The organism is Sulfurimonas autotrophica DSM 16294 (genome assembly GCF_000147355.1).
Lineage (GTDB): Bacteria > Campylobacterota > Campylobacteria > Campylobacterales > Sulfurimonadaceae > Sulfurimonas > Sulfurimonas autotrophica.
This window is the reverse complement of record NC_014506.1, coordinates 1,208,023-1,438,708: the sequence shown is the minus strand read 5'-3', so window position 1 is coordinate 1,438,708 and position 230,686 is coordinate 1,208,023. Positions and strand designations below refer to the sequence as shown.

The window sequence follows — 230,686 nt, the reverse complement described above, 5'->3', positions numbered from 1 at the left end:
AATCTTTCATATCTTCTGACTTGAAAAGTTTGTCCATTTCAGTGTCACCGTGCCCCCAACCAAGTGTAGAAAATGGCCACAGTGCAGAACTAAACCAGGTGTCTAGTACATCAGGGTCTTGAGAGATATTTTTTGAAGCACATTTTGTACACTCTGTCGGGTGTTCATTTCCTGTTGCCCACTCATGATCACAATCCGCGCAGTAAAATACAGGAATCTGATGTCCCCACCAAAGTTGACGTGAAATACACCAGTCACGCAGGTCACCCATCCAAGAGTTATAAGAGTTTATCCAGTGTGGCGGGAAAAATTTCGCTTCACCGGCATTTGTTTTTTCAATTGATTTATCTGCTACTTCTTTACGGACAAACCACTGTTTTGAGATGTAAGGTTCTACTACATTTTTACATCTGTAACAGTGTCCTACCTGGTGTTTATGGTCTTCGATTTTAACAATGTAACCCTCTTCTTGGAGTCTTTTTACAATCGGCTCTCTGGCTTCAAGACGTTCCATGCCCTTAAATTCTCCGGCATAGTCGTTTAAAATTCCTTTTTCATCAAACACTGTGATAAATTCCAAGTCATGACGTTTTCCGACTTCGTAGTCATTCTGGTCATGTGCAGGAGTAACTTTTACGACACCTGTTCCAAAGTTCATATCTACATGCTCGTCTGCAATGATTTTTACTGTTCTCTCAAGCAGAGGCAGTTTTACTTCTTTGCCTATAATGTCTTTGTAACGCTCATCATCAGGATGTACCATAACGGCGGTATCACCGAAATATGTTTCAGGTCTTGTTGTTGCGACTTCAACACTGCCGCTGCCATCAGCAAAATAATAAAGCATATGATAAAATTTACCGTTTTCTTCTTCGTGTTCTACTTCAATGTCTGAGAGCGCGCCATCATGTGTACACCAGTTCACCATGTAATTTCCGCGAACGATTAAACCTTCATTGTAAAGATGAACAAAAGCCTCTTTTACTGATTTTTGCAGTCCTGCATCCATAGTAAAACGTTCTCTCTCCCATGCAGGACTTACTCCCATATGGCGTAGCTGCTCGGTCATTATTCCTGCAGATTCCTCTTTCCACGCCCAGACTTTTTCTAAAAATGCTTCGCGTCCTATCTCTTCTTTTGTAATGCCTTGCTCTAAAAGTTGTTTTTCTACAACGTTTTGTGTGGCAATCCCCGCATGGTCAGTTCCGGGCTGCCAAAGCGTTTTATACCCGTCCATACGTTTGTAGCGGGTGATAATATCTTGGAGTGTAAACGTGAGTGCATGACCGATATGCAAACGGCCTGTAACATTTGGTGGTGGCATCATTATAGAGAAGTTTTTATCTTCTTCTTGTATAGCTTTATTGCCGTCTATTTCGAAGTATTTTCTCTCTTCCCAAATTTTATAATATCTGTTTTCTGTTTCTTGTGGATTATATTTGTTGTCTGACATATAGCGCGCCTTAAATTATCTAATTAAAATTGCGCGATTATATCGAAAGTGAGGTGAGGATTGGCTTAGATGCCTGTTACTTTCTTTTTTATTTTTATTTTGTCATTGTACATATCTTTGTCTGCACTCTCAATAACTTGAGCGAGTTCATCATTTTCATGAAATTCGCTTACACCGAAGGAGAAACTAACTCGAAAGGTGTCATTATGTGCTTTTAGTTTTTTAGAGAGAACTTCTTCTCTTATTTTGTTTAAAAAAGATAATGCTTTTTCTTTTGTAATATTATTTTTAAAAATTATAATGAATTCATCTCCTCCATACCTTATTACAGGAAGTTTGAGCTTTTTGAGTTCATTTGTTACAAATATTAAAACTTTGTCTCCAATAATGTGCCCGTGTGTATCATTGATTTGTTTAAAATAATTTAAATCAATAATAGCTAAAGTGCCATTATTCACAAAGTTTTCACCTTCCTTATTCAGGTATGTATCATGTAGCCATTTTCTGTTATAAGTATGGGTAAGTTCATCTTGGTATACAGATTCTTTAAGCTTTTCTATTTCATAACGTAAAGCTTGAGTCTCTTTAAGTACCTGATTAAGGACTTTTTCATCCTTATTTTCAATGGCATCTATTGCTCTGTTTGTACTTTCACTTAACGTTTGTACATTTTTTGATGTCTCTTTTTGCAAAGCAGTGAGTTTATTGCATTCATTCGTGACAATTTCTTTTGAGAGATTTTCTTCATCTTCTATATCAATGTTATGTTTCTTGGCTAATTCAGAGAATATTGAAGCGTACATACTTGGTGTTACTACAGAGAGCTGCTCTATAGAACTTTTTGCATCATTTGAAATAATTTCTAATATTTTTTTATTTTCTTGCATTTTAGGTGTCCAATATTGGGTGTAATAATTTATTTTACCAATTTTAACATTTATTATAGCTGCTTTTGATTAAAACTGAAAAAGTTTACTAACTTGCATTTAACAATAAATAAGTATAATCACACTCTTAAAAATTTGCTCAAGGAGTTTGTTGATGCCGTTGTCCCGACTTAATGAAGAACAATATGCTGCTGCAACATCTCCTCACAGTAAAAACCTCATAATTGCTTCTGCCGGGACGGGTAAAACCTCGACCATTGTCGGCAGAATAGGGCATTTGTTAAATAATAACATCGAGCCCAATGAAATTCTTCTTTTGACATTTACAAACAAAGCCGCCGCAGAGATGGTTGCCCGTGTTGCAGAGTATTTCGGTGCGGGTGTTGCCAAAAAGATAGATGCGGGAACGTTTCACGCGGTGAGTTACAGATGGCTGAAAAAAAGAGACAAAAGAGTAGTGTTAAAACAGCAGCGTGAACTTAAAACACTCTTTCGTTCAGTTTTTGAGAAGCGTTCTTTTATGCATATTGAGGCAGAGGTTCAGCCTTATGGAGGGAATTATCTGTACGATATGTACTCTTTTTATCAAAATACGGAACTGCAAAATAATTTTGAAAACTGGCTGATAGAAAATTATCCTGAGCATGAACTCTTTGCCATGATATATGCAGATATTGTCGATGAATTTGAAGCATTGAAAAAAGAATACGGTTTTTTAAACTTCAATGATTTATTGCTTAATTTTCGAGAGATGTGCGCAAATGACAAACTAGGCTATAAAGAAGTTTTGGTGGATGAATATCAAGATACCAATGCCTTGCAGGGAACACTTATAGATGCTATGAACCCGCCTTCTCTTTTTTGTGTGGGTGATTATGATCAGAGTATTTATGCATTTAATGGAGCAGATATTGGGATTATAGGCTCTTTTACGACAAAATATCCTGATGCGGTTGTGCATACTTTGACAAAAAATTATCGCTCCTCTGTGCCTATCCTTTCGCTTGCAAGCAAAGTTATTGAGCATAATGAAAGAATTTACCCGAAAAAGCTTGAAGTGACACGTATTTATGATGCACAGGCTCCAAAACTTTTAGCTTTTGATGAGTTGTTTGATCAGTATCATGCTATGGCTGCCATGATTCGCGATACATCAACGCCAAGAGAAGAGATAGCTGTCATATTTCGTAATAATTCTTCGGCTGACGGCATAGAAGTTGGGCTGCGTGAGCTTGACATCCCGTGTAAGCGCAAGGGCGGTACGAGTTTTTTTGATTCGCGTGAAATCAAAGCAATTCTTGATTTATATACTTTGCTTGTAAATGAATCGGACATGATGGCTTTTATTCATCTGTTTGAATTTGCTCGCGGTATTGGCTCAGCTATGGCAAAAGAGCTCTACATTGCACTCAAAGCCTTGGGGCAGGGGAGTATATTTTATGGACTCTATGCACCGGATGAGTCGATGAAAAATCCTTTTGAAAAACGCAAACTCAATCATCAACTCGGTCTTTTTGATGATTTTTTAGAACTTGGTGCAGTCGGCAAATATGCAAAACTGGATTTTGAAGCCAAGTTTATGAAAAATCCGGTACTCAAACACCCTAAACTGACAAAAGAGAGCGCGACTTTTTTGCACAATTTTTACCTGCTGTTTCGTGATTTAAAAGGAATAAAACAGCCTAAGACTATAGTCAAAAAAATTGCAAATTCTGCACTTTACATGTATATAGCTGATGTTTTGGCAACAAAAAGAGCAACACTCAAAGACGGCTCAATCGATGAAAAACAAAAAACAGAAGCTTTGGTACGCATACAAAGAAAAGTACTACTTTTAGAAGAACTTGCAAAACCTTATGCTGAGCATGAACGCTTTTTAAATGCCATGATTTTAGGCTCATCTGATTTAACACAGGGCGAGGGTGTAAATTTACTGAGTGTCCATGCAAGTAAAGGGCTTGAATATAAGGAAGTATATGTCATCGACTTGATGGACGGGCGTTTTCCAAACAGAAAACTGATGCAGCGAGGTGGGAGTCTTGATGAAGAGAGACGGCTTTTTTATGTGGCGGTCACACGTGCAAAAGACATCCTGTATCTCAGTTATGCCAAATATGACAAAATCAAAAAACAAAACTTTATGCCTTCACAGTTTTTATATGAAGCCGGATTGGTTCCAAAAGATGAAGCTTACCGGGCTATGATAATGAAAGAGGAAGAAAAAGAAGAAGATTAAGCCTCTTTTCTTAATTTTCTAACCTCTATAAAATAGCTGTGTCCAAGATATATAACATAAAATACCGATGCAAAGAAAATAACAAAAGGGATGAGTGAAAGTAGATAAAGCCCTAATGTTTTTAACCTGAGTGTATTGGCATAAAAAAACTTGATTTTCATCGCTTCTTCTTTAGTGCATATAGATGAAGAGACATCATAAGTCATCATTTTATGAAAAAAGTAATACAGCGGAAAATTAAAGGCTATGATGTTTACAACAGGTATAAAATATAGAGGAATAAAAACAAAGAACAGAACGATCATGATCAATATCCATTTAAGGGTTAGGAATACTCCTTCTAAAGCATTGGAATAGCCTATCATCTCTACATCTTGATAATGCCTGTACTGAATCTCCTGCAAAATTGCATGTGTTAAAAATCCAATAACCAATAATGCCACAAATATAGAAGCATAGAGCGTCATTAATCCGCCTATAGTATAAATAAGAAAAGTTGCTATCCATGAAGTGAGTGCACTACTCATCAAAAATTTCATTATACCTGTACCGGCAAGGGTGGCTTGAAAACTCTCAGTGTGCGGTATACCGTTTTGGATGGTCGTTTGAGAAGTTTGGACATCCATTGTTGTTAATTGGTCAATACCCAAACCGGCAACAATAAAAAAAAGAATATACAGAATAATCATACTGATAATAAAAGGCATGACAGAGTACATCAGCATCTTTTTTGTAAATAAATCTTTGATGCTGATTGAGAGAATACTTGTTTCATTTTCCATTTTTATATTTGCTCCATAATTTTTGATTAAGTTGTAACTCTTGGACGATACCCAGTGCCAAATGCAGAGTTTGGATATATTCCATCGCTATTTTATACTTTAATAGTGAATGAAAAACAGACGGTTCAAAAAGGTCTTTATTGTACTCTATTGCCATATAGATATTTCCACCTAGAAATGAGACATATAAGGGGTGTTGAGACTTTTTTCTAAATTGCAGCAGTTTACTCATAAGTGTATGTGTCAAAATATATCGTGCTTCGATTTGGTCATCTGAATAAACTACAAACTCTTTTTCAAACTCTATGTTATCCATTTTTACAAGTTCATTTCGACCCATATTATTAGCCTGAAGCCAGTTTCCTATGAGATCGCCAAAAGTATTTTGGGCACTGTCAGGCAAAATAACTGTCTGGGATTTGAAATGCTTGTTAAATTCACAAACTATAAAAAGTCCTTGAAAAATTGTACTCCAGCTTGTTCTGCCTTTTGAATCTTTATGTTTTTTCTCGGCATGCAGGTCGGAGAGTTCTATTTTTATACCGTCAATTTTACCGCGAATATAGTCATTGCCGCTAAGTCTGTCAGGTTGGGTTGTAAAAATCCTTGAACGGGTAAAGTTCTCTTTTGCGACATGTGCATTGGGCATGTAACTGAGGTTTTTATCAATCTCCTCAATAAGGGGATGAATAATAAAGTTTTTAAATTGATAAGTATAGTCTTTGATGAGGTACTTGTATATGCCTCCACCGATAGCGAGGTATGCTACGGCTACAAATACATAAGTATCAATCTTGGAACTATTGTCTAAAAGCACAAGTGAAAGTAATGCAACAACTAAGGTATAAACAATACCTGTATTTATAATCTTGCTTTTAAGTTTTTTTCTCTCTTGTTCAAGGTTTTGCAACACAGGATAGAGCGTTTTGTAGTAAAAATCGGTTAACTCACTGATATTTTTCATTTATTAGTGAAACAGCTCTTTAACATTGACATTTTTTCTCTCATCTTCACTAACTTCAAAAACATCTTTTCGGCTGTAGCCCATCATATTTGCCATAATATTTGTAGGAATCTGCTCAATTACATTGTTGTAATCTGTTACGGCTTGATTATAAGCTCGGCGTGCCGCAGAGATTTGTGCTTCTACTTCATTGAGCGAGTGCTGCAGGTGCAGAATATTTTGATTTGCTTTAAGCTCAGGATAATTTTCAACCGCAATCATAATAGAACCAAGAGCAGAACTCATCTTTTTGTCTAAATCAATTTTTTCTTTGTCACTTAAATTTGTTTTATTTGCTTGCGAGCGTAGTTTGGTTATATCTTCAAGAATGGACTTTTCATGCTGCATGTATTTGCTGACAGACGCGACAAGGTTGGGTATGAGGTCATAACGTTTTTTTAAGAGGGTATCGACTGAGGCAAATATATTTTCAACCTGATTTTTCTTTGCTATGAGCGAATTGTACATAAGCACTAAAATTATAGCAAGAACTATGAGAATTATAAGCGGTGTTGACATAAACCATCCTTTATTAATATAAGGATAGTTTATCTTTTTATGTTTTAATTTGTGCTTATGACTTGGCAGTTATGGCTTTGGCTGCCGTGTAGGCACTCGCCCAGGCAAAAGCAAAATTATATCCGCCGCGTCTGCCGACAACATCCAGACATTCACCGATAAAATAGAGATTTTTCTTCTTTTTTGATTCAAAAGTTTTAGGGTTTATTTCATCCGTATTTATCCCGCCGCCACTGACTTCGGCATGTCTGAATCCGTGGGTTTCAGTTGCTTCAAAATGCCAATTCAGCATAAGGTTTGCTATTTTTTTGGAGAGCTTTGTGTCTATATTTTTACTTGCAGCATCTATATGTAAGTCTATTAAAAGCCCGTTTGCTATTTTAAGAGGAACAAGCCCGACTAATATATCTAAAACAGTAAATTCATGTATATTTTTCTTTACATGTAAGATATGTGCAGAGAGCTTTTGTGCTGTAAATCCGGGCAGTAGATTAATGGATAGAGTAACGGCTTGATACTCTAAGAGTGCCTCGCTGGCTCGTTGAGAAATATCCAAAATTGCGAAACCAGAAACACCGTAGTTTGTAAAAAGAACATCGCCGTTGCAAGTGGTCTCTTTTTGATGATTGATAAGCAAAGTAACTTCGGCATTGAGTTTTGCTCCGCTCATTTTATGTGCTGTTTTTGATGAGAGATGCAGCTGTACCAAAGAGGGATAAGCATTAATAATGCTGTGCCCGAAAGTTTTGGCAAACTCTTCGGCATCGGCATTGCCTCCTAAATGAGATGCAGCACGTGAGCCACTTGCTACAACAACACGTTCATACTGTTTGGTGAGTTTTTTTATATCTGTTATTTTTTCTTGTGTATGAAAAATTACGCCGAGGTCTTTTGCATATTCTTCAAAAATTTTGGCAACACTTTTTGCTTCATTACTAAGTGGATAAGCTCTACCGTCATTCATTACATGTAATACTAAGCCGATGGATGCAGCAAACTTCTCAAACTCTTTAAAACCGAAATTTTTTATAGCATACTCTACAAAGTTTGGGTTTTGTGAGAAAAAATCATTACCATGTAAGTTTTTGTTTGTAATGTTGCAGCGTCCGTTTCCTGAGACTAGAATTTTTTTTGCACATTTGTCATTTTGTTCAAATAAATCAACGCTTACACCTGCTTTGGCACAAAAAATTGCGCATAAAAACCCCGATGCACCACCGCCGATTATTGCTATTTTTTTATTCATAAACGCATTTTAGCATATTTTCAGAGTAATATTATTACAAGTTTGTTTAAGATATACTCTTACATAAATTTACTCATTCAGTGATTATAAAGGTGTAAAATGAAGTTTTTTTCTTTAGTTGTTTTATTGGTAAGTAGCTTGATGGCTGCAAATAATGGTGTGTATGTCGGTTTTGATGTCGGGAGTAATAGAATAAGTATGGATAGTGGTAATACACATATTGCAACAGATAATTCTGGTATGCAAACTGTGAAAATTGGATATAACATTAATTATAATAATCGTATAGCTATTTTTTATCAACATATTAATCTTAGTGATGGAAATGGCTACAGTTATGGTGTAAATTATGATTATTTATTTTCGCTAATGAAGCAAACAAAATTATTTGTCGGTGCTAGCTTTGGGCATAGTAATTTAGCATATAATGATACAGTCCAAGATATGAAAGGATTAATTTATGGTGGAGAATTTGGACTTCTATATGATTTAAATAAATATTTTTCACTAGAAGTCGGTTATAGAGCTTATAAGTCAAATGTAGATTCTAGTGATACAAATATTAAAGTCAATAATATACAAAATTGGTATGCCGGTTTAAATTACCAATTTTAATTATTAGAGTGTTACTATTTTTGCACCGAAACCGCCGAGGTGTTGGGGTGCATCTTCAAATTTTTTCACACGCGGATGGGCGCTGAGGAAGTTTTTTACAGCATAAGAGAGTTTTCCTGTACCGATGCCGTGATAGACTATGACTTCATCCCAGCCGTTTATAAGGGCATCACTTAAAAACTTGTCTAAAACCTCACAGGCTTCATCAGCCCGCATGCCGTGCAGGTCACATTTAAGTCCTGCTTTTTTCTCTACATGTAAGTTAAGGTTGGTTGTAGGTTTTTGCTTAATGATTTGTGTGTGTTTGAGATGTTTTGTTTTAACTCTGACACGCATGCCGTCCACTTCTATTGTCGCCTCATCTTTACCCCGCATAGAAACTATAGTGCCTTTTTGGGAGTGGTATTTGACCTTGTCGCCTACTTTGAACTCTATATTTCTTTTGTCTTCTTTTTGCATCTGTTTTGGCAGTTTTTTATTTGCCTTGTTCATAGCACGGTGAATCTCTTTTATATCGCCTGCTTTGGCTGCATTTTTTGCCTCACTGATTGCTACATCATAAGAGCGTCTAAGTACTGCTTTTTGCTCTTCCAGTTCACGAAATAGCTGTTCTTTTTGTTCTTTGAGTGCATACTCTTTTTTATGAATTTCATCAAGCTTTTCATCAACTTTTTTATGCTTTTGCTTGAGTTCACGTTCAAGCTGTGAGCCGCGTTCTATCAAAAGACTGAGTTTTTCTGAATTGTCGCCGTAAACGCTTTTGGCTTTATTGACAATGTTGTTTGCTATACCATAGCGGCTTGCGGTCTCAAAAGCGTAACTTTTACCTATGATTCCCTGCATAAACTCATAGGTCGGTCTTCGCTGCTCTTCATCATAAATGGCAGCCATAAGCTCGACGTCATCACGGTCTGCCATGAGGGCTGCAAGGCGTTTATGGTGTGTCGTCACAACGACTTTCTGTCCGCGTTTGATTAAGTCATCAAGTATGACTTTAAAAAGTGCCGCCGCCTCATCGGAATCTGTTCCGAGTTCTATCTCATCTACACCGATAAGAGCAGATTTATACTCAAATATACGAGAAAACTGCTGCATTCTTCCTGCAAAAGTAGAGATGTCATTTTTTACATTTTGCGGGTCGTCTATGATGGCTTTTATTGTCTTAAAGCTGCCTATATGAGATTTTGTCTCATTAAGTTTCATTGGTATAATGTACTTTGCCATAAATGCACAAGCCAATATGGATTTTAAAAGCATGGTTTTTCCGCCGGCATTGACACCTGTAACCATTAAAATATTTTTAGAAAAATCAACATTGATGGGTTTTGCATTGTGCAGTGCAGGGTGAATAAAATCACTCAGCACTATTTTTGAATCTTTTTTGCTTTTTATAAGCTGTAAATTTTTACTTTTTGCAAAGAGCACCCGTGCCTGATAATTGTCAAATTTTGTAAACTCTTTGTCTATGAAATTTACAAAAGGCTGCAGCTCATAGAGTTTTTTTGAAAACTCTTTTGCATATTCATAAAAAATTGTTTCTCTCTCTTGTTCTATAAAACGAATTTGTTCTTTGGATTTTAAAATAGTGTCGGGTGCAACATAAAAAAAGCCTCCGGTACTGCGTCCGACGACTGCACCTTTGAGGACATGGTTAAATCCCCCGCGCACAAGCAGACACTCTTCATTGTTTATAAAGTGAATTTGTGTATCGACAAGGTAGCCTGCAAGTTTGGAACTTGACATCATTCTTTTAAGTGCGCCCGAAATATTGTTTTTGTGCTCCGCTATTCTTTGGGAGAGTCTAAAAAGGTTTTCATCGAGATTTTCTTCAAACTTTCCGTCATTGGTGAAATATTTTTCTATCTCTAAAAAAGTTTCGGGTATAGTGAACTTTTCCATCCACTCACCGATTAAACCTTCAAGTTCACGGTTTTTAAAATAGCGGAAATATCTGACAATTTTTACAATCTCAAAAACCTGTTCAAAATTTAAAACACCGTGTTTTTTTAAATGCCCCTTGATGTCAAAAAAGTCAGCGACTTTAGGCGGTGCTTTAAACTCAAGCTTGTCAAGCTCTTTTATATAGCGAAAATGCAGCTCCTGGTCACCTTCAATATAAAGTGCATGTTTGCGTGAGAAGAAGCTTTGAAATTGTTCTATGTGCTCTGATAAATCGAGTTGATTGATTAACGTCTTTATTTTTCTACCTCTTTTGCTTCATTATATATGATCATATTTTTACCATTGTTTTTTGCTGTATATAAGTGTTGATCAGCTTGTTTTATAATTTTAGCAATGTTAATTTTTTTACTGCTGTCAACTGATTCTATGCCAATACTAATAGTGATAGAGATTTTATTTCCATTACACTCAATATAGCTGTTTTCAACTTTTTGTCTGAGTTTTTCATAAATTTCTACAGCATTGGTAAAGTTGGCGGCATTGAGCAGTATAATAAATTCTTCACCGCCGTAGCGAAATATGTAATCAGTCGAACGTAAAACTGATTTACATTTTGCTACAAGATGCTTTAAAACTGCATCACCGCATTGATGGCCATAAGTGTCATTGACATATTTAAAATCATCTATGTCTATCATGGAAATAGTCATTTTTTTATTTGCAATTCGTGCTATGTCGAGCTCTTTTTCTAAAATCGGTGCAATGAGTTTACGGCTTAACGCACCAGTGAGGTCATCATATTTTGAAGATTCATCAATTTCGAGGATATTTATAATTCCTATTATAGACTCTATTTCTACGGAAATTAATGCTATTTCATTGGCTATTTCATAGGCTCTTATATAGTTTTTTATGTCTAATGCATAGATAAGTACAAGTATGTCTTTATGAAATTGTTTATGCAATGACTCAATTTGCTTATACTCATTATGAAAATTTTTATGTTCTTCTACAAAAAGTTTCAATTTCTCAATAAAATTACATGTATGTTTATTTAGAATGTGATTTACATCGTGATAGTTCTCTTGTAAGTCTGTTTGCACGAGATCTAACCAGGTGATATGTTCACAAAATATCTCTTTTAAGATTTGAGGAACCCTTTTTTCATTTCTTTTTTTTAACATAAATATAAAGGATTTAAAAGAATTTTCAAAATAACCTTTTGCGATATTGTTTATGGCGATTTGGTACAGTTTTACAATAAGTGTTAAATCTGTAACGATATCGTAATGTGTAATGATTTCATTTTGCACAATATCTAAAATCTCTATAACTGTAGGAAAAGCAATACGTTTTGTATGAAATATTATGCCTGTTTTGGTATAAAAATTTGTATTTATTTTTTTATGGATGATGAAGTTTTTGATAATTTGTAAACTTTCTTGCACAATTAAAGAAGTGTCTTCTTTGTTGTTTAGAACAATAAGCTGTTTATGATTTTCATAAAGTTCAAAAAGAATAAGTTCTTCGAGCTTTTTTATATCATGAGTAGCAATATTTGTTATGGACATAATATACCTTTATTCACAAGTGGCTGCACTTATCATCTCCGCGTAATGCGGAGTATTTTTTTTGCCTATAAAGGTGTAGGTTCCTACACTTAGAGAGTAAATGCTTGAATTTACATCGATTCCGTTACATGTAACTGTTTTTCCCTGCTCATATTTTACTATTGTCTTAAGCATTTTTTCTCTTTGGGCTTCATTGTATTTGTTGTAAGCGACAGCACTGAGTACAACGACTAAAAGTACAGCTCCGATAAGAAGCTTTTGAGATTTGCCCAGTTCTGTAAAATAATGCAGGGCTGCAAACAACAGCGCTACAATAATGATGCCGTAAATATATGCCACTATGCAGTTCCTCTGATTTGGTAGGTAATGTCACCGGCACCAAAACCGATTATAAGACCTTTATTGAGTGTTTCGACATCTTTGTTGTCTCTTATTACTGTGATAGTATTGTTTGCTCGTGATATTTTATCTGCCATTGTTAGGTTATAGTCTTTAAAGCTTTCTTTGAAATCAATATCACGCGGTTTTTCTCCCGCAGACCAAACAGGTAGAATTATAAGCTCGGCAGCCCCGTCAAAACACTTTATAAACTCCTCTAAATTATCAATGGTTCTTGAGTATTTGTGCGGCTGCCAAATAGCCGTAATCTTGTCAAATCCTTTGAGTGATGCATATTCTTTGACAGATTCAAAAGTGGCTTTTATTTCGGTAGGATGATGACCGTAGTCATCTATAATGACACTGTCATGCTCAAAACCGACAATATCAAAACGTTTTTTGATGCCTTTGAAATTTAAAAGATTTTTTCGTATTTCTGCAATACTCATGGATTCATATGCTGCAAGTATGGCAAGTGCCGCATCAATGGCAATATGCTTGCCAAATCCCCAAACATCAAAACTGCCGAACTCACGAAATGTAAAACGAGTATGCGGCTCATTGTTGATGAGCACAAATTCTATGTCTTTAATATCTTTACTCGGGTAGAGCCACTGAGCATCGACTTCATCTGTCAGTGTTGCTAAAAATGGGTCTTCTGCATTGAGAACTTTATGCACAGCCAGGTTTATAAAAGTTTTGTAAGAGTCGTAAAATCTTTCATAATTATAATCATAATACTCCATATGTTCAGGTTCTGCATTGATAACAATTGCACAATACGGATTTGAGTTTATAAAGCTCCCGTCACTTTCATCGGCTTCAAAAATCATTACATCACTGCTTGCATCATATCTGACGTTTGAACCAAACTCTTTTGATTCTGCTCCTATGATGGCAGAACCATTCATGATAGCAGCAAGAATTGCGGTAGTAGTGCTTTTACCGTGTGCACCCGCAACAGAGTAGACTTTTTGTTCATTAAGAATTTTTAGCAATGCTTCACGACGTGCAAGAACTTCTATGCCTTTTTCTTTTGCTGCAATAATTTCAGGATTATCAGGACGGATGATAGCCGAATGAATAACTAAGTCTTGTTCATTTATGGCATTCGCTGAGTGAGGCACGGTTACATGTATACCAAGATCGCGCAGGTTTTGGGTTATGACACTGTCTTTGATATCTGAACCGCTTACCTCATGCCCTTTATAGTGCATATATTGTGCAAGTCCGGATATACCTATACCGCCGATTCCGATGAAATGTATTTTCATGCCTTACCGCCTTTGTCTTTCATGTTGTCTAGCAATTTTTGTGCCTCTTGCTTGAACTCGCTTATGTAAAATGTTCCGGCTCTTTGTGTCGCCTCAATATCTGCAATCCTATCTAAAAAATCGTCGAAAGAAATTTTTTCTTGTGCTGCCATCCAGTGCAGTTTTATAGCATTTGAAAATTTTTCATCATTGCTAAGCCCGCTAAGGACTTCAAAGAGTGCAGCGGCGTCATTGGACTCACCGGCAGAGTAGTGTTCTATAGCATACTCGTATAAAGCGCGTAGGGTTGCAAAGTCCTGCACCTCATTCATATCCATTGCCCTGTGCTCTTCAAGTGTCTGCGTTAGCCTTTCCAATGCCAAATCAAGTATATTTGCATAAAAGCTTTGGAGTGTTTCTTCATCAAAAGTATCATGTGCCTGCTGTTCCAATACATACAGTGAGGCTATGTCACCATCTTGTTGTGCTTTTAAGATTTTTTCTTTTAACTTTTTATCTTTGCTCATTTAAACATTCCTTGATTCTAATAAGTGCATCTTTTGTTTTTTGCGGGCTCTCAACCAAAGCAATACGAATGAAGTCTTTACCCGGATTTTCACCTTTTGCATCTTCCCGGGCGAGATATTCACCCGGCAGTACTTTGACATTATAGTTTTTGTAAAGTCTTTTGGTGAACTCGAGCGCATCACCGACGTTTATCCACAAATAAAATGTAGCATCAGGAATTTTTGTTCCCAGTATAGTTTTTGCAATTTGAAAATTCTCTTTGTAAACGGCTCTTGATTTTGCAACATGTTCTTCATCATTCCACGCCTCGGCTGCTGCATATTGCAAAGGCAGAGGCGAAGCGCAGCCTATGTAGGTTCTGTATTTCATATACTCTTCCAATATTGTTGCATCGCCGGCTATAAAGCCTGAACGAAGCCCCGGTGCAGAGGAACGCTTGGAAATGGAATTTATGACTAAAATATTTTTAAATGCGATATTGTTTACATGTAAAGCGGCTTCAAGCAGTGAAGGAGTCGGTTTATTAGTATATATTTCGCTGTAGCATTCATCATTTAACAATACAAAGTCATGTTTGAGAGCTAGTTTTACCCAATCTCCTAACTCCTCAAGGCTGAGTGTCGCTGTTGTAGGATTATTTGGAAAGTTGAGTATAACCAAATCACATTTGGCTAATTCATCTTCATCTATCTCTGGTTTGAAGTTGTTTCTTTCGCTCAAATTAAGATGAATAACTTTTGATCGCGTTGCAAGTGCAGCACCTTCATATATTTGGTAAAAAGGGTTTGTGTAGGCAATAACAGGCTCTTTTTTATCAAAAAGCAAAAACTGCGGAAAGTTAAAAAGTACTTCACGTGTGCCAAATGTGGGAATTATCTGTGTATCGTCTAAAGCAACTTCGAATCTTTTGCTGATAAAATTTCTTTGTGCTTCTCGTAAAACAGATTCACCGGTCGTTTTTGGATATTTTTTTAACAGAGCTGCATTTTTTGCTAAAGCTTTTTGTATAAAATCAGGTGTTTCAAACTGCGGTTCACCGATAGTGAGAACAGATGGAAAATAGCCTTTGTTGGGTTGTATGTTTTCAAGTAAATTTGTTAGTTTTTCAAATGGATAGGGTTCAAAATTCATCGTTATTATTGCCTTATTAAATTAAAGTAATTATATCTAAAAATTACTGTACAATAAATAATAAGATATAAGGAAGGCAAAGATGAAAATAGTATTATCAGTTATATTGGCAATGTTGATTGTCGGTTGTAGTGATGAAAAAGGTTCCCAAAAAAGTGTTCAAAAACCTGTTGAAAAAGCTAAAACAGTTGTGGATGATGTAGAGAAAAAGGTGCAAACTTCTGTTGCAAAAGTTAAAGAAGTTACAAAAGTTGCTGAAGTTACAAAAAATACTGTAAGTATAGATGGTGCAAAACTTTTTACGGTTTGTTCAAGCTGTCACGGTGCTCATGCAGAGAAAAAAGCTTTAGGAAAATCTCAAATAATTAAAGGCTGGGATGAAGCAAAAATTATAATGGCACTCAAAGGTTATAAAGACGGGACATACGGCGGAGCTATGAAAGCTGTTATGAAAGGGCAGGTGACAAAGCTCTCAGAGGATGATATAAAAGCTTTGGCAAAATATATTTCTAATTTATAAGTTTAGTGGCTGGGTACAAGTCTGTACCCAACCCCGTAAATACTTTCTATAAGGTTAGCCGGTATTTTTTTTCTCAGTTTTGATACTAATTTTCTAATATTTTGCGGATCAATATTTTCATTAAGAGATTGATAATAAGCAACAATATCTTCATTTGAATAAATTTTTCCGATATTTTCAGTTAACAATGTAAAGAAAATTATCTCATATTTTGTGAGATATATTGTTTTTTCATTTTCATAAAAAAGTTTTTTCACTTTGTCATATTTACATGTATTACTTAGATGAACAAAAGAGCTGTTCTTGCACTCTGATGTATTATTTATAAGATTGATTTTTTTAGCTGCATTCGTTAAAACTTCCATTAGTTCTTGATAATCAATCGGTTTTTTAACAAATCGTTCAATTCCAAGATTGATTAATGGAAGAAGATAGCTAGATTCGTCATGTGCAGATAAAACAATAATAGTCTGTTCAGGGTTAATGGCATAAATAGCTTCAGTTAATAAAACACCGCTTAGTTTTGGCATTTTTATGTCAGTCAAAACAATGTCATAATAGTCAGAGCCATTTTTCGTGTAGAGTTCTATAGCCTCTTCACCGTTTGAAACACTGTCAACTTGTTGAAAAAAAGTTTTCAAGATTTCTGCAGTAGCTTCTCTAAGTTCGTCATGGTCTTCAGCAAACAATAACTTTAAGCCTTTCGCATTTTCTAGTAATTCTTGTGAGTTCATCATAATTATTTAACTTTTTTTTAATATTTAAACTAGTATATCAAATATTACATATATATTCAAGTAAAGTCGATACAATTTTAAATATGAAAATAAATTGGGAAATTTTTAATGAAAGTAATAGTAAATGGAAACAGCAAAGTATTTAAAAAAGGTGTAACACTTTTAGAAATATTAAAAGAACTTGATTTGGTAGATAAAGTTATGGCAGCTGCAGTAAATATGGAGATAGTAAAACAAGATAATTGGGACAAACGGGTTTTAAAAGATAATGATAAATTAGAATTGCTTGATTTTGTCGGCGGTGGATAAATTTTCAGACTCTATATTGACTACACTTATTGCATAGTCTCCGTCATGTGTAATTGATAAAGAAGTATCAATAATTTTAAATTTTTCAATTATATTTTTGGAAAGTGCAAAAAGTGGAGCCCCTTTTTCAGATTTGTAAATCTTCATATCAAAAAAGGAACATTCAGCACCTATGCCGGTGCCTAAGGCTTTTGAAAAAGCCTCTTTGGCAGCCCAAAACCCTGCTGCTGTTTTATAGGATTTTACAAGTGTAATTTCATCTTCTGATAAAAATCTACGAAGTCCTTTCTCTCCAAATCGCTCTATTAAACGATTCATCCGAGATATTTTTATGACATCTATTCCAATCATTGACTATTGAATAACAAACTCAGTAAAGTAAATGCCCTTTATCTGCCCGTCAGTAATCATAGAATTAAGTATGTCCATAATTTGTTCTGAAACTTTTTGCTTTCCTTTTTTAGAAGAGATTTCTTCTAAAGTTTTAGAACTCAATATTCTGATAATTCTGTCTCGAAGTACCGGTGCTTTTGAATCCAGTTCATGGCTCAGTTCAGGAGAGTCAAGTTCTAATGACATTGTTGCTTTTAGATATCTTCTTCCTGCATCACTTTTTAAATTGACTGTAAAAGTGTCAAGTGGGTATAACACACCGATATCGCTGAGTTTTCTATCACTGAGTGAACTGCTGGATGCGCTTCTTCGTGTTTTTTGATTGTCAACTCTTTTTTCTTGTGCTTGAGGAGCATTGTTTGTTACTGCTTCTTCATCTGAACCCATTAATAGTACTGCAACAACTGTACCGATTATAATGATTAAAACCAAAACAACGATTATGATAATCATCAGCATATTACTTGATTTTTTCTTTTTGGGTGCAGACTCTTCTGTTTGTTCTTCTTCGGCCATGTTTCTTCCTTGAAATTACGGTTTTATTTTTGTTAGTATATCAGAAATTATAAAAAATTATAAATTTAATTTTCTAATGTTAAATCTTTTAATGGTAAAAACTCATATGTATCTGCATTATAATATTCTATTTTACCGGTTTCTACATCATAGCACCAGCCATGTATATGCAGCTCGTCATGTTCAAATTTTTGTTGTACATTCGGATAGGTGAGAATATTTTCTATCTGCTTAATGACAGAGAGTTTTTCTGTGAGGCGCAGCAGATCTTCTTTTGGAGCATTTGCACCAAGACTTAAAATTGCCGACTTTTTAGCACTTTCACCCAGTTCGAGCCATTTTTTGGTATGAATAAGGTATGGGTTGTCATCCATCTCTTCATATAGATGTTCACATGCCCCGCAATGGGTATGTCCGCAGATGATTATTTCACCAACATTTAAAACGCTCACAGCATACTCAATGGCCGATGCAGTGGAATGGAAATCTTCATCAGGTTTAAACGGCGGAACAAAGTTGCCGACATTTCGTACAACAAACAAATCACCTGGATTTGTTTGTACCATAAGGTCAGGAATTACTCTGGAATCTGAACATCCTATAAAAAGTGCTTTGGGTGATTGACCGCTTTTTACAAGCTGAAGAAGAGAATCTTTATTCTTCTTAAAATAGTTTCTAAAAAGCTCATTCCCTTTGGCATACTCTTCGAGGTTCATGCTAAAATCCTTATGAACAGCAGGTGATATTTAAAGATTTCATAATCTCTTCAAAAATATCTCCGGTTTGACGGTCACAGTCATGATATTCAATAACTAAGACCTCTTTGCCGTTGGCAACTTTTGTTGTGTATATCTCTTCTGGTTTACGTGCATATTTTGCAATGATAGAGTCGACATGGGAACTCACACACTCTTTTTCTTCAGCTGTATCATAAGCAATAGACAATCTAGCAAATCTCTCTTCACTTCTAAACTCAGTATCAATCATTTTTTACCTTTTTGAAATCTTCTATTAAACTATTATACAACGAAATTCTGCAAATGTAACTTTAAACTGTATAAATTAATACCACTCTAAGAGTTTTGTTACTTCATCGACAATAAACGTTTTTATAGATGTTTTTTCTAAAGGTTTTTTTGATACAAGTGCTTTTGTAATATTTTGCATTTTTGCTTCTTTAAGTCTTGCATCAAGGGCATACACTTCTCTCACATCTCCCACTAATGAGACTTCACCGATAAAGATAGTCTCTTTTGAGATGGCACGGTCTCTAAAACTGCTGATAATTGCAGCGAGTATTGCCAAATCTGCCGCCGTTTCTGTAATTTTAATGCCACCTGTTATATTGATAAAAACATCATAACCCGAGAGAGGAATTTCTAATTTTCGCTCAAGCAGTGCTAAAAGCATATTTAAACGATTGTTATCAAAACCGGTGGCCTGCCTTTTGGCATTTGGCGTATGGGATTCTGAAACAAGTGCCTGTACCTCCAAAATAATAGGACGTGAGCCTTCCATAATAACGGTGAGTGCCGAACCGCTTTGGCTTGAGTTGCGGTTAAAAAATCGTGAAGCGATATCTGTTGCGCTCACAAGCCCCTCGGCTTTCATCTCAAAAACACCTATCTCACTTGTTGCGCCGAAACGGTTTTTAAAACCTCTGAGAATTCTAAGTTCTTGGGATGAATCTCCTTCAAAGTAGAGTACGGTATCAACCATATGCTCCAGAACCCGAGGTCCTGCAATAGAGCCTTCTTTTGTTATATGCCCTATGATGAAAATTGCCAAACCTTTTTCTTTGGCAATACGCATCAATTCAAAAGTAATTTGGCGTACCTGTGTGACGCTTCCCGGAGCGGATGTAATATTTTCTGAATATATTGTTTGTATAGAATCAATAATCAGAAAATCATAATCTCTATGTTCTAGTTCTACTAATATCTGTTCAAGTCGTATTTCACTCAGCAGATAAAGTGAATCATGATTTGATTCAAGGCGGTTTGCACGCATTTTTATTTGTGAAGTTGATTCTTCACCTGTAACATATAATACATCTTTAGCAGTTGATGCTATGTTTGCACCGACTTTTAAGAGCAGGGTTGATTTTCCAACACCTGGACTTCCTCCGATGAGAGTAAGGCTTCCCGGAACTATTCCGCCGCCCAATACATTGTCAAGTTCGGTATCAAGTGAAGAAAATCTATAAATCTCTTCTTCTATAACTTCATTGATGCTTATCGCTTTGGCTGATGATGCTGACGCTGTTTTTGTCTGCTTGACAACTTCTTGCTGATGCTCATTTAGTTCTACAAAACTATCCCAAGCACCGCAGTTGGTGCATTTGCCCATCCATTTAGGTGTAGTAAGTCCGCAGTGCTGACACTCAAAGAGTATTTTTTTCTTTGCCATAGTTATTATCTCTTATTTGTATTTGAAGGTATTGTAGTCTTTTTTTGGTTTTGGTAATAAAAATATGACATATTGTCATAAAAGAGGAGAGAAAAAGAGATTTACTCTTCTTCTATAAAAATTGCATCGAGCAGACCGTCGACAAATTCGTATTTATCAAATGATGTAAGGTTTTCTGGTTGTTCCCCTGTTCCAACATAAAGAATAGGAAGTTCCAAGGCATAAGCAATAGAGAATATGCTTCCTCCTTTTGCCGTACCGTCTAGTTTTGTAATGATAATACCGTCTATACCTATCATTTCATTAAAAGCTTTGGCTTGGCTTATAGCAGAGTTGCCCTGTGTACCGTCTATGATGAGAACTGTTCTTTGCGGAGCACCTTTATGTGCTTTATCGCAGATGCGTTTGATTTTTTTGAGCTCATTTGCAAGATTGGTTTGTGTATGTAAACGCCCTGCGGTATCAATAATGACGTTATCAAAGCCTTTTGCTTTTGCTGAGTCTATTGCATCATAGGCAACGGCTGAACTGTCATGCCCCTGTTTTGATGCAACTATTGGGATGTCGAGTTTATTTGCCCAAAGTGTAAGCTGCTCAATTGCCGCTGCACGAAAAGTATCACCCGCACCAAGAAGCACTTTTTTGCCCTCTTGCTTGTATTTGTATGCAAGTTTTGAAATAGTTGTTGTTTTCCCGGCTCCATTGACGCCGACGATGAGCTCTACAAAAGGAGGTGTGAACTGAGGCTCTGTATAAGAAGTATAAGCCAGTGTTGCCAAAAGTTTTGAGCGTAAGATTTCACGTGTGATTTTATCTTGATATATTTCATTGAGTATAATTTCAACTAAGGCATATTCTACATCGGCTTCAAGCAGAATATCTTCAAGCTCATCTTTAGTAAAGGTAATTTTTTTCTTTGGAGCGACTGTTTTAATTGCTTCAACAGTTTTGTTGAGAGATTTTTTTATAAAACCGAACATTTAGAGATCCAAAGCTTTTTTTATGTCGCTTTCTATGAATTCTTCTTCTGTTGCACCTTGATAATAATTGATAATTTTACCGTCTTTATATAAAACCATAAGAGGAATCCCAAAATCTTTTCCTAGATGTAACTGTTTCGCTATTTTATCAATTAGACGCATATTTGCACTTGAATTGACAAGTGTATAGTCAGCATGGTGTTGTTTTGCGAACTCTTCTAGTTTTTCATTCGGGATGTTGTTTTCAACAGTTACACCCAGAACAATGAGTTTGTCTTTGTATTTTTTTTGCAGGGATGCCAAATGAGATGCTTCTGCCTGACATGGTGGACACCAAGTGGCAAATATATCATAAATGACTACTTTGTCTTTCGCATCTTTTAGTTTAAGACCAGTATCTGTTTTTTCTACAACAAATTGTTTATTGTTGAGTGATGTCAGTACGATTTTATTTGTTGCAAGTAGAGAATTTGCTTCTTGTGTAGTGCTTTCTTTTTCTTTGGAACATGCCCCAAAAAGTAAGCCGATTGTCAGTAAAGTTGTTAAAAGTGGAATTTTTCTCATAGAATTTTTTGCCTTTGTTTGTTTATTTGTGTAAAATACATAAAATTTATGAAATTATAGCGATAAAGATTTAATATGACTCTTACAAAAAACAGTTTTAGGCAAATATGTCTTAAAAAGATAAAAAAATCATCAAAACATAACAAGTTCTATAAAAACTTTTTAATTAATAATGCATTACTTAAAGAATTAGAACATTTTAAGAGTAAAAAAAGGTTAAAAATCCTGTTTTTTTACCCGTTACCATACGAAGCAGATATACTTAAAGTGCTCAAAAAAATGAGAGAAAAACATGATGTTTTTGTGCCGTTTATGCAAGGCGAAAGCTTTAAGATGGTACCATTTAGATTACCGCTTAAGAAAAAAAAATTTGGTATTTTTGAAGCGGGAAATACAATACAAAATAATAATAAAATTGATATAGCCATAGTTCCAGCAGTGGGAGTTGACGGTAATTTACAAAGAGTTGGTTTTGGCAAAGGGATGTATGATCGTTTCTTTGCAAAATTAAAAGAAAAACCATATACTATTTTTGTACAGCCAGAACTTTGTCACACAAATAAATTAATATGCGATTCATATGACGTGGCGTGTGATGTACTTATAACTCCAAACAAAACTATACGAAAAGATGGCTAAAGTCTAAACAAAAGGGTTTAATAGATGTTAAATGAAATACTACTTGGTGGTGCAATTGCCACTGTAAGTGGAGTGGTAGGTTTTTTCATCTCTAAAAAAATAACCGGTGCAAACTTTGATATATACGTAGAACAAGCGGCTGCAAAAGCAAAAGCAATTGAAAATGAAGCACAAACACTCTTAGAACGTGCAAAACTTAAAGCACGTGAAATAGAGCTTGAAGCACAAAAAGTCTTTGACAGTGCCAAGGAGCGTGCACGTGCGGATTTTTCTCAAAGGGAAGATGCGCTTATACGGAAAGAACAAAGTTTTGAACGTTTTAAACAGGATGAAGAGAAGAAAATTCAGACTGAATTGAACAATATTAAAGCACAAAAAGTTAATTTAGAGAGAAATGAAAAATCACTTGCTTCCCTGAAAAAAAGATATGAAGAAAAAATAGATGAAGCTGTGCATACAATAGAGCACAGTGCAGGAATGACACAGGAAGAGGCTAAAAATGTTCTTCTTGAAAAAATGGAAGAAAAAGCACGCGGCGAGATAGCTCATATTGTAAGAAGATATGAAAATGAAGCAAGAGAGAAGGGTGAACGCAAAGCTAATTTTATTTTAGCGCAGGCGACGAGCCGTTTTGCAGGAGAATTTGCCTCTGAGAGACTTACCAATCTTGTTCATTTGGACAGTGATGAACTTAAGGGTCGTATTATCGGTAAAGAAGGGCGTAACATTAAGGCTTTGGAAACACTGCTCGGTGTTGATATTATTATAGATGATACGCCAAATGCAATTCTTGTGAGCAGTTTTAATCTGTATCGCCGTGCTATTGCAACGAAAACACTACAGTTGTTAATAGAAGACGGAAGAATTCAACCGGCCAGAATAGAAGAGATATTTAAAAAAGTTTCAGAGGAATTTGAGTCCAAAATACTTGCAGAGGGTGAGGAGTTGATAGCCCAGATGAACATCGGCGTAATGCATCCGGAACTTATGAAGCTTATAGGAAGACTGCGATACCGTGCGAGTTATGGACAAAATGCACTTGCTCATACACTTGAAGTTGCTCATTTGGCAGGCATAATGGCTTCAGAAATGGGTGGGGATCCTATTTTAGCAAAACGTGCAGGGCTTTTACATGACATCGGAAAAGCATTAACACATGATATGGATGGAAACCATGTGGATTTAGGTGCTGAAATTTGTCGCAGATATAATGAAGACGAAGTTGTTATAAATGCTATTTATGCACATCACGGACAGCAAGAGATAAACTCTATCGAATGTGGTGCAGTTTGTGCAGCAGATGCACTCTCAGCAGCACGTCCGGGTGCGAGACGAGAAGTTTTAGAAAGCTTTTTAAAGCGTGTAACAGAAATAGAAGAAATTGCATCACGTCATAGCGGTGTAAAACAGGCATATGCAATCAATGCAGGTCGTGAAGTAAGAGTAATTGTAAATGCAACTTTGGTTAATGATGATGAATCAATTTTAATGGCGAGAGAAATTGCTAAAGAAATAGAAGCTAGAGTGCAGTACCCAGGGGAAATCAAGGTGAATGTTATTCGAGAGAGCAGAGCGGTAGAATTTGCTAAGTAAAGTAGGAAAACCTACTTTACAGACTTGTCAATAGTAACAACAATAGCACCTCTTAAATCACCCATTTTATAGTGTTTTGCTTTATCTTGGGGATATCTTTCATCAATCGCACGTTTTAAATCTTTATTTTTAATATTACCATGACATTTTAAACAGACCTGCTTGTTTATAACTAAAGGCTTGTAATATTTGTATGTTTGTGCATTTACCTTTTGAACAATTTGTTTAGGCAGGATTACATGTAAGCTTTGTAACTTTTTAAGAGATGATAAAACCTCTTTTTCACTGCCTTGAGGCTGATTTACCGGGTTTCTGTATTTGGCACTGATTCTTTTGACCGTTATACCGCTTGGAAGCTTTTTGTTGACTTGTTGTGTCAGATTATATGCCTCTTGCGAACAAAAATCAAGTGCTTGCATCGGCCCGCCTGCTTTCATATGTCTTTTCATGTTTGAGCCCAGCGTTTTCAAGAGCAGCAGAGAACTTTTTTTGCCAATATTAACGACATTTTGGAATTGTTTGTCCTGTTGTTTTGCTTGCTGCGGTGCTCCAAGAAGCAGTGAACTGCCTAGTGTTATGAATGCTATTGATTTTAAAATATTCATTAAATCCTCCTAAATTAGAATTTTCTTTAAACAATTATAGCAAGACTTAGAATAATTTAATGCAACATTGAGTATAATTGCGGTAATATTTAAAGACAAGGGAGCACACCTATGGGTGAATTGTTTACTTTTTTCGGACTTATCTCAGAAGATAAAACGTTTATTTTTATGAGTCACATGTTGCTATCAGCTGGTATAGCTTTAATTTTAGCGAGAATGGCTATGTCAAACTTGCAGCTTGTACCTAAGGGAACACAAAACTTAATGGAAGCATACGTGCAAGGTGTATGGTCTATGGGTACAGATGTAATGGGTAAATTACATGCTCGTAAATATGTTGCTTTAGTATCAACTCTGGGTTTATTCATCGGAATTGCCAATATTATTGGTATTTTTCCAGGATTTGAAGCTCCTACTGCAATGTTGGAAATGCCTTTGGCACTTGCTTTAACTATATTTGTATATTACAACTTTGTTGGTATTAGAGAACATGGTTTACTGCACTATTTAAAACATTTCCTTGGACCTGTTTGGTGGTTATACTGGTTAATGTTCCCGATTGAAATAGTTTCTCATATTTCTCGTATTATTTCTTTATCGTTCCGTCTTTTCGGAAATGTAAAAGGGGATGATATGTTCTTGATGGTAATTTTAATGCTTGCTCCGTGGGTATTACCGATTATTCCATTCGCATTATTGACATTTATGGCATTTTTGCAGGCATTTATATTTATGATGCTTACATATGTATATCTGGGTGGTTCATTAATAGTTGATGAGACTATCTAATCCCTGCAATGCAAAAAGATATATATGAAAAGATTATAAGCTTTTTGCTCGGAGCATCATGGGCGGTCGTGCTTTTTGGTGCTCTTCTTATTTTTAAAATATTTATAAACTTTGGATTTGTATTAGCAATATTTGCCACTGTGGTATTTATTTTTATTTCTCTCTTCCTTATTCTTGCAATAGATGCTTTTTTGGTAAATAAGCAAAGATTGCAAGAAGCTAAAAAACAGACAAAAATCTTAGAAAAACTCTACGCTAAACATACAAAATAAATCTACTTCTCATAACGTCTTTTAAAGCAAAAATTGGGTAAAATAAGAGTAATTAATTTATTTTTCACAAGGAAATCTATGTTTGAAGTAGTTATCGGTCTTGAAGTCCACGTACAATTAAATACAAAAACAAAACTTTTTTGCTCGTGTCCTACGAGTTTTAATCATAAACAAAACACAAACACCTGTCCGACATGTTTGGCTCTTCCTGGCGCACTTCCTGTTCTAAACAAAGAAGTAGTGCATAAATCTATAATGCTTGGGACGGCTATTGATGCTACGATAAACAGAATTTCCTATTTTGACAGAAAATCATACTTTTATCCCGATTCTCCCTCTTCTTATCAAATTACACAGCTCTATACGCCTATAGTCGAGCATGGAAAACTGCAGATTGATTTTGAAGATGGCAGCAATAAAACTATTCGTGTAAATCGTGCGCATATTGAAGCAGATGCGGGTAAGAATATCCATGACGGTGATATTTCAAAGGTTGATTTGAACCGTGCGGGAACGCCGTTGCTGGAAATCGTTAGTGAACCTGATATGCGAAATGCCGAAGAAGTGACGCTTTATTTGAAAAAACTGCATTCAATTATACGTTACTTAGACATCGGTGATGCAAATATGCAGGAAGGTTCATTTCGTGTAGATGTGAATGTTTCTATTCGCCCTAAAGGTGATGAAAAACTCTATACGCGTGTTGAGATTAAAAATATCAATTCATTTAAATTTATTCAGCGTGCGATTGAAGTTGAAGTTGCTCGTCAGACAGAAGCATGGGAAGACGGAACATATGATGAAGAGATAGTACAAGAGACCCGTCTTTTTGACCAGGTAAAACAAGAAACACGTTCTATGCGTGGTAAAGAAGAAGCTGCAGATTATAGATACTTTCCTGAGCCTGATTTGCTTAAATGTGTCGTAACAGATGAAATGATGGATAAATATACAAAAATCCCTGAACTGCCTGATGCAAAAAAAGAGCGTTTTGTAAATGAATACGGCATGAATGAATATAATGCAATGGTTATTACCTCTTTGGTTGAGACAGCAAACTTCTTTGAAACAATGATGGAAGAAGAAGGTGTCACAGCCAAAACAGCTACAACGTGGCTGACAGTGGAACTACCTGCTCGTCTTAAAGGGGATATGAACATTACAAATTCTCCTGTAGATGCGAAAAAACTAGGCTTTTTAGTAAAGCGAATAGATGATAAAACAATTTCTGGAAAAGCTGCTAAAGAGGTTCTTGACTTTTTGATGGAAAATGAAGCAGCAGATGTTGACAGTGCAATTGATAAACTTGGACTCAAACAAGTAACTGATACAGGAGCAATTGAAGCGATGTGTGATGATATAATCAATGCAAACCCTGAAAAAGTCGAACAGTATCAAGGCGGGAAAGAGAAACTTTTTGGTTTCTTTGTCGGTCAAGTGATGAAAGCAAGCAAGGGAAGTGCAAATCCTCAGGTTGTAAATGAAATACTCAAAGCAAAAATAGGTTAATTATAATGCTAAAACGCTGGATATTAGATTTTGCTTATTATCTTGATACATCAAAATCATATCAAAAGCGTAAACGATTTTTTTATAATATTTTAGAGAATGATAATAATAAATATAAAAAATATGTAGATTTATTTATGATTTTACTCATATTTATCAGTGTGGGTGTGCTTATTCGAGAAGTAAAACATCATGTGAATGATGAATTGATGTTTTTTAGTAATTATGTGATTTCATTTATATTTTTTATAGAATACATGCTGAGATTATGGGTCAGCAGCAGTGTAAGTAAAATCATTGTTGCACGTGCTGAACATGATACTTTTTTACTGCGAGAAGTTAATCTGGCAAAGGCTTTTAAAGAAGTAATAAAAGTAAAATTACAATACATGCTTTCTGTTAAAGCTATTATTGATTTATTGGCAATTATGCCGTTTTTTCATGAACTACGACTTCTTCGTATTTTTATTCTTTTTCGTGTGTTTAAACTTTTGCGATATGCAAAAAGTGTGCAGACACTCTCTTCTGTTCTTGCTACGAAAAAATTTGAATTTTTAACATTGGGTATATTTGCCTCAGTTGTTATTTTTGTGTCTTCTGTACTAATATATGTAATGGAAGGCAACAATCCGGAATCTCCTATTAAAACTCTTTTTGAAGCAATATATTGGTCTATAGTAACTATTGCTACGGTTGGATATGGCGATATAGTTCCTGTAACACAAGAAGGCAGATTTGTAGCTATAATTGTTATTACGGCAGGCATTGCAGTTTTGGCATTTACAACATCTCTTTTTGTATCTGCATTTACTGAAAAACTGGATGAAATCAGAGAAATAAAAACAGTAGAAGATATTTCCAAACTTAAAAAATTTTATCTGATATGCGGTTATGAAAATGTATCACGTGAAGTAAGCAGAAAATTATCATCGCATGCAAATGAAATTATTATTATAGATGAAGATGCACAAAGAGTAGAAAAAGCAAAAAAAGATGGCTATAGAGCACTTAATTATAATCCGGGGAGAGTAGAAAGTTATGATAAATTAAATATTGATTTTGACAAGCAGGTGAAAGCTGTTTTGTGTTTACGCGAGAATGATATCGAAAATGTTTATGCGGCTTTAACAATTCGTTCATTTAACCAAAATATTTTTATTATGTCTCTTCTGGTGAGTGATTCTAATCGTAAAAAGTTGGAATTTGCAGGAATTAATACTATTGTGTATCCTCAAGAGTTGGTAGGACTTATTACAAAAGAGCTGATAGGGAAGCCTGTAGCTTTTGAAGTGATTCATGAACTCAGAAGTGAACATTCAGATGTTCAAATTGATGAACTTGGTATTACAGAGCGTATAGTGCAAAATTTTCCAACTGTAGGAGATCTTGAAAATGCCCGTTTTAGAGTTGTGCTTCTTGGCGTGTATAAGACGGCAAATGACAGATTTTATTTTAATCCTTTGGACGATACTCTTTTAGAAGTAGGAGATTATCTTCTAGTTGTCGGTTATCAGGTTTTTATTAAAGAATTTGAAAAATATTTACATACAAGAGTAAGCAATGGCTAAAACAACAGCATTAATATTCGGATATAATAAATATGCGCACGAAATTATAAGAAATGTAAAAGATAAATATAACAGCATTAAAGTTTTTTCTTTAGATGAAAATGATAAGGCAGAGGGCTTGTATGAGCTCGAATATTTTGATTTAAGTGATGAATGGGCAGATATGCAAAAGAGCGTGGATATGAAAAACTCTATGGCATTTTGTGTTTTGGAAGATACGGCAGAAAATATATTTTTGACTATATCTTTGCGTGCCAACTTTAAAGATTTGACTATTATAGCTATCTCTTCGAATAAAGAAAGTGCAAATAAACTGTTAATGGCCGGTGCAAATAAAGTGATTCCTCTTACCGAGACGACATCGGATATTATTACAAATATGCTTGAAAAGCCGATATCGCATAAAATACTGCATGATATTTTATATGAAAAGAGCAGTCTGAAAATTGCCCAGGTACAAATTGGTGAAGAGAGTGAATTTAAAGATGAGCAGTTAACAAGTATAGATTGGACACGATATAATGGCATTATAGTTCTTTCTGTTATGCATGAAGATCTGAAAAGTGAATTTATCTATTCTTCAAAAGCCAAACGTCATATTATAAAATCCGGTGATGTTTTAATAGTTGTCGGTTTTGAAAAAGATATACAAGATTTTGAAAATAAAATAAGGAGTAAGCGATATGTCAATTGGAGTCATTGGAGCTGGTAAATGGGGCAGTGCTTTAGCATTTGCTTTAAGTGAAAAAAACAATGTGCTTATAACATCCAGAACCCCTAGGGATTTGGATAATTTTGTAACTCTGAATGAAATACTCGAATGTGAATATCTCATTATTACAGTACCGGCGCAACAAGTTGCAGCTTGGCTTGAAGAAAATTTTGTATTTAAAAACCAGAAAATTCTTGTTGCTTCCAAAGGGATAGAAGCAAAAACAGGTAGATTTTTAAATGAAATATATGAAAAATATGTTCCGAATGAGAATATTGCTTTTCTTTCCGGTCCCTCTTTTGCATCAGAAGTAATGCAGTCTTTGCCTACGGCATTGGTCGTAAACTCACACAATAAGGGACTTGCAGAAGAATTAAGTGCGCTGTTCCCTTCTTTTATTAAAACATATACATCAGATGATGTTATAGGTGCAGAAGTCTCAGGTGCATATAAAAATGTGATTGCAATTGCTGCAGGTATATGCAACGGCCTTAAACTTGGAAATAATGCGGCCGCAGCTTTAATATCTCGCGGTTTGGTTGAAATGCAGCGTTTTGGGCTCTCTTATGGCGCCAAAGAGGAGAGTTTTATAGGTTTGAGCGGAGCAGGAGATTTATTTCTAACAGCTTCTTCTAGAATGAGTAGAAACTTTAGAGTTGGGCTTGGTTTAGCTAAGGGTCAAACACAAGAAGAGATTCTTGTGGCATTGGGTGAGGTTGCAGAAGGCATAGGAACAACTTACGCTTTACATGATATTTCTGTAAAACATGATTTATATCTTCCCATTGCAAGGGAAGTATATTTAATGTTAGAGGGTAAAAATCCAAATGAAAGTTTGAAAGACTTATTGACAAATTAGGATTTATATGAAAATATTAATAGCACTTGGCATAGGGCTTTTCTTTTTTGGTATAGGCGGGTTAATCTTTACCCTGCAACAGAGTGCTCTCATAGGCTGTATAGCTCTGTTAGTTACACTCTGGACAAATGAAGCATTGCCTTTGGGTGTTGTCTCTCTTTTACCCATAGTTCTGTTTCCTGCGTTTGGTATTATAGACACAAAAATGACGGCGCTAAATTATGCAAATCCTATTATATATCTTTTCTTCGGTGGTTTTTTACTTGCTATAGCTGTTGAAAAAACAAATTTACACTTACATGTAGCCAATAAACTCTTAAGTCTTTTTCCTGCAACACCAAGAGGCATGATATTTTCACTCGCTATTACATCAGGACTTTTAAGCTCGATTTTGTCAAATACGACAACAACTCTGTTACTTATAACCATTGCAATATTTTTAACAGAGAATACCAAATTAAAAATGCGTTTTGCACTTGCCATAGCTTATGGTGCAAGCATAGGCGGTATTTTAACACCAATAGGAACACCTCCGAATCTGATTCTTCTCGGTATAATGCAAGAGCATAATATGGAGTTGATTCCATTTTTTCAATGGATGCTGATGACAGTACCTTTGTCTGTTTTTATGTTGATAAGTGTCGGGTTTTTACTCAGTTACGGTGCAAATGACATACCGATACAAACCCAAATAGAAAAAAAAGTTTTAGACAAATCGCAAAAAAAAGTAATGTACTTGATGTTGGGCTTGATTCTGGTTTTGCTGGTCAATGCACCGATTCGACCCTACTGGGATGGTCTAGGGATGAGTGAAAGCGGTATATTACTCGGTTTTGGTCTGGCTCTTTTTATGCCACCCTTTAACATACTCAAATGGAATAAAGACAGTAAAAAAATCCCTTATGCAATCATGTTTTTATTTGGTGCAGGTTTTTCTATAGCAAAAGCTTTTTCTCAAACCGGATTGGCAGATGAAGTTGCTTCATATCTGCTAAATATGACACATCTCTCACCGTTAATGCTGCTTTTAAGTGTTGCTGTGCTTATTACATTTACGACAGAAATAACATCAAATACGGCGTTGATTTCTATAATGCTGCCTGTAATTTATTCTGTAGCCCAACAATCAGGCATAAATACAACACTCTTTATGATGGTAGCAACATTGTGTGCAAGTTATGCTTTTATGCTCCCTATCGCTACACCTCCAAATGCTATTGCCATGAGCAGCGGAGCTGTAAGTGTGAAAGATATGATGAAGTACGGCATAGTTTTAAACCTGCTTGGAATCTTCTTTATTGTACTTACAGCAGAGTATTTTTGGAAAAATATTTTATAAAAGGTGTTATTTTTTTAAACTTTTTTTCTTTTTGAGGTAGATGGTAAGGTCTTTCAATATTAAAAAGATGCAGTAGACCCACAATACATCTAAAATATAGTTGTGATGCAGTCCATGTGTCAGCATATACGGGTATATAACAGCAATCGGCCACTTCAAAAAATAAAAAAACAAAATTCCTACGCCGTATAATTCTTTCATAGTGTTATGTTATCAAAATATTATAAAATGTTTGCTAAGATTTCAAGAAGATAATAAATTTTTTGAAGGTTGGAAAAATGATAGTTCATATAGTGATGTTTAAATTTAAAGATGAAAATAAAGCTTTAAATATAGCAAAGGTAAAAGATAAATTAGAGAGTTTGGAAAAAAGTATAGATGTGCTTAAGAGTATTGAAATCGGCATCAACTTTAATGAGTCAGACAGAGCTATGGACTTGTCACTTTACTCAACATTTGAAAATGAAGAAGATTTAAAAACTTATGCAGTTCACGAAGAACATTTAAAGGTTGTTTCTTTCATAAAAGAAGTAACAGTCGAATCAAAAGTTGTTGATTACATCCTAGAATAAAGTATGACGATAAAATAAAATAAAAAATAGACTTAAATCGTCAAATTAGCTTTTTTTTATCACATCCTCTATATTTATTTTTGATACAATTTCACAAAATTATTATAAAGGATGAAAAATGTCAGAACCAAAATTAGAAGATATAGGTGATTACAATACTTTAAAGGGTGAGAAAAAGAGAATTGTGTGGGCTGTAATAATTGCAGGACTCCTTTTAGGAGTAATCTATATGATTGCGAATAAAGTCTACAACGATAAAGGTGATGCAATTCCCGTAAAAGATGAAATCACTGTAGTTCCACTCAGTAAAAGTATTCCTGTTAGATAAGTTTTGGCTATAATTTCTCAATTAAAATAAGGCGGTAATAGTATGATAATGACAATAGTAGGTATATACAGTTTGTATGTATTAGTAATGATATATACAAGTGTAATGCAGATAGGGTATATAAACCTTATTAAAAGAAAAACACCGGTTCTATTGTCTGCTGCAGATTTTTTAAAAGCGGGAAATTATGCCGTTACAAAAGAAAAACTCTCAATTGTAAATACTTTTGTTGATTATTTGGTTTTTATTATGTGGATTGGATTTGGTATAAAATATATTGTAAATGAATACTATACCATGGCAAATGAAGCGATGATGAATATAGCTATTGTTATGAGCTTTGTGGTTATTAACTATATTATATCTTTGCCGTTTTCTTATTATGAAAAGTTTGTTATTGATGCGGAGTTTGGGTTTAACAATTCAAGTCTTGGACAATGGATAAAAGACACTTTTATCTCTTTTATTATGACTATTGTTCTGGGTTCGCTTGTTGTGTGGGGTATTTATGAAATCATTGCAAACTTCCAGTTTTGGTGGTTATGGAGCTTTTTATTTGTTTTTGCTATTGTTATTTTGATAAATATGCTTTATCCGACATTTCGCGCAATGTTTTTCGATAAACTGACCCCGCTTAAAGATGAAGCGCTTGACAGCGAAATACAAAAACTTATGGATAAAACAGGTTTTGTAAGTTCAGGTGTTTTTGTGAGTGATGCAAGTAAACGTGACAACAGACTTAATGCTTATTTCGGCGGTTTTGGAAAAGCAAAAAGAGTTGTTTTGTTTGATACATTACTGAAAAAGCTCACGACTAAAGAGCTTTTAGCAGTACTTGGACATGAACTCGGACACTTTGCACACGGTGATATTTATAAAAATATCGCTTTAGTCGGTGCTATGCTCTTTGCAATGTTTGCGATTTTCGGTAATTTGCCGGATTCTCTTTATTTGGAACTAGGACTTGCAAAAGAGCCATATGTCATCATGATTTTACTCATGTTGTTTATGCCGGTACTGGGCTTTATCATGATGCCGATAATGGGAATAGTCAGTCGTCATAACGAATACGAGGCAGATAAAATGGGTAGTGAACTCGGTGGCAGTGCAGGCTCCATTGAACTTGCAAATGCTTTAAAGAAATTGGTGAATGAAAATAAAAGTTTTCCGCTTTCACACCCGTTATATATCTTTTTTCATTATACGCATCCTCCGGTGATAGAGCGATTAAAAGAGCTTGGTGTTGATGTCGGTTATATAGAAAAAAGCGGTACAGAGGGTAAATGCGAAGCAGATATATAGTAAAAGATGTACTCCGTGAAATAACACAAATACTGGGTCCTCATATACCAAGAGCCGCAAGAGAAGCACAGCTTCTTTTGATGATGCATCTTGAGGTAGATGAATTATGGCTGATTACCCATCAAAACAGTGAAGTAAAAGAAACACAGCAGCTTTTAAAATGGGTTGAGAGAAGAGTGAAAAATGAACCTCTTGAATATATCACAAATTCAGTCAGTTTTTACAGTGAAGAGTTTTATATAGATGAGGGTGCTTTAATTCCCCGTCCTGAAACAGAACTGCTTATAGATGAAGTTATAAAAAATGTACCTGATAAAAACAGTGCTTTGACTTTTGCAGAGGTAGGAGTCGGCAGCGGCATCATCTCTATAATGCTTGCAAAAACTTTTAAAAATTCTAAAATTATAGCTGTTGACATATCTCAAAAAGCTTTGGATGTAGCTCAGAAAAATATAGAAAAATTTGGACTGCAGGAGTGTATTGAACTGCGTCTTGGCTCATTACTCGAACCTGTTCATGAAAAAATTGACTATCTAGTTTCAAATCCGCCTTATATTGAAGAGGGTGTTGAGTTAGAATCAAATCTTTCATATGAGCCTCAAAATGCCTTGTTTGGCGGTATGGTCGGCGATGAAATTATTAAAAAACTCCTTGATGAAGTCTTAAAGCAAAAGATTAAGTTTTTTAGCTGTGAGATAGGTTATGACCAACAAGATAAAATACGAACACACATACAAAAAAAAGATTTTAAGGCCATAACATTTTACAAAGATTACAGCTCGTTTGACCGTGGATTTACATTAGAAGTATAGAAATTATAAAGGTTTTAGAACATGAAAAGAAATATTTATTTGGATTTTGCATATTTTATTGTTTTAGCAGCTACGTTTGGGGCTGTTTTGGTTTTAGGTGCTATTGTCGCTCCTGTAGTTTTTCATACAGATAAAATCACGGTAAATTTACTTATAGACCATTATAATGCAGGTATAATTATGGGCGAAATTTTTCATAAATTTTCATACTGGACTTATTTTGTAGCAGCTTTTGTAGCCATATATGAGTCAATGGCTTATAAAATGGGGCAAAGAGATGCTATAAGTTTTGCAGCAGCAGTTACGGTCATCTTTTCTTCACTTATGTTTTCAGCAGTTTATGTTCCAAAGATACTTTCAATGCAAGCTTTAGGTGCAGAAGCAACGCAAAGTGACACTTTTGAAAATATCCATATAGCGAGTGAAATAGATTTTAAACTCTTGGCTCTGGCTCTTTTGGTGCTGTTTGTAAGAAGATTAATGATTTTAAGAGTTCCTTCTAAGTAATTTTAACGCTAAATTAACACTATTTCGATAAGATTTAATTATTGAAATATATCTTATTTATTAGGTGGTCTTATGTCAATTTTTAAACTTTTTATTCTTTTTTTTATTTTTTCTACTTCACTTTTTTCTTATCCAAATTATTCACAAGCCGTAAAAGAGAAAAAGCTTTACCCTATGGGTGAAAAGATTTATAAGAAAAAATGTTTCCATGTAGATGTGAATAGTTACAAAAGCTATGAAGAACTTTATGAAGCACTTCTTGCAAAAAAAATTTGTCCAACATTAAATAAAAAATATGCCCAAGCTTTAAGTCTTTATTTATGGGATGTGAAAAGAGCGTCCAAACAACACAAATATTATAAAAAATTGACAGTTACGAAAAAGGATAAATGTCCTGTATGTGGTATGCTTTTATACAAATACCCAAGATGGATTTCGCGTATAGAATATAATGATAATAATATATCTTTTGATGGTATAAAAGATATGATGAAGTATTATTTTGAACATCCAGACAATATAAAAAATATGTTGGTGCAGGAATATTACACGCAAAAAGTTATAGATGCGAAAAAAGCCTATTATGTCATGGGGAGCGATGTCTACGGACCGATGGGAAATGAGTTGATAGCTTTTAAGGATGAAGAGTCTGCAAAACGATTCTATCTTGACCATAAAGGCAAGAAAATACTCAAATTTGATGAGATAAAACCTGAAGCAGTGTATAAATTAGATGAATAAAAAAAGCCGTGTTTGTATCTTTACATGTAGCGCTTTACTTCTTTTAGTAGGAGTGGAGATATTTTATTTGCAATATAGACATACTTTTACGCAGATAGAGCTCGCAGAGAAAAAGAAGTTTATAAAAATAACGACTGTTTCTAATTTAAGCTTGGCATTAAAAAACAATTATATAAAGACATTACCATGAAAAAAATCAATTTTTATCTTCTTGAATATGCAATTAATTACATTTTACGATATAAATCAAAAAATATATTTATAGCCATAGTATTAACACTGCTCATCGCTGTTTTAGCATCATTTTTCTTTGTGCAAAATTCATTAAAGTATGAATTTGAATCAACTGTTGATGCCCAACCTCAGATAATTATAACGAATCAAAAAGCTGGCAGAGATACTACTGTCGATGAAAATGTCATAGATACTATTCTAAATATTAAAGGTGTCGGCGATGTTGTCTCAAGAGTATGGGGATATTATGATTTTAAACATATGAATGCAAAATTTATTTTAGTCGGCATTGATGAATTTGAAAATCAGTATAATGCTACATTGGCAAATATTGTACAAAACAGTGAACTCAATACTTCATCAATGCTTATTGGTGAGGGTGTTAAAAAGATAATGAATCAAAGTTATTATCGTGAATATTTTAACTTTATTACTCCCGATTTAGCAGTCAAAAAAATCTATATAGCCGGAATATTTAAAGCTGCAACCAAGTTGGAGTCAAATGATATGATAGTCATGAGTAAAGATGCCCTAAGAGAGATTTTTGGCTATAAAAACAGAGAAGCTACAGATTTGGCAGTGACAGTAGATAACCCGGCAGAAGTCGCTTCTGTGATGCTGAAAATTCAAAACTTGTTTCCGACATTTAAAGTTGTCGCCAGGAAGGATTTGAAAATATCCCTAGAGAGTCAATTTAATTATAAAAGTTCTATATTTCTCATTTTATTTATCATAACGCTCTTTACATTTTTTATAATTATCTATGATAAATCAAGCGGACTCAGCAGTGAAGAAAAAAAAGAGATAGGCATACTCAAAGCAATAGGGTGGAGAATCGAAGATGTTCTCCAAGCAAGATTATATGAGGGTTTAATCATCTCTTTTTTCTCTTATATTATTGGTATTACTTTGGCACTGTTTTTTGTATATATTTTAAATGCCCCGATAATAAAAAATATATTTATAGCCTATAATGATATTAGTAATAATTTTACGCTTCCTTTTGTTCTTGATTATGAAATATTACTGTTACTCTTCTTACTGAGTGTACCGGTATATATGTTTGCAACAGTTATTCCTTCATGGAGAGTTGCTACTCTTGATGCTGACGAGGTAATAAGATGATAAAACTTCAACATGTAAGTAAAGTGTACGGCAAGGACATTAAAGCTCTGGACAACATTGATTTAGAGTTTAATGAGGGTGAGCTGATTGTTTTAAAAGGTGTGAGCGGCAGTGGAAAAAGTACCATTCTTTCATTAATAGCCGGACTTTTAAAACCGACAAGTGGTGATGTTTTGGTAGATAATAAACATATATCAAAACTACCGGATCATTTTTGTAGCCAATACAGAAGAGATAATATCGGGTTTATATTTCAAAAATATAATCTGATTCCGACTTTAAGTGTAGAAGATAACATCACATTGCCTTTGGTTCCATTGAATTTAGATGAAAAAGAGTTACATGTAAAGCTGGAAGCTGTGATGCAGATGTTTTCGATTGAGCATAAAAAAGAAATAGCTGTGAAAAATTTGTCCGGCGGTGAACAGCAGAGAACTGCAATAGCCAGAGCAAATGTAAATAATCCGAAAATTATTTTGGCAGATGAACCCACGGCGAATTTGGATGAAAAACTCTCCAAAGAATTTATACAGATACTCAAAGAATTGAAATCTTTAAATAAAACTATCATTGTTGCTACGCATGATCCTCTTTTTTTTGATTTGGATTTTGTGGACAGGATTGTAGAGATACATAACGGGAAACTAGTATGCTCCTGACCCCCGAAGTATTGACGATAAATATACTCAACCTGCTCTTTTTTATCTTTGCATCCATTGCCTTTTACTATAGTGTAAAAATAGTTTTGAAATATGATTTTAATGCCACAACAACGCTGCAATATAATCTGGAGAAACAGAGTTATTTAGTTGCTATTATTATTAAATTTATTTTTTATATTAAAGTCCTATTATTTATATTTTTTATTTTTACGCTTGATAACATTTCAACTATTTTACCGGGTGCGATGTGTGGTGCGGGTGTTGTCAATGCCACTGAATACGGAAATTATCTGCTTATACTCAAAATTATAAATTTATATATTTTTGCCTACTGGCTAGTGCTTAACAATGAAGATATGAAATCAGAAAAGCAGATATATTTAAAACTCAAATTTAAAGTATATATATTTGCCTATTTTCTGCTTTTGCTTGAGATAGGCTTGGAAAGTATAATGTTCTTTTCTATAGATACCAAAAGTGTCGTAGATTGTTGCGGGGCTATTTTTTCTACAACTGACGGCACTTATATGGCTCGTCTGTTAAATATCAATCCGATTGTTCTCTTGAGCAGCTTCTATGCTGTTTTTACCTTTATAATAATTGCATATATAATGAAAAATAGATATTTATTCTCACTTATGAATTTATTATTTACTATTATAGCCTTAATCTCTCTCATAGCCTTTTTTGGGACATATATTTACGAACTGCCGACACATCACTGCCCGTTTTGTCTGCTTCAAAAAGATTATAACTATGCAGGCTATTTTTTGTATATATTTTTATTTATCGGTACTTTTTACGGTATTGTTCTTGGGGTTATTCCTTTTACAAAAGAAGAAGAAAATGCAAAATATAAAGTATCGCTTCTTTTTACTACTTTATATGTAGTGTTAGTGAGTTATTATCCGCTTTTCTATTATATAAAAAATGGTGTGTGGCTTTAAGTGCTTTAGATGTTATGTTGGTTATGTCCAAATTTATTATGCCACCATTCCTCGGGTGTATAAGTTGATTTTTTTATACTTTCTTCATCTAACGGGTATTCATAAGAGTTACAGTAATCAAGTATGATTTTATAGGCCTCGTTGATTTGCATACTCATTTGTGTTGCTTGTTCATAATTATCTTTATGTTTGTCAGGGTGCCATTTTTTCATAAGATTTTTATATTTGTTTTTGATTTCTTTAAGGGAAGCTTTTTCACGAAGGCCAAGGAGTGATTTGGCCTTCATTATTTTTTCAAAGGAGTGCAACTGATTTAGTCTTGCTGTTGTCTCATATATGCAGGAATGTCTAAATAATCACCGTCAAGTTCGCCGCCTACAATAAGTCTTGGTCTTACTTTTGCACGGACGGGTGCGGGTGTTTCACTAACAAAATCTTCATTGTTGGTAAGTTCTTTTTCAAAACCTGTTGCAACGATCGTTATTTTGATATAGTTTTCAGCAATTGTTTCATCTGTTGATGTTCCCCAGATAACTTCTGCATCATCATGAGCACTTTCATGTACAACTTCCATAGCTTCTGCGAGTTCCATCATAGGAAAGTCAGGATGCATACTAAAGTGTACTAAAACACCCATCGCACCATTAATAGACATATTGTCTAAGAGTGGAGATTCAATTGCCGCTTTAATTGCCTCATAAGCGGCATTTTCACCTTCGTGTTCACCAACACCCATCAGTGCCATACCTTTATGACTCATAACTGTTTGTAAGTCGGCAAAGTCTAGGTTGATATCATTGTCTCCGCTTGAGAGAATCACACCGGATGTTCCGCTAACAGCTTGTGCTAATACACTGTCAACTATTTTAAAACTTTCTTTGAGTCCCAGTCTTCTGTCAATAATGGATAAAAGCTTGTCATTTGGAATAACTACTATTGAGTCACTCTCTTTTTTAAGTTCTTCTAAACCTGTTTCAGCGAGTTTAAGACGTTTACGACCTTCAAACATAAAAGGTTTTGTAACAATTGAAATTGTAAGTGCACCGATCTCTTTGGCAATTTGTGCAACAACAGGTGCAGCGCCTGTTCCTGTACCACCTCCAAGACCTGCAGAGATGAAAACGATGTCTGCACCCTCAAGTGCTGATCTGATTTCATCATAATTTTCCAATGCAGAATCTTTGCCAATGTTTGGCTTCATACCTGCACCAAGTCCTTTTGTGAGTTTGGCACCAATTTGAATCTTTGAAGTGGCATTTGTTTCATTGAGGACCTGAGCATCTGTATTGATAAGCATCATTTCAATACCAGACACACCTTCATTAATCATATGTCCTATCATATTTCCGCCACCGCCTCCAACGCCGACAGCTATAATTCTTGCTCCACTAGGACTTTGTGCTTCTTCTATTACAAATGGTTCCATTCTCTCACTCCTTTAAAATAACTGGGTAGCCCAGTTCCAAAATTTACTTAAACTTCCAGCTTCATCACTCTTTTTGTCTTTAACTGCTTCTAAGTTTACCATTTTATCCTTATCACTAACTGTTTGTTCCTCTGAAGGGGCAACAGGTATAACAGGTTCACTGACAAAATCTATACTGTTTTTGGCAGTCGGCTCTTCATTTGTATGTCTTACGCGTTTGTTTACATCAATTTCATATGGCGTATACGGATATGCTGAATACATAACTAGCCCGACAGCACTTGAATATTCCGGACCTCGCAGGGAATCAAAAAGTCCGTTCATCTCAATGGGTTTTGCCAAACGAACAGGAACGGAGCCAAAAGTCGCAATCGCCAAATCACGGATACCGTCCATTTTTGAAAAACCACCTGTAAGCACTATGCCTGCACCGATTTGCTCTTTAAGTCCGCTGTTTTCTATGAACTGTGCAAGTATCATAAGTGTCTCTTCCACTCTTGCAAAAATGACATTATGCACCACTTCAAGAGAGACTTCATGTGTTGAATTTTCATCACCGATTATCGGCAGTTCAATTAAATCATTGCTTGGTGTGAGCAGTGAACCATATGTTAGCTTTACTTTATCTGCAACATTAAGGGGTGTATGCAGTGCCATAGAAAGGTCACTTGTCACATGGTTTGAGCCCACACCCAAAAATTCATTGTAGCGGATTGAATTACCTGAATGGATTGCAATGTTACTTGTATTTCCACCCATATCAATGACTGCAGCACCTAGCTCTCTTTCATCTTCATTAAGTGTTGCAATTGCTGAAGCATAACTGTTAAGCACTACATTTTCGACTTCTACTCCTGCGCCTCTAACCGCTTTTTTGAGATTGTTCAGGTTTGATTTTTGTGTGGTGATAATATGTGTTTCAACTTCAAGTCTTGAAGCGTTCATACCCAGAGGGTCTTCTATATAATCCTGATCATCCACTTTAAAGTTAAAAGGTAGAGCATGCAGGACTTCATACTCATTTGGTATGTTAGCATTGTATAAAGAAGTATGCATAACACGTTTTATCTCTTCAAGAGATATCTCTTTAGATTGAATATTGACTATGCCGTTAGAGTTCAAACTTTTAGTATATGCCCCTGAGATAGAAACGATTGCAGTATGTATAGTACTGCCTGAGACTCTTTTTGCATCCTCAACTGCTGTCTTAATACTTCTAGAAGCAAGTTCTATGTTTGTGATGCTTCCCTTTTTTAAACCTTGTGCTTTAGTCGTTCCTGCACCGGTAATTGAGATTGCGTTATTGTTATCTATTTCTGCGATAATTGCACAAATTTTTGTTGAGCCGATATCTATGGCTAAAACAGTTCTACTCAATTTAGAGTCCTTGAATATAAATCTCAGTTTGGTACTTGTTTTGAAGTGTTTTTATAAGTCCTTCATTAAACATTGTACTTTTTAATTTTGCGATAGTATCGCTAACGTTATTGTTTTTATTTATAAGCAGTTTTTGTTCCAAAATGTTGTATAAAACAATCTTTCCGTTATTTAATCCGATAAATGATCTTTTTTTATCATTCACAAACAGTTTTTGTAAAAAATCAGCAGCTTCTTGTTTGCTTAAAGGTACCAGTTTGTCTACAGATGTAATAGTAAGAAAATCAGAGGTTTTTCCTATGAAAGTATTTACAGAGTTGTTTGCAAGTTTCATGAGCTTTTCTTTTTTTATTTGTGCTATATAAAGCGGTAAAACTTCTGATTTTGCTTCTTCGAATGATTTTGGTTTCGAAGGAACTATTTTTGTTAATTCGAAAATATAGTAGATGCCGTCAATATTGATTGGTTTTGTATATGGCTTTGTCAGTGCAAGTTTAGAAACCGTGTCTAGTGTTTGTGTATTGAAAGGATTATTCGATTTTGAGATTTTTGCATTCTGGAGTGCGATGTCATCTGGAAGTTTGTTTTTCTTAAATGCTATATATGTTCGTAATGCTTTGTCTTTCGCCTCTTTTGCATTGAGCTCGTTGAGAACTTTTTCTTTTGCTGCTTCAAGAGTTAAAATTTTACCATCACTGTCTTTGAAGTGTGTTCTGTTTTCTTTATAATACTCTGCAATTTTAGTATCGCTGAATTTTTTAGAGACAGGAGTTACTTTAATAAAGTTTGACTCATATATAACGTCAGTCATAAAGTTATTTTTTTTGCTTTCCCAAAACTTTTTTAATTCTTTATCTTTTAAAGAAACCTTGATGTCATCAAAACTGAGTACTTTATAATTTATTTTATCGGCAATATTAAAAATTGTATTTAAAATATTTTCTTCATTTTTGGATGTTTTTACCGGTAAAAGTTTTAAGGTTTTTTGTATAAGAAGTTCTTTTCTTAACTCGGTTTCATATTCTTTGATAGTCAATCTGTTTTGAGAAAGAACAAGCTTATATGTTTCTTTGTCAAATTCTCCGTTTTTATAAAAAGCTTTTTGCCCTTTGAGTGCCGCAATCATCTCTTTATCAGTGATAATCAAGTCATATGAGTGTGCAAGATTTATAAGCAGAGCCTGTTGCACAAGTTGTTGCAATGCCTGCTTGTCAAGTCCAAACTGTTTTGCTTTTTCTTCATCAAAATTGCCTTGAAACATTTGATTATATTGTGCATATAGGCGAGAATATGTTTTTTGAAGCTCACCCTTACTGATTTCAACGTCTCCGACTTTTGCAACAGCACCTGCTTTATTTCCATAGCTGTATTGTCCCCAGCCGACAAAGCCTGCTCCAACAAACGCGATAGTTGAAATCCAAATAGTTATAATAAGCCATTTTTTATGTCTCTGCATCCATGTAATCATATAGTAAAAACCTTGTTTGTGATATTTTTAGTATTTTATGTAAATTCGCCTTTAACCTTGATAAAGAGAGCTTACAAAGGTATAATTTGCTTATGAAAAATGAAGAACTTAAAAACAGAGACCTGGATGTCCTTTGGCATCCATGTACACAGATGAAAGATCACGAAACACTGCCGCTTGTTCCGATTAAAAAGGCACATGGCGTTTACTTGGAAGATTTTGAAGGCAACAGATATATTGATGCCATCAGTTCCTGGTGGGTAAATATGTTTGGACACACAAACGAGTATATTAACTCAAAAATAAAAGAACAGCTAGATACTTTAGAGCATGTTATTCTTGCAGGTTTTACACATGAGCAGGTTGTACGGCTTTCAGAACGTCTTGTAAAACTAACACCACCTAACTTAGACAAGTGTTTTTATTCTGACAATGGTTCATCAGCCGTGGAGGTTTCGCTAAAGATGAGTTATCACGCGCATCTTAATGACGGCAGGAAAAAATCACTTTTTGTTTCACTCACAAACTCCTATCACGGGGAGACAATAGGAGCTTTAAGTGTAGGTGATGTAGAACTTTATAAAGAGACGTATGAGCCTTTATTAATTCAAACAATTCAAACAGAAGTTCCGGCAGATATGAGCGAAGCAGCAGCCGTAGAAGCAGCTGGGAAGTTTGAAGATTTATGTGCAAAAAGAGCAGATGAAATAAGTGCATTAATATTAGAACCGCTTATACAAGGAGCCGGTTATATGCATATGTATCATCCAAAATATCTGCAGTTGGTTCGTGTTACATGTACAAAGTATAATATCCATCTTATAGCAGATGAAGTGATGGTCGGATTTGGGAGAACCGGAGAGTTATTTGCTTGTGAAAAAGCCGGTATTTCACCTGACTTTTTGGTTCTTTCAAAAGGTTTGACAGGAGGCTATCTTCCACTGTCTGCTGTTTTAACATCCAATGATGTATATGCTAAATTTTATTGTGATTACAATGAACACAAAGCTTTTTTACATTCTCACTCTTATACAGGCAATGCCTTGGCTTGTGCTGCTGCAAATGCAACACTTGATATTTTTGAAAATGAAAACATCATTGAAAAAAACAAAGAACTCGCCCTTTATATGTCCGAAAAATTGCAAAAGTTTTCAGAGCTTCCAAATGTAGGAGAAATTAGACAAACAGGTATGGTTTGCGTTGTAGAACTCAAAGGTTATGAAGCAAAAGAGAGAATAGGGCTTAAAGTATATGAATATGGATTAAAACATGGTGTTTTACTTCGTCCGCTTGGGCACATAGTTTATTTTATGCCGCCGTATATTATTACGAAAGAAGAGATTAATACAATGATGGATACAGCATATGAAGCTGTTAAAAATCTCTAATCAAAATCACAGAGGTTTGCTGAATCACTCAGCATAAGCAAGCGGCAGCTTTTTTCTAGAATGGCAAGTTTTTTTGCCATTTCATGCATATCTCTGCTGTATGCATAAACTCCATAACCGCGAATCACCATAATATTTGTTTTTTTTGTTTGAAAGTAGAGTACTATTTCACTTTGCGCTCTGTCATACCAGTCTTCAAACTGTTTGGGGTCAACTATTTCGATTGAACCTATTTCTGTATATCCGAAGTAATCCTTTGGGATTATCATATTATGTTCCAGAGAGTATGCCGTAGTAAACTGCGGCATACTAAAACATGCGAATTTTGCTTCTGAAATATGCGAATAGATACTTTGATGAATGTCTGCGTCAATACTGGCCTGTTTCCATCTGTAATCTTTTTTAAAATACAACTCTATAAGACTATTTTCATCTATATCATCAAAAACAGCTTCTTTTGTATTTATGATAAAGCGGCTTTTATCTGTTTTGGCAGATAAAGAGCCGTGGTAAATACCGAAAAAATCCTTTCTAAACATGGAAAGAGCCAGTGAAGAGAGTTGATTTTTTAAGCGCGCTTTATTCATAAGATCTATTTAAACCAGTTTTTCATTTTATCTATCACTGAATCCAAAATACCTTCATGCGGTTTTGATTCTATGCCGAAAGAGTCTTGAATTTTGTCTAAAAGTTCAATTTGTTCGTCATTTAGTTTTTTAGGGTACTGTATGTTAATAACAGCAATCAAATCGCCTTTACCGTGTCCATGCACATCTTCTATACCTTCACCCCTGAATGTATAACGCTGTTTGTCTTTTGTACCAATATCAAGTTTAAGCTCAAGTTCCCCTGTCAAAGACGGTATTGTTAATGTGTCTCCTTTGACGGCTTGAGTGAAAAATACAGGAATTTCAATATAAACATCATTGTCATCCCTGATAAAGTGTTTGTCAGGTTTTACTTCAAATGTGACATATAAATCACCGCGATTGCCTTTTTTGCCGATATTTCCTTTTCCTGAGACTCTTAAGCGGTTACCGCTGTCAATTCCTTTTGGAACAGAGATAGTGATTGTTTCTTTTACCTCTTCATAGCCTTTGCCATGACATTTTTTACATTTGTCCGCTGCCGAGCTTCCTGTTCCGTTACATACAGGACAAGTTTGTGAAAAGGTCATAAAACCTTGTTTCATATAAATTTGACCTTGCCCTTTACATTGTGGACAAGTAGAGAGTTTTCCGTCTTTTGCACCCGTGCCTTTACAAGCTTTACACGCTTTTTTATATGTGTATTTTATCTCTTTTTCGCATCCAAATACTGCTTCATTGAAATCAATGTATATATCGACATTCATATCAAGCGGATATTTGTCCATATCGGCAGGATTTTGACGTCTTGTACGCCCGCCGCCAAATCCGCTGAACATCTCCTCAAACATAGAACCTAAATCATCAAAGTTTGAAGATGAACGAGAACCACCGCCCATGCCCTGTAACCCTTCTTTTCCATATCTGTCATAAATACTTCGTTGTTGCTCATCACTCAGGCATTGGTATGCTTCATTGACAAGTTTAAATTTGTGCTCTGCCTCTTTATCACCGGCATTTTTATCAGGATGATATTTCTTTGCCATTTGTCTGTATGCTTTTTTAATTGTTGTCTTATCTGCATTTTGTGATACTTCTAAAATTTCATAATAGCTTAATTGTTCCATTCTAATAAAATCCTATCTAAAATATTTTTTGAAATTATACCCATTTTGTAGTTTAAAAAAAAATAATTAGATGTTATAATGCTGCTTATGAAACAAATTACTCTTTTTTTACTAACTATTACACTTTTTTTAGGGTGTAGTAAAAATACACAACCGCCACAGTTAACAAAAATTAAAAATGTAAATTTTACTAAAACATCTTTTTCAAATCTTTCCGGGTTTCAAGAGCAAAATTATGATGAATTTTTAAATAATTTTATTAACAACTGCAAAAGTATAAAAGGGCAAAAAATCTATAAAAATTTATGTCAAAAAGCTTTACATGTAACAGATGCAAAACTGTTTTTAATAAATAATTTCACTCCTTACTCAATAGCCGATAAAAGCGGAAAAAAAGAAGGCCTGCTTACCGGATATTATGAAGCACAGTTACATGCTTCTTTAAAAGAGAGTGATAAGTATAAATACCCGATTTATGCAACACCAAAGGATTTGGTTGTCGTTGATTTAAGCTCGATATATCCTGAACTCAAAAACTACAGACTTCGAGGAAAAATACAAAGCAATAGACTGGTTCCTTATTACAGCCGTAAAGAATCAAAGTTTAATGATTTAAATGCCTCGGTAATTTGTTACTGTGATTCTAAAATAGACAGGTTTTTTTTAGAAGTGCAGGGTTCCGGACAGGTAATTTTAGATGATAACTCTACTATGTATATAGGTTACGACAATCAAAATGGGCATAAATATAAATCTATTGGAAAATATTTGGTAAAAAAGGGGGAAATTCCTTTAGAAAAAATTTCCCTGCAGAGTATTCGTAAATGGCTGAGTGAGCATCCATCAAGAATTGATGAAGTACTCAACTACAATAAATCTTTAGTCTTTTTCTCAAAAAGAGACAAAGGTGCGACAGGTGCATTAGGGTTACAACTTCGTGAAAAAAGCTCTATTGCAGTGGATAAAAAATATATTCCGTTAGGAAATATGGTATACTTATCGTCAAATTTAGGAAACGAAAAATTTAATAAAATTGTTTTTGCACAAGATACAGGCGGAGCTATTAAAGGCCCTATACGGGCAGATTTGTTCTTAGGCAGTGGGGATAAAGCATTAAATATTGCCGGAAGATTAAAGTCACCGTTAAAACTTTGGTTACTGGTTCCAAATTATAAAGAAGCCAAAGAATGAATAATTCATTAGAAAAATTTAACAGACTCGTAGAAGCGCTTGGTGAACTGCCGAGTATCGGAAAAAAATCGGCAACAAGACTTGCTTATTACATGATTATGAATGATACTTTTGCCGGTATGAAAATTGCACATGCAATTGAAGATGCCCTTGGAAGCTTGAAAAAATGTAAAGAGTGTGGTGGAATGAGTGAAGATGAGCTTTGTTATATCTGTTGTGATGAAATGAGGGATGCTTCTTTATTATGTATAGTTGAAAATGCTAAAGATATTTTGCTATTAGAAGAAAATGGCTTGTTTGACGGTAAATACTTTGTCTTAGAGTCTCTAGAAGAGTTAAGTATGTCACATCTTGAAACAATTGTTCAAAATGGAGTAAGTGAGGTGTTATTTGCACTCACTCCTTCCATAGCTAATGATGCGGTAATACTCTATATCGAAGATAAACTTGGTATTTATGATTTGAATTTTTCTAAAATAGCGCAAGGTGTTCCAACAGGTGTAAGTTTGGAAAATATAGATTTACTTTCACTAACGAGAGCATTAGAAGATAGAGTAAGGGTGTAGATGAAATTTTTTGTAATACTGACAATACTTGCTGTATATATTTTTGCAGCAGATAATATGTTAACAACAGTTGATGAATCAAAGAGTAAAATTGAAATAAAAAATATTACCAATGATAAATCAAAAGAGAGTATGGAACAGTGGATAAATGCTGAATTTGGACTGCAGCCGTATAGGACAAATTATTTACTGCCTTTTGGCATTGCAAATAGAACATATCTATCGCATAGTCCGGGAGAAAATTTTAAAGATAAAGAAGCTGAAATTCAAGTAAGTTTAAAGTTAAGAGTAGCAAATAATCTTTTTGGTTTGAATGAAAAATATTATCTCTCTTACACCCATCATGCCTTTTGGCAGATTTATACACAATCTGCACCTTTTCGCGAGAGCTTGTATAACCCCGAAGCATTTGTAGTTTTTCCGATCAGCGATAAAAAATCATGTATGCAAATGCGCTCTTTAAAATTTGCAATAGCGCACAAATCTAATGGACAGCCAAATACTAAAGATAATCCTGCTTATAATGGATTTAATCTTTCTAAAAGTATAAACTATGTCTATGCAACACTTCGCCTGCAGCATAAAACACTTATTAGTGATTTGACATTTATGACACCGTATTTAGGAAATTCCGATTTGACGGATAATCCCGATATTATGAAATATATGGGATATACAAAGGTAAAATTTACATATTTTTATGATGAGCATATGTTTACATTGATGCTTCGCGGCAATCTTGACAGTCAAAAAGGTGCGGTAGAAGCAACATACTCTTATCCTTTATACAAGAGCTCTTATCTCTACGCAAAACTGTTTAGCGGGTATATGGAATCATTGATTGATTACAATCATTATATTACAAAATTTTCAATAGGATTTAGCTTCTCTCGTTAATAGAGAAAGCTTTTTTGCATTTGTGTTTTAATGGCTTCTTTGTCAAGTTCAAAATTACAAAAAAGCTCATTTGCCAAAACACCTTGTCCTAATAGCATGTCTGAACCGTCTTTACATGTAAGCTGTTTTTCTTTGGCAAGCTGTAAAAAAGGTGTTATTTTTCCATAAATAGCATCAGCAGCGTAACGGGTATTATTTAAAATAGTTTCAATTATTTCTTTTGGCGCAGGAAAGTTTTCATCTTTGAGTCCTGCGCTTGTTGTATTCACAACCAAGTCATATTGTTTCAAAACAAAGTTTTCCCATGTATAACATTCACAATTAAGTTTTTCAAAGTATGAAAGACGTGCTTCGCTTCTATTGAGTATGCTTACATGTAACCCTTCTTCTAAAAACTTTTGAACAAGTGCTTTTGCCGTACCGCCTGCACCGAGGACTAAAATATTTTTTATATCTTTAAACTCGTCTATCGCATACATAAAACCGTCAGCATCTGTGTTATAGCCGATCAGCTTTCCGTTTTCATTGATGAGCGTATTGACAACTCCTATTTTTTTTGCAAAACCGCGAATTTCATCACAGGCTTCATAAGCACTCTCTTTGTGAGGCACGGTAACATTGGCTCCATCAAGACCAAGTGCAAAAAAAGTCTCTTTAAGCTTTGTATCGTCTTCTAGAAGTGTTCTTGTATAACAGGCTTTATAGTTGAGGTTTTTAAACACGGCATTGTGCATAAGCGGACTGCGTGAATGAGAGACGGGATTGCCAAAGATGGAAAAAAGTTTACTCATGAAAACCCTCTGTTATTTTTTATCTAAATCTTCAAGAGAGTGAATGAGTGCACCTAACTTGTTATTGACTTCAAGATATTCAAGCTCTTTGACACTGTCTGCAACGACGCCTGCACCGGCCTGCAGAACAACTTTATCCTCTTTTACCAAAGCAGTACGTATCGTAATAGCACTGTCCATATTGCCGTCAAACCCGAAATAACCGATGCTCCCGCTGTAAAAACCGCGTTTTAAGCCCTCATACTCTGCTATGAGTTCCATTGCACGGATTTTAGGTGCGCCTGTCATTGTTCCTGCCGTAAAGGTTGCCATGAACAAATCAAACATATCTTTGTCATCACTAAGCGTGGCAACCACATCAGAAACGATATGCATAACATGAGAAAAACGTTCTATGTGCATAATGTCTTCCACTTTGACCGTGCCTGTTTTTGCAACACGTCCGACATCATTTCTGCCTAAATCAATGAGCATCAAATGTTCGGCGAGTTCTTTAGGGTCTGCAAGAAGTTCTTCTTCGAGTTCTTTGTCTCTTTGTTTTGTAGCACCGCGTTTTCTTGTTCCTGCTATTGGGCGCAGAAGCAGTTCACCTTCTGTTAAGCGCACCATAACCTCAGGAGAAGAACCGACAATGCTGAAATTTTCATACTCCATCAAAAACATATAAGGAGAAGGGTTTTTTGTGCGTAAAATTCTATAAAAACTAAAAGGGTCGACTTTTATATGCCGTGTAAAACGGTTTGTCATCAAAATTTGAAAAACATCTCCGCTGCGTATCATTTCTTTTGATTTGTCTATCATTTCAAAGAATTTTTCTTTGGTGTGAGCAAAGCTTCCCTTGTCATCACCGATATTATAAACTCTGTGCTTATAAGTATAGGTGCCTTTTAAATCATCTTCAATAGATTGGAATTTGTCACTATACTCTTTGAGGGTTGAAATGAGTGTTATTTGATGATTTTTATGTGAATAAACAAGAACAAGTTTAGGGAGTACCAAATCCAGATCGGGGGTATTTAACTCATCTGTTAAATCATCCATAAAAGTTTTGAGTTTTGGTTCAAAGACTTTCACCATATCATAACCGATATAACCGATAAAACCGTCAACATAACCGACATTCAGCTTTTTTGTAGCAGTTTTATATTCACTTGTATCTATGTTTTTATAGTACTCTTTTAAAAATGCAAAAGGATTTTCTTCTTTTATGTGTTTTTCACCGCTGACATCTGTATAAACTGTTTTATCATCTATATATTGAAGGCGTTCTCTTGCCCCTATGCAGATAAAGCTGTAATTACCTTCACTTTGCCCGGCACTCTCAAAAAGATAGCTGATTTCATCTTTAAAAAGATTTTTTAGTTTTGAATAAACGGCAATAGGCGCTAACTGATCTTGTGTAAATTGTTTAGAATGTATCAATACTACCCTTGTAAAATTATAATTTTACTAAAAATGCACCCGGCTCAATTTTGGCACGAATAACACGTTTAGCATTATTTGCTTCTTTTTGTGTTTTAAATGGTCCAATCAATACTTTGTTAAGTGTTTTTGCATTGATTTTTACTTTATGATATGTATATTTATACCCTAAATCCGTAATAGATTTTAAGAATTTTTTATTTGGTTCATATTTTGAAAATGAACCGACTTGTATATAGTATTTTACTGTCGATGTTGCTTGAGGCTTCGGTGCTACCTTCTTTTTCTTCGTAACTACTTTTTTTGGTGCAGCAACTACTTTTTGTTCTTGTGCACTCTCTTGTTTGAGCTTTTGGGCGATTTTATCTAAATCCTCATCACTTGATGCGTTGTCTTGTATAACTTCCACATCTTCAAAAAGAGGTTCTTCAGTCGCTTTTTGTGTGGCTACTTGAGCTTGAGGCTCAGGCGGTAGAACTGCTTGAGGTAAATTGTCTGTGCCTTGTGAACTGAGTGAATTCATAAGCATTACAACTATAATTAAAATAATCCCCAATGTTGCAACAGCAAGAATTATTTTTTTATTTGAGCTGGATGAGCCGTTTTTATTTAGGACGATATCACTTAATTCATTCTTATCATTCATAGGATTACCTCAATTTTTTATTTGCTTTATGATACCAAAAATATACTAAAGAAGCAACTTACATATGTTTCGACCACGAAGCTCCGCGTTCTTTTGCATACACTTCATAAGGCAGCGTTAAAATGTTATATTCATCGGGCATATCATTGTTTGGAAACATTCTCCACTGTTTTGGCTGTTTTGCCGCAAGTTTCATACTGATCATCTTACCCAGCTGTATAGCCTCTTGCAGAGTTGTATGCCCTTTATGAATATATACATGTAAATGCCCTTTGGTCTTTGTCTCATAAGCCGTAAAGTTGATAAAACCCTCTTCGCGTAAAAGAAGCTGTGCTTTGTGATAAAATCTCTCAGGGTCTCTGCCGTTATAATCAATAACAATATTTTCAACGATACCTTTTTTGTCTACCACGGAGTGAGCTACAGTTATCTCACCTTTTATGTGTTTGTTGATAACAGACTGATTCAAAGGGGCATTGACCTTTTCAAATTTATTGTAAAAAGTACGCCCTTTAAAAGTGATTTTATTCACTACCGTATCTCTTTTAATCCAGTAGTGGTCACTCACCATTTTTATAAGTTTTAAATCCATGGCAGTCATGTTGTGACCTTAATATGTTGGTTGATTGTAAATTACAAAGTTCTGTGCCAAAGCTTTAAGTTCTTCTTTTATTTTAGCTTGAAGTTCTGTATTGTTGATATCATCTAAAACATCTGCCATTTTGTTTGCTATGAGTTCAAACTCTTTTTCTTTCATACCGCGAGATGTAAGAGCAGGGGAACCGACACGAATACCTGAAGTAACGAATGGACTTCTTGTCTCACCCGGAACTGTATTTTTATTTACAGTGATACCTGCATTTCCAAGTGCTGCATCAGCATCTTTTCCTGAAATTTCACGACCTACAAAGCTGATAAGCACTAGATGGTTGTCTGTTCCGCCACTTACCACGTCATAACCGCGTTTCATCATCACTTCAGCCAATACATTAGCATTTACTTTTACCTGTTTCGAGTAATCTTTCCACTCCGGTGCAAGATTGTGTTTAAAACCAACCGCTTTTGCAGCGATTACATGTACTAATGGTCCTCCTTGAAGCGCAGGAAAAATTGCAGAGTTGATTTTTTTTGCTATATCTTCATCATCTGTCATAATCATACCACCGCGAGGCCCTGCAAGTGTTTTGTGTGTTGTAGTTGTCACAACATGTGCATGTGGGAATGGGCTAGGGTGTTCACCTGCTGCTACAAGACCGGCAATGTGTGCGATATCTGCAAATAAAATGGCACCAACTTCGTCAGCGATTTCACGGAATTTTGCAAAATCAATTTCACGTGCATATGCAGAAGCACCACAGACGATAATTTTAGGTTGAACAATTTTAGCAATGTCTAAAACTCTTTCATAATTAATACGTCCGTCAAGCTCTACACCATAAGTAAAACTAGAGTAGTTTTTTCCTGAAAAGCTCGGCTTTGAACCATGTGTCAAGTGTCCGCCGTGGCTTAAATCCATTCCTAAAAGTTTATCACCCGCTTTTAAAAGTGCTGCATATACGGCACCGTTTGCCTGAGAACCTGAGTGCGGTTGCACATTTGCATATTTACATCCGAAAAGTTCACATGCTCTGTCTATTGCCAGCTGTTCAACACTATCTGCATATTCACATCCGCCATAGTAGCGTTTTGCAGGATAACCCTCAGCATACTTGTTTGTAAATACTGAGCCCATAGCTTCCATAACTGCAGGAAGCGTAAAGTTCTCACTTGCTATCATCTCTAAGTGATCAGTTTGTCTCTCTAGCTCTTTTTCGCATAAGTTATACACTTCTTCATCGTACTCTTTTAAAAAACTCATGGTATAAAATTCCTTGTAAAAAATAAAAATATACTTATTGTACTAAAAATATAATAATTTTGTTCTGAATAATTAGTCAGCTTTATATTTATTATTTACATGTAAAGCCAAAAATATAAATAAAGGAAAATAATTATCCTTTAAGTTTGGGTGTGCCATAATGATGGTAGATTTCAAAATAAAGGCGTTATCATGAGAAAGTACGAAACATACAGATGTAATAAATGTGGAAACATAGTAGAAGTACAGGAAGTTGGCGGTGGAGAGTTGCATTGTTGTGGTCAGGCAATGGAAATGATTACACAAAATCTTACTTTGGTGAATTTAATGAAAGCTTTTGCAGGAGAATCCCAAGCCCGAAATAAGTATGAATTTTATGCAAAAGTAGCACAAAAAGAGGGTTGTAGAGATATCGCAGCTCATTTTCAACGAGCGGCAAATAATGAAAAAGAGCATGCAAAATTAGAGTTGGCACTGCATAACAGAATGAAGTTTGACAGAGAAAATAATTTTGGAATAACGGCTGAAAATTTACAGGATGCTATTAACGGTGAACATTATGAAAATTCTGATATGTATCCGGATTTTGCAAAAATAGCTAAAGAAGAGGGTGACAAAGAAGCTGCTGCACTTTTTAATGCCATCGGAAAAGTTGAAATAGAGCATGAAAAAATGTATAAAATGCTTTTAGAAAGACTGACAGCCGGGCATGAGTTTGAAAGTGATGAAGAAGAAGCCTGGATATGCGAAGTCTGCGGTCATGTTCATTATGGAAAAAAACCGCCCAAAAAATGTCCTGTGTGTAAACATCCGCAAGAGTATTTTTCAAGACTTGTAGAGAGTAAATAAATAGGAACACTTTCATAAATGTTTATACAATAGTTGTATAATATTGTAAAATTTATGAAAGTGAGAATGATTTATGAACAAAATTAAAAAAATATTAATTGCAAACAGAGGTGAAATAGCACTGCGAATTATACGTGCATGTAAAGAACTGGAGATTAAGACTGTTGCAATATTTTCAGAAGTTGATAAAGATGGAGTTTGGGTACAAAAAGCTGATAATTCTTTTGCAATTAGCGGGGATCCTGTAGAAGCGTATCTTGATTACAAAAATTTAATAAATATTGCCATGAGAACACGTTGTGATGCAATCCATCCAGGATATGGATTTTTATCTGAGAGTGCTGAGTTTGCTAAGGCCTGTGAGGAAAATGATATTATCTTCATAGGACCAAAGGCTGAACATATTGCACTGTTTGGTGACAAAATGGCTTCTAAAACAGCTGTAAAAAAAGTCGGCGTTCCGGTACTTGAGGGTACTGTAGAACCTGTAATGGATGCAAAAGAGGGTGAGCAAATCGCGAGTGAGATAGGATTTCCTGTCATTATAAAAGCGGCTTTTGGCGGTGGCGGACGTGGTATGCGTATAGTACATAATGCAAAGGAATTCCAAGAACTTTTTGAATCTGCAACAAATGAAGCGATAAAATATTTTGGTAAAGGTGAAGTCTTTATAGAAAAATTTGTGCAAAATCCTCGACATATAGAAGTACAGATTGTTGCAGATAAATACGGAAATGTTGTTCATTTAGGAGAAAGGGACTGCTCAATCCAAAGAAGACACCAAAAAGTCATAGAGATAGCACCAAGCCCAAGGTTGAGTGACGCAACAAGAAAAAAACTTTGTCAAACAGCAGTCAATGCCGTTCAAGAAATAGGGTATGAGAATGTAGGAACAGTTGAGTTTTTAGTAGATGACAATGATGATTTTTATTTTATTGAGATGAATACAAGAGTTCAAGTGGAGCATCCCGTCACTGAAATTATCTCAGGTGTTGACATTATACAAAGAATGATTGAGATAGCCGGTGGTGATAAACTAAAATATAAGCAAGAAGAAATAATGATACGCGGATATGCAATAGAATTTAGAATTAATGCTGAAAATCCACAAAATAATTTTATGCCGGCAGTAGGGACAATTACTAATTATATGGCACCGGGTGGTCCGGGGGTAAGACTTGATACAAGTATTTATGCAGGTTATACAATCCCTCCAAACTATGATTCTATGGTAGGAAAACTTATTGTGTATGCTTTAGAATGGGATGGTGTAGTGAGAAAAGCTGCAAGAGCTTTAGATGAATTTTTTATTGACGGTGTGGTAACTAACATACCACTTCATAAAGCTATAGTCGCAGACAGTGATTTTAAAGCAGGAAAATTTGACACTTCATATCTTGAGAAAAAATTGCCGACATTTGATTTTGAAGAACATAAATCAAAGCGAAGTATTGTTGATAAAAGTTTTATATTAAAAGGGTCGGGTGATCTTTTGTATTAAAATATAACAATTTGTATAGAGCAAAAATTGCTCTATACTTCTTCTTGTGAATCTTCAGTTGTTTCTTGTGTGACAGGTTTCATAGCAGGGAACAATAATACATCTCGAATACTGTGCTCATTTGTAAGCAGCATTACTAGTCTGTCTATTCCTATTCCCTGTCCTGCAGTCGGCGCCATTCCATAGCTGAGTGCTTCAACAAAATCACTGTCCATTTCATGGGCTTCATCATCACCGCTCTCTTTTGCCGCCATTTGTCCTTCAAAACGTGAGAGTTGGTCAATAGGGTCATTGAGCTCGCTGAATGCATTGGCAATTTCACGGCCTGCGATGAAAAGCTCAAATCTTTCCGTAATTTCAGGATGTTCATCACTTCTGCGGGCAAGTGGAGAAATCTCTACAGGATACTCTGTTATAAAAGTAGGATCTATAAGTTTTTCCTCAACAAATTCATCAAAAAGTTCTCCTTGAAGCTGACCTAAATTCATGCCCGGTTTTACTGTAACGCCTTTTTCATTCAAATAAGCGATGATTTTTTCTTTATCTCTAGTAACATCAGCCGGTACGTCGCCTATAGACGTTAAAGACTCTATAAGAGGAATTTCTTGAAAATTGTCAAAATTTACTTCTAAATCACCGTAAGGCAGAAGTGTCGGCAGGTCCAAATGTTCAAATAGATATTGAAAATACTCTTTTGTAATTTCGATCAAATCTTTATATGTTTTGTATGCCCAGTAAAATTCAATAGAAGTAAACTCAGGATTATGTGTAGCATCCATTCCTTCATTTCTGAAGTTACGGTTGATTTCAAAAACTGCTTCAAAGCCGCCGACTATAAGTCTTTTTAGGTAAAGTTCAGGGGCAATTCTAAGATATCTGTCAACGCCGAGTGCATTATGGTGTGTCACAAATGGTTTTGCATTCGCGCCTCCTGCAATTGGGTGCATCATAGGTGTTTCAACTTCTAAAAAGCCTTTGTCCTCAAAGAAACGGCGTGTTAAAGAAATAACACGAGAACGAATTTGAAATGTTTTTCTCACTTCTGAGTTCATAATCAAATCAAGATAGCGTTTTCTATAACGTATCTCTTTATCTGTAATACCGTGAAATTTCTCAGGCAGCGGTGCAATTGCTTTTGTCAGTAACTTAAAACTGTCTGCATGTAATGAAAGTTCGCCTTGTCCTGTAACAAATGGAAAACCGCCGACTTCAATGATGTCTCCGACTTCTATATTTTTCTTAAATATAGTGTTGTAAAAACCTTCAGGAAGATTGTCACGTGATACATAAATCTGCAGCATACCGCTTTCGTCTTCTATTTTCACAAAACTTGCTTTACCCATAATACGAAGAAATTTTATACGTCCGCTTACGATATAGTGGCGATTTTCATCACGTTTATTTTCGCTCTCTGCTACATCAGAGTTGACATTAAGATATTTCTCAATAGTTGTATTTCTTTGTGAGTCATTTGCATAAGGATTGTACCCTGCGTCTTTTAATGTATTTGCTTTTTCTATTCTTTGTTGTATATATTTATTTTCAAAAATCAATAATTCTTCCTTCTTTATTTGTTATTTTGCTTTTTCTTGACACTCTTTACAAATACCATATATCTGCATAGAATGATCACTCATCTTAAATCCGAGTTCTTTGGTAATTGCCTGTTGGCGTTTTTCTATCTCTTCATCTACAAATTCGGTAATTTTTCCGCACTCTGTACAAATAAGATGATCGTGATGCTCTTTTGCCCCAAGTTCATATTTTTTCCCCTGTGCTCCAAATGAAAGTGAAGTAACAACATGTGAATCTTCAAGCAGAGAAAGTGTTCTGTAAACAGTTGCTATACCTGTGTTTAACTCAGGATATTTTTCCTGTATAAGATGATGCAGGGCTTCAGGTGTTAAGTGTTCGTCTGAATTATAAAGTGTTTCCAAAATTACTTCGCGTTGGATAGTAAACTTGAGATTATTTTTTTTGAGCAGTTGCTTAAAATCATTGAGTAGCTGTTCATATTCCACTGTTCTGTCATTAAAGTTTGTAGTAACATTTGACATAATTATTTCTCTTGTATTTTATTTTTGATTTCATCAATTTGCTGTAAAGTTGATGCAGTTATATTGTCTTCAACTTTTTTTTGTAAATCAGCGCTGCCTTGTGAAATTGTTGTATTGATATCATTTGAAACTTCTGTAGGATCTATTTTCATAATATATCTGCCGGTTTCTACTAAAATCGGAAAGAGTATACTCGTTTTAAGAGATGAATCAAGCGTCGTTTTGATTGCTTTTACATTATATACCGCATAGGCAATGACGGCAGCTATTAAGAAAAACTTACTTGCACCTACTACAAAACCCAAAATTTTATCTATTGGACCGAGACCGCTTAGCGAACTTAATTTTTTAAAGGCAAATCCTATAAGTACCATAATAAGCCAAAAAAGTGCCAGGGTAACAAGAAAACCTGTAAAATCAATAGCAGACTCATTGGAAAATTTAAATATCATATTACTTAAATAATGGCCAACTTCATCACCAACTCTTGATGCAACGAAAATACCGCCGATTATACCTATAAGACCAAAAATCTCTTTAAAAAATCCGTTAAGAATACCTTTTAAACCAAGCAGCAAAATTATAATTGCTGCAATAATGTCAAAATAATTAAAATCCATTTTTTAGTTCCATATTTATTTGATTTTTTCCGCTTTTTTTTGACTTGTACAGTGCTTTGTCAGCCCGATTTATAAGTGCTTCTGGGGTGTCTTCAGGGTAGAATAGTGTGGAACCTATACTTATTGTAACATTTATAGGTTCGCCTTTATAAAAAAGCTGGTTTGAGCTTACGAGTTTTAGAATTCTGTCGGCAATTTCTTGGCAGGTATTTACATCTATTCTGTTGAGAACAATCAAAAATTCTTCTCCACCATAGCGAAATACTTTATCACCGTCACGTAATGCCTTTCTCAGCATATTAGCTACAAAAATGAGTATTTTATCTCCGGCAATATGTCCGTATTTGTCATTTATTTTTTTAAAATCATCAATATCTAAAAGCAGTACATGCAACTCATGTTTTAATTCTTTTTTATCGCATAGATTTTTAAGATAGGTATCAAGTGCTCGTCTGTTAAATATTTTAGTAAGAGCGTCTAAATTTGAACTGCTCTCAAGCTCTTTTACCTGTGCCGAAAGTTGTGCTATAACCTGGTTTGCACGTTGCACCTCTTGCGACATATGATTTTGAATTTCATTAAATTTTTCTTTTATAGAAGGCATATCAATGAGTTGATGTTCATAACTTTGTACGGTCTGTTCGTGAATTTTAGTCAATTTTTCAAATCTGTTATTTGTATTTTTATAAGAAGATAGTGTCTTGTTTGCGATTTCTTTGTAAGCATTACTAAAAGCCAATTTTGCATGTTCTACAGAGCTTATATCATCTTCATTGATGTTTTGAACAGTCATTACAGCATTTTGCAGATAAGTAACAAGTTGTTCTTTATTGGGGTCTTTTTGAGAGTCAATATTCTCCAGCAGATCTTCGTACATTTGAGTTACTAATGATTTTAGGTCATCTTTTTTCATAAATCTCCAAATAAAAATATTCGCAATTATACTAGTTTAAGCATAAAAAAAGCTTTTCTCATAGCTATTTTATCTATATTTGGATAAAATTGCAAAAATAATATTATATAAGGTCTAATAATGAGTACTTGGAGCCCGTCTAGCTGGAGAGAAAAACCAATATTACAACAACCGACATACCCTGATAAAGCAAAGCTCGAAGCAGTTTTAAAAGAGTTGAAAAATTATCCGCCGCTTGTATTTGCAGGAGAAGCACGTTCACTTAAAGAACAGCTTGCAAATGTATCACAGGGGAAAGCTTTTTTACTGCAAGGCGGTGATTGTGCTGAAAGTTTTAGTGAATTTCATGCAGATAATATTCGCGATACTTTTAAGGCTATAATGCAAATGGCAGTTGTTATGACATATGCAGGCGGACTTCCTGTTGTAAAAGTAGGACGTCTTGGCGGCCAGTTTGCAAAACCGCGTTCCTCTGATACGGAAACAATCGGCGATGTTACACTCGATTCATACCGCGGAGATATTATTAACGGCATTGGTTTTGATAAAAAATCGCGTGTGCCGGATCCTGAACGTATGATAAAAGCTTATAATCAGGCAACAGCTACACAAAACTTACTCCGTGCTTTTGCATCGGGTGGTCTTGCTGATCTGCATCAGGTAAGTAAATGGAATCTTGACTTTGCACATAAAAGTGAAGTAGGTGAGAAATATGAAGCTTTAGCGGAAGATATAGAAAAATCTTTAAAATTCATGGAAGCCTGCGGTGTTACATCAAAAACATATAGAACGCTTCGTGAAACTGACTTTTTTACTTCTCATGAAGCACTGCTTTTACCATATGAAGAAGCATTTACAAGAAAAGATTCTATCACGGGCGACTGGTATAATACAGCGGCCCATATGGTTTGGATAGGTGACAGAACACGTCAGCTTGACGGTGCACATGTTGAATATATGAAAGGCATTAAAAATCCTATCGGTATAAAAGCCGGTCCGTCTATGGATCCTGATGATTTGGTAAGACTTGCTAAAGCCGTGAACCCTGAGAATGAAGCCGGACGCCTTAATATCATCGTAAGAATGGGTGCTAACAAAGTTGGTGAGCATATGCCATCACTGATTCGTGCAGTTGAGAGAGAAGGTTTAAATGTAGTTTGGTCATGTGATCCGATGCATGGAAATACCATAAAATCATCAAATAACTACAAAACACGTCCGGTCGATGATATTTTGACTGAGATGAAACAGTTCTTCCAGGTACATAAAGCGGAGGGTACATTTGCCGGTGGTGTTCACTTGGAAATGACAGGTAAAAACGTTACTGAGTGTATCGGTGGTTCATTTACGGTAACGGAAGAAGATTTAAGTTCTCGTTACCATACACATTGTGACCCTCGTCTCAATGCAGACCAGTCATTAGAGTTAGCATTTTTAATAGCAGATTCCTTGCAGGAAGCTAATAAGTAAGTTTTATCTTACTTGAAATATATTTTCTTTTTGCAGTGCATCAAACTCTGCTCCATAGCAGAGTCTTTGCTGTATGCCTCCACGCGCTGTCAAATCAACTATAACACCTAAGTTCTCTGTTTGTATACTTTTTGTAATAGTTTCATATATTTCATAGACAATATCTTCTGCATTGTATTTTTTATCTCTAAGTGATGTCAAATATTTTTTAAAATCACGCAGGTCAAATGTTTCACCTGTACTGGTAAAATTTATATAAATTGTACCTCTGTAAGGCTGTCCACTCTGTGCAAGGAATAAAAGTTCATGGGACATATATTGTATAGTCGTATTTTCTTTTACATGTAAAGGTGTTAATTTCATTATTCTACTCTTTGCGGGTTAAGATTTCTGTTTAAAAATCTGTATTTTTCAATCTCTTTGTATTTTTCTTCATCTTTTGCATAACTGAAAGTCGGATGAATACTGATGTTGCCTCTTGGATAAAAAAGCCCGATAACTTCGAGGTATTTTGGCTGCATGAGTGCCACTAAATCTTTACCGATTTTATTGACAACGTCTTCATGAAATTCACCGCTGTTAATGAAGCTGAAAAGATAAAGTTTGAGTGATTTACTCTCAACCATTTTTACATCAGGTATATAGTTAATGATAATCGTGCCGAAATCAGGCTGATTTGTTTTTGGACAAAGGGATGTGAACTCGTCTGCATTGAGCGTAACCCAGTAATCCATCTCAGGATGAACATTTTCAAATATCTCTAAAAGCTCGGGTGCATATTCGTACTTGTACTCAGTCTCTCCGGCTCCGAGCTGGGCTACTTCTTTGGCACGTTTTGCTTTATACTCTTTTTCATCCATTGTTATACTTCCTGTGCGGCATTGATTTCTTCTTCTTTTTCTTGAATCGTTAACAGTTCTTCGACCTTTTCTTCATAGAGTGCTTCTATATCTGCAAGCTCTTTGGCAAGTTTGCTCAAACCTATCTCTTCATAACATTTAGGATCCGACAAACAGGCATTTTTTTCATCTATTTTTGCTTCAAGTTCTTCTATCTCCTGCGGAAGTTTTTCCAGTGCTATTTTTTCTTTAAAAGTCAGTTTCAAAGTTTTTGACTTTTCTTTTACATGTAACTTGGGTTTTTCCTCTTTTGTTGCCTCTTTTTCCATGTCATGAAGTTCTTTGACCTCTTTTTCAAGCTCCAAATACTCAGAGTATTGCTGATGAGACTCCTCTATGGTTTTGTCAGGTTTGAAAATGAAGAGTTTTTTTGCAATTTTATCTACAAAGTATCTGTCATGTGAGACGATTATGACAGCACCGGGAAAATTTGTCAACTGCTCTTCTAAGATATTGATAGTAGGAATATCCAAATCATTGGTCGGTTCATCAAGAATGAGTATATCGACATCCTGTGTAAAGAGCAGGGCAAGGGCAACACGGTTTTTTTCACCGCCGCTGAGTACGCCTATTTTTTTATCTAAAAATTCACGGGGAAAAAGAAAATTTTTCAAGTAACCATATACATGCAAGTCACTGCCTCGTACATTGACACGATCGCCTCCATGCGGACAAAAAGTCTCTATAAGGTTTTTGTCATCATCAAGCATCTCTCTGTGCTGGTCAAAATAGCCGACTTTAAATTCTCCGCGTTTTATTTTGCCGCTTGTCGGCTCTATGCGCCCAAGCAGAGCTTTAAGCAGGGTTGATTTTCCGCTGCCATTTGGTCCGACGATGGCGATGACATCTTTTTGAAGAATTCGTGTTGAAAAGTCATGCAACAGCTCTTTGTCTCCGAGTTTCAGTTCCAAATCTTCGACTTCAAAGAGCATTTTTTGTTTGTTGATGCTTTTGTCACGGTTAAAGTGTTTCGCCTCACGCTGCAACTCAACAGACATCTTGCGGATTTTGGCAGGGTTGGTTTTTGCTTCTTCTCGTAAATTCATTAAACGCTCTTTGCGTCCTTCATTCCGTTTGAGTCTTGCACGTACACCTCTGGCAAACCACTCGTTTTCTCTTTTTAAAATGCCGAGCAGATTGTCATGCTGTTTTTGCAGCGTTCTGAGATATTCTTCTTTTTGGGTAAGGTAGTCATTGTAACCGCCTTTGTATTCGCGGAGTGAGCAGTCTTCAACTTCTACACTTTTTGTAGCAATACGGTCGATGAAATAACGGTCATGAGAAATGAAAACAAGGGTAAACTTCTCTTTAAGTATCAGCTCTTCCAAAAACTCAACCATATAAACATCAAGGTGGTTGGTAGGCTCATCAAGCAAAAGTACATCGGGTTTTTGCAGCAGAAGTGAAGCAAGTGCAACACGACGCTGCTCGCCACCGCTTAAGAGTGCAACGGGCTTATTTTCATACGCTTTGAGCTGAAAATGTTGAATAATGCGTTCTATTTTATCATCTAAATTCCAGGCATTATGGTGTTCGATGTAACGTGAGAGCTTTTCATGTTCATCCAAAAGCACTTTGTTGTCAAAATCTTCAGCCAAAAGCAAAGAGAGCTCGTTATAACGCTCTTTTGCCGCGTTAAGCTCTTTAAGCCCTGCTTCAACCGCCTGACGCACAGTGTGCCCCTCTTCAAATTGGGGACGTTGGTCAAGCATTTTGACTTCAAGGTCATTTTTGATGATGCGTCGTCCGCCGTCAGGTGTGAGAGTTCCGTTGACGATTTTCATCAAGGTAGATTTCCCGCTCCCGTTTTTCCCAATGATAACAATACGCTCACCCTCATCAACATGAAAGTCAACTTCGGTGAGAATTTTTTGAGCAGAATAATGTTTGCTGATTTTTTGTAGGTCTATTAATGCCATAAATAATTTACTTTTTTTAGTTTTTGTAATTATAGCAGTTAAGAGACGTTTTAGTCTATAATTGTTCTCTTCTTTGCTCCGACAAGCCAATATGAAACAGCCAAACCGACAATCACGGCAGCTATAATTAATAATTCTTCCCCTTTTTCGGCAGAGAGCGAATATATTAATACTTTTCGAATCAGTGCAGCCATGGCGAGCATGATAAATGCACCTATGGCAAAGCCTTTACCCTGTAAATGATGGATTTCTTCCTGTATGAGTTCAATAGAGGCCCACAGTACAAGCAAACTGCCGAGAACGGTCAATACGCCTTTGTCTATTTTTATATCGGTGGCAACTAACATATATACATCATATACAAAAAGTCCTATGGCAAAAAATGCCACAAGTGCTAATGCAATAGCTAAAAAATAGTTTATGTAAGAATTAAATTTTTTCAGACCTGATAAAATATTTTTTTCTACTTTGGAAAGCGATAGAAATTTACTTAACTCTTCTTCTCTGTAAGAACTTGTCAATACATCTAGATTCATGTCTATAATTTTTTCAACAGCTCTGATTTCTTTTACATGCTGTTGTTTGTCTTTGAAGTTATCTTCTATACTTGTGAGTATAAAAGTTCGAACATAAGTAAATGCCGAATTGACATAGTGTGTAGGCAATCCGATTTTGACATGTATTTCACCTATTTTGTAAAGATACATAAAATAGGGCATATCATACTGCCCGCAAAAAAGGTTAATAAACCACTCTTTGATTTTTTTTCTATGGTGAGCAATAATATCTTTGTTCTTTAAAAATTGAGCAGTTTTACCAAATCCCCATATGTAATCATAAAACCCGTCTATAAATTCATCTGCAAGCTTTTCCATACGGGGTTGAAGTTCTTTAAGTATTTGAGTCTCTTCATCACTAAACTGATAGTCTTCTTTTAAATTTCTATAATGCTGCATCTGTTTTCCTTTTTATGATGTTTGAAAAATATTTTATTATACAGCTAGTTTGTGATGTTCCAGTTCCATAATTTTATCAGCTAGCCATGTTTTTATAATTGCTTGACGGCTTACACCGATATGCTGTGCTTCTTCATCTAGTTTTTTCACCATCCAAGTAGGAAAATCAATATTGATTCTTTTTGGTTCAAGGTTAGGTCTTTTTATTTTTGATAAATCAAGATATTCAATTATATCTTCTTCATTATCATCAAAAATTTTATCAAATTCTTCAGCTTTCATAAATTTCAATCTCCTTTTCTCGTGATCTTCTTGCAGAAATAATTCTAATTTTATCTTTACGGTAAGTTGTAACTATAGTATAAAATCTAGTTCCAATTTTTCCAATATTAATAAAACGAATTTCATCTTCATATGATGTTTCGATTTCAACCATTCTGTCATCATTCCAAAGAAGCTTAGCGTCTTCAAAATCTATGCCATGTTTTTGCTTATTTAATAAGCTTTTATTTTCATCATATTCGTATTTCATATAGAAAGTATATCATATTTATATGTAAATTGTAAAATTACTGAAAAATTGATGTAGATGTATAACGGCCAAATTGAAAGACAAAGGAAATTTAGTTGGGCTAACTTTTTCTTATTTTGTTATCTTGTTAGGATTGGCTATTAAGTTGGAATTCGTCAAGTGTGGTTCCGTCTTGGAGTTTCCATTCCTTTGGTCCATTTGTTGCTCTATTTTTTACTATTGATGCAGCTGCAGATGGAGATCTTACATCTATATCTTGTATTAAAATAGAACAACCATCATATTTTGAATCCTGCATATATTTATTGGTTTCAAATTGTTTTCTTAAAGGGTAATAGATATGTTTTTTAAAACTTGGTCTTTCTTCTTTTTCAATAAAAGATCCTTTTAACAATCTATAGCCATCATTTGTTATTTGCAGCTTTGCTTGTAATTTATTATTATTTTCATCAATACGATTTTTTGTTAGATCCAAATAAAATATATTATCTTTATCTAAACTAATTTCTTGTACTTCAATTTTTTCAAGATTGATAATTCCTAAATTTTTAAGCATAAAAATAATTTTTTCTAAAAACTCATCCATATCATCCATTTCTGATATTGGAAGCTTTGAACCTGTCGGATTTGAATTGTTTTTTAAATCAATAAGGGTAGTTTTTTCATTTGAAATGTTATATAGTTTTTTTTCTAAATATCTTACATGTGATTTTGTGAGGTTTGTATCTTTAGAAATAAAAATTACAAAATCAGTCCACCAATCTTTACTTTTAAAGTGATCACTAATTCTTTTGTTAACTTCATCAGCTTCACCGACATATAGGGCAATTTGAAATTCATTCATGTCTCTTGATAAAAGTAGATAAACTCCTGGTGATTTTAGTTCTTCAATTCCTTGGATAAGCTTTGAATGCTTTCTTTCTCCAATGTAGGCTTTGCCACTCCAATTGCTTAACTCAGCAGTTTTAATATTTTTTAAATCATCACCATAGATATAAAGTTTGATTGTTTGACCTCTTTTTATTGTATATCCTTTTTTTAGAGTTTTTGTGTGAGAAAATCTACTGTGTAATTATAACTCTTTATTTGCAAGCATTATAACATAAAGACATTTTATACAAAAAAATAAATGAACACGGAAAATGTTAGTTTTTTTGGGTGTAAATATTACATGTAATCTTTTTTTAAACCAAACACCTTCACATATAAAATATGAACACCAAAAGCAATGCTTCCTATAACAAGACCGAGTAAAACTTCGGCTAATAGGTTTGGCAGAAAGTGCAGATAGTTGTGTAGTTGGTGGATGTTATGCATGAAAATGCCTCCTGCTACTAAGAGCATGGCGAAGGTGCCTATGACTGTGAGAGCACGGATGGCTTTTGGCAGTGAGATTACGAGGATTCTGCCTGTTTTGTGCAGGAGTGATTTTTCATCTTCGGCACGCTCTATGAGTGCAAAACCAAAGTCATCCATGCGTACAAGCAAAGCGACAAGACCATAGACACCGATGGTTGCTAAGATGGCAACGACCGTTACGGCGATGATTTGAATGAAAAGAGGCTGTGACAGAACCGTTCCAAGGGCAATTATGACAATCTCTATAGAGAGTATAAAGTCTGTGGTTATGGCGGATTTTATTTTTTCTTTTTCTATGTTGAAAAAATCTTCTTCTGAGAGTTCTGCGAGTGCGCCGGCATGCTTTTTATGATGAGGGTAGAAGTATTCATAGATTTTCTCTACGCCTTCATACGAGAGGTAAATACCGCCAAGCATAAGTATGGGAATAATGAGCCATGAAGCATAGGCAGAGAGTAAAAAAGCGACGGGCAAAATGATGAGTTTGTTTCTAAACGAGCCTTTTGTGATGGCCCAAAGCACAGGAAGTTCACGAGATGCTGCAAAGCCTGAAGCTTTTTGGACATTAACGGCCAAATCATCACCCAAAATACCGGTAGTTTTTTTTGCAGCTACCTTGCTCACTACCGCAGCATCGTCCAAAAGTGTTGCAATATCATCAAAAAGAGCGAAAAATCCACCTGTCATTGTATAAAATCCTATTGTAATATTTTATTTATAGTAGCATAAAATGAGAAATAATCTTTTTGTAGCTATAATGTTTGATAAAATTTAAAGGAGCGGCCTTATGATTAAAATATTATTGTTCTTTGCACTACTGACATCATCACTTTACAGTGTAGAAATGGGCAAGAGTGGAGGGTGTACACTTACACAAAGCAATGCAGTCAAGATTGGGTATAACAACATGGAGCTAAAAGAGTTTACATACACACCAAAAGCTCTCAGTGGCGGAAATTTCAGACAGTTGTTCGTCGGCGCAACCTTACATGTAACACTGCCAAATACGCATGAAAAACTTTTTGTACAGGTACTTGATTACAAACCGAACAAACGCATTAAAGGCAAGCCAAAAACCGGTAAATTTATTACACAATTCACATATAAGGGCAAGAAAAAAATTATTGCCATGGATTATATATTTGACGCTGGAGTGATGAAAGTATATGCAGAGTTAGACAAAGCAACCTTAAAAGAGGTGAGCAAAGAAAACAAAATGAAAATATGGTTTGAAACAGACGTCAAATACTCTTTGTGTCATGTGAAATAGGTGTACTTTTCCTTATTTATCTGCTCGCAAATACTACGCCGGGTTCTAATTTTAATACGGGTCTGACGCTGATAACCGCTGCAGTTACACTTACTATAAAAACACTTAAAAATCCGAGAACAGGTGCAAACCACATCAAACGAAAGGGAAAACTGGCACTGGAGACTGCTTCTCCAAATAATCCGGCAATTCCTATGCCTATACCGCTTCCTATGAGAACCCCGATAAAGGCTTGTGTAAATACCATTGTGCTGAGTTGTTTGTTTGTTGCACCCATCGCTTTTAATACGGCGTACTGTTTGAGGTTTTCATAGGTAAACATATAAAGCATAACGCCTGTGACTCCAAATCCCACAAGCATTGCCAACATTACCATATTTACCATATCGCCGACATCCTCAGAGTTGATGAGGTACCACATGACAGTTTCTTTTTTAAGTTCTGTACTTGTAACAGCTTTTAATCCTGTTTGATTATGGATTTTTTGCGCCAAAATTTCAGGCACAATGTTCTTTGGTGCTCTTACCATTATAAAAGTTACTCTTTTGTTTTGAGCAGGCGTAAGACGTATAAAATTTGAAGCAGTCGTATACATGAGTGGTCGTGGCGGAAATCTTCCAAGCATATGTGAAACGCCTGTGACTATCACTCGTCTGTCATCTATGAGAAGTTCGTCACCAGAGCGTAATCTACGCGTAGGTACATTCAGATGTGCTCCGTCATAACTCCACATATCTTTTTGATTTGTCGGTGTCTGCAGTTTGCCTTTTGTTCCGCCGCTGTCAACGATGACACTCTGTGGTAAGCGTAGTGCATTTTGTTTGAGCCCCGTTTTTAAAACAGGTGCACCGCTAAGCGTTGCATTATCTACACCTATTAGCTGAAATTTTTGAAAATGTCCGTTTGGAAACCTTGCTGTAGCATCACCGATATAGAGTGGTGTAGCATAACTCACGCCACTGACGCTTCTTACCAAATCAAGTGCAGAGTTTGGCATATTTATTGTGGCTTCTGTAGAGTTTACCGCACTGTCCATAACCCAGACATCTGCTGTGGGGTTTTCATTGACAAGAGAGAATCCTCGTGTCATAAAACCTGCAAAATATGAAAGTGCAAAAGTAACCAAAAAAGCAGTAAAAGTAATCCCTAGTATAAGCCCGATGTATTTGGTCTTATCTCCCATAAGCATTTCGACAGCTACACGAAACATTTACTTGTCCTTACTTTGCACAAATACATCAAGTTGTTGCCCTACAAAGAGAGGAAAATCTACTTTTTTCGGCAAGGCATAAAGCACTTGTAAAACTCTTGTATCCGTTCTCTCTGTCGCAATACCTGTGAGGTTTTTCTTAGGAACGACATAAGGCATAGTGTAAAGATATTTGAGCGATATTTTGAGTTTTGGGTGTCCGCGAACAAAAGCAACTGCATTTGTATCTGGCATAAACTTGTATACATCGTATTCGTTAATATCAACGCGCAGATTAAGTGTACTGCTACCAAGAATAAGTAATTTACTGCTTGGAGCAAAATATTTTCCGATATTAAGCTTGGACTCTAAAACTTTGCCGTCTATCGGGCTGTAAACAGTATACAAAGACAACTCTTTTTGTAAAACTTTAAGTTTTGATTTGGCAACAGATAGGGCCGCTTCTGCCTCTGTTACACTATCTTTTGCAGCAGTGTATTTTGTTTTCTTTACCATCTGCGGAGAAACTTTTTTAAAGCTTTTAATAATTTGAAATTGATGCTGTGCTTTTTGAAGCTTTGTTTTTGCGAGTTCAATTTCAGCCTGTAAAGCTGTTATTTTTGCTGTGAGATTTTTTTCATTAAGAGTAAAAAGTAATTCTCCCTTTTTAACATTGTCTCCGCTCTCGACATTGACTTTGGAGATGACACCGGAAATAGAAGAACCTATTTGAATATTTTTACTTCCTGATTCAACTATTCCAGTACCTGCAATAAAATTTTTGTAAGGCGGTTTTAACTCCGGTATAGGCTCTGTTTGAGACTCTTTTGGCCTTTGATCGTAAAAAATGACCCCAAGTCCGACTATAATGCCGATAATTGATAAAACTAGAAGTGTGTAAAAACTTTTCATATTAATTTTCCTCTATCTTGATAATTTTTCCATCTTCCATATGTGCCATTCTGTCACCATATTCATATATTCTATTGTCATGGGTTACGACTATCATTGTTTTTCCTTTTTCTTTTGTCATTTTACTGAGCAGTTCCATAACAATCTGACCTGATTTATGGTCAAGACTGCTTGTCGGTTCATCGCAAATAATAAATTCAGGGTTATGAACCAAAGCTCTGGCAATGGCAACACGCTGTTGCTGTCCGCCACTTAAATGAGACGGTCTGACGTCATATTTTGAACTGAGCTCTACTTCATCGAGCATCGCTTTTGCTTTTTGGAGAGCTATCGCTCGTTTTTCTCCTGCTATAGTCAAAGGCAGTGCTACATTTTCAACTGCTGTCAGAGATGGAAGCAGATTAAAAGCCTGAAAAACAAAACCGACTGATTTGCCTCGAAAGAGTACTTTTTCATCTTCATCCATAGTTGTCAAATCATGTCCTAAAACATTACAGATACCACTGTCAAAGCTAAGCAGTGCCGTAATCACAGAAACAAAGGTTGTTTTTCCGCATCCTGAAGGGCCTACAAGCATTAATAACTCACCTTCATATACATCAAGTGTTACTCCGCGCAATGCAAATACTTCAGACTCTCCGCTTCCAAATGTTTTTATAATATCTTTGCAGTGTAAGATAGTTTTATTCATAAATAATACCTGAGGCAATGTTATTTAATACAGTAGCTTCTAATTCTTTTTTAGATTTTATTTCAAGAATTTGCTCTTTTACATGTAAAGTTTGCAAAAGAGTCTGCATGTAAGTATTAAAATCAACATATTGTCGTAAGTATGCGGTTTTAATGGTTTTTTCACTTTTTTCATAGTCATCCAAATTTTTATATAAAACCTTGAGCTGTTGGACTGCATTTATATAGTCTTGATATCTTGTTGTATATTCATTTTTTCGTCGAATTTTATATTGTATATTTTGAGATTTTAGACTTAATGCCTTTACTTTTAAAGCTTGGGCTTCTTTAAAATTACCTGCATTGAGTGGTATTTGCAGACCAACAATGAAAGAGTAATTATTTCCATAAGATGTCGGATCACCGAGTTGTTGGTAAGCAGCCCCTGCAGTTACATCCGGTAAATAGGAGCGCTCTAAGCCTTTAGCTTGTACCAATAATTTTTGTGCATCTGTATTGTTGAGGCTAAGTTGAGGGTTTCTACTTAAAAAGTCTTCTTTAGAATATAGTAGTTTTGAACTTTTTAATGGTGGAATTTGTTGATTTGGAGCATAAAGATTAAGCTGTTTTTTCATTTTTAAAATTTCATTTTCTTGATTAATTATTGTCATTTCAAGAGAAGTAAGCTGATTTTTGAATCGTAACAGGTCCATACTGGTAATTGCACCTTTTTGTTGCAGCTTTTGTAGTTTGCCATATATATCTTCTTGTTCATTAAAAAGGGCTTTGTATAGAGATAGTTGTTCTAATGTTTTGTTATATAAAGCAATCATATTTACAAGAGATATAAATAGTTGTTCTTTTTGTATATTTAACACAGATTTTTTAGATTTTAAATCAAGTGTGAGTGCATCAATTTTGTAACTGCTTTTATCGAATAAGTCGAGTGTATCATTGAAAGTTACATTAGTCGTATCAAAGGCGTTGGTTAACCTTTTGGCTTTTGTCTTACTGTAGTCAGCATTTAAAGAAAAGTTGGCGTATTTACTGTATACAACTCCACTTTTATTGAGTTTATTTGCTTTTGTATTAAGTTCATATTTTTGATTGTATTGTAATGTAGTCACTGTTTTTTTATAAAAATCTATAATATTTGCATCAAGTGTCATACTGAGAATTAAGATTAAAATTATTTTTTTTGTCATGAATTGTATTCCTAATATATGTTAAGGTGAGATAATTATAGTGGATTAAAATGAAATGAAAATGAATTTTCCTTTCATGTGTAATTAATATTAATATGATATTATAAAAAAAATAAGGAATGTATTATGCCAGATATATTAGAATATATAAAAAGTAATAAAGGCGAATTATTTGAAACTATATTGAATGATATATCTGAATATAAATACAGAAATGCACGTTATGATGTAGAATTTTCTTTAGTAGCTATTTATTGTAAAAATACATTTGCTGTGGATGTAGAGACATTAAAAAAGAAGTTGAGACAAACTGATAGATTAATATACTTAAATGATAATTTATGCTGCATTATACTTGATGGCATATCTGCAGAGTTATGTGCAAAAGCAGCTGAAAATGTAAATTATCATCTTTTACAGATAAATGTCAATAATAAATATTATCTCAGTGCAGCTGATTCACAAAACTATAATCCAAAATATAAAAATATGATTCAAAGTTTATTAGACAGATTGGAATATGCTATTGAAAATAATTTAGAAAATATTGTCATATATCAAGATTATGTTATTTAAATTATAATACTATACGAACTCATTTAAAGGATTTTATTTGGGTTTATTTATACATATTCATTTAATAGCTGCTATTGCTTGGATAGGCGGTTCTATATTTATGTTTGTTTTAGGCGTTACACTGCTCGATAAAGAGAAACAAAAACAGGTTTATCCTCATATCGGGCCTATTTTTGGCTATTTTGAATTGGTTTCTATAGTTGTATTGTTGTTGACAGGGACTGTGATGATTGTTGATAATGGTTTATACCATATGCTCTTGACTCATGATGACAATATTATAGTCCAAGCGCTAAGAAAGAAATTATTTATAGTGGCTATTATTGTTATTGCAACTATTATTCATTTTTTTATAGCATTTCGTACAAATGGTAAAGAACGAACAAAAATACAAAACATTATATCACGCGGGTCTTCTTTACTTATATTCTTTTTAAATCTTTTTGTTCTGCATTATGCGATTATGATTCGTGCAATGCTTTAATCTTACTCGTCATTTTTTGGACATATCTCTTTTGCCGTAAACCATTTTGCTATACCTTCATCATTATAATGATATTCCCTTTGAGACGGAGGTATAACGCTGTTTCTCATTTTAGCTCTTATAATGCCAACAACTACAAACATTATAAGTAAAGTTGCTCCTGCTATAAAATAATCATATAAATACCAAGCTGTTAAAGCAGTTACAATAGGAGTAAACTGTAATAAAAACTTCATTAACAATGCAATGAGTTGACACTTTTTTGTATGTAAAACAGGAGTAGGTTCTATTAAATTAATATAATCATTTTTCATTCAAACATTATATCAAAAATATAAAAAGAACAAACTTGAGTTAAATTGACTAAACAATATTGATAAAACTTGCAACTATTAACTTTTTTTGGTAAAATACTGTCAAATTTCAAAAAAAGGATTTATATTATGGCTAAACATCAATTTCAAACAGAAGCAAATCAAATTTTACAACTAATGATTCATTCACTTTATTCAAACAAGGAGATTTTTCTTCGTGAATTAATTTCAAATGCATCGGATGCACTTGATAAACTCAATATGTTGGTTTTAACAAATGAAGAGTATAAGGGCGTGAAATTTGACCCTAGAATCGACATAAAAAAAGACAAAGAGAATAAATTACTGACTATTACTGATACCGGAATAGGTATGAACGAAGTAGATCTATTAAATAACCTTGGTACAATTGCCAAATCAGGAACAAAAGCATTTTTAGAAAATATGACAGGTGATCAAAAAGTTGATTCTCATCTAATCGGTCAATTTGGAGTAGGTTTTTATGCTGCATTTATGGTGGCTGACACAGTTGAGGTTATCACGAAAAAAGCAGGTGAAGAACAGGCATATAAATGGATAAGTACCGGCAACGGCGAATTTGAAATACAAGAGACTACAAAAGAGGGTCATGGAACAGAAATTATTCTGCATTTAAATGAAGGTGAAGAGGAATTCTTAGAAGAGCACCGTATCGAAGCTATTGTGAAAAAATATTCTAACCATATTCCATTCCCGATTTTTATGGACAAAGAAAAGCATATTCCGGCAGTTACTGACGATGATGGTAAAGAGACAGAGCCTGCACGTACTGAAATAGAGAATGTACAAATTAACAGTGCGAATGCTCTTTGGACAATTTCCAAAAATGAGTTAAAAGATGAAGATTATAAAGCATTTTATGAAACACTTGCGCATTCAAATGAAGAACCTTTAACGTGGATGCACCACAAAGCTGAAGGGGCGATTGAATATACTACGCTCTTTTATATTCCAAGTAAAGCGCCGATGGATATTTATAGAGTAGATTATCAGCCTGGTGTAAAACTCTACATCAACCGTGTATTTATTACAGATGATGACAAAGAGTTAATGCCTACATACTTACGTTTTTTGCGTGGTGTGATTGATTCTAAAGATTTACCGTTAAATGTTTCTCGTGAAATCTTACAGTCAAATCCTGTAATGGCAAAAATAAAAAATGCTTCGGTTAAAAAGGTGCTTTCAGAACTTGCAAAAATGATGAAAAAAGAACCTGAAAAGTATGATACATTCTATACAGAGTTTGGAAATGTTCTAAAAGAAGGGCTTTATAATGATTTTGCAAATCGTGAGAAAATTTTAGAACTGTTAAAATTCCATACCTTAAACTCTGATGAAATGACAACTATAGAAGAGTTTGCTAAAAATGTGGATGAAGACAAGAAAGAAATTTACTATCTAGCAAGTAAAGGTTCTATAGATATGCTTAAACATTCTCCTGTATTGGAAAAATTTAGAGCACGTGGTATAGATGTATTGCTTTTAAACGAAGAGGTAGATACTATCATTTTCCCAATGGTTACAGAGTACAAAGAGTACAAGCTTATACCGGCAACAGATGCAAAATTTGAAGAGAGCGAAGAAGATAAAAAAGCAAAAGAAGAGTTAACAAAAGAGTATGAAGGGCTTGCTAAAGAGTTTAAAGAGACTTTAGGTGAAGCTGTCAAAGAGGTTGAAGTGACAACTGAACTTACTGAATCTCCTGTGGCACTTAAAATAGACAAAGAAGACCCTTCTTATATGATGGCACAGATGATGAAACAAATGGGACAGGGCGGTGATGTAGAGGAGCCTGCTCCAATTTTACAAATCAACCCTAAACATGAATTGATTGAAAAGTTAAAAAACTCAAGTGATCAAAACTTAATTGAAGATGCTGCACATGTATTATTTGACCAGGCAAAACTGTTTGACGGTAAAGAACTTGATGATACAGCAGATTTTGCAATGAGACTTAATAGAATCATTACAAAAGCAGTATAACTTTTTTGAATGAGTGTAATTGTAGCACTCATTCAAACTCTCTCCCATTATTTTTCATTTTTTAGTTATTTAACACAAAAATATGATATCTTATGTTTATGTTGGAAAAATTAAAAATTTTTATGAAATCATCAAATGATCAATCTGTTACGCAAATGTTACATGATGCAAAAAAAATATGTATTGTATTGGCAACAGGCATATTGAGTGATTTAAAAATACAAAATTATAAGTATGATATTTCAATTGCTGTGCGTGAATTAGGATTAGACAAAGAACTAGTCGCTCAACTAGTTGATGATTATGTAGCACAGGTTATTAAAGCAGTTGTTCAATTTGAAGATTACTTGAGCACACTTCAAAATTCACAAGACAATCATGATGATTTAGATTATACTGCATTTCGGGAGCTGGCACATAAAAATTTAGGTGTTGCAAGAAATTTACGAATAAAAGATGCAGAAATATTACTGTATGAATTGATGAAAAAAGATAATTTAGATTATCTGCTTGCCTGTTTGGAAGCTTTAAAAGTATGTGCTATTAAGTTGCGTCCAAAGTGTGCTTATGACACATTTAAACTGATAGAAGTAAAAAGTTCTTTATAACTCTATCTATTTTTAAAAGATTTCGAAACCTGTTCTAGTTTTCCTTTTGCTTTCATAGGTGCTACCGTTCCTTTTTTATGTATAGGCAGAGCAAATGCCAGAAGTATAAAAATGAAAGAGAAGACAATTGCACTTAGAACACTAAGAATAAGTTTGAGTTTGAAATCTTTCACATTTTCCCTTTAAGAATTTTCTTTTTGCTCATTTGTCATATAAATCCAGAATTCTTTATGGCTATATCCTTTGTTGAGAAAAAAGAGTTGTAAAATTGCCACTCTGTAGAGTGTTACAAGCATTTTGGCATAAGGAATAAGAAGACTCAGCCTAATAAGCATAGACTGCTCTTTATCTCCTTTTGATTCTATCATTTCTTTCATTCCAATATTGTTACTCAAATAAATTCCAAACATAATGGAAAATGCAAAATTTAAAATGAGTCCAAAAATTATATATGCTATAAAATTTTGTTCGTACATACCTGCTATCATCTGAAAAAACTTCCTATATTTTATTGTTATAGAAGCATTTTATCCAAAAAGTATTAGTGTTTAGTTTAAGTAATAAAATTAAATTACCAAAAAGTAACAACTGCATATTAATTTAAAAATAAAAAATCTTTTAAAAACTTTATTTAAACATCTTTATACTATACTAAGCCCACAAATTATGAATAAAGGGTGATTTTATGGAAACTAACCTCGTAATGGAGGGAGTTAAGTTTATGTTTTTAGGAATGGGGACTGTGTTCACATTTTTAGTTATAATGATAGGCGCAGTGAACCTGATGTCATTAATTATACATAAGTTTTTCCCTGAACCACATGCAGTAGAAGAGACTGCATCTGGCGGTACACAAAAAGACAATAAAAAAATAGTTGCGGCAATTACAGCTGCAATAGCACATCATAGACAAGGTTAAGGATTATAATGGCTAAGAAATTTATAGATGTAATGGATACAACTTTCAGGGATGGTTTTCAGTCAGTATTTGGTGGACGCGTATTGATGGAAGATTTTTTTCCAGCAGTTGAAGCCGCAAAAATGGCAGGTATTAACCACTTTGAATTTGGTGGTGGAGCAAGATTTCAATCTTTGTACTTTTATTTAAGAGAAGATGCATTTAAAATGATGGATAAATTCCGTAAGATTGTAGGACCAGACGCAAATTTACAGACACTCGCTCGTGGTGTAAATACTGTTATGCTTGATACCGGTTCAAAAGAACTTATAGATTTACATGCAAAAATGTTTAAAAAACACGGAACAACAACAATTCGTAATTTTGATGCGTTAAATGATATAGAAAATTTAAAATATTCTGCTGAGAGAATTACACATCATGGTCTTAAGCATGAAGCTGTTGTTACAATGATGGACTTACCACCGGGATGTCATGGTGCTCACAACGTTGAGTTTTATGAAAAAACACTTCGTAATATTATGGATAGCGGTCTTCCGTATGATAGTATCTGCTTTAAAGATGCAAGCGGTACCTCAAACCCTCAAAAAGTTTTTGAAACAATTAAAATGGCTAGAAAACTTTTAGGCGATGATACACATATTCGTTTACATACACATGAAACAGCAGGTGTTTCTGTCGCTGCTTATATGGCTGCGCTTGAAGCAGGTGTTGATGGTATTGATATGGCCGCTGCTCCTGTGAGCGGTGGAACATCTCAGCCTGATATTTTAACAATGTTACATGCAACAAAGGGAATGAATTATGACCTTGGTGGACTTGAACTTGGTAAAATTCTTACATATGAAAAAGAATTACAGTCATGTTTGAGTGACTATTTTATGCCGCCTGAAGCAACAATGGTTTCTCCGATCATTCCATTTTCTCCAATGCCGGGTGGTGCTTTAACTGCAAATTCTCAAATGATGAGAGACAATGGCATTATGGATAAATTTCCGGATGTAATTGCTGCAATGCAAGAAGTTGTGGAAAAAGGCGGTTATGGTACTTCTGTAACACCTGTTTCGCAGTTTTATTTTCAGCAGGCACTTAACAATGTAATGCAGGGACCATGGAAAGCAATCGCTCCGGGTTATGGAAAAATGGTACTTGGATATTTTGGAAAAACTCCGGTTGCACCGGATCCTGAAATAGTAAAAATTGCTTCTGAGCAATTAAAACTAGAGCCGACAACTGAAAAAGCACTTGATTTGGCTGATGCGGATCCTGCAAAATCTTTAGAGAGCTGGATTAACAGACTTAAAGATGAAGATATAGAAATTACGGAAGAAAATATTTTTATAGCTGCAGCATGTCAAGAAAAAGGTATCGCTTTCCTTAAAGGTGAAGGCGAATTAAACGTTCGTAAAATATCAGAGATGAAAAAAGATTGTGAAGGAAGTTCAATGGGTAATGGAAACTATACAGTAGTTGTAGATGGTCAAAAATTTAGTGTTCAAGTAGCAGAGGGTAATGCAGATATTCAAGTGACGGCAGTAAACGGTGAGAGTGCAGCTGCAGAAACTTCGGCAGCTCCTGTAGCATCAGGAAATGACACAGAAATTAAAGCATTGCTTCCGGGTAATGTTTGGAAAATTGTTGCTAATCCGGGTCAAAGTGTAAACGAAGGTGATGTTGTTATGATTCTTGAATCTATGAAAATGGAAATTGATGTAGTAGCACCTCGCGGCGGTGTAGTGAAGTCTATCAATGTAGCTACAAATGATAAAGTTGTAGAAGGTCAAGTCGTAGCAGTCTTAGGATAAATAAATGAAAAATATTGTAATTAAATTACTTGCATCTATGATGCTTTTCGCATTTGCCTTTTCGGCCAATGCTGTAGCTTCAGAGCACGAACAGGTTTCTACTAAGGCTTCGGCACACCAAGAAGAAACATATCAGTCTAAGCCTTTCAGTGAGATGATAACAGGATTTTTAAAGTCAACTGGTGTTGTCGCGCTTGTAAGCCCAAGAGCAGATGAGTTAAGTGCAACTGGAGAACAGATGAGTGATTTTCACAAAGGTCTTGGCCGTGTGATTATGATTTTAGTGACTTTTTTGCTCTTTTGGCTTGCGATTGCTAAAGGCTTTGAACCGCTCTTGTTGTTACCGATTGCCTTTGGCGGGTTGTTAGCTAATATTCCCATAGCAGATATAGCAGGACCTCACGGATTTTTAGGTGTTATTTATCAGGCAGGTCTTTCAAACGAACTTTTTCCTATTATAATATTTATGGGTGTCGGTGCGATGACTGACTTTGGTCCGCTTTTATCAAATCCTAAAACGGCACTGCTAGGCGGTGCTGCACAATTTGGTATTTTTGGTACTCTTGTAGGTGCCGTTGTTCTTGCACATTATGGTTTTGTTGACTTTACACTCAAACAAGCATCTGCGATTTCAATTATCGGTGGTGCGGATGGTCCGACATCAATTTTTATTGCAACAAAACTTTCTCCTGAGCTATTAGGGGCAATTGCTGTTGCTTCATATAGTTATATGGCAATGGTGCCAATTATTCAACCTCCGATTATGAAAGCATTGACGACTGAAAAAGAGAGAAAAATGAGAATGACTACACTGCGTCATGTTTCTCGTTTGGAAAAACTTGTTTTCCCTGTTTTAGTTTTAATGCTGGCAATTTTGGTGTTACCTGAATCTACACCGCTTATTGGTGCATTTATGTTCGGTAATTTCTTAAAGGAATCAGGTGTTGTTGAACGTTTAAATGATACATTGCAAAATGCACTTATTAACATTACAACAATTTTCTTAGGTCTTGGTGTCGGTTCTAAACTTGCAGCTGATCAATTTTTAGTGCCAGAGACTCTTTTTATTATGGTTCTTGGAATTATTGCATTCTCTGTAGGTACTGCAGCAGGTGTTTTAATGGCAAAACTTATGAACCTTTTCCCTGGTCATAAAATTAATCCGTTAATTGGTTCAGCTGGAGTTTCAGCAGTTCCAATGGCAGCACGTGTATCAAATAAGGTTGGTATGGAATATGACCGTACTAATATGCTTTTAATGCATGCTATGGGTCCTAATGTTGCGGGTGTGATAGGTTCCGCCGTAGCAGCTGGGGTTTTAATCTCACTGTATCAGTAAAATTTAAATAGCGGCGCAATTGCGTCGTTATCTCCTCGTCACGTACTTTATGTCCGCTTCCTCGTCAATGCCTAGCACTTACACCACTCTTTAAATTTATTCGTCGTATTCTATTTTAAAATTAATATTTTTTATTTGATTTTTTAAAGTTAAGCTTTGTCCATTACTGAAACAATCAACGGAATTACATTATGACTTTTTGTTTTATCTATAAAACCACTTGCTCCTAAGCCTTCAGCTTCTCTTTTATTGTTTTCACCTGTCATTGAACTGTTAACTATAATTGGGATATTGCTTGTTATAGGGATGGCTTTTAATTTTTGTATAACTGTAAATCCGGACATTTCAGGCATTTCAATATCTGTAATAATCGCCGGTATTTCACTTGCTTTTTCACCCAGTGCACTGATATAGTCTATAAGCTTTTTACCATTGTCAAAGAGTTTTATATTGATATTTGCTTTTTGAAAAAGTTGAATGAGATGTCTTTGAGCAGTTTTTGAGTCTTCTGCAATAAGAACGGTTCCGTATTTTAGTTTATCAGGTATAGTAATTTCTTTTAATAACTCCGTGTCCTTGTCAACATCAACAAGTGCTTGGGGCAGGACATCTGCGAGAAGTTTTTCATAATCTAAAATGAGGCATAAACTTCCATCTTCAAGTCTTGTGTCATTCATTACAACACCATCTTCTTTGAGTCTGTAGCTCTCCGGTGCATGCATTTCATTCCAGTTCTTTTTAATAACTCTATACGCTGACATAATTCTCAGACCTATGATAATACCGTTAAAGTCACAAATTAAGATATTTGAGTGATTGATTTCATCTTCGCTTAGTGTTACATCTAACCATGCTGGAAGATTCAAGATTGGTATTTGTAAATTACGTAAAATAATTGTACCTTCTAAAAGAGGATGGGCTGAAGGTATTTGAGTCAAAAAATGATTTTTTGACTCTACAACTTCTCTGGTCTTAAATACATTTATCGCATAGAATGCAGAATCATCTTTTTCACTAACTTTGAAAACTAATAATTGCAACTCATTATTTTTTGCCAGATTTGTAGCAGCATCAACATTATCTAATACAGACATAGAATACCCTTAATTTTAAATATCTCTTAATAGTATCAAAAATAAAATGAATTAGGCTTGAATGTTAATAATGAAATGCTAAAATAAGTATATATATCAGTTAGGAATTAAATTATGAAAATTATATTAGCTTTAGTGTTAACATATACATTTGCTTTTTCAAAAGTATATTATTCAAAAGTTGAGCCATATGAAATTAGAACAATAGCATCAAATGTATCTGGAATAGTGCTCTTTACAGATGATAATATGATTGGAAAAAAGCTTTCAGAGAAAGTGTTTATAAAAATTGATTCTGAACTTGATGAAGATGAACTCAATGCTGTTAACAAAAAACTTATTTATCAAAAAAATACTTTACTTCTAGATGAAAAAATATTAAAAAATTTAAAGCAGATGCTAAAGAGAAAAAAAGAAAACTATACAAAAATAAAAAATTTAAAAATTAAATCCCGTATAGAAAAAGACAAAGAATTTTATGATGTAGTAAGCAGTGAAAATTCACACCTTTCAACCCAAAAAGAGATAAATAATCTAAAAATAAATATTGCTGATTTAGAGTTAAGAAAGCAGCAGCTCATAAAAAATATAAACGATAAAAACATAAGTGCCCAAAATTTTGTATTGTATGATATAGCTGTCAAAGCAGGGCAAACTGTGAATCTTTCAACGCCTTTAGCAAAGGTGGCAGATGCTTCTAAAGCACTGCTTACAATCTATTTGGATGAAGATGATTTAGCAGGTTTAGAGAAAAAAATAATATTTATTGATGGTAAAAGAACAGATTATAAAATATCGAGAATTTCTTATATAGCTGATGAAAAAAACATATCAAAATATAAGGCACAGATTATAATTAAGAGTCCAAAAGTATTTTCAAAATTAGAAAAAATTGAATTACAAGAGAGAAAGTAATGAAAAAAAGTAGTATAACAGCATGTCCGCTTGACTGCTATGATGCATGTGGTATAATTTATGATGAAAATAGATTAAAACCTTTTAAAAATGGACACACTAACGGTTTTTTATGTTCTCATTTAAACCATTACGACAAATTTGAAAGAATAATCAAGCCAAGATATAAAGGTCAAGAAATCACAATGAAAGAGGCACTTCTAAAACTGAAAGAGCTTTTTAAATCTGAACTTAAAAGTGATATCTTGCATTATCGCGGAAGTGGTAATTTTGCCTTAATGCAGGAAGTGACTGACCATTTCTTTGCAAATCTCGGTGCAACGCTTACGAACGGAACTTTATGTGACGGTGCGGGAGAAGCAGGAATTATAGAAGGCAGAGGCAGCAATAAAAATATGTCTTTGAGTGAGATTGAGAAATCTGATGTTATTATTTTTTGGGGAAGAAATCCACATACGACATCTTCGCATCTTTTACCACTTATAAAAGATAAAACCATTATAGTAATTGATCCTGTTAAAACTAAAATAGCTCAAATGGCTGATTTACATGTACAGATTAAGCCCCATACTGATATTTATCTTGCGCTTCTTTTGTCAAGATTTGTTCATATTAATGACAGTTTGAATGAAGAGTTCGTTGAAAAATATGCAAGTGAGTTTGAAGAATATTATGAACTGACACAGAGTGTCCGTATTAAGACTACGCTTGAAAATATAGGTGTGACTTTAGGTAACATAGGTGATATACTAGAATATACCATTGATAAAAAAGTGGCCATAGTTTGTGGCGTTGGTATTCAAAAATATAGAGACGGTGCTGATGTAATGCGCAGTATTGATGCTTTTGCCGTTTCTCTGGGCTTTTTTGGCAAAGAAGGATGTGGAGTTGCTTATCTTGGAAATTCCAAAGAGGCAATTGAATCACCTTTTGAGATAAAAGCCAAACGAGTTTCTAAAGTAAATACCAATTTTGATGAGTTTGATACTGTTTTTATTCAGGGTTCTAATCCTCTTGCACAAATGCCTGACAGCTTGAGAGTCAAAAACGCACTGGAAAAAACGCCGAATGTAGTTTATTTCGGTTTATATGAGAATGAAACAAGTGCAATGGCAGACTTGGTTATTCCTGCAAAAACTTTCTTGGAAAAGGAAGATATAAGAACTTCATATTCTCATAACGGATTAATGGTTATGAATAAACAAATCGAGAGTGATATCGGCATCAGCGAGTATGATTTGGCCGCTTATTTATGTAAAGAATTTAACATAGAACTTAAATCAGAACAAGAATATTTACAGTATTTTAAAAATTTTGGTATTAAAAAAATAAACGGATGCTTTGAAGTTGAAAACAGAGAAGCAATTCCGTACAAAGACGGTTTTGACACAAGTGATTCAGAATTTGTTTTTCTTGAGGAGTTTGAAACACAGCAGAGTGAAGGTGAAGATGAATTTAATCTTATAACACCTAAAAGTCATACAAGTTTGAATTCACAGTTTAAGCGAGACACATATGTCTATATAAACCCCTCTCATGGGTATAATGACACACAACAGCTGGAACTCACTTCAGAAAACGGTAGTGTCGTTTTAGAAGTAAAAAATGATAATCGACTGCGTGATGATACACTTTTAATATACAGCGGAACGCCCGGTGTGAATAATTTGACATCATCAAAACATTCTTATGAAGGTAAAAGTGCTGTTTTTCAAGAAAATAAAGTTAAAATTACTAAAAAGTAAAGAGAGAATATAAAAAATGAACATTAAAGAAATAGATAACCAATATGTTTTACCTACATATGCAAGGGCTGACGTTGAATTTGTAAGTGGTAAAAATGCCACACTCTTTGATAGTGAGGGAAAAAAATATATAGATTTTACGTCAGGAATCGGTGTGGTCTCTGTCGGTCATGCCAATGAAAGAGTGGCCAAAGCATTATGTGAGCAGGTTGCAAGTCTCACACATACATCAAACCTTTATTATATTGCTCCGCAGGCACTTGCTGCACAAAAAGTTGTAGAGGCAAGCGGCTATGATATGCAGTGTTTTTTTGGAAACAGCGGTGCTGAAGCAAATGAAGGGGCTATAAAAATTGCAAGAAAACATGGTGAACGTGACGGGGAGATAAAAAGATACAAAATTATTACATTGAATCATTCATTTCACGGACGTACTATTACAACGGTTAAAGCAACCGGTCAGGAGTCTATGCATAATTATTTCGGACCGTTTCCTGATGGCTTTGTATATGCTGAAGATATAGATGAAATAGAATCACTGTTAGATGATCATACAGCAGGTGTGATGATCGAATTAATTCAGGGTGAGGGCGGAGTAGAACCTCAAAATAAAGAAAAAGTACAACAAGTGGCAAAATTGTTAAAAGAACGTGAAATTCCTCTTATTGTTGATGAAGTACAAACCGGAGCTTATAGAATCGGTGAATTTACGGCGAGTCAAGCTTATGAGATAGAACCTGAAATTATTACACTGGCAAAAGGTGTCGGCGGTGGTGTTCCTGTCGGAATTGTAATGACAACACTCAAACATGTTTTACAAGCAGGAGATCATGGTTCAACTTTCGGCGGTAACTATTTAAGCAGCCATGCAGTTTGTGAAGTTGTAGATATTCTTAATGAAAAAAAACAAAGCGGTGATTTAGAAATAACTTCTTTAATGTTTAACCAGGCATTGGAAAAATTTTATGAGGCATATCAAGACACATTCACACAAAAAGTCGGCATAGGAATGATGTGTGGACTTCGTGTTAAAGACGGCGATACTCTAACAAATATTATAAATCTTGCAAGACAGAATGGTGTAATGGTCCTTAAAGCCGGAAGAAATACGCTCAGATTTTTACCGCCGCTTACAATAACAAAAGAGGAAATTGATGAAGGCTTTAGCGCTCTTAACTCTGCTATGTCTCAGCTTTAGCAGCACTCTTTTTGCAGATGAGCATAACAGCACTTTAGGGAAGTTTATATCTTCTTATAAGCAGCTGCAGTTTCAATATGACTATGAAAAAAATGATGCCCAGAGTTCTAAACTGCGTGATTCATGGATAGCACCTATTCAAATTAATTACAGTTATTCCAAAAGTAATCCGTATAATACGAAGCAGTCAAATCAAAGTGCAGCAATACGTATAAATCAGCCTATTTTTCAAAGTGGAGGTATTTACTACGGCATCAAATTTGCCAATGCAAGTAAATACTATACAAATTATTCCATAGATGTAGCAAAACGTAAAATGATTAAAGATACAATTGCTACTTTAATGCAGATAAAACAGACACAGCTTAAAGAAGAGAAGCAAGAATTACAAATTAAAAACGCCCAAATAAATTTAGAACAAAAAAAAGAGGAGTATTTCAGCGGGCAGCTTGACTCCGGTTTTTTAGATGATGCAATTATACAAAAAAATGTAGCTGTATCTGCTTTATATGATATTCAAACGGCTAAAGAGAAATTAATCAGTTCGTTTCATGCTTTAAGTGATTTGGATTATAAAAAAGTAAATATTCCTCATTTGGACTATTTAAATAATGAAGAGTTTTTAAAGCATAATATAGTGTTACAAATGAATAAAGCTCAAATAGAGAAAAACAGATACAATAAAGATGTAACTATTGCAAAATACCTTCCAAGAGTAAACCTCACAGCAGGATATAATTGGAAACTGACGACAAATCAAGCTTTTCAAGTTGGTTCGACGGTTGTAAGTAATTCAAATGAATTGGATTATTATGATTATGGAGTTTCTGCTTCAATTCCGCTTGATATTAATACATTCAGGGATATTGAATCTGCAAAAGTAGATTATTTAAAAGCGAAAGTTGTGCAAAAAGACAAGCAAAGAGAATTAAATTCTTTGTATGAACAGGTCATGCACAATATTGAAAATTTTAATAAAAAAATATCTTTGAGTAATGAAAATATTGCGTTGTATGCCAAGCTTTTAAACGATACAAAAGAACTTTTTAAGGCAGGATATAAGACAGAGTATGATGTCAAAACACTTGAAAACTCTCTGCAGATACAAAATATAGATACAAAAATATATGAAATAGACAAACAGTTAGAACTTTTAAATCTCTATGAGATGTATGTTAACGGAGAATAAATGAAATTTAGTGAATATATGACAGAGTGGCTTTATGGCGAAGATGGTTACTATGCAACATATAAAAATATAGGAAAAAGCGGTGATTTTTACACGGCAGTAAGTACAAGCAAATTTTTTGGCGGTACGATTGCCAAGCATATTATTTCGCTTGTGGATGAAGGGTTTTTGCAAAAAGATGCAGTGATTTGTGAAATAGGTGCGCATCATGGGTATTTTTTGGCGGATGTGTGCGAGTTTATTTATACACTGAGACCGGAACTTTTGTCTACATTTCAGTTTGTAATTATAGAGAGATTTGATGATTTGCAAAAATATCAAAGAGAGTATTTTGGCGAGAGTTTTGGTGATGCTGTTGCATTGACACATTACAAATCTTTAAATGAGCTGCAATGTGAAAATGCTTTTTTTATAGCAAATGAAATATTTGATGCATTTCCTTGTGAACTTTACTTTAAAGGTGAGAGTGCAAGAGTTGAAAATCATGAAGTACTGTTTGATGTAAAAGATGACTGGGTGCAAATAAAGGCAAAAAAATATCATAAAGACAGAGGCGAAATAGCCGTAGGATATGAAGAATTTGCAAAAGAGATGGCTAATGCTGCTAAAAAATTTGAATTTATAAGTTTTGATTACGGTGAGATGCAGGCTCGTCCTGATTTTTCTCTCAGAATTTATACAAAGCATGAAGTCCATCCATTTTTTGAAGAGGGTTTAAACAGAGCAGAACTTTTTGGTAAAAGTGATATAACCTATGATGTCACCTTTTTACATGTAAAGGATGCTTATGAAGAGGCAGGTGTGGAATTTGTAGAGTTTAAAGCACAAATGGTTGCACTTGTAGATATGGGGATTTTAGAGCTTTTAGAGATGTTAAAAGCCAATGCTGATGAAAAAATATATAAACAGGAACTTGAAAAAGCAAAAATGCTGATAATGCCAAATTTTTTAGGAGAAAGATTTAAAATGATAAAATTTAGAAAGGGTGCCTAAAGAGCCCCTATCATTTTAAGTAATTCCTCAGGTCTATTGGAGTTTTTTATAGCATTTTCTTTTGAAATAACTTTTTTCTGAAGCAGTTCTATAAGCTGTTGTGTTTGCGTTGTCATATTCGTTTCTTGTTGATTCAGCTGCATTTGTGAATAAATTTGATGGACTTTGTCTTCTCTAATCTGATTTTGCACAGCCGGATTTGTAATGAGAATTTCTTGAGTAGCAACTTTACCGCTTCCCACTCTTGGAATAAGTGTTTGGGAAACTACAGCTACTAATGAAGAGGCCAACTGTGCTCTAACTTGAGCTTGTTCTTCGCCGTCAAATACATCAATAATACGGTTAATAGTTCCAGGTGCAGAGTTTGTATGCAGGGTTCCAAAAACCAAGTGACCTGTTTCGGCTGCTGTTAATGCGGCACCAATGGTTTCAGCATCACGCATCTCCCCGATGAGAATGATGTCGGGATCTTGACGAAGTGAATATTTGAGTGCTGTGGCAAATGATTCTGTATTACTTCCTACATCACGTTGAGAGAAGAGAGATTTTATATTTTTATGAACGAACTCCACCGGATCTTCAATCGTGATAATATGGCGGCGTTCTGTCATATTTATTTCATGAAGCATTGATGCAAGTGTTGTTGATTTACCGGAACCCGTAGGGCCGGTCACTAAAATAAGCCCTTTTTCCTTTTTTACAAGCTCTTTAAAAATCGGAGGATTACCATATTCGTCAAGTGTTGGAATCTCAATAGGAATCATACGAAAAGCACAGGCAATTCCGTGAATAGTTCTATAAAAGTTTGCACGAAAACGGCCAATATCTTTAAGTTCAAATGAGAAATCTAACTCGTTGTGTTCTTCAAACACTTTCTTTTGCTTGTCCTCGATCAAAGAATATGCCATCTCTTCAACATCATTAGCAGTTAATACAGGAAGGTTCAAAGCACGCAACTCTTTGTCTATTCTAATCTGCGGTTCACTACCGACAACCAGGTGTAAATCAGAAGACTTAAATGCCAAAACACTTTTTAACAGTTTTTTTATATCCATTTTTTGAGACGAACTCTGTGCTGCTACTTCTTCACTCATGAGAAACTCCTTTGATATTGTTCTTCATTAAATCCTACAATGACATTATCATTATACTCAATTACGGGGCGTTTTATGAGTAGATTTTCTTTACAGAGCCACTCTTGCTGCTGGACTTCATTAAGGTTTAATTCTTTTAGTTTTAGATTTCTATAGGTAGTGCTTCTGGCGTTAAAGAGAGGTTTTATACTGACCTTTGAAACCCAGTCTTGTATTTTTTCACAAGGAAGTTCTTGTGTTTTAAAGTCGAAAAGTTCATATTCTACATTATGTTTTTTAAAAAATGAGAGTGCCTTTTTGACACTGTCGCAATTTTTAATGCCATAAACTTTTATCATGATATTACTCTATGATTTTTGGAACAATAAAAAAGTTGTCTGCACTGTTTGGAGCATGTATTAAAATTTCTTCACTAATGGATGAGTCGCAGTGAGGAGTATCTTCTCTTAGCGGGGTTGCTTTGTCGTTCATAGCAAAAGTATCATCTACCCCTTCTGTATTTAGCTCACTTAAATTGTCTACAAAACTTACGATTTCTGAGAGTTGTGATACAATTTCTTTACGTTTATCATCACTTACATGTAAAAAAGATAATTTTTCCAATCTTGTTAATAGTGCATCATCTACTTGCATTTTTTATCCTGTAAATATTTTATTTTTTAAATTTTATCATAGAAAACTTAGGTTTACTCAGGTATTTGATAAAACTTTAACTTATTTGTGGGTAACATTATAAACTTTTAGAAAATACAAGGAATAATTTTTGAGCTTAAAAGACAATATTGAAATGGTTAAAGATGAATTGACTTCAGAAGAGAAGTTTTTTGAGAAAGCAGTAGTTACAGAGAAGTTTGTAAAAAAATATAAAAATGTCATGATTGGTTCAGTTGTCGCAATTACACTGTTTGTTGTAGGTAATATTACTTATAATATCAATAAAGAGCATACGCTTGAAGCTGCAAATGAAGCACTTTTGAAATTGGAAGCAAATCCGAAAGATGAAGCAACATTGGCTACGTTGGCCTCATTAAGTCCTGCTTTGCATGATGTATGGATGTATTCTCAGGCAGTTGTAGCCAAAAATGTAAAAGAGTTAGAAAAACTTCAAAGTTCAAAAGCTTTATTAATAGATGATTTATCCACATATGAAGCTGCACAAAACTTGCAAGATTTAAATAAACTTGAAAATTACAGCGAGAAACAAAATGCAATCTACAGAGATTTGGCACAGGTTCAGGCCGCAATTATTTTAATGAAAGAAAAAAAACTGGATGAGGCACACTCTAAATTAAGCATGATTAGTACTAGTTCTCCATTGGCACAGGTTTCTCGTGCTTTAATGCATTATGGAGTAAAGTAAATTTTGAAAACATATATATTTCTTGCATCAGCCATTATTTTATTGTTCAGTGCTTGTAGTACAAAAGAAGTTTTTGAACCGAAAAAAGTTGCTAACGACTGGGAAAAGTACGCTGATATTGAAGATGATATAGTTGATATAGCATCTAATGCAGCACTTTTGGGTAATGGTAAAATTCTAGGCAGAGACGGCAATGTAAGTATACAAATAGACAGTGAATATCAAAGAGTACTTGGCGAAAGTGACGGCTGGGTTTTGTCTGCTACTATTGATGGAAATTTAACTGTTACATCACAAAAAACACCTAAACTTGCAAAACATTTTGAGTTGAAAAGAACAATAGCAACTGCAGGTGTAAAAGATAATATTTTAGCAGTTTTATTTGCCAATAATGAAATAGCCTTATATGATATGGATTCAAAAGAATTATTGTTTAAAGAGCAGGGCGGTAAGGCACTTGCAAATGACATTAGAATAGTACAGCCCTATTTTATGAATGATTTAGTAATCTTTTCAACTCTGGATGGCAAAATTGTTATTGTTAATTCTAAATTGAAAAAAAGACTCAGAACCGTCATAGTTTCATCTGATGATTATTTTAATAATATTATATACTTTAGTATTTTTGGCGATAAAATTATTGCTTCAAGTGATTCAAAAATTTTGGCACTTTCACAAAAAGAGGTGCGTGCCAAGTTTGAAGTACGAAATATAGTCCATGATGATAAAAATATATTTATAACAACAAAACAAGGTGAAATTATTTCTTTGACACCTTCTTTACAGGTTGACTCCAAGGTAAAATTTCCTTTCGCACACTTTTTAGGCATGATTAGTGACGGAGACAATTTATATGTTCTGGAAAAAGAAGGGTATATGATAGTTGTAAATAAGAAAACTTTTGACTATACTATACATGAAGTAGATTTGAATGACGGACTTGTTTTTGTCGGAGATAAAGCTTTTTATGTTGATAATGAGAAAATTCTTATAAAATAGATGTCTAATGAATTAGAAGCCTTTTTAGAGTATATTACTGTAACAAGAGCTTTGAGTAAAAAAAGTGTAGAGGCCTATAAAAGTGACCTCTGCGCAATTGAAAAAAAACTCTCTAAACCGCTCATCTGTCTTGATACACAAAAACTTATGAGTGTTTTGTTTTCATATAAAAATAAACGTACACTCAACAGAAAACTTTCCTCTGTCAATGCTTTTTTTGAATTTTGTTATAAGCAGCATTTTAGCAGTCAAAAGACAAAACTGAAATTTGCAAAAATCCCTAAACTTCTTCCGAAATTTTTGTCTTATGAAGATATACTGAGTGGTCTGGATTTGATAGACAGAACAAACTGGATAGGCAAACGCGACTATGCACTTATACTTTTTTTATATGCGAGCGGTACGCGAATAAGTGAATGTTTAGAACTTATGCTAGGTGATATAGAAGAGGGATGGTTACATGTAAGGCATGCAAAGGGAGAAAAAGAGAGAATAGTGCCTTTGGCAAAAGTCGCAAAAAAAGCAGTAGATGAATATATGTTTGCAAGTGCTATAAATAAAGAATATGTTTGGTGTAACTATCAAGGAGGCAAACTCAGCCGGATATCTGCATACAAAATAACACAAAAGTATCTTGGTGTTTCTCCTCATGTATTGCGTCACTCTTATGCGACTTCACTGATTCGAGGCGGAGCTGATTTACGGGTAGTACAGGAACTTTTAGGACATGCTTCATTGCTGACAACCCAAATATATACCCATATTCAAAAACAGGATTTAAAAGATACTGTAGAAGTTTGCCACCCTATGGCTAAGGAGAAGATATGAATAAAATAAACAATAAAATATTTTCATATCCTTTTTTGGACTCGCTCTTTTTTATGCAAAATGAATGGCACCAACATGGCGTAATAGTGCATACACTCCGTGTAACTTACTATGCACTCAAAGCAGGGGATTTTAAGTTTTTTGCTGCAGGGCTTTTACATGATGTTGGAAAGCCTTTTACTGCTTTTAAAAAAGATGAAGAAGATTATGAATTTAATGAGTGGAGTTTTACGGATCATGAAGAGCGAAGTTATCAAATAATAAAAAGCTGGCCTTTTATCAGTGAATACACTAAAAAGATTGTACGGTATCATTACCTCATTCGAGATATAAAAAAATCAAAAAAAGAAGATCCAAAAAGATATGCTCAAAAAAAAATGATTTGGGATGCTTTAGACGAAGATTTACAAGAAGATTTACGAAGATTTTTGCATTATGATGATTTGGGTAAAGGTAAAAAAAGAAGAAATTAATATGACTGTAACAATTAAGTTATATAATGCTGTTTGAATAGACTTCTTGCAAAAAGTCTAATAAATAAGGTTCGAAAAATATGAAAAAAATTATGCCAATTGTGCTTATCGGAGTTATCATTGTTGTTATAGTTGCACTTTTTTTGTCTTTGGCAAAAACGCAGAACATGGTCGTTATTAAAGAGGGAAACCTCAAACAACTGCCTTTGAAGATGGAACTGCATAAGTTTCAAGATAGTGATTGTGGTATGGTTATAGATGATTTAACTTATGCTTCACAAGTTGTTGCGCCTGATGGAAAAACATGGTTTTTTCATGACCATGGAGACTTTGTGCACTGGCTTAGCGATAAAAAGTTTAAAGACAGTGCAGTGATATGGGTCATGAGCCGAGATACCCACAGGTGGATAGATGGAAGAAAAGCCTACTACACATTAAATGAAATTACACCGATGGGCTATGGTTTTGGTGCGTATGAACATAAAAAAGAGGGTGCAGTTGACTTTGATACTATGCGCCTCAAAATGCTTCGAGGTGAAACTATGCAAGACCCAAAAATAAGAAAACAGCTAATAGGAAAGTAATGGACAGTGTAAATTTATTAACAATTGTTACTATCGCTTTTTTAGGTTCTTTTGGACATTGCATTGGCATGTGCGGTGGCATTGTTCTGGCATATTCAACTATTAAAATTGAGCCTGCAAGTTCCAAGATTTCTAAAACTGTAGCACATTTACTTTATAACTTCGGTCGAGTTTTGACATATACAATTTTGGGAGCTCTTTTTGGTGCAATCGGCGGTGTTGCCACATTTAGCAATACTGCAAATGGTACGTTGCTAATCATCGCTGGAATTGCCATGATTTTAGCCGGTTTATCACTAATGGGAAAAATAAAATTTTTAACACTGATAGAACATTCGATATCTTCATCAAATTTTTATAAAAAATCTTTTCAGGCAATTTTACATTCAAAATCAAATGCAAGTTTTTTCATTCTTGGAATGCTAAACGGTTTGCTTCCTTGCGGTTTTGTCTACTTTTTTGCTATTACTGCAGCAAGTACGGCAAGTCCCCTTTATGGTGCTTTGGTGATGTTTATATTTGGTGTCAGCACCATTCCGGCAATGTTTTCTTTAGGGTTTTTATCATCTCTTGCATCGGCGACAAGTTTTAGAAATATGATGATGAGCCTCTCCTCTGTGGCTGTAATACTTTATGGTGCGTTTACGATTTACAACGGTTATGATTACCTGACAAACCCTCTGCGAACACTTCTGCAGTGTCATTAGAGGTTTGTGCTAAAAAGTTTTGGATGACTTTTTTCGAGCTTGTTTAATTCTCGCTCGAATTTTTCATTTATACCCTCCTTTTTTCTTTTAATCTCTTGTAGAAACTTAATGCGTCGTTCAATAAAATAAAAATATAAAAGCCCACTGATAGCTGCGGCATATAAGCACCATAAGGAGGTGAATCCATACGGTCGAAGCAGAAAAATAATGGTAAGTCCAATGAGGTTTAAAAACCCGAAAAGCTGGATGGAAATACTACTGCTGAGCATTAAAGAACCGCAGGTCGTCAGTACATAAATACTTGCATCATAAAAGTTTTCTGTCCATGGATTTCTGTAATAAAGTGTGTTGTTTACAACACTGACATTCGTAGGAACTGTTGTGAGTCCGTACATTGTATATATTGCAAGTCCAAATCCAAAAATTGTTAATATCCCTACAAGTTTTCTTTTATAACTGTCTTTTTCTATAAGCCAAATAGCTAAGGGGACTAAAAACGGCAGTAATCCTTGTGCATAGTAGACAAAAATACCTGCGGCAATTTCTAAAGCACGTGTGTTAATATATTCATTCATACCAAGCCAGACAAAACCTTCATCAAATTGATGCAGTGCAAAGAGCAAGGGTAAAAGGGCAAAAAGAACTTCTTTGGGTGTGCTTACTTTATTTAAAGTAAGTATGCCCACAAGTCCGATAGCTCCTGAAAGCGTAAAGTTTAAAACTGCGAAATATATATCCATGTATACTACCTAATCATTATCTAGTTATAGAGCGGATTTCCCTGTTTTTTATGCCATGCTAAAATATGCTTCCACGCTTCATCTGCATTATCTGCAAATATAGTAATATTCAAATCCTGTGGAGCAATAACACCTTCATCTTTTAAAAACTCAAAATCAATCGCTTTGTCCCAGTAGCTTTTTCCAATAAGAACAACCGGTATTTTTTGCGTTTTTCTTGTTTGAATCAGTGTCAAGGTTTCAAACAGTTCATCAAAAGTTCCAAAACCTCCTGGGTAAATTACCAATGCTTTTGCACGGTTTAAAAAGTGCAGTTTTCTAATGGCAAAATAACGAAACAAAAAACATAAATCGGGTGTAATATAAGGGTTTGGGTACTGTTCGTGTGGAAGTTTAATATTGAGTCCTATACTTTTAGCGCCTACATCATAAGCACCGCGATTTGCTGCTTCCATAATACCTGGACCGCCTCCTGTCATTATTGTGACACGGCAATCTTCGGCACTTTTCCCGCTTTTTCCTACAAGTTGGCCAAATTTTCTGGCATCGTCATAATAAATACTTTTTCCCACCATACGTTCCGCAACATAGAGTTCATGTAAAAGGTCTCTGTCGTTTGGTTTTTTTTGTAACATTTCTTGAAGAGTTGAGAGTCGTTTCATCGCTGTCTCTTTTTCTACAATACGTGCACTTCCAAAGACTACTATAGTATGCTCAACACCATACTCTTTCATTTTTAATTCAGGTTTGAGGTAATCAAGTTCAAGTCGAATGCCTCTGGCTTCATATGAATTTAAAAAATCCATATCCTCTTCAGCCATCGTATACGTCGGGCTTTTCATAATAGTTTTAATAAGCTTTAAAGATTGAGGGTCTTCTTCTTGAAGTTTTGGATGTTCCCAAGGCAATACTGTTTCATTTTTTTTCATTACATCATTCCTCTCATCATTAGGGAAAAGTAAGCTTTTCTCATTACATGTAAATTAAGTTCCCACCATATCCATCTCGGTTTGTACGGGTCAATCCAAAAAGTAGGCAGTGCTTTTTTTTCATTAAACTCTGCTAGTAAAACTTCGCCGAATTTTATTTTTACAGGAGAGACCGTGTAGCCGTTATATTGCATAGGAAGTGGCTTGTTTTCTATAGCCGCAGCTAAATTGTCTTGAATAATGATAGCCTGCTCTTGTGCAGAACCGCCGGTTTTTCCAAGTGATATGCCTAAAATATCTCCAAGACCAAACACATTTTTGTACTCTTTATGGCATAGAGTTTGCGCATCGACATTCATATATCCCTGATATTTACCGTCTTTGAACGCAAGCGGTGAATCTCTAAAGACTTTTGGAGCACGCATAGGAGGTACTACATGTAAGAAATCATAGGCTATATCTATTTTTTTATTGTTTGAGAGAAAAGTAGCAATTTTATTTTTGGCATCCACAGCTTTGAGCTGATGTTCATATAAAGGAGTAATATTTTTTTCTTGTTTTATCTTTTTTTCAATAACGGTATGAAATTTTGTAAAAGGGAAAAGCGTATTGTCCGGTTTTGCAAAACTAAATTCTATATTTTTCACTACATTACGTTTACTAAAAGGTCCTTTGCCTCTAAAAATATCATTGCCTAAAAAAAGAATATCTAAACTCGTTCCAACACCTTTAATCGGGGTATTTGGCTCAGTGCATATTATTTTTGTTTTTTTCTTTTGGGCATGCCGGCGAATCTCTTTAAACCATTGGTCCGTAATATCTCCACCTGTTGCACTGCCCTCAAGCGTATCATTGGCATAGACACTTGCAATGCAGTCTTTTCCTATCATATCCTTATTTAAACCCTCAATAGCTTCATAGTTATACTCCACACCAAGAGCAACTACAAGGTAGTCATAAGAAATATCGCCGCTTTTATCTGTTGTGAGCGAATTGTTTTTTGGATGAAATGCAATGATATGTTCTTTGAGCCACTCTACTTTATCTTCTAAAAGCTCGGCAGTTTTACGCTCATTATCATCTTGTATATATAAACCGGCAGCTACAAACATTTGTCCGGACTGATACAGATGCGTTTTATTTGGAGCAATGAGTGTAATGTGTGCATTGGGAGCAGATCTTCCCAGACGTGCGGCAGCTATCATTCCAGCTGTTCCGCCGCCTGCAATGACAATTTTTACTTTTTTATGACTTGCCGGCTGAGAGAGTTTTGTTGTCGCCTGTGCTGAAGTTGAGAGCAAAAGAGAGGCGCTCAGTGTGCCCATAGCTTTTATGGCATCTCTTCGAGAGAGTTTATTTTGTGTATTCATTGCCGTCTCCTTATATGATATCTTCGTTGTATTTTTTTCTGTAGTATCTCAAAACACCCATCTTAACGGCATCATTAAACACAAACCATGTCAAAGCATATGCCCACATCCATAAACCCCATTCCCAGCCGATAGGCTCCATTAAACCAAAACCGTACACTGCAATGATGGTTCCTGCAACACGGCTGAAAAATGTTGCATTAAAAAGAGTCCAGGACGGCCAAGGACGTTTGAAAAACCAGTCATCTATGCGGGTATTGTAAATAGTTCCGTGTCCGGCAATAACGAGTTTTGCAAAAAAGACACTTTGCACAAAATCAAGTGGCAGATGCATAAGTGAGATTAAAATCCAAAAGAGTGTAAAAGAGGATAAAACTCCAGCAATTCCAAGCCAGGAAGCTAATACGAAAACTTCTTTCATATCCCATCGTACAGGGGTTTCACGCAGTTTTGTATTATCATAGGCTATTGTCATAATAGGAATATCATTTAAGAGTGCCAAGATGATAATCATTAGCGCCGTAATAGGGTAGAAATCATAAATAACAATTGCCAGCGTCATAAATATAATAACACGAATAGTCTCAGCAATACGAAAAATCGTATAACTTTTCATTCTTTCAAATATTTGGCGTGCCTGTTTTATAGCATCGACAATGACTGTTAAACCCGGTGCCATCAGTACAATATCTGCTGCGGCTCGGGCTGCATCTGTAGCACCACTAACCGCAATACCACAGTCTGCTTTTTTCAGTGCCGGTGCATCATTGACTCCGTCTCCCGTCATACCGACAATGTGGTCGGCTTTTTGAAGTTCATCTACTATAAAGTATTTGTCTTGGGGAAAAACCTGTGCGAAACCGTCGGCATCCTCAATGAGAGCAATAATTTCAGACTCATGTTTTTTGACACTCCCTTTTGGCAGCGGCATATTGTAGAGTTCTTTTTGTACCTTTTGCACTATTTTTTTCACACTTTCATCAATTTCATTTTTAGAAGCACTTGGATGGATTGATTCTGTAATGGCCTTAGAGAGAATTTTTGAGAGATAAATATACTCTTCAATAGATTCCCCTTTAAGCGTATGAATATCTTGTATCTTTTCACCGATATTTAATAAAGAAGCAATGTATTTGGCAACGGCAATATTATCGCCGGTAACCATTTTGACAGCAATACCCTTGGCTTTTGCCTCGGCAATTGCTTCTACAGAATCCTCACGAGGAGGATCAAAAAGAGGAATAAGACCGACAAAGTGGTAGATATCCTCTTCACATTTACGAAATGCAACACCTAAAGTTCTAAACCCTTTTGAAGCAAATTCTTCAACTTGTTTATAGGCTTGTTCTTTGTCAAACTCTTTATCATCACTTTGTTCTATAATGACTTGAGGTGCCCCTTTGGTGTAAATTAACTCACAATCTTCACCCTCGTATATACCTTCTGTTCTTTTGTGAACAGGATCAAAAGGGAGAAATTTTTTCAGTTTTTGCAGCGGTAATTTGTCTTCTAATTTATTTTGATGGATATAGTCAAATATAGGTTTTTCAATAGGATCTTGATTTTCCTCTTTACTGGCAAGTGCTGCATAAATCATAAGTTCTTGTGCTGTGTAGCCATTTGCAAGATACGGTTCTGCCAGACTCATGCGATTTTGAGTAAGCGTTCCCGTTTTGTCAGAACATAATACGTCCATACCTGCTACTTCTTCAATGGCAGCCAAACGACTGACAATTGCCTGTTTTGCAGCCAAAACCTGTGCGCCGATGGCCATTGTTACGGTAAGTACCGCAGGCATTGCCACAGGAATGGCAGATATGGTTAATACAAGAGCAAAAACTAAGAGCTCTATTGTCGGCTGGTTCGTTTTAATACCGTGATAGATAATGATTGCAATCATTGCAATTGTCAGAAGAATTAAAAAGTTTCCGACTTTAATAACCATTTTTTGAAAATGGCTGACTTCTTCATTTTGTGCTTTTGCAACAAGTCCCACTGTTTTACCAAAGTAGGTGTTTTTTGCAGTTGCTGTAACAGTGGCAAGCATTTCGCCTTGTTTTATAATGGCATTTGCATATAAATCATCTCCTACTTTTTTATGAACAGGCAGTGATTCTCCCGTAAGTGCAGATTGGTCTACGAGTAAAAAATATCCTCCGCTGAGAAGTTTGACATCGGCTGGAACAATATCACCGATTTTAATTTTTATGATATCATCAGGCACAATCTCTTTGGCATCTATCTCCTGCCACTTTCCATCACGCAAAACGACAGCCTTGCGTGCAAGTTTCTTTTTAAGTACAGAGATGGCATTAAGTGCTTTTGCTTCTTGGTAAAAATCAACTATTGCATTTACAAAGAGTAAAATTATAATAATGGTAAAGTCTTCCCATCTGTGCGCAAGAGCAGAGAGCACTGCTGCTGCTTCTATCATCCACGGAATTGGTCCCCAGAATCTTCTAAAGAGACGATGAACCCAGTTCTCCTCTTTTTCATTGAGCTCATTATAACCATACTTTTTAAGACGTTCTTGTACTTCTTCTTGTGTTAAACCGGTTAAACTCTTATCACCTGTTTCCATTCTAATTACCTTAATAATATATCTTATAAAAACATTTTAGCACAATATGATATAATAAGAGAAAAACAAAGGCTTATGTGATGAAAAGCTCAATCATTGAGAGTATTAAATCGCTTCCTCCTCTTTCAAAAACCATTATTGATATAAATAGAGTTTATGCAGATGAAGAGGCTGGAATTGGTGACTTGGCAAAGGTTATCGAAGGTGATCCCATGATAGTTGCCAATTTGCTTAAAAATGCTAATTCTCCACTTTATGGATTTGGTAAAGAAATTAGAAATGTTACACAGGCTGTTTCACTTTTTGGAATGAGTATGACACGCTCTATTGCACTTGGAAATTCTGTTCGTAAACTTTTAAATGTAGATATGCAGCCTTATGGAATCACAAGTGAAAAATTTGCCGAGGTATCTGCAATGCAGGCTACACTTATTCGTAAATGGTATTCTAAAGTAGATAAACAAAAAGCTGACAAACTCTATTTAGCTGCATTTCTACAAGAAACTGGAAAAATATTAATCGCAAGTGATGTTATTCAAGAAGATGAAGATGTGAGCTTTAAATCAGAAGCCCAGCATTCAAATAATTTGGCACAAGTAGAAAAATCTTACGTAGACGTTACGAGTGCAGAGGTTACGGCAGAAGTCTTTCAGCATTGGGGATTTGATACAGAGTTTGTAGAGATGATTCATTATGCAGATAACCCATCTGCAGCACCGGATGAGATGAAGGAGTATTCAACTGCTTTAAATATAGTAAAAACTGTGTTGCCAGTTAATGCTCCATTATCAGAACAGGCAATTAATTTTGGACTAAGACATGCAAGTGATGCAGGGTATGATGAAAATCTGCTTCAAGAGACTATTAATGATATGCTTGATGCAGTTAAGGCATCTTCATGAGCAAAACTGTTACAGTTATAGATACATTTGGTTTTTTCTTTAGAAGTTTTTATGCTCTTCCTCAACACCTGCGTACAAAAGACGGTTTTCCCACCGGGCTTTTGACAGGCTTTACCAATTTTATTGCAACACTGCAAAAAGAACATGACAGTGATTATATTATTTTTGCCATAGATTCCAAGGGTGAAACCTTTCGAAATGAAATAGATGTAAATTATAAAGCAAACCGCAGTGCTCCGCCGCCGGAACTCACACAACAGCTTCCTGTTGCTATAGAGTGGATAAACAAGATGGGCTACAAAACACTTGGAAAAAGCGGTTTTGAAGCAGATGATATTATCGCAACAGTCGTTCGCTGTGTAAAAGAGAAAGGCTATAAAATAAGGGTTGTCTCTCATGACAAAGACCTGTACCAGCTTATAGATGATGATAAAGTAGTTATTGTCGATGCCATTAAAAAGAAATATGTAAACGAAAAAGCATGCTATGACAAGTATGGAGTAACCCCGAAGCAGTTTATAGATTACCAGTCAATACTTGGAGACAGTGCGGATAATGTACCGGGTGTAAAAGGTATAGGAAAAGTCGGTGCTGAGAAACTTTTAAAAGAGTACGGCACACTGGATAATATTTATGCGCATATTGATGAAATAAAAGGTGCAACACAAAAAAAACTTATAGAATCACGTGAACAGGCTTATATGTCAAAAGAGCTTGTAACTCTGCATCCTAATGTTTTTGAGTGTAAAGAGTTTGATTTTGAAGAGTATAAAATGGATGTGGAAAATCCATTTTTAAATATTTATGATGAACTTGTCAAGTATGAACAAAATGCAATTCTCAGAACACTTCATGCAAAAAATATGGTAACTCCCGAGCAGAAGGAAAATGCGCAAAAGCTCCAAGAGTCTTGCACTGATAAGAGTGCAAAGCTGGAATTTAAAGCAACACTGCTTAGTGATGAAAAAGAACTCAACAGTGTTCTTAATAAGCTTAATAAAGAGACCATAGTGGCTTTTGATACAGAAACAACAGGACTCGATTATATTAACAACAAACTCGTAGGTTTTAGTTTTTCTTTTAATGATGAAGAGGCCTATTATGTTCCTTTTGGACATTTTTATCTCGGTGTTGCAGATCAGGTGAGTAAAGATGTTGCAAAACAGGCAATGCGCCGTATTTTTAATTCTAAAGTAGTAGGTCACAATATAAAATTTGATTTGCATTTTGTGACACGCTTTTTAGAAGAAAAAGATTTACCTGTATATTGTGACAGTATGATTTTAGCATGGCTGATTAATCCGGAATCAGCACTCAGTCTGGATAAACTTTCAGACAAACTGTTAGGTCATGAAATGGTTCATTTTAAAGATACAGTAAAAAAAGGTGAAAATTTTTCTACCGTGGAACTTGATGATGCCTGTGTATATGCTGCAGAGGATGCTTTTATAACAAGAAAACTTTATAAACTTTTTTTGAAAAAACTTGAATTACAGGATGCTACACATCTTATAGAAGAAGCAAAAACGGTCGAAATTCCTTTTATGCATACACTACTGAAAATGGAAGAAGAAGGTATAGAAGTAGATACAGGTTTTTTAGAAAAGTTTTTGGTTGAGGTAAAAGAGACTCTGGAATATTTGACAAAAAGTATTTATGAACTTGCAGGTAGTGAATTTAACATCAATTCTACACAACAACTTGGCAATATACTCTTTGAAAAACTTGGATTACCTGTAGGTAAAAAAACAAAGACAGGCTATTCAACAAATGAAAAAGTGCTGAGTTCATTAAAAGACAAGCATCCTATTATTCCTAAACTTTTAGAATACCGTGAAGTTCATAAACTTTATTCAACTTATATAGATCCTCTTTTGAAGCTGGCGAATGAAGACGAACAACATCGAATTCATACCTCTTTTGTTCAAACTGGAACAGCAACAGGAAGGCTCAGTTCAAAAAATCCTAATCTGCAAAATATCCCGACACGGACACCGCTTGGCGCAAAAATCCGTAGAGGATTTGTGGCAGGAGAAGGAAAAAAGTTCATAGGAATTGATTACTCGCAAATGGAACTTCGACTTCTTGCACATTTTTCACAAGATCCTGTTTTAGTAAATGCATTTATGCATGATAAAGATATTCACCTCCAAACTGCTATTGTACTCTTTGGAGAAGAAGAGGCAGCGCACAAGAGAAACATAGCAAAAACAGTAAATTTTGGCTTATTATATGGAATGGGTCCAAAAAAACTCTCAGATACACTCGGCATAACAACTAAAGAAGCCAAAGAAATCATAGAAAAATATTTTGAATCATTTCATACCGTAAAAGCATATTTCCGTTCCATCGTTGAGAGCTCAAAAGAGAAAGGTTATGTAGAGACATTACTGGGACGCAGACGTTACTTTGATTATGAAAATGCGACACCGATGTACAGAGCAGCTTATGAAAGAGAATCAGTAAATAGTGTTTTTCAGGGAAGTGTCAGTGATGTTATAAAGTTAAGTATGAATAAGATTCATACTATTATAAATGAAGAAAAGCTTCAAGCAAAAATGCTGTTGCAAATTCATGATGAGTTGATTTTTGAAGTCGATGAAAAAGTGGCTGATGAACTTGGCAATAGATTTAGAGATATTATGGATCATATTGTAGAGTTAAATATACCGTTAAAAGCAAGTTTAAATATTGGCGATAACTGGGGAGAATTAAAGTAATGCAGTTTAGATACATCGGTAAAAGTGGTTTGAGAGTAAGTCCTATATGTCTTGGAACTATGACTTTTGGTACGCAGACACCCGATGAAAAAGTGGCTTTTAAAATCATGGATAAAGCCTATGATGCAGGCGTGAATTTTTTTGATACGGCAGAACTTTATCCTGTACCCCCATCTGCAAAACTTGCAGGTTTGACAGAGGAGATAGTAGGACGTTGGCTTAAAACTAAACCACGCGATAGTATTATATTGGCTTCAAAAGTTGCAGGTGCGGCAAACGGTTGGTTTGTGCCGCCTATTCGTCATGGGCTTACAGCTATAGATAGTTTTCATATTGAACGCGCTATAGAAGGTTCTTTGAAACGTTTACAGACAGACTACATAGATTTGTATCAAATGCACTGGCCTGATACTGTTGTGCCCATTGAAGAGAGTTTAAAAGCATTCGACAGATTGGTGCAAAGCGGTAAAGTCCGTTACATAGGAACATCAAACGATACGGCATACGGGACTTCAAAAGCATTAATGACAAGCGAATTTAAAGGATATGCAAGATTTGAGTCTATTCAAAATAATTTCTCACTTTTAAATAGAAGATTTTTGGATGAACTCTCTACTTTATGTGAAAAAGAGCATGTTTCACTACTACCGTATTCACCTCTTGGAGGTGGTGTGTTAAGTGGAAAATATAATCAACCGACAAATGCGCAGGGCAGATTTAGTGCCTATATGAATGCAAGTGATTCAAGACAGCGTCTGATGGCGCAAAGATTTGTCAATGATAAAACACTTGCTTCTACGCAAAAGTATCTTAAAATAGCGCATGATGCAGGATTGGACCCCGTAACAATGGCTACAGCATGGTCAAAGCAGTTTTCGTTTGTTGCCTCTACAATTATAGGCGCAACAGAACCCCACCAGCTCGATGCAAGTCTGGCCGCAATGGACTTGGAACTCTCAGAAGAAGTTTTACAGGCATGCGACAAAGTACATCAAGAAATTTTATACCCTATGGGATAATGTTTTAAGAAGAAAGAGGCAGTGGACTCGGTTCGCTGAAATAGTATCCTTGCGAATACTCAATTCCTAAATCTTCTACTACCTTCTGTACACTTTCATTGTGTACAAACTCTGCTACACAGGGAATATTTGCATTTTTAGCAAAAAATACAATGGCTTTGGTGATTTCATAGCTTTTTGGATTTGTGTCAATATCTTTTATGTACTTTGCATCAATTTTTAAAAAGTCTATATCAAGGTTTAAAATACGTTCAAAATTTGAATATTCCACTCCAAAATCATCAATGGCAATAGAATAGCCTTTTTCTTTTAAGGAACTGAGCTGTTTTATATGATTTTTCTTTCCGCTTGCGCTGATCCCTTCAAGTATCTCGAGGGTAACACGTGCAAGCAATATATTGTATTGTGCAGACTTTTTATTTAAATACTCGAGTATATAGTGTCTTATTAAATCATCTTCAGTGATATTAATTGAAAAAGTGTAATCATTATCTGCCATTATTTTGAAAGTTTTGTCTATCATTATTTTTGTAATTTCCGGTATAAGACCGGATGAATGAGCAGGTTCCAAAAAGAGATAGGGTGATAAAATTTCTTCATCCTTTTTGATTCTGGCAAGAGCTTCTACTTTTGTGATTGTACCGCTTCTGTTGTCTCTTATTCCTTGAAAAAACGGAATTATTTTATCAGATGCGAGGGCATTGTATAAAATATTGTTCGCTTCAATAAATTGTTTTCTTTTGGCAAAGCATATATCTTCTTCTTCATTGTTGAAGATATAAAGAGAACTTCTTCCTCTGCCTTTTGCATGTTTTAAGGAGATAATAGCATGCTTAAATAGGTTTTCATTACCTGTTGCCGCTCCATAGGTAAAAGAGATATTTAAGGCGATAGAATCAATAAGAAGTTCATGCGCATAAAAATATTCTTTAATTTTTTCAACATCTTTTTTTATGTCTGTATCGGGACCAAGGACAATGGCAAACTGGTCAGCTTCTAGTTTGCATATTTTTTGATATTTTAATTCTTTGTTTAGTATATTTGCTACCTGTATTAGGAGCTTATCTCCTATTTCAAAACCGTAGGTATTATTTATATAGCTAAAATTATTGATATCAAGAAGTAGAAGTATTTGCTCTTTATTTTTACTTAAAATTTCATCTAAATATGTTTTATTATGCAGTCCTGTTAAGCTGTCATAATAAAGCATACGCTGTAGTTTATTTTCAATTTCTTTGTTTTTTAATACAATATTGACGATAGATGCTGCTGTTTCAAGCAGTTTTTTATGAAAAGGAGCCGGCAGACGATGCTCAAATGATGAGAGGGCAAAACTTCCTATAGCTTTGTTGTTCTCATCTACAATGGGCATAGACCAGCATGAACAAAGATTAAAATCAAAGGCGACTTTTCTCAAGTCCACCCATCTTTCATCTTTAAATGTATTTAATACATACTGAGGTTTATTCCTAAATACGGCATTTCCGCAAGAACCACCGCCGGGTCCAGGTTTAAGATTTTCTAAAGCTTTCCATCCTGATTCAGGAATAGAGGGCGCAGAAAGTACACTCATTAGCCCTGTTTTTTTATTGACAAGCATAATGGATGCTACAGAATTTGGTAAAAGCTGTTCGGTTAGAAGACATAGATGCTGTAAAATATCATCATAATTGTGGTAAAGAGCTAATTTTTGTAAAATGGCACTTTGTATATTGAGAATATTTTCATACTCTTTTGGGGTGATGTTAAGCTGGCTAAGTTGCGCTTCATTTAAATTTTCGCACACAAGTTTTTGTCCCACAATTGTCCTTATTTATAAGATAAAATAATAATATCATACAGTTGCTTAATTTGACTATTGTTTTTCTCTTGTAATTGAATAGATAAAGCTGAAAACTTCGGCAATTGCTTTATACATTTGGGGCGGTACTTCTTTGTTTAGTTCAACTTTAGACAATAGCTCTATCAAATCTTCATCTTTTTTTATAGGTACACCATGCTCTTTCGCAATTTTAATGATTTTTTGTGCAGTAGTACCTTTTCCCTTGGCACTGATAACAGGAGCACGATTTTTTTCTTTGTCGTATGTAAGAGCTACTGCTTTTTCTTTCATACTTTTACCTCAAAATCCATTGCCAAATTATCATTTATCTGTTTTTCATATATATTGGACTTTTCATTTATAAAGCGAATTTCTTTGGGTGTTATGTTTACATGTAAGAGCTGTTTCTTGAGTGTTGGCAAATTTTGCTGCAGTATAGATTTCAATGCTTCACTTTTAGTGTTAATGTTTATATTGAGCTGGTCATTTTGAAACAGTGCCAGTCGTAAATCAAGCTCTCCGTAGCTTTTTAAGTTTAAATGAATATCACAAAAAAATCTGTCATCTTTAGCATTTTTAAGTGTTATATTACCATCTTTCAAATCTTTCCATTCATAGGGTATATATAAAGAAGATGCATTTGAGAGATGCGATACGAGTTGGTTATAGTCAATTTGGAGCAAAAGTTTGTCTATGTGTTTGAGTATTTCTTGTTTATTGGTTTGGGTTGAATTAGCTAATTCATCATGCGCCTTGAGCAAAAGAGCCTTGATGTCAGAGCTAAAAAGCTCTTTTGGATTTTGCGTATTTTTTATATTTGATTCTAAAAACAGACCGGAAGTTTGCATTTTTGTTTTTAACTCTTTTGGATTAATTTCTTTTATATTTGTCAAAAAATTTTCAAGAGTTTTTTCCAAAGACAAAGGATTTTTTTCTTGTTTTAGTGTTTGAATAAGCTCTTTAATTGTTGTATTTGCATTTGAGAGACTTTTAAGTGTAGGATTGTTTTTAAGGAGTTCTAAGAGCAATTTATTTTGTGCAGTATCTGATGTTGTTGCGCGTTTGAGTAGCGAGTCTAAGATTGAGCCTAAATCTTTTGACTGCGTAAGTGTCTGTAACTCCTCGGGTGATGCATTCTTTAAAACCTGTGCCAAAGCTTTATTTGTATTTGGCAAAATTAACTGTAAATGCTTAGCTGCGGTGTTATTTAAATTTATCATAGTACAAGTTTATCATAGTTGAGTATAATACGCAAAAAGTAAAGAGAGAATATGGATAAAAGAATAGAAGAAGTTTTACATATTTGGCATACATATTTTGAGGATGAGAACAATCAATATTCTGAATATGAACCCTCAGATATTGAGTATTTTGTCGGTTGTATGCTCTATAATCATTTTGCATTTTCAAAAGCACTCGATAATTTAAAGACGATGGATTTGAGTTATGATTTTTTATCTGCATGCGGTGATGAGTATGATGATATTAAAGAGATAATCGCGGCAATAAACTTTGAAGACGAACAGAAAGCTTTAAAATTTTTACAAAATTATATACAAGAAGCCAAAGCAAAATATACCAAGTCTGAACTTTATCTTTTAGACAGATTAGAGTACCATGTAAATGCAATGGCCCAGCGTTATGAAAAAGATGTAGATGTGCAAAGAATAGACTTTGAAAATCCGCTTTTAAGACAATAGTTTTACAATGAAAAAGTATCTTATAACAGCCAATCCCTCGTATTTTCAGCTCAGAAAATATATGCCGGATTTCGCCCTTTACCGCGATAAAGAAAATAAAAATTATGCAGATGAGGCACAAAATTTTGTGCAGATGTGCAAACCGCTTAAAATTCTCAAAGTCTTTTTGCATCAAGATTATGAATTAGCTGCAAAATTGGGAGCACACGGTGTGCATCTGACCTCAAAACAGTTTGATGAGATACCAAAAGCAAAAGAGCTGGGGCTTGAGGTTATCATCAGTACGCATACACACGATGAAGTACATGTAGCTGAGGCAATGGGTGCCGATTATGTAACATACAGCCCTGTATTTGCCTCGCCTGATAAAGGAGAGCCTAAAGGTGTAGAAGATTTACAAAGTATTGTCTCTATGACTGATGTGAAAATTTTCGCACTTGGAGGCATCATAAGCCAGAAAGAAGTAGATGCAGTAGCAAATACAGATGCATACGGTTTTGCCTCTATTCGATACTTTTTATAATATTTTTTTGAGTATCAGAGTGTTTTAACGCAATTTCGCTAAAATCTATAATTAATTAAAACTGGATGTAATAACTATGAGTGAAGAGCAAAAAAAACTACTTGAACAACAACTTTGGAACATTGCAAATACTCTTAGGGGCAAGATGGATGCGGATGAGTTTCGTGACTACATACTAGGATTTATCTTTTACAAATATCTCTCTGAAAAAATTAACGATTACGCAGACAACTTACTTAAAGAGGATAAGATACTTTTTTGTGACTTAGATGAAAACAGCGAAGAGGGCAAAGAGATGTTAGAAGCCATCAAAGAAGATGCCATCGAATCACTCGGCTATTTTCTCAAACCTTCAGAGCTTTTCTCCGCCGTAGCCAAAAGAGGAAACTCAGACACGAACAACTTCATCCTTGAAGATCTCACGGGCATACTCAGAAACATAGAACAAAGCACTATGGGGCATGAGAGTGAAGATGACTTTGAGCATTTGTTTGAAGACTTAGACCTTACAAGCACGAAACTTGGTAAAACAGAAGAGGCGAAGAACAAGCTCATAGCAAAAGTGCTCTCTCACCTTGATAAGATAGACTTTGAGCTGAAAAACCATGACCGTGATGTACTGGGTGATGCGTATGAGTACTTAATAGCGCAGTTTGCAAGCGGTGCAGGAAAAAAAGCGGGAGAGTTTTACACGCCGCAGCAAGTGAGTAAAATCCTTGCAAAGATAGTCACCAACAAAAAAACAAAACTAAAATCAGTCTATGACCCTACATGTGGAAGCGGTTCACTGCTTTTACGCGTAGCCAAAGAGGTCCAAGATGTTAGCAACTTCTACGGACAAGAGCTTAACCGTACTACTTACAACCTTGCACGGATGAATATGATAATGCACGATGTTCACTACCGTAAGTTTGACATCAAGCAAGAAGATACACTTGAGAATCCGCAGCATAGAGACAAAAGATTTGAAGCCATCGTGGCAAATCCACCTTTTTCAGCGCACTGGTCGGCAAACCCTCTTTTTATGAGTGATGACAGATTTTCTCAGTACGGTAAACTTGCACCAAAATCAAAAGCAGACTATGCCTTTGTGCAGCATATGATTTATCAGCTTGATGACAACGGCACTATGGCAGTGGTACTTCCTCACGGTGTTTTATTTCGCGGAGCGGCAGAGGGGCATATAAGACGCTACCTTATAGAAGATAGAAACTATCTTGACGCAGTCATCGGACTTCCTGCAAACATCTTTTACGGCACATCAATACCTACATGTATCTTAGTCTTTAAAAAGTGTCGTGAAGACAGCGAAAATGTTCTTTTTATAGATGCAAGTAATGAGTTTGAAAAAGCAAAAAACCAAAATGTACTGACAGATGAAAATATTGACAAAATTATCACTACTTTTAAAGAGCGAAGTACAATAGATAAATACTCTCACCTTGCAACACTAAAAGAGATAAAAGAAAACGATTACAATCTAAATATCCCGCGTTATGTAGATACCTTTGAAGAGGAAGAGCCCATAGACCTAAACGCAGTATCACAAGAGCTCAAAGCCTTAGAAAATGAGATAAACACGACAAACGCAACCATAGCCTCATACTGTAGCGAACTTGGCATCGCTACACCGTTTTAAGAGATTATGATGCGTGTTACATGTAAAGTACCTGAGCTACGGTTTGCTGAGTTTAGTGGGGAGTGGGACGAGAAACAACTTATTGAACTGTCTAAAAATGGTTTTAGCAATGGAGCTTTTAACGACCCAAAAAAAGCGGGTCATGGTTATCGGATTATTAATGTAAAAGACATGTATATTGATGGAAGAATAAATATTTCTAATCTATTGAGAGTTGCACTTGATGAAAAAGAATTTTTGAAAAATAGAGTTGAATATGGTGATATTTTTTTTACAAGGTCTTCATTAGTTAAAGAAGGTATTGCATATTCCAATATAAACCTTAATAATGCAAATGATTTAACTTTTGATGGACATTTGATTAGAATGCGTCCTAATAAACAAAATTATTCACCATTGTTTTTATACTATAATTTTACTACTTTATATGCGAGAAAACAATTCATAATTCGAGGGAAAACAACTACTATGACAACAATAGGGCAAGAAGATATTGCTTCTGTTAAAATTGTTTTACCCTCAAAACTAGAACAAGAAAAAATCGCCTTTTTTTTAAGCTCGGTGGATAGTAAGATAGAACAACTCAGCAAAAAGAAAACACTGCTTGAGCAGTACAAAAAAGGTGTCATGCAAAAAATCTTCTCCCAAGAACTGCGTTTTAAAGATGATGATGAAAGTGAGTTTCCTGAGTGGGTTGAGAAGCAGTTGGGGGACTTTTTAATTTTAACATTGAGAAAAGTTCCTAAGCCAACAGAGAATTATTTGGCAATAGGTATTAGAAGTCATTGTAAAGGTACTTTTCAAAAACCTGATTCAGAACCTCATAAAATTGCCATGGAAAAATTATTTTTAGTAAAAGAAAATGATTTAATTGTAAGTATTACATTTGCGTGGGAAAGTGCAATAGCAATAGTAAAGAAAGAAGATAAAAATGGTTTGGTTTCACATCGGTTTCCAACTTACACATTTGATGAAAAAATTGCCACTCATGAATTTTTTAAATATGTCATTATTCAAAAAAAATTTAGATTTATGCTCGATTTGATTTCACCGGGTGGGGCAGGAAGAAATAGAGTCATGAGTAAAAAAGATTTTTTGACATTAAAATGGAATATGCCATGTATCAAAGAACAAACAAAAATAGCAAACTTCCTCTCCTCTTTAGATAAGAAGATAGCACTCACAAACAAAGAGCTTGACGCTACAAAAGAGTTCAAAAAAGCACTCCTTCAAAAGATGTTTGTGTAGGTATGGGTGAAAAATGACAAAAACGAAATACTTACTTTATGCTTTCAAACAACAAAAGAATAATAAATATCTGTATTGGTATGAAACAGATGAAAAGTATTTTGTTCAGACAAAACCACCTAAATACCTACTAGATGCAAACAGTAAAACGTTAGATACGATAGATGAAGATGAGATTATACAAAACCCTTGGCTTGAATGGAAATCCAACGATGTACAAAAAATCATTTCCAAAGATGGTATCTGTATTAATTATCTCAAATCAACAAATCATGACTTCATCACAAAAAATGAAGATATGAAACTCCTTGAAATGTATAGTTATCTTGTAGAGAATTTTGACATATCCAAATCTTTTGGTTTTAAAACTATACAAGAGTGGCATAAGATGGTATTTGAGACTATCTACCCCTTTGCAGGGAAAAATAGAACTGTAAATATGAGCAAAGGCAATGGGTTGCAAGCTTGGGAATGGAGAGTTGAATTTTTAAATGGACTTCCTGAGTTTGATGTGTTTTTAAAAGAGATTTCTGTTAAAGAGTATGACAGTGTTGATGAGATTACGAATGATTTGGCAAAATGTACATGTGACTTTTTATTTATTCACCCGTTTAGAGAGGGAAATGGAAGAATTAGCAGACTTATATGTGACATTATTCTTGCAAAAAACGGTTTGCCTATGATAGGCTTAAAACTAAAAAAAGGCGATAAATATTTAGAGAGAGTTCATTCAGGTTACGAATGTAACTATGAACCGATGAAAGAGTTATTGCAGATGAAAATCGAAGAAGGGCTTAGGAATGAATAAGCTTGTAATGCTCAATAAGCTCTTTTTTTGTAGTTTTAGAACCTTCAACTTTAGCCGAAGTATAAACAGAATTAATAATCATCTTTTGCTTTTTTGCAGAGGAAGTAAAATGCTTGTTAGAGTTTGCAATAGTTTTTTTCATAATAATAAAGCTCCAATACATAATAGATTTTTAGTGCATTCATTATATACAAATTGCACTTACAAAGCAATAAAAAATACAAGGAATAAGTAGTGAGTACACAAAGCGAAGCAGTTCTAGAAGCCAACCTAATCAAACAGCTTGTTGATTTAGAGTATGAAAAAGTCACCATTAAAGATGACAAATGGCTTGAAGCCAACCTCAAAACGCAGCTCGAAAAACATAATAAGTTTACTATGAGTGACACAGAGTTTAAAAGAGTGCTCAACCATCTAAACAAAGGTTCTGTGTTTGAAAAGGCGATGATACTCAGAGATAAGTTTGTGTTGCCTCTTGATGATGGTACGAGCAAGTACATAGAATTTTTAGACTCAGAGCACTGGTGTCAAAACCTTTTTCAGGTAAGCAGCCAAATAACAGTTGATGGCACTTATAAAAACCGCTATGATGTAACACTGCTTATAAACGGGCTGCCACTTGTACAGATAGAGCTCAAACGCAGAGGCTTGGAGATAAAAGAGGCTTTTAATCAGATAAACCGCTACCAAAGACACTCTTACTCTTCAAACAATGCTCTTTTTAACTATGTGCAGGTCTTTGTCATAAGTAACGGAGTCGATACAAAATACTTTGCAAACAACCGTAAACAGTCATTTAAACAAACTTTCTTCTGGGCTGATGTGGACAATAAAAACATCACCAATCTTGAAGAGTTTACAAATGCGTTTTTGGAGCGATGCCACATCTCTAAAATGATTTGTAAGTATATCGTTTTAGCGCAGGTTCCAAAGATACTGATGATACTCAGACCGTATCAGTTTTATGCAACGGAATCTATCATAGACAGAGTTGAAAACTCAGATAAAAACGGGTATATCTGGCATACAACGGGAAGCGGAAAAACACTCACAAGCTTTAAAACAGCGCAGATACTTATGAAACTTCCTCATGTTGAAAAAGTTGTCTTTGTCGTCGATAGAAAAGATTTGGATTATCAGACCACAAAAGAGTTTAACAGTTTCAGTGACGGCTCAGTAGATGGAACGGACAACACAAAAGCACTTGTAAAACAGTTTAGTGATGATACGAAGCTCATCGTCACAACAATTCAGAAATTAAATACTGCAATAAGTAAAAAACAGTATTTATCTCAAATGGAAAAACTGCAGGACAAACACATAGTATTTATCTTTGATGAGTGCCATCGTAGTCAGTTCGGTGAAACACATTTGGCAATCACAAAGTTCTTTCATAAAAATCAAATGATAGGTTTTACAGGTACGCCGATATTTGCCGAAAATGCAGTGGGTAATAAACTTGGTAAAAGAACTACCACGGAACTTTTTGATAAATCACTTCATAAATATGTCATCACGGATGCCATTGCCGATGATAATGTATTGAAATTTTCAGTTGAATATGTAGGCAAATACAAAGATAAAGAGGGCAGTGCCTCAAATATTGATATAGATGTAGAAAACATAGACACTAAAGAGCTTTTAGAGAGTGATGAACGAATAGAAAAGATAACAGACTACATCATAGCCAATCATCCGCGAAAGACACATAGTAAGGAATTTACGGCTATGATGTGCGTGGGCAGTGTCGATATGCTTACAAAGTATTATGAACTTTTTAAAAGCAAAGAGCATAACTTAAAAATTGCTACAATCTTTTCTTACAGTGCAAACGAAGATGACAAAGATGCAGACGGGATTTACGAACTTGATGAAAGTGATGGTGCTAACGTAGATGAAGAGCATATAAATCAGCACTCCCGTGATAAGTTGGAGAGTTACATCGGTGATTATAACGCATTATTTGGCACGAAGTTTACAACACGAGATTCTCAAAGTTATTATAACTACTACAATGACATCTCAAAAAAAGTAAAAAACAGAGAGATAGATATACTTCTTGTAGTAAATATGTTTTTAACAGGATTTGACTCTCCAACATTAAATACACTCTATGTTGATAAAAATCTAAAGTATCACGGTTTAATTCAAGCTTTTTCACGAACAAACAGGATTTTAAATGAAAAAAAATCCCAAGGTAACATCGTTTGTTTTAGAAATTTGAAGAAAAACACCGATGATGCAATAGCACTCTTTTCAAACAAAGATGCCAAAGATATAATCATCATGCAGCCGTATGAGGAGTATGTGAAGTATTTCAATGAGGCATTTGCTAAACTGCTGCAAATAGCTCCAACAGTTGATAGCGTAGATACTTTACAGGGTCAGGGTGAAGACAAAGTATTGGAATTTGTGCAGACTTTTAGAAATATAATGCGGCTTAAAAATATACTCGGCAGTTTTAGTGATTTTAAATGGACTGATTTGTCTATGAGTGCGCAGGAGTTTGAAGATTATAAGTCTAAATATCTTGATTTGTACGAAAAGATTAAAAGTGAGAGAGGTGAAGGGGCTGAGAAAGTCTCCATACTTGATGATGTGGACTTTGAACTTGAACTCATTCATAAAGATGAAATCAATGTAGCCTACATCCTGCAGCTGCTTGCAAGATATAAAGATGCAGATGAAAAAGACAAAGAAGCACATAAAAACAACATTATGAGCATAATCAGCGGTCAAACACACCTGAGAAGTAAAAAAGAGCTTATTGAGAAGTTTATTAATGAAAATATGATAAATATCAATGACTCCGATACTATTGAAAATGAGTTTGAGAAATTTTGGGAAAAAGAGAAAGAAATAGCTTACGATAAACTATGTTCTGAGGAAAATCTTGATTGTGAAAAAGTCAAACAGGTTGTAGATACTTACATATATGAAGAGAGAAAACCTCTCAAAGATGATGTGGCAAAAACACTTAAAGTCAAACCGAAGTTACTGGAGAGAAAAAAGATAATTCCAAGAGTTTTGGATAAAATTGTAAAATTTGTAGATACTTTTTATGATTTGTAAAAAAGTTTTTATTTATAGCAGTTTTCCGGCTAAATAACCGCTGGCGAAGCTCCACTGTAAGTTGTAGCCTCCGCACGGACCGTCAAGATTCATCACTTCTCCGCAGAAATATAAACCGTCTATAATTTTACTCTGCATTGTTTTTGGATTAATCTCTTTGAGTGAGACGCCTCCTCTTGTGATCATCGCCATTTTAAAGCCGTCGTGTCCGGTAACAGTAAGGGGTGTCCAAGCAAGCAGTGAAATGAGTTTATCACGTTTTTTTCCTTCAACTTTTTTATACTTTGTATCGGGCTCTATTTTTGCAAGATGACACAGCTCAAGACTAAGTGCTTCGGGCAGGAGAGTTTTGAGTAGTTCAAGGACTGTTGTTATGTTCTCTTTGGTACTCTCTTTTTTGAAATGCTCACGTATCTGTTCTTCATTTTTCCCTTTTGTCAGGTTGAGCAGCAGTGGAACTTCCCCGTATTTTTTTAAAAGCGGTGTTACTTCTCTGGCAAAATCAAGTACGACAGGTCCGCGTATGCCGGAGTTTGTGAAAATCAAATCACCTATGGCGCGAAGTTTTTTATGTTTTTTTATATCTACACGCAGTTCAACTTTTGCTATGGTATCTGCACGGCAGTTTTTGACCCAGGTCTCTTTTGTTTTTAGAGGCATCATGGCGGGAGAGAGGTCGGTTATTTTATGACCGACTTCACTGGCAAGATTATAGCCGTCACCCTCAGCACCAAGAACGGGATAGCCCAGGCCGCCTGTTGCAATGATGATATTCGGTGATAAAAATGTTTCAGCCTCTGTTTTGACACCGTCAATATGATTACCTGTTGCTAAAAGCCTGGTTACTTTTTGATTGCATTTTATTGTAATACCTTGGCGCTGCATCTCTTCTTTTAAACCTGAAATAATAGTCGCAGAGGAGTGTGAAGTGGGAAAAACGCGAAAACCGTCAGGTGCATGTGTCTCTATGCCGATTTCTTCTAAAAAATTTATGAGTTTTTTATAATCAAATTCGTTGAGGGCATCCTGCATAAATCGTCCATCTCGTCCAAAACGAGCCATAAAATCTTCATTTGAGAGCGTATTTGTTAAATTACATCTGCCGCCGCCCGTGGCTTTTAATTTTGAAGCTATTTTTGAAAGTTTTTCCAAAAGCAGCACTTTTTTGCCTTCACGTGCCGCGATTATTGCCGCAATGATTCCAGCTGCACCGCTTCCGACAACTATTAAATCATAATTTTCTTCATTCATACTGTAATTTTAGTATAATTGCATTAATGAAAACTTATTATGGCGACAGAGAGAAGTGTTATAAATGTTACAGACCCAAGAGCTCGTGTATGTGTGGACATTTTGAGCATATAAATACGCAGACTAAATTTGTAATTTTAATGCATCCAAAAGAGTTTAAAAAAGTCAAAAACAATACAGGGCATTTTACACATCAAAGTCTTGATAATTCTGAACTTTTTATCGGCATAGACTTTACATGTAACAAAAGAATTAATGAGATTATTGCAACCCATGAGAGTTACATCCTTTTTCCTTCGCAAAATGCGCTAAACTTGACTACCACATATCCAAAAAACAGTGAAAAACCTATGGCAATTTTTTTGATAGATTCTACCTGGGCATGTACAAAAAAAATATTTACACAGAGTGAAAATTTAAAAAAGCTCAAACATATGAGCTTTACAACGACAAAAACATCACAGTATCAGATAAAAATACAGCCTGATGAAAATTATCTCTCTACGATAGAATCGACTTTGGTGGTGCTTGAATTATTAAACAAGTGGGAAGTTGAACATGTGGAGCAAACAGCGTTGCATGGTTTTTTACGACCTTTTCAAAAGATGATAGAGTATCAGCAAAACCTCATTGCTAATCCTAAAAGTCATGCAGTGAGATTTAAACGTAATACTTTGAAAAGTTAGGCGTTTACTACAGATTTAGCCCAAGTTTCAACAACACTGTGGAGCTGTTCATTGGGTACTTCTAAAAAGTTTATTTCAAAACCATCTTCAAATTCGCAGATACCTATACTTCTTGGACGAACTGCCAGTATTTTAGCATTTGGAAGCTGCTTACCAAAACAGAAGATGACGTTTTTTGCATCTTTTATTTCAGGTGCAATGACGCCCTCTTGCATTGAAGAAGTATGTTCGTAATGGTCAAATAGTGCAATAAATTTAGCAATAGGATGATTCTGTATAAGCTGTTTGAAATGTTCTACTATTTCATCTGCATTTTTGAAGCTTGTTTCATTTTTGTTTACATGTAAAGAAAATACAGGGTATTTTTCCATAAAAGTTGTTTTTGTCATATTTTAATCCTTATTATAATTAAATGTAAGTATAGCTTATAATAATTATAATAAGGTTAGATAAAAAAGTTATTTATTAAACATTATAGAGCCGAGTCGCACCATATTTGAGCCGCACTCTATTGCCAGTTCAAAATCTCCGCTCATCCCCATAGAACAGATTGTTGCATTTGGAAGCTGTTTGTAGATTGCATGGGTTGTCTCAAAACTTTTCTTGACTACCTGTTTATCATCACTATGTGCACCTATGCTCATTACACCTTTTAGGTTTATGTTTGGACATTCACTTATAATCTGAGTATATGCAGAAATCGTATCTTCGGGCATAAAACCGTGCTTACTCTCTTCTTTTGCCGAGTTTATCTGCATTAAACATTCAAGCGTCATATTTTTTGCTTTTAGTTTCTTTTGTAGTTCCTCGGCAAGCTCAAGTGAGTCGAGTGCTTGAAAAAGGCTTGGATTAATATCTAAGAGATTGTTGATTTTATTTTTTTGTAAATTGCCTATAAAATGCCATTCCAGCGGCAAATCTTCCAGTTCTTTTGCTTTTGCTTTTAAATCCTGTACTTTGTTCTCACCAAAAGCTCGTTGACCGATATTGTAAAGTCTTTTGATATCCTCGGCAGTTGAGTATTTACTAACCGCAACAATTTTTACTATAAGATGATCACTTACTTTTAAGCGTGCAGTCTCAACGCGTCTGATTACATTATCTATATATAATTTGTACTCTATTTCATTCATTTTTTATCCTACTAATCTATTTATATCATTAAAAATTCCAAGTCCCATAAGACCAAACAGTATAACCCATCCGGCTATTGTCAGCTTAATAACAACTTTTTCACTCGGTTCTCGTCTAAAGAGCATTTCATATAAGTTAAACATTATATGTCCGCCGTCAAGTGCTGGAATAGGGAGTAAATTGAGTACGCCAAGGTTGACAGAAATTAGTGCCGCAAAAAATAAAACACTCATCCATCCTACTGCCGTTGCATCAGAGGTTAGTTTTACAATAGAAATTACTCCACCCATTTCAGAAGCGGGAACATCGCCCATAATGAGTTTTTTTACACCTGTAAAAATAAGAGTAGAAGCAAAAACTGTCTGATCAGTCGCATATTTTAATTTGTCTATGAAACCCAGTTTTTGTTCATGCATAACACCGGCTGCAGAAATACCTATCATCTTACGCTTGACATTTTCTCCGTACATATTTTTTGCATCTTGGAGTTTTGGTTCAAGTTTTATGAGTTTAAGGTATCCGTTTCTGTCTACTTGCAAGGCAATAGAACCTTTGGCTTCAGAAATCATGTGAGCCATCTCTTTCCAAGTGGTGATTTTTTTCCCGTTGATGTTCATAATGGTATCATTTGACTCTAATCCTGCTACAAAAGCAGGGGAGTCTTTGACAACTGTTCCGACAATGGGCGCTAAAACCTGAGGATTACCCAGCGCTATAATAAAATAGAGTATAAATGCAAGAACAAAATTCGCCGCAGGACCTGCTAAAAGAATTAAAATCTTTTGCAGAGGTGTTTTTGTATTGTAACTGTCTGCATCATAGCTTTTTTTACTCGGATCCGCATCATCTTGACCTTTCATCTTGACATATCCGCCAAGAGGAATAGCTGAAATACTCCAGTCTGTGTTAAAAGCACGAAAAGTAAAAAGACGCTTTCCAAAACCTATGCTAAATACTTCTACATAAACACCCATAAGGCGTGCGACCGTAAAATGCCCAAGTTCATGGAAAAATATAAGCCCTGAGAGGACTAAAAGTGAAACTAACCAACTCATACTATGCTCTCCTTCATAATTGCTTTTTTAAATCCCCAAAGGTATTCTAGCCCAGAATAAACAGTTAAGAATACGGCAAACCAAAGAAGTGCGGTACCGTAAGGCCAATGCATCAGTAAAAAACCTATGGCTATCATCTGCGCAACTGTTTTCACCTTACCTGACCAAGATGCTTTAACGCTGATGCCTTCACTGACGCCAACGGTACGAAGTCCTGTGATGAAAAGCTCACGTACAATGATGATGTAAATAGCCCAAGGTGAAGCATCTCCCATAACCATAAGTCCTAAAAATGCCGCAAGTGTGAGCATTTTGTCTGCAAGAGGGTCAAGGATGGCGCCAAGCATTGTCATTTGATTCCATTGTCTTGCAATATAGCCGTCAAAAAAATCTGTTGCAGAGGCTAAAACAAATAAAAGTGAGGCAAAATAGTAGTTCCAGGTAATGTCAAAACCGTTGGCAGTGAAAACCTGAGGATTAAGTATAATCCAAAACATCACGGGTGCAATAAGTATACGTAGGGATGCTAATAAATTTGGCAAATTGAGCAAATAGTTTCCTTAAATTTATAATAATGAGATTTTAGCTTTTTATTGCTTATCAACGGTTGATGTGATAAGATTAGCTATGATAAAAAAATGCCCCCTATGTCAAAACAGTGCAAGTTTTTTTTATAAAGAGAGCCAGAGTTACTTTACATGTAAGGTCTGTCATGGCATATTTGTAGATGAAGCACAGCTCCCTGATGAAAAAAGTGAAAAAGAGCGTTATGAACTGCATGATGATAATGCTGATGATGCAGGATATAGAAAGTTTGTTTCTCCCATAACTTCAAATATTGAAAGAAGTTTTACTAAAGAGGATGAAGGATTGGACTTTGGTGCGGGAACTTCTCGTATTATTACAAAAGTAATGCAGGAAAAAGGCTATGACATAAGTGCTTATGATCCCTATTTTCATCCTGAGAAAGAACTTTTAGAAAAAAAATATGATTATATAGCTTCTTGTGAGGTGATAGAGCATTTTTACCATCCTGCAAAAGAATTTGAACTCTTAAAGTCTTTGCTTAAAAAAGATGCAAAATTATTTTTAATGACAGATATATATGATGAGAGGATAGAGTTTTCTTCATGGTATTATAAAAACGATCCGACTCATGTCTTTTTCTATACGAAAAAAACATTTGAGTGGATACAACAGAGGTTTGAATTTTCAAACCTCTTGATTGAAAAAAGGCTGATAACCCTCTCTAACTAGACAGGGTCTTCAACCGATACGGCTTTTTTCTCATGAAAATGAAAGTGATCTTCCAAATCTGACATGTAAAGAAGTACCGGTACTACAATAAGTGAAGCCACGACGGCTGCTATAGTACCAAAAATCAAGGCAACCCCAAGACCGCCAAAAACTGCATCACTTGCAAGCAGTGTTGATGCCAGCATAATAGCTACTGCTGTGAGGAAAATTGGTTTTGCACGTGTAGCACTTGCATATGCGATAGCTTCAGCTTTGTGCATTCCTTTTTCACTCATAAGAGATTTTGTAAAATCAATCAGCAAAAGAGAGTTTCGTGAACTGATTCCTATAAGGGCAATAAAACCAATCAGTGATGTTGCTGTTAAAAAGAATGTATCCGTTGTGAAAATGTCCATTATCCAGTGACCGAAAATGACACCTACAATAGATAAAAATGAGCCTAAAAGAATGATACCGCTGAGAGTATAACTTTTATAGTAAATAACCATCAGTAAAAATATAAGGATTAGCGCAGCAATAAATGCACCGCCCAAATCTCTAAAAGTATCCATAGTGACTTTCATCTCTCCGTCCCAGATAAGTTTATAAACTTTATCTGTTTTTTTATCTGTTAGCATAAGATTAAACAAACCTGTCTTTTCGACTTTGTATTCATCACTGAATGTATTTATGATGGTATTTCTTGCATCAAGCAGAGGATAAACCTGAGAAACCATATCTGTTTCAGCCAGAACATTTGTCATTTGATGTAAATCTTTGCTCATAATCATCGGGTTTGATTTCTTAGGAATAACTGTTACAAGTTCAGTTACCGGAACCATCATTCCCTTTTTATTCATCAACTTTAGTGAAGTCAGTTTTGATTTAACAGAATCTAAATCTTTTTTACTAAATCTTTTTGATTCATCCGACAATCTTAAAAAGAGAGGAATCTGGTCGCTGTATTTATCTGAATTTTTGACAGATATGTCCATACCTTCAAAAGCAAGATATAAAATATTGTTAAGCTGTTTGACATTAAGTCCTGATTTGGCAATTTTTGTACTGTTAACTATAATTTCAAAAGTATCATACATATCATCTTGCATTATATCAATGTCAACCAGACCGTTTGTATGCTTGAAGACATCTTCAACACGAGCAGCTAATTTTCTAATTCCGGGTGCATTATCACCGTAGATTTCAGCAACAATAGCTGAGAGTGTCGGAGGACCTGCAGGTGGTTCTACAAAAGATATATGCGTATTTGGATAGAGTTTTTCACAATTTCCCTGTATGAGAGGACGCAGGCGTTGTACCATCATATATGACGGTTCTTCTCTTTCATGTTTTTTTGTAATATTGAGTACAATTTCTGCAACATTTTCTGAGTTCTTAAATTGACTTCCTTTAATGAGTCCGGCAAAATCAAGAGGTGAACCCATACCTAAAAATACTTCGGTATCAAGCACTTCTTTTTCTTGTATAACATAACTGCTTACACAGTCTGTAACTTCTTTTGTCTGCTGAATAGAACTACCAGTTGGAAGTTTTACATAGATATTAAAAGTATCATTATTTTTTCCCGGTAGCATTTTAGCTTTTACAATTTCTGTAGGCGATATCATTAAAACCGAGATGATGAAAGCTATTAATGTCGAGATAAGTATAAATTTTCTTTGAGCAGAGCTTTGTATACCGTTAAGTACTAATTTTTCAAATTTTTTAAACATTAATGCTCTCCTTTTTCATGTTTTGGTCTTTTTAAAATTCTCACCGCAAGGTATGGGGTGAAAATATATGCTACAAAGAGTGAAGCAATGAGTGCTACGGGAACATTCTCAGGAATTGGCTTCATAAATTGTCCCATCATACCGCCGACAAAAGCCATAGGTACCATTGTCATAATGATGGCAAGTGTTGCAATATTTGTCGGTGCTCCGATTTCATCTGTCGCTTTGACCATAAGTTCATCATTGCTTTCATGTGCAGATTCCACAGAATGATAATGTCTGTGAATATTTTCTATAACAATAATGGCAGCATCAACCAAGAGTCCTAAAGCAAGTAAAAATGCAAAGAGCGTAATTCTGTTGATAGTTTGACCACTTAAATAGGCTACAAAAAGTGTAATTGCCAAAATAGCAGGCACAGTAAATGTTACAATGAGTGATTCTCTCCATCCAAGAACAAATATAAGAAGAATAGCGATAATTACAATGGATAGAACCAAGTGCATAACAAGTTCATTTACCGCGTCATCAGCTCTTTCTCCGTCATTTCTCGTAATAACATAATTGACACCGATTTTATCTAACTCTTTTTTGTAATTTTGCAGTTCTTCTTTTACTTCATCTGCAATTATGACGGCATTTGTGCCTTGGAGTTTTGATACTGTAAGTGTGACTTGATTTTCAAAGGGCATAAATTTACCCTCTTTTTCTTTTTTACTGATTAGTGCTGATTTGAAGTTTTGAATATCATAAGAGTTTGTTACTTTTGCAACTTGTCTTAAATATATTGGCGAGCCCATATATTGCGCTACGATAATATCACCGACATCTTTTGCATCTTCTATGGCATTTTTTACACCAAGCATAACAATTTTATTCTTTTTTGTTTTGTTCTTAATTGCGGGAACATTATAAGAAACGGCTTGAACAGCTTGAGTGATTTGTCCCATAGAGAGGTTGTATCCGGAGAGTTTGTTTAAGTCTACTTCTATATTGAACTGGTGTTTATGTCCGCCTTTAAGTGCCGTAACTGCAACATTATTTAAACCATTGATGTGATGCTGGATTTTTTTCACTTTATCATAAAGCTCTGTCTGGCTCATTTGTCTGTCATTAGAATAAAAAGCAACAGTTACAATAGGAATATCAATATCAATATCCAAAGGTTTGATAATCGGCTTCATAGCACCTTTTGGAAACATATCGGCGTTTTGCATTATTTTGTCATATATTTTTAGGTTTGAATCTTCTTTTTCTTCACCTATATAAAAGGCTGCATTGACAACACCGACATTGTCCATAGCAGAGCCGTAAATATGCTCAACCCCTTTAATCTCTTTAAGTTTTCGCTCCAAAGGCTGTACTATTATTTTTTCTACCTCTTTTGCACTGGCCCCAGGCAAAGCAACTATTACGGTAGATCCACTGACAACCATCTGTGGGTTTTCTTCACGTGGCATAATTATAAGTGCCAAGTATCCGATTGCCAGTAAAGAAATTCCTAAAACTAAAGTAAGAGGGTTTTTAATAAATGATTTTGCCAGTTTTCCGGCAATATCCTTGGGATTATACGGTTTATGATGATTCATATTGTTTCCCCTTTTAGTTAATAGTTACAGTGGCATACATACCAGGGTAGACTGATTTGTTCAGTGTCTTAAATGATACTTTTATTTTAAAAGTATGTGTCATAGGATTTGAATTTGGAATAATTGCCGTTATTGTTCCAATGGTTTTGACTCCGATAGAAGGGATTTCCACTTTTACTTTTTTTCCATGATGGATAAGATTTAAATTACTTTCTGCAATCTCTGCCGAAATTTTCAAATCACTTAAGTCTGAAAGTACAATGGCAGGCATGCCTGGCATTGCCATCTCACCGACTTTGATGTTTTTGGCAACAACAACGCCGTTGTTTGGAGCCTTTACATGTAAGTATTTATATTGATTTTCTACTTCTTGGAGTCTTGCTTTGGCTATATTTATCATATCTTGTAGATTTTTTGCCGCAAGTTCGAGATTTTCTACTTCATACTTTGAAACCATATCTTTTTGAAGTAGTCTTTTGTAACGTTCAAGATTAAGTCTGACGTTTGTATACTGGTTCTCATACATTTGCAGCGAAAGTTCCGCCTGACGTTTTGCCGAATCAATTTCTCTAGAATCAATACTGTAAAGAACCTGTCCCTTTTTGACCTTTTCACCTTCACTTGTGTTCACATTTGTAACAAAACCCATAAAACGGCTTGTTATCATCTTTTGATTGTCTGAAATAACACTTCCTGAGAGTGTTAAAGTCTCAGCCATAAGTGAAGCCCCCAGTGCCAGTATCAGTAGTAGTTTTTTCATTTTAGTTTTCTCCGTTTGCTAATTTTTCTAATGCAAGTATTTTTTCTGTTCTTTTGTTTTGCGCTATTTGTAGTTGCAGTATTTTTTCTATTTGTGCAGACTGTTTTATGATGACATCACTCATAGAAACAAGTTTTTCTTTGTATCTGCCTTCATAGTTTTCATAAATAGCATTTGCCAAGTCCAGTTCTTTTTTGAGTGATGCAATTTCAACATCAACACCTTCTATTTCTGTTCTTATTTTTGCAATTTTTAAAAGAATCCCTTTTTTTGCAAGTTCAACCTGCGAACGCATTTTCAGTTTTTGTATTTTTGATTTTTCGATTTTTGCCGCATCTATGCCGCCGTCAAAAAGATTCCAGCTCAGTCTTGCACCTATTGTGTATGCTTTGTGTTTGTCTGCATCACCCAAAAAGGTATCATCTGCGGTGCTCATTTCGCCAAAAGCCCCAAGAGTAGGATAATAGGCAGCCTGACTCGCACTAAGCATATCTTTTGTGATTTTAAGTCCTGTTGCAGCTTTTTTTAAGTCAACATTATGATCTAAAATCTCTTCATCACTCATACCGGGCATAGCAACTTCTGCAGCAGGTGTCTGAATATGGTCTACTTTTTGGTTGAGTAAAAAACTGATATAGTGATACAACAGTTTTTTATTGGAGTTCATCTGCACCAAAAGTCTTTCAACGTTTCCTTTTTTAGCTTTAACTTCGAGTAAATCGACTTTTTTTGCATAGCCGACGTCTATCATTGTTTTTGTAGTGTTTTCCAATATATTTATATTGTCTAAAATCCTGTTGAGATTTTTTATGGAAGAATCAAGCAGAGCCATATCATAAAAACTTTTTTTGAGTTCATATTCTTTTTGCGTTTTTATTTTACTTTTATCTAAAGATTTCATCTCTTGCATTTTTTTCATAATGTCAGTATAAGAGCTGAGCATAAAACCTGTAAAAAGAGGCACTTCATATTTTAGTTTGCTTTGGAAAAAGCTTTTATAGCCAGGATAATTTAAATCATCCGGCGGTGTGTCAATATTTATTGACCCAAATTGTGCAAATCCGAAGTCTCTAAAAACGGCTTCTCTTGAAGCAAGTTTAAAACCAAATACATTTCCCGCGTCATTTGAACGTGCAATGTCTTGAGTAAAAGTTAATTTTCCCCAGTTTTTACCCGATATCGCGTCAATATCCTCTTTTGCAGACAGCTCATCAAATTTTGCTGCCTTAATTTCCAAGTTTTTTGTTTTTAAAAGCTGTAATGCTTGATCTAACGTCAGTGTATTGGTTGTTGACGTAGATGCATGTAACAGCAAGGAAAACGCAAAAATACCCACTATTTTTTTCATTTTTCATTATCCTTTTTATAATTATAATAATTTTAACTTTAAATTATAACATATATTTTATTTTCATATATCACATAAAAATCACATTTACGATTTTTTACACTTTTTGGTGTACAATGTGTTATGAAACTTTTATTTTTATTTTATATGATTTTTACAACACTGCTGTATGCAAATAACATTAAAAATGCTTTGCAGTACGAGACATCGCCATATTTAAAACAGCATGAGAATAATCCTGTGCGTTGGTATGTATGGAATGAAAAAACACTTTTAAAGGTAAAAAAAGAGCATAAGCCGATTTTCTTGTCTATCGGCTACTCAACCTGTCACTGGTGTCATGTGATGGCGAAAGAGTCTTTTGAAAATAAAAAAATTGCAAAGCTTTTAAATGACAACTTTATATCAATCAAAGTAGACCGTGAAGAGATGCCTCATATTGATGCACTGTATCAAAACATCTATTACCATGTAAACAAACGAACGGGCGGTTGGCCTTTAAGTGTTTTTATGACACCGCAAAGAGAAGTTTTTTATATAACAGGGTATATTCCTCCACAAAAAGAGTTTTATTCTGAAGGTTTTTCAAACTTGATAATAAGACTGTCAAAATTGTATAAAAATAAAAAAGCACTTAAAGAAAAAATAGACGAAATCCAAAAAGATGTTACCTCTGCAGTAAAAATTTCAAACCCTGGAGATGAAAATGTTTCACTTAGTACACTCAAAAAATCTCTCAAAAAATCATTTGATGATATTTATATCGGATTTGGAACAGGAAAAAAGTTTCCCGAAGCTTCAAAACTCTCTTTGATGATGGATTTGGCGGCTATAACGCAAGATAAAAAACTGCAAAAACAGTCTTTTGAAATGCTTGATATTATGGCACTTCGCGGTTTATATGACCATATAGGCGGAGGTTTTTTCAGGTACAGTGTGGATGTAAACTGGGAAATTCCACATTTTGAAAAAATGCTTTACAATCAGGCTGAACTTATTCCTTTATATCTAAGAGGTTACACACTGCGTCATAAAAAACTCTATAAAAGTGTGGTGCAAGAGACTATACTCATGACTCAAAAAAGATTTTTAAAAAATAATTTGTACTGGAGCGCGAGTAATGCAGACAGCCAAGGAAAAGAGGGTGAGTTTTTTACATTTACGACGCAAGAAGTAAAACAAGCTTTAAAAAATAATCCATATGCCGCAGAGATAGAAGATGCCATGGGATTAGGCATAGAGGGTAATTTTGAAGACAAAGTACATGTAAACTTCTATAATGATGACAGACCACGCGGCTTTGAGGCTTTTAAAAATAATTTAGAAAAAATCAGACAAAAAAAAGAGTATCCATTTATAGATAAAAAGATAAACACGGCATGGAATGCTATGATGATAGAAGCACTCTACAAAGCTTCTGTGATTGATAAAAGATATGCAAAAACAGCAGATAAAAACTTACAAGCTTTGAAAAATTTGATGTTTAGACAAGGGGAACTCTATCATCAAACTCTACTGGGTATAAAACCCAAACAAAAAGGATTGTTGGAAGATTACAGTTTTTTCATATCTGCTTTGATTGCAGGATATGAGGTTGATTATGATATACAAAAGCTTGATTTTGCGGAGTATTTGCTCAACCTTGCAAAGAGTAAATTTTATAAAAATGGTGTTTGGTACCTTTCAAATGATGGGTTACATGTAAAGGCGGGATTTAATGATAAATATTATACTTCTCCACTCTCAAAAATACTGCAGAATATACTGAAATTAGCAGCACTCAAGGCTTCTTTTGTGTATGAAAAATTTGCCAGAAAAACTATAGAGAATATCAAACCAGAACTTGCAGTAAAGCAGGCAAACGCACCGGCATTGGCAAAAGCCTACTTAATGCAGGAGTTGGGTGTAGTAACGCTTAAAAGTTCTAAAAAGAATTTGATAAATAATCAACAAAGAATTTTACAAATCAAATATCCATATCTTTTAAGTAAAGCTGTTGCGTATGAAAATTATCTTGTATGCACTATAAGACAATGTTTTATAGAAGATATATCAATTCAAAAAGTAATAAATTTTATAGATACAGATATGAGAAAACAATATAATTAAGTTTGAAGTTATTTAAAAATTCGAAATCTTCTATGCAAGTTGGCATATCCAAATGCTCCAACACTCAAGGCTATATAGAGCACTCCAATAAAAAGTAGTTGTTCTGCATTTGTTTTATACTCATAATAAAGAATCAGCAATGTTCCTATAAAAAGGGTAACAATTGAACTTATCGTGATGATATAAGAACTCTTTGTAGCATTTCTAATCTTGAAGTTTGCTATGGACATCAGGAATGATACCAGTAAAAAAGTGATACTTCCAAACTCGAGTATAAGTCTAAGACCACCAACAGCAATAAGTAAACTTGCTGTGCCGGTCATAGCAATAATGGCAGTTGTCGGAATATTGTTTTGTCTGTGTGATATGATTGGAGGTAAATATCCATCATCAGAAATTCTTGCCATTTGTCTCGAAGCACCAAAAAGTGTTCCGTTTATTGCGCTGCTTGTTGCTAATACAGCACCAAATATGACAAAATTTTGTCCGATATTCCCCATTATCTCGCCAACTCCGGAGGCCAGTGCCGACTCTTTGTTATGTATAAGGTCAGCTGCCGGAATTGCCAAAACAGCACCCAGAGCAATGATGAAGTATATACTGGCTACTAAAATGATAGCACTGTAAATTGCTCTTGGAATGTTTTTATCAGGATTTTCCATCTCATTGACTGCATTAATAACAAGCTGAAATCCTTCATATGCTACAAATGTAATTGAAGAGACGATTAAAATACTCATGAGAGGGGTTGAGTGAAAGTCACTCTGTACCATTGATGCAAAAGTATGAAAATCAATTTTTGCATAATATATCAATAAAATGGAAATGAGTGCTAAAATAATTAATTTTACATAAACCATCAAATCTTCTATACGTCCCATCCCTTTAACGCTCCATAAATTGATGAGAGCAAACAAGACTATGACACCAATCGCGACTATTTTTCGTATGACATCATTATGGGCAAAATCAAATCCACTGATAATATAGGAGGAAAAGGTATATGCATAAAGAGCCAAGGTACTGATGTAACCGAATATTGTATACCAGCCAATAAAAGAGGCCGCTAAATGTGAGGAGGGATATGTTCTTTTAAAAAAAGCATATGTTGCTCCTTCATCTTTGTAGTATACTCCCATTTTTACATAAGAGTATGCTGCTGCCCAAGCTACAAATCCACCTAGAGCAATGGCAAAGGGAGCAAGTGCTCCCACCATAGCGACGGATATACCTAAAATTGTAAATATACCACCGCCGACCATTCCCCCAACAGCAATTGCCAGCAGCTCTTTAAAACCAAGATTTTTCATAATTTTATTATACAGTTTTAACATTGCGCTAACATGAAAGGAGTATAATTTGTACATGAAAAAAATATTATGTCTTAATTTACTACTTTCATTCGCTTTGAATGCGCAAACACTGACACTGCAGCAGAGTATAGAAAAAACACTGCAGAGTCACCCTGATGTTAAAATTTTTACGCTTAAAACACAGCAATCTCATATGGGCTACAAATCTGCACGTGCAGATTACCTGCCTCAGGTGAACTTATCTGCTGAGTATAATCCTACACAGACCTATGCACTTCCCGTAAACGGAAAATTTCATACCATTAATGATACAGGCTGGAATATAGGAGCGAGTCTCAAACAAAAAATCTGGGATTTTTCCAAAACAAGTTTTCAAATAGACGCAAGTAAAAGAGATGAAGATATATCAAAACTTTCATTAAAAGATTTAAAAGTACTGCTCGCGTCAAAAGTAAAATCTTTGTATGAGCTTATGGTTGTCCAAAGTGAGGCAATTAAGGTAAGAGAAGCAGACTTACATGTAAAAGAGGTATATTATGCCCAGGCAAAAGCACTTTTTAAACAGGGACTTAAAACCCAAGCGGATACAAGCCGTTTTTTATCAGCTGTTTATTCGGCAAAAGATAATTTAGCCATTGCCAAGGCTTCCTATGAAAAAGCTAAAAATTCTTTGTCTTTATATATGGGAGAAAAAATTTCCGATGATGTAGATTTGCAAAGAGATGTTATAAAAAAAGATTTTAACTTTGATAAAAATACCGCAAAAGAGGTTCTAAGTACAAATAATGAGTTAAAAATTTATAATGAAACCATACAAAAAAATGTACTGCTGCACAAATCTGCCAAAGCTTCACATTACGGCTCGCTTGATTTACTTGCTTCTTATAATCGTGTAGGCTCTTTAAGCCTGTATGATTCGCAGCTTGTCGGTGTTGTACTGAATATTCCTTTATACAGTGGAGGACGAATATCTTCAGAAGAACAAAATGCAGAACTCGGGACGCAAATAGCAAAGCAACAAAAATCTTCTAAAGAGTTGGCACTTAAAGAAGAAATTAGTAATCTTGTTTTGGACATACGCAGGTATGATGAGACAATAGCCGCAAAAAAAGCACAACTAGATGCGGCAAAAAGTACACAAAGAGTGCTTGAGGGCAGATACAAAGAGGGACTTTCTACTTATATAGAAGTTTTGGATGCAAGTAGTTTGGTACTGGATGCACAACTAGGTTTGCTTGAAGCATATTATGAAAAAACATTGAGTATAGATAGAATTGAGTATTTAAAAGGAAAAATATAATGAGTAAAATAGTTAAATATACAATTTTTATAGTTGTAATAGCTGCACTGGGATTTGTTTTTTATAATAAAGTTTATATACCCAAACATACATTTGAAACTATGCAACTGAGTAAGGGTGATTTAAACAAAGAGGTCTTCGGCATAGGTGAAGTAGGGGCAAAAAATATTTATACTATAAACGCACAAACAGGCGGAAAAATACTACAGATAACAACAGATGAGGGAAAATGGGTAAAAAAAGGAGATTTACTTGCTGTTATAGATGCTGTTGATTTGCCTCAGCTCATAGAAGAAGCAAAAATGTCGGTATACAAAGCAGATTCTGAATTGCAGGCGACACAAAAAGAGCTGGATTCTCTGTTTGCACAAAAGGTCTTAGCCAAGCTGACGTATGATAGATATAAAAAGTTAAAAGAAAAAGCTTTTGTTTCACAATCAGAGTACGACAAGGCAAAAGCAGATTTAGACACTATACGAGCAAATATAAAAGCAATACAAGCGCATATAGACTCATCAAAAACAGAGGTTGTTCGTTTGCAAAAATCTTTAGAAGCTTTGAGCGTCAAGCTTTCACGTTATAAAATTTATGCTCCGGTTGACGGGTATGTCATTTCTAAAGATGCTGAGGTGGCGCAGAGTGTTGCAGGGACACAGCCTATACTTAAAGTAGTTGACCCTAAAACGGTATGGATTAAAGCCTATATAGATGAAAAAATAAGCGGTGATGTAAAAGTAGGGCAGCGTGCAGTAATTACGCTGCGTTCTCAAAGCAACAAGAAATTAAGCGGACATGTAAGCCGTATTGTAGCGCAAAGTGACGCTGTGACACAAGAAAGAGAAGTTGATGTCAGTTTTGATAAGTCGCCGATTCCTTTTTATATGAATGAACAGGCGGAAGTTTTAATCATGACTGAGCGGTTTAAAAATGTTTTGAAAATACCTGCTGACTTGATTGTATATCAAGGTGAAAAAGCCGGTGTCTGGGTAGAACAAAATAGACATGCACACTTCTTACATGTAAAGATTATCGCCCTCACAGATAAACAGGCAGCTGTTGAAAATTTGGATGAAAACACTAAACTTTTAATGCCGGATAAAAATAAAAAATCTTTGAGCGAGGGCATGAGAATTTACTAATGATAAATTTAGCACAAAAAGAGATAGTTCATACTTTTGGAAAATTTATAGTAACTGCTATGGGCGTGGGTATGCTTCTTGGCATTGTCCTTATAATGATGGGTGTTTATCGCGGTATGATGATAGATGCACAGGTACTGCTCAATGATTTGGATGTTGATTTTTGGATTGTTCAGGAAAATACTTTAGGGCCCTTTGCCGAATCATCGAGAGTGCATGAAGATTTAAAAGATACTATCAGGATTATTGAAGGTATAGACAAATCTGAAGGGATTACTTTTCAAAATCTGCAGCTTCCTTCCAAAGAGGGAGCCATTCGTGTTTTTGCAGTCGGATTTGATCCGTTTGGAGACATAAATCCTATAAATCCAGAGAGAATTATACAAGGCAGAGGAATTAATAAAAGTCATTATGAAATGGTTGTAGGCGATAAAACAGGCTTTAAACTCCATGACATTATTCATCTTGGACGAGATGATTACACGGTTGTGGGTATAACACACGGAACAGTCTCCTCAGGCGGAGACCCTTTGGTATATATAAGCTTAAAAGATGCACAGGAACTGCAGTTTTTGTACTCAAATGAAAGAATTAGAAATGACAGAGCCAGAGGCATAAACATTCTAAATTCTCATATAGTCAATGCAGTTATTGCAACAAAAAAGAGTGGTTATAATACAGATAAAATAGCCCAAAATATAAGAAAATTTAAACATAACAGTGTATATACAAAAGATGAAGAAAAAACTATACTTACTCAAAACCTGATAAAAATGGCTTCAAAACAAATTGGAATGTTTACGGTTATACTTGTTATTGTTTCAACCATTATTATTGCGCTTATTATCTACACTATGACGCTTGAAAAGATGAAAGAGATAGCGATTATGAAACTTATCGGTATACCAAATAGTATGATTATTAAAATGATAGTGCAAGAGACAATTATAATGGGTGTTTTAGCTTTTATATCAGGGAATATTTTTGCACATCTTATTTATGCAAAATTTCCAAAAAGAGTTGTATTGGAAATTCCGGACGCCGGTTTGCTTTTTATTGTTGTTATTTTTGCATCTATTTTAGCTTCATTGGTGGGTGTCAAAAAAGTAATTGCCGCAGACCCGTCAGAAGCGATAGGCGGTTGATATGAATAAGCAAGCAATAAAAGTAAAAAATTTAGTAAAAAATTTTGGAAAAGGTGATTCTCTTGTGAGAGTTTTAGAAGGAGCATCTTTTAGTGTGGATAAAGGTGAACTTGTAGCTTTGGTTGCTCCCAGCGGAGCCGGAAAAACAACACTTTTAATGATGATAGGCTGCGTGGAGGAACCGACAAGCGGTGCAATATGGCTCGGGAGTGAAAAAGTATATGATAATAAATGGCTGACTAAAGAAACCAGAAAAATCAGACGGGAAAAAATAGGTTTTATATTTCAAGAGCATTATCTCATTCCTTTTTTAAATATTATGGAAAATATTACATTGGTACCTCAAGCAAACGGTGTTTCAAAAGAAGAGAGTGAAAAAATTGCTTTTGAGCTTTTAAAATATTTTGAAATAGAAGATAAAGCTTATACAATGCTATCAGAACTTTCAGGCGGGCAAAATCAAAGAGCCGCTATTGCAAGAGCTTTGGCAAATAAACCACAAATAGTATTAGCTGATGAACCGACTGCGGCACTCGATTCGAAGCGTTCTGTGGATGTTGTAAAGATGCTCAAAAAAATAGCTATAGAGCAAAATGTGGCAGTAATTATGGTAACACATGATGAAGCTATGTTGCCGCTTTGCGACAGAATTTTAAAAATAGAAGATAAAAAAGTTGTTTCTTCTAAAAATCTACAAGGGAACATAATATTTTGATATCACAAAAAGATTCGATATACTTATGTAAATAAGAAACAAGTGGAAAAGTATGGACAATAAAAAACTCATAATTGCGATATTTATTACTCTTTTGTTAAATATGATATTTTTTTTAGAATTTAATAGAATGCAGATGAAAGATATTTTCAGGAATGCAAATGATATAGCCTCGAATCTTGAGAATAAATTGCATAACAGTATAAAGGCCGTAGAGTATCTTCATTTAGCGGCACTGCATATTTTTAACAATAAAGAAAAAATAAAACTACACAAAGCATTAAATATTAAATACATTAATGAGAATGGAAGTTATGCATTAGACAGCTATGAACCGGTAACTGCCATTTTAAATAAAGAAATAAATTTATTGGGATTTGGAAAAACAACACTGTCAGAAAAAAAGACATTACAAGAAATGGAAGCAGCATTGCGACTTGCTCCATTTTTAAAACTGATTTATATTCAAAATAAAAATTTTGCCTGGGTTTATTACTATTCAAAAAATCATTTTACGGTACTTTATCCCTATATATCATCTAAAGATTTTAACTTTACGCCTGCATTGGAAAAGAAGCCTTTTTACCACTATGCAACCCCTAAAGTTAACCCTCAAAAGAAATTGTTTTTTACACCTTTATATATGGATGCGATAGGGAAAGGACTTATGGTGACAGTTGGCAAGCCTTTGTATTACCATAATAAGTTTATGGGGACTCTTGATGTAGATATAACACTCAACAATTTTGATAATGCATTGTCACGTCTAGATTATTTTGATAATCAAATTGCTATTTATAATGAAAAAAACCAAATTGTGGCCAGTCACAATATGATTAGAGATTTTAATCGAAGCAAAATATATAAAATAAATAATTTTGTTGCTCCATCAATATTAAACATACAAGAGACTTTGGATTCTGTACAGTATACAGATTCCAAGTATATTTTTGTAAAAACGCTGCCTGATTCACAGTTTAGATTTATTTATATCGCCAGTGCATATACCATATGGTTGAAATCTCTCATATATACTTTCCCTGTTTTTATGCTTATGTTGCTGAGTTTTTATTTAATCTGTTTATATCAAAAATCAAAAAATACAAATGAGAAATTAAAACTGCAAACGGTAAAAGATTATATGACCGGTGCATATAACAGAAGATACTTTTTTGAAGTTGCCAGGGCACTTTTCTCTCGGGCTAAGCGTAAAAACACTAAGTTGGCAGTGATTATGATAGATATTGATAATTTTAAGGCTATTAATGACACTTATGGCCATGACATTGGAGATTTGGCTATTATTGAAGTTAGAAAAGTATTAGAGAGAAATCTTCGCAAATATGACTTGTTTGCACGCTTTGGCGGTGAAGAATTTTGTGCTTTACTTGATGATATTTCTAAAGAGGATGTAGAAAAACTTTTTGAAAAGATAAGAAAAGATTTTGAAAATAATAGAATTACAAGTGGTGATATGACTATAGGCTATACAGTCTCTTTCGGTATAGCTTATGGCATGATGAGTTCTTTAGAAAAATTTATAAAAGTGGCGGATGAAGCACTGTATACATCGAAACAAAATGGGAAAAATCAAGTAACAATTTATGAAGTATAATTTATGATATTAGTGTTTTTTTATATTTTATTAGAAATATATGAAGTGCAGTGGCAAAGCGCACCGACACTTATGGATATGCTCTCAAGAATGTATACATATTATAATAAAAGCATTTTTTTGTTTTTGATTATGCATCCAACACTCTATTTTGCTATTTGGCTTATGATACTGAGTGATTATAATATATATGCTCTTGTCTTGTTTCTTCTCAAAGCAGCGGATATTTTTACAAAATTGTATTTTATCAAACAAATTTTTATAGATAAAAAAATTTCTGATGAATTAAAAATTGCCTTATCAACACAACTCGACAAATATATGCCATATATAGGACTGCTTATTTATCCGCCTTTAGTTTATATGGCTCTGAATTGAGTAAACGTTCAATGAATTTATATATAGACGATGATGCTCTGCCGAATCTTTAAAAATCAATTCAACAGTTTTTAGCAAAGCAAAAGCTTTAATCAAACATTAATCCTAAAATCACTATAATAATTGAACGATAGTCGGTCATTATGGAGGTTAGAGTTGGCAATTATAGTTGACAAAGAACAGAAAAAAAAAGATATTGCAATTGGAACAAAAGAGCTGATTTTAAACGATGGAATCAATAATATAACAATTTCTCAAATAGCAAAAGCTGCCAATATTGGCAAAGGTACAGTTTATGAATACTTTAAAAATAAAGATGAAATTGTTTTTGAATTAGTTGAGATTCTAATGCAAGAGCACAACAAACGAAAAGAAGCAAAACTTGCTTTACATGTAACCACAAGAGAAAAGGTGAAAAGCTTTTTCAGCTTTTTTTATACTGACGAAGATGAAGAACTGCGTGAAATATACAAACAGTTCACTGCTATTGCTCTAAGCAGCAGCAATGATGATATGGTCTCTTTTCAAACTGAGTGTTATATTTTATATGAGAAATGGATGGAAAGTATTATACAAGAAGGTATAGCAAATAATGAGTTAAAGCCTGAAGCAAAAGAACTTATAATGGGTATATTTGCTTTTGCGCAGGGTGCTTTTATTATGAGTGTCACAACAAGTGCCATCGCTAACTTAGAACAAAAAATAAATAATCAAATAGATATTTTATTTGATTTAATGGAGAAATAATTATGAAAAAACTACTTTTACTCGGTATTGTACCGGCTCTTTTATTTGGTGATGATTTAAAATCTCTTTTGGATTTTGCAAAAGAAAATAACAACCTTGTAAACGCTTCTAAAATTTCAGTTGCAGCAAAAGAAAAAGAGGTAAAAAGTGCAACAAGTAATTATTTTCCTACTTTAGATGCGAGTGCTTTTTATAAAAGAGATGATGATGCGAGTCCTTTTCAGCCTGGAACAACCTATGGAGCAAATGCAAAAATAGGCTTTGATATATATGACGGCGGGAAAAAATCATACACTAAACAACAAAAAGAGAATGAACACAAATCAGCTTCTTTTACTTATAAAGATACAAAAAAGTCTATTTTGCTCTCTATCACACAAGATTATTATAACCTGAAAAGTTTGAACTCTTCTCTTGAAGCCAGAATAGAAGCTTCAAAAGCAGTAAAAGCACAACTAGAGAGAATGCAACATTTTTATGAAGCCGAGCTGGCAACGAGCGATGATGTCGATAGACTCCAATCTGCGTATGACAGCAATATCTATGCAATAGAATCTATAAAATTTCAAATAACGGCAGTGAAAAAAGGATTGGAGCTTAAAGTCGGTAAAAAAATAAGCTCATTAGAAAATTCAAGCTTTGAAAAAACAGTGCAAGAGACTCAGAATGAACTAGACTCTATACAAGCACTCAAATATACTAAAACAGCACTGCAAAATTTAAGTGAAACAATCGACAGTTATTATTACCCGACAATACATATAGAAGAGACGTATACAGTTTATGGTTATCAGGACAAGCCGGTTTTAGCAGGGCAACCTATACAGCTTTTAAATAATCAAAACGAAGTGATGGCTACAGTCGGCATAAGACTCTTTGATTTTGGAACACTCAAAGAGCAAAAAGAGGCTGTCAAACTCCAAGCCGATGCACTGAATCAGCAGATTATTTATAAATCAAAAGAGCAGCAGATGCAGCTTGAACTGGCTCTGCAGAGGATTCATACAGCAGAGCTTAATATCAAAAGTTCAAAAAGTGCCCTTAAAGCGGCAAAAAGTGCCCTTAAAACTATTACTGAAAAATACAATGCAGGCATAGTGGACAATGTTGTTTATCTTGATGCACTTTCATCAAAAACAGAGGCAAAAGCAACGTATGAAAAATCACTCAATGATTTAGAAATAGCGTACGGAATCTATTACTACTATAACAATAAGAACTTAGAGGAATTTATAAAATGAAAAAAATATTTTTAACTTTACTTACACTGGTAAGTTTGTCGCATGCTGAGAATATCTATGCAACGTTTAATGTGGCAGCACAAAAGAGTGCCAATCTTGCTTTTACTGCGAGTGGTATAGTGCAAAAGGTACATGTAGACATTGGTTCTGTGGTAAAAGAAAATCAAATATTGGCATCACTCGATAATGCTGATATAAAAGCAATGCTTCAAAAAACGAAAATAGTCCTAAAATTTGCTTCAAGAGAACTAGAAAGACAGAAAAAAATCAAAAATCTTATAGATGCAAGTAAGTATGACAAAGTCCTGAGTAACTATGAAAATGCAAAAGCATCTGTGGCGTATCAGCAGGCTTTGTATGAAAAGACGATTTTAAAAGCACCATTTGAGGGAATCATTTATGATAAAGAAATAGAGATCGGTGATGCGGTCAGCGGTATGATGCTTAAAACTGTTTTTAAAATTCAAAGTCTGCATGCAAGAAAGCTCATTTTGGAGTTTGATCAGAAATATCATCATATTGTAAAAGTCGGACAAACTTTTGAGTACAAAGTAGACGGTGATGATAAAACATATACAGGTGTTATTTCAAAAGTCTATCCGTATGCAAATTTTGACAACAGAAAAATAAAAGCAGAAGTAAAAGCAAAAGATTTTACCGTCGGGCTTTTTGGTGACGGTTATATATTAGTTGATGGAAAATAAGTATGTATAAGTTAGCTATAAACAGACCGATTGCTACACTGATGTATGTTTTTACATTGGTGATTTTCGGATATATGAGCTTTAAGAGTATGCCCTCGGCACTTTACCCTAATGTTGACTTTCCTATAGTCACGGTAAAGACAATTTATCCGGGTGTAGAAGCTGATACCATAGAATCACAGGTCACAGAGAAAATAGAAGAGGCAATTTCACGTATAGGCGGTGTTGACAGTATAACTTCTACAAGCAGTGATGGTGTCTCTGTTGTAATGGTAAAGTTTTTTTTAGAACGCAACATAGATGAAGCTACTAATGATGTACGAGATAAAGTCTCAGCCGTAATTCTTCCTAAAGATGCCCAAACACCATTGGTAAGCAAACTCGACATCGGTGGTGCTCCTGTTATAAATGTATTTTTAACGGCAAAAAAAGACAGCTTGCAAAACCTGATGGTATTTGCCGATGAAAAGGTCAAACCGGCTTTGCAAAAAATCAACGGTGTCGGTGCTATTAACATCATCGGGTATAAAGACAGAGAGATAAAAATCTTTCCCGATATTTATAAACTCAATAAATTCGCCATTACCGTTAAAGAGTTAAATGACATAGTTGCACGCGAAAATGTCAAAATCGGCGGTGGAAAACTTATAACAAAAACCAAAGAAATTATATTAAAAACCAAAGCGGATGCCTTAAGTGTCAAGCAGTTGCAAAATATCATCATCAAAAATGATTTGCGCCTTAAAGATTTGGCAACAGTTGTAGATTCTTTGAGCGATGCAAAAAGTTATTCTTCTTACAACGGCGTACCGGGTGTTATGCTTGAAGTGCAAAAAATTTCGGGAACAAATACTATAGACATTGTAAATCGTGTAAAAGCAACTATGCCGCAGCTTAAAAAGATGGCAGGGGATAAATACGGTGTTGCAACCTTGCAAGATACGACACCTTTTATAATCCATTCGCTCGAAGATGTAAAGTTCGATTTGATTTATGGTGCATTTTTGGCAGTAATTATTATTTTCTTCTTTTTACGTAACTTTACGATTACTATTGTTTCAGCGCTTTCTATTCCTATATCTATCTTTGGTACGATCGCTTTGATGAATTTGATGGGTTTTGACTTAAATAAAATGACACTTATCGGGCTTACGCTCGCTATCGGTATTATCATTGATGATGCCATTGTTGTGCTGGAAAATATCTATAAAAAGATGGAAGCAGGAATGGATAAGTTTGAAGCGGCACTTTATGGCGTAAAAGAGATGGCATTCGCCATTTTAGCCATTTCGGCAATGCTTCTTGCCGTTTTTCTGCCTGTTGCGCATATGAGCGGGATTGTAGGAAAATTCTTTGAGAGTTTTGCCATGACGGTAGGTTTTGCCGTTATTATCTCTTATACTGTTGCTATGAGCTTTATGCCGAGTTTGAGTGCGAGAGTGCTGCACAAGGGAGAAAGCAAATTTTATAATATTACAGAGCCGATTTTTCAACTTTTAGACAGAATGTATGCGGCAACGCTGAAATTTGTTCTTCGTTTTAAAGTTTTAACCCTTGTTTTTGTAATTGCGGCATTTGTTGCCTCTCTCTCACTTTTTCCAAAAATCGGAATGGATTTCATTCCAAAAGAAGATAAGGCCGAGTTTGAGATAAAACTCAGAGCTCCGGCAGGTATCAGTTTGGATGAAATGATACGCGAGTCAAAAGTAGTTGAAAATTTAGTAAGAGCTGATAAAAATGTCGTTTTTACAACTTTGAGTGTTGGCTATAATAGTGTGCAAGAAAAAAATAAAGCACTTATTTATGTAAAACTGACACCTAAAGGCAAAAGAGAAAAAAATCAAGAAGAGATTATACAAAGTTTTAGAGAGAAGCTTAAGCCCTTCTCTAAAGAGATGTTTATAACAGCAGCAGCAATTCCAAATATTAAAGGTGCGGGTGTAACAGTACCGTATCAAATTGTTCTAACTTCGGACTCTTTTGATGATTTGGCAGTGGCGAGAAAAAATCTGATGGATTATTTGGGTAAAAAGAAAGGATTTGCTGATATTGATTCCAATCTTGATGAGGGGAAACCTCAGATTGACATTAATATAATTCGTGAAAATGCCAATAAAATGGGTATCAGCGCTTCACAAATTGCAAAGGCTGTTTCTATCGCTTTTTCTAGTGATTTGGAAATTTCTTATTTTGAACAAAATGGAAAACAGTATAAAATCACACTGCGATTACCTGATAAGGATCGTGTGAGCATAGATGATCTTAAAAAAATACAACTTAGAGCAAAAAACGGACAGTTGGTTTACTTGGACGGTCTTGTGAACTTTACGCATTCAAAATCTCTGGGTTCGATTTATCATTACAACAGACAAAGACAGGTGACTATTTATTCCGATCTGTTCGGTCTTGATTTGGGCGGCGCGGTGAATTATACACGTGCAGGAATAGATAAGCTGCTGCCATCGGGTGTGAACTATAAATTCACAGGATTTGCAGAAGAGATGGAAAAAACAGGTAAGGCTTTTGGCGCGGCACTTGGTTTGTCTATTATCTTGATGTTTATAATTTTGGCAATTTTGTATGAATCTCTTATTCAGCCGATTATCATCATGGTGGCATTGCCGCTGAGTATTATCGGGGTGATGATAGCATTGTATCTCACGCATCTGCATTTCAGTCTCTTTGTTATGATTGGCTTTATGCTGCTGATGGGTATGGTTGGTAAAAATGCCGTATTGCTTGTTGATTTTGCCAATGAAGCCGTTGCAAAAGGAAAAGATGCCAATGCAGCACTGCTTGAGGCTGGGGAGAAAAGACTTCGCCCGATTTTGATGACGACTGTTGCGATGATATTTGCGATGCTTCCATTGGCACTCAGTGATTCTTTGGGAAGTGAGACAAAAGCACCGATGGCAATTGCTATTATAGGTGGTTTATTAAGCTCGATGGTGTTAACATTGCTTGTTGTTCCGGTGATTTATAGAATGATAAATCCAATCGATAGATGGCTCAGAAAGTGGTATGAAAAAAAAATAGAGAGTTAAACACAGAAGGAGTTTTAAAGATGCAAGTTTTAAAAAAATATTGGTTGGCTGTTGTCATAGCTGTTTTACTTGTGATAGCAGGCGGGATGATTTACAAAAAATTACACCCGCAAACACTTCCTTCAAATTTAGTTGAAGGAACAGGGCGTATGGATGGTGATTTGGTGAACCTCAATGCCAAATATGCAGGGAGATTAGAGAAGATTTTTGTTGATGACGGCGTGGCTGTTACAAAAGGTATGGTTATCGGTGTGCTAAAAAGCAAAGAATTTGAGGCTCAATATGCACAACTTGCAGCACAACTTCAGGCACAACAACAACAGTTGGATGCACAAAAAATAGAGGAAAATATTTCACAGACAATGATTCCACTTTTATTGAAAAAAGCACAAGCGCAACTTGTTTCTGCAAAGGCATCCCAAAAATCCTCAGAGCAAAATATTTTGATTCAAAAAGATGTGCTTGCCCAGGCAAAAAGAGATTTTAAACGCGCTCAAAAATTGTATAAAACAAAAAGTATAGAGAAACAAAAATTTGAACTTGCCAAATTAAAATTAGATACTCAAACAAACAAACTTAATGTGCTTCATGAGCAACGCAAAGAAGTAAAATCAGCCGTGAAATTAGCCAAAATTGGTTTAACCGATGCACAGGCTTCACAACAAAAACTTTTATCTATTAGTGCAAACATTAATGCTTTAAAAGATGGTATAAAAGCACTAAAAGCCTCAAAAGCACAAGTTAAAGCGATGATAGATGAGATGACGCTTCGCTCTAGTGTTAATGGGGTGACGGTAGAAAAAATTGCCAATGAAGGAGAAGTGATAGGTTCAGGTATGCCTATAGCTACGCTTTTAGACCCACACTCTTTGTATCTTAAAATATTCATCGATACAATTGAAAATGGAAAAATAAAAGTAGGTGACAGAGCGGTTATTTTTCTTGATGCCTATCCAGACCAGCCAATAGAAGCAAAAGTAGTACGAATCGCACAAAAAGCGGAGTTTACTCCAAAAGAGGTTAGTGTACGAAGTGATAGAATTCAAAGAGTATTTGCCGTACATTTAAAGCCACTCAAAGTTGACCCACTGCTGAAACTCGGTATTCCGGCTATTGGTGTTGTTTCTCTTGATGGAAAAGGTTTACCATCTTCACTTAGTACAATACCGGTATTGTAAAAACAGTATGTCTATTCTTGAAGTAAAAAATGTAACAGTAACTTATAAAAAAAGAGTAGGTATAAAAAATGCCTCTTTGCAAGCTAACAGTGGAGAGATTATTGGTTTTATCGGTGCAGACGGAGCAGGAAAAAGCTCATTGATGCATGCTATAGCAGGTGTGATTCGCTTCGATGGTGAAGTTGTTTACAACAATATAGCTTATCATTCACCAAAAGAAGCAGAGCAGGTAAAACCTTTTATAGGACTGATGCCTCAAGGAATAGGACTTGTACTTTATGATACGTTAACGGTAGGCGAGCATTTGCAATTTTTTGCCGATATTCGTGATGTAAAAAAAGACGAAAAGTTTATGGCTTACAGAGAAAAGTTACTTCATATGGCAGGTTTGAGTGATTTTGTTAATAGAGAAGCAGGAAAGCTTAGCGGCGGAATGATGCAAAAACTTTCACTGATTTGTACACTTTTACATCGTCCAAAACTGCTCATTTTGGATGAGCCGACAACGGGGGTAGATCCTTTAAGCCGTTTAGAGTTATGGGAAATTTTAGACACTATACGAAAAGAGGAAGGTACCGTCATTTTGGTAAGTACCGCTTATATGCAAGAAGCCTCCAAGATGGATAAAATTCTTCTGTTTGATGAAGGGGAAATTATTGCGCGGGGAACAAATGAAGAGCTTCTAGACTCTATACGTCCTTATGTATATGAGCAGAGTGATTGTACAGAAAACTGTCTTGCATTTAACAAACGTACCTACTCGCTGGAGCCTTTACATGTAAAGCAGACAGAACCTACACTCGAAGGACTCTTTTTTGTCAATGCCCTGCAAAAGAAAAAACTTTTGCCTAAAATTGATATAGTCAAAAGAGATGAAGAACTTGAAATGCCCCAAGTTGTGATGCAGGCAAAGGGTATCACAAAAAGATTTGGCAATTTTACAGCGAATGACCATGTAGATATAGAACTCAAACGGGGTGAAATTTTAGGGCTTTTAGGGGCAAACGGGGCAGGAAAAACTACTTTTATTAAAATGCTGCTGGGATTATATTCCATAGATGACGGTGAACTGACGCTGCTTGACAAAGTTATCCATAGTGGACTTGACCGTAGAGAACTCAAATCTAAAATCGGTTATGTAAGCCAACATTTTGCCTTATACAACGATATGACCGTACGGGAAAATCTTATTTATTTTGCCAATATGCACAGGTTGCCTATTGATACAGCATTAAAAAGAATTGAAGAGTATGCAAATGAACTTGGCTTTAAAGAGTATATGGATGATTTACCGACGGCTTTGCCACTGGGAGTAAATCAGCGTTTTTCCATTGCAGCGGCACTGCTGCATGAACCGCTTGTGCTCTTTTTGGATGAGCCGACAAGCGGGGTCGATACTATTGCAAGAGCACAGTTTTGGGAGATACTCAGAAAACTCAAAGAGCAGTGGAATATTTCCATACTTATTACGACGCACTATATGAGTGAGGCGGAATACTGTGACAGAGTTGTACTGCTCAAACAAGGGAAAAAAATTGCAGATGACACCATAGAGAATCTTTACCAGTCCCATCCGGACGCAAATACTTTTGAAGATATTTTCTTGAGCTATTACAAGGATATTTCATGAAAATAACAACTATTAAAGCCTATATGCTCAAAGAATTTATGGAACTTTTTAGAACACGTCTTATTGTGATGGTTTATTTGATGCCGACTATGATTGTATTGCTCTTTGGTTACGGTATCCGTATGGATGTAACGCATGCAAGAATTTTAATCATAGACAATGATCAAAGTAAATATTCTCAAATGCTTACGTCAAAGTTTGAACATACCAAATACTTTAACGCAACAGTATTACATGTAAGCGAAAAAGAGGCTTTGCGTTCCATAAAACAGGCAAAAACTGATGCAGTTTTAATAATTCCGGCTTCATTTGAAAAACGACTGCTGCATGGTCAAAAAAGTGAGATAGGTATTTTTGTAGATGCATCGTTTCCAACGAGAGCTACAACTATTGAGAGTTATATACAAGGAACCGTACTGGATGCAGCAAATGAGGTGGCACAAAAAAGCGGACTTGCAACAAAAGGGCTTATTACACTTAATCAGCGAACTCTTTTTAATCAGGCAATGCGTGATGAAGATGCCATAGTTCCAGGACTCATAGGACTTGTACTTTTGGTTGCTCCTGCAATATTGGCCGCACTGCTTATAGTAAAAGAGAAAGAAAGAGGAACTATTTTTAATTTTTATGCTTCACCTCTCAGTAAAGGTGAATTTCTGCTTGCTAAATTATTTCCTGTATTTTTATTGCATTCGCTCAATATTTTCATACTTTTTTTAATAGCACTCTATATTTTTAATGTTCCTTTTAGAGGAAGTTTTATGCTTTATTGGCTTAGCAGCGAGCTTTACATTCTTATTAGTCTCTCCATAGGTATGCTTATCTCTGTTATTACAAACAGGCAGATTGTAGCCGTTGTTTTGACAGTAATTATTACGATTATTCCGGGATTTTTATACTCAGGTATGCTGATGCCGATATCTTCTATGGTGGGAGAATCCTACATAGAAGCACATAGTTTTCCTGTAATGTATTACAATCATATACTTTATGATACTTTTCTTATAGGGCAGGGTCTTAGTTCTGAAAAAATTGTTCTATATCTTCTGATACTTGTCGGGTTTGCTGCTGTGTTATTTACTGCCGGCACACTACTACTGAAAAAGGAGATGAAGTAATGCGTATATTTGCTATGATAGTCAGTAAAGAATTACTCAGCTTTTTACGTTCGGTAATGCTTGTAATTGTGGTGCTTTACTCTTTTACTGCAGATGTTTACATTGCCGGTGCAGGAATTCAGATAAAACCGCGTAATGTAGTTGTCGGCTATGTTGATGAAACAGGCGGAGGCATCAGTCAAAAAATACTTGCAAGATTACATAAGCCGGAATTTAAGCCACCGATTGCTTTTCTTTCGCAAAAAAAACTTTCTGATGCTATTTTTAATAAAGAGGTAATGGTAGGTATAATATTTGACTCTGATTTTGAAAAAAACTACAAGACTGGAAAAAAAGCTCAAATCAATCTGCTACTTGATGCCACGGCAGCATCTCAAAGCTTGACAACACTAACTTATCTTCAAAATATTATATTTGATTTTCAAGCACAAAATTTTCCGCTTGTGTTAAAATCACACAAACTTTTTAATCAAAACGCTGATAATCACAGTTTTATGGCCCTTACTGAACTGCTTTCAGTGATTACTTTACTTATAGTTATTCTTACAGCCATAGTATTTGTAAAAGAAAAAGAAGACGGTACATGGGATATTATGCTGCTTACTCCGGTAAACCCTAAAATAATTATTTTGGCAAAAAGTTTTTCGCAGGTTATCATTGTCATGGCAGGTACGGTTTTGGCAGTAGGATTTGTACTCTTTGGTGCATTTGACGTACCGCTAAACGGTTCGTTTTGGGCATTTATGCTATTGACTTTTTTTTATTCCATCTCAAGTGCAGGTATAGGGCTCTTTGTAGCGGCAGTGTCCAAAGATGTAATGCAGGTGGCACAACTCTCCATTATCATTATGATGCCATTAATTTTTCTCAGCGGCGCATGGACGCCTATCTACGCAATGCATCCTATATTTCAAAAGCTTTCTCTGTTTTCACCGCTTCGTTATTACATAGAAGGAACGGAAAGTATTTTTTTTAGGGGTACAGAGTTTATTGATTTGTGGCCATATTTTAGTGGAGTTGTCGTTTTGGGAATTATACTTTACTGGTATGGATTTAGAAAAATTGGGAAATTGTTTTAATTTATAATCCCAGTTCATTCATACATGCTACACAATATTGAGATTCCGGTATGAGTTTTAAGCGCTGTGTATTAATATCTTCTTCACACTCTTTACAAACGCCATACTCATCAGTATCTACATTTAAATAAGCAGCTTTTAATCTGTTTAATCTTTTTTTGGCAACTTCATATCTTTGTATTGTAATGTTTTGATCTTGTTTTAATATCTTATGATCGATACTGTCAAGAGAACAATCTTTTTTTATAGGTTTCAATTGTTCTTGTATTTTTTCTACTTCTTGTGTGAGACTTTCGATCTCTTTTTCTATAGTTTTTTTAATTTCTATTTTTTCTTGCTGTGTCATATTTATTTTCCATATTGAGATTTGTATTATACAATAATATATTTGAGTATCATATGCAAAAAACCTGGCTATAATTATGTATAAAGTTAATAATGTAATCTACATTAAATTAAATAAAACAGGAATCAAAGGTGAAAATAAGAGTCTATTATGAAGATACAGATACCGGCGGGGTTGTTTACCATTCAAATTATCTAAATTTTTGTGAAAGGGCTCGGAGTGAGGCTTTTTTTGATAGAGGTTTGACTCCTGTTTTAGAAGGTGGACATTTTGTGGCTCGTAAGGTCAATGCAGATTTTTATAAAAGTGCAAAACTCGGAGATATGCTTGAAGTGAAAACCAGACTTATGCAGATGAAAGCGGCTTCATTTACACTGGTTCAGGAAATATATAAAGACGAAGAAAAGATATTTGAACTTGAAATTCTTTTGGTCTATATTGATTTTGACTCTAAAGTACAAAAGTTAAACAATGACAGCAAAAAGCTGATTCTTTCTCTATTTTAAGAAGCTTAAATGAAAACTATAGATAAAAATGTTATATATTTAGGCTGGGTAAGCTATTTTACCGATATGTCTTCGAGTATGATTACCACTCTTTTACCTGTTTTTGTTGTTTATGTACTGCATGAGGGCGTAGATAAACTGGGAATTATTATTGCCATCGCCACATTCATTTCTTATGCTTTTAGGGTTTTGTTTGGGTATTTAAGCGACAGGTATCAGATTGTCAAGCCTTTTGTTGTTACCGGGTATTTTATATCGGCGCTTTCTAAACCGCTTTTAGCTTTCTCGCATACTTATATAAGTGTTGCACTGCTGCGTGGTGTTGAAAGAATGGGTAAAGCTATCAGAAGTGCTTCAAAGGACTCTCTTATCAGCTCGTATGTGAAAAATAAAGAAGACGGCAAGACTTTCGGCTTTCACAAAACAATGGACATTGCGGGTGAACTCAGCGGTGCTTTCATTGTTTTTCTGATTTTTATGTATATTGCAAAAGATGAACATTCCATACGGGTTATTTTTGAACTCACGCTTATTCCCGGTCTTATTGCTACTTTTATAGCCCTCTTTTTTGTAAAAGACGCACCGAAACAATTGAGCAAAACTCAAAACGTAGTCAATAAAGAGGATTATAAACTTTTACCGGTACTCTTTATATATTTTGGATTTATCTTTTTTATTATGAGTGATCAGTTCTTTATTTTAAAAGCTAGAAATGAGGGTTTCTCACTGGCAACTATTCCACTTTTTGTGATAATGCTTACAGCTGTACAGACTCTGGTGAGTTATTATGGCGGAATTTTAAGTGATAAAATAGGTGTTATCAGAGTAATGCTGCTTGCATTTATTTTTGGCATTGTATCTATTTCTATGATGAATGTAAATCTTTGGCTGGCATTTGCTTTTTTGGGTTTTTTTACCGTTTTTAGTTTAAATGCTATTCGTGCCTATATTTCTGCATATGCAAATTCCAAAGGTTTTGTGTTTGGAGTATTTTATGGCGGTGTTGCTGTATTTAGTGCTTTAGGAGCAATTGTTATAGGGTATATTTGGAAAAATTACGGTTTTGAAAATGCTGTATTGATAAGTGAGGCAGGAATGGGAGTAATGTTCTTGACATTACTCTTGTGGTGGAGTATATTTGAAAAACCTCGATATTCCAGGACGTAAAAGTTTTATGTTATACACCATCTGATTATCAGATACATTGATATTGTATTCTCTGTCTTCACCGGTAATTTGCGCATAAAAGTAATCTATACCGACCGTTGTGGTGTAATTAATCCAGTCATAAACTATATCATTTCCCAAAAGTGAATTTGTTTCGATAAGCACATTATTATCTTGGGTAATGGAATTTGCCACAATCATATTTTTTCTGTCACTGTATTGTGTCATAGAGAGCAGCAGAGGGTCGTAATTAATTTGTGTTGAGAGAATATTTGTTGCATTTGCGTCATAAAGTGTGAGTTGTGAAAGTATCATGCCGGTCTTAATAATTGGAGTATTTACAAAAAATGAAGCATTAACAATATCTTCATTCTTTTTGAGATATTTTTCAAGATTTGTTGTTCTTCTTGAAATAAAATACTTGAATACTTTTTTTTCTTGGGTGAGATTTGTATCTTCACTGTAAACACTGACTTCATCATCATAAAACATAGTATCGTTTACGTCAGTAGACGGATGCAGAAATTCTTCTTCTTGATAAAATGCTAATTTCTTCCCGGTTTGTGATTTGTCAGAAAATATAACTAAAGGGGAAACCGCTTCATGAAGCAGCATCTGACTTTGCTTCTTGTAGTCAATACCTCCAAAAATAAGAGAAGTAGACATCGTATCAACATCTTTTTTGTTAATAGTAGGAAAATATATATTTAAATTTGGATTTAGCTCTATAACATTGTTAACTCCTTGAGCTGTCAGCGGTGCTATCACATAGTCAAAACCGTCAGATTCTATTTGACTCAGTGCCTGTTGCAAATCAGATATATCTTCTTTTTCAATTTTGTAACTTTTGAGCATAAAAGAGTTGCTTTTTGTCATCAGGTAAGCAAAAGTAGCATTTGTTGTCGTGGATGCATATTTTCCTATTTTGTTGTAAGGCAGCAGCAGTGCTATTTTTAGTTTTGCTCCGGCATTTGATGCGCCTAGGTTGAGTACGGCAATGTTGATAATGCGTGCTTCATCCAAATCTTTGTCTGTAAGTTTTTTATTTGCATGCGAAAGAAAAGAAAATATCTGTCCATTGTCTAAAAGCTCTCTCATACATGTATTATTACATGCATAAGGATCAAGGTCTTGTATATATATTCTTGGTATTGGAATGTTTGATATCATAAAACTTTGTGCAAAAATGACACAAGGTAAAAGTAAAAATAATAGTTTTTTCATAAGCAGCTCTTTATAGTTTTAAATATGGATCTTATTATATCTATCTTGAACTTAGAGTAAGAATAGTTAGAGATAGATATAATAAATGAATATTCATTTTTTGGGAGTCTAATATAAAGATATTATTTATGATATACTTATAAAAATTAATATAGCTTATATCGTGGGTTGTTTTTGATAATCTGCAAGTGGTTCTAACAAAAAAAGTTATATAATATACAGATATAACTTTTTTATATAAAGGTCGTATCATGAGAGTAGTGATTGTCGGTGGTGGTATAGCTGCAGTATATTTAGCAAATAACCTGAAAAAACAAAATTCTGCTTTAGAAGTAATGATACTTAGCGATGAAAAATATGTTCCTTATGACAGGATACATCTCTGTCGTTTAGTTGATGGCTCAGAAGATAGTGATACAATATCTTTGGATCTTGACCCTACTGTAAAACTTGAACTAAATCAAAAAATCAACAAAATAGACAAATCAAAAAAGAAAGTTTTCTCAGACGACTCAATGTTTAGTTATGACAAACTCATTATTGCTACTGGCTCTAAACCCATTACACTCTTTGATATAGAGGGCATTAAAAATGCGACTGTATTTAGAAGTGTTGAAGATTCTGAACTTATTAAAAATGGTGTTGAAAATAGAGAGATTGTTATAGTAGGGGGCGGTCCTTTAGGACTTGAACTTCTTGAGACTTTAGACGAGATGCCACATGTAAAAAATATAACACTACTTTTACGCTCTACTCATCTTTACAGCAAGCACCTATCTATTGACTCCATAAAAATGATCCAAGAGTGTTGCACAAAGAGTGGAAAAGTTAGAATATCTTACGAAGATGAGATAGTTGAACATGAAGTAAATAATCAAGAAATAACACTTCTTAAAACTAAAAAACTTCAAATCAAAAATCCTTTTTTAATTTTTGCTATAGGTATAAAACCAAATATTGAGATTTTTAGAGAGACTTTGAGATGCAACAAAGGAATCTTAACCAACCTTTATATGCAAACAGAGGATGAGGATATTTACGCTGTTGGAGAGTGTGCAGAAGTTGAAGAGTTACACTTTATAGCCGGACATGTCAAAGAGTGTACGAGCGAGGCAGATTGTGCCATATCTCACATTTTGCAAACAGATATAAAAGAGTTTAAACTTGAAGTCAGTATTGACATGTTAAAAGTTGGTGAGTTTGACTTAGTTGAAGTCCATTCGCCAAAATCGAGTAGTGATTACGAGAAGGTGCTTATCACCTCAAAAAAGGATAACCGAATAGATGAATACTTTATACGTGAAGATAAACTTACAAGATTTATAGGGATAAACTCCAATGTGGATGTTGGCTATATAGAAAATTTAATAGAGATCGCGGATAAGGTAGATATTAACTATCTTTATCAAAACAGACTTATAGGTGAGAGAGGCCGGCTTATTTGTAGTTGTGAGCATGTTTACTATCAAGATTTGGTAGATATTGTCACTCGGACTGGAATTTCTTCATTTGGAGAACTAAGTGATTTCTCAAATGCTGGTAGAGTTTGTGGCAGATGTAAAATGATGGTGAAGAATGTCATAAAAGATTCTCAACATCTCATAGATCCAAATATGCCGAGAAAAACTCCAGAGGATATTAAAAGAGAAAAAGAGATAAGAGAGATTCAAAAACGCCTAGATAAGTTTAATGTGATTCATCCAAGAAATTCTCTTACAGCAGATAACCTTGATTCGGCAATGGAGTCCTTAGATATTGCAAAACATGAGATAAATAGTTGGATTTCAATGGTTACAGCCTCTATGCAGCTTCATCCAAATTTTGAAGAAGTGGTTGAAAAAGGTGTTAAGTCTTTAAACAAAGTTCCAATAGTTTGGCTTGAGTTAGCGGATTGTAGCGGAAATTCTGAAGCATTTATAAAGTCGGCAAATCCGGCGATTGAAGATTTGATATTTGATTATATTTCGCTTGATTATCATGAACTTTTAATGAGTGCTAGTGGAAATCAAAGCGAGACTATTTTAGAAGATATTATCACAAATCAAAAGGGTGAATATATTTTGATAGTAGAGGGTGCGGTTCCTATGGCAATGGATGGAAAATTTCTAAGAGTAGGTCCAAAAGGAGAAACCGGTATAGAGTTACTTCAAAAATGTGCAAATGATGCAGCTCTTGTTATCGCAGTTGGAAGTTGTGCGTTTGACGGCGGTGTAGTAGCGGCCTCTCCAAATCCAACTGGAGCAGTTGGAGTAGCTCAGGCACTAAAGAGAGAGGATGTTATAAATATACCGGGGTGTCCAACAAATCCAACAAATATTGTAGGAACATTACTCTCATATATCATGTTTGAAGAGTTACCTGCCCTTGATGAATTTAATCGACCTTTATGGGCTTATAAAGGAAGAGTTCATGATAATTGCGAAAGACGCGGGCACTATGAGCTAGGTGAATTTGTGCAAGAGTGGGGAGATGCAGGTGCTAAAAAAGGATATTGCCTTTTTGAGATGGGATGTAAAGGTCCATATACAAATGTTAATTGTCCAACTATGAAGTTTAACAGCTCTACAAGTTGGCCTGTTCAAGCCGGACATGGATGTATGGGATGTGTAGAGAGAGGTTTTGTAGATAAGTTTGCAAATGAGAGGAAATATGTTGAAGAAGAAAATAATGACTAAAAAAATTGTTATTGACCCTATTACAAGGATTGAAGGGCATCTACGGGCTGAAATTGAGGTGGATGAAGATGGCGTTGTAAAAGATGCATATGTCAGTGGACAGCTTTTTCGTGGCATAGAGATGATACTAAAAGGGCGAGACCCTCGTGATGCCGGACTTTTGGCAGGGCGTATATGTGGTGTTTGCACAAACTCTCATTTTCGTGCCGCTGTTACAAGTGTGGAGGATGCTTACTCTTTAAAACTTCCTAAAAATGCTGAGATTATCAGAGATTTGATGGCTATGGCACTTTTTATTCAAGATCATGTTGTGCACTTTTATCATCTTCACTCTTTGGATTTTGTAGATGTAACAACTGCTTTAAAGGCAGACCCAAAAGCAACTTCTAAAGAGGCTCATAAGTACACGCAAAAACCTTTTAGGAACTCGCACTCTCATTATGAAGCAGTGCTGGAGAAATTAGGTAACTTTGTAAAGGCTGGAAAACTTGGTCCATTTTCAAACGGCTACTGGGGTCATGTGGATTATAAACTAACTCCTGAACAAAATCTCATTATGATTTCTCACTATTTAGAGGCTCTTAAATTTCAAACAAATATAAGTAAAGCCGTAGCTATTTTTGGTGGTAAAACCCCACATCCGCAAAGCATAGTAGTTGGTGGTGTAACAAGTGTCGCTGACATGTTAAATCCTCAACGGTTAAATGATTATCTTTTTATCATCAAAGAGGCGAAAGATTTTATAGAACGTGCCTACCTCCCAGATGCAAAGCTGTTGTCTATCGCTTATAGAGATGAGGTAAAAGCTGGAATTGGTCGTGCCAATGGTAACTTTTTATCTGTTGGTGGTTATGAATTTGAGGGGGAGCGAAAACTCTTTTGTGATGGTGTTATTTATAATCATGATTTTGAAACAATAGAAGATTTTGATGAGACTAAAATAACAGAAGAGGTTGACCGTGCTTGGTATAAAGACAAAATGAATGGCAATGTGAGAGAAGGTACCCTGGGGTATGATGAAGTGCACTACACAGACCTAAATGAAGATGGTTCTTTAAAAACTGCAAAGAATAGTGATAAATATTCATGGGTAAAAGCTCCAAGATACAACGGAAAAACTATGGAGAGTGGACCACTCGCAAGGGTGCTAATTAGCTATACTAAAGATAACACTCTTATAAAATCTTTTGTAGATGAGTTTTTAAAAGAGACAGATTTGGAGCTGATGGATTTATCTACTACTGTTGGTAGAAATGCAGCAAGGGCAATAGAAACGAACTATATATGTGAGTATATCTTTAAGCTTGTCTCTCGCCTGATACAAAATATAAAATACTATGATACGGATACATGGGTAAAATTTGATTTTAACTCTTTAGAAAAAGAGGCAAAAGGGAGAGCATTTTTTGAAGTGCCTCGCGGTGTTCTATCTCATTTTATAAATATAAAAAATGCTCGTATTGAAAACTTTTCAGTAATAGCACCAACAACATGGAATGCAACACCTAGAAATTTTGACGGACTCAGAGGTGCATATGAGGAGGCTCTGGTTGGCTTAAAGATAGAAGACACTTCAAAACCTTTGGAAGTTTTAAGAGTTTTGCACTCTTTTGATCCATGCTTGGCATGTGCGGTTCATGTTATAGATGCAGATGGTAAAGAGTTAAGCAGATGCAAAATAAAAACATAGTCATAGGGATAGGAAATTTACTTTTTTGTGATGATGGGATAGGTGTCATAGCTATAAATTACCTTAGAAAAAATTACGAGTTTAAACAAAAATTAGAACTTCTTGATGGTGGTACACTTGGCTTTAATCTTGCAGAATATTTTTTAAATTATGATAATGTTTTTATAGTTGATACAATCTCTATAGATGACAAAGCAGGAGAGATATATAAAATTCCGTCAGATGAACTACTTAATAGCAGTAGATATAAAAATACAGCTCACGAAGTTGAGGTAGTAGAGATGCTAGAGATATGTGAATTACATGGTAAAAGAGCAAATATAACACTCTTTGGCATAATACCTCAAGACATTAACTCTATTGGAATAGGGCTTAGTGAAGTTTTACATAGAAAGTTTGATTTACTTATACAAACACTTCTAAAAGAGGTAGAAATTTTAGGTATTGAAGTTGTGAAAAAAGATAATGTTTTATTAGCTGAAATAATTGATGAGTTGAGATTATGATATAAAGTTTTTTGAGTGCTTTATCCAATTGTCCTTCGAAATGAATAGCAAGAAAGTGCTTGAAAGTATTGGAGACTATTTTTGTGAACTCATCGGTGAACTAAAGGGAAAAACTAAGGAGAATATCGTTGTCAGTAGAGTTTATATCTAAAACAAGGTTGCAACTTACCATTTTTGGTATTGTCCAGGGTGTGGGATTTAGGCCTTTTGTTTATCAATTGGCACAAAAGGATAAGCTTGCAGGCTGCGTTTACAATGATGGTTCAGGTGTTATTGTAGAGATTGAAGGTGACAAGGTTGCTTTAGACGCTTTTGTAGATGCGTTACAAAATTCCGCTCCACCTCTGAGTAGGATAGAACAACTCAATGTAAAAATACTTTCTTGTAAAAATGAGATAGAATTTGAAATAGTAAAATCAAAGAACAGCAGTGTTACTACACTCGTCTCTCCTGATGTTTCACTGTGTGATGAGTGTCTCTTGGAGATGAATGACAAAAATAATAGAAGATATAAATACCCGTTTATAAATTGCACCAACTGTGGACCAAGATATACAATTACAAAAACGCTTCCTTATGATAGAATAAATACTTCAATGGCACAATTTGAAATGTGTGATGAGTGTAGAGCAGAGTTTGAAAATCCTTTTAGCAGAAGATACCATGCCCAACCCATTAGCTGTTATAAATGTGGTCCCCGATTAGTAATTAAAAACATAGACAGTGATACCGTTAATGATACAAACCCTATAGAGCAGTGTGCTCAATTGATTCAAAATGGAAAAAGTATTGCACTTAAAGGTTTAGGTGGTTTTCATATTGTATGTGATGCTACAAATGAGTCAGCAGTAAAGCAGTTGCGAAAAAATAAACATAGACCTACAAAACCTTTGGCTGTAATGTTTTTGTCAATTAAAGAGATTAAAAAAGTGGCAAAACTCTCCAAAAAAGATGAAGAACTTATTCTCTCACGCGAGAGACCCATTGTAGTGGTTGAGAAAAAAGATACTACTTTTTTAGCTGATTCAATTGCCCCAAATATAGACAGGATAGGTGTGTTTCTCCCTTATACGCCACTACATGAACTTTTACTGACAATATTAAAAACACCAATAGTCGCTACAAGTGCAAATGTGAGCGATGAGCCTATTGTTACTGATGAAAAAGAGATTGTAAAAAAACTCTCTTTTATTGTAGAGAATATACTCACGCATGACAGAGAGATAATAAATGCATGCGATGATAGTGTAGTTATGAGTGTGGACGAGAAAACACTTTTTTTACGACTTGCCAGAGGATTTGGACCAAAAAGCTTCTTTACAGAGGCTAATTGCAAAAAAAAGATTCTTGCAGTGGGTGCAAACCAAAAAAACACTATGACACTTGTCTTTGACAATAATATGATTTTATCGCCACATGTAGGTGATTTAAACTCGTTAGAAGCATTTGAATATTTTGAAAAAACTTTAGATACTTTTAAGAAATTTTACAACTTTGAACCGGACATAATAGTTTGTGATAAACATCCAAGATATGAAACAACTGCATGGGCAAAAGAGTATATATCATCTCACGCAGATATTGAACTCGTAGAGTTACAACATCATTATGCACATGCATTGGCAACCATGGCAGAGTACTCTTTAGATGAAGAAGTATTGGCATTTTGTTTTGATGGAACAGGCTATGGGGATGATGCAACGCTATGGGGTGGAGAAATGCTCATAGCTTCACCTCAAAAGTATGAGAGAGTTTATCATCTGCAAAATATATACCTTTTAGGCAGCGAAAAAGCAGTACGAGAACCAAGGAGAGTTGGCTTGTCTTTACTTTTTGAGTGTTTTTCTCTTCAAGAAATACTTGTAATGCAATATCCTTTGGTAAAAAGTTTCTCTATCTCCGAGATTAAAACACTTCATACAATGTATCAACGAAAGATAAATTCGCCACAAAGTTCATCAGTTGGAAGGCTCTTTGACGGTGTTTATGCACTGAGTGGCAATATTGATGATTTGGGTTATGAGGGTGAGAGTGGTCTTATTATTGAAAGAATGGCAAAACAGTCTGCTTCTAAAAAAAACTATACATATATCATAGATAATAATATAATAAGCTATAAAGAGATGGTATATGAGATTTTAGAAGAAGAATCATCTGTGAAAATAGCTGCAAAATTTTTAAACACATTGTGTGATATTGTCGTTAATATCTCTGGTAAATATCCACATTTGCCTGTTGTACTGTGTGGTGGAGTATTTCAGAACAAGGTGTTAGTTGCAAAAATCAAAGAGAAATTTGAAGAATTGAACATTAAATGCTATATTCAAGAGAGTACACCGGTTAATGATGGGAGTATTTCTCTTGGACAAGCATATTATGCACTAAAAAATAGCCAATGAAGTTGAAATAGCAGAAATGCTCCAGTTTAGTTCAAAAAACATATAAGATATTGGCTTTTTTATCTTTTTCTTAATATAATAGAAAATTTTTTAAAAGGATTGTAATGGAATTGGGTTATATGATAATTTTTTGGTATGGAATTCTTCATGCATTTGGATCGGATCATCTAACGGCAATTACAGATTTTTCCATTGGAAAGTCTATAAAAAAAACAATGCTAATTATTTTGGCCTTTGCTTTTGGACACGGTATGACGCTTTTTATATTTGCGAAGCTTTTAGAGATATACCATTTGCCAGAGAGTGCGACTGCTTATGGTGATGTAATCTCATCGGCTGTTATTATTGCAATGGGGATTTATCTGCTTTATATGGTATTTACAGACAAGATTCATCTTAATAAACATATCCACGAAGGTAAGGAACATATTCACATCTATTTCGGAAAAGAGCACTCGCACGATACCTCTGTGGCTACTACTTCTGCGTGGACTATAGGTGCGTTAATGGGTATGGGCGGTGTGCGGGGTATGCTAGTTACTCTTGGAATGCTACATGGTGAGGCAATAGATTTTAGTATGGTATTAGCTTTTGTTGCGGGGGTTAGTTTAGTCTTTGTTGGCTTTGGTGGTGTTATACTCTATATAAATAAAGAGTTTTTAACAAATAAAACAAATGTAAGACGAGTTTTTGTAACAGCAGGATTAGTCTCTGTTCTTGTTGGAACAGATATGCTTTTAGCGTAAAAATTTATAAGTAAGGAAAAATATATGTGTGCAGATTGTGGATGCAGTATAGCAGGAACAACTTTAGGAACTGATCATCACGACCATGAACATCATCATTCTCATCAACATCAGGCAGCACATGAAACGCTGCATCATAATCCTCAGTTAAATGATACAAAAACAATAAATGTGATTACAAAAATATTGGACAAGAATAATCAAGAAGCAGTACATAATCGTGCACATTTGGACAATCATAATGTTTTGAGTATTAACCTTATGAGTAGTCCTGGCAGCGGCAAGACAACACTTTTGGAAAATATGGCAGAGATGGCAGGTTTTAAATTTGGTGTTATTGAAGGAGATTTGGAAACTTCCAGGGATGCAGACAGAATTAAATCTAAGGGAATTCCCGCATACCAAATACAGACGGGTTCGGCGTGCCATTTAGATGCATTTATGGTGCACAAAGGTCTACATGATATGCCTTTGGATGAGATCGATGTATGTTTCATTGAAAATGTAGGCAACCTTGTATGCCCTGCAAGTTACGATGTTGGCAGTCATTTAAATATAGTACTGGTTTCTGTCCCTGAAGGAAGTGATAAGATAGAAAAGTACCCGGTAATGTTTCGTCAGGCCGACTTAGTTTTGATAACAAAGACAGATTTACTTCCATATTTTGATTATGATTTAAAACATGAGAAAAAAGAGGCTCGTAAAATAAAACCGGGCGTAGATATACTTGAAATAAACATCAAAGATAAAAGTTCAATCCAACAAGTTATTGATTGGATAGAATTCAAAAGAAAGATGAGGAGTTAGGCAAAATGTGTCTTTCTATACCGAGCAAAGTGGTGGAACTGGATTTAGAGAGAAATATTGCAATTGTTGATACAATGGGCGTAAAGCGTGAAGCTGGTTTGGAACTTATGGAAGAGGGTGCTGTTGAGATCGGTGATTATGTCTTACTTCATATCGGATTTATTATGAACAAGATCGATGAAGAAGATGCTCTAGAGTCTCTAAAAGTATATAATGAAATTCTTGAAAAACTTAATGAAGAAGAGGATGATATTTGCTCAAATAGAGGTGCATAATGAATGAATTACAGCTAAAAGACTTATATGAGGGGTTTCGTAATCCAGAAGTAATCCAAGGTTTTGCAAAACTCATTAATACAGAGGCCAAACAACTGCCTCGTCCTATAAATATCATGGAAGTTTGCGGAGGTCACACTCACTCCATTATGAAATTTGGTCTTCTTCAGCTATTACCACAAAATATTAACTTTATACATGGCCCTGGATGTCCTGTTTGTATTATGCCAAAAGAGAGAATTGATCATGCATATATTTTGGCCCAACAAGAGGATACAATACTTGTAACACTGGGAGATATGATTAAAGTCCCAGGCAGTAAAGGAAGCTTACAGGATGCCAGAGCTAAAGGTGCTGATGTTCGTTTTGTTTACTCACCATTAGATACTCTTAAAATTGCAGAGGAAAATCCGGATAAAAAAATAATATTTTTTGCAATAGGATTTGAAACTACTACACCTATGACAACATCTTTTATAGATATTGTTTTAAAACGCGGTATTAAAAATATATTTTTTCATATTAATCATGTAACAGTACCCGAAGTGATGGTTGAACTTATTGATAGTAGAGATGAACATGTAGACAGTTATAATAACGCAATTGATGCTTTTTTGGGTCCATCACATGTAAGTGTTATTACCGGAAGTAAAATTTATGAAAAATTTCCAAAAGAGTATCATCGGCCAGTAGTTGTTGCCGGTTTTGAACCTGTGGATATTATGGAAGCTATTCTTATGATTGTTTGCCAGTTTAATGAGGGCAGATGTGAATTAGAAGTTGAATATAAACGACTTGTTTCACATGATGGAAACTTAAAAGCACAGGCATTGATAGGGAAATACTTTGAAAAAGCCTCACTCTTTAAGTGGCGTGGACTTGGTAATGTGCCTGACAGTGGGTACAAACTTCGTTTTGAGTTCTCTGAAATAGATGCTGAAAAGATATATGCAGATATTTTACCGCGTGAAGAGATAGAAGATCATAAGCTTTGTATATGTGGTGATATCTTGCGCGGAATGGCAAAACCGCATGAGTGTACAATTTTTGGTACAGCATGTAAACCATCAACTCCGCTTGGTTCATGTATGGTAAGTAGTGAAGGTGCCTGTGCTGCTTATTATAAATATGGGAATTTATTATGAATAAACAAGTAACTTTAGCTATGGGAAACGGTGGAGAAGAGAATAATGAACTTATTACCAAAATTTTTTATAAAGCTTTTAAAAATGAAATTTTAGAAAAAAGCGAAGATGCAGCCGTTATACATAACGGAAAGCTCGCATTTAGCACAGACAGTTTTACTGTAAGTCCTCTATTTTTCCCCGGTGGAGACATAGGAAAACTTGCTATTTGCGGTACATGCAATGATTTGGCCATGATGGGTGCACAACCGAAGTACCTTACATGTAGCGTTATTATAGAAGAAGGGTTTTCTACTAGAGAACTTGAAAAAATTGTTCGCAGTATGAAAAAAGAGCTTGAAGATAATGGTGCTGTTGTTGTAGGCGGAGATACCAAGGTAGTTCCTCGTGGCAGTGTCGATAAAATTTTTATAAATACTACCGGTATTGGAGAAATTAAAAAAAAAGATATAAGTTCAAACAATATCAGCAAAGATGATGTCATCTTGGTCAGCCGGGATGTAGGTCGTCACGGTGCTACTATTTTTGCAGCACGTGAAGGCATCGAACTGACATCAGAGCTAAAGAGTGATTGTGCTTCGCTGACACATCAAGTGCAGGCTCTTATAGAAGCTGGGGTAAATATTACTGCATTGCGTGATGCTACAAGAGGCGGTGTCAGTGCCGTACTTAACGAATGGGCTAAACAATCAAAAATATGTATAGAGGTCCAAGAAGATGCTCTCCCTGTATCAGAAGAAGTTAGGGGCATTTGTGAAATGCTCGGTTTTGAAGCGGTAAATCTTGCAAATGAAGGAACTTTTGTTTTAGCGATAAAAAAAGAGGATGAAGACAAAGCCCTCAATGTATTACATGAATTTGAAAATTCAAATAATGCAGTAAAAATTGCTAATGTAAGTGATATGTATACCGGTAAAGTAGTTTTATTAAGCTCTTATGGTACAAAAAGATTTTTAGATACACCGACAGGTGAATTGTTACCGAGAATTTGCTAGGTTTATATGAAAATTTTACTCCTTGTAACTGCGTTTAATTCATTATCTCAGGCTGTATATACAAGGTTAAAAGATGACGGGCATAAATTGAATGTAGTATTTGGCATTCATAGAGAGCAGATGATTCAAGAGGTTTTGGAATTTGAACCTGAGTTGATTTTAGCACCTTATTTAAAAGCTTTTATACCTGAAGAAATTTATAAAAGATATTCAACATATATTTTTCATCCGGGTCCCATTGGGGATAGGGGACCAAATTCTTTGGAATATGCATTGAAAAGTCATACAAAAGAGTGGGGTGTTGTGCTTCTTCGGGCAAATGCTTTGTATGATGGAGGAGATATTGTAGCCTACTCTGATTTTAGCGTTCGAGAAACTTATAAAGCTTCATTATATCGTCAAGAAGTGGTATCTGCATCTCTTAAAGCTCTTGAAATTTTTTTGTCTAAACCAGTGCAGATACTACAATTATTAAATCCTATTCATAAAAAATATACTACGGTAATGCGAACAATTAACTGGCAGGAAGACTCTACATCCATAATTATAGATAAGATTAACCTTAGTGATAGTTTTCCCGGTGTTCTTGATGAACTTTGTGGAGTGCGATGCTACCTGTATGGTGTTCATAAAGAAGATAAATTGCGAGGAAATCTTAAAGAAATACTTGCTAAACGAGATGGTGCCGTATGTATAGGTACAAAAGATGGAGCTGTCTGGATTAGCCATTTAAAAGAACCGCATCGTTTTAAACTGCCGGCAACATATGTTTTAAAAGAAAAAATAGCAGGCATAAAAGAGTTAAGAATACCTTTGATTTTTGATAAATCATATAATACTTTTTATGAAATAAGTGTAGAACAAAAAGGGAAAGTGACGTATCTGAATTTCAATTTTCATAACGGAGCAATGAGTTCGGAGCAATGTATGCGGTTAAAGTATGCTTTTGAATATTTAAAAGAAGAAAGTGAAGTTATTGTACTTTGTGGCGGTTTAGATTTTTTTTCTAATGGTATTCACCTTAATATTCTGGAAGATTCAAAAAAACAGGGTGAAGACGGTTGGAGTAATATTAATGCTATGAATGACTTGATAAAGTCAATTTTAGAAGCGGATGAAGTTGCAACAGTGGCATCTTTAGCTCAAAATGCAGGGGCAGGTGGTGTATTTCTTGCTTTGGCATGTGATTATGTCGTTGCAAAAGAGAGTGTAGTTTTGAATCCACACTATAAAACACTGGGATTAAGCGGAAGTGAATATCATACCTATACTTTACCAAAAAGAGTTGGACAAGAAATGGCTAAACAACTTTTAAATGATGCTTTACCGATATCTGTTAATTATGCAAAAAAAATAGCTATGGTAGATGAAGTTTTTTCAGAAAATAGCTATTATAAGAATTTGCATGATTTTACAGCTTCTTTATATAGTGAAGATTTTATTTGGAAAAAGCAGGAACAACTTGAGATGGACAAGGATTTTATGGAATCTTGCAAAAAACAGGAACTTGAAACTATGTACCCTGAGTTTTGGAATCAAGAGAGTGCATTTCATAAATTGCGTCATGAGTTTGTATATAAAATATGTCCGACAAAAACACCCGAGAGACTAAAAGGAGTCAAAATGCATGAGTATAGTGTTGTTCAAGCCTTACTGGAACAAATTGAAACAATAGCAGCAGAGAATGAAGCTACAAAGGTTCGCAAAATTGTTGTAAAAATTGGACTTATGAGTGGCGTAGAATCACACTTACTTGAGATAGCATTTAACACTTTTAAGGAAAAAACAGTTTGTGATGGAGCTGAATTGATTGTGAATATACAACCTTTGACGATTGAATGTAATAATTGCGGAAATATCAGTGAGCTCGAAAAAATAGACTATTGTTGTCAAAATTGTGAATCTATAGATGTACAAGTAATTGACGGAGAAGATATGTTTCTCATGAGTTTGGAAATGGAATAAGGAATCAACTATAAAGAAACCTAACTAAAAAACATAGAATTTAGTTTTGTTATTTAACAGTATAACATCAAAGAGACTAGAATATCATTGTAGACAGTTGTATTTCAGTCCTGCAAACAGCTCTTTATAGTTTTTAAATCATTTAGCGTGATTTTTTTTAGATGAGGGTTTCTTAAAAGGTATTGAGGATGATAAATTGGAATAAGTTTATACTCTTTGTAATCTATGACATGGCCTCTGACATTTTCAAAGTTTGTGTCCCCGGTGATGTGTGTGTAAGCATCTTCACCCAGGGTTACTATGACCTTGGGTTTTATGAAATCTAACTGGGAAAACAGATAGTTTTTACAAGAATTATATTCTGAGGGAGAAGGTTTGTTTGATTGAAGTGGTTTACATTTTACTGCATGCGTTAAGTAAATGTCATCTATGCTCAAATGTAAAACCTTTTCTATCATGTTTTTTAATGTTTCTCCAGACCGCCCGGCATAGTATGAGTTTGAACTGTCTTGTGCCTGGGATACACTATAGTCTATAATGACAAGCTTAGCATCTTTACTACCGTAGCCGCTCATACTTTGTGTTCTTGATTTGCTTAAATCACACAGGTGACATGAAGCTATATTTTGCGCTAATGCTTCAAGTGTATTTGGTTTTTCATAGTTTGTTTTATCGTTTACATTAAAGTGTTCTATGTACTCAAAACCCATTGCTTTTAAGCGGTATAGGTTTTGAAGTAAAACAAGATTTTGATAAGATTTCAATACTACCACCATTCATAAAATATTATATAAAGTATAGTAAAACTGCGGTTAAATTCTACTTTATGAGTGAAAAATATGTTATTATACATATTAGCATATGCACAAAGGCAAAGATTGTATGAAAAGCGATACCTTAAAGATTAATAATTTTACACTAAGCTCATCCGCTGAAGTTCCGAGTATAATGAATGAAATTGAGCTGTTGGTGAAAAATAAAGTATTGATTCATGTGGTCTCATATATACACAATACTGTACTGGTACAAAGCCTTGTGCGAGAAATTAATAAAGTAGTTCCTGATACAAAAATAGTGCTTCTAAAACATGATGATAAACAAAAAACTTCCGTAATAGTTTTTACTATAGATACAGACGATGTAGAACATATAAGTGATGAAGTTTTAAAAGAGTTGTATGTAGATCATTCAAATAAAAAATCTAATATACAAGAGTATAGGACAGAACTTTTTAAACGTTATTTTACGGACCATTTGACAAATCTTCCAAACTTATACCAACTTCGAAAAGACTTGGAAAATTGTGAAGAGTGTGGATTGATTCTTTTAAAAATTGATAACTTTCAGACAATTAATAATTTTTATGGTTTTGTGGTTGGGGATTATGTTTTAGAGTATGTTGGCAAGTATTTAAAAGAAGTACTTGTTCCTCATCAGGTTTATCGTTTGTCAGGTGCAGAGTATGCTATTATCATAGATGACAACCTTGGTTTTTATCATCTAAAAGCTTATTTAGCCGAATTATATGACAAAATAAAAAATATAAAAGTTGCCTATCAAGAAACTCAAATATTTGTTGATTTTACTCTGGCATCTTCATCAGACAGAATAAATAATAATATTTTTTCTAAAGTTTCTATGGCTTTGATGCATGCAAAGAAAAAAGGCGTACCTTATTGGATATATGAAGATAAAATGCATTTTGAAGATGAATATCATCGAAATTTACAGCTCTCTTATGTTGTCAGAGAAGCGGTGCAAAATGATAGAATTGTTCCCTATTTTCAAGCAATTCTTGATAATAAAACGAAACAAATTACAAAATATGAGTGCCTGGCAAGACTTATAGATGTAAATGAAAAAATTCTTTCTCCTCTTTTATTTATTCCTATTGCAAAAAATATTAAAATTTATAATGATGTGACCAAAACAATAGTAAATAAATCTTTTGCTGCCTTTGAAGAGAATGAGTTTGAGTTTAGTATTAACCTCTCTATTGAAGATATTATGAGCAGTGAAATATTTAATTTTATATTGGATAAACTGAAAAACTCCAGGGCTGCATCAAGAGTTACATTTGAGCTTTTAGAATCAGAAGCGGTACAGGATTTTAAAAGAGTAGACAGGTTTATCAGTGAAGTTGTCAGGTATGGTGCAAAAATTGCGATAGATGATTTTGGAAGCGGATATTCGAACTTTTCATATATAACGAAAATCAATGCCGATTATATAAAAATAGACGGCTCACTTATAGAAAATATAGATATAGATGAAGCTTCAGAAGTTGTTGTTGATACGATAGTTCAGTTTGCAAAAAAACTGGGTATTAAAACTATAGCAGAGTATGTTCATTCAAGCGTTGTAATGGATAAAGTATGTGAGTTGGGTATAGATTACTCGCAAGGGTTTTACATTGATGAACCATCTTTGAAATTAGAATCTGGAACATGTACTTGAAGAAAACGACTTATATAGCTATAGATAAAAGTATAATCAAAGAGAATGAAGCGTATGAGTTTCCACTCTTTGTAGCCTCCGAAACAGAAAATAAAATGCATCTTTTTAAAAGTGCAAATACGCCAATAATTAAAAGTGATATGGATAAACTCTCTTCGATTGAAGCATTATATATAAATGAACATCACCGGGCACATTATTTGAAGTATTATAATAGTATTGTAAAGCATGAGAAAAAAAAATATATTAGTTTTGAGCAAAAAGCAACAAGTGTATATAAAAAAGCTTCCGTAATTCTTGCAACACTCTTTGCCAATCCTGATGCAGTTGAGACATATAAAGCATCAAAAAATGTGGTTAACGAACTGGCAGACACAGTTTCAGATGATGATTTTGACATTGATTCAATAATTAATATTGCAGAGCATGAATATTCTATAATGACACATTCTATCAATGTTTCCATCTATGCGCTGAGTCTTGGTTCTCACCTTAAGTTGAATAAACCGAGATTGAAGGCATTAGGTGAAGCAGCATTGCTGCATGACATAGGAAAAAGTAAAATTAATCCTGAAATAGTTAATAAAGAGGGTAAACTTACTGATGAAGAGTTTGAAGAAATAAAAAAATATCCAATGTTAGGATATACCATAGGCATGAAACTTGGAATTAAAAATAAAGAAGTTTTATTTGGTATTAGATATCATCAAGAGAAAATGGACGGTTCGGGATACCCTTCAGGATTGAGAGGTGAAAACATTCCTTATGTAGCAAGAATTATAGCTGTTTGTGATGTTTTTGATGCTCTGACGAGTAAAAAAAGTTATAGAGAACCGATGGGTGCCTTTGAAGCCTTATTGCTTATGAAAACAAAAATGGGAAAACAGTTAGATGGTAAAATTTTAAATAATATGATTGAAATGTTTAAGTAGAAGAGGTATTATAGAGCAAAAGAGCTCTATAATATCAGAGGAGTTTAATTACTCAGTAACTTCTACGATTTCAGGAGTTGATTCCCAGATGCCATGTTTAGTACAGTAACCGTGTGCTACAAGGTTAAGTTTTTTCTTCATTGGTCTGATGTTGAATGTTACTTCAGCATGAGATTTTTCATTACCAAGAGTTCCCGGTACAAAAGTAGCTGTTGCTAATTTAGTGTCACCATCATAAAGAGTGATAGATTCGATATAGTGATCAAAATCATCCGGGTGAGTATATTCTTGACCCATTTTCACGTTTACTGCAAGCATTTCGCCTTTTTTAGCTACACCTGGTACTGTGATGAATGGTGAGTGACGATCAATAAGATCTTTTTTTGCTTCTCTTTCTACTGTGTCAATGTCAACATATTTGTTAATCTTTGGCATATTAAATTCCTTGTGTTTATTTTATTTAGCGGTATTGTAGTATAAAAACTTTTAGTATTATCATAAACAAGAGTATATTTCTCTTGTTTAAGATTTATTTAAAAATTGTTTACTAAAATTTGCGTTTTGAATAATAAGCGGATAAAAATATCCATAACCGAAATCTTTGTCTTTTACAACAATTCCTGTCGCATTTACGATATCTCCAACATGCGGTGGTGTTTTTTTCGTCGTAAATACTAAGTCATCCATATTTGAAAACCTGCTTGAATCTTCTACATGTACCCAGTTTAGTCCCATAATAGCTTGTGAAACTTTTGTTACTTTTCCTCTTACCGTTACCTGTTTTGTCGCATATGCATCACGATTTTTAAAAAGCCGTGCAATAGTGAGTGTTCCTTTTCTCTGATACTTCGAGTGCATAATGTCAGGTTTGACACTTAGGAGCTTTTGTGCCTGTGTTTGAACTGAGACGTCAGCAGCAAATAAAATATTCTCAAAGGTACGGTTGAGTGTCTTTGAATGAAAGTTTTTCATCCATCCCTGTTCACTGTATTGAATTGTTTGACCTACTTTTAGAGCTATTTGTGTCATAGCAATCCAATAGCTGCTTGTACCTTCTTTGACTTTTATGTAGGTATACCCGCCGCTATTAAGAGTTTCAAGTACTTTAGCCTCGTGCACAACAGACGCATAGAGTGAAAAACCAAGTATAAGTGAAAGTAGTATTTTTTTCATTATCATCCTTTTTATGTCTAATTTTAACAAGATTTTAACCAACAAACAGATAAAATCGCGTTAATTAATACATAAAGAGTCTAAATATGTTAAAACCATTACTAATTGAAATCGGTGTTGAAGAACTTCCGGCAGTTCCTCTTTTAAAAGAGATGAAAAATATTGAAAGAAAGTATGCCGATATTTTAGAAAAGTACTCTCTTTTGAGTGAATTTGAATTTTATTATACGCCCCGCCGTTTGGTAATGTGGCACAGAGAGTTTAAAACAGGTCAAGATGACAGTGCAGAAGAGTTTTTTGGCGCACCTTTGGCAGTCGCATATAAAGATGGTACTCCGACCAAAGCGGCTGAAGGTTTTGCACGTAAATGCGGCGTTAGTTTAGAGGAACTCAGCACGGCGAACAAAGGCGGTAAAGAGGTACTTTACTATAAAAAAGATGTTGCAGGAAAACCCTCAGCAGAATTACTTCCTGAGATTATATACAGTTGGCTAAAGTCACTTGACTTTGGCAAATCTATGCGCTGGGGCAGTCTGCATGAGAGTTTTATTCGTCCTATCAGATGGGTAAATGTGCAACTGGATGATACGCTTGTACCTATGTATATGTACGGGGTAGATTCTTCAAAAATTACCCGTGTGCATCGCATAGCAAACTTTAATCCTGTAGAAATCACAGGTGCAAAAGATTATTTTGAAACACTTAAAAATGGCGGTGTGACACTTTTTCAACAAGAAAGAGAAGAAAAAATACTCGGTGACATTAAGGCCATAGAAAAAGACAATAGTGTCAATGTTGAGATAGATGATGACCTTTTTGCAGAAGTTGTTGCTATTACTGAAAATCCTACAGCACTGCTTGGCTCGTTTGATGAAGCATTTTTACGACTGCCTCCTGAGGTTATTATCACATCAATGAAAGAGCATCAGCGTTATTTTCCTGTATTTAAAGATGGACAACTTGTGAACAAATTTGTAGTTGTTTCCAACGCGTTGAGTGATGATTTTTCTGAAGTTATAGCAGGAAATGAAAGAGTGCTTCGTCCTCGTTTAGCTGATGGACTTTTCTTTTATGACAATGACTTAAAAAATGGACTGAGTACCAAAGGACTTGAAAAAGTTGCTTTCTTTAAAGGTCTTGGAAGTGTTGCAGATAAAATTGAGCGTGAAGAAAAAATTGCCGATGCTTTATATGATATGTATCAGCCTGATGCTAAAAAAGAAGATTTAAACAGAGCCATAGAACTTGCAAAAGCTGACTTGATGAGTGAAATGGTATATGAATTTACAGAACTTCAAGGGCTTATGGGATACTACTATGCAAAAGAAGCAGGAGAAAATGATGCCGTAGCACTTGCTATAAAAGAGCAGTATCTTCCAGAGGGCGAAGAGAGTGAACTACCTTCTACTCCTTTAAGTGCAATCGTCGCTATGAGTATAAAACTTGACACATTACTCGGGCTGTTTAGTGTCAATGAAATACCGACAGGTTCACGTGACCCATTTGCCCTGCGTCGTGCAGTCAACGGCATTATCCGCATAGTGAATGAGTACGGTTTTGAATTTGACATCGTGAAAACGCTTAAAGAACTCTCTAAAAATTATGATGCAATTGATTTGGAAAAACTTGAAAACTTTATATTAGAACGTATCAGAAGATACTATAAAGTGAATCCGTCTATTATTGAAGCTGTTTTAGCATCAGATGAAAGAGAACTTCTTGCACTTGGCCGTAAAATAGCAGCACTCAATACTCTTGTAAATTCTGAAGGCTTTGATGAAGTGTCATCTACATTTAAGCGTGTAGCAAACATTACAAAAGACATCGATCTCAATGGTGACCTGAATGTAGATGAGAGTCTTTTTGAAGAAGAAGCAGAAAAAACACTCTATAAAAGATATAAAGAAGTGACTTCAAAAACATATGAGAGTTATGAAGAAGAGCTTGATGCGCTTCTTGGACTCAAACCTGAACTTGATTTGTTTTTTGATAGTGTTATGGTCAATGCAGAAGATGACAAAATCAAAAACAACCGTAAGGCATTAGTCGCTTCTATATATAAGAGCATACTCAACATTGCCGATATTAAAGAAGTAAGTATATAAATGTATGATATAGCCATAATTGGAGCCGGTATAAACGGCTGCAGCGTGGCATATGAATTTATAAAAGAAGGTAAAAGTGTTATTCTCTTTGATAAAGAGGGCATCGCAAGCGGCGGAAGCGGTGCCGCGGGTGCCTTTATATCTCCAAAATTTTCAAAAGCAGGTGAGCTCAAAGAGATGCTCCATGATGCATTTATCTACTCTTATGATTTTTATGATAAAAATTTCCCTCTAAACTTTAAAAAAGCACAACTTGTTCATTTAGCCAAAGATGAAGCAGATGATGAGGCTTTGCGCATTTATAAACAAAATACACAGCTCAATTTGCAAAATATTCCGGCTGATTTACAGCAACAATTGAGTGCAGAGGCAAAAAAAAGAGAAAATGTTTGTCTCAACGCGGGTGTCGTAGATGCGCAACGTGTTTGCAATGATATGTCCTGCGGTGCAAAACTTGTAAAAGAGAAAGTGGATACGCTTATATTTAATGATGATTTTTGGGTAATGAATGAAACCTACAGTGCAAAGAATGTTGTTTTAGCGACAGGTGCTTATGATATGGTTGTAAAAGAGCCCTATATTAAACTCCGCGGTGTTTGGGGACATCGTATAGATATTAAAACAACAACACAAAACCCTTGTTCTGTTCATCAATATGTTTCTATTTCACCTTCAAACAATAAAGGCGAGCTTGCTATAGGTGCTACGCATAATGTGCATTATCATCCCGAAAAAAATCAAGAGAGTTATGATGTAGAGCAGGGCAGAGCAGAGTTGTTAGAGAAAGCTGCACGAACGATGAATCTTGAAAATATAGAAGTCATAAAAGATTATACAGGACTGCGTTCAGGTTCATTTGATTATCTGCCGATGGTCGGTTCGTTGGTACTGTCTCAAGAAACGGTGCTTACATGTAAGGCTTCTTTACATGTAAAGAAGCCGGATTACTCAGAGTATGTTTATTATCCGAATCTTTATATGATAAACGGAAGCGGCGGATATGGTTTTGTTTTAGCACCATATCTGGCAAAAATACTGACAGAACATATTTTACATGGTAAAAAAATAAGTGAGAGAATCAGCCCGGCAAGATTTTTTGCTCGCTGGGCTAAAAAAAATAGTTAGATTTTCACTCTTTGTGGAGGGACTGTTTTAAAAATCTCTTTTACGGCATTTGCGCGGATTTCTCTGGCTTTTCCACCGGCAAAAGGTGAAAGGTAGTATGCCCTTTCTATACATTCATCCGGGTCATAATTGTTGTCATACATAAATACTACGTTTTTATCGAGTTTGTTGACATGTTCAGAGAGCGCTCTTACGTAAGCTATGATGGCTTTGTGGTGTCTGTCATATTTATTTCCCATGCCAAAAAATACAAACTTACCGCTGAGTCTGATGTTTGGAATATCTATATAATTTAACTGTTTGTCATAACGTGTAAGCTGTGTTGATGAGATCTTGTCCAGGTCAGCATCAAACTCTTCCAAAATAGGCGTCGGCTCAATATTTTCTCTGTTATAATTAAAAATATATCTGATTTCTACTAATTTGCCTTTGTAGTGTTCTTTAAAACCTGCATTGAGAACGTAATCTTTTGGGCTTTCATTCAAAGGAACAAACTTATCATATCTGTCAAATCCGTCTTCTTGTAAAAAACGGCTCATTTTATGGCCGACAGGGCTGACTTCTGGGTTGTATAAAAAAACGGTTCCTGCTACATGTTTACGTTTTTTTTTGAGCATATTCTCTAAATCATCAACGGTGATTTTTTCATCTTCGCTCTCATTTATGTACATGTACTGCTCAACCAAGTAGTCCATATCAAAGTTTGTAGAAAATTTTCCAAATACTTGCATTCATTATCCTGTTTGAAGTCTATCATTATTATTGGAATTATACTACAATTCTTACTATGATTTATATAGCTTTTTTAATTTTCACTTTTTTAATTCTAATTTTTGCTTTTTATCAATGGCAGTATTTTATGATTTTTAGACCTACGTATATTAAAGAGAGACGTTTATGCCAAAATTGTTCTATGCTTGGGGTAAAAACTGATGATGGTATAGAACTTGAAGGCGCAATCTATGAGCCTGCAAACCCAAAAAGTACTCTGCTTATGTTTGTCGGTCGGAGTCATGACGGCGTAGCACTTTTAAACAGACTTTCTCAAGTCTATCCAAAATCACGAATAGTGACATTTAACTACCGAGGTTACGGCAAAAGCGGTGGTGTCGCAAATGAGAAAAATATTTTACAAGATGGCCTTAAAATTGCCCGGCTGGTGCAGAAAAATTATGGTGATTTTTATCTTTTAGGTTATTCTTTAGGTTCTAGTGTTGCAGCTTTCGTTGCTTCAAAACATAAAGTATCAACTCTCTTTTTAATAGGTGCCTTTGATTCTATAGGACAGCTCTTACGATATAAATATGCCAAAATATCTTATATGGCAAAACTTTTACATTATAAATTTAAAACAATTCATTATATGGAAAGTGTAGAAGCAAAAACATATTTGTTTGTAAGCCGAGATGATGAACTTATTCCACTGCAAAATGCCAGAAATTTAAAAAAACATATAAAAAATTTAGTTCATTATGAAGAGTTTAATGGACTTTCACACACAGAACTGTTTTGGGATCCGCGTGTCATAAATAAAATTAATGAGGTTATAACATGAGTTTGGGATTTTTACTGAAAAAATTTGTTACATTCTTTGTAGAGCCTTTGGGTTTGGTTGTGACCTTGTTTGCAATTGGACTTTTTTTGTTACATGTAAAGAGAGTTCGCGCTGCTAAAATAATGCTTTCTTTAGGGTTGTTTTTACTGCTGTTATTTTCCTACCCGCCTTTTACAAATTTTTTGGTGCAAAATTTAGAAAATCAGTATCCGAAATTTGATTATACACAGAATGTAAAGTACATTCATGTTCTTGGGAACGGACACAATACAGATAAATCTCAGCCTATTTCTTCACAAATCAGTAGCGGAGGAACAAAAAGGGTACTAGAAGGTGTCATCATTCATAAAAGAATGCCTGGTTCTAAAATAATTTTTACAGGATATGAAGGAAAAACAGATACCCCAAATGCAGTAATGAATGCTAAGCTTGCCAATGCCCTTGGTATAAAATATGAAGATATGATAATTAACGGCAAGCCGACCGATACAAAAGAAGAAGCACTGTTTACGAAAACTCTTGTGGGCAATGAGTCATTTATACTGGTGACATCTGCAACACATATGCCGCGTGCTATGATGCTTTTTACATCTTTAGGTATGCATCCTATCCCTGCGCCGACAAATTATTATAAAAGTGAATTCAGAGGATATTTACGAGCACCAGATCCAGGTTGTTTTTTTATATCCAGTATTGCTATACATGAGTATTTAGGAATACTCTGGGCGAAACTAAAATCATAGAACTTATAAAAGTTTTTTCATAAGTTCTATATGATAGCTTTCCTGATAATTAATAAAATCAAAGAATTTTGAAAGCTCTTCATCTTTAATAGCATCACTGAGTTCTTTGCACATTACTTTTGCTGCTTCTTCTTCTGCTATACCGTCTTTGACAAATTGGTTTAAATCTTTGACGACATAGGTCATGGTATGGAGTTCTCTCGGAAGAGCCAAAATGCCGAGTTTTGCCATCATATTGCCAAATGATTTAAGGTGAAAGTGTGATTCGTCAACAAGATCTTGAAAAACGTTGAAATGGAGTACATCTTTTGTTCTGGCCTGCATATAGGCATAGATTAAAATAAGTTCATACTCTTTGTATGATTCTTCAAATAAAAAAAGTGTGAGTGCATCAATCTGTTCTTGTGCAAGATTTTTATCGTCCCATTTTCTTTGCATATTAAAGGCAGTCACTTCTTTATTATTTGCACTATCTTTTAAAACTTGAGAGAGATATTCCAAAAGGTAGGCGTCATCAGTTTTGATACGCTCTCCTAAAATATTTTCAGGGTAAAACTTTTGTATTGCTTTGATTTCTTCTTGGAGTGCTTCAATGATTTCAAAAACTGTGTTACGTTTGAACAAAACCATATCTCTGTCATAGTTATAATCTTCACCATTTTCCAATGCTTCTTGACCCAGCCACTTCATGTGACGAAATGCAATTTGAGAAAAATCATATAACCGAGATTTAATTTCTTCATTATTTACTGCAAATGATGCAAAAAGTATAGAGAGCCACAGTTCATGTTTTTCTTGATATGTCTTATTCATTTTCTTCATCCTTTGGCATTGCAGTTGATTCACAACTTTCTTTCATTTTAAATACATGTAACTCTTCATCTTCGCCGTTTTGTCTATTTTCATAATTTTTAAGTGATGCTAAAAAAGCCGTAAATACAATGTCTGCGCAAATCTGCTGTTGCGGCGAGAGTTGCCCCAGTTTATCATGCATTTTTTCTACAGCGGTATTTGCATACTCTGTGTCATTACCTTTTATCATTTGTGTAAACATTGAGCCGATAACTACTGTGTCTTGACAACCGTTTGTTGCAAATTTGACATCTTTTATAATGTCGCCGTCAAGTTTTGTATAAAAGATGACATACTCTTTTGTTTTTTCATCCAAAGCAACACCGACACCGTCTGCATCATCTAATTTTCCATAATTTTGTGGATTCATTAAATGCTCTAATACTTCAGGATTGAGCCCTTCAGGCATTTTTACATTTTCAAACATAATTACTCTCTTTTAAAATATTTATAATATAGATAAGTGTAACGAAAAAAGCATAAATTTACTCTTGAAAGTCAATCTCTTCCATTACACTTTCAGTAAAAAGATAATCAGTTTTTTTTGCTATTTGATGGCACTTGATACATGATTTTATTTTCCCCTCAAACCAGACGGTCGTTCCTGTTTTATCATATGCTCCGTACCACCAGTCATTGTTTTGAGGAGTTAATATGTAATTGTTGAGAGATAAAGTCCGTTGGCTGGGGCCGGTTTTATTTTGTAGTTGTTACTGCAGTTGAGTTGTTCTTGTATTTGTTGTGCATTGAGCGATAAAAGTGCACCGACCATTAATCTTATTTGACTTCGTAAAAATCCGTTTGCCTGAAAATTTAATACAACATAATCTTTATATTTGTATGCAAAGGCTTTATAGATGATTCTTGTTGTAGATTTTACCTCACTGCCTGTCTTCATAAACTGTTTAAAATCATGTTTACCGACAAAAAGAGCTATATTCTCTTGTATGTTTTCAAAATTTATATCCTTTAAAAAAGTCACAAAATCTTTTTCAAAGGGATTGCTTTGCGTCGTTTTTATGATGTAGCGATAGGTCCTTTTTTTGGCGCTGTATCTTGCATGAAAATCATCACTTACCGGTCTGATTCTCTTTACATGTAAAGCGTCATTGAGCATTTCATTGAGGACTCTTTTGAGTTTTTGTGTATCTTCCCAATATGGAGGCAGGTCGATATGGCAGACTTGCATTGTCGCATGCACTCCTTTGTCTGTTCGTCCGCTTGCGATTACTTTTTGCTCAATACCGAGTTTTTTTAAAACATTTTCAAGCTCGCCAAGAACCGTTTTTGATGTCTCTTTTTGTGTTTGCGAACCAAAGAAATGTGTGCCGTTATAAGCTAAATGTAGTGCTACTCTCATCTGTTTAAAACTTGTTTACAATGGTTTTTCTATAGAAAATATAGGTAGCGATAAGCCATGAAAGAGTGACAACTAAAATAGTATAGTATTGAAACATTTTTTCTAAACCAATAGTCATTCCATAGTATAAAACTATAGTTAAAAAGAGGTATAAATAGACTTTAGACTTTTGATGTCTGACCTGGACTATGCCGATGCTCGCAATTAAAAAAAGTGTTATCATAGGAAAAAGACTTAAGAGGGTGTCTTTAATAAGAACATGCTTCTTTCTGCCTGCATTCTCTTTTGAGAGCCAATATTGCAGAGGTTGTTTATAAGTTGTCAGATCCGCTTTGAGTGTATCATTTATAAGCATTGCTTTAAAATTGACTTGAGAAAACTTATTTGTAGAGTAACTGTAACCCTCACCGTCCATAAGTTTCAGGCGTAAAATACCTGCGTCGTTGATGACTGTTGCTCTTTTAGCAGCTATAAGTATCTCTTCATTTTCTTGTTTTTTGTTAAATAAAAATACTTTTGAGAAAGTACCATCTTTATCTTTTTCCCCGATATATAAAAGCCAGTCGCCAAAACTGTTTCCAAACTCACTGGCCGCAAGGTTGAACTTTGCTTCACTTTTTTTATAAGAGAGAAAGTTTTTTGATAAAACTGTTGTATGAGGAGAAACAACCAAAAAGTCAAAGGCTAAAAGCAGACTTAAAATAAATGCCGGTTTGAAAAAAGTTTTTACAATAAAGCCCGGCTCAATGCCCAATGCAAAAATAACAATGATTTCGTTGTCATTTGAGAGCTTAAATAATGAGAGCGTAGCCGCAATAAAAAAGGTAATTGGCAGGGTATAAAAAAGAATCTCAGGTAAAACAAAAAGGTAGAGTTTCCCCATTTCCCAAATACTGAGTTGAATTACAGCAGTGTAGGTGGAAAGTTTAATCAAAAATATGACCGATGCTATAACAAACAGCGGTAAAAAGATAGACATAAAAAGGGCAGAAAAGTTATTGAGTATATATTTTTGTAATCTTTGCATTAGTAGTTGGCCTGTATAAAACTTAGGATTTGGGAGTCATAAATATAGACTATAAATGTAGCAAGAGCTAAAAAGGGAACAAAAGGAACACGCTGTTCCTCTTTTGATTTATTTAAAACGAACAGCATAACAGGAAGCGCTAAGAGTGCTGAGAGAAAAATGGCAAAAAGACCAAGTTTTACACCAAGAAGTGCACCCATTGTAGCCGCAACCATAATGTCACCTTCTCCCATAGCTTCTATAAAAGGCGTTCTGTCATAGTGTTTGTTCCAAGATGTTTTTGTTTTTAATCCGGCTTTATAGACCGAAGATGTTAGGTAATATGAAAGTGCAAAACGCAGAAGTGTAAAACCACCTGCAAAGAGCAAAGCATTTTCAAGATTTATAATGACTCCATTTATGCTCCATGCACCCATAATAGCGAAGAAAATTGCCAAAAGGTTGAGTGAGTCGGGTATCATTTTATATCTAAAATCTATAACCGAAAGGGCTAAAAGCATTAAAAAACTTAGTGCTATAAAAAATGCCGGAAACTCTAAACCGAATTTATTGGCTATGACGACAAAAATAAATCCTGAGAGCAGTTCAACAAGAGGGTACTGCATAGAAATACTACTTTTACAGTAAGCGCACTTGCCTCGTAAGAGAAGCCATGAAAGCAGAGGAATATTGTGCCATGGCTTTAGCTTTTTACCACAAGATGTGCAGTGTGAAGCATCAAAAACAACACTCTCACCTTTTGGTATACGAAGAATAACAACATTTAAAAATGAACCAAAAAGTAAACCTATAATAAAAGCTATGCCAAGTTCCATCATTTGAGACCGCCAAATCGTCTTTCGACTTTTGTAAATTTATGTATGATTTTTTCAAGCTCTTTACATGTAAAGTCAGGCCAGAGCGTGTCTGTAAAAAAAAGTTCTGCATATGCTGACTGCCATAGCAGAAAGTTGGAGAGTCTTTTGTCTCCTCCTGTGCGAATCAATAAATCCACGTCTTGTTTGCAATCAAGTGCATTATTAAGCATTTCTACTGTGATGTTTTCATCATGCTTTTTTAAAGAATTGACCGCACGAAGAATTTCATCTTGTGAGCCATAGTTAAGCGCGAGACTTTGAACAAGACCGTCACAGTGGGCAGTTTTTTCTTCAACCATTTGTATCGTCTTTTGCAATGATTTTGAAAAGGCCCGTATATCGCCGATAGCTTCAAATTTGACATTATTTTGTAAGTATGAAAGAAGCTCGTCTTTGAGGTACTTTTCTAAAAGTTTCATCAAAAATTCAACTTCAAGACGCGGTCTTTTCCAGTTTTCTGTTGAAAATGCATAGAGTGTCAAGCGCTCTATATCTTCATCATTTGAGCAGTAGGTTGTGATTTCTTTGACCACTTTTGCACCTGCCTCATGCCCTTTGACTCGTTTTTTGCCTTGCAGTTCTGCCCAGCGGCCGTTGCCATCCATGATAATAGCAATATGTTTGGCTTTGTTCATCATCTACTCTTGAAGTTCTTTTGCATTTTTTACTATTTCAAATGAAACACTCAGTTTATCATCTCTAGGCAAGAGGACATCTTTGTGTGCTGTAATAAATTCGATTTCATTGTCATCACTGCCAAAGCTTTGCGCATTGTCTAAAATATTTAAACAAACTCCGTCAAGCCCTTTTTTCTGAAGCATTTCTTTGGCATTTTCTTTTGCTTTGTCTTTGTCTATTTCAGCTTTAAAACCTATGACTGTTATACCTTCTTTATCAATAGAACTTAATATATCTATATTCTTTTTAAGGCCCAATTCCCATTTTTCACCTAAATTCTCTTTTTTGAGCTTGGAATCTTGTGGAAATTCAGGAACATAGTCACTCACAGCTGCCGCCATAAAGAGATAAGGTTTCTTTTGGATTACATGTATATGTTCATCTCGAACAAGTGTAGGTTTTGAGAGCTTGCCTTTTTTTGCAATGCGTATAGAATCTACCAGATACTCAAGCATTTCCTCTGAATCTTCGACTTCTATTTTATGCATATTTACAGGTAAATCACTGTCAAATTTTGTCGCAATGAGGTTTACATCCGCACCTTTTAAGTAAAGTGCAGTTGCTAGTGCAGATGCCATTTTTCCACTTGAAAAATTTGAAATATAACGCACTTCATCTATCTTCTCAATAGTACCACCGCCCGTAACTATAACGCGTCTATGCTCCCAAAACTCTTCTTTGAGCAGCTCACGGCAAGTTTGATAAAAAATGTCTAATGGCTCAGCCATAGCACCGTCACCGACTGTTTTACAGGCAAGTTCTTTTGTCTGAGTCTCTAAAATAGTATAGTTTGAAATTCCAAGCATCTTCAGATTTGCCTGTGTTATGGGATTTTCAAGCATATTTGTATTTGCTGAAGGAGCTAAAATTTTCATACCGCTAAATGCAAGAGCACACTGCAATAGCATGTTATCAGCAATGGCATTGGCAAGTTTTGCAATTGTATTTGCAGTCGCAGGCGCAATGACCATAATATCTGCCCATTCTGTTGTTTGAATATGATTATGTTCATTTGCCCAAGATTCATTCGTATCATCAAGAACTTGATTGGAAGTGAGTGTTTCAAATGTAAGCGGAGCTATGAATTTTTTTGCACTTTGGCTCATCACGACTTTTACTTCTGCTCCTGCTTTAACGAAGTTTCTAACGAGTTCAAGTGTTTTATATATAGCAATAGAACCTGTCACTGCAAGGAGGATTTTTTTATCTTTTATTAAATCATTTGGTATATTCATTGAAAAATCTTTATTTTTTCTTGTATTTTATCCAAATATACTTAGAAATAATAAAGAAGCCTTATTTATTCATTAAGCTATGGAGTTGTATACTATAAAAAAAGGGGGATATTATGAATCATAATGAACAGATGAAAGAGTACTATAAAAGGTGTGATATCGGCCTAATAAAGGGGCACTTAAAGGAGTTGCTCACAAAAGCCAAAGAGGAAATAAAACAGATAAAAGTTGAAGATATTGACTTGGAAAATATGGTTTTGATTGATGTCAGAGAAGCCGATGAATTTGCCAGTGGTGTCATACCCGCTAAGTCTATTTTTACTATTCCAAGAGGTAAAATTGAATTTGCCGTTGATGACAAGCTCGTTAATTTGAGTGATCATCAAATAGTTTGCTATTGCCTTAAGGGTGCCAGAGGGCTAATGGCTGCTAAAACATTAAAAGATTTAGGTTTTAGTAATGTTGTAAACCTTGAAGGCGGAATAGAGAGCTGGGTAAATGCAGGTAAAGAGATTAAAAACTATCTTGGTTATTTTACTCTTTGTACAAACACCACTTTTAAGTAGTCGCTTTCTTTAAACTTCTCTGCCACGCGAAAATCTTTTGGCAGAGAGTAACTCTCTTGCACTTTGTATTTTATTTTTAACTCTTTAAAAGCTTTGTCTATAAAGCCTCGAAAAGTCATCATACTAAAGTTAGCAGCATTGGTGGAAGCGACGATAATGCCGCCGCTATTTGTTATTTGTATGACTTCTTTGAGGAGTTTTACATAGTCTTTGCTTGCACTGAATGTATGTTTTTTTGAACGTGCAAAACTTGGTGGATCCACGACAACCATATCAAAAAGAAGTTTTTTTCTCACGGCATACTTGAAGTATAAAAAGACATCTTCAACAACGATATTTTGTTTTTCTAAGTCAATATTGTTAATGCTGAATTGTTCTTTTGTTTTAGGCAGGCTTCTTTTTGCCAAATCTACACTTGTTGTACTTTTTGCACCGCCAAGGGCTGCAAATACAGAAAATGCACCGGTGTATGAAAAGGTGTTGAGCACGGTTTTGTCTTTCGCATATTTGTCACGAATGGCTTTTCTTACATCTCTTTGGTCTAAAAATACCCCGACCATCGCTCCATCATCCAAATAAATTGCAAATTTGGCACCATTTTCCTTTACATGTAAAGGCCGTGGTGCTTCTTTGCCGCAAACAAAGTCATTGTTATCATCAAGATATCTGCCTTTTGTATCAAAACGCTTTTTTTGATAGATGCCTTTAAAATCGACACTTTGTTTAAAAGCTTCAAGTATCATCTCTTTTAGCTCATATATTCCTATGCTGTACCAGGTAAAAAGATAATACCCTTCAAAATAATCAATACTCAAGCCGCCGATTCCGTCACCTTCGCCGTTTAAAACTCTAAAGGCAGTTGTTTGCTCGTTAGCAAAAAAATCTTTTCTGTAGGCTAGGGCGGCTTTTATTTTATGTTTGAAAAAATCTGTGTCTATTGCTTCATCTGCTTTGCGTGAAAGTACCCAGCTTTGGCCTTTGTTTTGAAGACCGTAATAGCCTTTGGCAATAAAGTTTTTTTTCTTGTCAATTAGCCTGAGTATGGAACCTTCTTGTGTTATTGTACTCCAATCTTCAACGCATTCTTTAGATATAAGAGGGTAGCCGTTTTTTATCTGCTCTATAAAGTCGGATTTGAGTGTGAGATCTATTTCATTTTGCATTTTTGTCTCTCAAGTTTGTCATAGAGGGTAAGCATATTTTTATAGTCTTGATGCAATGTCGTGTCTATCAAAAATTCTTCTCCCTCTAGTATACCAAGTGCTTTATCTACCTGCTCTTTTGTAAAAACATCATATAAAGCCTCTTCATAATCTTCAAAATCAAGCTCCATCTCTTTGAGTCTAGCCAGCTCTACAACAAGATGACCAAGTTGGTTTGTACCGTACTCTAACAGTTCAAGCGCTTCATCATACTCGCCTAAACGCAAAAGAATTTGTGCTTTAAACTCAGCCATAGTGAAATTTTGCTCAAAAATTACGCCGATGTACTTTTCAACATTGAGTGAATCTTCTAAAGATTCAATATTTAGCATAATTTCCTGCGGGTCATATTTTGTAAAGTTTAAAACCATATCACGGATGAGTTTTCCGTTGTTTTTGTTGTTATAAATCAAATCATCGATGGGGTAAACCTCCGAAACACCCGGTACAATGATTTGGCATGAGTAAAAGCCCAAATAATCATACTCTCTGACATAAAATTCTTTGTCCATTTTTTTGAGAATGTCTGTGAGATAGTTGTATTCATCTTGTATTGCGTTGCCTGCATAACTAACAGGTGTATACTCAAAACTTTTTTTGGCACTTAAAAAAGGAAGTCCGAGTTTGCCGTTTGAATCTACAAAGTGCGACTCAAGGTTAAAGCTGTCCGCAACAAGACTCATATCAAATGTAGGCACTTCAAAATTGTCAAGATTCTCTAACGAGCGTCCCTGCATAAGCTCCGTCATAGTTCTCTCAAGTGCAACTTCTAAAATAGGGTGTGCACCAAAAGAAACAAATAGGGTTGCATTTTCTGGATTTATAAGCGAGATGGCAGTCACTGGAAACTCTCCGCCAAGAGAAGCATCAAGTACCTCTATTTTGTAGCCGAGTTTTTGCAACGCCTGTACATCTTCATACACTTTTGGGAAACTTTTTACGACTGCATCAGGGAATTTTGGCAGAGCATACCCGTTTTTTATGATGGCAATTTTCGCATATCTCTCAAATATTTCACTTAATGCCTGCACTCTTGCCTCAAGTGGTGTATTCCCCGTTGCCAAACCATTACTCACGTAGAGATTGCTCAAAATATTTAGCGGAATAGGAACACGCTCCTGAGTGGATTGCTTGATGAAAGGCAGAGCAACAATTTTGTCCTCATAGTCGCTATTAAAGTCTACTAAGTCTTCAGGTGACAAATTGCCTTCAGAGTTGTAAACGGACATCAGTTCATCACTGAGATATTCTTCGTGAAAATCCAATGCAGCTTCATCAGGATAATATTTTTTATTTGGCAGATGAAAATCTATAAAAAAGTTATTTGTCTGTAAACGTTCAATGTATTCACCTAAAGCACTTGCCATGGAAGCATCACTGAGCACGCCTTTGCCGTTAGAGTAAATATGTCTCGGGGCTTCTTTTGAGCTGAGATTCACTGAGTAGCAGTGTGAGAGAGGATTTTTTTGTTCTTGAAAAACTGTTTCGCACCCTACATCAGATAAAACGGCTTTCATGGCAGATATAGACTGTTGAAGCGGAGCCTCTTTAGATAGAAAATTCATTAAATATTTGTCCCTGAGTTATTTATTGCAATTATATCCAATTTGCTTAAGTTAAAGCTTCTTTGTATTTGGTAAGTTTTTCTTCAAACTTCATACTTGCATGTGCGGGAGAGGTTGAAGGAAGCAGAATCTTTTCAATATCTAAATCTTTGTATTTTTTGTTAAAAATCTGCTCCGCTTTTTTGCCTGTAAATAAAATAGTTTTGATGTTTGGGTATTCATTTAAAATCTTTTCAAAATCATTGACTTCAATATTTTTAAGGTTTGTATCACTGGAGTTGTTTGCTTCACGCTGCAGGCTTGCAGCACTGTCAAAAAGGGCGATATGATATTTTTTGCATAGTGCAATTTTATCTTCTTTGGTTTGTATACTTTCACCAAAAATCTGATTCAAAATTTGCCAGAATTGGTTACGTGGATGCGCATAGTAAAAACCCTCTTCAAAAGATTTTATACTCGGAAATGAACCAAGAATAAGCACTTTTGAATCAGGAAATATCACGGGTTCAATAGTATGGTGTTGTATCATATTCTTAATATTTTTCACTTGGGTTAGTACTTGACTTAGTTTCAGACTGCGTCATTTTCGATAAAACTGATTGCATTTGCTGTAACTCTTTTCCAAAATTAGCCCAATCATTTTTTTGCAAGGAATTTAAAGCATTATTATAATGTTTAAGAGCTTTGCGGGCTTCAATAGAAAGCACATTTATTCCTCTTATATGTTTGCCTGTTGATTGTTGGGGATTCATCATCTGATCAGTAGTAACACCAAATACAGCTTTAAGTGCTTCATCAAGTGTTTTTCTCATTTTCACTTTTTCTTTAAATGCCACAATAACTCTTTTCAATTGGGGAATTTGACCTTCTTCTGACTGCAGGTACACAGGTTCTACATAAATAAATGAATTTTTTATAGGAATAACCAGCTGATTGCCTTTGATAACCTTTGAACCTTGCTGACCCCAAAGAGTCAGTTCAGCGGAGATGTCCGGCTGCTGATTGATTCTGGCTTGAATTTGCATCGGCCCGTAAATAAGCTTGTCTTTAGGCAGAGTATAAACAATTAGTTGACCATAATTTTGGGCATCACAGCGAGCACATAGCCATGCATTCATATTGTCCTTTTTTGAAGGAGTAAGCGGTATCATTAAAATAAATTCTTCATTTTTTGTATCCGGTAAACGCATAATAATATAATAAGGGAACATTTTTTCTTTTCCGTAACTGTATGTTGCGTCTGGAATTTCCCAGTAATCTTCCTGATTGTAAAATACCTTTGGGTCGGTCATATGATATACATTGTACATTTTAGTTTGAATATTGAACAGATCTGTTGGATAGCGGATATGCTCTTTTAGAGAGTGAGGCATGTCACTAAAAGGCTTGAACAGTTTAGGATATATTTTTTCATACGTTTGAACAAGCGGATCTTTTGGGTTAATAACATAAAGTGAAACATCTCCGTTATAAGCATTAATTACAATTTTTACGGAGTTGTTAATGTAATTAATCCCTCTTTCCATCGGGTTTTGATAGAGCGGTTCCGAATAGGGGAACATATTGCTTGTGGTGTATGCATCTTGTATCCAGTAGAGGCTGCCATCTTTGCCAACAACCGGATAAGGCTGAGTATCAAAAGAAAGAAACGGAGCAAGCGTTGCAACACGTTGCCTAATATTTCGGTAAAACATAATACGACTTTGGTCGGTAAGATAACCTGTCAAAAGAATATTGATGTCAGAAAACTTCCAGGCATATACCAGACGCCTCAAAAGAGAAGAAATCTGTACTCCTCCTTTTCCTGCATAAGAGGCATAAACATTGTCATCCCCTTTAGGATAATCAAATTCTTTGGCTTTTGTGTTTACCAAAACGAACTGCTTCGTTTTTTCACCGTAATAGATAGCCATTTGCTTAATATTTAGGTTAACGGATGTCACAGGGGGAATGTCTTTTACAATAAAATTAGGCATTCCATTGGGAGTGATTTCATTGACAGGGTTCATCACAACACCATATCCGTGGGTATAAATCAAATGGTTGTTTACCCAGGTTTGTGCCCGTGCAGGAATTGCTGATTCAGGTAACTCTCTGGCTCCCATTACAACTTCGGTGTATTTATGAAAATGATAACGGTCAACCAGTACACTATTAAAATTATAATACAAACGAATCTCCTGCAATTGTTTGTAGGTCTGTATTAAAGGTCTGCGGTCCCATAAGCGAATATTTTTAATAGTATTATGGTTCTCCAAGATATCTTTATAAGTAATATTCTGATCAACAGAAAAAGGTTTAACCTTGATTTTATTTAAACCGAAAGCTGCACGTGTAAATTTTATATTATTTAAGATATAAGGTGTTTCTTTTGTCAGCTCATTGGGTTTTACGATATATTTCTCAATCATTACCGGATAGATCGACACAAATCCTACCCAAACTAAAACCCATATTCCTAAGGCAGAAACAATAATTTTTATTTTTTTATAAAAAGGATAAAAAAATAAAAGTAGCGTCATAATCAAACTAATCACAAGAATAGTCCAATAAGCTGGAATCTGTGCATGAACGTCCATATAAGAAGGTCCATACGCAACACCATTAGAAGAATATAAAAGATTATATAACTTTATAAAATAGTGTGCAGAAACGCCCAATGCAAAAAAGGCGGACAGTTGGATTAAATGGTTTTTTGCCTTCGCGGCAATGTTGAATTTTCTAGCAGTATAATTAAATGCATTATCAATGTAATAAGAGAATAAAACAGAAATAGAAGTAATTATAACCATAAAAAGATACCAACTTACAACAAATTGATACACCGGAAGAGTAAAAATATAAAATCCTGCATCTTTTTTAAAAATAGGTTCTTTCAAATGAAAAGAAGACGGATAGATAAACTTTAAAAATTCATTCCAATCTGCAGAGCCGTAAGAACCCATAAAAATAGCAAAAAAGAAGATAACAATAGCCCAGAACCAAGTAATTGTTTTTCTCTGAAATAGTCGTAAAATTTGTTGTCTCGGGTCATCCTCTGCAAGCGGAATGTTATTTCTGCTTTGGCTTCCTCTATGATATGCAAAATAAATGTTGATGCCTGAAAAGACAATGAAAATAAAGAAGAATATAGTAAATAATGAGATCTTAGTTAGGAGAATAGTATCAAATACAGAATCATATCCCATGTTCTTAAACCAAAGCCAGTCGCCATAATAATTAAAAAACAAGCCAAACAGGTAAATAATAAAAATTGTAAGAGTCGTAATAATAATTGGTTTATTTAAGTTTTTCATAATTTTAGTTTCCTTTAATTAACATCATTTTTGTTTTCTAGTAGTGTATTTTTTAAAGCCTTATAAATTGCGCCCATAAAACTATCTCTTTTGGCTTTGAGTGGGAGAGGGCGGCAGGCTTTTAGTACGCCGTAACCCAGACGCGCCATCAGTACGCCATTTACTATGCCCTGTGAAGCGGAAGAGGAAGCTTTGGCTATAAGTGAGTTGTGCATAGTTTCGTTTGCATACTCTTGTGCAAGTTCTGTTGCACCTGCAAAGAAGACATTGAAAGCACCGTGTTTGAGCAGGACTACGGTAGAGTAGACACTTGGTTTGTAGCCATATAAAACGGCTATCTCTTTTGTGAGTAAAAAACTGCGCCAGATGATTATCATCGCATCAAGCAAGGCAAGAGGAGAGATGGCTGTAGAAATGGCAGCTTGGATGGAAGCGTTTTTGATTTTTTCTTTTGCTTTTGTGTCGATGAGGCTGAGTACCTCTTTGTCAAGGTCATCATATATCTCATAATAATCATATGAATTGTTGATGCTGTTTTGCAAGACTTCTATCTTTGTCAGGATTTTTTCATTCGTGTAATTTTTTGCATATCTATCAAGCAGTTTTCTTGTCATCGGGATGATTTGTTTGTTAGGATTTTCTTTTTGCAGGGCATAAAAATTCTGCATCTTTTTTGCATTTTTGAGTGCTTTTATATCTTTGTAGTTTTTGTAGCTAAAGAGTCCGAGTGAGAGTGTTAAAAGTGTGAGCCCGATGAGATAGAACATATCTAAGAGTGATTTACTTTGGTAGAGTGACTCTAGATTTTGCAGCGCATCTACTGTGAGTGCGATAAACAAAAAAGTGATGAGCGTAACGAGGATGCCACTTAGAGAGCCTAAAAATCTTATGCTTTTTTGAAGAAAGTTTCTTTTTTCTTCGAGTTGCGTTTGGGAAAGTTCTAAGCTTTGCTCTTCTATCTCTACACCGCCTTTAGGCTCAGCAACAAAAGGTTTCAGGGTTTCTTGTTGTTGTGACGCGCTTTCTTTTACTTTTTGGCTGAATGGTTTGATACTCATAACAGATCTCCTATGAGTTTTCTAATGACTCTGTCCATATTAATATGCGCAAGGGATTCATTTTCTCGGTATGGCTTTTTAGGTGGCAGAAAGTTCTTATAGCCGTATTTACTTGTGTCAAATTCTGCTTTACTTGGGAAGCGTATGGGCATTTTGCCGGGGTAAAGGTCATGCATCTCGCCGTCTTCTTCTAAAATACCGCGGATAAAAGAGAGAGTTTGTCCTTCGTACTTCTTCTCTATTGTTACGGTGGATTTTAAAGCGGCAACTATCTGGGTATTTGTTTTGATATGTGAGATGTCGAGTTCTTTTTGCAGGTCGTCTATCATATCTACTAAAAGTGCGCTGAAGTTGGCGTGCTGTGAAGCTGCGACCTGGTCTGCTTTTGTAGCACAAAAGAGAACTTTTTTGATACTTGGGCTAAACCACTGTGACAAAAAGTTTTTGTTTTTGTGCTCATAAAGTGCGAGCATACTTTTGAGTCCGTTTTTCATATCACTGTAACAATCATAGCCGTTTTGCAAAGCTTCAAGAACATCCACCAACACAACTTGCCGCTCAAAACCTTTGAAATGCTCAAGCTGTATATCTTTGACGATTTCTTTGACATATCTGTTGTAGCGTTTCTCATAACTCTTAAAAAGCTCTTTTGCTGCGTTTGGAGGCAAGGGAGCAAAAACAAGTATCGGGTCATTTGCCAAATCAGAGGGCATGATGAATCTTCCCGGTGTGAGTTGGGAGTAGTGATTTTTTTTGAGATGGATGAGAAGTTCTTTATACTTGTTATGTAATTTTAGCTCAACTTCTTGTGTATTTATTTTGGCGGTCAGCGAATCCAGTGTTGCTAGATATGCTCTTGCTTTGTCATCATCTACACTGTGAAGCCAGAGCATAGTTTTTTGTGACCATTTTTTATAGTTCATCTCGAGTAATGCCAAATCAAGCAGCCATTCGCCTGGATAATCAATGAGCTCTATTTCAAAGGTAGAGTTGCCTAAAAATGCAAAGCGGCTTTTTGTCTCTATCTCCAAAACTGTATGGGTGATTTCATCTGTTCCTTTTGTCCATCTGTGTTCTTGTTTGAGCTGATGTATAAGAGTGTAGTAGTCAAATCGTTTTGCATTTGCCAAAGGCGGTTTGATAGTTGTCTTAAAAGGCGGATAAGAGGCTGTGACACCGAGGATTTTATCTTGATATAAAAGCTGATCGATGAGTGAAGTGATGAAGACGGTTTTGCCCGAGCGGCTCAGTCCTGTGATGGCGATTTTAACGGAGTTTGAGCTTAATGAAATGTTGGGTAAATTAAGCAGATTTTTTAAAATTTCAGTTGCCATACAGTACCTCTTTATTTGTCTAGTATATCATCATTTTAGTATACTATAACTAATAAAGAGAAATATTTGGCTAGTGTTTCCCAAAAAACTTATAATAAAAGTCTTTTACAAGGCGCATTTTTGTTCGGCTTAGGACGAGGTTTCCGCTTTTTATTTCTCCGCTTGTAACCGTTGTTCCTGCTGCTATCATTACATCATCTTCTATAATGACTGGTGCTACAAGCTGAGAGTCACTGCCTATGAAAACATTTTTCCCTATGAGTGTTTTGTATTTTTTGACACCGTCGTAGTTACATGTAATGGTTCCTGCGCCTATGTTTGTGCCTTCATCTATCTCGGCATCGCCCAAGTAACTTAAATGACCTGCTTTTACACCTTTGAGTGTTGATTTTTTTACTTCAACGAAATTACCGATGTGTGTGTCTTCTATGTTTGAAAGTGGTCTTAAATGAGCCATCGGTCCGCAGTCTGAGTTTTTCATAATGCTGTCTTCTACAACGCTTCCGGCTTTTATGTGTGAGCTTATTATTTTACTCTCTCCTGTAATGCGGCAGCCGTTTTCTACTGTGCATTCACCCTCAAATGTCACGCCTTCTTCTATATAGATGGTCGAGGGAAGCTGCATGCTCACACCTTCTTGCATCCATTTTGTGCGAATTCTATTCTGCATTATATTTTCTGCATCTGCAAGGTCTTTTTTGGAGTTGACACCTTTGAAATACTCTTCATCTACAAGCAAAGGAACGATGCTGCACTCGTCTTCATTTGCCATCGCTATAATATCGGTAAGATAGTATTCCTGTTGCGCATTGGCATTATTTAAATCAGGAATGTATCGCTCTAAAATCACTTTTGAAAAGGCATATACTCCTGCATTGACTGTTGTGACATTAAGCTCTGCATCATCAGCATCTTTTTGTTCTACAATGTATTCAACATGATTGTTTCGTATAATGACGCGACCGTAACCGTTAGGGTCCTCTAAATCAAATATACTCATAATGATGTCCGCGTCCATTTCTAAAAAACCTTCAAGCGACTCTGCGGTAATAAGCGGCATATCTCCGTTTAAAACAAGAACTTTTTCATTTTTTGGGCTGACATTTTTTAGTGCGCCGCCGGTTCCGGGAAAGTTCTGCGCATCTTGTATAACAAAATTTATATCATCAAAATATTTATGCATTTCATCAATAACAGCTTCTTTTTGGTGGGCAACTACTACTGTAATATCATCAGAAATTTTACGGGATTCTTTTATAATGTGGTAGAGCATAGGTTTCCCGCTGATCGTGTGTAAAACTTTTGCCTTTGATGATTTCATACGGCTGCCTTTTCCGGCTGCTAAAATTATAATACTTATATTTTCTTTTTTCATTACTGCTCTTTGGTTATTTTAATGCGTAATGTTACCATTATTTAATTATAAAGTGTATAATTCCAAACTTATTTACAATAAGATATTTTAGAATAAAGAAGAATTTCCCCTTGAAAAGATTTACACAAACACAACTTATCATCTATGTCAGCATATTTTTTATTTTATTTGACAATTACAGCTTTTTTCATAACGTCTTGCAGGTTTATCCTCTCAATTGGCACAATATCGGCTTTTTGATTTCGCTAGCAGTTATTATTGTGTTTTTTATGATATTTTTGCTGAGTCTGTTATGTTATAAATATACGCTTAAGCCAATTCTTATTACGCTGTTACTTATATCATCACTCACAAACTACTTTATGAACAGCTATCATGTCGTTATTGATGCAAGTATGATTAGAAACACACTGCAGACAAACATGCATGAATCTCTGGACTTGGTAACACTTAAACAGGTTTTATATTTTGTCTTTTTGGGTCTTTTACCTTCATATTTCGTATACAAAGCAAAGATTGAGTACAGACCCTTTAAACAAGAACTTTTAGCACGGTTAAAACTCATCGGACTCTCTTTGGCAGTTATCATAGCATCCGTCTTTTTATTTAGTAAATTTTATACATCATTTGTCAGAGAACATAAACCCCTGCGTTATACAATAAATCCGGCATACTGGATGTACTCCATTGGAAAATATATCAATTTGACCTTTAACAGCGGCGAACTTGTAGTAAAACCTATAGGACTTGATGCAAAAGTAGTAAATGATGACAATCGTAGTAAATTGGTGATTATGGTTGTCGGAGAAGCAGCACGTGCAGATCATTTCAGTCTTAACGGATATGAAAGAGAGACAAACCCGCTGCTTTCAAAAGATGATATTGTAGATTTTCCGAATTTTTATTCATGCGGAACGTCTACAGCAGCATCTGTACCTTGTATGTTTTCAAAGTATAACAAATCAAGTTACAGCTATAAAAAAGGTATCAGTACCGAAAATGTGCTTGATGTTTTAAAGCATACGAAAGATGTGGCAATACTCTGGCGAGATAACAACTCTGACTCAAAAGGTGTGGCACTGCGTGTACCGTATGAAGATTATAAAATTCCAAAGAACAATACTATTTGTGAAGATGGTGAGTGTAGAGACGTAGGAATGCTTGTCGGACTTGATAAATTTATAGAAAAAAACAAGAACAAAAATATTTTAATAGTTTTACATCAAATGGGAAATCATGGACCTGCATACTATAAACGCTATCCAAAAGCGTTCGAGAAATTCACACCTACATGTAAGACGAATCAGCTTGAAGATTGTACGCAGGAAGAGATAAAAAATGCGTATGATAATGCAATTTTATATACGGATTATTTTTTAGACAAGACGATAGATTTTTTAAAAAAATATGATAAAAAATATGATACAGCCATGATATATATGAGTGACCATGGAGAGAGTTTAGGCGAGGGAGGTGTTTATCTTCACGGGCTTCCTTACTTTATGGCTCCTGATGCGCAGGTACATATCGGTGCTCTTATGTGGTTTGGAAAAAATATGGCAAAAAGAGTAAATGAAAAAGCATTGAGAAAAAGAAAAGATGAGAAATATACACAAGATGATTTGTTTCATACGCTTTTAGGACTCTTTAATGTAAAAACAAAAGAGTACAATAAAAAGATGGATATTCTAAAAAATGAACATTAATCAACAGCTTGTCGTTACCTTTATAGTACTGCTTTTTAGTATTGTATTTTTTGGTATCACTGATGTTGATCTTAGCTTGCAAGATGAATTTTTCAATTTTTCGACACATAAATGGATTCTTTTTTGGGGTGAAGAGCCTTACAAATTTATATTTTATGACGGAATTAAAAAACTCTTAATTGCCTTTGCTGTGAGTTTGTTAATTGCACTAATACTTTTTAGAAAAACAAAATTAGTCAATGACTATAAAAGAGGAATGATAATTGTTATTTTATCAGCTATTTTTGTTCCGCTAATTGCAAGTTCTATAAAAGGCCAAACAAATATGCCTTGCCCGAAAGATGAAGTAAGATACGGTGGTATATACCCAAGAACGGCAGTATGGCAAAATTACACGCCGGAGTTCAAACTCCACCATGAAAAAAGTAAATGCTGGCCTGCAGGACATGCAAGCGGCGGTTTTGCACTCTTGAGCCTTATCTTTTTATTTCATAAAAGAAAACACAAAATTATTGCCGGTACTTCTGCTTTGGCAGTCGGCTGGAGTATGGGGCTGTATAAAATGATTATAGGTGATCATTTTTTCAGCCATACAGTTATAACGATGATTTTGGCATGGTTGATTATTTTACTCATTGCAAAGATAGTCAATAAAATTTACTCTTTATAATTATTGTGCTATTATAATGTAATTATAAATTTTTTAGGGATTAAGTTTAAATAAGAGCGAGATTGTAGCAATGTTATTTTCGTTCTAGTCAAATTATTTTATGAGGAGCATAGCCTTAGCTACGCGACGATTAAAATCATTTGACTAGGGCTAAAAGAACAAGATAAAATACGGTTTTATTTGAACTTGATTTCTTAAATAAGGTTTTTGGATGGATTTAGGTACGGTCATTGGTATTGTTTTGATTATGGCTCTTTTGCTTGGAGCCATGACAATGGGTGTTGGTGTCGGTGCATATATTGACATTCCTTCTGTTTTAATCGTTGTCGGGGGTAGTATCGGGGCATTGATGATCTCCTTCAAACCTGCTCAGATGAAAAAATTCACTAAAGTATTTATGAAAGCTATCAAACCTGGCGAAGAAGATATTGGTGAGCTTATTAAAAAACTTGTAGAGTTTGCAACTAAAGCGAGAAAGGACGGTATTTTGGCTTTGGAGAGTGAGGTTAACAATGAAGAAAATGAGTTTTTGAAAAAAGGACTCTCCATGGCTATTGACGGTAGTGAACCTGATACTATTCGTGATTTACTTGAAATTGATATGGAACAAACAAGTACACGCCATAAGGTTTATGCTTCGATTTTTAATCAGTGGGCAGGACTTGCGGGGGCAATGGGTATGATTGGAACCCTGGTTGGTTTGGTTGCCATGCTTTTAAATATGGCAGATCCTTCGGCAATCGGTCCATCGATGGCAGTTGCACTCCTTACAACAATGTATGGGGCAATGATTGGTAATATATTTGGAACACCGATTTCTAATATTTTGAGTATTAGAAATGATGAGGAGACTATGCTCAAACAGATGATACTTGAGGGTATTATGTCTATTCAATCTGGTGATGCACCTAGGGTTCTTGAAGCGAAACTGCTTGCATACTTGGCACCTGCTGATCGTGTAAGTCAGTTTGAATAATGGACATTACTAATGGCTAAGCAAAAATGTCCTGAATGTGAAGAGTGTTTGCCGGCATGGTTGGCTGCATTTGGAGACTTGATGTCTCTTCTTTTGTGTTTTTTCGTTTTACTCCTTTCTATGTCAAGTATGGACGCAAAAAAGATTTCAGAAGCAATCGGTTCACTGTCAGGCGCTATGAGTGTACTCGAAGGCGGTACCCAAACTGAAATTTCGAAAAAAAGAATGCTTGAAGCTACGCCGATAGATATTCAAGATGAAACGAGTGAAATTGTAAATAGAGTACAGCAGGCTGCAGGTGATGCAAATGAGATGATGGAAAAAACACAATCTCCGGCAATTACTATAAAAGAAGCTCAGGATGGTTTTGTTATAAAACTGCCTGCTACGCTTTTATTTAATCCCGGAAGTGCTACGATAGAAAATCAGGATGCGTTATTATTTTTAAAACGAATTACTTTGATTATTCAAGAGTTGCCAAATGATATGCTAGTTGATGTTCAAGGGCATACTGATAATACGGGTCCTGGAGCAAACAGCCCATATAAAGACAATTGGGAACTCTCAACCGCAAGAGCTTTAGCAGTACTCCATGAACTAATTTTAGATGGAGTAGATCCGGCACGTATGAGTGCTACAGGTTTTGCTCAGTATCAGCCAATCGCTACAAATGCAACTGCAACAGGAAGAGAAAAAAACCGAAGAGTTGAGTTGCATTTTTACGGTAAAAAAAATGATGAAGCCACAAATGTAAACAATTCAATTTTAGATAAGACAGCTGAGAAGAAATGATAAGAGGTCTATTTTTACTTTTAGCACTAAGTGCTTTGACATTTGGTGCGCAATCTCCGGTTATCCCTACTATGAATTTAAGCCTTTCAGCACCGGATACGCCGCAGCAGCTTGTTTCATCCCTTAATGTATTAGTTGTTCTTACATTACTTTTTTTAGCACCGGCTATGGTGCTTGTAATGACAACATTTACCCGTTTTGTTATTGTATTTGGGTTTTTACGTCAGGCACTCGGTACACAGCAGGTTCCTCCGACACAACTGCTTGTTATGCTCGCAATGATTTTGACTTTTTTTGTGATGGAACCCATAGGAACTAAAGCTTATAATCAGGGTATTAAGCCATATGTAGCCAAAGAAATAGGCTATGAAGAGGCCTTCACAAAAACTACCTTGCCTTTTAAAAACTTTATGATTAGAAATACCAGAGAAAAAGATTTAGCACTCTTTTTACGCATACGAAAAATGCAAAACCCTAAAAGTGTGGCAGATGTACCTTTATCTATTGTGATTCCGGCATTTATTATCAGTGAGATGAAAACCGCTTTTGAGATAGGTTTTTTACTCTTTTTACCATTTTTGGTTATAGATATGGTTGTGGCATCTATTTTGATGTCGATGGGTATGATGATGCTGCCTCCTGTTATGATTTCTCTGCCTTTTAAAATACTTGTATTCGTATTGATTGACGGTTGGAATTTACTTATAGGTAATTTAATCTTTTCTATAAAATAAATATTTTTTTAAGGATACAAATTGGATTGTAAATATTTTGGCGAATGTGGTGCCTGTAGAGTTTATGAAAATGGATATGAAGCACAGCTCAATGAAAAATTACAGATAAACAAAGAACGATTTGCTCCTTATTTTAGTGGAGATATTTCTGTGTATAAATCTTTGGATGAGCATTATCGTGCAAGAAGCGAGTTCAAAATATGGCATATTGATGATGATATATCATATGCAATGAATCATATTGATAAAAAAGGTGTGGTTCTGATAGATGAATGTCCGCAGGTGAATGAATATATTGCAGCACTTATGCCTCAACTTCTTTCTGCAATTAAAGTAAATGATATAGATTTTAAACTTTTTGGTGCAGACTTTTTAAGTTCAAGTTCCGGTGAGATAGTTGTTTCACTTTTGTATCACAGGGCTTTAGATGTAGTATGGCAGGAAAAAGCAAAAAAAATTGCACAAGATTTGAATATATACATCATAGGCCGGTCACGTAAGCAAAAAGTCATAATCGGGCAGGATTATATAACTGAGACTTTACATGTAAACAACGATGTTTATAAATTTAAATATATAGAAAATAGTTTTACTCAGCCAAATCCAAGGGTAAATGAGCAGATGATTGCATGGGCTGCAGCCAAATTCTCAGATACGCAGGATGATTTGCTTGAACTTTACTGCGGTGCAGGAAATTTCACGATTCCATTTGCAAAAAAATTCAACAAAGTACTGGCTACTGAAATATCTAAATCTTCTATCAATGCAGCAAAAGCAAATATGCATTTAAATGATGTTCATAATATAGAATTTGTACGCATGAGTGTTGAAGAATTTGTTGATGCGCTTGAGGGTGTGCGAGAGTTTAGAAGAATGAAAGATATTGACATTAAGAATTATACCATCAACTCTATCTTTGTTGATCCTCCAAGAAGTGGAATGGGTGAGTACTCATGTAAGTTTGCTTCAAGATATAATCATATAGTATACATATCATGTAACCCGCAAACATTGTTGGATGATTTAGATATATTATGTAAAACACATGACATTACGGATATGGCACTTTTTGATCAATTCCCATACACGCATCATGTTGAAATGGGTGTAAAGCTTATAAAAAAAGGGTTGTAATGAAATTTTTACTTGTTCTGATTTTTGTGTTGAATCTTTATGCAGATGAAATACAACGTATTGACTCTATTGTAGAAGATATTACTAAGCTGCGTATGAATTATCAAAAATCTCAAAAGGAGATAAATATCTATAAAAATAGAGTAAAAACTTTGGAAAATGAATTAAAAATAGCCAATAATCTTTTAAAAGCCAAAGAAAATAATATAGTAAAAATCAAAGTAAAAGAAGTAAAATGTTTGAATAATCAGGAAAATGTTTTTCCTAAATTAAAAATGCGTACTAAAATCATTCATACAAATGCCAGTGCATATCGTTTGAATAAAAATGCACCTATATATAATGATATCAATGGTATGAAAATAGATGAATGGGAAAAGGGCACCTCTTTTACTTCAAATCAAAAAACAGACAAATTTATAAAAATTACAGGATATTTTAAAAACAGACAGTGGGTAAAAGCTGAAAAACCTTTATGGATTGATATTAATGATGCTTTTAAAAGAGACGTCAAATGAAAAAAATTTTAATTATCAGTAGTGGACCAGTGGGTGATCATTTCATTCAAAGGGTAACCGAAACATATTCAAGCGAAAATATCTACTATATAATACAAACAAAAGAAAAAGAGTTTAAAGATGCAAATCCGGCACGCTTTAAATTTTATGAGTTTGATCCTACAAGTTTTTATAAATTGGCAAATCTGCTGAAAATGGAGTTTATTCAAGTTATTATAGCTATGGATAATCAAATCGAAATAGAAAATACTATTAAAAATATTCGAGTAGTGAAAAAACAACTACGTGTTGTTGTTTTGAATCAATGGAATATGACAAATGAAGATGCCAATGTTGTCTTAGTGAATGCTAATGAGATTTTAGCATCCCGTTTACTTGATTATCTGCCAAATGTGCCTGTTATTGCGCAGAATGTGGGGATAGGTGAGGGTGAAATTATGGAAGTGCTTGTTCCATTTGGAAGTTCTTTTGTTTACCGTCATATCGGAGTTATTGAACAAAAAAATTGGCGCATTGTAGCTATATATAGAAATCGAAAACTCATTATGCCTTCGCGCAGGCGTATGATACAGCCAAATGACACACTTCTTCTTGTAGGTGACCCGGCAGTATTGCGTTCTGTATATAAAGCCATTAAACGCGAACTTGGACAGTTCCCTGAACCTTTTGGAACGAATATTCTTTTATATATAGATATGAATATTATAAATCATTCAAATATTCCCGGTCTTGTCCGCCGTGCGATGTATATACATGAAAAATTCAAACATGAACTTATTATAAAAATTGTAAATCCTTCTGATATTGAAATTATTGAAGATATCAAAAGTTTAAGAGATTTGGATGTTGTTGTAGATATAGATTATGACAGCAATGATTTACGTGCTACATTTTTGCATGATGTCAAATCATATCATGTCGGTTTAGTTATCGTCTCGCGCGAGATGTTTGCTGATTATCATGTAAGAAAATGCTTGTATGACGTACATGTACCGGTATTAAAACTTTCAGAAAAATCATTTTCAAAGGTTAAAGATGTCGCTTTAATACTCTCTGACAATAGGGATTTGGAAAAGATTTCCGCAACTATTTTTGATATTTCTGAGCAGCTCAATTTCAATATAGAACTTTATAATTACATGAATGAACATCAGGAGGAGAAAGAGCAGGTAATTGAGCATTTTTATAATCTTTCGACTATTTTTTCCAAATCAATCAAAGTTTTTAAAGAGAGTGAAAATCCAATCCGGGCATTAAAACAAAAAGAGAATTTTGTACAGATTATTCCTTTCACCAATAAGCTTACAATACGTCATATTTATGCTCTTTTTTCTATAGACAGTGAAAAGTTATACTTTAAATTAGACGATTATCATCAAATATTTATACCTGTGCAACTCTAAAATACTTTAATTTAGCCCTTTTTTAGCAAAAATTAAGTATTATCTATCATCTTATAATTTTGGATAGAGAATGCAGGTAAACATCCCCTTAAAACAAGTAATTGATAACTCATACGACATAACAATTGATACAATTGAAAAAAAACATTTTGATAAAAAAGTAGCAATTGTGACAAACCCGAAGGTAGCCGGACTTCATTTAGCGTATTTACTTTCAAAAATATCGGCAAAAGAGCTTTATATTATCACTGTACCTGATGGAGAAGAGTATAAAAATCAGGCATCAATTGATTTGATTTTAGAATCCTTATTTAATCACCGCTTTAACAGAAAATCAATGCTTATCGCTTTCGGTGGAGGGGTCATAGGTGATATGACAGGCTATGCGGCGAGTATATATCAGCGCGGTATTGATTTTATTCAAGTGCCGACAACTCTGCTTTCACAGGTAGATGCAAGCGTTGGTGGCAAAACAGGTATAAATAACGCTTACGGAAAAAACTTGATAGGTGCTTTTTATCAGCCAAAAGCTGTGTATATTGACCCTCATTTTTTATCGACACTGCCAAAAAGAGAATTTGGCGCGGGTGTTGCCGAAATTATTAAAATGACAGTGACTTTTAACAAAGATTTTTTTGAGTTTTTAGAAAAAGCAGATTTGCACGACAAAAAAGTTTTGCAAGAAGCAATTAAGCAGGCAGTAGAGACAAAAGCAGAGGTTGTTGCCAAAGATGAAAAAGAGCACGGACTTAGAGCCGCGCTGAATTATGGACATACGTTCGGACATGTTATTGAAAATGAAACAAATTATAAAACTTACCTACATGGCGAGGCTGTGGCAATAGGCATAGTAATGGCAAATGAGACAGCAGTTGCTATGGGTCTGATGAGTGAAGAAGAAGCACAAAGAATAAAAAATCTTTTACAAAAATATAACCTGCCGACTTCTTATGTTATAAAAGATGTAAACAATTTTTATGAAACATTTTTCTTAGATAAAAAAAGTTCAGATGCCTCTGTGACCTTTATCGTTCCCATAGGTATTGGCGGTGTTAAGATCACAGATGCAGTTGACAAAGAGTTGATTTTGTCAGTACTCTCTAAATTTGGAGAAAATTGATGCCAATACACTCGTTTATCTTTGCAGTACTTATCTTTTTTGCATCTTTAACGCATGCAGAAGTTTCAGATACAAATAAGACACAGGCTGATTTTGACAAACAACAATTGATTGCTCAAAAGATTAAAGATTATCAGTACTCTTTAGAAGCTATTGAATCACAAATTTCTGATGAAAATATGTGGACAAAAAGTTATTCCTCTTATTTGACATCTTTAGACGTCAAACAAAATCTCGAGGCCATTAAAAAGAGAATTAAATATCTCTCAAAACACTCAAAAACTGCTGCAGATAAAGATGAACTTATAGGTTTGATATCAAAAGAAAATATTTTGGCATCACAGATTGATAAACTCAAAGGCACTGGTAGTTCTGCACCTTTTTCAGATTTAATCACACCGCCAAATATTGATAAAGTACCGGAAATTCATAATCCTTTTGATATTTTAACCGGTCTTTCTATGATTAAAACACTCAATGCAAACCTCGAAGAATACAAGAAAAAAAGAGAGAGCTTAGTTGACTTAATTGATGAATTAAAACAAGAAAACGAAATTTACAAAAAGATTTTACAGCTGCAGCCTGATAATAAACAATATGCCCAAATTTATAAGAATAAACAGACACAGTTGGAGATGTTTGAGCGGGCATTGGACACTATGAATGTTACAATGGATGTGTATCAAAAACGACTCGATATTGCAGAAATAAACATCAACAAAGGTATTGAAAAGCAGGTATACCGACTCATCAAAATCGGAACAGCGATTCTGTTTGTATTTTTTATATTCTTTCTTTTAAAACTGGTCGTAAAAAAATATATAACAGATAATGAACGTTTTTATATGGCAAACAAAATTATTACATTTACGAACTTTACGATTATTATTTTGATCTTGTTTTTTAATTATATGGAAAATGTATCATATCTTGTCACTATTTTAGGGTTTGCATCAGCCGGTATAGCTATTGCAATGAAAGACTGGTTTATGTCCATTCTCGGCTGGCTTGTCATAGTTTTTGGGGGCAGTATACATGTAGGCGACAGAATTCGTGTAGATATGGAAGGCATGAAATATGTCGGTGATGTTTTAGATATTTCACTATTGCGTATGACTATTTTGGAAGATATTACGCTGACATCTATTATGCACAACAGAAGAGCAGGGCGTATTATATTTATACCTAACAACTATGTTTTTACAAAGATGATTGCAAACTATACGCATAATTCCCTCAAAACAGTCTGGGATGGTGTAAAAATCACTATAACGTTTGATTCAAATCATAAAAAAGCGATGCATTTGGTTAAAGAGATTACAAAAAAATTCTCCAAAGGTTATACGGATATAACAAGAAAACAGCTCAATAAACTCAGACAGCATTATAATCTCAAAAACACGAACGTTGAGCCGAGAATCTACTCTTTTATAGAGTCAAACGGTATAGATATAGAAGCCTGGTATCTCACCAATGCCTACGCGACATTAACGCTAAGAAGTGTAATTTCAACGGAAATTTTGGATGCTTTTAAAGAAGCGGATGATATTACCATAGCATACCCTACACAAAAACTTCATGTATCTATGCAAAGTGAAGCACCGAGTGAACATAATGGAGAAATAGTCTAATGCGCAGTAAAACAAGTGCCCTTGGGGTAAAGAAAGTATATTTTAAAACATTTGGCTGCAGAACGAACTTGTATGATTCTCAGGTGATGATGAGTTCGCTCAAAGAGTATGAAATTACGCAAAATGAAGACGAAGCTGATGTCATTGTTATAAACTCCTGTACGGTTACAAACGGAGCCGATACTCATGTTCGTTCATATATTTCACAGATTGAAAAGAACAACGGTGGGGCAAAGCTTTTTTTAACAGGCTGCGGTGCACATACGAAGGGAGAGTCTCTTTTAAAAGAAAACCGTATACACGGTGTATTCGGTCAAAGTGAAAAACAAAAGATAGATACACTTTTGGCAAAAGAGAAACCATTTTACGAGCCTGGTGATTTAAATCATATAGATGATATGGTTGTCGATGAATTTGTAGGTAAAAGCAGAGCCTTTATAAAAATACAAGAGGGCTGTAATTTTCGCTGTTCCTACTGCATTATTCCTTATGTGCGTGGTGATGCACGAAGTATGGATGAGAACAGAATTTTAGAGCAGGTTGCAAGACTCGCAATTAACGGTTTCGGCGAATTTATTTTAACCGGTACTAATGTCGGCAGTTACGGACAGGATACAAAAACTTCCTTGGCAAAACTCATGAAAAAAATGTCACAAATCCGTGGTGTAAGACGCATACGACTCGGCAGTGTCGAGCCTATTCAAATTACAGATGAATTTAAAGAGATTTTGGATGAGCCGTGGATGGAAAAACATATGCATATAGCTCTGCAGCATACCTCGCCGACTATGCTTAAATTGATGAATCGAAGAAATGTTTACAAGCAGGATAAAGAATTGTTTGAGCTTCTTGCAGACAAAGGTTACGCGATAGGCACAGATTTTATAACAGGGCATCCCGGTGAGAGCGAAGCGCTGTGGCGTGAAGCTATGATAAATGCAAAAGATTTGCCTTTGACACATATTCATGCCTTTACTTACTCAAAAAGAGACGGTACGCCTTCTGCCGTGATGAAACCCGAAGTTAATGGAAAAATCGCAAAAGAGAGACTCCATGAACTTCAAGCATTGATTGCAGATAAGAATTTTGATTTTAGAAATGCCTATAAAGGGGAACTTGAAGTATTGATAGAGTCACACAAAGACGGGCTTTATCATGGTTTTGACCAGCATTTCAATAAAATTGTTGTAGAATCTAATGAAGATCTGGTCGGAAACTGGATTAATATAGAGAAATATGAAGTAAAAAAGGACTTCAATTATGCCAGAATCTAAAATAAACAGAATAGCCATTTATGTATCAGCATTTATTATTATTATTTTGATTTTATTTGCTCTGTTGAGGGATAATGCAGATGCAATCACCCTAAATCAGGCAAAAGAATTCTTAAAAAGCCACAGTGTACAAAAGGTTGTAGCTACTAAAAAGTATGTGTACATCAAAACAAAAAACGGTTATTATAAAATTCCCTCTTCTCAGGTGTCTCCGAATATGTTTGTTGATTATAAAGTGGAAGTGGATAATGAGTCAAATATATTGATTTACCTGCTTCTTTTGGTACTTTTTTTAGGGCTAGGCTCTTTAGTTTTTAGAATGTGGCAAAAAAAATCTTTAAATGAAATTTTTTCTTCAAATAGATTAAAATCTAATTCAGCTGCCGCGCCGAACAGTATGGTAAATACACAGATAGAAGCTATAAAAAGTGATGTAAGCTTTGATGATATCGGCGGTATCAGCGATGTAAAAGTGGAGCTTGAAGAGATAATTGATTTTATGAAAAATCCAAAACGTTACAAAAATTTTGGTGCCCGTATGCCAAAAGGTGTTTTACTTGTAGGCCCTCCGGGTGTAGGAAAAACGATGATAGCCAAAGCGGTGGCACATGAGGCCGGTGTACCGTTTTACTATCAAAGCGGTGCTTCATTTGTACAAATATATGTCGGTATGGGTGCAAAACGTGTTCACGAACTTTTTGCAGCAGCGAAAAAAAATGCCCCTTCTATTATATTTATTGATGAAATAGATGCCGTAGGTAAAAAAAGAGATGGCAACAGAAATGATGAAAGAGAAGCAACACTTAATCAGCTTTTAACTGAGATGGACGGTTTTGAAGGCTCAAGCGGTGTTATCGTAGTAGCAGCGACGAATAAAATTGATGTGCTCGATTCGGCACTGCTGCGTGCAGGACGTTTTGACAGACGTATTTTTGTAGAACTGCCGACAAAAAGAGAAAGAGAAGCGGTACTACTCAAATATTTGCAAAATGTACCACATGACTTAGATGTCAAAATAGTAGCAAATATGACAGTAGGATTTAACGGTGCAGCCTTGGCAGCTCTTGTAAATGAAGCGGCACTTTTGGCTTTAAGACAGAATGATTTTCATGTAACTTTAGAACATTTCGAGCAGGTCAAAGACAAAGTTATATTTGGAAAGAAAAAGCTGCAGATGCTTAATGAAAGACAAAAGGCATTTCGCGCGACATATCAGGCGGGAAAAGTTGTTGTGGCAACCTATTATGATATAGCCTTTGAGAAGTTGATGCTCTCAAATGAAAAACTGACACCTGCTACGGATGAACCATTCATAAAGCAGGAATTGGAGTCCCGCGTTAAAATGTTTTTGGCAGGAATAGCTGCTTGCGATATAAAATATAATGAGCATGCAAGCAGTGCAAAAGATGACTTGGATGAAGCAAAAGAGCTGGTGGAAAAAATGTGCAGAGAGTACGGCATGGGCTCATCACTACTGCCTGATGAAAAAGAGCAAAAGTTACTTTTAAAAAGACTGTATGAAGAATGCAATGTACTGCTGGAGTCTCTTTTAGGTGTTCTTAAAAAAGTCGAAGATGTGCTTTTAGAACGTGAAAGCATCACTAAAACAGAAGTAAAAGAGTATTTAGATGAAGTTCTTTAGCGGATTTTCTTTAAAAAATGAAGCAAATTTTTTTGATGCTTACATGTATAAGAGTGATTTTTCTGTCTGCGGCTTTAGCTATGGAGCTATAAAAGCATTTGAATATGTGTTAGGACAGGTAGAAGAGGACAAAAGAGTGGATACATTACAGCTTTTTTCTCCGGCTTTTTTTCAAAGCAAAGATGAAAAGTTTAAGAGGCTTCAGTTGATGGCATACAGAAAAAACGAAAATATATATTTAGAGCAGTTTATAAATGCCTGTTTTTTACCATATGAGAGAAAAGACGTAGAGCGCAGTGTGACGGTTTTAGAAGAGTTGGAAGAACTTTTATATTATGAGTGGGACATAGAAAAGTTAAGTGCATTAAAAAATGCTGGGGTGGTTATCGAGGTATATCTTGGCGGAAAAGATCAAATAGTCGATGCTGATGCTGCAAAAGAGTTTTTTTTTGATGTGTCAACGGTAACATACATAAAAGATGCAAATCATTTTTTGCAACTTTCTTGAGATGTGACCGTATATAAATATGTAAAATTCCAAGGGCAAATCCTCCCTTCGGTCTGAGCCTTTCCATGTTACATATTTATATACTATATTCACGACAGTAGTATCTTTTTGCTAGATGTGAAAAATAAAATAAAAAATTTAGGAAAAACAATGAGTGAAATAAAAATAGGTGTAATAACAGCAAGTGACAGAGCGAGTAAAGGAATATATGAAGATATAAGCGGAGTAGCAATTCAAGATACAATGAAAGATTATCTTAAAAGTGAATTTGAAATAGTTTACAGATGTATTCCTGATGAACAGGATGTTTTGGAAGCAACGATGAAAGAGTTGTGTGATGAAGCAGGGTGTTGTTTGGTTGTTACAACCGGCGGAACAGGTCCGGCACTTCGTGATGTGACGCCTGAAGCAACCGAGAATGTATGTGAGAAGATGATGCCAGGCTTTGGTGAGTTAATGCGTCAAGTAAGCCTTCAATATGTTCCAACAGCTATTCTTTCCCGTCAAACAGCAGGTATCCGAGGCAATAGTTTAATCATAAATTTACCTGGAAAACCAAAGTCTATTCGTGAGTGTCTTGATGCAGTTTTTCCGGCAGTTCCATATTGTATTGATCTTATTGAAGGCCCATTTATAGAAACAAATGAGGATGTTTTAAAAGCATTTAGACCAAAATTAAAATAAAATAATGTTTTGAAGTAAATTATTTTAGGATAATTATTATTATGTCGTATAAATACAAGTGAAAATATTCATTCTTTTGCTACAATGGAGTTAAATAAAATTTAACCGGTGATGCATGAAATATGAAATTTTTCCACCTGATGCCAATCTAAGAAATATTATTAAGCATTATATAGTCGTATATGATGTAAATTTGCTTAATAATATGCTTTTTTTACCAAATGGTGGAAACTTTCTTGTTTTCAACAGAGGTGTACGTGGATATTCTATTCTTCATAATAATGAAAAATATCAAATTCCAGAAGGTTATTCTGTCAGTATAAAAACAACCAAATCCAAAAAATCTGTTTTGGATTTAGTAAATATTCCAGCTATTGAACCAGCTGCACTTATCTTGGTTGAACTTTTACCAATAGGCTTTTATAAATTGTTTCAAAAAGATGCTTCTTGTCTAAATAATAAGTATTTACCTATTGAAAATACTCTGATTGAAAAATATTTTTCAAAGTTATATATGCATAAAAGTTTGAAACAGGACATTAGTTATTTGAATGAATCTTTACTGAAAATGTATAATGATCATAGTAATTCCAAAGAATGTATTGAAGATATTTTAGAAAAAATTGTAGAATATAATTATGAAGTTACTGTGGATGAACTGGCAAGCGAGTTTGCCTGCAACAGGCGTACTATAGAGCGTCAATTTAAAAAATTTATTGGTATTTCTCCTAAAAACTTTATTTTTATTTGTAAATTTTATCAAACATTTATGGCATATATCAAAGATGGAAAAAAACTTAATGATACACAGTATATATATAATGACAATGCTCATTTAAATAAAGTATTTCATAATATAGTAGGGTACTCTCCCAGTCAGATTTTTGATGATATTAAAAAAAATAACAATCTGAATGTATATCAACTAACGGTAGTAGAAGTATAACGTTGTGGATAAGGTCACTTTTTCTCACCACTCAAGTTTTAGAGGAATCCCTAATAAAGAGATAGTAGATGAAGAAATAAATAATACGCTGCAATTATTGGCAACTATTACAGAGACCAGTGTTGATGAAATATATATATTTGATACAAATACATTTTATTTTTTATATATAAATAAATCAGCTGAAAAAAACCTTGGCTACACTTTGGAAGAAATTAGAAATTTTACTCCTGCAGACATTTATATAAAAATTACTATAGGGAATTTGAAAAAACTGTTATATCCTCTTTACAGCTCAGATAATAAGTTTATAAAGCTCCAAGTAAGACTACAACGAAAAGATTTTTCATTATACTATGCTCAAATAATTATAAAAAAAATTCTTTTGCCAGAACGTGAATATTTTGTTGCGTCAGTGACTGATACTACACAACAGGTTATATTACAAAAAAAATTGAAGAATTTGGCTACGAAAGACAGTTTAACCGGCATTTACAATAGGCATAAAGCAAATGAAATTATTGATGAAGAGATAATACGACAAAATAAATACAATAGTCGTTTTGCTGTATTGATGCTTGATATAGACTACTTTAAATCAGTAAATGACAGCTATGGTCATGATGTTGGGGATATTATACTTCAAGAGTTAAGTAAGCTTATTCTGCAAAACACAAGAAAAAGTGATAGGTTCGCAAGATGGGGTGGTGAAGAGTTTTTGGTAATTCTTTCTCAGACAACAGCTGAAGGTGCATTTGAATATGCACAAAAATTAGCAAATATAATCGCTTCTTATAATTTTACACAGGTATCTGTTCTTACTGTAAGTATAGGTGTTTGCGTGTATAAAGATGGCGAAAGTAAAGCAGAACTTTTAAAAAGAGCAGATGAAGCTCTATACATTGCTAAAAACAGAGGTAGAAACAGAGTTATTTTTAAGAGTAATGATGACACGGTTAGATCGTAATTCTGATGCCGATTGGACAATGGTCTGACCCTTCTATATAGTCCAAAATAAAAGCATCTTCAAGATTTTCTGCCAAGTCTTCAGATATAAAAAAATAATCAATCCTCCAACCGACATTTTTTACTCTTGCATTAAAACGATACGACCACCAGCTGTATGCATCTTCTTTATCTCCGTGAACATACCTGAATGTATCTATATATCCATGGTTTAAAAATTTATCTATCCATTCTCGCTCAATCGGTAAAAAACCTGATGTTTTAGAATTCGCTTTTGGGTTTTTTAAATCAATTTCACGGTGTGCAGTATTGACATCGCCGCAGACAATAATACTTTTTCCTTCATCTTTAAGTTGTTCACAGTAGGCTAAAAAATCATCATAAAATTTCATTTTATAAGCAAGGCGTTCTTCATCTTTTTGGCCGTTTGGAAAATAGACATTAAAAAGTACAATATCCCCATAATGCGTTTCTATGATGCGTCCCTCATGTTTGGTGTCTATATCATTACATGTAGAGGTGTAATCACTTTTGAGCATACTATATGTTGCTGTTCCGCTGTAACCTTTTCTCTCTCCTGAGTTAATAATTACTTCACTAAACTCTTTTTCAAACAAATTGTCCGGAATTTGCTCTTTTTGTGCTTTTATCTCTTGCAGGCATAAGATGCCGGTATCTCTTTCATCTATCCATTTAAGAGCTTCTTTATTGGCTACAGCACGTATTCCATTAACATTCCAAGATATTATTTCTATTGAGTCTGACATTTGTGTTCCATTGCGTGTGTTTCGAGTAATTATTCCACTTCAAAGTAGAAGCGGAATGAGAAGATAAAAAGATGAGATTAAACGAAGTCTACTTTTGCTAAGTGATGGTTTAATCCAAGTTCAGCCGGAGTACAACCGAGTGCAAGACCTACCATTTGCTGCATATGAAGTACCGGAAGTTCTACTTCACGACCGATTGCTTCACTTGCATGTGCTGTTTGTGTATCTAGTTTAAGATGACATAACGGACAAGGTGTTACCATCCAGTCAGCATTTCCATCCATTGCACCTGCTATTGCATTTCCTGTGAGAACTGCAGCAGTATGTGGAGCTTGAAGCTCAACGTGAAAACCACAGCATTTGTTCTTTTCATCATAATCAACTGTTTCACCGCCGCAGGCGATGATTAAGTCATCAAGAGATGTAGGATTATAAGGGTTTTCTACAGATTTGTGTGTCTCATTTTGTAACTCGGAAGGGCGTATATTATGACATCCGTAAAATGGTGCAATATTAAACTGGCTTAGAGGCGTTACGACCATCTCTTTGAGTTTATCAAGACCGAAATCATCAATAATTGCATATAAAAAATGTGTAACTTCAGAAGTACCTTTGTACTCCAGTCCCACTTCTGCAAGCTTTTCATTGACTTTTGCTTTAAGTTCTTCATTGTTATCGAGTCTGTGTTTTGTCATAGCAGTATTAAGCTGACAAGTATTACAGATAGTCACCATTGTAAGCCCGTGTTTTTCTGCATAGGCAATATTTCTGGCATTTAATACCAAAGATAAAAAGTCATCATAATCTTGAAGATGAGATGCCCCACAGCATGAAGCTTCTGTCAATTCTACAAGTTCAATTCCAAGTTTATCCGCAACTGCCATAGTTGACATCATTTGCTCAGGAGTACTCTGTTTTGCTGTACATCCTGTAAAAAGTGCATATTTTAATTTTTCCATTTTTATTAACTCCTAGAACTTTGCAGTTGATGAAGATTTTACAAGTTTTTGAATTTCATCAAGATTTTCTGATTTTGTTATGCCCCATGGCGGAACGATTTTACCTTTTGTAAACATTCTAAATGCTACCGGTAAGTGTTTCACGATTGCCGGGCCTTCCGAGTAAAGAACAAGCCCGCCTTCATCAAGTACACCGTTTTTCATAATTGATTTTTTGAAACCAACTGCATGACGAACTGCAACATTATTTTTAGCTATACCTTCTTGGAATGCCATTTGGTGCAGTTTTGTGATTTTTCCGATAGGGTTGATCTCTTTTGGACATGCTTCAGCACATTCAAAACATTTTACACAATCCCAAACACCCTGTTTTTCTTCATTGACGTCTGCAAGTCTTGATGTAGAATTATCACGTACATCAGCAGAAAAACGGTACGCTGCAGCAAAAGCGGCAGGACCGAAGAAGTCTTCATTTACTTCAACGGCTGGACATGCATAGTGACAGGCACCACATTGAATACATAAGTCCGCTTCGTCGAGTTTGTCAGCATCTTCAGGTGATACAAGGTTTTCACTTTGAGGATTTTCATCAATCTCAGCGACCAAATACGGCGTAACAGCATCATGTTTTTCCCAGAAATCCGCTTTATCAATAATCATATCTTTGATAACTCTTTTTTTGCTGAGCGGTTCTATAACAAGTTCATTTCCAAAAAGTTCAACCATATCATTCATGCTCTCTTTACATGCAAGCGTTGAACGGCCGTTTACTTTTATAGCACAGGCACCACAGATACCGTGACGACAGCTTCTTCTATATGAAAAACTTCCGTCATGGTCCCATTTGATTCTGTTTAATATATCTAATACAACTTCTTCTGAAGTCACTTCCATGTCATAATTTTCATAATATGGAAGGTAGTCTTCATCAGCATTAAAACGAAATACTTTGAAGTTTACTTTTTGTGTAGTAATTTTATGTTCTGTACTCATAAGTTATCCTTAGTAATTTCTTTCTTTAAGTTCATGTTTGCCAAGAACAACATCCATATAATCAAGTGAAACTTTTCCATCTTCATCCATGTATGCCATAGTGTGTTTCAAGAAGTTTTCATCATCACGTTTTTCAAAATCTTCTCTGTAATGTGCACCGCGGCTCTCTTCTCTGGCAATCGCACTCTCTACGATAAATAGAGAGTAATCAAGCATATGCCCGAATTCTAAAGCTTCTTGGAGTTCTGTATTAAATACTTTTGATTTGTCTTTGATACGTACATTTTTAAATCTTTTACGAAGTTCTTTTACCGTATCAACAGCAATTTGCAGAGTATCTTTACTTCTAAATGCACCTGCATTGGCAGTCATACACTGCTGTAGTTCTTCTCTTAGCGCAGGTACTGTCTCATCACCATTGTTGTTTAACAAAAAGTCAATTTCTTTGAGTGCTGTTGCTGCGTCATCTTCATTTGCTTTACGAAGTTCAATATCGTCTACATCTTTTACCATTGTTTTACCGACAAAACGGCCAAATAGTAGTGCTTCAAGTACAGAGTTCGCACCAAGGCGGTTCGCACCGTGTACTGATACACATGAACACTCACCGGCTGCATAAAAGCCTTCTATAAATTCTTTATTGTTTTTACGTGCATGTCCGTCAATATCTACCGGAATACCACCCATAGAGTAGTGCGCTGTTGCAGAAATCAAAATAGGTTCTTTAATCATATCCAAACCTAAAAATGTCATTGCCAGTTCACGAAGTTCAGGAAGCTTATTCATAATAAGATCTTTTCCTAAATGTGTTACATCAAGATACACGGCATCTTTTCTTGGTCCAACACCGCGTCCCTCTCTGATTTCATTTAAAATTGCACGGGCAACAACATCACGAGATGCAAGTTCAAGAGCATTTGGCGCATATTTTTCCATAAATCGCTCGCCCTTAGAGTTAAAAAGTCTTCCGCCTTCTCCACGTGCAGCTTCAGAGATTAAAACACCGTTTCCTGAAAGTCCGGATGGGTGAAACTGTACAAATTCCATATCTTCTAAAGGAAGACCGTGACGTGCAACTATAGAAAGACCGTCACCTGTATTTGCATGTGCATTTGAATTGATTTTATATGCACGTGCGTATCCGCCTGTAGCAAACATTACTGTTTTGGCATTAAAAATTGCCATTTGCATATCACGAATGTTAAAGGCAACTACACCTGATACTTTTCCATCTTTATAGATAATATCAGCAGCATACCATTCATCCCAAAATTTTACACCAACGCGGTGAGCCTGCTCATAGACCGTTTGCAAAAGTGTTAAACCGGTTCTGTCTTTTGCAAAACATGCGCGGGGAGAAGACTGCCCTCCAAAAGGACGCTGTGCAATTGTGCCGTCAGGTTTTCTACTAAAAGCAGCACCCATTCTCTCGGCCCATCTGATTGTTTCAGGTGCATTTTTACACATAAATTCAACAGCATCCTGATCTGCTAAATAGTCAGACCCTTTGACTGTATCAAACTCATGAAGTTCAACACTGTCTTCATCACTAAACGCTGCATTGATCCCACCTTGAGCTGCACCGGAGTGACTTCTTAAGGGGTGCAATTTTGTAATAACAGCAACTTTTTTTCCTGCGCTTTGCAATTCTCTAGCCGCTGCACATCCCGCAAGACCTGCACCAACTATAACCGCATCGTAAGTATAAATAGGAATACTCATTAACCCATCCTTCAATAAAGAACTAAAATAATGCTGATTATAGCGTGAATAGTCTTAGCGCAGGTTAAATATCTTATTTGTGCAGATGAAGTTTGAGTTTGTTACTATTTGAGACACATGCATTACATATCTTTGTGAGCCAAATCTCTTTGTTGGAAAATTCTATTTTTCCCTGTTGTTTTTGCATATTCTAAAATTTCTTTAGCCTGTTTCATAGCCTCTTCTAAAGAAGTGTTATTTGGCTTAATAATAAAACCGCCGGTAACAGTTATAAGTATAGAACCATTGTCCGGGGCATTAAATTTTAATTCGGCAATACTTTCTCGTATGATTTCAATATCTTTAAAAAGTTGTTCTCTTGAAGATCGTGAAAGGACAACAGTAAATTGATTATAGTCAGTTCTTGCAATGACATCTATAGGTTGCTCATGTAAGGAGATAGTATAGGCAACTTTTCGTAGTATTGCCTGTGTGACCTCTTGTGTAAAAGCTCTGTTGGATTTTGAAAAGTTATCAATTTCGAGTATAGCAACAGCTGTAAAATTACTGTCTTTGAGTCCTTTTTTACTTGCATATGAATTCAAAAGTCCTTTATAATTGTTGATTTCTGTTACAGGATCAAGCATGCTGGGGTTATCATGAACAACACTCTTTCTATTCATTCTAAGTGCAATGGCATCAGCTTCCATAGAAAAAATCTCATAATTACTTTTATTTTTTTCAACTTGAAATAGATATTCGATGTCTCTGTAAATGGCAGTCAGCATTTTTCTATACCAAAATGTTGCAAACAAAACGAGAATAAAAATGATAATAAACAATACTTTTACAATATTGAATTTTTCCTGATTATAGGAAATACTTTTTAGCAGCATGTTATCTATATGCTGTGTAATTGCTTTCAGTGATTTATCTAAATGTATTTTTGCTTCTTTTCCAAGCTTTGGATTTTTAGTCTCTATATAGTATTCGTGTGCGGCATTGTTAAACTTATCTGTTAAATTTGAGAGTTGGTTTAAATCATTCAAATATTCTCTTTCTTTTCCGAGTAAAAATCTGTCTGTCAAATTATATTTATAAATCATTTTTAATTTACCAATTTCCTGATGAAGCTGCGTACTTTTTCCATTGAATTGGATTAATGCTAATTCTATATCACTTTTGTTAAGTTTTGTAAGTGTTTTAATAATATTTTTCTGGTTATTTAAATTATTTACCTTATCAAAAGAGAGTTGCTGCTCAAATGTAAGTAAAACAGCAAAAAAAGCGACGAAAAAAATAAAAAGCAGATAAATCTTTAGATGTTCAAAAATTCTCTTAATAGAATATTTCATGGTATGATTTTCCTAATAATGTTATAATAACTTATTATTCTATATCGGCAGTAATTAATATATGCTTAATAAAAAGAAGTTTCATTGAATTTAGAAAATTATTTTATATCAAAATTTAACAGTAAATACATTGGTGATGATGGTGCGCTTATAGGCAATGTAGTCTATTCAAAAGATGCATTTTTTGAAAATGTGCATTTTAAACGTAAATGGATGAGCTGTTTTGAGATTGCACAAAAAGCGATGCTTGTAAATATTTCTGATGCCGTGGCTATGAATGCAAGGCCGAAATATGCACTGTTAAGCGTTTCAATGCCAAAAAGTATGACAAAAAGCGATATGGAAGCCTTGGCAAATGGTTTTAAATCGGTTGCGCAGCAGTATAACATTGAAATAATCGGAGGCGATACAATCAGTAACAGTAAATTAGATATAACTGTAACTATTGTATCAGAGACAAAAAAACCACTGTTGCGCTCTAAAGTCAGACAGAATTATCTTTTTGCTTATACAGGCAGACTTGGGGATTCGGCAAAAGATTTAAAAAAATTGCAAAATTTGGGAAAAATTCATAAAAAATCAAAATTTGTTAATATACATTTAAGAGATAAATTCGTAAGTAATAATATAAGAATTTTAAAAGCCGGTATGGATATATCAGACGGTTTATATAGTGATTTAGATAAAATGGCATCATTGAATAGAGTAGGCATTCAATTTTTGAAAAAAATACCAAAGTGTATTGCCTGCAGTGGTGAAGAATATGAAATGCTGGTTGCATTTGATGCAAGAGATACAAAAAAACTACTAATGCATGCAAAAAAAAGCAGAACTAAACTTACAATTTTTGCAAAAGCTGCAAGAAATAGATACATAAACAGATGTAAAGCACATCATTTTTAAGGAATATAAAAAATATGGATAGATTTTATTCACTTGCACATGCAAGTATTGATTTTCATTTTAAACAAACTCCCCGTGATTTTGTGGTTGAAGAAATACCATTGTATGAGTTTTCAGGAGAAGGTGAACATTTAATACTGCAGGTAAGGAAGAAAAACCTCTCTACAAATGAGATGGTAGGCCAAATTGCACGTTATTTGGGCATTAAAAATAAAGAAATAGGTTATGCAGGGCTCAAAGACAAAAATGCAATGACGGTGCAGTACATCTCTTTGCATAAAAAATATGAAGAGACTTTGGAAAATTTTAATTTTGACGGTATCAAAATACTTTCAAAAACATACCATAATAATAAACTCAGAATAGGGCACCTAAAAGGCAATCGTTTTTATATAAAACTCAAAAAAGTCAATCCTACAAGTGCCGCAAAGATTGATGAAGCATTAAAAAATATAGAAAAATTCGGCATGCCAAACTTTTTTGGATATCAAAGATTCGGAAATGACGGAGATAACCATATTCTTGGAGAAAAACTGGCAAAAGGAGAGGCAAGGGAACGTAATCCAAGAGTGAAACGACTGCTTGTAAATGCCTATCAGAGTCATCTGTTTAATCTTTGGCTTTCAAGAAGACTCGAAATTAATGCGCTTGTTAACAGTTTTAAGGTTGAAGAGATTGAGAGTTTGTTAAATATGCCAAATGAAGAAGTCAAAAAGATGAAAGAACAAAAACATCCTTTTAAACTCATCAGCGGTGATGTGATGGAACATTACCCGCATGGAAGACTTTTTGATTTTGAAAGCGAAGAGGAGGATTTACAACGATTTAATGCGCGTGATATTTCTCCGACAGGGCTTTTATGCGGAAAAAAAGTACGACTTGCTACTCAAAATGCGAGAGACATTGAAAAAGATTATGATGATGAGATAAATGCAGACGGAGCAAGACGCTACGCCTGGGTATATCCGACAGATATAGAAGGGCGTTTTGACAGACAAGAAGCGCAGTATGAAATGAATTTCACACTGCCTAAGGGTTCTTATGCCACAGTTTTAATCGAAGAAATTGCCAAAAGGAAAATAAATGAATAAAAGACACATCACATCAGCAATATCGCAAACATTCGGAAAATTTGCACATAAAGAGTTTCCGCACTGGTTTCAAAAAATAATAAACTACTCTTATGTAAAGCTAATGGGACTTGATATGAGTGAATTTCATAATCCAAGCACCTATAAAAGTTTGAATGCACTTTTTACAAGAACATTAAAAGAGCCGCGAAAATTTTCTTTAGATGCAGAGGATTTTATTTCTCCTTGTGATTCTTTTATAACGGAATGTGGTAATTTGATTGATGATTATGCATTGCAAATTAAAGGTATGCGTTATAAAACTGATGATTTTCTTGGAAAAAATTTTACTCAGGAAGAAAAAGCATATGTACATAACGGAGAATTTATAAACTTTTATCTTTCTCCAAAAGATTATCACAGGTATCACATTCCGATGAATTTACAGGTGCTCAAAGCTGTGCATATTCCAGGAAAATTTTATCCGGTCAATATTTCTTCATTAAAAAAGCGTATAAATCTTTTTATAGAAAATGAAAGAGTTGTATTGTTGTGTCAAACACAAGAGGGCAAAAAATTCTATATGGTTCTTGTAAGTGCATTAAATGTTGGAGTAATGAAAGTAAGCTTTGAGCCGCGTATACAGACAAACGCAGATGTACAAGATGAACAGGTGTATGAGTTTGAAAACTTGTATTTGGACAAAGGTGATGACTTCGGTTGTTTTGAAATGGGTTCTACTATTGTTATACTTGCCCAAAAAGATATGTTGGAACTTTTAGTGAAAGAAAATGATACAGTGAAGTTTGGAAATACAGTAGCAAAACATAACTCTAAATAATATCTTTTATTTGTGTTACCAATATACCCATATATGCACATATCTTTTACTTTTCTTAAATAATTGACGTAAATCAATTGTTTATGATTATGAGAGTGCTATTATTAAAATGTTAGTCAAAATCTTGAGAACATTGCAAAGTGTTTTAACTACTTTTAAAAATAGTGAGGAGAAAATATGTCACTTTCAAGAAGAGAATTTCTTAAAAGTTCAGCGGCAGCTTCTGCGGCAGCAGCTATCGGTATGAGTGTACCGGCAGAACTTGATGCAGCAGCGGCAAAAGCTGAAAATAGTTGGAGATGGGACAAGGCAGCTTGTCGTTTCTGTGGTACCGGTTGTGGGATTATGCTTGCAACTACGGGAGATGGTAAAGACAGAAAAATTGTTGCAGTAAAAGGGGATCCTGCTGCACCGGTTAATCGTGGTTTAAACTGTATTAAGGGTTACTTTAATGCTAAGATTATGTATGGTGCGGACAGACTTACGCAACCATTGCTTCGTGTAAACGATAAAGGTGAGTTTGACAAAAAAGGTAAATTTGCACCGGTAACTTGGGAAAGAGCTTATGATGAGATGGAATTGAACATCAGAAAAGCACTTAAAGAGAGTGGTCCTGAAGGTGTGGGTGTATTTGCATCGGGTCAATATACGATTATGGAAGGATACGCTGCTCAGAAAATGATGAAGGGTGGATTCCGTTCTAATGCAATCGATCCAAATGCTCGTCACTGTATGGCATCTGCGGTTGTTGGTTTTTACCAAACATTTGGTATAGATGAGCCGTCTGGTTGTTATGATGATATTGAACTTACTGATACTATTGTAACATGGGGTTCAAATATGGCAGAGATGCATCCTATTTTATGGTCACGTGTAACTGATAGAAAACTTTCAGATCCGGATCGTGTAAAAGTTGTAAATATCCAGACTTATACACACCGTACTTGTGATTTAGGTGATTTTAATATTATCTTTAGACCAAATACCGACCTTGCATTATGGAATTATCTTGCTCGCGAGATTGTTTATAATCATCCTGAAGCTATTGACTGGGATTTCATCAAGAAAAACATTATATTCGCAGCTGGTCCTGTAAATATCGGTTATGGTTTCAGACGTGCAGGCGAAAAATCTGTTACTCCTGTAAGAGCTGATGGTAGTGCCGGTAAATATGATGCAAAAGAGATGGAAATTTATAATAAAGAAATGAGCAAAGTTGTTTCTCCTCTTGAAGGTCCTTCATTGGAGCCATATGGTTATAAAGCCGGTGATGTTATGAAAAATACAGCCGGTACTTTAAAACACCATGAAATCACTTTTGAAGATTATAAAAAATCTTTAGCTCCATATACATTGGAATATACTGCTGAGCTTTGTAAAGGTGATCCTGAAGAATCACTTGAGAGTTTCAAGAAAAAACTTCAAGATTTGGCAGCGCTTTATATTGAAAAAGACAGAAAAGTAGTGAGTTTCTGGACAATGGGTATGAATCAACATACGCGTGGTACATGGGATAATACACTTTCATACAATGTTCACTTTATGTTAAATAAACAAGCGCGTCCAGGTTCTGGAGCATTTTCATTAACTGGTCAGCCTTCGGCTTGTGGTACTGCTCGTGAAGTTGGTACATTTGCACACAGACTTCCTGCTGATATGATGGTTAAAAATCCAAAACACAGAGCTATTACAGAAAAAGGTTGGAAAATTCCTGAAGGAACATTAAATCCTGTTGGTAATCAGCATATTATGAAAATTCATAGAGATATTGAAGATGGTGTTGTGAAATTTGCATGGGTAAATGTATGTAATGCTTACCAAGATTCTGCAAATGCAAAACATTGGATTAAAGCTGCTCGTGAAATGGACAACTTCATCGTAACAAGTGATGGTTATCCTGGTATTTCTGCAATGGTATCTGATTTGATTTTACCATCTGCTATGATTTATGAAAAATGGGGAGCTTATGGAAATGCTGAACGTCGTTCACAACACTGGAGACAACAGGTTCTTCCTGTAGGTGATGCAATGAGTGATACTTGGCAATGGGTTGAACTTTCAAAAAGATTTACTGTAGATGATTTATGGGGACCTTATACACTTAGAAACGGTAAAAAACTTGCTGATGTAAGAGAAAAAGCTTACGCAATGGGTTATAAACCAGACACTACTATGTATGAAATTCTTTATGCAAATGAAAAAGCAAAATCATACAAAATTGATATGGATTCATTCCCTCAAAAAGGCTATGACAACTCTGAATGTAACGGTGATGACAGAAATGTTGTAGGAACTGATGGTAAAGTCTTTAAAGGGTATGGTTTTATGCTACACCACTATTTATGGGAAGAATATGCATCATTTGGCCGTGGTCATGGTCATGACCTTGCAGATTTCGTTACGTATCATAAAGTTCGTGGACTTAAATGGCCGGTTGTTAACGGTAAAGAGACTGCATGGAGATTTAATGTTAAATTTGATCCGTATGCAGCAAAACATGCAAAAGAAAACGGTAGAGGCAGTGAGTTTGCATTCTACGGGCCACTTGCTAAAGCATTACCTTTTGGTAACTTAACAGGGGTAACAGATAAAAAGAAAAAACCATTGACTGACAAAGCAAAAATCTTTGCTCGTCCATATATGGATCCACCAGAAATGCCGGATGAAGAGTATAACCTATGGTTATGTACAGGTCGTGTGCTTGAGCACTGGCACTCAGGAACTATGACTATGCGTGTACCTGAACTATTTAGAGCGGTTCCTGAAGCTTTAGTTTATATGAATCCAAAAGCTGCATCTGAGAGAGGACTTAAAGATAATGACTTATGTTGGGTTGAATCTCGTCGTGGTAGAGTAAGAGCGCGTGTTGAGACTCGTGGACGTAACAGACCGCCAAAACCATTAGTGTTTGTACCATGGTTTGATGAGCGTGTATTTATCAATAAAGTTACCTTGGATGGTACGTGTCCTATGTCAAAACAAACAGACTATAAAAAATGTGCTGTTAAAATTTATAAAGCGTAAGCAAGAAAGAATTAACCATGAAAAAAGAAGCACTCAGCGATAGAAGAAAATTCATCTTAAATATGGCTAGAGGTGTGGGTTATGCAGCTATCGGCGGATTTTTATGGAGCGCGTATCTTGATGATGCGAAAGCTTCACCGCTTATACTGCGCCCGCCCGCAGCTATACCTGAAGATGATTTTCTCAAAACTTGTATTAAATGTGGGTTATGTGTAGAAGCATGCCCATTTGATACTTTGATGCTGGCTAAACCGGGAGATCATAGACCTATTGGAACACCATTCTTTACACCAAGAGAAACACCATGTTACATGTGTGAAGATATTCCTTGTGTTCCTGTTTGTCCAAGTGGTGCTTTAGATGAATCTAGTGTTACAGTAAATGGACACTTAGATATCAACACTGCAGATATGGGTTTAGCTGTCATCGATGAGAACAGCTGTATTGCTTTTTGGGGAATTCAATGTGATGCATGTTATAGAGCCTGTCCTATACTAGGTCAAGCTATAACAGTAGAATATTCTAAAAATGAAAGAACTGGTAAACATGCATTTTTAAAACCTGTAGTGCATGCAGATGCATGTACAGGCTGTGGAATGTGTGAACATGCCTGTGTAACTGAAAAACCGGCTATATTTATACTGCCTCGCGAAGTTGCAATGGGTAAAGCAGGAAGTCACTACATCAAAGGTTGGGATAAAAAGGATGAAGCACGATTAAAAAATGCGCATGCTATTCATACCACAACCAATGTAAGTAAGAAAAAAGCAGTTGACAAATTAAACAGCGGCTTGGAAGGCTTGTTAGATGAGTAAACTATGGAATAATTATAGATATCTTATTTTAAGAAGATTTACACAAATAGGTCTGCTTGTGCTGTTTTTTGGTGCAAATGCATGGGGTTGGAAGATTCTTACCGGAAATCTCAGTTCATCTGAAATTTTAGGTGTCATTCCAATGAGTGACCCTTATGCCGTTTTACAAATGGTTGCAGCAGGTGCTGTCGTGGCAACTGACTTACTTATAGGTGTTGCTGTAGTGACACTCTTTTATTTTATAGTAGGCGGAAGAGCATTTTGTTCTTGGGTTTGTCCTATTAATCTGGTTACAGATAGTGCGAATTATTTAAGAAGAGTGTTTGATATTGATCGAGCACAAAAAACAAAACAGCCAATTACAAGAAATATGAGATATTGGATTTTGGGATTAAGTTTACTGGTTTCAGCCTTTATGGGTATAGCAGCTTTTGAATTTGTATCTCCGATTTCAATGATGCATAGAGGTATTGTTTTTGGTATGGGTTTTGGCTGGGCGGCTATTGCTCTAATATTTCTTTTTGATTTATTTGTTTTAAAAAATGGCTGGTGTGGTCATGTATGCCCGCTTGGTGGATTTTATTCACTATTAGGAAAGTTTAGTTTTATTAGAGTACATCACTTGGAAGAAAACTGCACACTTTGTATGAAGTGCAAAGTAGTCTGTCCTGAGAAACAGGTGCTGCATATGATTGGTAAAGAGTCACTTCCTGTACTGTCAGGAGAGTGTACAAATTGTGCCAGATGTATAGAAGTATGTGATGATGACGCTCTAAGATTCTCGATAAGAGATTTTATTCAAAATAAAAAAATGGGAGAGTAAAATGAAAATTTTAACAAAAGTTACAATTGGTTTAGCAACAGCAACTTTGTTGTTGGTAGGCTGTAATGGTGCTAATACACAAACTAGTGCCCAAAATACAACACAAGTAAAGCCTATTCTAGATGAAAGTCAATTAGGTTATAGAGGTACGACAGACCTTTTAAAAGAGGATGTTGTCCCACCGGCAGTGCAATATCATTCAGCTGCTCCTGGTACATCTAAAAAAATTGCCAGAGCATTTCAGGATGCTCCACCTATGATTCCTCATGATACGACAGGAATGTTACCAATTACAAAAGATAACAATCAATGTCTTATGTGTCATATGCCTGATGTTGCATCATCAATGGGAGCAACGCCGATTCCTGTTTCACACTTTACAAACTTTAGACCGCATACGGCAGTCAAAGGTGATGAAATTTTGAAAAATGGTAAAGCTATTAAAAACACTTCATCAGAGACTCAGTCAAATGTTTCGATTAAAGTTGATAAAAAAGAGGATAAAATCTATGCAGGTAGATTTAACTGTTCTCAGTGTCATGCTCCTCAAGCTACAAACTCTTTGGTTGACCAAAATGGATTTAAACCAACTTATACTGCTCCAGATGGTGCTAGTAAATCATCTTGGAATCAGTCTAAATGGATGAAAAATATCAATACAGACAAGTAGAGGAATATTTTGGAAAGAAGAGAGCTCTTTAGCTTTCTCTCTTCCTCTGCAAAAGAGGCAGTAAGAGAGAATGAAAATGATGAAGTTGTTATAAGGCCGCCATATTATAATGATTTAGATGCCTTTGCCACAGAGTGTCAAAAGTGTGAGGCACAGTGTGCTTCTTTGTGTCAAGAGCAGATTATTATTATAGGTGAAGATAAAACACCATATTTGGATTTTAGTAAACGTGGCTGTACATATTGTGATGAGTGTGCTATTGCTTGTCCAAGTGATGTTTTGTTGGTAGAAAATAAAAGTAAAATATATGCCGATATAGTGATAAATAAAAACAAATGTTTGAGTTGGCAGGGAGTTATGTGTTTTTCATGTAAAGATCCCTGTCTGGAAGATGCTATAGATTTTAAGGCAATGTTTATGCCCCAAATAAATGACAAATGCACAAGTTGTGGTTTTTGTATAGGCAGATGCCCCGCAGAGGCAATCGATATTTTAAAGGTAAGCTAATGAAGTATATTTTTTTCCTGTTTTTACTGTTTTCAAGTATATATGCCAAAGGTTTAGTGCAGCCTGATTATACATATAAAATTTCATCAGGTTTAGTGACGGATATTTTGTACAACAAACAAAAACTTTACTGTGCAGCGGATGATGGAAAGATAGAAGTTTTTAATACAAAAAGTAAAAAAAAGATTCAAACCATAAGACTAGATAAAATTAAAGATTTTATGGGTGATGAAATAGATTCAAAAATATTTTCTCTTGATATGTTTAATGGTTCTTTACTGATACTTTCACAAGACAACGGCGGTTATAGCAGGGTACATTTGTTTGATGCTACGGGTTTACATGTAATCATATCCGGCAGTGACAGGCTCAATATTATAAAAGCTAAATTTATTGATAAAGATAATATTTTAATAGCACTTATCAGTAATGACATTATCTCTTATAATATTAAATCAAACAAGAAAAACTGGACAACACAGGCCTCTATGTCTAAATTTTCCAACTTTGCACTTAATAATGACAAATCTTTAGTTGCCATTGCTGATGAAAGTGGAATAGTGCATATACTTGCAACAAAAGACGGAGCTAAAACAAAAACACTCCGTGGTCAAAACGTTGATAATATTTTTAGTATTGACTTTAAGAGGCATGTTGTTTTAACTGGTGGGCAAGATAGACGTGCAGGTGTGTATAACCTAAAAAATGGCGATGCTTACTACAAAACATCAAAGTTTTTTGTATATGGTGTCGGATTGAGTCCAAGTGGTAACTTAGCGGCATATAGCAGCGATATTAATAATGATGTAGAAGTTTTCAATACTAATACACGAGAGATTTTAGGAAAATATAAAGCTACTAAAATGGTTGTAAACAGCATTTATTTTATAAATGAGAAAGAATTTTTTATAAATAGTAGTTCACCTAAAGTAGGGTACTACAAAATAAAATAAGGAGTAGTGGATGATGGAATTTACACAAAGTGAGTTTTTAGTTGAAACAGAGGTCCCAGAAGATGAATTGATTATTTCAAGAACAGATTTGTCTGGAAGAATCACGTATGCAAATGAAACATTTTGTGATATCAGTGGGTACTCTCAAGAAGAAATTATAGGTAAAGCACACTCTATAGTAAGACATCCAGATATGCCCAGTGCGGCTTTTGAAGACTTATGGGACACTATAAAAGCGGGAAAACAATGGAAAGGTATAGTGAAAAACCTCAGAAAAGACAAAGGTTTTTACTGGGTGGAAGCTCTTGTCTCAGGTGTATATAAAAATGGTGAATTGGTTGAGTACAAATCACTCAGAACACCTATAACATATGAAACAAAGTTAAAATATCAGAGATTGTATGATAAAATGAGAAGTGAAAAGAACGAAAGAATACGAAAAGTAATTTATACATAAAATTAAGGAAGATAATATGAATGTTTCAAGTATAGTAGTGCAGACACTACCAAAGTTTTTAGATGAAGTTGTACAAAGTTTGAAAGATTGTGAAGTTTGTGATTATCACTTACATGATGAAAAAGGGCGTGTAATTATTACTATAGAAGGTGAAGATGTCAGCGAAGAACTTGGAAAATTAAAAGTCATAGAAGCAATTCCACATGTAATAGCCGCTGATATGCAAATGGCATATTCCGAAGATGAACTTGATGAAAACATAAAAGTCATTAATGAATCAGATGCCGTACCAAATGTTCTTAATGATGCAGATGTTGATATTGATCGTGTTATATATCACGGAGATTTGAAGAAAAAAGACAATGAACTGCAAGAGTTTGCTAAAAGTTTAAGTAACCCTGACGGAGTTGAGTAATGGCAGTCGTTTTTACAGCAACTATTAAATTAGATGACAGTGACAAATGGTTCATAGAACTCAAAGATGAAACAGACGGTCGTACTGAGGCTTGTTTTGATATGGATGAGTTTGAAAAAAACATTGAAAAGCTCGGAGATGATTACGGCGGACATATTGATGAAGTGAAATGGCTTAAGGATGAGAATGTGCCTCCTTTTGTAATGGATGAGATAAGAAACATAATGGCAGAACATCGTGCGAAGATAGAAGAAGAACGAGGTGAGCCGATTACACCCGTTGCAGAGAAAAAAAAGGAAGAAAGCTAAAAAATTGATATAAATCAAGAATTACTTAAGTTATATAAGTTATAATTTAGATGAATTTAAAAAAAGGAAGAGAAATGAGAAAATTGTTACTTTCAATGGCAGCACTGCCATTAGTTATAGGCGGATTAAGTGTTAGCGCGAGTGCTGACGGGATTAATATCTTAGATAATATGAAGCTTAAAGGTGAGATTCGTCCTCGTTATGAGAATGTAGATGATGGTAATACGGCAACAGCGAATGCAAATGCTTATACTGCAAGAACAAAATTGTCAGTAACTGCTGATTTGCTTGGTGTAGATGGTTTAACAGCGACAATTGGCGGTATTTCTGTAAATAACTTTGGTTCACATGAATACAATGACGGGACTACAAGTTATACTGATGGTACAAAGCCGTATTCAAAAGTTGTTGATCCTCAAGACGCAATGATTTCTAATGCTGCAATTAATTATAAAGTAGGCGATACTCTATTGCATGCAGGTCGTGGTCAAGTAAATCTTGATAACCAAAGATTTATCGGTACAGTTGGTTGGAGACAATTAGAGCGTTCTTATGACTCTGTGTTTGTTGCAAACAATTCTATCAAAAATCTTTCAGTTTTGGCTGCATGGGTTTATGGCTTTGCAGGTGTTAGCGGGACAACAACTGCTGATACAAATACAGTACTTTTACATGCTGTATACAATGTAATGCCTGAGTTGAAAGTAACTGCTTATGATTATATGATTGCTAATACACATGACACTTATGGGTTAGCATTAACAGGTAATGTAAAGCTTGACATGGCAAAACTAAACTACAGAGCTGAATATGCTTCACAAAATGATGCAACAATGGAAAAAGGTACTCAAACACCTACTACGGGAAAAGCTGATGCATACTACTACAACTTAGATTTAGGTGCAAATGTAAATGGTATCTTAGCCGGTGTTAATTATGAATTCTTAAGTGGTGCTAATGCAAGTGGTTCTGAAACTGCATTTTCTACTCCTTTAGCAACAGGTCATAAATTTAACGGTTGGGCAGATATGTTTTTAGGTACTCCATCAGGTGGTTTAAAAGACTTTAATGTACGTTTAGGTTATACTGCAAAAGGACTTGGAAAATTATTGGCTGTTTATCATGACTTTACTGCTGATACAACAACAGGTCTTGGTACTGATGATTTAGGATCAGAATTTGATGCTGTATATACAAACAAAATTCCTGGTGTTAATAATTTAACAGGTCTTTTAAAATATGCAGATTATTCAAAAGGTACAGCTACAGGATATACAAATGATGTACAAAAAATCTGGGTTGGTTTAGACTATAAATTCGCTCTAAAATAAAAAGCGAGTTTCATTCCACAAGCAAAGCTTCTCGGCTTTGCTTTAAAAAAAGAGTTTCTACAAATTTCATATTAACTCCAAGCTTAGATAAATTTCTATTTATCTAAGCACTTTTCTCACATACATTAAACATTAAATCTAAAATGCATAATATCACCATCTTGAACAATATACTCTTTACCTTCAAGTCTCATTTTTCCGGCTTCTTTTGCTTTTGCTTCACCGCCACATGATACAAAGTCTTCATAGGCTATAACCTCAGCACGTATAAAACCTTTTTCAAAGTCATTATGAATGGCTGCTGCTGCTTTTGGAGCTGTTGAATTTTTACGGATTGTCCATGAACGAACCTCTTTGACACCTGCTGTAAAGTAACTCATAAGACCAAGCTTGTCAAAACCTTTATGTATGATTTGCTCCAAACCTGATTCTTCTACTCCGAGTTCATCTAAAAACTCTTTGGCTTCATCATCTTCAAGACCTATGAGCTCTTCTTCAACCTTTGCACAGAGTTTAATAAGTTCACATTTATTTGCCTCAGCATGTTCACGTAAAACTTTTACATATTCATTGTCTTCTAAGAGACCGTCTTCATCAGTATTTGCACCGTACATAATTTCTTTATCTGTTAAAAATCTTACTTCATTGTTTAATTGTCTGTATTCATCAGAGTCTGCTTTTTCAAAGTTTCGTGCTAAATTACCTTCACCTAAGAACTCTAAAAGCTCTTCCGCCGTTTCTAAAACAGCTTTTGCCGATTTATCGGCTTTTGCCTGTTTTTTCAGTCTCTCTATTCTGTTTGCAAGTACTTCAATATCTGCTAAAATTAATTCACCTTCGATGATTTCAACATCACGTAAAGGGTCGATACTTCCTTCATTGTGAACAATATTTTCATCTTCAAAACATCTTACAATTTGAAGTATAACTTCTGTTTCACGAATGTTTGAGAGAAACTTGTTTCCAAGACCTTCACCTTTGCTCGCACCTTTTACAAGTCCTGCGATGTCGACAAAATCAAGTGTTGAGTATTGGATTCTTTCCGGGTTGACGATTTTTGCGAGTTCATGTAGTCTTTTGTCAGGAACAGGAACGACTGCTTTGTTGGGTTCTATAGTGCAAAATGGGTAGTTAGCCGCCTCCGCGTTTTGTGCCTTTGTTAATGCATTGAAAGTTGTTGATTTACCGACGTTTGGAAGCCCGACCAAGCCTATTGCTAATCCCATGATAACCCTTTATAAATATTTTTTGCAATTATATCGTATTAAGTTTAAGGTAGAGACTTCTAGCTCTTGAGAACCCAGGTTTCAACCTGGGCAGTGCATCTTTAAAGCCTAAAAGGCAAGGTTAAAACCTTGCTTCCGAAGGACGCTTGATTTTTTAATATTACATTATTTTAGTTATACTTTTGTACTTTTTAAAAAGGATTATTTATTATGAGTGTATTTTTAGAATTTGCAATGTTTCCGACATCAAATGACTGCCGTGAGGGTTCAAGTGTTTCAACACAGGTGGCAAAAATTATAGATGCAATAGAAAAGAACTTGGGTAGAGAAGTTCAAAAGTAAGCTTTTTGCTTACTTTTTCTTCTTTTTGCTATTTTTAGATTTTTTTTCTTCTTTTTCTTTTTTGTTGTAACTTTTGATGTCTTTTTTTATATCCTGCTTGAACTCTTTTTTTAGTAGATTTTTTAATTCCTTTCTGGCTATTTTTTTTACTTTTTTCTTGTCTATCATTTTGTATCCTTTAATTTAATATGTAGTATCTTAAGCTACTCTTCCTTATGTTTATATAAAAATAAGTTAAATGGCGTGGATAATACTCATCATACGCTTATAGTGATCCCCATGCCAATATATGCGATGGCATTTCGGACAGGTTTCAAATTCACTAAAATAGTATTTCACTTTTGGAGGCAGTTTGTCTTCAATTTCAGCTTTTTCTATTTTTTTTAGAGTAATATTGCAGATAAGACAACGGCTTGTAAGTTGGTACTTTTTGAGATGAAAATGATTTTGGAGTGCTTGCAGTTGTGCTAAATTGCTAATGGGTTGAAGATAAAAGCTAGGAGATTCTTTTCTCTCATGTAGGGCTCGGTCACGTGTTAAAATAGTACGCGACTCTGCTCGAGCCAATGCAATTAAATCATTATCATCAATTGAGCTGAAATAGAGCGTATCAAACCCCATAATTCTCAGGTATTTTGCAAGTTTTCCTAAGTGACAATCAGCGATGAAAGTCGGCGGTTGTTTAGTATTCATGAGATATTATACACAAAAGAGAATTAAAAGCACTCAGGTGATATACTCAAGTTTATGAACCGTTTATTTTTAGCTTTAAAAGTGCATCTTGATAATTATGAAATCATAAAGTCTAATTTTTCAAATATTTTAAGAGGAAAATGGACGCCAGAAGAAAATTTGCATATTACGATTTGCTATTTTGGAGATAAATTCAGCCTAGATGAATTGCTAAGTAAATTGCCATTATTAGTGGAAAATATTCCTCCTTTAACATTAGAATCATTGGATGTTTTCACACATAATAAAATTTTATATGCAAAAACAACGAGCAAAGAATTAGAACGCATACATTTAAATATTTGTAAGTCATTAAAATTAAAACAAACAAAATTATTTATTCCTCATGTTACTCTGATGAGAGTAAAAAAGATAAATGATACAAAAAAATTTCAGCATGTAATGCTTACATACAGGGAAAAATATTTAGGCAGCGTTGACACAAGTTTTCAACTGATGCAAAGTCACCTGCATCCGGATGGTGCAAAATATGAATGTATCAGCAAAATAGAAGAAGCCCACAAATAGGACTCCAACTATATTAGTTCACTTCGTTACGAACAATTTGAACCGCTTTTACCATATTTCTCAAAGATGGCTTCACTTCTTCGTATTTGCGGGTTTTAAGTCCGCAGTCAGGATTTATCCATAACTGCTCTTTAGGCAGAACTTCAAGCAGTGAATAGATTTGTGTGACAATTTCTTCTACACTTGGAATACGTGGTGAGTGAATATCATAAACCCCGGGGCCTACTTCTTGTTTGTAGCCGACTTTTGCAAAGATTTTAAGCAGTTCATTCCCGCTTCTGGCAGTTTCTATGGATATGACATCTGCATCCATGGCTTCAATTGTAGCGATGATGTCATTAAACTCGCTGTAACACATATGGGTATGTATCTGCGTCTCTTTACGTGCAGAACTGACAGCAAGTTTAAAGTCTCTTACAGCCCAGTCTTCATACTCTTGCACTTTTGTTTTTCTCAAAGGATAGCCTTCTTTAAAAGCAGCTTCATCTACTTGAATCATCTTAATGCCTGCTTTTTGCAAATCATCTACTTCATCACATATCCCAAGTGCAATTTGCTTGCTTACTTCACTTCTTGGCATATCGTCACGTACAAAAGACCAGTTTAAAATTGTGACAGGACCCGTGAGCATACCTTTCATTATTTTTTTAGTTTTGCTTTGTGCGTACGTTGTCCAGTCCACAGTCATTGGCTTTGGACGAGATATGTCACCGTAAATAAAAGGCGGTTTTACACAGCGGCTGCCATAACTTTGCACCCAGCCGTTTTGACTGAATCCATAACCATTGAGCTGTTCTCCAAAATATTCGACCATATCATTTCTTTCAGGCTCACCATGTACTAGAATCTCAAGTCCGCACTCTTCCTGAAAAGCCACACAATCATCTATATATTTTTTCATTTCATTTTCATAGCTTAATTTGTCTAAATTCCCATTTTTATATTCACGTCTGGCATGCCTTACTTCCGGTGTTTGAGGAAAAGAACCTATAGTCGTTGTCGCAAGCGGCAAATATTGAAGTTTCTCTTTTTGTATTTTGATTCTCTCTTCATAGTTTCCATTACGTTGCAATTTAGTGATGTTTTTTACTCTGTTTTGAACATTCTCGTCATGGATGAGTTTTGATGTTTTTCTTGAACTGTTTGCTGCTGTATTTTTTTCTAAAGCAGTAATTTCATTTTCGTTCAAACTACTTTTTCCATGGAAGAAGAGTTTTGAAACTAAAGCTATTTCATTAAGCTTTTCAATACCGTAACTCAGCCAATTTTTTATCTCATGGTTCATTTTTTCTTCATACTTCAAACTAAAGGGTACATGTAATAATGAACATGATGAGGAAATTAAAATATTTTCCTTGTTTACATGTAACGCTATTTTATCAAGCAAATGTATTGTTTTTTCAATATCATTTTTCCAAATATTTCTACCATCTACCACACCTGCAATGAGTGTTTTGTTTGAATTTGCGATGAGTGCGAGTGAATCAAAGTTTTCTTCGCCGTATAAAAAATCAAGACCAAGCGCCCAAACAGGTGTATTGACGAGTATTTTAGTTGCTTCGCATGAATTTTCAAAATAGGATACTACGGCAATTTTAATGTTTGAAGATACATTGGAGAGTTTGTCATAAGTCGGTTTTATAAGACTGAGTACTTTTGTATCAAGGTCTTTGGCAAAAATTGGTTCATCTATTTGCACTGTAACTGTGTCATCAAGTTTTGCCAATTCTTGTAGAAGTTCTTCATAAACAGCTAAAACTTTAGAATATAACTCGTAAGTATCTCCACCGTCAACTCTTTTGCTGAGTCCTAAAAATGTAATAGGTCCTATGACATTAATCTTACATGTAAGCCCGTGTTCTTGCGCCTCTTTATACTCTGCTATGATTTTTTTTGCATCTAAAGAATAGTTGTCTTGCAGTGATAATTCAGGAACTATATAGTGGTAGTTTGTATTAAACCACTTTGTCATTTCCATAGCAACGGCTTCTTTGTTTCCTCTTGCCATTGCAAAATAGAGTTCTTCATCTTTAAGGTCTGCAAATCGTTTAGGTACGGCATTAAGCGTTACAGCCATATCGAGCATATTGTCATATAATGAGAAATCATTCGTGCTGATATGTTCAATACCTGCATTTTTTTGATAGTCCCAATGTTTTTGTTTGAGCTCTTTGGCTACTTTTTGAACCTCTGTAAAGTCACTTTTTTTTGCCCAAAAATTCTCAAGTGCAAATTTTAGTTCTCTTTGTTCTCCAATTCTTGGAAATCCTACTATATACGTATTTTTTGACATAACTATATCCTTTGTTTTGTGTCATTTCTGACAATAATTTTTATTTGTTTTTGTAAAGTTTTTTGATTTTTTTCGGAAGCAAGGTTTTAACCTTGCCCTTAGGCTTTAAAGCAATTTAGCCTAGACTAAAGTCTAGGTTCCGAAGAGCATTTAGTGCTTGAAAATCTTGCTTCCGAATATATTAAAGGGATAGTGAAAGAGGAGGGTGTACACCACTACGGCGAAATGCGAAACATACAGTGTAAAAAGGACATCTCGGAATGTAGTGGTTGAGTAAAACCATCAATTTTGATTTGATGGTAAAAAAGAGATGACAGTGACATGGTTTTGAGCTGTTAAATAATGCTAATGCAGTTGCAATAAACAGTTCTTTTAATGACATCTTCTCTCCTTTTTTAAAATTGTTTCGAAATTATATCACAATTATTTTATGCTCTTTAAAAATTCACTCATAAAACGAACACCGGCACCGGTTCCTCCATATACATTCACGTCCCATGGACTCTCAGTATAAGCGCTTCCGGCTATGTCAAAATGCAGCCATTTGTTTTTGTTTTCTTCTTTTATAAAGTTGTCTAAAAAAAGTCCTGCCGTAATAGCTCCACCGTATGGTTTGTTTGAAATATTGCAGATATCTGCAATTTCACTTTTAAGCTGTTTTTTCAGGTATTTGTTGAATGGCAACGAAGCTGTCAGCTCTCCGGCTCTGCCTGAAGCTTTTGAAATGTCATGTCTTAATCTGTTTGAATGTCCCATTACTCCTGTTGTGTATTGTCCAAGAGCAACCATACATGCACCTGTAAGTGTTGCAAAATCAAAAAGGTAATCAGATTCTACGTTTTCCTGTGCATAATCAAGTACATCGGCAAGAACCAAACGGCCTTCTGCATCTGTGTTTCTCACTTCAATAGTATCTCCTTTACGAGATGTTAACACATCATCAGGCTTGTAGGCATTACCGCCTATCATATTTTCAACGGCTCCTACAAAAGCATGCACTTCAATATCAAGTTTTAATTCGCTTACTGCTTTAATGATGCCTAGCACTGCGCATGCTCCGGCTTTGTCCATTTTCATAGTTACCATAGAAGTTGCAGGTTTCAGGCTGAGTCCGCCGCTGTCGTATGTTAAACCTTTTCCAACTAAAGATATGATTTTCTTTGGATTTTTTGGTTTGTATGCTAAATGAAGAAGTTTTGTATCATAATATGATGCACGTCCGACTGCAAGCATCGCCTCACATTTTTCTTTTTTCAGCTCTTTTTCTCCTAAAATGGTACACTCAAGAGAATTTTTACGTGCTAATTTTTTTGCTAGTTTTGCAAAAGAGGGTGGGTTTAAATCATCCGGCGCTACATTTACGATGTCACGTGTATAGCATGTTGCATCAGCTATGATAACGGCTTCTTCAAAAGCCTCTTTTAGAGCTGCTACATCGTTACATGTAAGGTAAATATTTTTTAGTTTTGATTTCTCTTTTTTTGTTTTATATTTGTTAAACTCATATCCGCCGAGTACTATTGCATCTACGACAGCTTTTATACTGTTTTTCTCAACCGCAATACTTGCAGATTTATAATTTGATGTTTTGAGAGATTTTATTGCTGCTGTAGCAGCACTGCGGATATTATCACTGCTGTTGTCTTCAATACCGCACATAAGTAAGTTCTTTTCATATAAAGAGCATATACTGTCTTGTTTAGCTTTGAAACCTGCTTTGTTAAGCAGCTTGTAGGATTTGTGTGAGCCTAATTCCTTGCTAGTAATAAATTCTACAACTAAATTGTTTGGTGCGTCATATGCTTGGGAAGCGATTAATTTTATATTCATAGTGTTCCATTTCGTAAATTTATTTTTTATATCATAGCAAAATATTAGCAACAAAGAATAAAATGGCAAATTTAGGATAAAATATTTATATGGAAAAAAAACAAATTTTAATACTAGAAGTGAATCAGCATAATTTTGATGTTTTAAATACATTGCTTGTACAGAATGAGTTTACATGTAAAGCAGTCTTAGATATAGATGCGTTTAATACAATCAAAAAGAGTATATTTGATTACAATCTTATCTTGGTAAATGTGAGTATTAATTATTTGAAGCCCAATGAAATTATATTTGAGAGTGAATTTGATAGTTCTGTGAAAATTCCGACTATCTTTTTAGACAGTGAAGAACTTTACTCTAAAGATAAACTTCGTGAATGTTTTGAAGCCGGTGCCTGTGATTATGTTAAAAAACCTTTTGAATCTTTTGAAGTTGTCAGCAGGGTTTCATATCACTGTGGAGAGTTTTTAAAAATGCAAGAGTATAGATTAAGAATGGACAAGCTTGCTAATCTTGCATCG

Annotated in this window: 231 protein-coding genes (2 of these 231 running past the window's edge); 125 read left to right on the top strand and 106 right to left on the bottom strand. The window is 35.0% G+C overall.

What is annotated here, in order from left to right:
• Positions 1 to 1,453 carry the 5' portion of a valine--tRNA ligase gene (locus SAUT_RS07385; protein ID WP_013327261.1) on the bottom strand. The gene continues 1,175 nt to the left of window position 1, outside the view, so only the first 1,453 of its 2,628 coding nucleotides appear in the window; the start codon lies at positions 1,451 to 1,453; the stop codon falls past the left edge of the window.
• A gap of 65 nt (positions 1,454 to 1,518) precedes the next feature.
• On the bottom strand, positions 1,519 to 2,340 hold the full coding sequence (locus SAUT_RS07380; protein ID WP_013327260.1) for a GGDEF domain-containing protein: 822 nt from the start codon (positions 2,338 to 2,340) through the stop codon (positions 1,519 to 1,521).
• Between the two features lie 154 nt (positions 2,341 to 2,494).
• Between SAUT_RS07380 and SAUT_RS07375 the strand changes: the two genes are divergently transcribed.
• Complete coding sequence (locus SAUT_RS07375; RefSeq protein WP_013327259.1) at positions 2,495 to 4,576, top strand: ATP-dependent helicase; 2,082 nt, start codon at positions 2,495 to 2,497, stop codon at positions 4,574 to 4,576.
• Here SAUT_RS07375 and SAUT_RS07370 read toward each other — a convergent pair.
• Genes SAUT_RS07370 through SAUT_RS07355 form a run of 4 tightly spaced genes read right to left on the bottom strand, consistent with a single transcriptional unit; the run spans position 4,573 to position 8,126 of the window.
• Positions 4,573 to 5,358 (bottom strand): EI24 domain-containing protein, encoded by a 786-nt coding sequence (locus SAUT_RS07370; protein WP_013327258.1) that lies wholly within the window; start codon positions 5,356 to 5,358, stop codon positions 4,573 to 4,575. The two genes, SAUT_RS07375 and SAUT_RS07370, sit on opposite strands and share 4 nt — an antisense overlap.
• Complete coding sequence (locus SAUT_RS07365; RefSeq protein ID WP_013327257.1) at positions 5,348 to 6,322, bottom strand: DUF3137 domain-containing protein; 975 nt, start codon at positions 6,320 to 6,322, stop codon at positions 5,348 to 5,350. The genes SAUT_RS07370 and SAUT_RS07365 overlap by 11 nt, the downstream gene beginning before the upstream one ends.
• Positions 6,323 to 6,325: 3 nt before the next feature.
• Entirely contained in the window at positions 6,326 to 6,880 is a 555-nt protein-coding gene (locus SAUT_RS07360; protein WP_013327256.1) for a LemA family protein, read from the bottom strand.
• Positions 6,881 to 6,935: 55 nt separating this feature from the next.
• Positions 6,936 to 8,126 (bottom strand): BaiN/RdsA family NAD(P)/FAD-dependent oxidoreductase, encoded by a 1,191-nt coding sequence (locus SAUT_RS07355; protein ID WP_013327255.1) that lies wholly within the window; start codon positions 8,124 to 8,126, stop codon positions 6,936 to 6,938.
• Between the two features lie 99 nt (positions 8,127 to 8,225).
• Between SAUT_RS07355 and SAUT_RS07350 the strand changes: the two genes are divergently transcribed.
• Positions 8,226 to 8,741, top strand: coding sequence for an outer membrane beta-barrel protein (locus SAUT_RS07350; RefSeq protein WP_041675196.1), 516 nt, complete (start codon positions 8,226 to 8,228; stop codon positions 8,739 to 8,741).
• Positions 8,742 to 8,744: 3 nt separating this feature from the next.
• On the opposite strand, the gene SAUT_RS07345 is transcribed toward SAUT_RS07350, so the two are convergent.
• Genes SAUT_RS07345 through SAUT_RS07320 form a run of 6 tightly spaced genes read right to left on the bottom strand, consistent with a single transcriptional unit; the run spans position 8,745 to position 15,504 of the window.
• Entirely contained in the window at positions 8,745 to 10,940 is a 2,196-nt protein-coding gene (locus tag SAUT_RS07345) for an endonuclease MutS2 (protein WP_013327253.1), read from the bottom strand.
• A complete protein-coding gene (locus SAUT_RS11075) occupies positions 10,937 to 12,214 on the bottom strand; it encodes a sensor domain-containing diguanylate cyclase (protein WP_013327252.1) in 1,278 nt (425 codons plus the stop codon). The genes SAUT_RS07345 and SAUT_RS11075 overlap by 4 nt, the downstream gene beginning before the upstream one ends.
• A 9-nt stretch (positions 12,215 to 12,223) precedes the next feature.
• On the bottom strand, positions 12,224 to 12,553 hold the full coding sequence (locus SAUT_RS07335) for a hypothetical protein (RefSeq protein ID WP_013327251.1): 330 nt from the start codon (positions 12,551 to 12,553) through the stop codon (positions 12,224 to 12,226).
• Positions 12,553 to 13,866, bottom strand: coding sequence for a UDP-N-acetylmuramate--L-alanine ligase (murC, locus tag SAUT_RS07330; protein WP_013327250.1), 1,314 nt, complete (start codon positions 13,864 to 13,866; stop codon positions 12,553 to 12,555). Before murC ends, SAUT_RS07335 begins: the two co-directional genes overlap by 1 nt.
• Positions 13,863 to 14,372: a hypothetical protein gene (locus SAUT_RS07325; RefSeq protein WP_013327249.1), complete on the bottom strand. Its 510-nt coding sequence runs from the start codon at positions 14,370 to 14,372 to the stop codon at positions 13,863 to 13,865. The genes murC and SAUT_RS07325 overlap by 4 nt, the downstream gene beginning before the upstream one ends.
• Complete coding sequence (locus SAUT_RS07320) at positions 14,359 to 15,504, bottom strand: succinyldiaminopimelate transaminase (RefSeq protein WP_013327248.1); 1,146 nt, start codon at positions 15,502 to 15,504, stop codon at positions 14,359 to 14,361. The genes SAUT_RS07325 and SAUT_RS07320 overlap by 14 nt, the downstream gene beginning before the upstream one ends.
• A gap of 82 nt (positions 15,505 to 15,586) precedes the next feature.
• Here SAUT_RS07320 and SAUT_RS11615 point away from each other — a divergent pair, with 82 nt between their 5' ends.
• Positions 15,587 to 16,024, top strand: a complete 438-nt coding sequence (locus SAUT_RS11615) for a c-type cytochrome (protein WP_013327247.1) — start codon at positions 15,587 to 15,589, stop codon at positions 16,022 to 16,024.
• 2 nt (positions 16,025 to 16,026) lie between these two features.
• On the opposite strand, the gene SAUT_RS07310 is transcribed toward SAUT_RS11615, so the two are convergent.
• Complete coding sequence (locus tag SAUT_RS07310; RefSeq protein ID WP_013327246.1) at positions 16,027 to 16,761, bottom strand: response regulator transcription factor; 735 nt, start codon at positions 16,759 to 16,761, stop codon at positions 16,027 to 16,029.
• 108 nt (positions 16,762 to 16,869) lie between these two features.
• Here SAUT_RS07310 and thiS point away from each other — a divergent pair, with 108 nt between their 5' ends.
• The gene (gene thiS, locus SAUT_RS07305) at positions 16,870 to 17,070 is read left to right on the top strand and encodes a sulfur carrier protein ThiS (RefSeq protein WP_013327245.1); all 201 of its coding nucleotides are present in this window, start codon (positions 16,870 to 16,872) and stop codon (positions 17,068 to 17,070) included.
• On the opposite strand, the gene acpS is transcribed toward thiS, so the two are convergent.
• The 7 genes from acpS to SAUT_RS07270 form a co-directional block, all read right to left on the bottom strand.
• Positions 17,038 to 17,421 carry a holo-ACP synthase gene (gene acpS / locus SAUT_RS07300; protein WP_013327244.1) on the bottom strand — a complete coding sequence of 128 codons (384 nt, stop codon included), beginning with the start codon at positions 17,419 to 17,421 and terminating at the stop codon, positions 17,038 to 17,040. The two genes, thiS and acpS, sit on opposite strands and share 33 nt — an antisense overlap.
• A gap of 3 nt (positions 17,422 to 17,424) precedes the next feature.
• Entirely contained in the window at positions 17,425 to 17,979 is a 555-nt protein-coding gene (gene fliL / locus SAUT_RS07295; protein ID WP_013327243.1) for a flagellar basal body-associated protein FliL, read from the bottom strand.
• A 65-nt stretch (positions 17,980 to 18,044) separates the two neighbouring features.
• Positions 18,045 to 18,695, bottom strand: a complete 651-nt coding sequence (locus SAUT_RS07290; RefSeq protein WP_013327242.1) for a carbonic anhydrase — start codon at positions 18,693 to 18,695, stop codon at positions 18,045 to 18,047.
• A gap of 10 nt (positions 18,696 to 18,705) precedes the next feature.
• On the bottom strand, positions 18,706 to 18,966 hold the full coding sequence (locus SAUT_RS07285; RefSeq protein WP_013327241.1) for a hypothetical protein: 261 nt from the start codon (positions 18,964 to 18,966) through the stop codon (positions 18,706 to 18,708).
• A gap of 75 nt (positions 18,967 to 19,041) precedes the next feature.
• The gene (radA, locus tag SAUT_RS07280; RefSeq protein ID WP_013327240.1) at positions 19,042 to 20,388 is read right to left on the bottom strand and encodes a DNA repair protein RadA; all 1,347 of its coding nucleotides are present in this window, start codon (positions 20,386 to 20,388) and stop codon (positions 19,042 to 19,044) included.
• 101 nt (positions 20,389 to 20,489) lie between these two features.
• Positions 20,490 to 21,368: a signal recognition particle-docking protein FtsY gene (gene ftsY, locus SAUT_RS07275; RefSeq protein WP_013327239.1), complete on the bottom strand. Its 879-nt coding sequence runs from the start codon at positions 21,366 to 21,368 to the stop codon at positions 20,490 to 20,492.
• A complete protein-coding gene (locus SAUT_RS07270) occupies positions 21,369 to 21,932 on the bottom strand; it encodes a TlpA family protein disulfide reductase (protein ID WP_013327238.1) in 564 nt (187 codons plus the stop codon).
• Between the two features lie 75 nt (positions 21,933 to 22,007).
• Here SAUT_RS07270 and SAUT_RS07265 point away from each other — a divergent pair, with 75 nt between their 5' ends.
• Complete coding sequence (locus SAUT_RS07265) at positions 22,008 to 22,571, top strand: 5-formyltetrahydrofolate cyclo-ligase (RefSeq protein WP_013327237.1); 564 nt, start codon at positions 22,008 to 22,010, stop codon at positions 22,569 to 22,571.
• A 24-nt stretch (positions 22,572 to 22,595) separates the two neighbouring features.
• The gene (gene rny, locus SAUT_RS07260; protein WP_013327236.1) at positions 22,596 to 24,164 is read left to right on the top strand and encodes a ribonuclease Y; all 1,569 of its coding nucleotides are present in this window, start codon (positions 22,596 to 22,598) and stop codon (positions 24,162 to 24,164) included.
• 11 nt (positions 24,165 to 24,175) lie between these two features.
• Here the strand turns inward: rny and SAUT_RS07255 are convergent, their stop codons facing one another.
• Positions 24,176 to 24,769: a Tll0287-like domain-containing protein gene (locus SAUT_RS07255; RefSeq protein WP_013327235.1), complete on the bottom strand. Its 594-nt coding sequence runs from the start codon at positions 24,767 to 24,769 to the stop codon at positions 24,176 to 24,178.
• A 111-nt stretch (positions 24,770 to 24,880) separates the two neighbouring features.
• On the opposite strand from SAUT_RS07255, the gene SAUT_RS07250 reads away from it, so the two are divergent.
• The 7 genes from SAUT_RS07250 to SAUT_RS07220 all read left to right on the top strand — a co-directional run bounded on the left by SAUT_RS07250 (position 24,881) and on the right by SAUT_RS07220 (position 31,817).
• Positions 24,881 to 25,558 (top strand): F0F1 ATP synthase subunit A, encoded by a 678-nt coding sequence (locus tag SAUT_RS07250; protein WP_013327234.1) that lies wholly within the window; start codon positions 24,881 to 24,883, stop codon positions 25,556 to 25,558.
• 8 nt (positions 25,559 to 25,566) lie between these two features.
• A complete protein-coding gene (locus tag SAUT_RS07245) occupies positions 25,567 to 25,830 on the top strand; it encodes a hypothetical protein (RefSeq protein WP_013327233.1) in 264 nt (87 codons plus the stop codon).
• Between the two features lie 78 nt (positions 25,831 to 25,908).
• A complete protein-coding gene (gene gatB, locus SAUT_RS07240) occupies positions 25,909 to 27,339 on the top strand; it encodes an Asp-tRNA(Asn)/Glu-tRNA(Gln) amidotransferase subunit GatB (protein ID WP_013327232.1) in 1,431 nt (476 codons plus the stop codon).
• Between the two features lie 5 nt (positions 27,340 to 27,344).
• The gene (locus SAUT_RS07235) at positions 27,345 to 28,907 is read left to right on the top strand and encodes an ion transporter (RefSeq protein ID WP_013327231.1); all 1,563 of its coding nucleotides are present in this window, start codon (positions 27,345 to 27,347) and stop codon (positions 28,905 to 28,907) included.
• Positions 28,900 to 29,619, top strand: a complete 720-nt coding sequence (locus tag SAUT_RS07230) for an NAD-binding protein (protein WP_013327230.1) — start codon at positions 28,900 to 28,902, stop codon at positions 29,617 to 29,619. Before SAUT_RS07235 ends, SAUT_RS07230 begins: the two co-directional genes overlap by 8 nt.
• The gene (locus SAUT_RS07225) at positions 29,591 to 30,478 is read left to right on the top strand and encodes an NAD(P)H-dependent glycerol-3-phosphate dehydrogenase (protein WP_013327229.1); all 888 of its coding nucleotides are present in this window, start codon (positions 29,591 to 29,593) and stop codon (positions 30,476 to 30,478) included. The genes SAUT_RS07230 and SAUT_RS07225 overlap by 29 nt, the downstream gene beginning before the upstream one ends.
• A 7-nt stretch (positions 30,479 to 30,485) precedes the next feature.
• Entirely contained in the window at positions 30,486 to 31,817 is a 1,332-nt protein-coding gene (locus SAUT_RS07220; RefSeq protein ID WP_013327228.1) for an SLC13 family permease, read from the top strand.
• A gap of 6 nt (positions 31,818 to 31,823) precedes the next feature.
• Here SAUT_RS07220 and SAUT_RS11175 read toward each other — a convergent pair whose 3' ends face one another.
• Positions 31,824 to 32,018, bottom strand: coding sequence for a hypothetical protein (locus SAUT_RS11175; protein ID WP_083778307.1), 195 nt, complete (start codon positions 32,016 to 32,018; stop codon positions 31,824 to 31,826).
• A 77-nt stretch (positions 32,019 to 32,095) separates the two neighbouring features.
• Between SAUT_RS11175 and SAUT_RS07215 the strand changes: the two genes are divergently transcribed.
• The 9 genes from SAUT_RS07215 to SAUT_RS07170 all read left to right on the top strand — a co-directional run bounded on the left by SAUT_RS07215 (position 32,096) and on the right by SAUT_RS07170 (position 39,047).
• Positions 32,096 to 32,389, top strand: a complete 294-nt coding sequence (locus SAUT_RS07215; RefSeq protein ID WP_013327227.1) for a Dabb family protein — start codon at positions 32,096 to 32,098, stop codon at positions 32,387 to 32,389.
• Positions 32,390 to 32,507: 118 nt separating this feature from the next.
• Positions 32,508 to 32,717, top strand: a complete 210-nt coding sequence (locus SAUT_RS07210; RefSeq protein WP_013327226.1) for a hypothetical protein — start codon at positions 32,508 to 32,510, stop codon at positions 32,715 to 32,717.
• A 42-nt stretch (positions 32,718 to 32,759) separates the two neighbouring features.
• A complete protein-coding gene (locus SAUT_RS07205) occupies positions 32,760 to 34,019 on the top strand; it encodes a M48 family metallopeptidase (RefSeq protein ID WP_013327225.1) in 1,260 nt (419 codons plus the stop codon).
• A complete protein-coding gene (gene prmC, locus SAUT_RS07200) occupies positions 34,001 to 34,831 on the top strand; it encodes a peptide chain release factor N(5)-glutamine methyltransferase (RefSeq protein WP_013327224.1) in 831 nt (276 codons plus the stop codon). The genes SAUT_RS07205 and prmC overlap by 19 nt, the downstream gene beginning before the upstream one ends.
• A gap of 21 nt (positions 34,832 to 34,852) precedes the next feature.
• The gene (locus tag SAUT_RS07195) at positions 34,853 to 35,338 is read left to right on the top strand and encodes a DUF4149 domain-containing protein (RefSeq protein ID WP_013327223.1); all 486 of its coding nucleotides are present in this window, start codon (positions 34,853 to 34,855) and stop codon (positions 35,336 to 35,338) included.
• Positions 35,339 to 35,410: 72 nt separating this feature from the next.
• Complete coding sequence (locus SAUT_RS07190; protein WP_013327222.1) at positions 35,411 to 36,079, top strand: nitrous oxide reductase accessory protein NosL; 669 nt, start codon at positions 35,411 to 35,413, stop codon at positions 36,077 to 36,079.
• Positions 36,080 to 36,265: 186 nt separating this feature from the next.
• The gene (locus SAUT_RS07180; RefSeq protein WP_013327221.1) at positions 36,266 to 37,438 is read left to right on the top strand and encodes an ABC transporter permease; all 1,173 of its coding nucleotides are present in this window, start codon (positions 36,266 to 36,268) and stop codon (positions 37,436 to 37,438) included.
• Positions 37,435 to 38,097 (top strand): ABC transporter ATP-binding protein, encoded by a 663-nt coding sequence (locus tag SAUT_RS07175; protein WP_013327220.1) that lies wholly within the window; start codon positions 37,435 to 37,437, stop codon positions 38,095 to 38,097. The genes SAUT_RS07180 and SAUT_RS07175 overlap by 4 nt, the downstream gene beginning before the upstream one ends.
• The gene (locus SAUT_RS07170; protein WP_013327219.1) at positions 38,088 to 39,047 is read left to right on the top strand and encodes a hypothetical protein; all 960 of its coding nucleotides are present in this window, start codon (positions 38,088 to 38,090) and stop codon (positions 39,045 to 39,047) included. The genes SAUT_RS07175 and SAUT_RS07170 overlap by 10 nt, the downstream gene beginning before the upstream one ends.
• Before the next feature lie 5 nt (positions 39,048 to 39,052).
• Here the strand turns inward: SAUT_RS07170 and SAUT_RS07165 are convergent, their stop codons facing one another.
• The 4 genes from SAUT_RS07165 to SAUT_RS07150 are packed head-to-tail and all read right to left on the bottom strand — an operon-like array spanning position 39,053 to position 43,318.
• Positions 39,053 to 39,334 (bottom strand): J domain-containing protein, encoded by a 282-nt coding sequence (locus SAUT_RS07165; RefSeq protein WP_245534093.1) that lies wholly within the window; start codon positions 39,332 to 39,334, stop codon positions 39,053 to 39,055.
• 26 nt (positions 39,335 to 39,360) lie between these two features.
• Positions 39,361 to 40,473 carry a cell division protein FtsZ gene (gene ftsZ, locus SAUT_RS07160; protein WP_013327217.1) on the bottom strand — a complete coding sequence of 371 codons (1,113 nt, stop codon included), beginning with the start codon at positions 40,471 to 40,473 and terminating at the stop codon, positions 39,361 to 39,363.
• A 12-nt stretch (positions 40,474 to 40,485) separates the two neighbouring features.
• Positions 40,486 to 41,850 carry a cell division protein FtsA gene (gene ftsA / locus SAUT_RS07155; protein WP_013327216.1) on the bottom strand — a complete coding sequence of 455 codons (1,365 nt, stop codon included), beginning with the start codon at positions 41,848 to 41,850 and terminating at the stop codon, positions 40,486 to 40,488.
• Between the two features lies 1 nt (position 41,851).
• The gene (locus SAUT_RS07150) at positions 41,852 to 43,318 is read right to left on the bottom strand and encodes a peptidylprolyl isomerase (protein WP_013327215.1); all 1,467 of its coding nucleotides are present in this window, start codon (positions 43,316 to 43,318) and stop codon (positions 41,852 to 41,854) included.
• Positions 43,319 to 43,410: 92 nt separating this feature from the next.
• Between SAUT_RS07150 and SAUT_RS07145 the strand changes: the two genes are divergently transcribed.
• Positions 43,411 to 44,706, top strand: a complete 1,296-nt coding sequence (locus SAUT_RS07145; protein ID WP_013327214.1) for an adenosylmethionine--8-amino-7-oxononanoate transaminase — start codon at positions 43,411 to 43,413, stop codon at positions 44,704 to 44,706.
• Here SAUT_RS07145 and SAUT_RS07140 read toward each other — a convergent pair.
• A complete protein-coding gene (locus tag SAUT_RS07140; protein WP_013327213.1) occupies positions 44,703 to 45,293 on the bottom strand; it encodes a class II aldolase and adducin N-terminal domain-containing protein in 591 nt (196 codons plus the stop codon). The two genes, SAUT_RS07145 and SAUT_RS07140, sit on opposite strands and share 4 nt — an antisense overlap.
• 5 nt (positions 45,294 to 45,298) lie before the next feature.
• Positions 45,299 to 46,420, bottom strand: a complete 1,122-nt coding sequence (gene dnaJ, locus SAUT_RS07135) for a molecular chaperone DnaJ (protein ID WP_013327212.1) — start codon at positions 46,418 to 46,420, stop codon at positions 45,299 to 45,301.
• 87 nt (positions 46,421 to 46,507) lie between these two features.
• Here dnaJ and mltA point away from each other — a divergent pair, with 87 nt between their 5' ends.
• From mltA to SAUT_RS07120, 3 genes are read left to right on the top strand one after another with little or no spacing between them, the layout of a single operon-like run.
• Positions 46,508 to 47,611: a murein transglycosylase A gene (gene mltA, locus SAUT_RS07130; protein ID WP_148218517.1), complete on the top strand. Its 1,104-nt coding sequence runs from the start codon at positions 46,508 to 46,510 to the stop codon at positions 47,609 to 47,611.
• On the top strand, positions 47,608 to 48,177 hold the full coding sequence (gene recR, locus SAUT_RS07125) for a recombination mediator RecR (protein WP_013327210.1): 570 nt from the start codon (positions 47,608 to 47,610) through the stop codon (positions 48,175 to 48,177). Before mltA ends, recR begins: the two co-directional genes overlap by 4 nt.
• Positions 48,178 to 49,074, top strand: coding sequence for a phospholipase A (locus SAUT_RS07120; RefSeq protein ID WP_013327209.1), 897 nt, complete (start codon positions 48,178 to 48,180; stop codon positions 49,072 to 49,074).
• Here SAUT_RS07120 and SAUT_RS07115 read toward each other — a convergent pair.
• Genes SAUT_RS07115 through SAUT_RS07095 form a run of 5 tightly spaced genes read right to left on the bottom strand, consistent with a single transcriptional unit; the run spans position 49,071 to position 53,791 of the window.
• Positions 49,071 to 49,865 carry a shikimate dehydrogenase gene (locus SAUT_RS07115; protein ID WP_013327208.1) on the bottom strand — a complete coding sequence of 265 codons (795 nt, stop codon included), beginning with the start codon at positions 49,863 to 49,865 and terminating at the stop codon, positions 49,071 to 49,073. The genes SAUT_RS07120 and SAUT_RS07115 overlap by 4 nt on opposite strands.
• 12 nt (positions 49,866 to 49,877) lie before the next feature.
• Positions 49,878 to 51,287, bottom strand: a complete 1,410-nt coding sequence (locus SAUT_RS07110; protein WP_013327207.1) for an anthranilate synthase component I family protein — start codon at positions 51,285 to 51,287, stop codon at positions 49,878 to 49,880.
• Positions 51,288 to 51,303: 16 nt separating this feature from the next.
• Positions 51,304 to 51,933 (bottom strand): SPOR domain-containing protein, encoded by a 630-nt coding sequence (locus tag SAUT_RS07105; protein ID WP_013327206.1) that lies wholly within the window; start codon positions 51,931 to 51,933, stop codon positions 51,304 to 51,306.
• Between the two features lie 58 nt (positions 51,934 to 51,991).
• Positions 51,992 to 52,534 carry a DUF1882 domain-containing protein gene (locus tag SAUT_RS07100; RefSeq protein WP_013327205.1) on the bottom strand — a complete coding sequence of 181 codons (543 nt, stop codon included), beginning with the start codon at positions 52,532 to 52,534 and terminating at the stop codon, positions 51,992 to 51,994.
• A gap of 9 nt (positions 52,535 to 52,543) precedes the next feature.
• Positions 52,544 to 53,791 carry a serine hydroxymethyltransferase gene (locus SAUT_RS07095; RefSeq protein ID WP_013327204.1) on the bottom strand — a complete coding sequence of 416 codons (1,248 nt, stop codon included), beginning with the start codon at positions 53,789 to 53,791 and terminating at the stop codon, positions 52,544 to 52,546.
• Between the two features lie 192 nt (positions 53,792 to 53,983).
• Here SAUT_RS07095 and SAUT_RS07090 point away from each other — a divergent pair, with 192 nt between their 5' ends.
• Positions 53,984 to 54,640, top strand: a complete 657-nt coding sequence (locus tag SAUT_RS07090; protein ID WP_013327203.1) for a ferritin family protein — start codon at positions 53,984 to 53,986, stop codon at positions 54,638 to 54,640.
• A 73-nt stretch (positions 54,641 to 54,713) separates the two neighbouring features.
• Positions 54,714 to 56,141, top strand: a complete 1,428-nt coding sequence (locus SAUT_RS07085) for an acetyl-CoA carboxylase biotin carboxylase subunit (protein WP_013327202.1) — start codon at positions 54,714 to 54,716, stop codon at positions 56,139 to 56,141.
• A gap of 32 nt (positions 56,142 to 56,173) precedes the next feature.
• Here the strand turns inward: SAUT_RS07085 and lysS are convergent, their stop codons facing one another.
• Genes lysS through SAUT_RS07065 form a run of 4 tightly spaced genes read right to left on the bottom strand, consistent with a single transcriptional unit; the run spans position 56,174 to position 59,731 of the window.
• A complete protein-coding gene (gene lysS / locus SAUT_RS07080) occupies positions 56,174 to 57,694 on the bottom strand; it encodes a lysine--tRNA ligase (RefSeq protein WP_013327201.1) in 1,521 nt (506 codons plus the stop codon).
• A gap of 21 nt (positions 57,695 to 57,715) precedes the next feature.
• A complete protein-coding gene (locus SAUT_RS07075; protein ID WP_013327200.1) occupies positions 57,716 to 58,198 on the bottom strand; it encodes a Fur family transcriptional regulator in 483 nt (160 codons plus the stop codon).
• 2 nt (positions 58,199 to 58,200) lie between these two features.
• Complete coding sequence (locus tag SAUT_RS07070; protein WP_013327199.1) at positions 58,201 to 58,818, bottom strand: CvpA family protein; 618 nt, start codon at positions 58,816 to 58,818, stop codon at positions 58,201 to 58,203.
• Positions 58,808 to 59,731 (bottom strand): GGDEF domain-containing protein, encoded by a 924-nt coding sequence (locus tag SAUT_RS07065; protein WP_013327198.1) that lies wholly within the window; start codon positions 59,729 to 59,731, stop codon positions 58,808 to 58,810. The genes SAUT_RS07070 and SAUT_RS07065 overlap by 11 nt, the downstream gene beginning before the upstream one ends.
• A gap of 120 nt (positions 59,732 to 59,851) precedes the next feature.
• On the opposite strand from SAUT_RS07065, the gene SAUT_RS07060 reads away from it, so the two are divergent.
• A complete protein-coding gene (locus SAUT_RS07060; protein WP_013327197.1) occupies positions 59,852 to 61,201 on the top strand; it encodes a class II 3-deoxy-7-phosphoheptulonate synthase in 1,350 nt (449 codons plus the stop codon).
• Between the two features lie 3 nt (positions 61,202 to 61,204).
• Here the strand turns inward: SAUT_RS07060 and SAUT_RS07055 are convergent, their stop codons facing one another.
• From SAUT_RS07055 to SAUT_RS07020, 8 genes are all read right to left on the bottom strand, one after another.
• The gene (locus SAUT_RS07055; protein WP_013327196.1) at positions 61,205 to 61,564 is read right to left on the bottom strand and encodes a hypothetical protein; all 360 of its coding nucleotides are present in this window, start codon (positions 61,562 to 61,564) and stop codon (positions 61,205 to 61,207) included.
• Positions 61,564 to 62,061 (bottom strand): preQ(1) synthase, encoded by a 498-nt coding sequence (gene queF, locus SAUT_RS07050; protein WP_013327195.1) that lies wholly within the window; start codon positions 62,059 to 62,061, stop codon positions 61,564 to 61,566. Before queF ends, SAUT_RS07055 begins: the two co-directional genes overlap by 1 nt.
• Positions 62,062 to 62,063: 2 nt before the next feature.
• Positions 62,064 to 64,019 (bottom strand): ribosomal protection-like ABC-F family protein, encoded by a 1,956-nt coding sequence (gene abc-f, locus SAUT_RS07045; RefSeq protein WP_013327194.1) that lies wholly within the window; start codon positions 64,017 to 64,019, stop codon positions 62,064 to 62,066.
• A 50-nt stretch (positions 64,020 to 64,069) separates the two neighbouring features.
• On the bottom strand, positions 64,070 to 64,975 hold the full coding sequence (locus SAUT_RS07040) for a protoglobin domain-containing protein (protein WP_013327193.1): 906 nt from the start codon (positions 64,973 to 64,975) through the stop codon (positions 64,070 to 64,072).
• A 36-nt stretch (positions 64,976 to 65,011) separates the two neighbouring features.
• Positions 65,012 to 65,257: a type II toxin-antitoxin system BrnA family antitoxin gene (gene brnA / locus SAUT_RS07035; protein WP_013327192.1), complete on the bottom strand. Its 246-nt coding sequence runs from the start codon at positions 65,255 to 65,257 to the stop codon at positions 65,012 to 65,014.
• The gene (locus SAUT_RS07030) at positions 65,247 to 65,507 is read right to left on the bottom strand and encodes a BrnT family toxin (RefSeq protein WP_013327191.1); all 261 of its coding nucleotides are present in this window, start codon (positions 65,505 to 65,507) and stop codon (positions 65,247 to 65,249) included. Before SAUT_RS07030 ends, brnA begins: the two co-directional genes overlap by 11 nt.
• 127 nt (positions 65,508 to 65,634) lie before the next feature.
• Positions 65,635 to 66,351, bottom strand: coding sequence for a GIY-YIG nuclease family protein (locus SAUT_RS07025; RefSeq protein ID WP_223175430.1), 717 nt, complete (start codon positions 66,349 to 66,351; stop codon positions 65,635 to 65,637).
• Between the two features lie 323 nt (positions 66,352 to 66,674).
• Positions 66,675 to 67,553, bottom strand: coding sequence for a DUF808 domain-containing protein (locus SAUT_RS07020; protein ID WP_013327189.1), 879 nt, complete (start codon positions 67,551 to 67,553; stop codon positions 66,675 to 66,677).
• Positions 67,554 to 67,653: 100 nt separating this feature from the next.
• Here SAUT_RS07020 and SAUT_RS07015 point away from each other — a divergent pair, with 100 nt between their 5' ends.
• Entirely contained in the window at positions 67,654 to 68,136 is a 483-nt protein-coding gene (locus SAUT_RS07015) for a hypothetical protein (RefSeq protein ID WP_013327188.1), read from the top strand.
• 16 nt (positions 68,137 to 68,152) lie between these two features.
• Here the strand turns inward: SAUT_RS07015 and SAUT_RS07010 are convergent, their stop codons facing one another.
• Genes SAUT_RS07010 through SAUT_RS06995 form a run of 4 tightly spaced genes read right to left on the bottom strand, consistent with a single transcriptional unit; the run spans position 68,153 to position 72,111 of the window.
• The gene (locus tag SAUT_RS07010) at positions 68,153 to 69,346 is read right to left on the bottom strand and encodes an ABC transporter permease (RefSeq protein ID WP_013327187.1); all 1,194 of its coding nucleotides are present in this window, start codon (positions 69,344 to 69,346) and stop codon (positions 68,153 to 68,155) included.
• The gene (locus SAUT_RS07005; RefSeq protein WP_013327186.1) at positions 69,347 to 70,237 is read right to left on the bottom strand and encodes an efflux RND transporter periplasmic adaptor subunit; all 891 of its coding nucleotides are present in this window, start codon (positions 70,235 to 70,237) and stop codon (positions 69,347 to 69,349) included.
• A gap of 1 nt (position 70,238) precedes the next feature.
• A complete protein-coding gene (locus SAUT_RS07000) occupies positions 70,239 to 70,928 on the bottom strand; it encodes an ABC transporter ATP-binding protein (protein WP_013327185.1) in 690 nt (229 codons plus the stop codon).
• Positions 70,921 to 72,111, bottom strand: a complete 1,191-nt coding sequence (locus SAUT_RS06995; protein WP_013327184.1) for a TolC family protein — start codon at positions 72,109 to 72,111, stop codon at positions 70,921 to 70,923. Before SAUT_RS06995 ends, SAUT_RS07000 begins: the two co-directional genes overlap by 8 nt.
• A gap of 126 nt (positions 72,112 to 72,237) precedes the next feature.
• On the opposite strand from SAUT_RS06995, the gene SAUT_RS06990 reads away from it, so the two are divergent.
• Positions 72,238 to 72,687 carry a hypothetical protein gene (locus SAUT_RS06990; RefSeq protein WP_013327183.1) on the top strand — a complete coding sequence of 150 codons (450 nt, stop codon included), beginning with the start codon at positions 72,238 to 72,240 and terminating at the stop codon, positions 72,685 to 72,687.
• A gap of 37 nt (positions 72,688 to 72,724) precedes the next feature.
• A complete protein-coding gene (locus tag SAUT_RS06985; protein WP_013327182.1) occupies positions 72,725 to 73,171 on the top strand; it encodes a hypothetical protein in 447 nt (148 codons plus the stop codon).
• Between the two features lie 2 nt (positions 73,172 to 73,173).
• Here the strand turns inward: SAUT_RS06985 and SAUT_RS06980 are convergent, their stop codons facing one another.
• On the bottom strand, positions 73,174 to 73,485 hold the full coding sequence (locus SAUT_RS06980; protein ID WP_013327181.1) for a hypothetical protein: 312 nt from the start codon (positions 73,483 to 73,485) through the stop codon (positions 73,174 to 73,176).
• Positions 73,486 to 73,614: 129 nt separating this feature from the next.
• On the opposite strand from SAUT_RS06980, the gene htpG reads away from it, so the two are divergent.
• Both htpG and SAUT_RS06970 read left to right on the top strand, forming a co-directional pair.
• Positions 73,615 to 75,507: a molecular chaperone HtpG gene (gene htpG, locus SAUT_RS06975; RefSeq protein ID WP_013327180.1), complete on the top strand. Its 1,893-nt coding sequence runs from the start codon at positions 73,615 to 73,617 to the stop codon at positions 75,505 to 75,507.
• Positions 75,508 to 75,629: 122 nt separating this feature from the next.
• A complete protein-coding gene (locus SAUT_RS06970) occupies positions 75,630 to 76,115 on the top strand; it encodes a hypothetical protein (RefSeq protein WP_169302254.1) in 486 nt (161 codons plus the stop codon).
• Between the two features lie 2 nt (positions 76,116 to 76,117).
• On the opposite strand, the gene SAUT_RS11370 is transcribed toward SAUT_RS06970, so the two are convergent.
• Both SAUT_RS11370 and SAUT_RS06965 read right to left on the bottom strand, forming a co-directional pair.
• Positions 76,118 to 76,288 (bottom strand): hypothetical protein, encoded by a 171-nt coding sequence (locus SAUT_RS11370; RefSeq protein ID WP_013327178.1) that lies wholly within the window; start codon positions 76,286 to 76,288, stop codon positions 76,118 to 76,120.
• 9 nt (positions 76,289 to 76,297) lie between these two features.
• Positions 76,298 to 76,603 (bottom strand): hypothetical protein, encoded by a 306-nt coding sequence (locus SAUT_RS06965; RefSeq protein WP_013327177.1) that lies wholly within the window; start codon positions 76,601 to 76,603, stop codon positions 76,298 to 76,300.
• A 197-nt stretch (positions 76,604 to 76,800) separates the two neighbouring features.
• Here SAUT_RS06965 and SAUT_RS06960 point away from each other — a divergent pair, with 197 nt between their 5' ends.
• From SAUT_RS06960 to SAUT_RS06950, 3 genes are read left to right on the top strand one after another with little or no spacing between them, the layout of a single operon-like run.
• Entirely contained in the window at positions 76,801 to 77,034 is a 234-nt protein-coding gene (locus tag SAUT_RS06960; protein WP_013327176.1) for an OadG family protein, read from the top strand.
• Between the two features lie 8 nt (positions 77,035 to 77,042).
• The gene (locus SAUT_RS06955; protein ID WP_013327175.1) at positions 77,043 to 78,839 is read left to right on the top strand and encodes a biotin/lipoyl-containing protein; all 1,797 of its coding nucleotides are present in this window, start codon (positions 77,043 to 77,045) and stop codon (positions 78,837 to 78,839) included.
• Positions 78,840 to 78,843: 4 nt separating this feature from the next.
• Entirely contained in the window at positions 78,844 to 80,178 is a 1,335-nt protein-coding gene (locus SAUT_RS06950; RefSeq protein WP_013327174.1) for a sodium ion-translocating decarboxylase subunit beta, read from the top strand.
• A gap of 149 nt (positions 80,179 to 80,327) precedes the next feature.
• Here the strand turns inward: SAUT_RS06950 and SAUT_RS06945 are convergent, their stop codons facing one another.
• Positions 80,328 to 81,272 carry a chemotaxis protein gene (locus tag SAUT_RS06945; protein WP_013327173.1) on the bottom strand — a complete coding sequence of 315 codons (945 nt, stop codon included), beginning with the start codon at positions 81,270 to 81,272 and terminating at the stop codon, positions 80,328 to 80,330.
• A gap of 114 nt (positions 81,273 to 81,386) precedes the next feature.
• On the opposite strand from SAUT_RS06945, the gene SAUT_RS06940 reads away from it, so the two are divergent.
• The 5 genes from SAUT_RS06940 to SAUT_RS06920 are packed head-to-tail and all read left to right on the top strand — an operon-like array spanning position 81,387 to position 87,312.
• Positions 81,387 to 82,187 carry an efflux RND transporter periplasmic adaptor subunit gene (locus SAUT_RS06940; protein ID WP_013327172.1) on the top strand — a complete coding sequence of 267 codons (801 nt, stop codon included), beginning with the start codon at positions 81,387 to 81,389 and terminating at the stop codon, positions 82,185 to 82,187.
• Positions 82,187 to 83,932: a molybdopterin-dependent oxidoreductase gene (locus SAUT_RS06935; RefSeq protein ID WP_013327171.1), complete on the top strand. Its 1,746-nt coding sequence runs from the start codon at positions 82,187 to 82,189 to the stop codon at positions 83,930 to 83,932. Before SAUT_RS06940 ends, SAUT_RS06935 begins: the two co-directional genes overlap by 1 nt.
• 16 nt (positions 83,933 to 83,948) lie before the next feature.
• Complete coding sequence (locus SAUT_RS06930) at positions 83,949 to 85,130, top strand: acetylornithine transaminase (protein WP_013327170.1); 1,182 nt, start codon at positions 83,949 to 83,951, stop codon at positions 85,128 to 85,130.
• Positions 85,087 to 86,319 carry a TolC family protein gene (locus SAUT_RS06925; protein WP_013327169.1) on the top strand — a complete coding sequence of 411 codons (1,233 nt, stop codon included), beginning with the start codon at positions 85,087 to 85,089 and terminating at the stop codon, positions 86,317 to 86,319. The genes SAUT_RS06930 and SAUT_RS06925 overlap by 44 nt, the downstream gene beginning before the upstream one ends.
• A complete protein-coding gene (locus SAUT_RS06920) occupies positions 86,320 to 87,312 on the top strand; it encodes an SAM-dependent methyltransferase (RefSeq protein ID WP_013327168.1) in 993 nt (330 codons plus the stop codon).
• On the opposite strand, the gene SAUT_RS06915 is transcribed toward SAUT_RS06920, so the two are convergent.
• Genes SAUT_RS06915 through gatC form a run of 3 tightly spaced genes read right to left on the bottom strand, consistent with a single transcriptional unit; the run spans position 87,309 to position 89,039 of the window.
• Entirely contained in the window at positions 87,309 to 88,406 is a 1,098-nt protein-coding gene (locus SAUT_RS06915; RefSeq protein ID WP_013327167.1) for a type IV pilus twitching motility protein PilT, read from the bottom strand. The two genes, SAUT_RS06920 and SAUT_RS06915, sit on opposite strands and share 4 nt — an antisense overlap.
• Positions 88,403 to 88,744, bottom strand: a complete 342-nt coding sequence (locus SAUT_RS06910) for an arsenate reductase family protein (RefSeq protein ID WP_013327166.1) — start codon at positions 88,742 to 88,744, stop codon at positions 88,403 to 88,405. Before SAUT_RS06910 ends, SAUT_RS06915 begins: the two co-directional genes overlap by 4 nt.
• Positions 88,745 to 88,748: 4 nt before the next feature.
• Complete coding sequence (gatC, locus tag SAUT_RS06905) at positions 88,749 to 89,039, bottom strand: Asp-tRNA(Asn)/Glu-tRNA(Gln) amidotransferase subunit GatC (RefSeq protein WP_013327165.1); 291 nt, start codon at positions 89,037 to 89,039, stop codon at positions 88,749 to 88,751.
• A 130-nt stretch (positions 89,040 to 89,169) separates the two neighbouring features.
• Between gatC and SAUT_RS06900 the strand changes: the two genes are divergently transcribed.
• From SAUT_RS06900 to SAUT_RS06875, 6 genes are all read left to right on the top strand, one after another.
• Positions 89,170 to 89,766, top strand: a complete 597-nt coding sequence (locus tag SAUT_RS06900; protein WP_013327164.1) for a hypothetical protein — start codon at positions 89,170 to 89,172, stop codon at positions 89,764 to 89,766.
• 3 nt (positions 89,767 to 89,769) lie between these two features.
• Complete coding sequence (locus tag SAUT_RS06895; RefSeq protein WP_013327163.1) at positions 89,770 to 90,765, top strand: PQQ-binding-like beta-propeller repeat protein; 996 nt, start codon at positions 89,770 to 89,772, stop codon at positions 90,763 to 90,765.
• Complete coding sequence (locus SAUT_RS06890) at positions 90,766 to 91,593, top strand: tyrosine-type recombinase/integrase (protein WP_013327162.1); 828 nt, start codon at positions 90,766 to 90,768, stop codon at positions 91,591 to 91,593.
• Positions 91,590 to 92,066, top strand: coding sequence for an HD domain-containing protein (locus tag SAUT_RS06885; protein ID WP_013327161.1), 477 nt, complete (start codon positions 91,590 to 91,592; stop codon positions 92,064 to 92,066). The genes SAUT_RS06890 and SAUT_RS06885 overlap by 4 nt, the downstream gene beginning before the upstream one ends.
• Before the next feature lie 80 nt (positions 92,067 to 92,146).
• On the top strand, positions 92,147 to 92,650 hold the full coding sequence (locus SAUT_RS06880) for a hypothetical protein (RefSeq protein WP_013327160.1): 504 nt from the start codon (positions 92,147 to 92,149) through the stop codon (positions 92,648 to 92,650).
• A complete protein-coding gene (locus tag SAUT_RS06875) occupies positions 92,650 to 93,357 on the top strand; it encodes a sulfite exporter TauE/SafE family protein (protein WP_013327159.1) in 708 nt (235 codons plus the stop codon). Before SAUT_RS06880 ends, SAUT_RS06875 begins: the two co-directional genes overlap by 1 nt.
• Here the strand turns inward: SAUT_RS06875 and SAUT_RS06870 are convergent.
• From SAUT_RS06870 to SAUT_RS06855, 4 genes are read right to left on the bottom strand one after another with little or no spacing between them, the layout of a single operon-like run.
• Positions 93,354 to 94,097 (bottom strand): DUF6629 family protein, encoded by a 744-nt coding sequence (locus SAUT_RS06870; RefSeq protein ID WP_013327158.1) that lies wholly within the window; start codon positions 94,095 to 94,097, stop codon positions 93,354 to 93,356. The two genes, SAUT_RS06875 and SAUT_RS06870, sit on opposite strands and share 4 nt — an antisense overlap.
• Before the next feature lie 20 nt (positions 94,098 to 94,117).
• Complete coding sequence (locus SAUT_RS06865; protein WP_013327157.1) at positions 94,118 to 95,026, bottom strand: LOG family protein; 909 nt, start codon at positions 95,024 to 95,026, stop codon at positions 94,118 to 94,120.
• Positions 95,026 to 96,396, bottom strand: a complete 1,371-nt coding sequence (locus SAUT_RS06860; protein WP_013327156.1) for an NAD(P)/FAD-dependent oxidoreductase — start codon at positions 96,394 to 96,396, stop codon at positions 95,026 to 95,028. Before SAUT_RS06860 ends, SAUT_RS06865 begins: the two co-directional genes overlap by 1 nt.
• A 10-nt stretch (positions 96,397 to 96,406) precedes the next feature.
• Positions 96,407 to 98,977 (bottom strand): plasma-membrane proton-efflux P-type ATPase, encoded by a 2,571-nt coding sequence (locus SAUT_RS06855; protein ID WP_013327155.1) that lies wholly within the window; start codon positions 98,975 to 98,977, stop codon positions 96,407 to 96,409.
• Positions 98,978 to 99,057: 80 nt separating this feature from the next.
• Between SAUT_RS06855 and SAUT_RS06850 the strand changes: the two genes are divergently transcribed.
• From SAUT_RS06850 to SAUT_RS06840, 3 genes are read left to right on the top strand one after another with little or no spacing between them, the layout of a single operon-like run.
• Positions 99,058 to 99,879 carry an HDOD domain-containing protein gene (locus SAUT_RS06850; protein WP_013327154.1) on the top strand — a complete coding sequence of 274 codons (822 nt, stop codon included), beginning with the start codon at positions 99,058 to 99,060 and terminating at the stop codon, positions 99,877 to 99,879.
• Complete coding sequence (gene polA, locus SAUT_RS06845) at positions 99,876 to 102,599, top strand: DNA polymerase I (RefSeq protein ID WP_013327153.1); 2,724 nt, start codon at positions 99,876 to 99,878, stop codon at positions 102,597 to 102,599. Before SAUT_RS06850 ends, polA begins: the two co-directional genes overlap by 4 nt.
• A complete protein-coding gene (locus SAUT_RS06840; protein ID WP_013327152.1) occupies positions 102,599 to 103,618 on the top strand; it encodes an aldo/keto reductase in 1,020 nt (339 codons plus the stop codon). Before polA ends, SAUT_RS06840 begins: the two co-directional genes overlap by 1 nt.
• 4 nt (positions 103,619 to 103,622) lie before the next feature.
• Here the strand turns inward: SAUT_RS06840 and SAUT_RS06835 are convergent, their stop codons facing one another.
• From SAUT_RS06835 to fliK, 3 genes are read right to left on the bottom strand one after another with little or no spacing between them, the layout of a single operon-like run.
• Positions 103,623 to 105,419 (bottom strand): sensor domain-containing diguanylate cyclase, encoded by a 1,797-nt coding sequence (locus tag SAUT_RS06835; RefSeq protein ID WP_013327151.1) that lies wholly within the window; start codon positions 105,417 to 105,419, stop codon positions 103,623 to 103,625.
• Between the two features lie 54 nt (positions 105,420 to 105,473).
• Positions 105,474 to 105,731 carry an EscU/YscU/HrcU family type III secretion system export apparatus switch protein gene (locus SAUT_RS06830; RefSeq protein ID WP_013327150.1) on the bottom strand — a complete coding sequence of 86 codons (258 nt, stop codon included), beginning with the start codon at positions 105,729 to 105,731 and terminating at the stop codon, positions 105,474 to 105,476.
• Positions 105,728 to 106,660, bottom strand: a complete 933-nt coding sequence (gene fliK, locus SAUT_RS06825; protein ID WP_013327149.1) for a flagellar hook-length control protein FliK — start codon at positions 106,658 to 106,660, stop codon at positions 105,728 to 105,730. Before fliK ends, SAUT_RS06830 begins: the two co-directional genes overlap by 4 nt.
• A gap of 51 nt (positions 106,661 to 106,711) precedes the next feature.
• Between fliK and SAUT_RS06820 the strand changes: the two genes are divergently transcribed.
• The 5 genes from SAUT_RS06820 (at position 106,712) to SAUT_RS06800 (ending at position 111,358) form a co-directional block, all read left to right on the top strand.
• A complete protein-coding gene (locus SAUT_RS06820; protein ID WP_013327148.1) occupies positions 106,712 to 107,140 on the top strand; it encodes a hypothetical protein in 429 nt (142 codons plus the stop codon).
• 7 nt (positions 107,141 to 107,147) lie between these two features.
• The gene (locus SAUT_RS06815; protein WP_013327147.1) at positions 107,148 to 107,663 is read left to right on the top strand and encodes a thiamine phosphate synthase; all 516 of its coding nucleotides are present in this window, start codon (positions 107,148 to 107,150) and stop codon (positions 107,661 to 107,663) included.
• Between the two features lie 76 nt (positions 107,664 to 107,739).
• A complete protein-coding gene (locus tag SAUT_RS06810; protein WP_013327146.1) occupies positions 107,740 to 109,302 on the top strand; it encodes a type I restriction-modification system subunit M in 1,563 nt (520 codons plus the stop codon).
• A 6-nt stretch (positions 109,303 to 109,308) separates the two neighbouring features.
• The gene (locus tag SAUT_RS06805; protein WP_148218514.1) at positions 109,309 to 110,550 is read left to right on the top strand and encodes a restriction endonuclease subunit S; all 1,242 of its coding nucleotides are present in this window, start codon (positions 109,309 to 109,311) and stop codon (positions 110,548 to 110,550) included.
• A 13-nt stretch (positions 110,551 to 110,563) separates the two neighbouring features.
• Entirely contained in the window at positions 110,564 to 111,358 is a 795-nt protein-coding gene (locus SAUT_RS06800) for a Fic/DOC family protein (RefSeq protein WP_013327144.1), read from the top strand.
• Here SAUT_RS06800 and SAUT_RS11365 read toward each other — a convergent pair.
• Positions 111,345 to 111,500, bottom strand: a complete 156-nt coding sequence (locus SAUT_RS11365; protein ID WP_169302253.1) for a hypothetical protein — start codon at positions 111,498 to 111,500, stop codon at positions 111,345 to 111,347. The two genes, SAUT_RS06800 and SAUT_RS11365, sit on opposite strands and share 14 nt — an antisense overlap.
• A gap of 92 nt (positions 111,501 to 111,592) precedes the next feature.
• Here SAUT_RS11365 and SAUT_RS06795 point away from each other — a divergent pair, with 92 nt between their 5' ends.
• Positions 111,593 to 114,430 (top strand): type I restriction endonuclease subunit R, encoded by a 2,838-nt coding sequence (locus SAUT_RS06795; protein WP_013327143.1) that lies wholly within the window; start codon positions 111,593 to 111,595, stop codon positions 114,428 to 114,430.
• 12 nt (positions 114,431 to 114,442) lie between these two features.
• Here the strand turns inward: SAUT_RS06795 and SAUT_RS06790 are convergent, their stop codons facing one another.
• Complete coding sequence (locus SAUT_RS06790; RefSeq protein WP_013327142.1) at positions 114,443 to 115,681, bottom strand: BaiN/RdsA family NAD(P)/FAD-dependent oxidoreductase; 1,239 nt, start codon at positions 115,679 to 115,681, stop codon at positions 114,443 to 114,445.
• Between the two features lie 26 nt (positions 115,682 to 115,707).
• Between SAUT_RS06790 and SAUT_RS06785 the strand changes: the two genes are divergently transcribed.
• Positions 115,708 to 116,367, top strand: coding sequence for a tRNA-uridine aminocarboxypropyltransferase (locus SAUT_RS06785; RefSeq protein WP_083778306.1), 660 nt, complete (start codon positions 115,708 to 115,710; stop codon positions 116,365 to 116,367).
• On the opposite strand, the gene SAUT_RS06780 is transcribed toward SAUT_RS06785, so the two are convergent.
• From SAUT_RS06780 to pgsA, 4 genes are all read right to left on the bottom strand, one after another.
• On the bottom strand, positions 116,364 to 116,756 hold the full coding sequence (locus SAUT_RS06780; protein ID WP_013327140.1) for a DUF6858 family protein: 393 nt from the start codon (positions 116,754 to 116,756) through the stop codon (positions 116,364 to 116,366). The genes SAUT_RS06785 and SAUT_RS06780 overlap by 4 nt on opposite strands.
• A 69-nt stretch (positions 116,757 to 116,825) precedes the next feature.
• Positions 116,826 to 117,500 carry a YggS family pyridoxal phosphate-dependent enzyme gene (locus SAUT_RS06775; RefSeq protein WP_013327139.1) on the bottom strand — a complete coding sequence of 225 codons (675 nt, stop codon included), beginning with the start codon at positions 117,498 to 117,500 and terminating at the stop codon, positions 116,826 to 116,828.
• Positions 117,501 to 117,503: 3 nt separating this feature from the next.
• Positions 117,504 to 118,556, bottom strand: a complete 1,053-nt coding sequence (gene rseP, locus SAUT_RS06770) for an RIP metalloprotease RseP (protein WP_013327138.1) — start codon at positions 118,554 to 118,556, stop codon at positions 117,504 to 117,506.
• Complete coding sequence (pgsA, locus tag SAUT_RS06765; RefSeq protein ID WP_013327137.1) at positions 118,553 to 119,107, bottom strand: CDP-diacylglycerol--glycerol-3-phosphate 3-phosphatidyltransferase; 555 nt, start codon at positions 119,105 to 119,107, stop codon at positions 118,553 to 118,555. The genes rseP and pgsA overlap by 4 nt, the downstream gene beginning before the upstream one ends.
• 76 nt (positions 119,108 to 119,183) lie before the next feature.
• Here pgsA and SAUT_RS06760 point away from each other — a divergent pair, with 76 nt between their 5' ends.
• Positions 119,184 to 119,813: a class I SAM-dependent methyltransferase gene (locus SAUT_RS06760; protein WP_013327136.1), complete on the top strand. Its 630-nt coding sequence runs from the start codon at positions 119,184 to 119,186 to the stop codon at positions 119,811 to 119,813.
• On the opposite strand, the gene SAUT_RS11590 is transcribed toward SAUT_RS06760, so the two are convergent.
• The 4 genes from SAUT_RS11590 to SAUT_RS06740 are packed head-to-tail and all read right to left on the bottom strand — an operon-like array spanning position 119,810 to position 125,222.
• Positions 119,810 to 121,525, bottom strand: a complete 1,716-nt coding sequence (locus SAUT_RS11590; protein WP_013327135.1) for an efflux RND transporter permease subunit — start codon at positions 121,523 to 121,525, stop codon at positions 119,810 to 119,812. The two genes, SAUT_RS06760 and SAUT_RS11590, sit on opposite strands and share 4 nt — an antisense overlap.
• Positions 121,525 to 123,114 (bottom strand): efflux RND transporter permease subunit, encoded by a 1,590-nt coding sequence (locus tag SAUT_RS11585; RefSeq protein WP_013327134.1) that lies wholly within the window; start codon positions 123,112 to 123,114, stop codon positions 121,525 to 121,527. The genes SAUT_RS11590 and SAUT_RS11585 overlap by 1 nt, the downstream gene beginning before the upstream one ends.
• 13 nt (positions 123,115 to 123,127) lie before the next feature.
• A complete protein-coding gene (locus SAUT_RS06745; protein WP_013327133.1) occupies positions 123,128 to 123,874 on the bottom strand; it encodes an efflux RND transporter periplasmic adaptor subunit in 747 nt (248 codons plus the stop codon).
• A gap of 1 nt (position 123,875) precedes the next feature.
• Positions 123,876 to 125,222: a TolC family protein gene (locus SAUT_RS06740; protein WP_013327132.1), complete on the bottom strand. Its 1,347-nt coding sequence runs from the start codon at positions 125,220 to 125,222 to the stop codon at positions 123,876 to 123,878.
• A 123-nt stretch (positions 125,223 to 125,345) separates the two neighbouring features.
• On the opposite strand from SAUT_RS06740, the gene SAUT_RS06735 reads away from it, so the two are divergent.
• Complete coding sequence (locus SAUT_RS06735) at positions 125,346 to 127,331, top strand: thioredoxin domain-containing protein (RefSeq protein ID WP_013327131.1); 1,986 nt, start codon at positions 125,346 to 125,348, stop codon at positions 127,329 to 127,331.
• 8 nt (positions 127,332 to 127,339) lie between these two features.
• On the opposite strand, the gene SAUT_RS06730 is transcribed toward SAUT_RS06735, so the two are convergent.
• Positions 127,340 to 128,665 carry an APC family permease gene (locus tag SAUT_RS06730; RefSeq protein ID WP_013327130.1) on the bottom strand — a complete coding sequence of 442 codons (1,326 nt, stop codon included), beginning with the start codon at positions 128,663 to 128,665 and terminating at the stop codon, positions 127,340 to 127,342.
• 31 nt (positions 128,666 to 128,696) lie between these two features.
• Here SAUT_RS06730 and SAUT_RS06725 point away from each other — a divergent pair, with 31 nt between their 5' ends.
• From SAUT_RS06725 to SAUT_RS06660, 14 genes are all read left to right on the top strand, one after another.
• Positions 128,697 to 129,944 carry a TolC family protein gene (locus SAUT_RS06725; RefSeq protein ID WP_013327129.1) on the top strand — a complete coding sequence of 416 codons (1,248 nt, stop codon included), beginning with the start codon at positions 128,697 to 128,699 and terminating at the stop codon, positions 129,942 to 129,944.
• Entirely contained in the window at positions 129,944 to 131,083 is a 1,140-nt protein-coding gene (locus tag SAUT_RS06720; protein ID WP_013327128.1) for an efflux RND transporter periplasmic adaptor subunit, read from the top strand. The genes SAUT_RS06725 and SAUT_RS06720 overlap by 1 nt, the downstream gene beginning before the upstream one ends.
• The gene (locus SAUT_RS06715; protein WP_013327127.1) at positions 131,083 to 132,228 is read left to right on the top strand and encodes an ABC transporter permease; all 1,146 of its coding nucleotides are present in this window, start codon (positions 131,083 to 131,085) and stop codon (positions 132,226 to 132,228) included. The genes SAUT_RS06720 and SAUT_RS06715 overlap by 1 nt, the downstream gene beginning before the upstream one ends.
• Before the next feature lies 1 nt (position 132,229).
• The gene (locus SAUT_RS06710) at positions 132,230 to 132,943 is read left to right on the top strand and encodes an ABC transporter ATP-binding protein (RefSeq protein WP_013327126.1); all 714 of its coding nucleotides are present in this window, start codon (positions 132,230 to 132,232) and stop codon (positions 132,941 to 132,943) included.
• A gap of 52 nt (positions 132,944 to 132,995) precedes the next feature.
• Positions 132,996 to 134,558 (top strand): sensor domain-containing diguanylate cyclase, encoded by a 1,563-nt coding sequence (locus tag SAUT_RS11070; RefSeq protein WP_013327125.1) that lies wholly within the window; start codon positions 132,996 to 132,998, stop codon positions 134,556 to 134,558.
• A 3-nt stretch (positions 134,559 to 134,561) separates the two neighbouring features.
• Positions 134,562 to 134,936: a hypothetical protein gene (locus SAUT_RS06700; protein ID WP_013327124.1), complete on the top strand. Its 375-nt coding sequence runs from the start codon at positions 134,562 to 134,564 to the stop codon at positions 134,934 to 134,936.
• 156 nt (positions 134,937 to 135,092) lie between these two features.
• Positions 135,093 to 135,683 carry a TetR/AcrR family transcriptional regulator gene (locus SAUT_RS06695; RefSeq protein WP_013327123.1) on the top strand — a complete coding sequence of 197 codons (591 nt, stop codon included), beginning with the start codon at positions 135,093 to 135,095 and terminating at the stop codon, positions 135,681 to 135,683.
• Positions 135,684 to 135,685: 2 nt separating this feature from the next.
• The gene (locus SAUT_RS06690; RefSeq protein ID WP_013327122.1) at positions 135,686 to 136,924 is read left to right on the top strand and encodes a TolC family protein; all 1,239 of its coding nucleotides are present in this window, start codon (positions 135,686 to 135,688) and stop codon (positions 136,922 to 136,924) included.
• The gene (locus tag SAUT_RS06685) at positions 136,921 to 137,628 is read left to right on the top strand and encodes an efflux RND transporter periplasmic adaptor subunit (protein WP_013327121.1); all 708 of its coding nucleotides are present in this window, start codon (positions 136,921 to 136,923) and stop codon (positions 137,626 to 137,628) included. Before SAUT_RS06690 ends, SAUT_RS06685 begins: the two co-directional genes overlap by 4 nt.
• A 2-nt stretch (positions 137,629 to 137,630) precedes the next feature.
• Positions 137,631 to 140,672 (top strand): efflux RND transporter permease subunit, encoded by a 3,042-nt coding sequence (locus SAUT_RS06680; RefSeq protein ID WP_013327120.1) that lies wholly within the window; start codon positions 137,631 to 137,633, stop codon positions 140,670 to 140,672.
• Between the two features lie 20 nt (positions 140,673 to 140,692).
• A complete protein-coding gene (locus SAUT_RS06675) occupies positions 140,693 to 141,850 on the top strand; it encodes an HlyD family secretion protein (protein ID WP_013327119.1) in 1,158 nt (385 codons plus the stop codon).
• 7 nt (positions 141,851 to 141,857) lie between these two features.
• On the top strand, positions 141,858 to 143,480 hold the full coding sequence (locus SAUT_RS06670) for an ATP-binding cassette domain-containing protein (protein WP_013327118.1): 1,623 nt from the start codon (positions 141,858 to 141,860) through the stop codon (positions 143,478 to 143,480).
• On the top strand, positions 143,477 to 144,598 hold the full coding sequence (locus SAUT_RS06665; RefSeq protein WP_013327117.1) for an ABC transporter permease: 1,122 nt from the start codon (positions 143,477 to 143,479) through the stop codon (positions 144,596 to 144,598). Before SAUT_RS06670 ends, SAUT_RS06665 begins: the two co-directional genes overlap by 4 nt.
• Positions 144,598 to 145,677 (top strand): ABC transporter permease, encoded by a 1,080-nt coding sequence (locus SAUT_RS06660; RefSeq protein WP_013327116.1) that lies wholly within the window; start codon positions 144,598 to 144,600, stop codon positions 145,675 to 145,677. Before SAUT_RS06665 ends, SAUT_RS06660 begins: the two co-directional genes overlap by 1 nt.
• A 1-nt stretch (position 145,678) precedes the next feature.
• Here the strand turns inward: SAUT_RS06660 and SAUT_RS06655 are convergent, their stop codons facing one another.
• Complete coding sequence (locus tag SAUT_RS06655) at positions 145,679 to 146,023, bottom strand: TraR/DksA family transcriptional regulator (RefSeq protein ID WP_013327115.1); 345 nt, start codon at positions 146,021 to 146,023, stop codon at positions 145,679 to 145,681.
• Between the two features lie 131 nt (positions 146,024 to 146,154).
• Between SAUT_RS06655 and SAUT_RS06650 the strand changes: the two genes are divergently transcribed.
• Together SAUT_RS06650 and SAUT_RS06645 are read left to right on the top strand one after the other, a co-directional pair.
• Positions 146,155 to 146,529, top strand: coding sequence for a YbgC/FadM family acyl-CoA thioesterase (locus SAUT_RS06650; protein WP_013327114.1), 375 nt, complete (start codon positions 146,155 to 146,157; stop codon positions 146,527 to 146,529).
• Between the two features lie 9 nt (positions 146,530 to 146,538).
• Positions 146,539 to 147,696 carry an MFS transporter gene (locus SAUT_RS06645; protein WP_013327113.1) on the top strand — a complete coding sequence of 386 codons (1,158 nt, stop codon included), beginning with the start codon at positions 146,539 to 146,541 and terminating at the stop codon, positions 147,694 to 147,696.
• On the opposite strand, the gene SAUT_RS06640 is transcribed toward SAUT_RS06645, so the two are convergent.
• Positions 147,646 to 148,920 carry a type 1 periplasmic-binding domain-containing protein gene (locus SAUT_RS06640; protein ID WP_013327112.1) on the bottom strand — a complete coding sequence of 425 codons (1,275 nt, stop codon included), beginning with the start codon at positions 148,918 to 148,920 and terminating at the stop codon, positions 147,646 to 147,648. The two genes, SAUT_RS06645 and SAUT_RS06640, sit on opposite strands and share 51 nt — an antisense overlap.
• A 251-nt stretch (positions 148,921 to 149,171) precedes the next feature.
• On the opposite strand from SAUT_RS06640, the gene SAUT_RS06635 reads away from it, so the two are divergent.
• From SAUT_RS06635 to SAUT_RS11610, 10 genes are all read left to right on the top strand, one after another.
• Positions 149,172 to 151,595 (top strand): hydrogenase small subunit, encoded by a 2,424-nt coding sequence (locus SAUT_RS06635; RefSeq protein ID WP_013327111.1) that lies wholly within the window; start codon positions 149,172 to 149,174, stop codon positions 151,593 to 151,595.
• Positions 151,588 to 153,285: a nickel-dependent hydrogenase large subunit gene (locus SAUT_RS06630; protein WP_013327110.1), complete on the top strand. Its 1,698-nt coding sequence runs from the start codon at positions 151,588 to 151,590 to the stop codon at positions 153,283 to 153,285. Before SAUT_RS06635 ends, SAUT_RS06630 begins: the two co-directional genes overlap by 8 nt.
• Positions 153,267 to 153,791, top strand: a complete 525-nt coding sequence (locus SAUT_RS06625; protein WP_013327109.1) for a HyaD/HybD family hydrogenase maturation endopeptidase — start codon at positions 153,267 to 153,269, stop codon at positions 153,789 to 153,791. The genes SAUT_RS06630 and SAUT_RS06625 overlap by 19 nt, the downstream gene beginning before the upstream one ends.
• A gap of 128 nt (positions 153,792 to 153,919) precedes the next feature.
• Positions 153,920 to 156,190 (top strand): carbamoyltransferase HypF, encoded by a 2,271-nt coding sequence (hypF, locus tag SAUT_RS06620; RefSeq protein ID WP_013327108.1) that lies wholly within the window; start codon positions 153,920 to 153,922, stop codon positions 156,188 to 156,190.
• A 104-nt stretch (positions 156,191 to 156,294) separates the two neighbouring features.
• Complete coding sequence (locus SAUT_RS06615; protein ID WP_013327107.1) at positions 156,295 to 156,936, top strand: hypothetical protein; 642 nt, start codon at positions 156,295 to 156,297, stop codon at positions 156,934 to 156,936.
• 24 nt (positions 156,937 to 156,960) lie between these two features.
• The gene (hypB, locus tag SAUT_RS06610; RefSeq protein ID WP_013327106.1) at positions 156,961 to 157,743 is read left to right on the top strand and encodes a hydrogenase nickel incorporation protein HypB; all 783 of its coding nucleotides are present in this window, start codon (positions 156,961 to 156,963) and stop codon (positions 157,741 to 157,743) included.
• 5 nt (positions 157,744 to 157,748) lie between these two features.
• Complete coding sequence (locus tag SAUT_RS06605) at positions 157,749 to 158,018, top strand: HypC/HybG/HupF family hydrogenase formation chaperone (RefSeq protein ID WP_013327105.1); 270 nt, start codon at positions 157,749 to 157,751, stop codon at positions 158,016 to 158,018.
• The gene (hypD, locus tag SAUT_RS06600; protein WP_013327104.1) at positions 158,018 to 159,163 is read left to right on the top strand and encodes a hydrogenase formation protein HypD; all 1,146 of its coding nucleotides are present in this window, start codon (positions 158,018 to 158,020) and stop codon (positions 159,161 to 159,163) included. Before SAUT_RS06605 ends, hypD begins: the two co-directional genes overlap by 1 nt.
• Positions 159,160 to 160,158 carry a hydrogenase expression/formation protein HypE gene (gene hypE, locus SAUT_RS06595; RefSeq protein ID WP_013327103.1) on the top strand — a complete coding sequence of 333 codons (999 nt, stop codon included), beginning with the start codon at positions 159,160 to 159,162 and terminating at the stop codon, positions 160,156 to 160,158. The genes hypD and hypE overlap by 4 nt, the downstream gene beginning before the upstream one ends.
• 6 nt (positions 160,159 to 160,164) lie before the next feature.
• Positions 160,165 to 162,123 (top strand): hydrogenase/urease maturation nickel metallochaperone HypA, encoded by a 1,959-nt coding sequence (locus SAUT_RS11610; RefSeq protein WP_013327102.1) that lies wholly within the window; start codon positions 160,165 to 160,167, stop codon positions 162,121 to 162,123.
• Positions 162,124 to 162,227: 104 nt separating this feature from the next.
• Here SAUT_RS11610 and SAUT_RS06585 read toward each other — a convergent pair whose 3' ends face one another.
• Positions 162,228 to 162,896: a uracil-DNA glycosylase gene (locus SAUT_RS06585; protein WP_245534131.1), complete on the bottom strand. Its 669-nt coding sequence runs from the start codon at positions 162,894 to 162,896 to the stop codon at positions 162,228 to 162,230.
• A gap of 109 nt (positions 162,897 to 163,005) precedes the next feature.
• Here SAUT_RS06585 and SAUT_RS06580 point away from each other — a divergent pair, with 109 nt between their 5' ends.
• Together SAUT_RS06580 and SAUT_RS06575 are read left to right on the top strand one after the other, a co-directional pair.
• The gene (locus tag SAUT_RS06580) at positions 163,006 to 164,580 is read left to right on the top strand and encodes an EAL domain-containing protein (RefSeq protein ID WP_013327100.1); all 1,575 of its coding nucleotides are present in this window, start codon (positions 163,006 to 163,008) and stop codon (positions 164,578 to 164,580) included.
• Complete coding sequence (locus SAUT_RS06575) at positions 164,577 to 165,512, top strand: HD-GYP domain-containing protein (RefSeq protein WP_013327099.1); 936 nt, start codon at positions 164,577 to 164,579, stop codon at positions 165,510 to 165,512. Before SAUT_RS06580 ends, SAUT_RS06575 begins: the two co-directional genes overlap by 4 nt.
• A 48-nt stretch (positions 165,513 to 165,560) precedes the next feature.
• On the opposite strand, the gene SAUT_RS06570 is transcribed toward SAUT_RS06575, so the two are convergent.
• Positions 165,561 to 165,947, bottom strand: a complete 387-nt coding sequence (locus SAUT_RS06570; RefSeq protein ID WP_013327098.1) for a class II SORL domain-containing protein — start codon at positions 165,945 to 165,947, stop codon at positions 165,561 to 165,563.
• An 87-nt stretch (positions 165,948 to 166,034) separates the two neighbouring features.
• Entirely contained in the window at positions 166,035 to 166,685 is a 651-nt protein-coding gene (locus SAUT_RS06565) for a hypothetical protein (protein WP_013327097.1), read from the bottom strand.
• 86 nt (positions 166,686 to 166,771) lie between these two features.
• Between SAUT_RS06565 and glyS the strand changes: the two genes are divergently transcribed.
• Positions 166,772 to 168,790: a glycine--tRNA ligase subunit beta gene (glyS, locus tag SAUT_RS06560; protein ID WP_013327096.1), complete on the top strand. Its 2,019-nt coding sequence runs from the start codon at positions 166,772 to 166,774 to the stop codon at positions 168,788 to 168,790.
• Positions 168,791 to 169,915, top strand: coding sequence for an NAD(P)/FAD-dependent oxidoreductase (locus SAUT_RS06555; RefSeq protein ID WP_013327095.1), 1,125 nt, complete (start codon positions 168,791 to 168,793; stop codon positions 169,913 to 169,915).
• On the opposite strand, the gene SAUT_RS06550 is transcribed toward SAUT_RS06555, so the two are convergent.
• Positions 169,912 to 170,646, bottom strand: coding sequence for a hypothetical protein (locus SAUT_RS06550; protein ID WP_013327094.1), 735 nt, complete (start codon positions 170,644 to 170,646; stop codon positions 169,912 to 169,914). The genes SAUT_RS06555 and SAUT_RS06550 overlap by 4 nt on opposite strands.
• 128 nt (positions 170,647 to 170,774) lie before the next feature.
• Here SAUT_RS06550 and SAUT_RS06545 point away from each other — a divergent pair, with 128 nt between their 5' ends.
• Positions 170,775 to 171,470: an alpha/beta hydrolase gene (locus SAUT_RS06545; RefSeq protein WP_245534092.1), complete on the top strand. Its 696-nt coding sequence runs from the start codon at positions 170,775 to 170,777 to the stop codon at positions 171,468 to 171,470.
• A complete protein-coding gene (locus tag SAUT_RS06540; protein WP_013327092.1) occupies positions 171,467 to 172,213 on the top strand; it encodes an ElyC/SanA/YdcF family protein in 747 nt (248 codons plus the stop codon). The genes SAUT_RS06545 and SAUT_RS06540 overlap by 4 nt, the downstream gene beginning before the upstream one ends.
• A 3-nt stretch (positions 172,214 to 172,216) precedes the next feature.
• Here SAUT_RS06540 and SAUT_RS06535 read toward each other — a convergent pair whose 3' ends face one another.
• Genes SAUT_RS06535 through coaBC form a run of 8 tightly spaced genes read right to left on the bottom strand, consistent with a single transcriptional unit; the run spans position 172,217 to position 178,222 of the window.
• Positions 172,217 to 173,026 carry a ferritin family protein gene (locus SAUT_RS06535; protein WP_013327091.1) on the bottom strand — a complete coding sequence of 270 codons (810 nt, stop codon included), beginning with the start codon at positions 173,024 to 173,026 and terminating at the stop codon, positions 172,217 to 172,219.
• Positions 173,019 to 173,492 carry an iron-sulfur cluster assembly scaffold protein gene (locus SAUT_RS06530; protein ID WP_013327090.1) on the bottom strand — a complete coding sequence of 158 codons (474 nt, stop codon included), beginning with the start codon at positions 173,490 to 173,492 and terminating at the stop codon, positions 173,019 to 173,021. The genes SAUT_RS06535 and SAUT_RS06530 overlap by 8 nt, the downstream gene beginning before the upstream one ends.
• Positions 173,493 to 173,550: 58 nt before the next feature.
• Positions 173,551 to 173,721 (bottom strand): cytochrome P460 family protein, encoded by a 171-nt coding sequence (locus tag SAUT_RS11655; RefSeq protein ID WP_148218543.1) that lies wholly within the window; start codon positions 173,719 to 173,721, stop codon positions 173,551 to 173,553.
• The gene (truA, locus tag SAUT_RS06525; RefSeq protein ID WP_013327089.1) at positions 173,715 to 174,425 is read right to left on the bottom strand and encodes a tRNA pseudouridine(38-40) synthase TruA; all 711 of its coding nucleotides are present in this window, start codon (positions 174,423 to 174,425) and stop codon (positions 173,715 to 173,717) included. Before truA ends, SAUT_RS11655 begins: the two co-directional genes overlap by 7 nt.
• 4 nt (positions 174,426 to 174,429) lie before the next feature.
• Positions 174,430 to 175,452, bottom strand: a complete 1,023-nt coding sequence (locus SAUT_RS06520) for an LptF/LptG family permease (RefSeq protein WP_013327088.1) — start codon at positions 175,450 to 175,452, stop codon at positions 174,430 to 174,432.
• Complete coding sequence (locus tag SAUT_RS06515; RefSeq protein ID WP_013327087.1) at positions 175,452 to 176,270, bottom strand: prepilin peptidase; 819 nt, start codon at positions 176,268 to 176,270, stop codon at positions 175,452 to 175,454. The genes SAUT_RS06520 and SAUT_RS06515 overlap by 1 nt, the downstream gene beginning before the upstream one ends.
• Positions 176,267 to 176,944, bottom strand: coding sequence for a di-trans,poly-cis-decaprenylcistransferase (locus SAUT_RS06510; protein ID WP_013327086.1), 678 nt, complete (start codon positions 176,942 to 176,944; stop codon positions 176,267 to 176,269). The genes SAUT_RS06515 and SAUT_RS06510 overlap by 4 nt, the downstream gene beginning before the upstream one ends.
• A 3-nt stretch (positions 176,945 to 176,947) precedes the next feature.
• A complete protein-coding gene (coaBC, locus tag SAUT_RS06505; protein WP_013327085.1) occupies positions 176,948 to 178,222 on the bottom strand; it encodes a bifunctional phosphopantothenoylcysteine decarboxylase/phosphopantothenate--cysteine ligase CoaBC in 1,275 nt (424 codons plus the stop codon).
• Positions 178,223 to 178,335: 113 nt separating this feature from the next.
• Here coaBC and SAUT_RS06500 point away from each other — a divergent pair, with 113 nt between their 5' ends.
• The gene (locus SAUT_RS06500; RefSeq protein WP_013327084.1) at positions 178,336 to 178,788 is read left to right on the top strand and encodes a rhodanese-like domain-containing protein; all 453 of its coding nucleotides are present in this window, start codon (positions 178,336 to 178,338) and stop codon (positions 178,786 to 178,788) included.
• On the opposite strand, the gene SAUT_RS06495 is transcribed toward SAUT_RS06500, so the two are convergent.
• The 7 genes from SAUT_RS06495 to glmU all read right to left on the bottom strand — a co-directional run bounded on the left by SAUT_RS06495 (position 178,752) and on the right by glmU (position 188,618).
• Positions 178,752 to 179,951, bottom strand: coding sequence for a class I SAM-dependent rRNA methyltransferase (locus SAUT_RS06495; protein ID WP_013327083.1), 1,200 nt, complete (start codon positions 179,949 to 179,951; stop codon positions 178,752 to 178,754). The two genes, SAUT_RS06500 and SAUT_RS06495, sit on opposite strands and share 37 nt — an antisense overlap.
• Positions 179,936 to 181,555, bottom strand: a complete 1,620-nt coding sequence (locus tag SAUT_RS06490) for a YcaO-like family protein (protein ID WP_013327082.1) — start codon at positions 181,553 to 181,555, stop codon at positions 179,936 to 179,938. Before SAUT_RS06490 ends, SAUT_RS06495 begins: the two co-directional genes overlap by 16 nt.
• A gap of 46 nt (positions 181,556 to 181,601) precedes the next feature.
• Positions 181,602 to 182,084 (bottom strand): DNA-deoxyinosine glycosylase, encoded by a 483-nt coding sequence (locus SAUT_RS06485; RefSeq protein WP_013327081.1) that lies wholly within the window; start codon positions 182,082 to 182,084, stop codon positions 181,602 to 181,604.
• 4 nt (positions 182,085 to 182,088) lie between these two features.
• Positions 182,089 to 184,851 carry a UPF0182 family membrane protein gene (locus SAUT_RS06480; RefSeq protein ID WP_013327080.1) on the bottom strand — a complete coding sequence of 921 codons (2,763 nt, stop codon included), beginning with the start codon at positions 184,849 to 184,851 and terminating at the stop codon, positions 182,089 to 182,091.
• 14 nt (positions 184,852 to 184,865) lie between these two features.
• Positions 184,866 to 185,909: a TIGR01620 family protein gene (locus SAUT_RS06475; RefSeq protein WP_013327079.1), complete on the bottom strand. Its 1,044-nt coding sequence runs from the start codon at positions 185,907 to 185,909 to the stop codon at positions 184,866 to 184,868.
• Positions 185,906 to 187,243 carry a YcjX family GTP-binding protein gene (locus SAUT_RS06470; protein ID WP_013327078.1) on the bottom strand — a complete coding sequence of 446 codons (1,338 nt, stop codon included), beginning with the start codon at positions 187,241 to 187,243 and terminating at the stop codon, positions 185,906 to 185,908. The genes SAUT_RS06475 and SAUT_RS06470 overlap by 4 nt, the downstream gene beginning before the upstream one ends.
• Positions 187,244 to 187,313: 70 nt before the next feature.
• Complete coding sequence (gene glmU / locus SAUT_RS06465; protein WP_013327077.1) at positions 187,314 to 188,618, bottom strand: bifunctional UDP-N-acetylglucosamine diphosphorylase/glucosamine-1-phosphate N-acetyltransferase GlmU; 1,305 nt, start codon at positions 188,616 to 188,618, stop codon at positions 187,314 to 187,316.
• A 110-nt stretch (positions 188,619 to 188,728) separates the two neighbouring features.
• Here glmU and SAUT_RS06460 point away from each other — a divergent pair, with 110 nt between their 5' ends.
• The 16 genes from SAUT_RS06460 (at position 188,729) to SAUT_RS06385 (ending at position 205,323) form a co-directional block, all read left to right on the top strand.
• Positions 188,729 to 190,324: a phosphoethanolamine transferase gene (locus tag SAUT_RS06460; RefSeq protein WP_013327076.1), complete on the top strand. Its 1,596-nt coding sequence runs from the start codon at positions 188,729 to 188,731 to the stop codon at positions 190,322 to 190,324.
• Positions 190,314 to 190,994, top strand: a complete 681-nt coding sequence (locus SAUT_RS06455) for a phosphatase PAP2 family protein (protein ID WP_013327075.1) — start codon at positions 190,314 to 190,316, stop codon at positions 190,992 to 190,994. The genes SAUT_RS06460 and SAUT_RS06455 overlap by 11 nt, the downstream gene beginning before the upstream one ends.
• A 211-nt stretch (positions 190,995 to 191,205) precedes the next feature.
• The gene (locus SAUT_RS06450) at positions 191,206 to 191,970 is read left to right on the top strand and encodes a motility protein A (protein WP_013327074.1); all 765 of its coding nucleotides are present in this window, start codon (positions 191,206 to 191,208) and stop codon (positions 191,968 to 191,970) included.
• 12 nt (positions 191,971 to 191,982) lie between these two features.
• Positions 191,983 to 192,762 (top strand): flagellar motor protein MotB, encoded by a 780-nt coding sequence (locus SAUT_RS06445; RefSeq protein ID WP_013327073.1) that lies wholly within the window; start codon positions 191,983 to 191,985, stop codon positions 192,760 to 192,762.
• On the top strand, positions 192,759 to 193,496 hold the full coding sequence (gene fliP / locus SAUT_RS06440) for a flagellar type III secretion system pore protein FliP (RefSeq protein WP_013327072.1): 738 nt from the start codon (positions 192,759 to 192,761) through the stop codon (positions 193,494 to 193,496). Before SAUT_RS06445 ends, fliP begins: the two co-directional genes overlap by 4 nt.
• 21 nt (positions 193,497 to 193,517) lie before the next feature.
• A complete protein-coding gene (gene trmA / locus SAUT_RS06435) occupies positions 193,518 to 194,630 on the top strand; it encodes a tRNA (uridine(54)-C5)-methyltransferase TrmA (RefSeq protein ID WP_013327071.1) in 1,113 nt (370 codons plus the stop codon).
• Positions 194,630 to 195,148, top strand: coding sequence for a hypothetical protein (locus SAUT_RS06430; protein WP_013327070.1), 519 nt, complete (start codon positions 194,630 to 194,632; stop codon positions 195,146 to 195,148). The genes trmA and SAUT_RS06430 overlap by 1 nt, the downstream gene beginning before the upstream one ends.
• Positions 195,145 to 196,551 (top strand): COG3400 family protein, encoded by a 1,407-nt coding sequence (locus SAUT_RS06425; RefSeq protein ID WP_013327069.1) that lies wholly within the window; start codon positions 195,145 to 195,147, stop codon positions 196,549 to 196,551. The genes SAUT_RS06430 and SAUT_RS06425 overlap by 4 nt, the downstream gene beginning before the upstream one ends.
• Before the next feature lie 70 nt (positions 196,552 to 196,621).
• Entirely contained in the window at positions 196,622 to 197,671 is a 1,050-nt protein-coding gene (gene aroB / locus SAUT_RS06420; protein WP_013327068.1) for a 3-dehydroquinate synthase, read from the top strand.
• Positions 197,671 to 199,302, top strand: a complete 1,632-nt coding sequence (locus tag SAUT_RS06415; protein WP_013327067.1) for a mechanosensitive ion channel domain-containing protein — start codon at positions 197,671 to 197,673, stop codon at positions 199,300 to 199,302. Before aroB ends, SAUT_RS06415 begins: the two co-directional genes overlap by 1 nt.
• Positions 199,302 to 200,576: a tRNA (N(6)-L-threonylcarbamoyladenosine(37)-C(2))-methylthiotransferase MtaB gene (mtaB, locus tag SAUT_RS06410; RefSeq protein ID WP_013327066.1), complete on the top strand. Its 1,275-nt coding sequence runs from the start codon at positions 199,302 to 199,304 to the stop codon at positions 200,574 to 200,576. The genes SAUT_RS06415 and mtaB overlap by 1 nt, the downstream gene beginning before the upstream one ends.
• On the top strand, positions 200,563 to 202,218 hold the full coding sequence (locus SAUT_RS06405) for an AAA family ATPase (RefSeq protein ID WP_013327065.1): 1,656 nt from the start codon (positions 200,563 to 200,565) through the stop codon (positions 202,216 to 202,218). The genes mtaB and SAUT_RS06405 overlap by 14 nt, the downstream gene beginning before the upstream one ends.
• The gene (bioV, locus tag SAUT_RS06400; RefSeq protein ID WP_013327064.1) at positions 202,205 to 202,726 is read left to right on the top strand and encodes a pimelyl-ACP methyl ester esterase BioV; all 522 of its coding nucleotides are present in this window, start codon (positions 202,205 to 202,207) and stop codon (positions 202,724 to 202,726) included. Before SAUT_RS06405 ends, bioV begins: the two co-directional genes overlap by 14 nt.
• Positions 202,727 to 202,876: 150 nt before the next feature.
• Positions 202,877 to 203,410 (top strand): molybdopterin adenylyltransferase, encoded by a 534-nt coding sequence (gene mog / locus SAUT_RS06395; protein WP_013327063.1) that lies wholly within the window; start codon positions 202,877 to 202,879, stop codon positions 203,408 to 203,410.
• Positions 203,411 to 203,525: 115 nt separating this feature from the next.
• Entirely contained in the window at positions 203,526 to 204,356 is an 831-nt protein-coding gene (locus tag SAUT_RS06390) for a helix-turn-helix domain-containing protein (protein WP_013327062.1), read from the top strand.
• Positions 204,357 to 204,360: 4 nt separating this feature from the next.
• On the top strand, positions 204,361 to 205,323 hold the full coding sequence (locus tag SAUT_RS06385; RefSeq protein WP_013327061.1) for a sensor domain-containing diguanylate cyclase: 963 nt from the start codon (positions 204,361 to 204,363) through the stop codon (positions 205,321 to 205,323).
• Here the strand turns inward: SAUT_RS06385 and SAUT_RS06380 are convergent.
• From SAUT_RS06380 to SAUT_RS06360, 5 genes are all read right to left on the bottom strand, one after another.
• Entirely contained in the window at positions 205,313 to 206,089 is a 777-nt protein-coding gene (locus SAUT_RS06380; protein WP_013327060.1) for an exodeoxyribonuclease III, read from the bottom strand. The two genes, SAUT_RS06385 and SAUT_RS06380, sit on opposite strands and share 11 nt — an antisense overlap.
• Positions 206,090 to 206,166: 77 nt before the next feature.
• Complete coding sequence (locus SAUT_RS06375) at positions 206,167 to 207,048, bottom strand: CoB--CoM heterodisulfide reductase iron-sulfur subunit B family protein (RefSeq protein WP_013327059.1); 882 nt, start codon at positions 207,046 to 207,048, stop codon at positions 206,167 to 206,169.
• Between the two features lie 12 nt (positions 207,049 to 207,060).
• On the bottom strand, positions 207,061 to 208,041 hold the full coding sequence (locus tag SAUT_RS06370; RefSeq protein WP_013327058.1) for a succinate dehydrogenase/fumarate reductase iron-sulfur subunit: 981 nt from the start codon (positions 208,039 to 208,041) through the stop codon (positions 207,061 to 207,063).
• A 9-nt stretch (positions 208,042 to 208,050) separates the two neighbouring features.
• Positions 208,051 to 209,763, bottom strand: coding sequence for a succinate dehydrogenase flavoprotein subunit (sdhA, locus tag SAUT_RS06365; protein ID WP_013327057.1), 1,713 nt, complete (start codon positions 209,761 to 209,763; stop codon positions 208,051 to 208,053).
• Between the two features lie 122 nt (positions 209,764 to 209,885).
• Positions 209,886 to 211,097, bottom strand: a complete 1,212-nt coding sequence (locus SAUT_RS06360; protein WP_013327056.1) for a diguanylate cyclase domain-containing protein — start codon at positions 211,095 to 211,097, stop codon at positions 209,886 to 209,888.
• Between the two features lie 84 nt (positions 211,098 to 211,181).
• On the opposite strand from SAUT_RS06360, the gene SAUT_RS06355 reads away from it, so the two are divergent.
• From SAUT_RS06355 to SAUT_RS06295, 13 genes are all read left to right on the top strand, one after another.
• Entirely contained in the window at positions 211,182 to 212,000 is an 819-nt protein-coding gene (locus SAUT_RS06355; RefSeq protein WP_013327055.1) for a thiamine-phosphate kinase, read from the top strand.
• Between the two features lie 14 nt (positions 212,001 to 212,014).
• Positions 212,015 to 213,091 (top strand): tRNA pseudouridine(13) synthase TruD, encoded by a 1,077-nt coding sequence (gene truD, locus SAUT_RS06350; protein ID WP_013327054.1) that lies wholly within the window; start codon positions 212,015 to 212,017, stop codon positions 213,089 to 213,091.
• Entirely contained in the window at positions 213,084 to 213,911 is an 828-nt protein-coding gene (locus SAUT_RS06345; RefSeq protein ID WP_013327053.1) for a phosphatidylserine decarboxylase, read from the top strand. Before truD ends, SAUT_RS06345 begins: the two co-directional genes overlap by 8 nt.
• A gap of 177 nt (positions 213,912 to 214,088) precedes the next feature.
• Complete coding sequence (gene napA, locus SAUT_RS06340; protein WP_013327052.1) at positions 214,089 to 216,935, top strand: nitrate reductase catalytic subunit NapA; 2,847 nt, start codon at positions 214,089 to 214,091, stop codon at positions 216,933 to 216,935.
• Between the two features lie 17 nt (positions 216,936 to 216,952).
• Positions 216,953 to 217,750 (top strand): ferredoxin-type protein NapG, encoded by a 798-nt coding sequence (gene napG / locus SAUT_RS06335; RefSeq protein WP_013327051.1) that lies wholly within the window; start codon positions 216,953 to 216,955, stop codon positions 217,748 to 217,750.
• Positions 217,743 to 218,573, top strand: coding sequence for a quinol dehydrogenase ferredoxin subunit NapH (gene napH / locus SAUT_RS06330; protein ID WP_013327050.1), 831 nt, complete (start codon positions 217,743 to 217,745; stop codon positions 218,571 to 218,573). The genes napG and napH overlap by 8 nt, the downstream gene beginning before the upstream one ends.
• A 1-nt stretch (position 218,574) precedes the next feature.
• Entirely contained in the window at positions 218,575 to 219,243 is a 669-nt protein-coding gene (locus SAUT_RS06325; RefSeq protein ID WP_013327049.1) for a nitrate reductase cytochrome c-type subunit, read from the top strand.
• A gap of 9 nt (positions 219,244 to 219,252) precedes the next feature.
• Positions 219,253 to 219,750, top strand: a complete 498-nt coding sequence (locus tag SAUT_RS06320; RefSeq protein ID WP_013327048.1) for a ferredoxin-type protein NapF — start codon at positions 219,253 to 219,255, stop codon at positions 219,748 to 219,750.
• A complete protein-coding gene (locus tag SAUT_RS06315; RefSeq protein WP_013327047.1) occupies positions 219,750 to 220,703 on the top strand; it encodes a WD40 repeat domain-containing protein in 954 nt (317 codons plus the stop codon). Before SAUT_RS06320 ends, SAUT_RS06315 begins: the two co-directional genes overlap by 1 nt.
• Before the next feature lie 13 nt (positions 220,704 to 220,716).
• A complete protein-coding gene (locus SAUT_RS06310) occupies positions 220,717 to 221,160 on the top strand; it encodes a PAS domain-containing protein (protein ID WP_041675452.1) in 444 nt (147 codons plus the stop codon).
• A gap of 16 nt (positions 221,161 to 221,176) precedes the next feature.
• The gene (locus SAUT_RS06305) at positions 221,177 to 221,575 is read left to right on the top strand and encodes a chaperone NapD (RefSeq protein WP_013327045.1); all 399 of its coding nucleotides are present in this window, start codon (positions 221,177 to 221,179) and stop codon (positions 221,573 to 221,575) included.
• The gene (locus SAUT_RS06300) at positions 221,575 to 221,883 is read left to right on the top strand and encodes a hypothetical protein (protein ID WP_013327044.1); all 309 of its coding nucleotides are present in this window, start codon (positions 221,575 to 221,577) and stop codon (positions 221,881 to 221,883) included. The genes SAUT_RS06305 and SAUT_RS06300 overlap by 1 nt, the downstream gene beginning before the upstream one ends.
• A gap of 74 nt (positions 221,884 to 221,957) precedes the next feature.
• On the top strand, positions 221,958 to 223,214 hold the full coding sequence (locus tag SAUT_RS06295) for an alginate export family protein (RefSeq protein WP_013327043.1): 1,257 nt from the start codon (positions 221,958 to 221,960) through the stop codon (positions 223,212 to 223,214).
• 125 nt (positions 223,215 to 223,339) lie between these two features.
• Here SAUT_RS06295 and ychF read toward each other — a convergent pair whose 3' ends face one another.
• Entirely contained in the window at positions 223,340 to 224,440 is a 1,101-nt protein-coding gene (ychF, locus tag SAUT_RS06290) for a redox-regulated ATPase YchF (RefSeq protein ID WP_013327042.1), read from the bottom strand.
• Positions 224,441 to 224,650: 210 nt separating this feature from the next.
• Here ychF and SAUT_RS11580 point away from each other — a divergent pair, with 210 nt between their 5' ends.
• Positions 224,651 to 224,782, top strand: coding sequence for a hypothetical protein (locus tag SAUT_RS11580; protein ID WP_013327041.1), 132 nt, complete (start codon positions 224,651 to 224,653; stop codon positions 224,780 to 224,782).
• Between the two features lie 9 nt (positions 224,783 to 224,791).
• Here the strand turns inward: SAUT_RS11580 and SAUT_RS11360 are convergent, their stop codons facing one another.
• On the bottom strand, positions 224,792 to 224,950 hold the full coding sequence (locus SAUT_RS11360; RefSeq protein WP_013327040.1) for a hypothetical protein: 159 nt from the start codon (positions 224,948 to 224,950) through the stop codon (positions 224,792 to 224,794).
• 66 nt (positions 224,951 to 225,016) lie between these two features.
• On the bottom strand, positions 225,017 to 225,475 hold the full coding sequence (locus tag SAUT_RS06285; protein ID WP_013327039.1) for a Mut7-C RNAse domain-containing protein: 459 nt from the start codon (positions 225,473 to 225,475) through the stop codon (positions 225,017 to 225,019).
• 54 nt (positions 225,476 to 225,529) lie between these two features.
• Between SAUT_RS06285 and thpR the strand changes: the two genes are divergently transcribed.
• The gene (gene thpR / locus SAUT_RS06280; protein WP_013327038.1) at positions 225,530 to 226,042 is read left to right on the top strand and encodes an RNA 2',3'-cyclic phosphodiesterase; all 513 of its coding nucleotides are present in this window, start codon (positions 225,530 to 225,532) and stop codon (positions 226,040 to 226,042) included.
• Positions 226,043 to 226,055: 13 nt separating this feature from the next.
• Here thpR and metE read toward each other — a convergent pair whose 3' ends face one another.
• From metE to SAUT_RS06270, 3 genes are all read right to left on the bottom strand, one after another.
• The gene (metE, locus tag SAUT_RS06275; protein WP_013327037.1) at positions 226,056 to 228,335 is read right to left on the bottom strand and encodes a 5-methyltetrahydropteroyltriglutamate--homocysteine S-methyltransferase; all 2,280 of its coding nucleotides are present in this window, start codon (positions 228,333 to 228,335) and stop codon (positions 226,056 to 226,058) included.
• 181 nt (positions 228,336 to 228,516) lie between these two features.
• Positions 228,517 to 228,717 carry a hypothetical protein gene (locus SAUT_RS11275; RefSeq protein ID WP_013327036.1) on the bottom strand — a complete coding sequence of 67 codons (201 nt, stop codon included), beginning with the start codon at positions 228,715 to 228,717 and terminating at the stop codon, positions 228,517 to 228,519.
• A gap of 41 nt (positions 228,718 to 228,758) precedes the next feature.
• A complete protein-coding gene (locus SAUT_RS06270) occupies positions 228,759 to 230,165 on the bottom strand; it encodes a leucyl aminopeptidase (protein WP_013327035.1) in 1,407 nt (468 codons plus the stop codon).
• Between the two features lie 89 nt (positions 230,166 to 230,254).
• Here SAUT_RS06270 and SAUT_RS06265 point away from each other — a divergent pair, with 89 nt between their 5' ends.
• Positions 230,255 to 230,686, top strand: the start of a protein-coding gene (locus tag SAUT_RS06265) for a diguanylate cyclase domain-containing protein (RefSeq protein WP_013327034.1). It continues 471 nt past the right edge of the window; only the first 432 of its 903 coding nucleotides appear in the window; the start codon lies at positions 230,255 to 230,257; the stop codon falls past the right edge of the window.

Coding starts and splice junctions, on each gene's coding strand:
- SAUT_RS07380 (WP_013327260.1), bottom strand. CDS start 2,340: ATGCAAGAAAATAAAAAAATATTAGAAATTATTTCAAATGATGCAAAA.
- SAUT_RS07375 (WP_013327259.1), top strand. CDS start 2,495: ATGCCGTTGTCCCGACTTAATGAAGAACAATATGCTGCTGCAACATCT.
- SAUT_RS07370 (WP_013327258.1), bottom strand. CDS start 5,358: ATGGAAAATGAAACAAGTATTCTCTCAATCAGCATCAAAGATTTATTT.
- SAUT_RS07365 (WP_013327257.1), bottom strand. CDS start 6,322: ATGAAAAATATCAGTGAGTTAACCGATTTTTACTACAAAACGCTCTAT.
- SAUT_RS07360 (WP_013327256.1), bottom strand. CDS start 6,880: ATGTCAACACCGCTTATAATTCTCATAGTTCTTGCTATAATTTTAGTG.
- SAUT_RS07355 (WP_013327255.1), bottom strand. CDS start 8,126: ATGAATAAAAAAATAGCAATAATCGGCGGTGGTGCATCGGGGTTTTTA.
- SAUT_RS07350 (WP_041675196.1), top strand. CDS start 8,226: ATGAAGTTTTTTTCTTTAGTTGTTTTATTGGTAAGTAGCTTGATGGCT.
- SAUT_RS11075 (WP_013327252.1), bottom strand. CDS start 12,214: ATGTCCATAACAAATATTGCTACTCATGATATAAAAAAGCTCGAAGAA.
- murC (WP_013327250.1), bottom strand. CDS start 13,866: ATGAAAATACATTTCATCGGAATCGGCGGTATAGGTATATCCGGACTT.
- SAUT_RS07325 (WP_013327249.1), bottom strand. CDS start 14,372: ATGAGCAAAGATAAAAAGTTAAAAGAAAAAATCTTAAAAGCACAACAA.
- SAUT_RS07320 (WP_013327248.1), bottom strand. CDS start 15,504: ATGAATTTTGAACCCTATCCATTTGAAAAACTAACAAATTTACTTGAA.
- SAUT_RS11615 (WP_013327247.1), top strand. CDS start 15,587: ATGAAAATAGTATTATCAGTTATATTGGCAATGTTGATTGTCGGTTGT.
- SAUT_RS07310 (WP_013327246.1), bottom strand. CDS start 16,761: ATGATGAACTCACAAGAATTACTAGAAAATGCGAAAGGCTTAAAGTTA.
- thiS (WP_013327245.1), top strand. CDS start 16,870: ATGAAAGTAATAGTAAATGGAAACAGCAAAGTATTTAAAAAAGGTGTA.
- acpS (WP_013327244.1), bottom strand. CDS start 17,421: ATGATTGGAATAGATGTCATAAAAATATCTCGGATGAATCGTTTAATA.
- fliL (WP_013327243.1), bottom strand. CDS start 17,979: ATGGCCGAAGAAGAACAAACAGAAGAGTCTGCACCCAAAAAGAAAAAA.
- SAUT_RS07290 (WP_013327242.1), bottom strand. CDS start 18,695: ATGAACCTCGAAGAGTATGCCAAAGGGAATGAGCTTTTTAGAAACTAT.
- SAUT_RS07285 (WP_013327241.1), bottom strand. CDS start 18,966: ATGATTGATACTGAGTTTAGAAGTGAAGAGAGATTTGCTAGATTGTCT.
- radA (WP_013327240.1), bottom strand. CDS start 20,388: ATGGCAAAGAAAAAAATACTCTTTGAGTGTCAGCACTGCGGACTTACT.
- ftsY (WP_013327239.1), bottom strand. CDS start 21,368: ATGTTCGGTTTTATAAAAAAATCTCTCAACAAAACTGTTGAAGCAATT.
- SAUT_RS07270 (WP_013327238.1), bottom strand. CDS start 21,932: ATGAGAAAAATTCCACTTTTAACAACTTTACTGACAATCGGCTTACTT.
- SAUT_RS07265 (WP_013327237.1), top strand. CDS start 22,008: ATGACTCTTACAAAAAACAGTTTTAGGCAAATATGTCTTAAAAAGATA.
- rny (WP_013327236.1), top strand. CDS start 22,596: ATGTTAAATGAAATACTACTTGGTGGTGCAATTGCCACTGTAAGTGGA.
- SAUT_RS07255 (WP_013327235.1), bottom strand. CDS start 24,769: ATGAATATTTTAAAATCAATAGCATTCATAACACTAGGCAGTTCACTG.
- SAUT_RS07250 (WP_013327234.1), top strand. CDS start 24,881: ATGGGTGAATTGTTTACTTTTTTCGGACTTATCTCAGAAGATAAAACG.
- SAUT_RS07245 (WP_013327233.1), top strand. CDS start 25,567: ATGCAAAAAGATATATATGAAAAGATTATAAGCTTTTTGCTCGGAGCA.
- gatB (WP_013327232.1), top strand. CDS start 25,909: ATGTTTGAAGTAGTTATCGGTCTTGAAGTCCACGTACAATTAAATACA.
- SAUT_RS07235 (WP_013327231.1), top strand. CDS start 27,345: ATGCTAAAACGCTGGATATTAGATTTTGCTTATTATCTTGATACATCA.
- SAUT_RS07230 (WP_013327230.1), top strand. CDS start 28,900: ATGGCTAAAACAACAGCATTAATATTCGGATATAATAAATATGCGCAC.
- SAUT_RS07225 (WP_013327229.1), top strand. CDS start 29,591: ATGTCAATTGGAGTCATTGGAGCTGGTAAATGGGGCAGTGCTTTAGCA.
- SAUT_RS07220 (WP_013327228.1), top strand. CDS start 30,486: ATGAAAATATTAATAGCACTTGGCATAGGGCTTTTCTTTTTTGGTATA.
- SAUT_RS11175 (WP_083778307.1), bottom strand. CDS start 32,018: ATGAAAGAATTATACGGCGTAGGAATTTTGTTTTTTTATTTTTTGAAG.
- SAUT_RS07215 (WP_013327227.1), top strand. CDS start 32,096: ATGATAGTTCATATAGTGATGTTTAAATTTAAAGATGAAAATAAAGCT.
- SAUT_RS07210 (WP_013327226.1), top strand. CDS start 32,508: ATGTCAGAACCAAAATTAGAAGATATAGGTGATTACAATACTTTAAAG.
- SAUT_RS07205 (WP_013327225.1), top strand. CDS start 32,760: ATGATAATGACAATAGTAGGTATATACAGTTTGTATGTATTAGTAATG.
- prmC (WP_013327224.1), top strand. CDS start 34,001: ATGCGAAGCAGATATATAGTAAAAGATGTACTCCGTGAAATAACACAA.
- SAUT_RS07195 (WP_013327223.1), top strand. CDS start 34,853: ATGAAAAGAAATATTTATTTGGATTTTGCATATTTTATTGTTTTAGCA.
- SAUT_RS07190 (WP_013327222.1), top strand. CDS start 35,411: ATGTCAATTTTTAAACTTTTTATTCTTTTTTTTATTTTTTCTACTTCA.
- SAUT_RS07180 (WP_013327221.1), top strand. CDS start 36,266: ATGAAAAAAATCAATTTTTATCTTCTTGAATATGCAATTAATTACATT.
- SAUT_RS07175 (WP_013327220.1), top strand. CDS start 37,435: ATGATAAAACTTCAACATGTAAGTAAAGTGTACGGCAAGGACATTAAA.
- SAUT_RS07170 (WP_013327219.1), top strand. CDS start 38,088: ATGCTCCTGACCCCCGAAGTATTGACGATAAATATACTCAACCTGCTC.
- SAUT_RS07165 (WP_245534093.1), bottom strand. CDS start 39,334: ATGAAGGCCAAATCACTCCTTGGCCTTCGTGAAAAAGCTTCCCTTAAA.
- ftsZ (WP_013327217.1), bottom strand. CDS start 40,473: ATGGAACCATTTGTAATAGAAGAAGCACAAAGTCCTAGTGGAGCAAGA.
- SAUT_RS07150 (WP_013327215.1), bottom strand. CDS start 43,318: ATGATTACATGGATGCAGAGACATAAAAAATGGCTTATTATAACTATT.
- SAUT_RS07145 (WP_013327214.1), top strand. CDS start 43,411: ATGAAAAATGAAGAACTTAAAAACAGAGACCTGGATGTCCTTTGGCAT.
- SAUT_RS07140 (WP_013327213.1), bottom strand. CDS start 45,293: ATGAATAAAGCGCGCTTAAAAAATCAACTCTCTTCACTGGCTCTTTCC.
- dnaJ (WP_013327212.1), bottom strand. CDS start 46,420: ATGGAACAATTAAGCTATTATGAAATTTTAGAAGTATCACAAAATGCA.
- mltA (WP_148218517.1), top strand. CDS start 46,508: ATGAAACAAATTACTCTTTTTTTACTAACTATTACACTTTTTTTAGGG.
- recR (WP_013327210.1), top strand. CDS start 47,608: ATGAATAATTCATTAGAAAAATTTAACAGACTCGTAGAAGCGCTTGGT.
- SAUT_RS07120 (WP_013327209.1), top strand. CDS start 48,178: ATGAAATTTTTTGTAATACTGACAATACTTGCTGTATATATTTTTGCA.
- SAUT_RS07115 (WP_013327208.1), bottom strand. CDS start 49,865: ATGAGTAAACTTTTTTCCATCTTTGGCAATCCCGTCTCTCATTCACGC.
- SAUT_RS07105 (WP_013327206.1), bottom strand. CDS start 51,933: ATGAATGATAAGAATGAATTAAGTGATATCGTCCTAAATAAAAACGGC.
- SAUT_RS07100 (WP_013327205.1), bottom strand. CDS start 52,534: ATGACTGCCATGGATTTAAAACTTATAAAAATGGTGAGTGACCACTAC.
- SAUT_RS07095 (WP_013327204.1), bottom strand. CDS start 53,791: ATGAGTTTTTTAAAAGAGTACGATGAAGAAGTGTATAACTTATGCGAA.
- SAUT_RS07090 (WP_013327203.1), top strand. CDS start 53,984: ATGAGAAAGTACGAAACATACAGATGTAATAAATGTGGAAACATAGTA.
- SAUT_RS07085 (WP_013327202.1), top strand. CDS start 54,714: ATGAACAAAATTAAAAAAATATTAATTGCAAACAGAGGTGAAATAGCA.
- SAUT_RS07075 (WP_013327200.1), bottom strand. CDS start 58,198: ATGTCAAATGTTACTACAAACTTTAATGACAGAACAGTGGAATATGAA.
- SAUT_RS07070 (WP_013327199.1), bottom strand. CDS start 58,818: ATGGATTTTAATTATTTTGACATTATTGCAGCAATTATAATTTTGCTG.
- SAUT_RS07065 (WP_013327198.1), bottom strand. CDS start 59,731: ATGAAAAAAGATGACCTAAAATCATTAGTAACTCAAATGTACGAAGAT.
- SAUT_RS07060 (WP_013327197.1), top strand. CDS start 59,852: ATGAGTACTTGGAGCCCGTCTAGCTGGAGAGAAAAACCAATATTACAA.
- SAUT_RS07055 (WP_013327196.1), bottom strand. CDS start 61,564: ATGAAATTAACACCTTTACATGTAAAAGAAAATACGACTATACAATAT.
- queF (WP_013327195.1), bottom strand. CDS start 62,061: ATGGATGAAAAAGAGTATAAAGCAAAACGTGCCAAAGAAGTAGCCCAG.
- abc-f (WP_013327194.1), bottom strand. CDS start 64,019: ATGGCATTAATAGACCTACAAAAAATCAGCAAACATTATTCTGCTCAA.
- SAUT_RS07040 (WP_013327193.1), bottom strand. CDS start 64,975: ATGCAGCATTATAGAAATTTAAAAGAAGACTATCAGTTTAGTGATGAA.
- brnA (WP_013327192.1), bottom strand. CDS start 65,257: ATGAAAGCTGAAGAATTTGATAAAATTTTTGATGATAATGAAGAAGAT.
- SAUT_RS07030 (WP_013327191.1), bottom strand. CDS start 65,507: ATGAAATACGAATATGATGAAAATAAAAGCTTATTAAATAAGCAAAAA.
- SAUT_RS07025 (WP_223175430.1), bottom strand. CDS start 66,351: ATGAATGAATTTCAAATTGCCCTATATGTCGGTGAAGCTGATGAAGTT.
- SAUT_RS07020 (WP_013327189.1), bottom strand. CDS start 67,553: ATGACAGGTGGATTTTTCGCTCTTTTTGATGATATTGCAACACTTTTG.
- SAUT_RS07015 (WP_013327188.1), top strand. CDS start 67,654: ATGATTAAAATATTATTGTTCTTTGCACTACTGACATCATCACTTTAC.
- SAUT_RS07010 (WP_013327187.1), bottom strand. CDS start 69,346: ATGTTTCGTGTAGCTGTCGAAATGCTTATGGGAGATAAGACCAAATAC.
- SAUT_RS07005 (WP_013327186.1), bottom strand. CDS start 70,237: ATGAAAAGTTTTTACACACTTCTAGTTTTATCAATTATCGGCATTATA.
- SAUT_RS07000 (WP_013327185.1), bottom strand. CDS start 70,928: ATGAATAAAACTATCTTACACTGCAAAGATATTATAAAAACATTTGGA.
- SAUT_RS06995 (WP_013327184.1), bottom strand. CDS start 72,111: ATGACAAAAAAAATAATTTTAATCTTAATTCTCAGTATGACACTTGAT.
- SAUT_RS06990 (WP_013327183.1), top strand. CDS start 72,238: ATGCCAGATATATTAGAATATATAAAAAGTAATAAAGGCGAATTATTT.
- SAUT_RS06980 (WP_013327181.1), bottom strand. CDS start 73,485: ATGAAAAATGATTATATTAATTTAATAGAACCTACTCCTGTTTTACAT.
- htpG (WP_013327180.1), top strand. CDS start 73,615: ATGGCTAAACATCAATTTCAAACAGAAGCAAATCAAATTTTACAACTA.
- SAUT_RS06970 (WP_169302254.1), top strand. CDS start 75,630: ATGAAATCATCAAATGATCAATCTGTTACGCAAATGTTACATGATGCA.
- SAUT_RS06965 (WP_013327177.1), bottom strand. CDS start 76,603: ATGATAGCAGGTATGTACGAACAAAATTTTATAGCATATATAATTTTT.
- SAUT_RS06960 (WP_013327176.1), top strand. CDS start 76,801: ATGGAAACTAACCTCGTAATGGAGGGAGTTAAGTTTATGTTTTTAGGA.
- SAUT_RS06955 (WP_013327175.1), top strand. CDS start 77,043: ATGGCTAAGAAATTTATAGATGTAATGGATACAACTTTCAGGGATGGT.
- SAUT_RS06950 (WP_013327174.1), top strand. CDS start 78,844: ATGAAAAATATTGTAATTAAATTACTTGCATCTATGATGCTTTTCGCA.
- SAUT_RS06945 (WP_013327173.1), bottom strand. CDS start 81,272: ATGTCTGTATTAGATAATGTTGATGCTGCTACAAATCTGGCAAAAAAT.
- SAUT_RS06940 (WP_013327172.1), top strand. CDS start 81,387: ATGAAAATTATATTAGCTTTAGTGTTAACATATACATTTGCTTTTTCA.
- SAUT_RS06935 (WP_013327171.1), top strand. CDS start 82,187: ATGAAAAAAAGTAGTATAACAGCATGTCCGCTTGACTGCTATGATGCA.
- SAUT_RS06930 (WP_013327170.1), top strand. CDS start 83,949: ATGAACATTAAAGAAATAGATAACCAATATGTTTTACCTACATATGCA.
- SAUT_RS06925 (WP_013327169.1), top strand. CDS start 85,087: ATGAAGGCTTTAGCGCTCTTAACTCTGCTATGTCTCAGCTTTAGCAGC.
- SAUT_RS06920 (WP_013327168.1), top strand. CDS start 86,320: ATGAAATTTAGTGAATATATGACAGAGTGGCTTTATGGCGAAGATGGT.
- SAUT_RS06915 (WP_013327167.1), bottom strand. CDS start 88,406: ATGAGTGAAGAAGTAGCAGCACAGAGTTCGTCTCAAAAAATGGATATA.
- SAUT_RS06910 (WP_013327166.1), bottom strand. CDS start 88,744: ATGATAAAAGTTTATGGCATTAAAAATTGCGACAGTGTCAAAAAGGCA.
- gatC (WP_013327165.1), bottom strand. CDS start 89,039: ATGCAAGTAGATGATGCACTATTAACAAGATTGGAAAAATTATCTTTT.
- SAUT_RS06890 (WP_013327162.1), top strand. CDS start 90,766: ATGTCTAATGAATTAGAAGCCTTTTTAGAGTATATTACTGTAACAAGA.
- SAUT_RS06885 (WP_013327161.1), top strand. CDS start 91,590: ATGAATAAAATAAACAATAAAATATTTTCATATCCTTTTTTGGACTCG.
- SAUT_RS06880 (WP_013327160.1), top strand. CDS start 92,147: ATGAAAAAAATTATGCCAATTGTGCTTATCGGAGTTATCATTGTTGTT.
- SAUT_RS06875 (WP_013327159.1), top strand. CDS start 92,650: ATGGACAGTGTAAATTTATTAACAATTGTTACTATCGCTTTTTTAGGT.
- SAUT_RS06870 (WP_013327158.1), bottom strand. CDS start 94,097: ATGGATATATATTTCGCAGTTTTAAACTTTACGCTTTCAGGAGCTATC.
- SAUT_RS06865 (WP_013327157.1), bottom strand. CDS start 95,026: ATGAAAAAAAATGAAACAGTATTGCCTTGGGAACATCCAAAACTTCAA.
- SAUT_RS06860 (WP_013327156.1), bottom strand. CDS start 96,396: ATGAATACACAAAATAAACTCTCTCGAAGAGATGCCATAAAAGCTATG.
- SAUT_RS06855 (WP_013327155.1), bottom strand. CDS start 98,977: ATGGAAACAGGTGATAAGAGTTTAACCGGTTTAACACAAGAAGAAGTA.
- SAUT_RS06850 (WP_013327154.1), top strand. CDS start 99,058: ATGAAAAGCTCAATCATTGAGAGTATTAAATCGCTTCCTCCTCTTTCA.
- polA (WP_013327153.1), top strand. CDS start 99,876: ATGAGCAAAACTGTTACAGTTATAGATACATTTGGTTTTTTCTTTAGA.
- SAUT_RS06840 (WP_013327152.1), top strand. CDS start 102,599: ATGCAGTTTAGATACATCGGTAAAAGTGGTTTGAGAGTAAGTCCTATA.
- SAUT_RS06830 (WP_013327150.1), bottom strand. CDS start 105,731: ATGAAAGAAAAAGCAGTAGCTCTTACATACGACAAAGAAAAAAATCGT.
- fliK (WP_013327149.1), bottom strand. CDS start 106,660: ATGATAAATTTAAATAACACCGCAGCTAAGCATTTACAGTTAATTTTG.
- SAUT_RS06820 (WP_013327148.1), top strand. CDS start 106,712: ATGGATAAAAGAATAGAAGAAGTTTTACATATTTGGCATACATATTTT.
- SAUT_RS06815 (WP_013327147.1), top strand. CDS start 107,148: ATGAAAAAGTATCTTATAACAGCCAATCCCTCGTATTTTCAGCTCAGA.
- SAUT_RS06810 (WP_013327146.1), top strand. CDS start 107,740: ATGAGTGAAGAGCAAAAAAAACTACTTGAACAACAACTTTGGAACATT.
- SAUT_RS06805 (WP_148218514.1), top strand. CDS start 109,309: ATGATGCGTGTTACATGTAAAGTACCTGAGCTACGGTTTGCTGAGTTT.
- SAUT_RS06800 (WP_013327144.1), top strand. CDS start 110,564: ATGACAAAAACGAAATACTTACTTTATGCTTTCAAACAACAAAAGAAT.
- SAUT_RS11365 (WP_169302253.1), bottom strand. CDS start 111,500: ATGAAAAAAACTATTGCAAACTCTAACAAGCATTTTACTTCCTCTGCA.
- SAUT_RS06790 (WP_013327142.1), bottom strand. CDS start 115,681: ATGAATGAAGAAAATTATGATTTAATAGTTGTCGGAAGCGGTGCAGCT.
- SAUT_RS06785 (WP_083778306.1), top strand. CDS start 115,708: ATGAAAACTTATTATGGCGACAGAGAGAAGTGTTATAAATGTTACAGA.
- SAUT_RS06780 (WP_013327140.1), bottom strand. CDS start 116,756: ATGACAAAAACAACTTTTATGGAAAAATACCCTGTATTTTCTTTACAT.
- SAUT_RS06775 (WP_013327139.1), bottom strand. CDS start 117,500: ATGAATGAAATAGAGTACAAATTATATATAGATAATGTAATCAGACGC.
- rseP (WP_013327138.1), bottom strand. CDS start 118,556: ATGAGTTGGTTAGTTTCACTTTTAGTCCTCTCAGGGCTTATATTTTTC.
- SAUT_RS06760 (WP_013327136.1), top strand. CDS start 119,184: ATGATAAAAAAATGCCCCCTATGTCAAAACAGTGCAAGTTTTTTTTAT.
- SAUT_RS11590 (WP_013327135.1), bottom strand. CDS start 121,525: ATGTTTAAAAAATTTGAAAAATTAGTACTTAACGGTATACAAAGCTCT.
- SAUT_RS11585 (WP_013327134.1), bottom strand. CDS start 123,114: ATGAATCATCATAAACCGTATAATCCCAAGGATATTGCCGGAAAACTG.
- SAUT_RS06745 (WP_013327133.1), bottom strand. CDS start 123,874: ATGAAAAAACTACTACTGATACTGGCACTGGGGGCTTCACTTATGGCT.
- SAUT_RS06740 (WP_013327132.1), bottom strand. CDS start 125,222: ATGAAAAAAATAGTGGGTATTTTTGCGTTTTCCTTGCTGTTACATGCA.
- SAUT_RS06735 (WP_013327131.1), top strand. CDS start 125,346: ATGAAACTTTTATTTTTATTTTATATGATTTTTACAACACTGCTGTAT.
- SAUT_RS06730 (WP_013327130.1), bottom strand. CDS start 128,665: ATGTTAAAACTGTATAATAAAATTATGAAAAATCTTGGTTTTAAAGAG.
- SAUT_RS06725 (WP_013327129.1), top strand. CDS start 128,697: ATGAAAAAAATATTATGTCTTAATTTACTACTTTCATTCGCTTTGAAT.
- SAUT_RS06720 (WP_013327128.1), top strand. CDS start 129,944: ATGAGTAAAATAGTTAAATATACAATTTTTATAGTTGTAATAGCTGCA.
- SAUT_RS06715 (WP_013327127.1), top strand. CDS start 131,083: ATGATAAATTTAGCACAAAAAGAGATAGTTCATACTTTTGGAAAATTT.
- SAUT_RS06710 (WP_013327126.1), top strand. CDS start 132,230: ATGAATAAGCAAGCAATAAAAGTAAAAAATTTAGTAAAAAATTTTGGA.
- SAUT_RS11070 (WP_013327125.1), top strand. CDS start 132,996: ATGGACAATAAAAAACTCATAATTGCGATATTTATTACTCTTTTGTTA.
- SAUT_RS06700 (WP_013327124.1), top strand. CDS start 134,562: ATGATATTAGTGTTTTTTTATATTTTATTAGAAATATATGAAGTGCAG.
- SAUT_RS06690 (WP_013327122.1), top strand. CDS start 135,686: ATGAAAAAACTACTTTTACTCGGTATTGTACCGGCTCTTTTATTTGGT.
- SAUT_RS06685 (WP_013327121.1), top strand. CDS start 136,921: ATGAAAAAAATATTTTTAACTTTACTTACACTGGTAAGTTTGTCGCAT.
- SAUT_RS06680 (WP_013327120.1), top strand. CDS start 137,631: ATGTATAAGTTAGCTATAAACAGACCGATTGCTACACTGATGTATGTT.
- SAUT_RS06675 (WP_013327119.1), top strand. CDS start 140,693: ATGCAAGTTTTAAAAAAATATTGGTTGGCTGTTGTCATAGCTGTTTTA.
- SAUT_RS06670 (WP_013327118.1), top strand. CDS start 141,858: ATGTCTATTCTTGAAGTAAAAAATGTAACAGTAACTTATAAAAAAAGA.
- SAUT_RS06665 (WP_013327117.1), top strand. CDS start 143,477: ATGAAAATAACAACTATTAAAGCCTATATGCTCAAAGAATTTATGGAA.
- SAUT_RS06660 (WP_013327116.1), top strand. CDS start 144,598: ATGCGTATATTTGCTATGATAGTCAGTAAAGAATTACTCAGCTTTTTA.
- SAUT_RS06655 (WP_013327115.1), bottom strand. CDS start 146,023: ATGACACAGCAAGAAAAAATAGAAATTAAAAAAACTATAGAAAAAGAG.
- SAUT_RS06645 (WP_013327113.1), top strand. CDS start 146,539: ATGAAAACTATAGATAAAAATGTTATATATTTAGGCTGGGTAAGCTAT.
- SAUT_RS06640 (WP_013327112.1), bottom strand. CDS start 148,920: ATGAAAAAACTATTATTTTTACTTTTACCTTGTGTCATTTTTGCACAA.
- SAUT_RS06635 (WP_013327111.1), top strand. CDS start 149,172: ATGAGAGTAGTGATTGTCGGTGGTGGTATAGCTGCAGTATATTTAGCA.
- SAUT_RS06630 (WP_013327110.1), top strand. CDS start 151,588: ATGACTAAAAAAATTGTTATTGACCCTATTACAAGGATTGAAGGGCAT.
- SAUT_RS06625 (WP_013327109.1), top strand. CDS start 153,267: ATGCAAAATAAAAACATAGTCATAGGGATAGGAAATTTACTTTTTTGT.
- SAUT_RS06615 (WP_013327107.1), top strand. CDS start 156,295: ATGGAATTGGGTTATATGATAATTTTTTGGTATGGAATTCTTCATGCA.
- hypB (WP_013327106.1), top strand. CDS start 156,961: ATGTGTGCAGATTGTGGATGCAGTATAGCAGGAACAACTTTAGGAACT.
- SAUT_RS06605 (WP_013327105.1), top strand. CDS start 157,749: ATGTGTCTTTCTATACCGAGCAAAGTGGTGGAACTGGATTTAGAGAGA.
- hypD (WP_013327104.1), top strand. CDS start 158,018: ATGAATGAATTACAGCTAAAAGACTTATATGAGGGGTTTCGTAATCCA.
- hypE (WP_013327103.1), top strand. CDS start 159,160: ATGAATAAACAAGTAACTTTAGCTATGGGAAACGGTGGAGAAGAGAAT.
- SAUT_RS11610 (WP_013327102.1), top strand. CDS start 160,165: ATGAAAATTTTACTCCTTGTAACTGCGTTTAATTCATTATCTCAGGCT.
- SAUT_RS06580 (WP_013327100.1), top strand. CDS start 163,006: ATGAAAAGCGATACCTTAAAGATTAATAATTTTACACTAAGCTCATCC.
- SAUT_RS06570 (WP_013327098.1), bottom strand. CDS start 165,947: ATGCCAAAGATTAACAAATATGTTGACATTGACACAGTAGAAAGAGAA.
- SAUT_RS06565 (WP_013327097.1), bottom strand. CDS start 166,685: ATGAAAAAAATACTACTTTCACTTATACTTGGTTTTTCACTCTATGCG.
- glyS (WP_013327096.1), top strand. CDS start 166,772: ATGTTAAAACCATTACTAATTGAAATCGGTGTTGAAGAACTTCCGGCA.
- SAUT_RS06555 (WP_013327095.1), top strand. CDS start 168,791: ATGTATGATATAGCCATAATTGGAGCCGGTATAAACGGCTGCAGCGTG.
- SAUT_RS06550 (WP_013327094.1), bottom strand. CDS start 170,646: ATGCAAGTATTTGGAAAATTTTCTACAAACTTTGATATGGACTACTTG.
- SAUT_RS06545 (WP_245534092.1), top strand. CDS start 170,775: ATGATTTTTAGACCTACGTATATTAAAGAGAGACGTTTATGCCAAAAT.
- SAUT_RS06540 (WP_013327092.1), top strand. CDS start 171,467: ATGAGTTTGGGATTTTTACTGAAAAAATTTGTTACATTCTTTGTAGAG.
- SAUT_RS06535 (WP_013327091.1), bottom strand. CDS start 173,026: ATGAATAAGACATATCAAGAAAAACATGAACTGTGGCTCTCTATACTT.
- SAUT_RS06530 (WP_013327090.1), bottom strand. CDS start 173,492: ATGTTTGAAAATGTAAAAATGCCTGAAGGGCTCAATCCTGAAGTATTA.
- truA (WP_013327089.1), bottom strand. CDS start 174,425: ATGAGAGTAGCACTACATTTAGCTTATAACGGCACACATTTCTTTGGT.
- SAUT_RS06520 (WP_013327088.1), bottom strand. CDS start 175,452: ATGCAAAGATTACAAAAATATATACTCAATAACTTTTCTGCCCTTTTT.
- SAUT_RS06515 (WP_013327087.1), bottom strand. CDS start 176,270: ATGATGGAACTTGGCATAGCTTTTATTATAGGTTTACTTTTTGGTTCA.
- SAUT_RS06510 (WP_013327086.1), bottom strand. CDS start 176,944: ATGAACAAAGCCAAACATATTGCTATTATCATGGATGGCAACGGCCGC.
- coaBC (WP_013327085.1), bottom strand. CDS start 178,222: ATGAATATACCAAATGATTTAATAAAAGATAAAAAAATCCTCCTTGCA.
- SAUT_RS06500 (WP_013327084.1), top strand. CDS start 178,336: ATGAATCATAATGAACAGATGAAAGAGTACTATAAAAGGTGTGATATC.
- SAUT_RS06495 (WP_013327083.1), bottom strand. CDS start 179,951: ATGCAAAATGAAATAGATCTCACACTCAAATCCGACTTTATAGAGCAG.
- SAUT_RS06490 (WP_013327082.1), bottom strand. CDS start 181,555: ATGAATTTTCTATCTAAAGAGGCTCCGCTTCAACAGTCTATATCTGCC.
- SAUT_RS06485 (WP_013327081.1), bottom strand. CDS start 182,084: ATGATACAACACCATACTATTGAACCCGTGATATTTCCTGATTCAAAA.
- SAUT_RS06480 (WP_013327080.1), bottom strand. CDS start 184,851: ATGAAAAACTTAAATAAACCAATTATTATTACGACTCTTACAATTTTT.
- SAUT_RS06475 (WP_013327079.1), bottom strand. CDS start 185,909: ATGAGTATCAAACCATTCAGCCAAAAAGTAAAAGAAAGCGCGTCACAA.
- SAUT_RS06470 (WP_013327078.1), bottom strand. CDS start 187,243: ATGGCAACTGAAATTTTAAAAAATCTGCTTAATTTACCCAACATTTCA.
- glmU (WP_013327077.1), bottom strand. CDS start 188,618: ATGAAAAAAGAAAATATAAGTATTATAATTTTAGCAGCCGGAAAAGGC.
- SAUT_RS06455 (WP_013327075.1), top strand. CDS start 190,314: ATGAACATTAATCAACAGCTTGTCGTTACCTTTATAGTACTGCTTTTT.
- SAUT_RS06450 (WP_013327074.1), top strand. CDS start 191,206: ATGGATTTAGGTACGGTCATTGGTATTGTTTTGATTATGGCTCTTTTG.
- SAUT_RS06445 (WP_013327073.1), top strand. CDS start 191,983: ATGGCTAAGCAAAAATGTCCTGAATGTGAAGAGTGTTTGCCGGCATGG.
- fliP (WP_013327072.1), top strand. CDS start 192,759: ATGATAAGAGGTCTATTTTTACTTTTAGCACTAAGTGCTTTGACATTT.
- SAUT_RS06430 (WP_013327070.1), top strand. CDS start 194,630: ATGAAATTTTTACTTGTTCTGATTTTTGTGTTGAATCTTTATGCAGAT.
- SAUT_RS06425 (WP_013327069.1), top strand. CDS start 195,145: ATGAAAAAAATTTTAATTATCAGTAGTGGACCAGTGGGTGATCATTTC.
- aroB (WP_013327068.1), top strand. CDS start 196,622: ATGCAGGTAAACATCCCCTTAAAACAAGTAATTGATAACTCATACGAC.
- SAUT_RS06415 (WP_013327067.1), top strand. CDS start 197,671: ATGCCAATACACTCGTTTATCTTTGCAGTACTTATCTTTTTTGCATCT.
- mtaB (WP_013327066.1), top strand. CDS start 199,302: ATGCGCAGTAAAACAAGTGCCCTTGGGGTAAAGAAAGTATATTTTAAA.
- SAUT_RS06405 (WP_013327065.1), top strand. CDS start 200,563: ATGCCAGAATCTAAAATAAACAGAATAGCCATTTATGTATCAGCATTT.
- bioV (WP_013327064.1), top strand. CDS start 202,205: ATGAAGTTCTTTAGCGGATTTTCTTTAAAAAATGAAGCAAATTTTTTT.
- mog (WP_013327063.1), top strand. CDS start 202,877: ATGAGTGAAATAAAAATAGGTGTAATAACAGCAAGTGACAGAGCGAGT.
- SAUT_RS06390 (WP_013327062.1), top strand. CDS start 203,526: ATGAAATATGAAATTTTTCCACCTGATGCCAATCTAAGAAATATTATT.
- SAUT_RS06380 (WP_013327060.1), bottom strand. CDS start 206,089: ATGTCAGACTCAATAGAAATAATATCTTGGAATGTTAATGGAATACGT.
- SAUT_RS06375 (WP_013327059.1), bottom strand. CDS start 207,048: ATGGAAAAATTAAAATATGCACTTTTTACAGGATGTACAGCAAAACAG.
- SAUT_RS06370 (WP_013327058.1), bottom strand. CDS start 208,041: ATGAGTACAGAACATAAAATTACTACACAAAAAGTAAACTTCAAAGTA.
- sdhA (WP_013327057.1), bottom strand. CDS start 209,763: ATGAGTATTCCTATTTATACTTACGATGCGGTTATAGTTGGTGCAGGT.
- SAUT_RS06360 (WP_013327056.1), bottom strand. CDS start 211,097: ATGAAATATTCTATTAAGAGAATTTTTGAACATCTAAAGATTTATCTG.
- truD (WP_013327054.1), top strand. CDS start 212,015: ATGGATAGATTTTATTCACTTGCACATGCAAGTATTGATTTTCATTTT.
- SAUT_RS06345 (WP_013327053.1), top strand. CDS start 213,084: ATGAATAAAAGACACATCACATCAGCAATATCGCAAACATTCGGAAAA.
- napA (WP_013327052.1), top strand. CDS start 214,089: ATGTCACTTTCAAGAAGAGAATTTCTTAAAAGTTCAGCGGCAGCTTCT.
- napG (WP_013327051.1), top strand. CDS start 216,953: ATGAAAAAAGAAGCACTCAGCGATAGAAGAAAATTCATCTTAAATATG.
- napH (WP_013327050.1), top strand. CDS start 217,743: ATGAGTAAACTATGGAATAATTATAGATATCTTATTTTAAGAAGATTT.
- SAUT_RS06325 (WP_013327049.1), top strand. CDS start 218,575: ATGAAAATTTTAACAAAAGTTACAATTGGTTTAGCAACAGCAACTTTG.
- SAUT_RS06315 (WP_013327047.1), top strand. CDS start 219,750: ATGAAGTATATTTTTTTCCTGTTTTTACTGTTTTCAAGTATATATGCC.
- SAUT_RS06310 (WP_041675452.1), top strand. CDS start 220,717: ATGGAATTTACACAAAGTGAGTTTTTAGTTGAAACAGAGGTCCCAGAA.
- SAUT_RS06305 (WP_013327045.1), top strand. CDS start 221,177: ATGAATGTTTCAAGTATAGTAGTGCAGACACTACCAAAGTTTTTAGAT.
- SAUT_RS06300 (WP_013327044.1), top strand. CDS start 221,575: ATGGCAGTCGTTTTTACAGCAACTATTAAATTAGATGACAGTGACAAA.
- SAUT_RS06295 (WP_013327043.1), top strand. CDS start 221,958: ATGAGAAAATTGTTACTTTCAATGGCAGCACTGCCATTAGTTATAGGC.
- ychF (WP_013327042.1), bottom strand. CDS start 224,440: ATGGGATTAGCAATAGGCTTGGTCGGGCTTCCAAACGTCGGTAAATCA.
- SAUT_RS11580 (WP_013327041.1), top strand. CDS start 224,651: ATGAGTGTATTTTTAGAATTTGCAATGTTTCCGACATCAAATGACTGC.
- SAUT_RS11360 (WP_013327040.1), bottom strand. CDS start 224,950: ATGATAGACAAGAAAAAAGTAAAAAAAATAGCCAGAAAGGAATTAAAA.
- SAUT_RS06285 (WP_013327039.1), bottom strand. CDS start 225,475: ATGAATACTAAACAACCGCCGACTTTCATCGCTGATTGTCACTTAGGA.
- thpR (WP_013327038.1), top strand. CDS start 225,530: ATGAACCGTTTATTTTTAGCTTTAAAAGTGCATCTTGATAATTATGAA.
- metE (WP_013327037.1), bottom strand. CDS start 228,335: ATGTCAAAAAATACGTATATAGTAGGATTTCCAAGAATTGGAGAACAA.
- SAUT_RS11275 (WP_013327036.1), bottom strand. CDS start 228,717: ATGTCATTAAAAGAACTGTTTATTGCAACTGCATTAGCATTATTTAAC.
- SAUT_RS06270 (WP_013327035.1), bottom strand. CDS start 230,165: ATGAATATAAAATTAATCGCTTCCCAAGCATATGACGCACCAAACAAT.